At 63.2% G+C, this 227726-nt stretch carries 207 protein-coding genes, 1 tRNA gene and 3 pseudogenes (2 of these 211 cut by a window edge); 109 read left to right on the top strand and 102 right to left on the bottom strand.

Going from position 1 to position 227726, the window contains the following annotated elements; genetic code table 11:
• Window positions 1–757 carry the 5' portion of a TRAP transporter substrate-binding protein gene (locus tag AB7G19_RS04725; protein WP_063980785.1) on the bottom strand. It extends 272 nt beyond the left edge of the window, so 757 of the gene's 1029 nt are visible here — the first part of the coding sequence; the start codon lies at window positions 755–757; the stop codon falls past the left edge of the window.
• Window positions 758–915: 158 nt separating this feature from the next.
• On the opposite strand from AB7G19_RS04725, the gene AB7G19_RS04720 reads away from it, so the two are divergent.
• From AB7G19_RS04720 to AB7G19_RS04710, 3 genes are all read left to right on the top strand, one after another.
• Window positions 916–1650 (top strand): GntR family transcriptional regulator, encoded by a 735-nt coding sequence (locus AB7G19_RS04720; protein WP_063980784.1) that lies wholly within the window; start codon window positions 916–918, stop codon window positions 1648–1650.
• A gap of 198 nt (window positions 1651–1848) precedes the next feature.
• Window positions 1849–3078, top strand: a complete 1230-nt coding sequence (hemA, locus tag AB7G19_RS04715) for a 5-aminolevulinate synthase (protein ID WP_028148697.1) — start codon at window positions 1849–1851, stop codon at window positions 3076–3078.
• 320 nt (window positions 3079–3398) lie between these two features.
• Window positions 3399–6908, top strand: coding sequence for a PAS domain-containing hybrid sensor histidine kinase/response regulator (locus AB7G19_RS04710; RefSeq protein ID WP_231143825.1), 3510 nt, complete (start codon window positions 3399–3401; stop codon window positions 6906–6908).
• A gap of 7 nt (window positions 6909–6915) precedes the next feature.
• Here the strand turns inward: AB7G19_RS04710 and AB7G19_RS04705 are convergent, their stop codons facing one another.
• The 4 genes from AB7G19_RS04705 to AB7G19_RS04690 all read right to left on the bottom strand — a co-directional run bounded on the left by AB7G19_RS04705 (window position 6916) and on the right by AB7G19_RS04690 (window position 9877).
• Window positions 6916–7740 (bottom strand): SDR family NAD(P)-dependent oxidoreductase, encoded by an 825-nt coding sequence (locus AB7G19_RS04705; RefSeq protein ID WP_063986053.1) that lies wholly within the window; start codon window positions 7738–7740, stop codon window positions 6916–6918.
• Between the two features lie 17 nt (window positions 7741–7757).
• Entirely contained in the window at window positions 7758–8321 is a 564-nt protein-coding gene (locus tag AB7G19_RS04700; protein ID WP_063980783.1) for a cytochrome P460 family protein, read from the bottom strand.
• Window positions 8322–8393: 72 nt separating this feature from the next.
• Window positions 8394–9422 (bottom strand): alpha/beta fold hydrolase, encoded by a 1029-nt coding sequence (locus AB7G19_RS04695; protein ID WP_063980782.1) that lies wholly within the window; start codon window positions 9420–9422, stop codon window positions 8394–8396.
• Window positions 9423–9457: 35 nt separating this feature from the next.
• Entirely contained in the window at window positions 9458–9877 is a 420-nt protein-coding gene (locus AB7G19_RS04690; protein WP_063980781.1) for an organic hydroperoxide resistance protein, read from the bottom strand.
• A gap of 199 nt (window positions 9878–10076) precedes the next feature.
• Between AB7G19_RS04690 and AB7G19_RS04685 the strand changes: the two are divergent.
• From AB7G19_RS04685 to AB7G19_RS04675, 3 genes and pseudogenes are all read left to right on the top strand, one after another.
• Window positions 10077–12916: pseudogene (locus AB7G19_RS04685) on the top strand (ATP-binding protein).
• Between the two features lie 201 nt (window positions 12917–13117).
• A complete protein-coding gene (locus tag AB7G19_RS04680; protein ID WP_063980779.1) occupies window positions 13118–14545 on the top strand; it encodes a S8 family peptidase in 1428 nt (475 codons plus the stop codon).
• A gap of 94 nt (window positions 14546–14639) precedes the next feature.
• A complete protein-coding gene (locus AB7G19_RS04675) occupies window positions 14640–14999 on the top strand; it encodes a hypothetical protein (RefSeq protein WP_028148705.1) in 360 nt (119 codons plus the stop codon).
• Between the two features lie 12 nt (window positions 15000–15011).
• Here AB7G19_RS04675 and AB7G19_RS04670 read toward each other — a convergent pair whose 3' ends face one another.
• Window positions 15012–15686 (bottom strand): response regulator, encoded by a 675-nt coding sequence (locus AB7G19_RS04670; RefSeq protein WP_014498490.1) that lies wholly within the window; start codon window positions 15684–15686, stop codon window positions 15012–15014.
• 343 nt (window positions 15687–16029) lie between these two features.
• Between AB7G19_RS04670 and AB7G19_RS04665 the strand changes: the two genes are divergently transcribed.
• Window positions 16030–17655, top strand: coding sequence for an MFS transporter (locus AB7G19_RS04665; RefSeq protein WP_175627402.1), 1626 nt, complete (start codon window positions 16030–16032; stop codon window positions 17653–17655).
• A gap of 63 nt (window positions 17656–17718) precedes the next feature.
• Here the strand turns inward: AB7G19_RS04665 and AB7G19_RS04660 are convergent, their stop codons facing one another.
• The 3 genes from AB7G19_RS04660 to AB7G19_RS04650 all read right to left on the bottom strand — a co-directional run bounded on the left by AB7G19_RS04660 (window position 17719) and on the right by AB7G19_RS04650 (window position 19128).
• A complete protein-coding gene (locus AB7G19_RS04660; RefSeq protein ID WP_063980778.1) occupies window positions 17719–18192 on the bottom strand; it encodes a secondary thiamine-phosphate synthase enzyme YjbQ in 474 nt (157 codons plus the stop codon).
• A gap of 133 nt (window positions 18193–18325) precedes the next feature.
• Window positions 18326–18844 carry a hypothetical protein gene (locus AB7G19_RS04655; RefSeq protein WP_063986051.1) on the bottom strand — a complete coding sequence of 173 codons (519 nt, stop codon included), beginning with the start codon at window positions 18842–18844 and terminating at the stop codon, window positions 18326–18328.
• 41 nt (window positions 18845–18885) lie between these two features.
• Window positions 18886–19128: a hypothetical protein gene (locus AB7G19_RS04650; RefSeq protein WP_166076733.1), complete on the bottom strand. Its 243-nt coding sequence runs from the start codon at window positions 19126–19128 to the stop codon at window positions 18886–18888.
• Window positions 19129–19203: 75 nt separating this feature from the next.
• On the opposite strand from AB7G19_RS04650, the gene AB7G19_RS04645 reads away from it, so the two are divergent.
• The 5 genes from AB7G19_RS04645 (at window position 19204) to AB7G19_RS04625 (ending at window position 21839) form a co-directional block, all read left to right on the top strand.
• A complete protein-coding gene (locus tag AB7G19_RS04645; RefSeq protein WP_063980777.1) occupies window positions 19204–19578 on the top strand; it encodes an AtpZ/AtpI family protein in 375 nt (124 codons plus the stop codon).
• Window positions 19579–19690: 112 nt separating this feature from the next.
• Window positions 19691–20440, top strand: coding sequence for a F0F1 ATP synthase subunit A (locus AB7G19_RS04640; protein WP_063980776.1), 750 nt, complete (start codon window positions 19691–19693; stop codon window positions 20438–20440).
• 53 nt (window positions 20441–20493) lie between these two features.
• The gene (locus AB7G19_RS04635) at window positions 20494–20724 is read left to right on the top strand and encodes a F0F1 ATP synthase subunit C (protein ID WP_007599451.1); all 231 of its coding nucleotides are present in this window, start codon (window positions 20494–20496) and stop codon (window positions 20722–20724) included.
• Between the two features lie 60 nt (window positions 20725–20784).
• Window positions 20785–21348, top strand: a complete 564-nt coding sequence (locus tag AB7G19_RS04630; RefSeq protein ID WP_063980775.1) for a F0F1 ATP synthase subunit B family protein — start codon at window positions 20785–20787, stop codon at window positions 21346–21348.
• 5 nt (window positions 21349–21353) lie between these two features.
• On the top strand, window positions 21354–21839 hold the full coding sequence (locus tag AB7G19_RS04625; protein WP_085402617.1) for a F0F1 ATP synthase subunit B family protein: 486 nt from the start codon (window positions 21354–21356) through the stop codon (window positions 21837–21839).
• Between the two features lie 210 nt (window positions 21840–22049).
• Here AB7G19_RS04625 and AB7G19_RS04620 read toward each other — a convergent pair whose 3' ends face one another.
• From AB7G19_RS04620 to AB7G19_RS04600, 5 genes are all read right to left on the bottom strand, one after another.
• Entirely contained in the window at window positions 22050–22706 is a 657-nt protein-coding gene (locus tag AB7G19_RS04620; protein ID WP_063980773.1) for a hypothetical protein, read from the bottom strand.
• A gap of 119 nt (window positions 22707–22825) precedes the next feature.
• Window positions 22826–23413, bottom strand: a complete 588-nt coding sequence (locus tag AB7G19_RS04615) for a GNAT family N-acetyltransferase (protein ID WP_014498500.1) — start codon at window positions 23411–23413, stop codon at window positions 22826–22828.
• Between the two features lie 39 nt (window positions 23414–23452).
• Window positions 23453–24742, bottom strand: a complete 1290-nt coding sequence (locus tag AB7G19_RS04610; RefSeq protein ID WP_063980771.1) for a M16 family metallopeptidase — start codon at window positions 24740–24742, stop codon at window positions 23453–23455.
• A complete protein-coding gene (gene thrC, locus AB7G19_RS04605; RefSeq protein ID WP_014498502.1) occupies window positions 24739–26157 on the bottom strand; it encodes a threonine synthase in 1419 nt (472 codons plus the stop codon). Before thrC ends, AB7G19_RS04610 begins: the two co-directional genes overlap by 4 nt.
• 591 nt (window positions 26158–26748) lie before the next feature.
• The gene (locus AB7G19_RS04600) at window positions 26749–27393 is read right to left on the bottom strand and encodes a response regulator transcription factor (protein WP_014498503.1); all 645 of its coding nucleotides are present in this window, start codon (window positions 27391–27393) and stop codon (window positions 26749–26751) included.
• Window positions 27394–27479: 86 nt separating this feature from the next.
• Between AB7G19_RS04600 and AB7G19_RS04595 the strand changes: the two genes are divergently transcribed.
• On the top strand, window positions 27480–28811 hold the full coding sequence (locus AB7G19_RS04595) for a histidine kinase (protein ID WP_063980770.1): 1332 nt from the start codon (window positions 27480–27482) through the stop codon (window positions 28809–28811).
• On the opposite strand, the gene AB7G19_RS04590 is transcribed toward AB7G19_RS04595, so the two are convergent.
• From AB7G19_RS04590 to coxB, 9 genes are all read right to left on the bottom strand, one after another.
• Window positions 28808–29173, bottom strand: a complete 366-nt coding sequence (locus AB7G19_RS04590) for a nuclear transport factor 2 family protein (protein ID WP_063980769.1) — start codon at window positions 29171–29173, stop codon at window positions 28808–28810. The genes AB7G19_RS04595 and AB7G19_RS04590 overlap by 4 nt on opposite strands.
• Window positions 29174–29291: 118 nt before the next feature.
• Complete coding sequence (locus AB7G19_RS04585) at window positions 29292–30047, bottom strand: SURF1 family protein (RefSeq protein ID WP_063980768.1); 756 nt, start codon at window positions 30045–30047, stop codon at window positions 29292–29294.
• The gene (locus tag AB7G19_RS04580; RefSeq protein ID WP_063980767.1) at window positions 30044–30445 is read right to left on the bottom strand and encodes a DUF983 domain-containing protein; all 402 of its coding nucleotides are present in this window, start codon (window positions 30443–30445) and stop codon (window positions 30044–30046) included. The genes AB7G19_RS04585 and AB7G19_RS04580 overlap by 4 nt, the downstream gene beginning before the upstream one ends.
• A gap of 200 nt (window positions 30446–30645) precedes the next feature.
• The gene (locus tag AB7G19_RS04575) at window positions 30646–31542 is read right to left on the bottom strand and encodes a cytochrome c oxidase subunit 3 (RefSeq protein WP_231143822.1); all 897 of its coding nucleotides are present in this window, start codon (window positions 31540–31542) and stop codon (window positions 30646–30648) included.
• Between the two features lie 79 nt (window positions 31543–31621).
• The gene (locus AB7G19_RS04570) at window positions 31622–32272 is read right to left on the bottom strand and encodes a cytochrome c oxidase assembly protein (RefSeq protein ID WP_063980766.1); all 651 of its coding nucleotides are present in this window, start codon (window positions 32270–32272) and stop codon (window positions 31622–31624) included.
• Window positions 32273–32277: 5 nt separating this feature from the next.
• Complete coding sequence (locus AB7G19_RS04565; protein WP_014498510.1) at window positions 32278–32454, bottom strand: hypothetical protein; 177 nt, start codon at window positions 32452–32454, stop codon at window positions 32278–32280.
• Window positions 32451–33395, bottom strand: a complete 945-nt coding sequence (locus tag AB7G19_RS04560) for a heme o synthase (RefSeq protein WP_028151627.1) — start codon at window positions 33393–33395, stop codon at window positions 32451–32453. The genes AB7G19_RS04565 and AB7G19_RS04560 overlap by 4 nt, the downstream gene beginning before the upstream one ends.
• A 61-nt stretch (window positions 33396–33456) precedes the next feature.
• A complete protein-coding gene (gene ctaD, locus AB7G19_RS04555; protein WP_063980765.1) occupies window positions 33457–35082 on the bottom strand; it encodes a cytochrome c oxidase subunit I in 1626 nt (541 codons plus the stop codon).
• An 87-nt stretch (window positions 35083–35169) separates the two neighbouring features.
• Window positions 35170–36009, bottom strand: a complete 840-nt coding sequence (gene coxB, locus AB7G19_RS04550) for a cytochrome c oxidase subunit II (RefSeq protein ID WP_063980764.1) — start codon at window positions 36007–36009, stop codon at window positions 35170–35172.
• Between the two features lie 447 nt (window positions 36010–36456).
• Between coxB and AB7G19_RS04545 the strand changes: the two genes are divergently transcribed.
• The 5 genes from AB7G19_RS04545 to AB7G19_RS04525 all read left to right on the top strand — a co-directional run bounded on the left by AB7G19_RS04545 (window position 36457) and on the right by AB7G19_RS04525 (window position 40255).
• Complete coding sequence (locus tag AB7G19_RS04545) at window positions 36457–36990, top strand: invasion associated locus B family protein (RefSeq protein ID WP_063986050.1); 534 nt, start codon at window positions 36457–36459, stop codon at window positions 36988–36990.
• Window positions 36991–37110: 120 nt separating this feature from the next.
• Complete coding sequence (tldD, locus tag AB7G19_RS04540; RefSeq protein WP_063986049.1) at window positions 37111–38538, top strand: metalloprotease TldD; 1428 nt, start codon at window positions 37111–37113, stop codon at window positions 38536–38538.
• Window positions 38535–39311, top strand: a complete 777-nt coding sequence (gene lepB, locus AB7G19_RS04535) for a signal peptidase I (protein ID WP_063980763.1) — start codon at window positions 38535–38537, stop codon at window positions 39309–39311. Before tldD ends, lepB begins: the two co-directional genes overlap by 4 nt.
• A 23-nt stretch (window positions 39312–39334) precedes the next feature.
• Entirely contained in the window at window positions 39335–39676 is a 342-nt protein-coding gene (locus AB7G19_RS04530) for an MmcQ/YjbR family DNA-binding protein (RefSeq protein ID WP_231143820.1), read from the top strand.
• Between the two features lie 12 nt (window positions 39677–39688).
• Window positions 39689–40255: a nucleotidyltransferase family protein gene (locus AB7G19_RS04525; protein WP_063986048.1), complete on the top strand. Its 567-nt coding sequence runs from the start codon at window positions 39689–39691 to the stop codon at window positions 40253–40255.
• On the opposite strand, the gene AB7G19_RS04520 is transcribed toward AB7G19_RS04525, so the two are convergent.
• Entirely contained in the window at window positions 40256–41119 is an 864-nt protein-coding gene (locus AB7G19_RS04520; protein WP_063986047.1) for a LysR family transcriptional regulator, read from the bottom strand. It abuts the gene before it with no gap.
• A 98-nt stretch (window positions 41120–41217) separates the two neighbouring features.
• On the opposite strand from AB7G19_RS04520, the gene AB7G19_RS04515 reads away from it, so the two are divergent.
• Together AB7G19_RS04515 and AB7G19_RS04510 are read left to right on the top strand one after the other, a co-directional pair.
• Window positions 41218–42129 carry a DMT family transporter gene (locus AB7G19_RS04515; protein ID WP_063980761.1) on the top strand — a complete coding sequence of 304 codons (912 nt, stop codon included), beginning with the start codon at window positions 41218–41220 and terminating at the stop codon, window positions 42127–42129.
• 13 nt (window positions 42130–42142) lie between these two features.
• A complete protein-coding gene (locus AB7G19_RS04510; protein ID WP_063980760.1) occupies window positions 42143–42916 on the top strand; it encodes an MBL fold metallo-hydrolase in 774 nt (257 codons plus the stop codon).
• A gap of 159 nt (window positions 42917–43075) precedes the next feature.
• On the opposite strand, the gene AB7G19_RS04505 is transcribed toward AB7G19_RS04510, so the two are convergent.
• The 3 genes from AB7G19_RS04505 to AB7G19_RS04495 all read right to left on the bottom strand — a co-directional run bounded on the left by AB7G19_RS04505 (window position 43076) and on the right by AB7G19_RS04495 (window position 48572).
• Window positions 43076–43846: a TIGR02186 family protein gene (locus AB7G19_RS04505; RefSeq protein WP_063980759.1), complete on the bottom strand. Its 771-nt coding sequence runs from the start codon at window positions 43844–43846 to the stop codon at window positions 43076–43078.
• Entirely contained in the window at window positions 43843–44760 is a 918-nt protein-coding gene (locus tag AB7G19_RS04500; protein WP_063980758.1) for a sulfite exporter TauE/SafE family protein, read from the bottom strand. The genes AB7G19_RS04505 and AB7G19_RS04500 overlap by 4 nt, the downstream gene beginning before the upstream one ends.
• A gap of 299 nt (window positions 44761–45059) precedes the next feature.
• Window positions 45060–48572, bottom strand: coding sequence for a tetratricopeptide repeat protein (locus AB7G19_RS04495; protein ID WP_231143819.1), 3513 nt, complete (start codon window positions 48570–48572; stop codon window positions 45060–45062).
• Between the two features lie 319 nt (window positions 48573–48891).
• Between AB7G19_RS04495 and AB7G19_RS04490 the strand changes: the two genes are divergently transcribed.
• Window positions 48892–49641, top strand: coding sequence for an outer membrane protein (locus AB7G19_RS04490; protein WP_063980756.1), 750 nt, complete (start codon window positions 48892–48894; stop codon window positions 49639–49641).
• Window positions 49642–49654: 13 nt separating this feature from the next.
• Here the strand turns inward: AB7G19_RS04490 and AB7G19_RS04485 are convergent, their stop codons facing one another.
• A complete protein-coding gene (locus AB7G19_RS04485; RefSeq protein ID WP_063980755.1) occupies window positions 49655–50245 on the bottom strand; it encodes a PadR family transcriptional regulator in 591 nt (196 codons plus the stop codon).
• A gap of 195 nt (window positions 50246–50440) precedes the next feature.
• On the opposite strand from AB7G19_RS04485, the gene AB7G19_RS04480 reads away from it, so the two are divergent.
• The 4 genes from AB7G19_RS04480 (at window position 50441) to AB7G19_RS04465 (ending at window position 56305) form a co-directional block, all read left to right on the top strand.
• Complete coding sequence (locus AB7G19_RS04480) at window positions 50441–50827, top strand: nuclear transport factor 2 family protein (RefSeq protein ID WP_063980754.1); 387 nt, start codon at window positions 50441–50443, stop codon at window positions 50825–50827.
• 40 nt (window positions 50828–50867) lie between these two features.
• A complete protein-coding gene (locus AB7G19_RS04475; RefSeq protein ID WP_441267731.1) occupies window positions 50868–52658 on the top strand; it encodes an acyl-CoA dehydrogenase C-terminal domain-containing protein in 1791 nt (596 codons plus the stop codon).
• A gap of 69 nt (window positions 52659–52727) precedes the next feature.
• Window positions 52728–53936 carry an acetyl-CoA C-acetyltransferase gene (locus tag AB7G19_RS04470; protein WP_231143818.1) on the top strand — a complete coding sequence of 403 codons (1209 nt, stop codon included), beginning with the start codon at window positions 52728–52730 and terminating at the stop codon, window positions 53934–53936.
• Between the two features lie 155 nt (window positions 53937–54091).
• On the top strand, window positions 54092–56305 hold the full coding sequence (locus tag AB7G19_RS04465; RefSeq protein ID WP_063980752.1) for an FAD-dependent oxidoreductase: 2214 nt from the start codon (window positions 54092–54094) through the stop codon (window positions 56303–56305).
• A gap of 449 nt (window positions 56306–56754) precedes the next feature.
• Here the strand turns inward: AB7G19_RS04465 and AB7G19_RS04460 are convergent, their stop codons facing one another.
• The 3 genes from AB7G19_RS04460 to gstA form a co-directional block, all read right to left on the bottom strand.
• The gene (locus tag AB7G19_RS04460; protein ID WP_063980751.1) at window positions 56755–57063 is read right to left on the bottom strand and encodes a hypothetical protein; all 309 of its coding nucleotides are present in this window, start codon (window positions 57061–57063) and stop codon (window positions 56755–56757) included.
• A gap of 199 nt (window positions 57064–57262) precedes the next feature.
• Window positions 57263–57607, bottom strand: coding sequence for a hypothetical protein (locus tag AB7G19_RS04455; protein ID WP_207794619.1), 345 nt, complete (start codon window positions 57605–57607; stop codon window positions 57263–57265).
• A gap of 120 nt (window positions 57608–57727) precedes the next feature.
• Entirely contained in the window at window positions 57728–58342 is a 615-nt protein-coding gene (gstA, locus tag AB7G19_RS04450) for a glutathione transferase GstA (RefSeq protein WP_063980749.1), read from the bottom strand.
• Between the two features lie 127 nt (window positions 58343–58469).
• Between gstA and AB7G19_RS04445 the strand changes: the two genes are divergently transcribed.
• The 3 genes from AB7G19_RS04445 (at window position 58470) to AB7G19_RS04435 (ending at window position 61115) form a co-directional block, all read left to right on the top strand.
• Window positions 58470–58964 carry a MarR family winged helix-turn-helix transcriptional regulator gene (locus AB7G19_RS04445; protein WP_038960026.1) on the top strand — a complete coding sequence of 165 codons (495 nt, stop codon included), beginning with the start codon at window positions 58470–58472 and terminating at the stop codon, window positions 58962–58964.
• A 101-nt stretch (window positions 58965–59065) separates the two neighbouring features.
• The gene (locus AB7G19_RS04440; protein WP_441267730.1) at window positions 59066–60436 is read left to right on the top strand and encodes a glutamate--cysteine ligase; all 1371 of its coding nucleotides are present in this window, start codon (window positions 59066–59068) and stop codon (window positions 60434–60436) included.
• Window positions 60437–60548: 112 nt separating this feature from the next.
• Window positions 60549–61115, top strand: a complete 567-nt coding sequence (locus AB7G19_RS04435) for a PAN domain-containing protein (RefSeq protein WP_063980748.1) — start codon at window positions 60549–60551, stop codon at window positions 61113–61115.
• A gap of 42 nt (window positions 61116–61157) precedes the next feature.
• On the opposite strand, the gene AB7G19_RS04430 is transcribed toward AB7G19_RS04435, so the two are convergent.
• Window positions 61158–61391, bottom strand: coding sequence for a hypothetical protein (locus AB7G19_RS04430; protein ID WP_063980747.1), 234 nt, complete (start codon window positions 61389–61391; stop codon window positions 61158–61160).
• A 205-nt stretch (window positions 61392–61596) separates the two neighbouring features.
• Between AB7G19_RS04430 and AB7G19_RS04425 the strand changes: the two genes are divergently transcribed.
• From AB7G19_RS04425 to AB7G19_RS04415, 3 genes are all read left to right on the top strand, one after another.
• Window positions 61597–64113, top strand: coding sequence for a glycogen/starch/alpha-glucan phosphorylase (locus AB7G19_RS04425; protein WP_231143816.1), 2517 nt, complete (start codon window positions 61597–61599; stop codon window positions 64111–64113).
• Between the two features lie 97 nt (window positions 64114–64210).
• Window positions 64211–64552 carry a hypothetical protein gene (locus tag AB7G19_RS04420; RefSeq protein ID WP_063986045.1) on the top strand — a complete coding sequence of 114 codons (342 nt, stop codon included), beginning with the start codon at window positions 64211–64213 and terminating at the stop codon, window positions 64550–64552.
• Between the two features lie 4 nt (window positions 64553–64556).
• The gene (locus AB7G19_RS04415; RefSeq protein WP_063980746.1) at window positions 64557–65372 is read left to right on the top strand and encodes an acyl-CoA thioesterase; all 816 of its coding nucleotides are present in this window, start codon (window positions 64557–64559) and stop codon (window positions 65370–65372) included.
• 218 nt (window positions 65373–65590) lie between these two features.
• Here AB7G19_RS04415 and AB7G19_RS04410 read toward each other — a convergent pair whose 3' ends face one another.
• The 3 genes from AB7G19_RS04410 to AB7G19_RS04400 form a co-directional block, all read right to left on the bottom strand.
• Window positions 65591–67207, bottom strand: a complete 1617-nt coding sequence (locus AB7G19_RS04410) for a phosphoenolpyruvate carboxykinase (RefSeq protein ID WP_063980745.1) — start codon at window positions 67205–67207, stop codon at window positions 65591–65593.
• Window positions 67208–67490: 283 nt separating this feature from the next.
• Window positions 67491–70082 carry a CHAT domain-containing tetratricopeptide repeat protein gene (locus AB7G19_RS04405; RefSeq protein WP_063980744.1) on the bottom strand — a complete coding sequence of 864 codons (2592 nt, stop codon included), beginning with the start codon at window positions 70080–70082 and terminating at the stop codon, window positions 67491–67493.
• Between the two features lie 78 nt (window positions 70083–70160).
• Window positions 70161–70895 carry a HugZ family pyridoxamine 5'-phosphate oxidase gene (locus tag AB7G19_RS04400; RefSeq protein WP_063980743.1) on the bottom strand — a complete coding sequence of 245 codons (735 nt, stop codon included), beginning with the start codon at window positions 70893–70895 and terminating at the stop codon, window positions 70161–70163.
• Between the two features lie 241 nt (window positions 70896–71136).
• On the opposite strand from AB7G19_RS04400, the gene AB7G19_RS04395 reads away from it, so the two are divergent.
• The 5 genes from AB7G19_RS04395 (at window position 71137) to AB7G19_RS04375 (ending at window position 75137) form a co-directional block, all read left to right on the top strand.
• Window positions 71137–71838, top strand: coding sequence for a response regulator transcription factor (locus tag AB7G19_RS04395; protein WP_038952081.1), 702 nt, complete (start codon window positions 71137–71139; stop codon window positions 71836–71838).
• 117 nt (window positions 71839–71955) lie between these two features.
• A complete protein-coding gene (locus tag AB7G19_RS04390; protein ID WP_063980741.1) occupies window positions 71956–73758 on the top strand; it encodes a sensor histidine kinase in 1803 nt (600 codons plus the stop codon).
• Window positions 73755–74279: an HPr kinase/phosphorylase gene (locus AB7G19_RS04385; RefSeq protein WP_063980740.1), complete on the top strand. Its 525-nt coding sequence runs from the start codon at window positions 73755–73757 to the stop codon at window positions 74277–74279. Before AB7G19_RS04390 ends, AB7G19_RS04385 begins: the two co-directional genes overlap by 4 nt.
• A 133-nt stretch (window positions 74280–74412) precedes the next feature.
• Window positions 74413–74814, top strand: coding sequence for a PTS sugar transporter subunit IIA (locus tag AB7G19_RS04380; RefSeq protein WP_007597752.1), 402 nt, complete (start codon window positions 74413–74415; stop codon window positions 74812–74814).
• Window positions 74811–75137 carry an HPr family phosphocarrier protein gene (locus AB7G19_RS04375; protein WP_063980739.1) on the top strand — a complete coding sequence of 109 codons (327 nt, stop codon included), beginning with the start codon at window positions 74811–74813 and terminating at the stop codon, window positions 75135–75137. Before AB7G19_RS04380 ends, AB7G19_RS04375 begins: the two co-directional genes overlap by 4 nt.
• A 160-nt stretch (window positions 75138–75297) precedes the next feature.
• Here AB7G19_RS04375 and AB7G19_RS04370 read toward each other — a convergent pair whose 3' ends face one another.
• On the bottom strand, window positions 75298–76923 hold the full coding sequence (locus AB7G19_RS04370; protein WP_063986044.1) for a glycosyltransferase family 39 protein: 1626 nt from the start codon (window positions 76921–76923) through the stop codon (window positions 75298–75300).
• A gap of 126 nt (window positions 76924–77049) precedes the next feature.
• Between AB7G19_RS04370 and lepA the strand changes: the two genes are divergently transcribed.
• Window positions 77050–78861, top strand: a complete 1812-nt coding sequence (lepA, locus tag AB7G19_RS04365; RefSeq protein WP_028148267.1) for a translation elongation factor 4 — start codon at window positions 77050–77052, stop codon at window positions 78859–78861.
• A gap of 951 nt (window positions 78862–79812) precedes the next feature.
• Here lepA and AB7G19_RS04360 read toward each other — a convergent pair.
• Both AB7G19_RS04360 and AB7G19_RS04355 read right to left on the bottom strand, forming a co-directional pair.
• Window positions 79813–80679 (bottom strand): hypothetical protein, encoded by an 867-nt coding sequence (locus tag AB7G19_RS04360; RefSeq protein WP_441267729.1) that lies wholly within the window; start codon window positions 80677–80679, stop codon window positions 79813–79815.
• A 39-nt stretch (window positions 80680–80718) separates the two neighbouring features.
• Window positions 80719–81393 (bottom strand): winged helix-turn-helix domain-containing protein, encoded by a 675-nt coding sequence (locus AB7G19_RS04355; protein WP_441267728.1) that lies wholly within the window; start codon window positions 81391–81393, stop codon window positions 80719–80721.
• A 521-nt stretch (window positions 81394–81914) separates the two neighbouring features.
• On the opposite strand from AB7G19_RS04355, the gene AB7G19_RS04350 reads away from it, so the two are divergent.
• The gene (locus AB7G19_RS04350) at window positions 81915–82736 is read left to right on the top strand and encodes an ABC transporter substrate-binding protein (RefSeq protein ID WP_231143814.1); all 822 of its coding nucleotides are present in this window, start codon (window positions 81915–81917) and stop codon (window positions 82734–82736) included.
• Window positions 82737–82918: 182 nt separating this feature from the next.
• On the opposite strand, the gene AB7G19_RS04345 is transcribed toward AB7G19_RS04350, so the two are convergent.
• The 4 genes from AB7G19_RS04345 to AB7G19_RS04330 form a co-directional block, all read right to left on the bottom strand.
• Window positions 82919–83455, bottom strand: a complete 537-nt coding sequence (locus tag AB7G19_RS04345) for a hypothetical protein (RefSeq protein ID WP_063980736.1) — start codon at window positions 83453–83455, stop codon at window positions 82919–82921.
• Window positions 83456–83939: 484 nt separating this feature from the next.
• Window positions 83940–84785, bottom strand: a complete 846-nt coding sequence (locus AB7G19_RS04340) for a hypothetical protein (protein ID WP_187387910.1) — start codon at window positions 84783–84785, stop codon at window positions 83940–83942.
• Between the two features lie 290 nt (window positions 84786–85075).
• Window positions 85076–85966 carry a hypothetical protein gene (locus AB7G19_RS04335; RefSeq protein ID WP_063980734.1) on the bottom strand — a complete coding sequence of 297 codons (891 nt, stop codon included), beginning with the start codon at window positions 85964–85966 and terminating at the stop codon, window positions 85076–85078.
• A gap of 1040 nt (window positions 85967–87006) precedes the next feature.
• Window positions 87007–88566 (bottom strand): glycoside hydrolase family 17 protein, encoded by a 1560-nt coding sequence (locus tag AB7G19_RS04330; RefSeq protein ID WP_084795330.1) that lies wholly within the window; start codon window positions 88564–88566, stop codon window positions 87007–87009.
• Between the two features lie 529 nt (window positions 88567–89095).
• Between AB7G19_RS04330 and AB7G19_RS04325 the strand changes: the two genes are divergently transcribed.
• Window positions 89096–90469: a (Fe-S)-binding protein gene (locus AB7G19_RS04325; RefSeq protein WP_063980731.1), complete on the top strand. Its 1374-nt coding sequence runs from the start codon at window positions 89096–89098 to the stop codon at window positions 90467–90469.
• A gap of 188 nt (window positions 90470–90657) precedes the next feature.
• Here the strand turns inward: AB7G19_RS04325 and AB7G19_RS04320 are convergent, their stop codons facing one another.
• Window positions 90658–91074 (bottom strand): SRPBCC family protein, encoded by a 417-nt coding sequence (locus AB7G19_RS04320; protein WP_063986042.1) that lies wholly within the window; start codon window positions 91072–91074, stop codon window positions 90658–90660.
• 299 nt (window positions 91075–91373) lie between these two features.
• On the opposite strand from AB7G19_RS04320, the gene AB7G19_RS04315 reads away from it, so the two are divergent.
• A complete protein-coding gene (locus tag AB7G19_RS04315) occupies window positions 91374–91583 on the top strand; it encodes a hypothetical protein (protein ID WP_063980730.1) in 210 nt (69 codons plus the stop codon).
• A 129-nt stretch (window positions 91584–91712) separates the two neighbouring features.
• A complete protein-coding gene (locus AB7G19_RS04310; protein ID WP_063980729.1) occupies window positions 91713–91958 on the top strand; it encodes a hypothetical protein in 246 nt (81 codons plus the stop codon).
• 59 nt (window positions 91959–92017) lie between these two features.
• On the opposite strand, the gene AB7G19_RS04305 is transcribed toward AB7G19_RS04310, so the two are convergent.
• The 3 genes from AB7G19_RS04305 to AB7G19_RS04295 are packed head-to-tail and all read right to left on the bottom strand — an operon-like array spanning window position 92018 to window position 94997.
• Window positions 92018–93034 carry a methyltransferase gene (locus AB7G19_RS04305; protein ID WP_063980728.1) on the bottom strand — a complete coding sequence of 339 codons (1017 nt, stop codon included), beginning with the start codon at window positions 93032–93034 and terminating at the stop codon, window positions 92018–92020.
• Window positions 93035–93058: 24 nt separating this feature from the next.
• Window positions 93059–94033 (bottom strand): Bug family tripartite tricarboxylate transporter substrate binding protein, encoded by a 975-nt coding sequence (locus AB7G19_RS04300; protein ID WP_084794947.1) that lies wholly within the window; start codon window positions 94031–94033, stop codon window positions 93059–93061.
• Window positions 94034–94079: 46 nt separating this feature from the next.
• Window positions 94080–94997, bottom strand: coding sequence for a hypothetical protein (locus AB7G19_RS04295; RefSeq protein WP_063980726.1), 918 nt, complete (start codon window positions 94995–94997; stop codon window positions 94080–94082).
• Between the two features lie 153 nt (window positions 94998–95150).
• Here AB7G19_RS04295 and AB7G19_RS04290 point away from each other — a divergent pair, with 153 nt between their 5' ends.
• The 4 genes from AB7G19_RS04290 (at window position 95151) to AB7G19_RS04275 (ending at window position 100509) form a co-directional block, all read left to right on the top strand.
• Window positions 95151–96737 (top strand): winged helix-turn-helix domain-containing tetratricopeptide repeat protein, encoded by a 1587-nt coding sequence (locus AB7G19_RS04290; RefSeq protein ID WP_441267727.1) that lies wholly within the window; start codon window positions 95151–95153, stop codon window positions 96735–96737.
• Window positions 96738–96847: 110 nt separating this feature from the next.
• Complete coding sequence (locus tag AB7G19_RS04285; protein WP_063986041.1) at window positions 96848–97963, top strand: winged helix-turn-helix domain-containing protein; 1116 nt, start codon at window positions 96848–96850, stop codon at window positions 97961–97963.
• 159 nt (window positions 97964–98122) lie between these two features.
• The gene (locus tag AB7G19_RS04280) at window positions 98123–99343 is read left to right on the top strand and encodes an MFS transporter (protein ID WP_063980724.1); all 1221 of its coding nucleotides are present in this window, start codon (window positions 98123–98125) and stop codon (window positions 99341–99343) included.
• An 11-nt stretch (window positions 99344–99354) separates the two neighbouring features.
• Window positions 99355–100509, top strand: a complete 1155-nt coding sequence (locus AB7G19_RS04275; protein ID WP_063980723.1) for an acyl-CoA dehydrogenase family protein — start codon at window positions 99355–99357, stop codon at window positions 100507–100509.
• A 204-nt stretch (window positions 100510–100713) separates the two neighbouring features.
• Here the strand turns inward: AB7G19_RS04275 and AB7G19_RS04270 are convergent, their stop codons facing one another.
• Window positions 100714–102879 carry a putative bifunctional diguanylate cyclase/phosphodiesterase gene (locus tag AB7G19_RS04270; protein WP_063980722.1) on the bottom strand — a complete coding sequence of 722 codons (2166 nt, stop codon included), beginning with the start codon at window positions 102877–102879 and terminating at the stop codon, window positions 100714–100716.
• Window positions 102880–103347: 468 nt separating this feature from the next.
• Here AB7G19_RS04270 and mepA point away from each other — a divergent pair, with 468 nt between their 5' ends.
• The 5 genes from mepA to modC all read left to right on the top strand — a co-directional run bounded on the left by mepA (window position 103348) and on the right by modC (window position 107491).
• Window positions 103348–104292 (top strand): penicillin-insensitive murein endopeptidase, encoded by a 945-nt coding sequence (mepA, locus tag AB7G19_RS04265; protein ID WP_063980721.1) that lies wholly within the window; start codon window positions 103348–103350, stop codon window positions 104290–104292.
• Between the two features lie 342 nt (window positions 104293–104634).
• The gene (locus AB7G19_RS04260) at window positions 104635–105138 is read left to right on the top strand and encodes a hypothetical protein (protein WP_063980720.1); all 504 of its coding nucleotides are present in this window, start codon (window positions 104635–104637) and stop codon (window positions 105136–105138) included.
• Between the two features lie 193 nt (window positions 105139–105331).
• Entirely contained in the window at window positions 105332–106117 is a 786-nt protein-coding gene (gene modA / locus AB7G19_RS04255) for a molybdate ABC transporter substrate-binding protein (protein ID WP_063980719.1), read from the top strand.
• 13 nt (window positions 106118–106130) lie between these two features.
• A complete protein-coding gene (modB, locus tag AB7G19_RS04250) occupies window positions 106131–106826 on the top strand; it encodes a molybdate ABC transporter permease subunit (protein WP_028148288.1) in 696 nt (231 codons plus the stop codon).
• Window positions 106827–106828: 2 nt separating this feature from the next.
• A complete protein-coding gene (gene modC / locus AB7G19_RS04245; RefSeq protein ID WP_063986040.1) occupies window positions 106829–107491 on the top strand; it encodes a molybdenum ABC transporter ATP-binding protein in 663 nt (220 codons plus the stop codon).
• A 202-nt stretch (window positions 107492–107693) separates the two neighbouring features.
• On the opposite strand, the gene AB7G19_RS04240 is transcribed toward modC, so the two are convergent.
• Window positions 107694–109487 (bottom strand): potassium/proton antiporter, encoded by a 1794-nt coding sequence (locus AB7G19_RS04240; RefSeq protein WP_063980718.1) that lies wholly within the window; start codon window positions 109485–109487, stop codon window positions 107694–107696.
• Between the two features lie 210 nt (window positions 109488–109697).
• On the opposite strand from AB7G19_RS04240, the gene AB7G19_RS04235 reads away from it, so the two are divergent.
• A complete protein-coding gene (locus AB7G19_RS04235; protein ID WP_063980717.1) occupies window positions 109698–111014 on the top strand; it encodes a mechanosensitive ion channel family protein in 1317 nt (438 codons plus the stop codon).
• 107 nt (window positions 111015–111121) lie between these two features.
• Window positions 111122–111940, top strand: a complete 819-nt coding sequence (map, locus tag AB7G19_RS04230; RefSeq protein ID WP_063980716.1) for a type I methionyl aminopeptidase — start codon at window positions 111122–111124, stop codon at window positions 111938–111940.
• Window positions 111941–112013: 73 nt separating this feature from the next.
• Here map and AB7G19_RS04225 read toward each other — a convergent pair whose 3' ends face one another.
• From AB7G19_RS04225 to AB7G19_RS04215, 3 genes are all read right to left on the bottom strand, one after another.
• Window positions 112014–112736, bottom strand: coding sequence for a 3-oxoacyl-ACP reductase family protein (locus AB7G19_RS04225; protein WP_187387908.1), 723 nt, complete (start codon window positions 112734–112736; stop codon window positions 112014–112016).
• A gap of 49 nt (window positions 112737–112785) precedes the next feature.
• A complete protein-coding gene (locus AB7G19_RS04220) occupies window positions 112786–113352 on the bottom strand; it encodes a TetR/AcrR family transcriptional regulator (RefSeq protein WP_063980715.1) in 567 nt (188 codons plus the stop codon).
• Between the two features lie 103 nt (window positions 113353–113455).
• Window positions 113456–114052, bottom strand: coding sequence for a bifunctional transcriptional activator/DNA repair enzyme AdaA (locus AB7G19_RS04215; protein WP_063980714.1), 597 nt, complete (start codon window positions 114050–114052; stop codon window positions 113456–113458).
• 133 nt (window positions 114053–114185) lie between these two features.
• Here AB7G19_RS04215 and AB7G19_RS04210 point away from each other — a divergent pair, with 133 nt between their 5' ends.
• Window positions 114186–115124: a DMT family transporter gene (locus tag AB7G19_RS04210; RefSeq protein WP_063980713.1), complete on the top strand. Its 939-nt coding sequence runs from the start codon at window positions 114186–114188 to the stop codon at window positions 115122–115124.
• 50 nt (window positions 115125–115174) lie between these two features.
• On the opposite strand, the gene AB7G19_RS04205 is transcribed toward AB7G19_RS04210, so the two are convergent.
• Window positions 115175–115615 (bottom strand): antibiotic biosynthesis monooxygenase family protein, encoded by a 441-nt coding sequence (locus AB7G19_RS04205; protein WP_084794946.1) that lies wholly within the window; start codon window positions 115613–115615, stop codon window positions 115175–115177.
• Window positions 115616–116032: 417 nt separating this feature from the next.
• Between AB7G19_RS04205 and AB7G19_RS04200 the strand changes: the two genes are divergently transcribed.
• The 3 genes from AB7G19_RS04200 (at window position 116033) to AB7G19_RS04190 (ending at window position 120435) form a co-directional block, all read left to right on the top strand.
• The gene (locus AB7G19_RS04200; protein ID WP_231143810.1) at window positions 116033–116419 is read left to right on the top strand and encodes a VOC family protein; all 387 of its coding nucleotides are present in this window, start codon (window positions 116033–116035) and stop codon (window positions 116417–116419) included.
• Window positions 116420–116518: 99 nt separating this feature from the next.
• Window positions 116519–117232, top strand: coding sequence for a RadC family protein (gene radC, locus AB7G19_RS04195; protein WP_063980710.1), 714 nt, complete (start codon window positions 116519–116521; stop codon window positions 117230–117232).
• Window positions 117233–117510: 278 nt separating this feature from the next.
• Complete coding sequence (locus AB7G19_RS04190; RefSeq protein ID WP_245328525.1) at window positions 117511–120435, top strand: autotransporter family protein; 2925 nt, start codon at window positions 117511–117513, stop codon at window positions 120433–120435.
• Window positions 120436–120881: 446 nt separating this feature from the next.
• On the opposite strand, the gene AB7G19_RS04185 is transcribed toward AB7G19_RS04190, so the two are convergent.
• Window positions 120882–121127: a hypothetical protein gene (locus AB7G19_RS04185; RefSeq protein WP_135215889.1), complete on the bottom strand. Its 246-nt coding sequence runs from the start codon at window positions 121125–121127 to the stop codon at window positions 120882–120884.
• Between the two features lie 833 nt (window positions 121128–121960).
• Here AB7G19_RS04185 and AB7G19_RS04180 point away from each other — a divergent pair.
• Both AB7G19_RS04180 and AB7G19_RS04175 read left to right on the top strand, forming a co-directional pair.
• A pseudogene (locus AB7G19_RS04180) lies at window positions 121961–122122 on the top strand (JAB domain-containing protein); the annotation flags it as partial.
• A 27-nt stretch (window positions 122123–122149) separates the two neighbouring features.
• On the top strand, window positions 122150–122938 hold the full coding sequence (locus AB7G19_RS04175) for a bestrophin-like domain (RefSeq protein ID WP_063980707.1): 789 nt from the start codon (window positions 122150–122152) through the stop codon (window positions 122936–122938).
• 29 nt (window positions 122939–122967) lie between these two features.
• On the opposite strand, the gene AB7G19_RS04170 is transcribed toward AB7G19_RS04175, so the two are convergent.
• From AB7G19_RS04170 to AB7G19_RS04160, 3 genes are all read right to left on the bottom strand, one after another.
• Window positions 122968–123831 (bottom strand): hypothetical protein, encoded by an 864-nt coding sequence (locus tag AB7G19_RS04170; protein WP_231143808.1) that lies wholly within the window; start codon window positions 123829–123831, stop codon window positions 122968–122970.
• Between the two features lie 105 nt (window positions 123832–123936).
• The gene (locus AB7G19_RS04165; RefSeq protein WP_063980706.1) at window positions 123937–124257 is read right to left on the bottom strand and encodes a hypothetical protein; all 321 of its coding nucleotides are present in this window, start codon (window positions 124255–124257) and stop codon (window positions 123937–123939) included.
• A 164-nt stretch (window positions 124258–124421) separates the two neighbouring features.
• Window positions 124422–124796 (bottom strand): hypothetical protein, encoded by a 375-nt coding sequence (locus tag AB7G19_RS04160; protein ID WP_063980705.1) that lies wholly within the window; start codon window positions 124794–124796, stop codon window positions 124422–124424.
• A 267-nt stretch (window positions 124797–125063) separates the two neighbouring features.
• On the opposite strand from AB7G19_RS04160, the gene AB7G19_RS04155 reads away from it, so the two are divergent.
• Window positions 125064–126452 (top strand): peptidoglycan-binding protein, encoded by a 1389-nt coding sequence (locus tag AB7G19_RS04155; protein ID WP_063980704.1) that lies wholly within the window; start codon window positions 125064–125066, stop codon window positions 126450–126452.
• 14 nt (window positions 126453–126466) lie between these two features.
• Here AB7G19_RS04155 and AB7G19_RS04150 read toward each other — a convergent pair whose 3' ends face one another.
• The 7 genes from AB7G19_RS04150 to AB7G19_RS04120 form a co-directional block, all read right to left on the bottom strand.
• The gene (locus AB7G19_RS04150) at window positions 126467–127747 is read right to left on the bottom strand and encodes an RNA polymerase sigma factor (RefSeq protein ID WP_063980703.1); all 1281 of its coding nucleotides are present in this window, start codon (window positions 127745–127747) and stop codon (window positions 126467–126469) included.
• Window positions 127748–127880: 133 nt separating this feature from the next.
• Window positions 127881–128288, bottom strand: coding sequence for a YciI family protein (locus tag AB7G19_RS04145; RefSeq protein WP_063980702.1), 408 nt, complete (start codon window positions 128286–128288; stop codon window positions 127881–127883).
• A 99-nt stretch (window positions 128289–128387) separates the two neighbouring features.
• Complete coding sequence (locus tag AB7G19_RS04140; RefSeq protein WP_063980701.1) at window positions 128388–129080, bottom strand: AprI/Inh family metalloprotease inhibitor; 693 nt, start codon at window positions 129078–129080, stop codon at window positions 128388–128390.
• Window positions 129080–130069: a 2-hydroxyacid dehydrogenase gene (locus AB7G19_RS04135; protein WP_063980700.1), complete on the bottom strand. Its 990-nt coding sequence runs from the start codon at window positions 130067–130069 to the stop codon at window positions 129080–129082. The genes AB7G19_RS04140 and AB7G19_RS04135 overlap by 1 nt, the downstream gene beginning before the upstream one ends.
• Window positions 130069–130887 carry an ABC transporter permease gene (locus AB7G19_RS04130; RefSeq protein ID WP_063980699.1) on the bottom strand — a complete coding sequence of 273 codons (819 nt, stop codon included), beginning with the start codon at window positions 130885–130887 and terminating at the stop codon, window positions 130069–130071. Before AB7G19_RS04130 ends, AB7G19_RS04135 begins: the two co-directional genes overlap by 1 nt.
• Window positions 130884–131699, bottom strand: a complete 816-nt coding sequence (locus AB7G19_RS04125; protein ID WP_063980698.1) for an ABC transporter ATP-binding protein — start codon at window positions 131697–131699, stop codon at window positions 130884–130886. Before AB7G19_RS04125 ends, AB7G19_RS04130 begins: the two co-directional genes overlap by 4 nt.
• Window positions 131700–131709: 10 nt before the next feature.
• Window positions 131710–132732, bottom strand: a complete 1023-nt coding sequence (locus AB7G19_RS04120) for an ABC transporter substrate-binding protein (RefSeq protein WP_063986037.1) — start codon at window positions 132730–132732, stop codon at window positions 131710–131712.
• A gap of 139 nt (window positions 132733–132871) precedes the next feature.
• On the opposite strand from AB7G19_RS04120, the gene AB7G19_RS04115 reads away from it, so the two are divergent.
• From AB7G19_RS04115 to AB7G19_RS04090, 6 genes are all read left to right on the top strand, one after another.
• Window positions 132872–133678 (top strand): creatininase family protein, encoded by an 807-nt coding sequence (locus tag AB7G19_RS04115; protein ID WP_063980697.1) that lies wholly within the window; start codon window positions 132872–132874, stop codon window positions 133676–133678.
• A 139-nt stretch (window positions 133679–133817) separates the two neighbouring features.
• Window positions 133818–134081 (top strand): hypothetical protein, encoded by a 264-nt coding sequence (locus AB7G19_RS04110; RefSeq protein WP_063980696.1) that lies wholly within the window; start codon window positions 133818–133820, stop codon window positions 134079–134081.
• Between the two features lie 396 nt (window positions 134082–134477).
• The gene (locus AB7G19_RS04105) at window positions 134478–136445 is read left to right on the top strand and encodes a carbohydrate porin (RefSeq protein WP_063980695.1); all 1968 of its coding nucleotides are present in this window, start codon (window positions 134478–134480) and stop codon (window positions 136443–136445) included.
• Window positions 136446–136473: 28 nt separating this feature from the next.
• Window positions 136474–138207 (top strand): ABC transporter permease, encoded by a 1734-nt coding sequence (locus AB7G19_RS04100; protein WP_283017961.1) that lies wholly within the window; start codon window positions 136474–136476, stop codon window positions 138205–138207.
• A gap of 13 nt (window positions 138208–138220) precedes the next feature.
• Window positions 138221–139534: an ABC transporter ATP-binding protein gene (locus tag AB7G19_RS04095; RefSeq protein ID WP_063986036.1), complete on the top strand. Its 1314-nt coding sequence runs from the start codon at window positions 138221–138223 to the stop codon at window positions 139532–139534.
• Window positions 139535–139644: 110 nt separating this feature from the next.
• Complete coding sequence (locus AB7G19_RS04090) at window positions 139645–140940, top strand: hemolysin family protein (protein ID WP_063980693.1); 1296 nt, start codon at window positions 139645–139647, stop codon at window positions 140938–140940.
• A gap of 73 nt (window positions 140941–141013) precedes the next feature.
• Here AB7G19_RS04090 and AB7G19_RS04085 read toward each other — a convergent pair whose 3' ends face one another.
• The 4 genes from AB7G19_RS04085 to AB7G19_RS04070 form a co-directional block, all read right to left on the bottom strand.
• Window positions 141014–141253: a PilZ domain-containing protein gene (locus tag AB7G19_RS04085; protein ID WP_063980692.1), complete on the bottom strand. Its 240-nt coding sequence runs from the start codon at window positions 141251–141253 to the stop codon at window positions 141014–141016.
• 101 nt (window positions 141254–141354) lie between these two features.
• Window positions 141355–142980, bottom strand: coding sequence for an FMN-binding glutamate synthase family protein (locus tag AB7G19_RS04080; RefSeq protein ID WP_063986035.1), 1626 nt, complete (start codon window positions 142978–142980; stop codon window positions 141355–141357).
• Window positions 142981–143182: 202 nt separating this feature from the next.
• Window positions 143183–144094 (bottom strand): patatin-like phospholipase family protein, encoded by a 912-nt coding sequence (locus AB7G19_RS04075; protein ID WP_187387907.1) that lies wholly within the window; start codon window positions 144092–144094, stop codon window positions 143183–143185.
• A 340-nt stretch (window positions 144095–144434) separates the two neighbouring features.
• Window positions 144435–145208: a ferredoxin--NADP reductase gene (locus AB7G19_RS04070; protein WP_014490313.1), complete on the bottom strand. Its 774-nt coding sequence runs from the start codon at window positions 145206–145208 to the stop codon at window positions 144435–144437.
• A gap of 374 nt (window positions 145209–145582) precedes the next feature.
• On the opposite strand from AB7G19_RS04070, the gene AB7G19_RS04065 reads away from it, so the two are divergent.
• Window positions 145583–146380, top strand: a complete 798-nt coding sequence (locus AB7G19_RS04065; protein WP_231143805.1) for an ATP-grasp domain-containing protein — start codon at window positions 145583–145585, stop codon at window positions 146378–146380.
• Between the two features lie 188 nt (window positions 146381–146568).
• Here AB7G19_RS04065 and AB7G19_RS04060 read toward each other — a convergent pair whose 3' ends face one another.
• Together AB7G19_RS04060 and AB7G19_RS04055 are read right to left on the bottom strand one after the other, a co-directional pair.
• Complete coding sequence (locus tag AB7G19_RS04060; protein WP_063980690.1) at window positions 146569–147489, bottom strand: amino acid ABC transporter substrate-binding protein; 921 nt, start codon at window positions 147487–147489, stop codon at window positions 146569–146571.
• A 12-nt stretch (window positions 147490–147501) separates the two neighbouring features.
• Window positions 147502–148797 carry a dicarboxylate/amino acid:cation symporter gene (locus AB7G19_RS04055; RefSeq protein ID WP_063980689.1) on the bottom strand — a complete coding sequence of 432 codons (1296 nt, stop codon included), beginning with the start codon at window positions 148795–148797 and terminating at the stop codon, window positions 147502–147504.
• Window positions 148798–149007: 210 nt separating this feature from the next.
• Between AB7G19_RS04055 and AB7G19_RS04050 the strand changes: the two genes are divergently transcribed.
• From AB7G19_RS04050 to AB7G19_RS04030, 5 genes are all read left to right on the top strand, one after another.
• On the top strand, window positions 149008–150009 hold the full coding sequence (locus AB7G19_RS04050) for an NADP-dependent oxidoreductase (RefSeq protein ID WP_063980688.1): 1002 nt from the start codon (window positions 149008–149010) through the stop codon (window positions 150007–150009).
• Window positions 150010–150245: 236 nt separating this feature from the next.
• Window positions 150246–151055: a cysteine rich repeat-containing protein gene (locus tag AB7G19_RS04045; protein ID WP_063980687.1), complete on the top strand. Its 810-nt coding sequence runs from the start codon at window positions 150246–150248 to the stop codon at window positions 151053–151055.
• A gap of 127 nt (window positions 151056–151182) precedes the next feature.
• Window positions 151183–151398, top strand: coding sequence for a hypothetical protein (locus AB7G19_RS04040; protein WP_028148322.1), 216 nt, complete (start codon window positions 151183–151185; stop codon window positions 151396–151398).
• A gap of 188 nt (window positions 151399–151586) precedes the next feature.
• Window positions 151587–152726 (top strand): FAD-dependent monooxygenase, encoded by a 1140-nt coding sequence (locus tag AB7G19_RS04035; RefSeq protein WP_063980686.1) that lies wholly within the window; start codon window positions 151587–151589, stop codon window positions 152724–152726.
• Entirely contained in the window at window positions 152723–154336 is a 1614-nt protein-coding gene (locus AB7G19_RS04030) for a benzoate-CoA ligase family protein (RefSeq protein ID WP_063980685.1), read from the top strand. The genes AB7G19_RS04035 and AB7G19_RS04030 overlap by 4 nt, the downstream gene beginning before the upstream one ends.
• 163 nt (window positions 154337–154499) lie before the next feature.
• Here AB7G19_RS04030 and AB7G19_RS04025 read toward each other — a convergent pair whose 3' ends face one another.
• Both AB7G19_RS04025 and maiA read right to left on the bottom strand, forming a co-directional pair.
• Complete coding sequence (locus AB7G19_RS04025) at window positions 154500–155012, bottom strand: MarR family winged helix-turn-helix transcriptional regulator (RefSeq protein ID WP_063980684.1); 513 nt, start codon at window positions 155010–155012, stop codon at window positions 154500–154502.
• Window positions 155002–155634, bottom strand: a complete 633-nt coding sequence (gene maiA / locus AB7G19_RS04020; RefSeq protein ID WP_063980683.1) for a maleylacetoacetate isomerase — start codon at window positions 155632–155634, stop codon at window positions 155002–155004. Before maiA ends, AB7G19_RS04025 begins: the two co-directional genes overlap by 11 nt.
• 209 nt (window positions 155635–155843) lie before the next feature.
• Between maiA and gtdA the strand changes: the two genes are divergently transcribed.
• Entirely contained in the window at window positions 155844–156884 is a 1041-nt protein-coding gene (gtdA, locus tag AB7G19_RS04015) for a gentisate 1,2-dioxygenase (protein ID WP_063980682.1), read from the top strand.
• Between the two features lie 122 nt (window positions 156885–157006).
• Here gtdA and AB7G19_RS04010 read toward each other — a convergent pair whose 3' ends face one another.
• The 4 genes from AB7G19_RS04010 to AB7G19_RS03995 are packed head-to-tail and all read right to left on the bottom strand — an operon-like array spanning window position 157007 to window position 161025.
• Window positions 157007–157825: an ABC transporter permease gene (locus tag AB7G19_RS04010; RefSeq protein ID WP_063980681.1), complete on the bottom strand. Its 819-nt coding sequence runs from the start codon at window positions 157823–157825 to the stop codon at window positions 157007–157009.
• On the bottom strand, window positions 157818–158591 hold the full coding sequence (locus AB7G19_RS04005) for an ABC transporter ATP-binding protein (protein ID WP_063980680.1): 774 nt from the start codon (window positions 158589–158591) through the stop codon (window positions 157818–157820). The genes AB7G19_RS04010 and AB7G19_RS04005 overlap by 8 nt, the downstream gene beginning before the upstream one ends.
• A 16-nt stretch (window positions 158592–158607) precedes the next feature.
• Window positions 158608–159612 (bottom strand): ABC transporter substrate-binding protein, encoded by a 1005-nt coding sequence (locus tag AB7G19_RS04000; RefSeq protein WP_063980679.1) that lies wholly within the window; start codon window positions 159610–159612, stop codon window positions 158608–158610.
• Window positions 159613–159657: 45 nt separating this feature from the next.
• Complete coding sequence (locus AB7G19_RS03995) at window positions 159658–161025, bottom strand: FAD-dependent oxidoreductase (protein WP_063980678.1); 1368 nt, start codon at window positions 161023–161025, stop codon at window positions 159658–159660.
• Window positions 161026–161135: 110 nt separating this feature from the next.
• Between AB7G19_RS03995 and AB7G19_RS03990 the strand changes: the two genes are divergently transcribed.
• Entirely contained in the window at window positions 161136–162020 is an 885-nt protein-coding gene (locus tag AB7G19_RS03990; protein WP_063980677.1) for a LysR family transcriptional regulator, read from the top strand.
• Window positions 162021–162064: 44 nt separating this feature from the next.
• Here AB7G19_RS03990 and AB7G19_RS03985 read toward each other — a convergent pair whose 3' ends face one another.
• Window positions 162065–164101 (bottom strand): methyl-accepting chemotaxis protein, encoded by a 2037-nt coding sequence (locus AB7G19_RS03985; protein ID WP_231143802.1) that lies wholly within the window; start codon window positions 164099–164101, stop codon window positions 162065–162067.
• 17 nt (window positions 164102–164118) lie between these two features.
• Window positions 164119–165108: a TRAP transporter substrate-binding protein gene (locus AB7G19_RS03980; protein WP_231145451.1), complete on the bottom strand. Its 990-nt coding sequence runs from the start codon at window positions 165106–165108 to the stop codon at window positions 164119–164121.
• A gap of 199 nt (window positions 165109–165307) precedes the next feature.
• On the opposite strand from AB7G19_RS03980, the gene AB7G19_RS03975 reads away from it, so the two are divergent.
• Window positions 165308–165556 carry a hypothetical protein gene (locus tag AB7G19_RS03975; RefSeq protein ID WP_231143801.1) on the top strand — a complete coding sequence of 83 codons (249 nt, stop codon included), beginning with the start codon at window positions 165308–165310 and terminating at the stop codon, window positions 165554–165556.
• A 23-nt stretch (window positions 165557–165579) separates the two neighbouring features.
• Here the strand turns inward: AB7G19_RS03975 and AB7G19_RS03970 are convergent, their stop codons facing one another.
• Both AB7G19_RS03970 and AB7G19_RS03965 read right to left on the bottom strand, forming a co-directional pair.
• Window positions 165580–166434, bottom strand: coding sequence for a TonB family protein (locus tag AB7G19_RS03970; RefSeq protein ID WP_441267726.1), 855 nt, complete (start codon window positions 166432–166434; stop codon window positions 165580–165582).
• Window positions 166435–166525: 91 nt separating this feature from the next.
• Entirely contained in the window at window positions 166526–167326 is an 801-nt protein-coding gene (locus AB7G19_RS03965; protein WP_063980674.1) for an enoyl-CoA hydratase-related protein, read from the bottom strand.
• Between the two features lie 159 nt (window positions 167327–167485).
• On the opposite strand from AB7G19_RS03965, the gene AB7G19_RS03960 reads away from it, so the two are divergent.
• Complete coding sequence (locus AB7G19_RS03960) at window positions 167486–168460, top strand: 2-dehydropantoate 2-reductase (RefSeq protein WP_063986031.1); 975 nt, start codon at window positions 167486–167488, stop codon at window positions 168458–168460.
• Between the two features lie 3 nt (window positions 168461–168463).
• On the opposite strand, the gene AB7G19_RS03955 is transcribed toward AB7G19_RS03960, so the two are convergent.
• On the bottom strand, window positions 168464–169141 hold the full coding sequence (locus tag AB7G19_RS03955) for an alpha/beta hydrolase family protein (protein WP_063980673.1): 678 nt from the start codon (window positions 169139–169141) through the stop codon (window positions 168464–168466).
• Between the two features lie 128 nt (window positions 169142–169269).
• Between AB7G19_RS03955 and AB7G19_RS03950 the strand changes: the two genes are divergently transcribed.
• Entirely contained in the window at window positions 169270–170415 is a 1146-nt protein-coding gene (locus AB7G19_RS03950) for an acyl-CoA dehydrogenase family protein (protein ID WP_063980672.1), read from the top strand.
• A gap of 6 nt (window positions 170416–170421) precedes the next feature.
• On the opposite strand, the gene AB7G19_RS03945 is transcribed toward AB7G19_RS03950, so the two are convergent.
• Window positions 170422–171396, bottom strand: a complete 975-nt coding sequence (locus tag AB7G19_RS03945; protein WP_063980671.1) for a helix-turn-helix domain-containing protein — start codon at window positions 171394–171396, stop codon at window positions 170422–170424.
• 158 nt (window positions 171397–171554) lie between these two features.
• Between AB7G19_RS03945 and AB7G19_RS03940 the strand changes: the two genes are divergently transcribed.
• Both AB7G19_RS03940 and AB7G19_RS03935 read left to right on the top strand, forming a co-directional pair.
• Complete coding sequence (locus AB7G19_RS03940) at window positions 171555–172280, top strand: alpha/beta fold hydrolase (protein ID WP_063980670.1); 726 nt, start codon at window positions 171555–171557, stop codon at window positions 172278–172280.
• A gap of 198 nt (window positions 172281–172478) precedes the next feature.
• A complete protein-coding gene (locus AB7G19_RS03935; RefSeq protein ID WP_063980669.1) occupies window positions 172479–174089 on the top strand; it encodes an ABC transporter substrate-binding protein in 1611 nt (536 codons plus the stop codon).
• 36 nt (window positions 174090–174125) lie between these two features.
• On the opposite strand, the gene AB7G19_RS03930 is transcribed toward AB7G19_RS03935, so the two are convergent.
• Both AB7G19_RS03930 and AB7G19_RS03925 read right to left on the bottom strand, forming a co-directional pair.
• A complete protein-coding gene (locus AB7G19_RS03930; protein WP_063980668.1) occupies window positions 174126–175265 on the bottom strand; it encodes an amidohydrolase/deacetylase family metallohydrolase in 1140 nt (379 codons plus the stop codon).
• Window positions 175266–175486: 221 nt separating this feature from the next.
• Window positions 175487–175852 carry a hypothetical protein gene (locus AB7G19_RS03925; RefSeq protein WP_441268865.1) on the bottom strand — a complete coding sequence of 122 codons (366 nt, stop codon included), beginning with the start codon at window positions 175850–175852 and terminating at the stop codon, window positions 175487–175489.
• Here AB7G19_RS03925 and AB7G19_RS03920 point away from each other — a divergent pair.
• From AB7G19_RS03920 to AB7G19_RS03880, 9 genes are all read left to right on the top strand, one after another.
• Window positions 175771–176148: a BA14K family protein gene (locus AB7G19_RS03920; RefSeq protein WP_441268816.1), complete on the top strand. Its 378-nt coding sequence runs from the start codon at window positions 175771–175773 to the stop codon at window positions 176146–176148. The two genes, AB7G19_RS03925 and AB7G19_RS03920, sit on opposite strands and share 82 nt — an antisense overlap.
• A 438-nt stretch (window positions 176149–176586) precedes the next feature.
• Window positions 176587–177939: a tyrosine-type recombinase/integrase gene (locus tag AB7G19_RS03915; protein ID WP_354125728.1), complete on the top strand. Its 1353-nt coding sequence runs from the start codon at window positions 176587–176589 to the stop codon at window positions 177937–177939.
• Window positions 177936–178604 (top strand): hypothetical protein, encoded by a 669-nt coding sequence (locus tag AB7G19_RS03910; protein ID WP_354125729.1) that lies wholly within the window; start codon window positions 177936–177938, stop codon window positions 178602–178604. Before AB7G19_RS03915 ends, AB7G19_RS03910 begins: the two co-directional genes overlap by 4 nt.
• 100 nt (window positions 178605–178704) lie before the next feature.
• Window positions 178705–179037 (top strand): hypothetical protein, encoded by a 333-nt coding sequence (locus tag AB7G19_RS03905; protein ID WP_354125730.1) that lies wholly within the window; start codon window positions 178705–178707, stop codon window positions 179035–179037.
• 6 nt (window positions 179038–179043) lie between these two features.
• Window positions 179044–179376 carry a hypothetical protein gene (locus tag AB7G19_RS03900; protein ID WP_354125731.1) on the top strand — a complete coding sequence of 111 codons (333 nt, stop codon included), beginning with the start codon at window positions 179044–179046 and terminating at the stop codon, window positions 179374–179376.
• Window positions 179373–181706 carry a DNA primase family protein gene (locus AB7G19_RS03895; protein WP_354125732.1) on the top strand — a complete coding sequence of 778 codons (2334 nt, stop codon included), beginning with the start codon at window positions 179373–179375 and terminating at the stop codon, window positions 181704–181706. The genes AB7G19_RS03900 and AB7G19_RS03895 overlap by 4 nt, the downstream gene beginning before the upstream one ends.
• A gap of 1421 nt (window positions 181707–183127) precedes the next feature.
• Window positions 183128–183649: a Cache 3/Cache 2 fusion domain-containing protein gene (locus AB7G19_RS03890; protein WP_354125733.1), complete on the top strand. Its 522-nt coding sequence runs from the start codon at window positions 183128–183130 to the stop codon at window positions 183647–183649.
• Between the two features lie 611 nt (window positions 183650–184260).
• Window positions 184261–184794: a hypothetical protein gene (locus AB7G19_RS03885; RefSeq protein ID WP_354125734.1), complete on the top strand. Its 534-nt coding sequence runs from the start codon at window positions 184261–184263 to the stop codon at window positions 184792–184794.
• Between the two features lie 766 nt (window positions 184795–185560).
• Window positions 185561–185761 carry a hypothetical protein gene (locus AB7G19_RS03880; RefSeq protein WP_354125735.1) on the top strand — a complete coding sequence of 67 codons (201 nt, stop codon included), beginning with the start codon at window positions 185561–185563 and terminating at the stop codon, window positions 185759–185761.
• Window positions 185762–186034: 273 nt separating this feature from the next.
• Here the strand turns inward: AB7G19_RS03880 and opgC are convergent, their stop codons facing one another.
• Window positions 186035–187420 carry an OpgC domain-containing protein gene (gene opgC / locus AB7G19_RS03875; protein WP_354125737.1) on the bottom strand — a complete coding sequence of 462 codons (1386 nt, stop codon included), beginning with the start codon at window positions 187418–187420 and terminating at the stop codon, window positions 186035–186037.
• Between the two features lie 541 nt (window positions 187421–187961).
• On the opposite strand from opgC, the gene AB7G19_RS03870 reads away from it, so the two are divergent.
• Window positions 187962–188624 carry a response regulator transcription factor gene (locus tag AB7G19_RS03870; RefSeq protein WP_354125738.1) on the top strand — a complete coding sequence of 221 codons (663 nt, stop codon included), beginning with the start codon at window positions 187962–187964 and terminating at the stop codon, window positions 188622–188624.
• Here AB7G19_RS03870 and AB7G19_RS03865 read toward each other — a convergent pair.
• Window positions 188619–190736, bottom strand: a complete 2118-nt coding sequence (locus AB7G19_RS03865; protein WP_354125739.1) for an MASE1 domain-containing protein — start codon at window positions 190734–190736, stop codon at window positions 188619–188621. The two genes, AB7G19_RS03870 and AB7G19_RS03865, sit on opposite strands and share 6 nt — an antisense overlap.
• Before the next feature lie 69 nt (window positions 190737–190805).
• Between AB7G19_RS03865 and AB7G19_RS03860 the strand changes: the two genes are divergently transcribed.
• The 5 genes from AB7G19_RS03860 (at window position 190806) to AB7G19_RS03840 (ending at window position 200038) form a co-directional block, all read left to right on the top strand.
• Window positions 190806–190958, top strand: a complete 153-nt coding sequence (locus AB7G19_RS03860; RefSeq protein ID WP_354125740.1) for a hypothetical protein — start codon at window positions 190806–190808, stop codon at window positions 190956–190958.
• 921 nt (window positions 190959–191879) lie between these two features.
• The gene (locus AB7G19_RS03855) at window positions 191880–192680 is read left to right on the top strand and encodes a hypothetical protein (protein WP_354125741.1); all 801 of its coding nucleotides are present in this window, start codon (window positions 191880–191882) and stop codon (window positions 192678–192680) included.
• Window positions 192673–195957 (top strand): DEAD/DEAH box helicase, encoded by a 3285-nt coding sequence (locus tag AB7G19_RS03850; protein WP_354125742.1) that lies wholly within the window; start codon window positions 192673–192675, stop codon window positions 195955–195957. Before AB7G19_RS03855 ends, AB7G19_RS03850 begins: the two co-directional genes overlap by 8 nt.
• A 409-nt stretch (window positions 195958–196366) precedes the next feature.
• A protein-coding gene (locus AB7G19_RS03845) for an IS3 family transposase (RefSeq protein WP_441267725.1) occupies window positions 196367–197552 on the top strand; the annotation gives its coding sequence in 2 pieces (ribosomal slippage) (window positions 196367–196623 and window positions 196622–197552; 1188 coding nt in all).
• Window positions 197553–197833: 281 nt separating this feature from the next.
• Complete coding sequence (locus AB7G19_RS03840; protein ID WP_354125744.1) at window positions 197834–200038, top strand: hypothetical protein; 2205 nt, start codon at window positions 197834–197836, stop codon at window positions 200036–200038.
• Window positions 200039–200241: 203 nt separating this feature from the next.
• Here AB7G19_RS03840 and AB7G19_RS03835 read toward each other — a convergent pair whose 3' ends face one another.
• The 4 genes from AB7G19_RS03835 to AB7G19_RS03820 form a co-directional block, all read right to left on the bottom strand.
• Window positions 200242–200901 (bottom strand): hypothetical protein, encoded by a 660-nt coding sequence (locus AB7G19_RS03835; RefSeq protein ID WP_354125745.1) that lies wholly within the window; start codon window positions 200899–200901, stop codon window positions 200242–200244.
• A 12-nt stretch (window positions 200902–200913) separates the two neighbouring features.
• On the bottom strand, window positions 200914–201609 hold the full coding sequence (locus AB7G19_RS03830) for a hypothetical protein (RefSeq protein ID WP_354125746.1): 696 nt from the start codon (window positions 201607–201609) through the stop codon (window positions 200914–200916).
• Window positions 201610–201842: 233 nt separating this feature from the next.
• Complete coding sequence (locus AB7G19_RS03825; RefSeq protein WP_354125747.1) at window positions 201843–202217, bottom strand: DUF4760 domain-containing protein; 375 nt, start codon at window positions 202215–202217, stop codon at window positions 201843–201845.
• A 65-nt stretch (window positions 202218–202282) separates the two neighbouring features.
• A complete protein-coding gene (locus tag AB7G19_RS03820; RefSeq protein WP_354125748.1) occupies window positions 202283–203584 on the bottom strand; it encodes a DUF2235 domain-containing protein in 1302 nt (433 codons plus the stop codon).
• A gap of 589 nt (window positions 203585–204173) precedes the next feature.
• On the opposite strand from AB7G19_RS03820, the gene AB7G19_RS03815 reads away from it, so the two are divergent.
• The 4 genes from AB7G19_RS03815 (at window position 204174) to AB7G19_RS03800 (ending at window position 206777) form a co-directional block, all read left to right on the top strand.
• The gene (locus AB7G19_RS03815; protein WP_354125749.1) at window positions 204174–204872 is read left to right on the top strand and encodes a hypothetical protein; all 699 of its coding nucleotides are present in this window, start codon (window positions 204174–204176) and stop codon (window positions 204870–204872) included.
• 653 nt (window positions 204873–205525) lie between these two features.
• Window positions 205526–205660, top strand: coding sequence for a hypothetical protein (locus AB7G19_RS03810; RefSeq protein ID WP_354125750.1), 135 nt, complete (start codon window positions 205526–205528; stop codon window positions 205658–205660).
• 140 nt (window positions 205661–205800) lie between these two features.
• On the top strand, window positions 205801–206214 hold the full coding sequence (locus AB7G19_RS03805) for a hypothetical protein (protein WP_354125755.1): 414 nt from the start codon (window positions 205801–205803) through the stop codon (window positions 206212–206214).
• Window positions 206211–206777 (top strand): hypothetical protein, encoded by a 567-nt coding sequence (locus AB7G19_RS03800; protein ID WP_354125751.1) that lies wholly within the window; start codon window positions 206211–206213, stop codon window positions 206775–206777. Before AB7G19_RS03805 ends, AB7G19_RS03800 begins: the two co-directional genes overlap by 4 nt.
• Before the next feature lie 248 nt (window positions 206778–207025).
• On the opposite strand, the gene AB7G19_RS03795 is transcribed toward AB7G19_RS03800, so the two are convergent.
• Window positions 207026–208060 (bottom strand): IS110 family transposase, encoded by a 1035-nt coding sequence (locus tag AB7G19_RS03795; RefSeq protein ID WP_441267724.1) that lies wholly within the window; start codon window positions 208058–208060, stop codon window positions 207026–207028.
• 44 nt (window positions 208061–208104) lie between these two features.
• Here AB7G19_RS03795 and AB7G19_RS03790 point away from each other — a divergent pair.
• The 3 genes and pseudogenes from AB7G19_RS03790 to AB7G19_RS03780 all read left to right on the top strand — a co-directional run bounded on the left by AB7G19_RS03790 (window position 208105) and on the right by AB7G19_RS03780 (window position 210400).
• A pseudogene (locus tag AB7G19_RS03790) lies at window positions 208105–208792 on the top strand (SOS response-associated peptidase).
• A 74-nt stretch (window positions 208793–208866) separates the two neighbouring features.
• Window positions 208867–209973, top strand: a complete 1107-nt coding sequence (locus tag AB7G19_RS03785; protein ID WP_354125753.1) for a hypothetical protein — start codon at window positions 208867–208869, stop codon at window positions 209971–209973.
• 25 nt (window positions 209974–209998) lie between these two features.
• Window positions 209999–210400: a thermonuclease family protein gene (locus tag AB7G19_RS03780; RefSeq protein ID WP_354125754.1), complete on the top strand. Its 402-nt coding sequence runs from the start codon at window positions 209999–210001 to the stop codon at window positions 210398–210400.
• A 221-nt stretch (window positions 210401–210621) separates the two neighbouring features.
• Here the strand turns inward: AB7G19_RS03780 and AB7G19_RS03775 are convergent.
• Window positions 210622–210698: transfer RNA gene (locus AB7G19_RS03775), tRNA-Arg, on the bottom strand.
• A 142-nt stretch (window positions 210699–210840) separates the two neighbouring features.
• Here AB7G19_RS03775 and AB7G19_RS03770 point away from each other — a divergent pair.
• On the top strand, window positions 210841–211194 hold the full coding sequence (locus AB7G19_RS03770) for a VOC family protein (protein WP_063980666.1): 354 nt from the start codon (window positions 210841–210843) through the stop codon (window positions 211192–211194).
• Window positions 211195–211317: 123 nt separating this feature from the next.
• A complete protein-coding gene (locus AB7G19_RS03765) occupies window positions 211318–211611 on the top strand; it encodes a GYD domain-containing protein (protein WP_063980665.1) in 294 nt (97 codons plus the stop codon).
• Window positions 211612–211668: 57 nt separating this feature from the next.
• Here AB7G19_RS03765 and AB7G19_RS03760 read toward each other — a convergent pair whose 3' ends face one another.
• The 5 genes from AB7G19_RS03760 to AB7G19_RS03740 form a co-directional block, all read right to left on the bottom strand.
• A complete protein-coding gene (locus tag AB7G19_RS03760) occupies window positions 211669–212625 on the bottom strand; it encodes a tripartite tricarboxylate transporter substrate-binding protein (RefSeq protein WP_063980664.1) in 957 nt (318 codons plus the stop codon).
• 47 nt (window positions 212626–212672) lie between these two features.
• On the bottom strand, window positions 212673–213044 hold the full coding sequence (locus tag AB7G19_RS03755) for a dimethylsulfonioproprionate lyase family protein (RefSeq protein WP_028159929.1): 372 nt from the start codon (window positions 213042–213044) through the stop codon (window positions 212673–212675).
• A gap of 27 nt (window positions 213045–213071) precedes the next feature.
• On the bottom strand, window positions 213072–213710 hold the full coding sequence (locus tag AB7G19_RS03750; RefSeq protein WP_063980662.1) for an RraA family protein: 639 nt from the start codon (window positions 213708–213710) through the stop codon (window positions 213072–213074).
• 23 nt (window positions 213711–213733) lie between these two features.
• Window positions 213734–215251, bottom strand: a complete 1518-nt coding sequence (locus AB7G19_RS03745; protein ID WP_231143797.1) for an AMP-binding protein — start codon at window positions 215249–215251, stop codon at window positions 213734–213736.
• 155 nt (window positions 215252–215406) lie between these two features.
• The gene (locus AB7G19_RS03740) at window positions 215407–216435 is read right to left on the bottom strand and encodes an alpha/beta hydrolase (protein ID WP_063980661.1); all 1029 of its coding nucleotides are present in this window, start codon (window positions 216433–216435) and stop codon (window positions 215407–215409) included.
• A gap of 208 nt (window positions 216436–216643) precedes the next feature.
• Between AB7G19_RS03740 and AB7G19_RS03735 the strand changes: the two genes are divergently transcribed.
• Window positions 216644–217279 carry a hypothetical protein gene (locus tag AB7G19_RS03735; protein WP_063980660.1) on the top strand — a complete coding sequence of 212 codons (636 nt, stop codon included), beginning with the start codon at window positions 216644–216646 and terminating at the stop codon, window positions 217277–217279.
• 76 nt (window positions 217280–217355) lie between these two features.
• Here the strand turns inward: AB7G19_RS03735 and AB7G19_RS03730 are convergent, their stop codons facing one another.
• Entirely contained in the window at window positions 217356–217571 is a 216-nt protein-coding gene (locus AB7G19_RS03730) for a hypothetical protein (protein ID WP_063980659.1), read from the bottom strand.
• Window positions 217572–217600: 29 nt separating this feature from the next.
• A complete protein-coding gene (locus AB7G19_RS03725; protein ID WP_063980658.1) occupies window positions 217601–218608 on the bottom strand; it encodes a 2-dehydropantoate 2-reductase in 1008 nt (335 codons plus the stop codon).
• 167 nt (window positions 218609–218775) lie between these two features.
• Between AB7G19_RS03725 and AB7G19_RS03720 the strand changes: the two genes are divergently transcribed.
• Both AB7G19_RS03720 and AB7G19_RS03715 read left to right on the top strand, forming a co-directional pair.
• Window positions 218776–219378, top strand: a complete 603-nt coding sequence (locus tag AB7G19_RS03720) for a YidB family protein (RefSeq protein WP_063980657.1) — start codon at window positions 218776–218778, stop codon at window positions 219376–219378.
• Between the two features lie 42 nt (window positions 219379–219420).
• On the top strand, window positions 219421–219693 hold the full coding sequence (locus tag AB7G19_RS03715; protein WP_080586664.1) for a GlsB/YeaQ/YmgE family stress response membrane protein: 273 nt from the start codon (window positions 219421–219423) through the stop codon (window positions 219691–219693).
• Window positions 219694–219819: 126 nt separating this feature from the next.
• Here the strand turns inward: AB7G19_RS03715 and AB7G19_RS03710 are convergent, their stop codons facing one another.
• Window positions 219820–220605 (bottom strand): SDR family NAD(P)-dependent oxidoreductase, encoded by a 786-nt coding sequence (locus AB7G19_RS03710; RefSeq protein WP_063980656.1) that lies wholly within the window; start codon window positions 220603–220605, stop codon window positions 219820–219822.
• 260 nt (window positions 220606–220865) lie between these two features.
• Between AB7G19_RS03710 and AB7G19_RS03705 the strand changes: the two genes are divergently transcribed.
• From AB7G19_RS03705 to AB7G19_RS03695, 3 genes are read left to right on the top strand one after another with little or no spacing between them, the layout of a single operon-like run.
• Complete coding sequence (locus tag AB7G19_RS03705; RefSeq protein WP_063980655.1) at window positions 220866–221927, top strand: acyl-CoA dehydrogenase family protein; 1062 nt, start codon at window positions 220866–220868, stop codon at window positions 221925–221927.
• 18 nt (window positions 221928–221945) lie between these two features.
• Complete coding sequence (locus AB7G19_RS03700) at window positions 221946–223106, top strand: acyl-CoA dehydrogenase family protein (protein ID WP_008133127.1); 1161 nt, start codon at window positions 221946–221948, stop codon at window positions 223104–223106.
• Window positions 223107–223147: 41 nt separating this feature from the next.
• The gene (locus AB7G19_RS03695) at window positions 223148–223960 is read left to right on the top strand and encodes an enoyl-CoA hydratase/isomerase family protein (RefSeq protein ID WP_063980654.1); all 813 of its coding nucleotides are present in this window, start codon (window positions 223148–223150) and stop codon (window positions 223958–223960) included.
• A 201-nt stretch (window positions 223961–224161) separates the two neighbouring features.
• Here the strand turns inward: AB7G19_RS03695 and AB7G19_RS03690 are convergent, their stop codons facing one another.
• The 3 genes from AB7G19_RS03690 to AB7G19_RS03680 form a co-directional block, all read right to left on the bottom strand.
• The gene (locus AB7G19_RS03690; protein WP_063986030.1) at window positions 224162–224914 is read right to left on the bottom strand and encodes a hypothetical protein; all 753 of its coding nucleotides are present in this window, start codon (window positions 224912–224914) and stop codon (window positions 224162–224164) included.
• A 2-nt stretch (window positions 224915–224916) separates the two neighbouring features.
• Window positions 224917–225705, bottom strand: coding sequence for an enoyl-CoA hydratase (locus tag AB7G19_RS03685; protein WP_063980653.1), 789 nt, complete (start codon window positions 225703–225705; stop codon window positions 224917–224919).
• Window positions 225706–225841: 136 nt separating this feature from the next.
• Window positions 225842–227050: an ABC transporter substrate-binding protein gene (locus AB7G19_RS03680; protein WP_063980652.1), complete on the bottom strand. Its 1209-nt coding sequence runs from the start codon at window positions 227048–227050 to the stop codon at window positions 225842–225844.
• Window positions 227051–227464: 414 nt separating this feature from the next.
• On the opposite strand from AB7G19_RS03680, the gene AB7G19_RS03675 reads away from it, so the two are divergent.
• Window positions 227465–227726, top strand: the beginning of a protein-coding gene (locus AB7G19_RS03675; protein WP_084794943.1) for a thermonuclease family protein. The gene runs 509 nt beyond the window's last position; 262 of the gene's 771 nt are visible here — the first part of the coding sequence; it begins with the start codon at window positions 227465–227467; its stop codon lies beyond the right edge, outside the window.

Here is a 227726-nt window from a genome sequence, read left to right as displayed (position 1 = left end):
CCCAGAATTTCTTGCTGATCAGGATGATATTGGTCGAATAGGTATGATTGGTGACGCTGAGATATTTCTGCACCTCGAAGAACTTGTTCGACAGGATCACGGAGAACGGGTTCTCCTGGCCGTCGACGGTGCCCGTCTCCAGCGCGCTGTAGAGCTCCGAGAAACTCATCGGCACCGGGTTGGCGTTGAAGGCCTTGAAGGTCTCCAGATAGACCGGGTTCGGGATCACACGGATCTTGATGCCGCCGAGGTCCTCGCCCTTGGTGATGGCACGCTTGCTGTTGGTGACGTTGCGGAAGCCGAGATCCCAATAAGCGAGACCAACCAGCCCCTTCTCGGGCAGCTTTGCCAGCAGCGCCGCGCCGAGCGGACCATCGAGCAGGGCGTCGGCCTGCTGCGGCGTCGAGACGATGAAGGGGAAATCGATCAGGCCGTAATCCTTGACGATGCCGACCAGCGACGTCGTCGCCGGCGACTGCATCTCCTGGGTGCCGGCGCGCAGCGCCGATTGCTGCTGCATCTCGCTCCCCAGCTGGTTGGCCGGATATTCGCGCACCCTGAGCTTGCCGCCGCTCTTGGCCGCGACGATCTCGGCGAATTTCTGCACGCCTTTGCTGACGGGATGGTCGGTGTTGTTGAGGTGCCCCCAGCGGATGGTGCGCTCCTGAATGGCCTGCGCCGAGGCCGGCCCCATCGTGCCCAAGGCGACCGCGCCGATCGCCGCCACCAAAGCCAGACCTTTGAACCGAACGGGCATCGCCCCCTCCCCTGTTGATCTCGTTCTTAGGGGCGGGAACGTCTTATATGACGAATTATAAATCAACCTATATTTTTGATTTTATATGATGTTACAAGAAACGCTTGATAAAGTTACGAAATTTGGCAAAACGCAAGTCCAAAGCGCTAGGATGAGGCATGGACACCCTTCCCGACACGACCGCCGAGACGGTGGGCGACAGCGCCTATCGCCGCATCCGCACCGACCTGATCTTCGGCAAGCTGACGCCGGGGCAGAAGCTGAAGCTCGAGCGGATGAGCGGCGCCTATGGCACCAGCATCTCGACGCTGCGCGAGACGCTGAACCGGCTGTGCTCGGAAGGTTTTGTCGTCGCCGAAGGCCAGCGCGGCTTCGAGGTCGCGCCGATCTCGGCGACCGAATTCCAGGAGATCGCGGAGCTGCGCGAGCTGCTCGAGAGCCACATGATCGAGAAGTCGTTCGCGGCCGGCGATCTCGACTGGGAAGCGCACATCGTCTCGGCGCATCACAAGCTCGCGGCGATGGAGCGGTTGCTACTGTCAGGCGAGCGATCCGATGCGGAGAGCTGGAAACAGTGCGATTTCCAGTTTCATCGCGCGCTCGTCGCGGCCTGCGGCTCGAAGGTGCTGCTCGATGCGCATGCCGCGGTCTATGACCGCTATCTGCGCTACCAGATGATCGCCGTGGTGTTCCGCGGCGAGATGGCGGCTTCCGAGCATCGCGAGCTGAAAGAGCTGGCGCTGAAGCGCGACGCCAAGGGCGCGAACAAGGTGCTGCACACCCACATCCATGATTGTGTGGCGCATGCCTTGCGCAATTCGGATTGGTTAAAGCCGGTGGCCGCCGTCAAGGACGCGCGGAGCGAGCCGCGCAGGAAGGCCAAGGCCGGGTAGACCCGCACCGCCGCCAATGGTGCAAAGCAACATTGCCTCTCGCGCGAACTTGATCGGGATCAAGTTTCAAATCGCACGATAGGGCATTTTGCCCAAATGCTCCCCATGCCCAAATGTGGGATAGCGCATAGACTCTAGAGCTGGAAAAGCTCTAAGAAGATGCGCCCTTTTTGGTCAGTTCCGTCTTAGGTTTTGCCGATGGATTACGCCCAGTTCTTCAATACCGCCCTCGATCGTCTCCACACCGAGCGGCGCTACCGCGTGTTCGCCGATCTCGAACGCATCGCCGGCCGGTTCCCGCATGCGCTCTGGCACTCGCCGAAGGGCAAACGCGACGTCGTGATCTGGTGCTCCAACGATTATCTCGGCATGGGCCAGCACCCGAAGGTGGTCGGCGCCATGGTCGAAACCGCGACCCGCGTCGGCACCGGCGCAGGCGGCACCCGCAACATCGCCGGCACCCATCATCCGCTGGTGCAGCTCGAGGCCGAGCTCGCCGATCTCCACGGCAAGGAAGCGTCGCTGCTGTTCACCTCGGGCTATGTCTCGAACCAGACCGGCATCGCGACCATCGCGAAGCTCATTCCGAACTGCCTGATCCTGTCGGACGAGCTCAACCACAATTCGATGATCGAGGGCATCCGCCAGTCCGGCTGCGAGCGCGTCGTGTTCCGCCACAACGACCTCGCCGACCTCGAAGAGAAGTTGAAGGCCGCAGGTCCGAACCGGCCGAAGCTGATCGCCTGCGAAAGCCTCTATTCGATGGACGGCGACGTCGCCCCGCTCGCCAAGATCTGCGATCTCGCCGAGAAATATGGCGCGATGACCTATGTCGACGAGGTCCATGCCGTCGGCATGTACGGCCCGCGCGGCGGCGGCATCGCCGAGCGTGACGGCGTCATGCATCGCATCGACATTCTCGAAGGTACGCTGGCCAAGGCGTTCGGCTGCCTCGGCGGCTATATCGCCGCCAACGGCCAGATCATCGACGCCGTGCGCTCCTACGCGCCGGGCTTCATCTTCACCACCGCGCTGCCGCCGGCGATCTGCTCGGCCGCGACCGCCGCGATCAAGCATCTGAAGACCTCGAACTGGGAGCGCGAGCGCCACCAGGACCGCGCCGCCCGCGTCAAGGCGATCCTCAACGCCGCCGGCCTGCCTGTGATGTCGAGCGACACCCATATCGTGCCGCTGTTCATCGGCGATGCCGAGAAGTGCAAACAGGCATCCGACCTGCTGCTGGAACAGCACGGCATCTACATTCAGCCGATCAACTATCCGACGGTGGCCAAGGGCACCGAACGCCTGCGCATCACGCCCTCGCCCTATCACGACGACGGCTTGATCGATCAGCTCGCCGAAGCGCTCCTGCAGGTGTGGGACCGCCTCGGTCTGCCGCTCAAGCAAAAGTCGCTGGCGGCGGAGTAGGCGTTTCTCCACCCTCCCCTGGAGGGGGAGGGTCGGCTCACATTGAGCGCAGCGAAATGGGAGACGGGGTGGGGTGACAGTCTCTCCACCTCTGACGCTGCTCGTGTGGAAAGATCACCCCACCCCGCTCGCGCTGCGCGCGATCGACCCTCCCCCTCCAGGGGAGGGTAAGCGGGATCCGCGTTCGCCCGCACCTTAACGACAACCCCAATTCCCGCCCCGGTAGGGCATTTCGCTGTCGCTTGCGCCCGCCCAACGCGCTAGATTTGCAGGGAAAATGAGTACGGGCGCCCTCGCGCCCAGGGAGAAGCGCGCTCGCCATGCTGCACGACTGGGGCGTGATCGCTGCCGCCTTCGGCTATATCGGCTTCCTGTTCCTGGTGGCGAGCCACGGCGACCGCCGCTCGCCGGCCGGGCGCGGCCGCGCGTCCGGGCTGATCTATCCGCTGTCGCTCGCGATCTATTGCACCTCCTGGACCTTCTTCGGCTCGGTCGGCTTCGCCACCCGCGCCTCGACCGACTTCCTCGCCATCTATGTCGGCCCGATCCTGATGATCGGGCTCGGCGCGGGCGTCCTGCGCCGCGTGATCCAGCTCGCGAAGGCGCACAACATCACCTCGATCGCCGACTTCATCGGCGCGCGCTACGGCAAGAGCCAGGCGGTGGCGGCAACGGTGGCGCTGATCGCGATCATCGGCTCGGTGCCCTACATCGCGCTCCAGCTCAAGGCGGTCGCCTCCTCGCTCGAAACGATCCTGAGCGAGGACCAGGCGTTCTCCCACATCCCGATCCTCGGCGACATGGCGCTGATGGTGACGCTGGCGATGGCCGCCTTCGCCGTGCTGTTCGGCACGCGGCAGACCGACGCCACCGAGCATCAGCACGGCCTGATGCTGGCGGTCGCAACCGAATCCATCATCAAGCTGATCGCCTTCCTCGCCGCCGGCATCTTCGTCACCTTCTGGATGTTCTCGCCACACGAATTGATCGAGCGCGCGATGAGGACGCCGGAGGCGGTGCGCGCCATCAACTATTCGCCGTCGATCGGCAACTTCCTCACCATGACGCTGCTGTCGCTCTGCGCGATCATGCTGCTGCCCCGCCAGTTCCACGTCAGCGTGGTCGAAAACTCCTCGGATGCCGAGGTCAGCCGCGCGCGCTGGCTGTTCCCGTTCTATCTCGTCGCCATCAATTTGTTCGTGATCCCGATCGCGCTCGCCGGCCTCGTCACCTTTCCGTTCGGCGCGGTCGAACCGGACATGTATGTGCTGGCGCTGCCGATGGAGGGCGGCGCGGGACTTCTCAGCGTCGCCGTCTTCGTCGGGGGGCTGTCGGCGGCGACCGCGATGGTGATCGTCGAATGCGTCGCGCTCTCCATCATGGTCTCGAACGACCTCGTGGTGCCCCTGGTGCTGCAGCGGCGGCCGGAGGGGCGCACCGGCGGCGCCGATTTCAGCGACTTCCTGCTGCGCTCGCGCCGGCTTGCGATCTTCGCCATCATGGTGATGGCCTATTTCTACTACCGCGCGCTCGGCAACACCCAGCTTGCGGCGATCGGCCTGCTCTCCTTTGCCGCCATCGCCCAGCTCGCGCCGAGCTTCTTCGGCGGGCTGTTGTGGCGGCGCGCCACCGCGCGCGGCGCCATCGGCGGCATGCTGGTCGGCTTCGCGGTGTGGCTCTACACCCTGTTCATCCCGAGCTTCATGGATTCCTCGACGGCGGGCATCCTGCTGCTCCAGCACGGCCCGTTCGGCATCGAGGCACTGCGGCCGCAGGCGCTGTTCGGCGCCGACCTGCCGCCGCTGATGCACGGCGTAATCTGGTCGCTGTCGCTCAACATCCTGACCTATGTGCTGCTGTCGCTGGCGCGGCGGCCGTCCTCGATCGAGCTGGTGCAAGCCGATCTGTTCGTACCCAACACGCTCGCGCCGATCTCCCCGAACTTCCGCCGCTGGCGCACCACCGTCACGGTGCAGGACATCCAGACCACGGTCGCGCAATATCTCGGGCCCGACCGCGCCCGGCACTCCTTCGAGGCATTTTCGGTGCGGCGCAATGTGCGCCTGGAATCCGGTGCGCCCGCCGATTTCGAGCTGCTGCAGCACGCCGAGCACCTGATCGCCTCTTCGATCGGCGCGGCCTCCTCGCGGCTCGTGATGTCGCTGCTGCTGCGCAAGCGGACGGTCTCGGCGAAAGCGGCGCTGAAACTGCTCGACGATTCCCACGCGGCGCTGCATTTCAATCGCGAGATCCTCCAGACCGCGCTCAACCATGTCCGCCAGGGCATCGCCGTGTTCGACGCCGATCTGCAGCTGATCTGCTCCAACCGGCAGTTCGGCGATCTCCTGAACGTGCCGCCGCATTTCATCCAGTTCGGCACGCCATTGCGTGAAATCCTGGAATTCATGGGTGTGAGCGAGCCGGACAATCCGGTCGAGCGCGAAGCCATGCTGGAGCGGCGGCTCGCGGCTTACACCACCGACAGCGAGCCTTATCTCGAGCGCCTGCCCGACCGCCACATGGTGATCGAGATCTTGACCAACCGCATGCCCGGCGGCGGCTTCGTCATCACCTTCACCGATGTCACCCCCACGTTCGAGGCCGCCGAAGCGCTGGAGCGCGCCAACGCGACGCTCGAAAAGCGGGTGCGCGACCGCACCGAGGAGCTGACCCGGCTGAATTCCGAGCTGGCGCTGGCCAAGAGCGCGGCCGAGGACGCCAGCATCTCCAAGACGCGCTTCCTGGCGGCAGCCAGCCACGACATCCTCCAGCCGCTGAACGCGGCGCGGCTCTATGTCACCAGCCTGGTCGAGCGCCAGCACAACGGCGAGGAGACGCGGCTGGTCGAGAACATCGACGAATCGCTCCAGGCGATCGAGGAGATCCTCGGCGCACTGCTCGACATATCGCGGCTGGACGCCGGCGCGATGACGACCTCGATCTCGAGCTTCAAGATGGCCGATTTGATGCGCTCGCTGGAGATCGAGTTTGCGCCGATCGCACGCGCCAAGAACCTCGAGCTCGCCTTCGTGCCCTGCTCGCTGCCGGTCGAGTCCGATCGGCTGTTGCTGCGGCGCCTGCTCCAGAACCTGATCTCCAACGCGATCAAATACACCCCGCGCGGACGCGTGCTGGTCGGCTGCCGCCGCCAGGGCCCTTCGCTGAAAATCTGCGTCTACGACACCGGCGTCGGCATCCCGCCGGTCAAGCGCGGCGAGATCTTCAAGGAATTCCACCGCCTCGAACAGGGCGCGCGGATCGCCCGCGGCCTTGGACTCGGCCTCTCGATCGTCGAGCGTCTTGCACGCGTGCTCAAGCACGGCATCGCCATCGACGGCAACAAGAGCGGCGGCTCGGTCTTCTCCGTGACGGTGCCGACAGCCAAGGCGATCACCCACACCGCTGCCGTCACCAGCGCGACGCCGCTGGCGCGGAGGCCGATCTCGGGCGCCCTCATCGTCTGCATCGAGAACGACGCAGCGATCCTCGACGGCATGCGCACGCTGCTCAAGGCCTGGGACGCCGAGGTCATCGCGGTCGCCGACCCCGAGGGCGCGATCGCCGCGATCGAAGGCGCGGGACGCCGCGTCACCGGCCTGCTGGTCGATTATCACCTCGACCGCGGCAACGGCATTGCCGCCATCCGCGACATCCGCCGCCGCTTCGGCGACGGCATCCCTGCGATCCTGATCACCGCCGACCGCAGCCCCGCAGTGCAGGTCGCCGCGCGCGAGGAAAATGTCGCGGTGCTCAACAAGCCGGTGAAGCCGGCCTCGCTCCGCGCCCTGCTGGGACAGTGGCGCACGCAGCAGATGGTGGCGGCGGAGTAAGACGCGGTCAGTAGTCGGTCGAGACGCTGAGCGCGCGCCACCTCTCGAGCTCGTCGAGCCGTTGCCGGTCCGTCGCAGCGATGGCGTTCACGGCGTCGCTGCCGAGCGCGATCCGCAGCGGTGGGCTGTCCATGTCGACCAGCTCCAGCACGGCGGCGGCGGCTTTCGCCGGATCGCCCGGCTGGCGGCCATCATAATCGCGCTGCATCCTGACGGCCGCGCCAACGACGGCATCGTACTCCGCACGCCCTTCGCCGGTCGCATGCGCTGACTGCGCAAAGCCCGTACGGAAGCCGCCGGGTTCGACGATCGTCACGTGCACGCCGATCAACGCCATCTCGCGCGCCAGCGATTCCGAAAAGCCCTCGATGCCCCATTTCGCGGCCGAATAGGCCGCGCGTGCGGGAGCTCCGATCCGTCCGCCGACGGATGAGAATTGCACGATATGCCCGCGGCGCTGCCGGCGCAGCACGGGAATCGCCGCCTTGGTGACGATGATGGTGCCGAGCAGATTGACCTCGATCTGCTGACGGAACGAGGCCAGGCTCGTGTCCTCGACCGATCCGAGATCGCCATAGCCGGCATTGTTCACGACCACATCGACGCCGCCGAACGCCTCCACGGCGAGGCCGATGGCCCCTTGCGCGGCCGCCTCGTCAGTCACGTCGAGCGTTGCGAGCCGCAGTCTTTCCTCAAAGCGTTCCCGCAGCGGTTCGAGCGGACCGAGATTCCTGGCAGTGGCAACCACCCGGTCGCCCGCCGCAAGCGCGGCTTCCGTGATGGCGCGTCCGAGCCCGCGCGAGCTGCCGCTGATGAACCAGATCTTTGACACGGTGGGCTCCTGACCGCTCAAGGCGCAAGCCGGGTGAAAACGTAATCGTGGCTCTTGGCGCGGGCGTCGTGACAGCCGAAGCAGGTGCGGTGCTGTGCCTCGTCGACCGGCTTGCCATTGATGAAACGGCCAAAGCCCCAACCGCCGGTGGACGCATATTTCCTGGAATCCTTGACCATCACCTGCACCGTGGTGGCCGCGCCGGGGATCGTTGCGGATGCGAATTCCGGCGACTGTTTCCGTTTCCAGGCGCGCTTGACCAGAATGGTGCCATCCGGGAACGGAAGTTTTCCGGCCTGATAAGCATCGATCGCGGTCTGGTTGCCGACAACGGCGCGAAGCTCGTCGAGCGGTGCCGCCTCTTCGGCCGGCGCAATCAGCTCCCACTGCTTGTAACCCGCAGGAATCGTGACGCCGAAGATCGGGGAAGCGTCTGCCGTGTTGCCTTGTGTCGGCCCCTCGGCAAGGGCAATCGAGACCAGATAGGGCACGCAAGTCAGGAGAACGACGAGAAGGAGCGCGGCAAGCGTGATAGCCGTCGCATAAGAGCGCTTTTTCTTGTCGGGTTTGATGGACGTCATGACGTTCCTTCATGCTGGGATCGCGGCATAGCCTCGGTCCAGCCGCGCTGGACCGAGGCATCGAATGAACGCTCAGGCGCCGTCGGCGTCGATGACGGCCTTGGCGAAGGCTTGCGGCGCTTCCTGCGGCAGATTGTGGCCGATGCCGCCGGTGATCAGGCGGAAGTCGTACCGGCCTGAGAACCTCTTGGCATAGGCGCTGGGGTCGGGATGCGGCGCACCGTTGGCGTCGCCCTCCATCGTGATCGTCGGGACGCTGATCACCGGAGCTGCGGCGAGCTTCTTCTCGAGCTCCTCGTATTTGGCTTCGCCCTGGGCGAGCCCGAGCCGCCAGCGGTAATTGTGGATCGTGATGGCGACATGATCCTTGTTGTCCAGCGCCGCCGCGCTCCGGTTAAAGGTCGTGTCATCGAACTTCCATTGCGGCGAGGCGAGCTTCCAGATCAGTTTTGCGAAATCATGCGTGTACTTCTCGTATCCGGCGCGGCCGCGCTCGGTCGCGAAATAGAACTGGTACCACCATTGCAGCTCGGCCGACGGCGGCAGCGGCGCGTTGCCCGCGGCCTGGCTGGAGATCAGATAGCCGCTGACCGACACCAGCGCGCGGCAGCGATCCGGCCACAACGCAGCGATGATATCGGCGGTGCGCGCGCCCCAGTCGAAGCCGGCGATAACAGCCTTCTTGATGTCGAGCTTGTCCATCAGCGCGATGATGTCGACGGCCATGGCGGCGGGCTCGCCGTTGCGCAGCGTCTCGCTGGAGAGGAAGTGCGTGGTGCCATAACCGCGCAAGTAAGGGATGATCACGCGATAGCCGGCCTTTGCCAGGATCGGCGCGACATCGACGAACGCGTGAATGTCGTAAGGCCAGCCGTGCAGCAGGATCGCCACGGGGCCGTTCGAGGGACCTGCTTCCGCATAGCCGACATTGAGGACGCCGGCGTCGATCTGCTTGATCGGACCGAACGACGCATTCGATGCGGACGACTTCGGCGCGTCCGTTTCGGCACGGGCGAGGTCGATCACGCCGAAACCGACGGCGACGGTTCCCGCGGCGACGCCGAAAAATTTGCGGCGGTGCTGGTCGATGATCTGTTTCATGGTGGTGCTACCTTGTGGATGGTTGGTGATGTCCGTCAGATCAGCGCGACCGTGACGTCGATATTGCCGCGGACGGCCTTGGAATAGGGGCAGGTCTGGTGCGCCTCATCGACGATGCCGCGCGCGATCTCGCGATCGAGGCCCGGCAGGCTGACGTTGAGGCGTGCGCTGAGCGAATAGGCGCCCTCGTCGAGCACGAGATCGATCTCCGCATCGATCGCGCATTTCCGGGGAAGCTCGATCTTGCGCTTGCGCGCCGCGATCTCCATCGCGCCTTCGAAGCAGGCCGACCAGCCGGCCGCGAACAATTGCTCGGGATTGGTGCCGATGCCAGTGCCGCCCGGCGGCGACAGCTTGACGTCGAGGCGGCCGTCGGAACTGCGCGATATGCCGTCGTGTCGTCCGCCGCTGGTGTGGGTGCTGGCCGTGTAGAGCAGTTTTGCCGCCTGCGTCATGAAGGTCTCCTTGCCGTCGGGAAACTGACTAGCAGCGGCCGCGGCAGGACACCCGTTTGGACTTGTGAGAAGTTGTGAGGCCCCGGCGCGCAGCCCCGCCACGAGGCCTGCATCAGCGGTCTGATGCCGATGCAGGTGCGGCCTTGCCCGATTGCGATCATCTGGCTATCCGGTCCGTTTGAAAGGACAACATTTCGCCATGACCGAGCCGGCCGGCACCGCAACGGGAACCCAATCGTTCGGGCCATTCACCGTGACATCGCATGAAAGGCTCGTGATGCGCGACGGCGTCGCGCTGCCGCTCGGCGCGAAGGCCTTCGACACGCTGATCGCGCTGATGTCGCGGCCGAACGAGGTCGTCAGCAAATGGGACCTGATGGCGCTGGTGTGGCCCGGCCTGACCGTCGAGGAAGCCAATCTGCGCTTTCACGTCGCAGCCCTGCGCAAGGCGCTCGGCGACGGCAGGACGGCGCCCGCTACATCACCACGCTCTCTGGCCGCGGCTATTGCTTCGTGGCGCCGATCTCCAAGGCGGAAATCGCGGCAGAGCGGCGTCCCGCGCAGCGAACGGAATTACCGCCCGTCAAGCTGCCGAACCGGCTGCAACGGATGGTCGGGCGCGACGATGCGGTCGCCGCCGTCTCCGACAAGCTCATCGGCTCGCACTTCGTCACGATCGTCGGCCCGGGCGGCGTCGGCAAGACCGCCGTTGCGGTGGCGATCGCGCACGACCTGCTCGAGACTTTCTCCGATGCCGCGCATTTCGTCGACCTCGCCGCGCTCAGCGATCCCGATCTCGTGATCACCTCGATCCTGCTGATGCTGGGCTTGCCGGCGCAGACCGACGATCCGCTGCCGGCACTGCTCGCGCATCTCGGCGACAAGCGGATGCTGCTGATCCTGGATAATTGCGAGCATGTCATCGCCGCCGCGGCGCCGCTGGCAGCCGAAATCTTTCACGCCGCACCCCATGTCCATATCCTCGCCACGAGCCGCGAGGCCCTGCGTGTCGAGGGCGAGCAGGTCTACCGGTTGGCGCCGCTCGCCGTTCCGCCTGACAATCCCGGGCTGACCGCGGCTGCCGCGCAGACCTATCCCGCGCTTCAGCTCTTCCTCGAACGTGCCATGGCCGGCGGCGCGCAGATCGCGCTCGATGACGTCAATGCCGCGATCGTCGCAGGGATCTGCCGCAAGCTCGACGGCATGGCGCTGGCGATCGAGCTCGCCGCCGGCCGGATCGAGGCCTACGGACTGGAGCAGACGGCCGCACTGCTCGACGAACGCCTCAATCTGCTCTGGCAGGGCCAGCGCACCGCGCCGCCGCGGCAGAAGACGTTGCAAGCGACGCTGGACTGGAGCTACGGGCTCCTGTCCGACACCGAGCGCCTCGTGCTGCGCCGGCTTGCCGTCTTCGCCGGTCACTTCACCATCGACGCCGCGCTCGAAATCGTGCCGGACGAGCGCGTCGACCGCTCGCGCCTGTTCGATGCCATCGACAGCCTGGTCGCCAAGTCGATGGTCGCGCCGCGACCGGTCGGCGCCATGATGCGCTACCGTCTGCTCGACACGACGCGCGCCTATCTGCTCGAGATCGAGCCGAACGAGACCGCGCTTGCCGCCCGCCACGCAACCCACTACCGGCGATGGCTGGAGCAGGCCGGCACGACATGGGCGACGGTGCCGAGCGCCGACGAACGCGCGATCCATTTCTCCGCGCTTCACAACGTGCGCGCCGCGCTGGACTGGTGCTTCGGCACGGACGGCGATGTCGGCATCGGCATTGCGCTCGCCGCCGCGGCGGCTCCGATCTTTCTCGCGATGTCGCTGCTGATCGAATGCCGGCGCTGGTCGGAACGGGCGCTGCTTGCGATCGATCCGTCCTCGCGCGGCAGCGCTGAGGAAATGCACATCCAGGCCGCCCTCGGATTGACCTTGATGTTCACGCGTGGCGGCAGCGAAGCTGCGCGTGGCGCCCTGAGCAGGAGCCTGGCGATCGCCGAGGCTCGCGGCGACGCGGCGAACCAGCTCCAGCTGCTCGGCCGCATGCACATCTTCCACGAGCGGATGGGACAGTTCGACGCCGCGCTCGGTTATGCGCAGCAGAGCCTCACGGTCGCCGAGACGCTCGGCGACGCCGCCTCCATCGCCCTCGCCCATTCGCTGCTGGGTGTCTCCTTGCATCTGGCCGGCGAGCATCGCGACGCCCTGAGCATGCTGGAGGCCGCCTGGCACGGGCCGGGTACGGAGCGGATCAGCACTGTCCACGGCTTCGATCACCGCAACCGGGCCGGCATCTCGCTCGCGCGCGAGCTTTGGTTGCAGGGCCGGCCGGCGGATGCGCGGCAACTGGCGCAGCAGACGGTCACCGAGGCCGCGCAGATGGACCATCCGATCACGCTCTGCATCGCACTGATCTGGGCGGTCTCGATCGATCTCTGGAGCGGGGATCTCGACGGCGCGGAAGAGAACCTCGACCGCTTCATCGCACATGCCGAAACGCGCTCGATGGGCCCTTATCTCGCGGTCGGCCGCGGCGTCAAAGGCGAGCTGGCGATCCGGCGCGGCGACGCCGCTGGCGGCGTCGAGACGATACGGGCCTGTCTGCGCGAGCTCCACGACGCCGGCTACGAGCTGCTCACCACGACGTTCAACATCGCGCTCGTGCATGGCTTGTTGGCGCTCGGGCAGATCGAGCGGAGTGCGCGCCTGATCGACGACGCGATCGGCCTCGTCGAGCAAGGCGGCGATCATCTCTACATGCCCGAGCTGTTGCGCATGAAGGGTAATGTGTCGCTGACACTGCCGGAGCCGGCCACCGATGAGGCTGAGAACCACTTCAGGCAATCGCTTGACCTGAGCCGCCGCACCGATGCGAAAGCCTGGGAGTTGCGAGCGGCGATCGATCTCGCGAAATTGATCGCCGGGCGCGGCCAGCGCGCGGACGCGAAGAGGTTGCTTCGATCGGCGCTCGGAGGTTTCTCCGACGGGTCACGGACCTCGGATATCGGGATCGCCAGCAAGTTGTTGGAGACTCTCTAGGAAGCGCACCGGCGGCCAGGCGCCGGCCGAAACGGTATCTCAATGTTCGAGGGTCGCGCCGCGTGTCCCTGCGACATCCTCTCTCGTTGCAACTCCCGGGAAATGAACTAGCATCAACCACTGCGAGCATTTTATCGCATGTTGAACCTATTCAGTTGATTGCCTTTAGCACGTCCATTTCAATCATCCGGAGCCACGACAATGGCAGGGTCCAGCCTCGAGGATACACTGGCCGCGATTGGCTATGTCAAAGTGATTGTCACAATGAAGGACAGGGCGTCGGCCGCCGCCACGTCCGAGATCGCGATGCAGGATCATTTCATCGCGCCGGACACTGCCCAGACACAGAGTCTCGTGGCGGCGGCAACGCGCTCCGCCGGCCGCCAAATCAGAGGAGCGGAGAGCCTGGCCGAGCGCCGCGTGCGCATCTACCCCAACCTTGGACTCGCAGTCGGCAGCGTGGATGCCAGCGGCCTCGTTTCGCTCCAGGCTGATCCGCAAGTGGGCAAGGTCGACAAGGCTCCGGAGATCAGCCTGATCAAACCGGTCGAAGCCCGTCCAATCAAGACCGGGGTCGGTCCGACCTGGGGCATCAAGCGCTTGAACGTGGAACGCCTTTGGCAGGCGGGTTTCACCGGCCAAGGCGTGGTGGTTGGTCACCTCGATACCGGCGTCGACGGCAAGCATCCGGCATTGGCCGGAGCCATCAAGAAGTTTGCCGAGTTCGACCTGGCGGGAGATCAGGTTCCGAACGCACCGGCCCGCGACAGCGGCGTACACGGCACTCACACCGCGGGCACGATCGTCGGCCGGCCGGTCAGCAAGGGTCGCTTCGGCGTCGCACCGGATGCCCAGCTCGCGAGCGCGATGGTGATCGAGCGCGGGCAGGTGATCGAACGCATCCTGGCCGGCATGGACTGGGTGATCGGCGAAGGCGCCCGAGTCCTGAGCATGTCGCTCGGACTACGCGGCTTCACGCCGGCATTCCAGAGTGTGATCGATGCCTTGCGCGCCGCCAACGTTCTGCCGGTCATTGCGTCCGGCAATGAGGGCCCCCGGACCAGCCGCTCGCCGGGCAATTACGCGAACGTGTTGTCGATCGGCGCGATCGACGTGCACGACGTCGTGCCTGATTTCTCCAGCAGCCAGAGCTTCAATCGCGCGATCAGCCCATTGTGCCCGGCGATCGTCGCACCGGGGGTCGCGATCACGTCCTGCGTTCCCGGCAAAAAGTACGAGACCATGAATGGGACGTCGATGGCGACGCCCCACGTCGCGGGTCTTGCAGCCCTTCTGCTGCAAGCGAGGCCGACTGCAACGGCGGACCAGCTCGAAGCCGCCATCATCGGATCCTGCGCGCGCCCCGAGGCGATGGAAGAGGCCCGCGCGAACCATGGGGTGCCCGATGCCGTCAGGGCCTACGAGCTCCTGACCGGGTCGCAGCTCCCCGCCGCGCAGGTGAGCGTCGCGCCCCGGCGGCGCACGCCCGCGAAAAAGCGCTCTGCGAGGGGGCGCTCGTCGTCGCATCCACCGCGCAGCGTCGCCAAGAAGATGGCACGCCGGCCGAAGGTTGCCGCATCGCGGCGCCCCGCGCGCAAGAAGAGCCCTTCGAAGCGCCGTCCCGCCTGACTCCACGGCAATTCTTGTTGCGGCCAGCTAAAAGCCGGCCGCAATAAGCGCTATATTGGCCAGGCCGCCAGGGATTCCCGCACAGGAGCCGGCCATGACCGACAAGACAAAGCCTTCGCCCGAATGGGAAGGTAAGGCTGTCGTCAATCGATTGCGCCAAGCCACCAAGCCCGGCCAGCCTTCGTCAGTTCAGGTGTTCCTGAACGATGACGTTGCCGCGAGCGACCTGCCGGAGAAGGCAAGGGAAATCGTCACTGACATGAGCGCTAGCCTCGATCTGCCGGCCAATGCGATCAAGCTCGGCAAGGTGTTTCGCTTGGCCAAGTCGTTTTCGGTGTCGACCGACGTACCCGACGTCTTCGACGCCCTTGCAAGGCACGGCGACGTCAAGAGCATTTTGGAATCGGTACAGCCGGATATCCTGCCCAAGCCGACGCGCGAAAAAGGCGACTGACCCGATCGCGGTTTACGATCCCGTCGGGGTGCCCTGCTTCCACTGCCCGCCGGCGATCTTCGCCGCGGCAATTACCGCCTGGGTGCGGCTCTCGACGCCGAGCTTTTGCAGGATCGCCGAGACATGCGCCTTGATGGTGGCTTCGGAGACGCCGAGCTCGTAGGCGATCTGCTTGTTGAGCAGCCCTTCCGACAGCATCATCAAGACCCGGACCTGTTGCGGCGTCAGCGTCACCAGGCGGTCGCGCAGGCGCGTCATGTCGGGATCGGCGGCGGCCGATAGATCGGTGTCGGTGGGAACCCAGACGTCCCCCTCCATCACCTTGAGGATCGCGTCGCGCAAGGTCTCGACGCCGAATCGCTTCGGGATGAAGCCGGAGGCGCCGAAATCGAGCGAGCGGCGAATCGTGGCGCTGTCGTCGGAGGCCGAGACGATCACCACCGGGATGGCCGGGTACTGCGCGCGCAGATAGATCAGCCCGGAAAAGCCGGAGATCCCGGGCATCGAGAGGTCGAGCAGGACCAGATCGACGTCGGATGTCTGTTCCAGCAGCTTGGTGAGATCCTCGAACGATCCCGCCTCGTCGATCCTGGCCGAGGTCAGGACGCCCGCCACCGCTTGCCGCAACGCGTCGCGGAACAGGGGATGGTCATCGGCAATGACAAGATGGGTCGAAGGAGCGCTCATCGTTCTCTTGCTGGCATTCACACCGGGCCAGTAGGCCGGCCCGGGGCCTTGGTCAATTCTTTCCCGACCGGCCGTGGCATGCAAGTGGGCATTATCCCTTTGCGGGAACGGGGTTAACCCATGGTCGAGCACGATCGTGCCGGATTGAAAGGTCCGCGGCGTCAGGTGCGCGTCAGTGCGCAAGGCCGAAAGTCGTATTGGGGCGGGTTTCACGCCGATGTTACCTTGGAGCCAAGACCTGGGTTGATCCGGCATGACCGGGTATCCGGGGCGCGAGGAAACGCATTTCGGGGAGCGACTCAACATGTCGACAATGGCTGTGTCTCAAGCGGGCGCGGGAGGAATGACGAAGGACGAACGGTTCGTCATTCTCGCCTCCTCGCTCGGTACCGTCTTCGAGTGGTACGACTTCTACCTCTACGGTTCGCTGGCCGGCATCATCGGCGCGCAGTTCTTCTCGGCCTATCCGCCGGCAACCCGCGACATCTTCGCGCTGCTGGCCTTCGCCGCGGGCTTCCTTGTCCGTCCGTTCGGCGCCATCGTGTTCGGGCGCGTCGGCGACATCGTCGGCCGCAAATACACCTTCCTCGTCACCATCCTGATCATGGGTCTGTCGACCTTCATCGTCGGCCTGCTGCCCAATGCGGCGACCATCGGCATCGCGGCCCCGATCATCCTGATCGCGCTGCGCCTCGCCCAGGGCCTGGCGCTCGGCGGTGAATATGGCGGTGCGGCGACCTATGTCGCGGAGCACGCGCCGAACGGCAAGCGCGGCTATTACACCTCGTTCATTCAGACGACGGCCACGCTCGGCCTGTTCCTGTCCCTGCTGGTGATCCTGTTCACCCGCAGCGCGATCGGCGAAGCCGATTTCGCGGCCTGGGGCTGGCGCATCCCGTTCCTGGTCTCGGTGCTGCTGCTCGGCATCTCGGTCTGGATCCGGCTCCGCCTCAGCGAATCCCCGATCTTCCAGAAGATGAAGGACGAGGGGAAGAGCTCGAAGGCGCCGCTGACGGAAGCCTTCGGCAACTGGCAGAACGGCAAGCTCGTTCTGCTCGCGCTGCTCGGCGGCGTGATGGGCCAGGGCGTGGTCTGGTACACCGGCCAGTTCTACGCGCTGTTCTTCCTGCAATCGATCCTGAAGGTCGACGGCTATACCGCCAACCTGCTGATCGCCTGGTCGCTGCTGCTCGGCACCGGCTTCTTCATCGTGTTCGGCGTGCTCTCCGACAAGATCGGCCGCAAGCCGATTATCCTCGGCGGCTGTCTGATCGCGGCGCTGACCTTCTTCCCGATCTTCAAGATGATCACCACCAACGCCAACCCGGCGCTGGAAAAGGCGATCGAGTCGGTCAAGGTCGACGTGGTGGCGGATCCCGCGGGTTGCGGCGACCTGTTCAACCCGGTCGGCACCCGCGTCTTCAGCGCGCCCTGCGACACCGCACGCGCCTACCTGTCGGGCGCGTCGGTCAAGTACTCGACCTCTTCCGGCCCGGCCGGCTCCGGCGTGAAGGTGGTGGTCAACGGCAAGGACATCGCCTACGCCAACGCCAAGGACGGCAATCCCGCGCTGCTCGCCGCAGTGCAGGCAGCCGGCTATCCGAAGCCGGGCGATGCGGGCATCGTGAAGATGTCGCATCCGTTCGACATCTTCCGTCCGCAGGTGGCCGCGACCGTCGGGCTGCTGTTCATCCTGGTGATCTTCGTCACCATGGTGTACGGCCCGATCGCCGCGATGCTGGTCGAACTGTTCCCGACCCGCATTCGCTACACCTCGATGTCGCTGCCCTACCATATTGGTAACGGCTGGTTCGGCGGCCTGCTGCCAGCGACCGCGTTCGCGATCGTGGCCTCGACCGGCGATATCTATGCGGGTCTCTGGTATCCGGTCATCTTCGCATCGATTACCGTCGTGATCGGCTTCTTCTTCCTGCCCGAGACCAAGGACGTCGACATCAAGGCGACCTGATCGACAGCAGCGACCGACAATACGAACCGGCCGCGGTCTCCGCGGCCGGTTTTGTTTTGGGGCCTACTGATTGCTACCGATGAATTGCAGCACGACCTCGCGCCGGTGCGGGCGCTTGCGATGCTCGATCAGGTAGATCGCCTGCCAGGTGCCGAGCGCGACTTTGCCGTTCAGGACCGGGACCTGAAGCGAGGTCTGCGTCAGCATGGTCTTGACGTGCGCCGGCATGTCGTCCGGTCCCTCGGTGTAGTGGGTCCAGCCGGCGTTCTCAGGCGCGAGCCGCGACAGTGCCGTGGTGAGATCGACGAGCACGGACGGATCGGCGTTCTCCTGGATCGTCAGCGACGCCGAGGTGTGCCGGATGAACAGCGTCAGCGCGCCATCGCGCGCCTGAACCTCATTGATGAACTTCGCGGCTTCGCTGGTGAGATCGGTGAAGCCGCGGCCGGGCGTCTGCACGGTCAGCAGTGACGATGCGACGGTGGTGACTTGCACCGACGATGGCGCCGAGCGCGTGACGGATTTGCCTGATGTCATGAAAGATCTCTCAACTCGGAATGCCACCGTAGGGTGGGCAAAGCGAAGCGTGCCCACCAATCGACGCAACGAGGTCAAGGTGGTGGGCACGGCGCTTCGCACCTTTGCCCACCCTACGGCATCTCGTCATGCGCTAGATCTTCCCCGAGACGTCCTTCTGCACGCGGTTGGCCATGTCGATCAGCCGGCGCCAGGCCTTTTCCAGGAACGACATCACCCGATCGACATCCTGGTCGCTGGGCAGCGGAATCTCGATCTTGCGGTCCCCCTCGGCGACCTTCGGGTCCTTCTTGAGCGGATCGGATTTCGGCATCGCCTCGTCGATCTTGCCCGACACGGTCGGCCCCGCCGCGATCTGCCCCTTCAGCTTCTCGACTTCGGCCTGGAGCCGGCCGATCTCGGCGTCGAGCGCGGTGCGTTCGTCGGGCACCGCGTAACAGGCCCAGCCCGCGCCGTTCTTGGTGCAGGTCGATACCGTGCCGGTGCGGGTGTCGAGCCGCAGCACTCCTTCGGGGATGGGCGTCATGCTGTAGCGGCCGTTTTCGCTGTCGGGCGCGGACTGTGCGGCAACGAGGCCGCCGCCGATGGTCATCATCGCGGCGAATACCGCCGCTGCAAGCCATGATGCTGTGGATGAATTTGCTGGTCTCATCGCGCTCTCCGCCATGGCGCTTCTGTGGCTTCTCTTCAATTCTACACCCCGGCGAGGCGATCTGCCGCCCAAAACGCGCCACCGATATCAACGATCGCGGCAATCCCTTTGATCCCGCCGGCAGGACGAAATGGTGGTCGCATTCGCCGATCATGAAGAGAGCTGCTGCGGTGCGGCGTCACGCTGTGTGCAGCGTTGCCGTGCGTGCCAATATCATCAAGTAAATCAGATACATAATAGAACGCGACGCAATCGTGACTTGGCTTGACTTGATTATGGGCCATCAGTATGGTCCGCGCGGCTTTTGAGGGTGGTGGGCGTAATTTCCATTCAGCCGCGGCGTTTCGGGTCTTCGTTGCATGACACAGGGCACGGGACACGGCGAGAATGGGGATCGCGATAGATCGTCCGAGGAAGCTGCGCTTTCCGAACGGCTCGGAAATCTTGATCAGCGGTTGTCCGAATTCCGGGACCGACGAATCAAGACCGAGCAACCCGCAGGTGACGGTGAAGACAGAGCGGCCAGAGCTTCGGCGATGGCGCTTGGTTTCCGGTTATCCTCCGAGTTGGTCGCCGGGGTCGTTGTCGGAGCGGGGATTGGCTGGGGTTTCGACCGCTTGCTGTCGACGTCGCCTTTCGGATTTATCGTGTTCCTGCTGCTGGGCTTCGTGGCCGGCGTGGTGAATGTGGTGAGAACGGCAGGCGCGGGTCAAAACAGGCGCGGTGATTCTTAAGCGATCCGCACCAACAGAGGAATGATCGTGCCGGCCATGCCGGTACGGGCCGGCCCGGCCGGCAGACCGAGACCCGCCGGCATTGCCCGGCAGACCAAGAGATGCCGCGCTGATGAAAATCGATCCGATCCACCAGTTCAACATCGAGCCTCTCTTCACGATCGGCCATATCGGCAATCACACGATCGCCTTCACCAATTCGTCGCTCTACATGCTGGTGGCGGTGGCGATCATCTCGTTCCTGATGCTTGCCAGTGGCACGCAGCTGGTTCCCGGGCGCCTCCAGTCGGTCGCCGAGATCTCCTACGAATTCGTCGCCTCGACCATCCGTTCGACGGCCGGCGCGGAAGGCATGAAGTTCTTCCCGCTGATCTTCTCGCTGTTCATGTTCATCTGCGTCTCGAACCTGGTCGGCATCATCCCCTATACCTTCACGATCTCGAGCCATCTGATCGTGACCGCCGCGCTCGCGCTTTTGGTCTTCTTCACCGTGCTGATCTACGGCGTCGCCAAGAACGGCCTGAAATTCTTCTCGATCTTCGTGCCTCACGGCGTCCCCGGCTACATCCTGCCGCTGGTGATGTTCATCGAGATCCTGTCGTTCTTCCTGCGGCCGGTCTCCCACAGCGTCCGTCTGTTCGCCAACATGCTGGCCGGCCACATCGCGCTCAAGGTTTTCGCGGGCTTCGTCGCCATGCTCGGCTTCTCGCTCGGCGCGCTCGGCTGGGTCGGCGGCGTGCTGCCGCTGGCGCTCACGGTCGCGCTGTACGCTCTCGAGATTCTGGTCGCGTTCCTGCAGGCCTATGTGTTTGCGATCCTGACCTGCATCTACCTGAACGACGCCATTCATCCGGGACACTGAGCGGTCCGGGGAATTTCCACCCACAACCCAATCTTTCTTCCAAGGAGTCTAAAATGGATCCGGCAGCAGCAAAACTTATCGGCGCGGGCATCGCATGCATCGGCATGGGCGGCGCGGGCGTCGGCGTGGGCGTGATCTTCGGCAACTACCTTGCCGCAGCCGTTCGCAATCCGTCGGCCGCTCAGGGCCAGTTCGGCAACCTGATCTTCGGCTTCGCCGTGACCGAAGCGCTTGGCATTTTCTCGCTGCTGATCGCGCTGCTGCTGCTGTTCGTTCCGCTCTGAGGACGATGTTTCGCGCCGCTTCGACCGAAGCGGCGCGCATGACGGCAACAGGAGTAATCCATGGCTGAGAGTCATGGCGGGGCGAAAAGTCCGGCGGCGGGCGCCCACACCGAGTCCGAAGGCGGTCACGGTGGCGGTTTTCCGCCGTTCGAGAGCAGCAACTACGCTTCACAGCTGGTGTCGCTCGCGATCTTCTTCGTCGCGCTTTACGTGATCGTGTCCAAGCTCGCTCTGCCGCGCGTCGGCGGTGCGATCGAGGCACGTCAAAACAAGATCGAGGGTGACCTCGCCGAAGCGCAGAAGCTGAAGGACCAGTCCGACGCGGCGCTGAAGGCCTATGAGGGTGAGCTTGCTTCGGCACGTTCGCGCGCGCAGGCGATCGGCAACGAATCCCGCGACAAGGCGAATGCGCAGGCGGAAGCCGAGCGCAAGGCGCTTGAAGAGCAACTGGCGGTCAAGCTCGCCGAGGCGGAAAAGACCATCGCCTCGACCCGCAAGACGGCCATGAGCAACGTCCGCGGCATCGCGGCCGATGCGGCAGGCCAGATCGTGCAGCAGCTCACCGGTATCGTTCCGGACGCAGCCTCGGTCAGCACTGCCGTTGACGCGTCCTTGAAGGGTTAGTCGATATGTTCTTCGATCCTGAAACCTGGGTCGCCATCGCCTTCGTGATCCTGATGGTCCTGTTCGGCTATCTCGGGGTCTTCAAGAAGGTGACGACTGCGCTCGACCACCGCGCCGACCGCATCAAGGCCGAGCTCGACGACGCGACGCGCCTCAAGCAGGAAGCGGCCAAGGTGCTCGCCGACTACAAGGCGCGCAGTGCCACGGCCGAGCGCGAGGCTGCGGACATCATCGCCAACGCCAAGTCCGAAGCCGAGCGCATCGCGACCGAGGCCAAGGCGAAGATGGAAGACTTCGTCGCCCGCCGCACCAAGACCGCGGAGAGCAAGATCGCGCTCGCCGAGGCCCAGGCGGTGGCCGATGTCCGCGCCGCAGCCGCGGAAGCCGCCGTCCAGGCCGCCTCCACGATCCTGTCGCAGTCGGTCAAGGGCCAGGTCGCCGACGACCTGCTCGCCAAGGGCATCAACGAGGTTCGGCAGAAGCTGAACTGAGGGGCTTTGCCTTTCACCAATCAAAAAGCCGGCGCGCGAGCGCCGGCTTTTTTGTTTGACGATGTCTGTAGCAACACATCGGATGTCATCACCCGCGAAGGCGGGTGATCCAGTACGCCGCGGCATCTCGATTCTAGCCTCGCTGTCTCGGAATACTGGATTGCCCGCCTTCGCGGGCAATGACAGTTGAGATTGCCGCGAGATCTTGCCCTATTTCTTCTTCGGCCTTGCCTTCGGCTCGGGCGAGAGCGCCTGCGGGTCAAAGCCGACATAGAAGATGTAGGAATCGGCGATCTTGGCCGAGGGCACGGGATAGGCCAGATCCTCGGCGATGAAGGTGAAGGGCACGCTGCCGCCCTCCGACATCTCGACCGTGGTCCGGTACGCCTTCGAGGCGATCACCTTCTCGCCGACGCCGCCCTGCACCACGGCAATGCGCAAGGGCACCTCGACGGTCGCAGGCGCACCGGCGGGACCGGCGATGACACGGCCCTGGATGCCGATCCGGGCCGTGATATCGCCGCCATTCCGGGTACATTCACGCGCCATCTTGGTGATCGTGGCCTGGAAGCGGATCTCATTGCCGACGGCCGGCTTGCCGGCGGCGCCGACCGCGTAGGTCGAGGCCCCGGCGCGCACCGTGACCTGCGGACAATCGACGTCGTCATCGGCCGCCGGCTGGCCGGGCGCGGGCGCCGGCTTGGGCTGGGCCGGCTCGTCGGACTTGCCGCCGAACAGGCTCTTGAAGCGGTCGGTGAGCGACTGGGCCGCCACCGGCGAGACGGCGGCGAGCGCAACCGACAACGCCAGCGCGATCCCCGTACCCCGCCGCAACGCATTCCGCGATGACCGAAGCTTCTTCACCATCAACGCCCATACTCCATGACCATCCTCCAGCCGATCGCCGGCCGGCCAGCGGTTTATATCGCCAAAATCGGCGAACCCAAGGCAGCAAACAAGGAGACTTTGGCAGCACGAGCGGCAGCTCAGCCGCGGAAATCCTCGTGCAGCAGGCCGAACAGCAGGTGGTCCTGCCAGACCCCGTTGATGCAGAGATAGCGGCGCGCCAGGCCCTCGCGGGAGAAGCCGCACTTCTCCAGCACCCGGATCGACGGCGCATTGGTTGGGATGCAGGCGGCCTCGACCCGGTGCAGATTGAGCTCGCCGAACAGCGTCGGCAGCAGCACCCGCAGCGCCGCCGTCATGTAGCCGCGATGGGCATGAGGCTTGCCGACCCAGTAGCCGATGGTGCCGGCTTGGACGATACCGCGGCGGACATTGGCGAGCGTGATGCCGCCGACCATGGCGCCATCGAGCTCACGGAAGATCAGGAAGGGATAGGAGCGGTCCGCGGCGATGTCCTCGGAATAGCGCCGCAGGCGGCGGCGGAAGCCGGACCGGGTCAGGTCATCCGACGGCCAGATCGGCTCCCAGGGCGTGAGATAGTCGCGGCTGGACTCGCGCAAATGCGCCCACTGTATGAAGTCCGACATCTGCGGCGCGCGCAGCAACAGGCCGTTGCCGCGCGGCGCGAGGGCGGCGGGTCCACTGGATGGCAGGCGAAACAGGGCCATGGTGATGCTTCCCGGGGCAGATCAGCCCGTGCGCGGCTCCTAGTGCAGCCGCGCCTTGGCACGTGCCCGGGTCAATCCTTCCGCAAAAGATACCGCCGTGTCCAGACCCCTGCCACTGCCCAATGCGACAACTGCAGGGCGGCTCCGCGAAAGCAGCGCACGCGCCGCATCCCGGGTCGATTCGACGCTGACGGCGTCGATCCGGGCCACCAGCTCCTCGACCGTCTGCGGCCGGCCATAGGCCAGCACATGCCGGGCCAGCTGCTCGGCGCGGGACGAGCAGCTCTCCAGCGCCATCAGGAGGCCCGCCTTCATCTGCGCCTTGGCCCGCGCGATCTCGGCCTCGGTCAGCGTCTCCACCGAATCATTCATGATGTCGACCACGACCTCCATCATCTCCGGTGCGTCGGCCGGATCGGTGCCGGTGTACAGGCCGAAGAAGCCCGTGTCGGTATAGGGCGCGTGGAACGAGTAGATGGAGTAGCAGAGGCCGCGCTTCTCGCGCACTTCCTGGAACAGCCGCGACGACATCCCGCCGCCGAGGATGTTGGTGAAGACCTGGAGCGAGAACAACGACAGATCGCTCTGCGGCACGCCTTCCAGCGCCAGCGTCAGATGCGCCTGCTCGAGCTCGCGATGCACCACCTTGGCGCCGCCTTTGCCGAACTGAGCGGCTTGCGGCTTCGGACCCGGCGTCCCCTCGAAACTCGCAAAGCGCCTCTCGACCTCGGCGACGACCTGCTTGTGATTGACCGCGCCGGCTGCCGCCACCACCATGTCGGGGCCGCGATAATGCGTCGACAGATAACCGCGCAGCATGTCGCGGTTGAAGGCGCGCAGGGTCTTGGCGGTGCCGAGCAGCGAGCGGCCCATCGGCTGGTCGGGATAGCAGAGCTCGTTGAGATGCTCGAACACGACGTCGTCGGGCGTGTCCTGCGCGGCACCGATTTCCTGCACGATGACGTTCTTCTCGCGCTCGAGCTCGTCGGGCTCGAATGCGGGATTGGCAAGGATGTCGGCGAGCACGTCGAGCGCGAGCGGCACGTCGGCCTTCAGCACCCGCGCATAATAGGACGTGGTCTCGGTCGAGGTGCCGGCATTGAGGTCGCCGCCGACCGCCTCGATCTCCTCGACGATCTCGCGCGAGGAGCGCTTGGTCGTGCCCTTGAACGCCATGTGCTCGAGCAGATGCGAGATGCCGTGCTCGTTCGGCTTCTCGTCGCGCCCGCCAACGCCGGCCCAGACGCCGAGCGCCGCGGTCTCGAGATGGGGCATCTCGTCGGTGACGACGGTCAGGCCGGAGGCAAGCTTGGACATCTCGACACTCATCCGGCAACTCCCTGTTTTGCGGCCCGGCTTACGGACAGCACGAACCGCTCGACCTCGGCCTGATCGTTCTTCATCACCTTCATGTGTTCGGATTTGGTCATGAGACCGTCGAGCCAGGCGGGCAATTGCGGCCGCTGGCCGCAGGCTGCCTCGACCGCATCGGGGAATTTGGCCGGATGGGCGGTGGAGAGCACGATGCTGGGCACCGTCGTGTCGGTGGTGTCGCGGTCGGCGACCGCGAGTGCGACCGCGGTATGGGGATCGACCAGCTCACCCGCCTCGCGCCAGGCGGCGCGGATCGCGGCTGCGGTTTCGGTCTCGTCGGCCCGGCCGGCGTCGAATTCTTCACGGATTGCGGCCAGCATCGCGTCAGGCAACACGAAGCGCCCCGACTGCTTCAGCGAGTCCATCAGACGGCGCACGCCGGCCGCATCGCGCCGGCCGGCCTCGAACAGCAGCCGCTCGAAATTCGAGGAGATCTGGATGTCCATCGATGGCGACGCGGTGGCGTGCACCTCGCGCACCTCGTAGATCCCGGTCTTGAGCGTGCGCGCCAGGATGTCGTTGACGTTGGCGGCGATGCGCAGCGTGCGCACCGGCAGCCCCATCCGCTTGGCGACATAACCGGCAAAGATGTCGCCGAAATTTCCGGTCGGCACGACGAAATCCACCGTGCGTGCCGGCGCGCCGGCGGCGACGGCGGAGGTGAAGTAGTAGACCACCTGGGCGACGATACGCGCCCAGTTGATGGAGTTGACGCCGGAGAGCGAGGTCGCATCGCGGAAGCGATGGTTGTTGAACATCCCCTTCACGAGCGCCTGGCAGTCGTCGAAATTGCCCTCGATGGCGAGCGCATGGACGTTGGCCGCGCCCGTGGTCGTCATCATCCGCTGCTGCACTTCGGAGATGCGGCCGTGCGGGAACAGCACGATGAGATCGACATTCTCCAGGCCCGCGAACGCGTCGACCGCGGCGCCACCGGTGTCGCCGGAGGTCGCGACCACGATGGTGGTGCGCTGGCCGCGCTTGGCGAGCACGTGGTCCATCAGCCGCGAGATCAGCTGCATCGCCACGTCCTTGAAGGCGAGCGTCGGGCCGTGGAACAGCTCCAGCACGAATTGATGCGGCGTCATCTGGCGCAGCGGCACCACCGCCGGATGGCGGAAGGTGGCATAGGCCTCGTTCGCCATGCGGCCGAGCTCGGCATCCGAAATCTCGCCGCCGGCGAACGGACGGATCACGTCGACCGCGACCTCCCAATAGGGGCGGCCGAAGAAGCCAGCGATGGCCTCGGTCGAGAGCTGCGGCCACGTCACCGGCACATACAGGCCGCCGTCACGGGCAAGCCCAGTCAGCATCACGTCGCAGAAGCCGAGTTCTGGGGCCTCGCCCCGGGTCGAGATATAGCGAGTCAAACTGCCCTCCAAAGGCCGGCCGGCCTTGAGCCAGATCCATAAGCCTTTGATTTCATGAAACTACTTGTTAACGGCCAGAGGCGTTAGGCCACCATAAAGTGTTTTGCGGCATCGGGAAACCGCTTCCCGCCTGTGCCCCGCTCAACGAAAAAGGGCTGCGGCGATGCCGCAGCCCTCTCTTGGAAGGTCTGTCGTTGATATGTGCAGACCCGGTTTGCCTCGTGCGGGTTGCCGGCCCGCCAAAACTGTCGGCCAAGTTCTCGGCGCCCGTCACGAAATCGTCAAGAGCCAAAACGGCGGGGGCAAGAAAATGTTCCTATTTTTCCCGGCGCGGTTCGCGTTTCGCAAAGGCATTCCTGCGAGCGCCCGCACGCCATTGCTTCTTTTTCCCGCAATTTCGGGTGGTTCAGGAACGAATATCACGCCGGCCCATTGTGTCGGCGGATGGTGTCGGCGCTGTCCATGCATTGCCCGGTACGCGCCGAGACCCGATCCGCCCGGCCGGACCGGCTGCATCCTGGAGCAGCCGGTTCGGTGCCGGGCGCCAGTGCGCGGGCCGCCGGTGCCCCCGGGCCGCCAATGCCCCGGGCGTCAGCTCATCCCGATTTCCACCGCGATCCTGATCAGGTCGGAATGGTTCTTGGCGCCGAGCTTCTGCTTGAGCAGGGACGTGGTGTTGGCGACCGTCTTGTAGGAGATGCCGAGCGCCTCGGCGACCTCGACGATCTTGTCGCCACGGCCGAGCAGGCGGAGAATTTCGAGCTCCCGCGGCGTCATCTGCGAGGCCGGATTGGCCTTGATCGCTGCACCGGAGAACGTGACCGCCTCCGCGAGTTGCGGCGAGATGAAATTGTCGCCGGCGACCACCTTGCGCACCGCCTTGAGCAGAATCCGGGGATCGTCGCCCTTGGAGACATATCCCTGCGCGCCAAGCTCGACCGCCCGCACCACGAAGGCCGGATCGTCGTTCATGCTGAACATGATGATCTTGGCATCAGGGTCGTCCTTGCGGATCCGCCGCATCAGCTCGAAGCCGGAGACGTCGGGCAGGCTGATGTCGATGACGGTGACGTCGGGCCGCTTGCTGATATAGGCGCGATGCCCGGATTTGGCGTCGGTCGCCTCGTCGATACGGATCGAGTGGTCGGACGCGAAAAGGGTGCGGCATCCTGACAGCACCACGGGATGGTCGTCGACGATCAGAACTCGGGTCGCCGGCTTGGCGGTATCTTGCATCGCGCGCTCTCTTGTTTTTCGACTCATAGACCGACGGGAACAAATGGAAAGAGCAAATCCCGCCAATGCGCGTTAGAATTGACCTAATGTGGCAGCGGCTCTCATTCAGAACACAATTGTTTCTTCCGCTCGGCTTGAGCTTCCTTGCCGCGCTGGTCATGGGCGGCGTGCTGCTCCAGAGCTTCGCGGCGGGGCAGCTTGCCGACGAGAATGAGCCGGGCCGACGCTCGACCCGGACGGTCGCCGAGGCACTCAACAACAGCCTGAAGGCCTCGGACGACCCGCGGAAGATACTCGACGCATTTGTCCATTCTTTGGACAACTCCTCGGATATTCAATTCCGTTCAGTGGAAGCAGGTCCCGCCCCCTCTCCAAAGGACAGCCTGCGTGATCTGCATGGCGTGCCGCATTGGTTCGTGGACCTGATCGCCATCCCGGAGATGGACGCCGCATCTCCCGTCATCATCGACGGCAGGCGTGTCGGCGACATCGTGTTCATGCCGGACCTGTCAGCCGATCTGTTCGAGAAATGGATCGGCTTCCTGGCGCTGACGAGCCTCATCGCCGTGCTGATGATGCTGACTGGGACCATTGCCTATCTCTTTGCGGGATCGGTGCTGCGTCCCCTGCAAGATCTCGGCGCAGGCCTCACGCGAATCCGGCGCGGCGATTATGCAACGCCTATCCCGGTCGCAGGACCGCAGGAGATCCGGCAGAGCTGCGAGGAAGCCAATGCGCTGGCGATGACGCTCGCGCAATTGAGTCAGGATAATCGCGACCTGCTGCACCGCCTGGTGTCGCTCCAGGACGACGAGCGGCGCGATCTCGCGCGCGAGCTGCACGACGAGCTCGGACCGCTATTGTTCGGCATCCGCGCCAGCACGATCGCGCTGAGCGAGACCTCGGGAAATCTCGGCAACCCGGCGCAGGAGGTGATGCGCTCTGTCGAGGCGCTCCAGCAGACCAACCGCCGCATCCTCGACCGGCTGCGGCCGCTCTACATCGAGGAATTGGGGCTCGAGACCAGCGTGCAGACGCTGCTCCAGAACTTTCGCAGGCAGGCGCCGCATATCAGCCTGACGGCCACGATCGATCCGGGTCTGAACGAGATCGACCGACCGCTGGCGCAGACCGTCTATCGCCTGATCCAGGAGGCGCTGACCAACGTGCTGCGCCACGCCGGGGCGAACAATGCCCATGTGCTGGCGACCATGGCCGGCGAGGTGCTCACGATTGAGATCTCCGACGACGGCGGCGGCTTTCCCGCCGACAACGTCTTCGGCCGCGGCCTGACGGGCATGCACGAGCGCGTGCGCGCGCTCAGCGGATCGCTGTCGCTGCTGCGCGCGGACCAGCGAACCTATGTGCGCTGTCGCCTGCCGGTCGAGACGGCGCGAGACGTGCCGGCGGCCGGCTAGCACACACCATCGGCATGCGGGGACTGCCGCGCCGGCTCGCACAGGGTACTGTAGATCTTGCCTTCGGGACTGAAGCGAAACGAGGCGTGGATACGCAGCGAGCCCGCGACGGAATATTCGAGATCGATGCCATGCGGCACTGGATTGATCTCCTCAAGACCGAAGCCTGCCGACGAGAAGGTGCTGAGCCGCGGTCCCCAATAGGTTTCGAGCTCGCGCCGCCCGCGATAATGTCGCTTGCCGTTGCACATGCATTCGACCCGGGCGTCGTCCGCATAGAGATCGAGGAGCGTCGCGAGGTCGCCCTTCCGGCAGGCGTCCACCCAGTCGACGACAATTCCCATCTGGTCGAAATCGCTCACACCAAAATCCTGTCTGCCGCGAAAAATTTGCGTGCGGCTTAGGACCACCCTCGTGAATATGTCCTGAATAATAAACCCCGGGCGATACCGGGTTCCCTCCAGGAACCTACGAAAAATTTCAGGTCGGGTGCCGCCGTCCCCTCGCCCAGACGCCGAATGCGATCAGCACCGCGCCGGCGAGCGCGAACCAGGTGATGGCGTATTGCAGATGATCGTCCTTCAGATGCACGTCGAGCGGGCCGGGACGCGGAATGCCGTTCTCCGGCACCGGCCGCTCCAGGTCGATGTAGAACGGCGCGACCGTGCCCCAGCCGAGCGCCCGGGACATGGCGAGATGATCGCGGGTGAACCACAGCCGTTTGTCACGCTCAGCGTCAGGCATCAGCACGCTGGCTGTTTCGGGGAAACGGACGTAGCCGGTCAACATCGCCGGCTTGTTGGTAATGAGTCGCGCGACCGCCCGATCCTGCAGGGCGCGGTCCTGTTGGGTGTTCGGCACGAAGCCCGCGTTGACCGCGACCATATCGCCGCCAGGCAGCCGTGCGGGAAGGAAAGCCCAGGTGCCGGGGCCGGAAATGTCGGAGCGGATGGCGGAGCCGGAACTGTAGACCATCGCATCCAGACGGGACTCGTAGGTCGCCGAAAATGTGACCCGACGGAATTCGTCCCGCTCCGGCGTCAGCGTGCTCCATTGCGACGGCGGCGGCAACGCAACAGGTGCCGCCGCGAGACGCTCGGTCAATGCGGCGATCAACTGATGTTTCGCGACGCGGCGCTGCAATTGCCAGACGCCGAGCGCGACCAAGACGGCGGCCAGGAAAAGCGTGAACAGCGCGAAGCCGGCCACGCGGGGCTTGCGCGCGGTCTCGTTCATTTCGCGCGGTCGACCAGCCGGCCCGGCGCCGCCTTGTGGTGGAATTGCAGCGCGATCAACAGCGACTTCATCGCGCGCAGCGGCAAGAGCGTGGTCGCGAGGATCAGCGGCAGCCACAGCGCGGCATGCAGCCAGTACGGCGGCTGGTATTTGACCTCGACGATCAGCGCGCACGCAACGACGATCCCGCCGGCCAGCATGATGATGAAGATCGCAGGACCGTCGCCGGTGTCGATGAAGGCATAGTCGAGGCCGCAGCGGTCGCAGCTGGGCGCGAGCGTCAGGAAGCCCGCATAGAGCTTGCCCTTGCCGCAGCGCGGGCACTTGCAGGCAAGCCCGCGCAGCGCGCTTTGCAGGACGGTCGTCTCGGGCTCGGATGGGCCGGTGGTATCGTTCATGATCACGGACTCTAGAACATTATCGGTTCTGATTGAATCAGAACCGAAGCTCTAGATTCTTGTTTTGACGCGTTTTCTTCACGCGAACCGGTATCCGCTTCGCTCGAAAACGCTCAATCACAGTTTCCGCCGAAGCTTCCGGCGGCCCAAAAGCGAAAGGGCGGCCCTGCGGCCGCCCCTTCTGATCGGTCCAATGCGGCTCAGTGCGCGCCGTGGGCCATGGTCTCGGCGCCGTGTCCCCACACATAGATGCAGAGGAACAGGAACAGCCAGACCACGTCGACGAAGTGCCAGTACCAGGCGGCGAACTCGAAGCCGAGGTGCTGTGTCGGGGTGAAGTGGCCGGCATAGGCGCGGAACAGGCAGACCAGCAGGAAGATGGTGCCGACCAGCACATGAAAACCGTGGAAGCCGGTCGCCATGAAGAAGGTCGCGCCATAGACATTGCCGCCGAACGAGAACGCCGCGTGGCTGTACTCATAGGCCTGCACGCAGGTGAAGAGCGCGCCGAGCACGACGGTGAGGATCAGGCCGTATTTCAGGCCCTGGCGATCATTCTCGAGCAACGCGTGGTGCGCCCAGGTCACGGTGGTGCCCGACGTCAGCAGGATCAGCGTGTTCAGGAGCGGCAGATGCCAGGGATCGAAGGTCTCGATGCCATGCGGCGGCCAGGTGCCGGGCACGGCGCAGGCGCCAGCCGCGGTGCCGAGACCGCAGCCGAACACGGCGTCGCGTGTGGCGTGGACGGCGTCGGCCGGGAACAGCGCCGCGTTGAAATAGGCCCAGAACCAGGCGACGAAGAACATCACCTCGGAGGCGATGAACAGGATCATGCCGTAGCGGTGATGCAGCTGCACGACGCGGGTGTGATCGCCCTTGTACTGGGCTTCCCTGATCACATCGCCCCACCAGCTCACCATGGTGTAGATCACGCCGACGGTGCCGGCACCGAAGATGATCGGCGCGGCCGAGAACATGTGGTGCATCCAGGTGATCGCGCCGACCGCCATGATGAAGGCCGAGATGGAGCCGACGACCGGCCACGGGGAGGGATCCACCAGGTGGTAGTCGTGATGCTTGGTGTGCGCCGTTGCCATTTGCGGTCTCTCTCCTCAATCCCGTGCCTGTCCGGCACTTATCCCCTTGTGTCCAACCCCCGCGACGTGAGCCCGGCGGTCAGAGATTTCCCTTGCGTTTGTCGTCTTCACCCGACGCCAGCGGCTTCACCACGGGATCGCGCACCGGATAGAACGTGTAGGACAACGTGATCGTGTTCAGCCCGTCGTTCTCATGATCGTCGGCGATCGACGGATCGACGTAGAATACGACCGGCATCTCGCGCTTCTCGCCGGGCGCCATGGTCTGTTCGGTGAAGCAGAAGCAGTTGATCTTCTGGAAGTAGGAGCCGACCGTCAGGGGCGCGACGTTGTAGGCCGCCTGGCCCGCGGTGGTGCGCGCGGCCTGGTTGGTCACGGTGTAAAAGACCGTCACGACCTGGCCGATATTGACCTCGATCTCGCTCTGCTCCGGCTCGAACTTCCAGGGCAGGCCGGGCGCGACGTTGGAATCGAAGCGCACCGCGATCTTCCGTGCGATCGGCCCGGTGGCCGGCGCCGAGGTCGCAACCTGCGTCGTGCCGTTGAAGCCGGTGGCGCGGCAGAACCAGTTGTAGAACGGCACCGCCGCGTAGGAGGCACCGACCATCAGCGCCACCACGCCTCCGCAGATCGAGGCGACCAGCACGTCGCGGCCAAGACCCTTGGAAGGCCCACGCCCCTGCTTGGCCGTCCGGCTCTGATCCCGCGATATGGTGGGCTCTCGATCCATGTTTCCTACATCGGCCGGACGAGTACTGCCGGTCCCTTGACGATGGTGACGGCGAAGAACAGCACCACGAGCACGCCGAGCGCGAGCGCGATCGCGATCGAGCGCTGGCGGCGGCTCTTCTTCTGCGCCTCCGTGAGGACGATTCCATTCATCTCAGGTTTGTCGGCCATTCCAGCGATCATGCGCCCCCTACCATCGGAGCAAGCGCCCGGAACACGACTTCGGCCAGCAGGGTCGCAAACAGTGCGAACAGATAAAGGATGGAGAAGGCGAACAGCTTGCGGGTCGCGCGCAGCGATTGGCTGCGCTCGCGGCGCATATAGACGTTGATCGCGAGCACAAGCATGCCGGCGCCGAGGATCAGCGAGACGATGCCGTAGATGGCGTCGAAATAGCCGAGCGCCCACGGGGCGGCGGCGACCGCGATCAGCACGATGGTGTAGAGCAGGATCTGAAGCCGCGTCGCGTCGGGACCGGCGACGTTGGGCAGCATCGGAATGCCGGCACGCGCATAGTCGTCGGAGCGGAACAGCGCCAGCGCCCAGAAGTGCGGCGGCGTCCAGAAGAAGATGATGGCGAACAGCAGCAGCGGCTCGACGTCGACGGTGCCCGTGACCGCGGCCCACGCCACCACCGGCGGTAGCGCACCAGCGGCGCCTCCGATTACGATGTTCTGTGCGGTCCGGCGCTTCAGGATCATCGTGTAGATCACGACGTAGAAGAAGATGGTGAAGGCGAGCAGCGCGCCGGCGATCCAGTTGACGAGGATGCCGAGCGTCATCACCGAGAAGAAGGCGAGCGTCATGCCGAACGCCATCGCCTCGGGACGGGTGATGCGGCCGCGCGGAATCGGCCGGTTTGCCGTGCGCGACATCTTGGCGTCGATATCGCCCTCGAGCGCCATGTTGAGCGCTCCGGAAGCGCCGGCACCGACTGCGATGCAGAGCAGCGAGGTGATGGCCAGCACCGGGTGGAAATGCCCGGGCGCCATCGCCAGTCCGACCAGCGCGGTGAAGATCACCAGCGACATCACCCGCGGCTTGAGCAGCGCAATGTAGTCGCCCACCTCCGCTTCCGAGATGCGGGGATCGATGTCGATGGCGTTATGGTCGAGGACGGACACTAGTTTTGACTCGCTTCGCTAAAGAGCCGCGGCGCCCGTCACGGGCGCCGCGAGCGTTGGTTTACTGCACGCGGGGCAGCACTTCAAACTGATGGAAGGGCGGCGGCGAAGGCAGCGTCCATTCCAGCGTGGTCGCGCCCGCACCCCACGGATTGTCGCCGGCCGGCACCTTTTTCGCGAAGGCGTCGAACACGCAGTAGAGGAAGATCAGCACGCCGAAGCCGGAGATGTAGGAGCCGACCGAGGAGACCAGGTTCCAGCCGGCGAACGCGTCGGGATAGTCGACGTAGCGGCGCGGCATGCCCGACAGGCCGAGGAAGTGCTGCGGGAAGAACACAAGGTTCACACCGATGAAGGTGACCCAGAAGTGCGCCTTCGCCAGCGTCTCATTGTACATGTAGCCCGACATCTTCGGGAACCAGTAGTACCAGCCGGCAAAGATCCCGAACACCGCACCGAGCGACAGCACGTAATGGAAGTGCGCAACGACGTAGTAGGTCTCCTGGAGCACGCGGTCGACGCCGGCATTCGCCAGCACGACGCCGGTGACACCGCCGACAGTGAACAGGAAGATGAAGCCCACCGCCCAGATCATCGGCGCACGGAACTCGATCGAGCCGCCCCACATCGTGGCGATCCACGAGAAGATCTTCACGCCGGTCGGAACCGCGATGACCATCGTCGCGGCGACGAAATAGGCCTGCGTCGCCGAGGACATGCCGACCGTGTACATGTGGTGCGCCCAGACCACGAAGCCGATGCCGCCGATCGCGACCATGGCGTAGGCCATGCCGAGATAGCCGAACACGGGCTTGCGCGAGAAGGTCGAGACGATCTGGCTGACCATGCCGAAGGCGGGCAGGATCAGGATGTACACCTCGGGGTGACCGAAGAACCAGAACAGATGCTGGAACAGCACGGGGTCGCCGCCGCCGTCGGGCGCGAAGAACGTCGTGCCGAAATTGCGGTCGGTGAGCAGCATGGTGATCGCACCGGCGAGCACCGGCAGCGACAACAGCAGCAGGAACACCGTCACCAGGATCGACCACACGAACAGCGGCATCTTGTGCAGGGTCATGCCCGGCGCGCGCATGTTGAAGATCGTGGTGATGAAGTTGATGGCGCCGAGGATCGACGAGGCGCCCGCCAGATGCAGCGACAGGATCGCGAAGTCGACGGCCGGGCCCGGATGGCCGGAGCTCGACAGCGGCACATACATGGTCCAGCCGGCGCCGACGCCGTTGGCACCCGGCTCGCCCTCGACGAAGGTCGACATCAGCAGCAGCGCGAAGGAGGCCGGCAGCAGCCAGAACGAGATGTTGTTCATGCGCGGGAACGCCATGTCGGGCGCGCCGATCATCAGCGGCACGAACCAGTTGCCGAAGCCGCCGATCATTGCGGGCATGACCATGAAGAAGATCATGATCAGGCCGTGAGAGGTCACGAACACATTATAGGTGTGCGTCTCGTGGAAGATCTGCACGCCCGGATACATCAGCTCGGCACGGATCGCGATCGACATGGCGGCACCGATGACGCCGGCGATGACCGCGAAGATCAGGTACATCGTACCGATGTCCTTGTGGTTGGTCGAATAGACATAGCGCCGCCATCCGGTCGGATGGGCGTGCTCGTCATGTCCGTGGTCTTGCGCGTGATCGCCGTGTGCCGCTGCGCTCGTTGCCATTTTCAAATCCTGCCTTGCGTCCCGTTCGGACCTTCTGCGGTCCCGCCCTTTATGTCGCTTTCTGTCCCTCGAGCCTTCGCCCGGCGCTTACTGCGTCGGGCCGGCCGCCGAGGCGAAAGTGCTGGTGCCGCCGCTCGCATATTTCTTCTTCGCCGTTTCGACCCAGGAGGCGAAGTCCTTGTCCTCCACGACGCGAATCGCGATCGGCATGAAGGCGTGGTCCTTGCCGCAGAGCTCCGAGCACTGGCCGTAGAACATGCCGGTCTTGGTGGCCTTGAACCAGGTCTCGTTCAGCCGCCCCGGAATGGCGTCGATCTTGACGCCGAAAGCCGGCAGCGCAAAGGCGTGGATGACGTCCGCGCCGGTGACCTGGACACGAATCACCTTGTTGACCGGCACCACCATCTCGTTGTCGACGCCGAGCAGGCGGGGCTGCTTGTCCTGGGCCATCAGCGAGTCGAACTCGAACTTGCCGTTATCAGGATAGGCATAGGACCAGTACCACTGCTTGCCGGTGGCCTTGATGGTCAAATCCGCCTTCGGCACGTCGAGCTCGAGGAACAGCAGGCGGAACGACGGCACCGAGATACCGACCAGGATCAGCACCGGAACGAGCGTCCACGCCACCTCGATCAGCGTGTTGTGCGTGGTCCGCGACGGCACCGGATTGGCCTTCGCATTGAACTTCATGACCACGATCACCAGCAACGCCAGAACGAACAGCGTGATCAGCGTGATCAGCACGAACAGAAAGTTGTGGAACCAGACGATGTTGTCCATCACCGGCGAGGCGGATTGCTGGAGCGTCCATTCCCACGGCGCCGGCTGCCCGAGCTCGGCATATGCCGCACCGCCCGTCGCCAGCGTCAGACCCGCCACGGCCAATCCCAGCAAGTGCCGGCCCACATGGCCCATCGACATCCTCATGCCGTTCGCGCTCCCCTAACGAAATCACCCCAAGTGCATCCCCCTATTTCCGGGAAACGCTTATTCGATCCGCCCGTCTGACAAACCGCCGCGCAAGAATACCTCTAAGAGGAATTGGGGCCAGATCGCTAGAACGCCGAAATCAAGCCTCTCAAACCATAATTCTTGATCTATCGCAATGCAGTCTTGAGCCCCGCCTGTCAGCCATCACCCGCAAGATATTTCCTAGTAACATCAGAGAAAAATACCGTTTCCCGGGATGCCGCGGCTTGACAGCGGCATTGCCCGCGGTAGGCACTGGCAGACAGCCGCGCAGGAACCTGATTCGTGCGGGCGATGGCGGTGTGGGCGGCGCGGAATTTGCTTGCGAATCGCCTTCAAGACGCCGTCATTCCCGTATCAGTCCGCCAGGCGCGAGCGACCCAGGCGAGCAGAGGGACCGACCCGATGGGGTTTTCGAGAAGCATGGCAAGGCAGGCGAGCGGCCTCACGATGCTGGCGGCCCTGCTGGTGGTGATTGTCGTCATGGCGCTGCCGGGCCTCGCCCATGCGCAGGGCGCGGTGCGCTCCGTCCATGGCGACTGGCAGATCCGCTGCGACACCCCGCCCGGCGCCCAGACCGAGCAATGCGCCCTGATCCAGAGCGTGGTGGCCGAAGACCGCTCCAATGCCGGCCTCACCGTGATCGTGCTCAAGACCGCCGACCAGAAGAGCCGGCTGATGCGGGTGGTCGCCCCACTCGGCGTGCTGCTGCCATCCGGCCTCGGGTTGAAGCTCGACAACCAGGACGTCGGCCGCGCCGGCTTCGTCCGCTGTCTGCCCAATGGCTGCGTCGCCGAGGTCGTCATGGACGACAAGCTGCTCGGCCAGCTCCGCACCGCCAAGACCGCGACCTTCATCATCTTCGAGACCCCGGAAGAAGGCATCGGCTTCCCGCTCAGCCTGAACGGGCTCGGCGAGGGCTATGACAAGCTGCCATAAGGCGGCAGGCGCGTCCGCGCGCGGCGAATCCTATCGTTTCGTAATGTGGCACCTGGCACCCTCGCGGAACCGCCGGGAAACCATTATCTTGCCCTACATCTTCCGATAATGGACGGACGCATGACCAATCCAGCCACCACCTCCCTGCTCGACCGCGCCAATCTCGACCGCGATCAGGTCCGCAACGAGGTCGCACGCGGGCTTGCCGGTGCCGACGACGGCGAATTGTTCCTGGAATACAGCCAGACCGAAGCGCTGATGTTCGACAATGGGCGGCTGAAGCAGGCGACCTATGACACCTCGCAGGGCTTTGGCCTGCGCGCCGTCAAGGACGATGCGGTCGGCTATGCCCATTCCTCCGACGTGTCGCTGCCGGCGCTGATTCGCGCCGCCGACGCGGTCGCTGCCGTGCGCGGCGGCTATTCGGGCAGCTTCGCGGCCCCGCCGGCGCATACCAATGTGCGGCTCTACGCCGACGACAATCCGCTGGATGCGCCGGGCTTCGAGACCAAGGTGAAGCTGCTCGCCGAGATCGACGCTTACTTACGCGACAAGGATCCGCGGGTGCGGCAGGTCAGCGTCAGCCTCGGCGCAACCTGGCAGGTCGTCGAGATCCTGCGGCCCGATGGCGAGAGCTATCGCGACATCCGCCCGCTGGTGCGCGTCAACGTCTCCGTCGTCGCCGGTCAGGGCGACCGCCAGGAGAGCGGCAGCAAGGGTTATGGCGGCCGCGCCGGCTATGCCGAATTCATCGAGAGCAAGAACTGGCGCGACGCCGCCGACGGCGCGCTGCGCGAAGCCCTGGTCAATCTGGAATCGATTCCCGCCCCCGCCGGCGAGATGGACGTCGTGCTTGGGGCCGGCTGGCCCGGCGTGATGCTGCATGAGGCGGTCGGCCATGGCCTCGAAGGCGATTTCAACCGCAAGAAGACGTCGGCCTTTGCCGGCCTGATGGGCCAGCAGGTTGCGGCCAAGGGCGTCACCGTGATCGACGACGGCACCATTGCCTCGCGCCGCGGCTCGCTGTCGATCGACGACGAGGGCACGCCGACCAACCGCACCGTGCTGATCGAGGACGGCATTCTGGTCGGCTACATGCAGGACCGCCAGAACGCGCGCCTGATGAACATGAAGCCGACCGGCAACGGCCGCCGCCAGGGCTACGCCCATGTGCCGATGCCGCGCATGACCAACACCTACATGCTCGCGGGCGACCGCGATCCGGCCGAGATCCTCGCCTCCGTGAAGAACGGCGTCTTCGCCGCGAATTTCGGCGGCGGCCAGGTCGACATCACCTCGGGCAAATACGTGTTCCAGTGCACCGAGGCCTACAAGATCGAGAACGGCAAGATTGGCGCGCCGCTGAAGGGCGCCATGCTGATCGGCAACGGGCCGACCGACCTGCATCGCATCCGCATGATCGGCAACGATCTCGCGCTGGATACCGGCATCGGCACCTGCGGCAAGAACGGTCAGGGCGTGCCCGTCGGCGTCGGCCAGCCGTCGCTTCTGATGGAACGTATTACAGTTGGTGGAACGGGCGCATGAGCGTTGAGAAGGTAACTGTCACCGCCAAGCGGAAGAGCAGCGGCTGGGCTGGTCAGCTGATGCAGCTCGCCGGCATCGTCGCCGCCGTGTTCATCGCCAAGGGCGCACTCGCCGAGCCGTTCTATGTACCGTCGGGTTCGATGGAGCCGACGCTCCTGATCGGCGATGCGCTGCTCGCCTCGAAATTCCCCTATGGCTACGGCACCTCGTCGCTGCCGATCCAGATCAACCTGCCCGAAAGCGGCCGCGTCTTCGCGGAGACGCCGAAGCAGGGCGACGTCGTCGTGTTCCGCTGGCCCGGCGATCGCTCGCAGGCCTGGGTCAAGCGCGTCGTGGGTCTGCCCGGAGACCGCATCCAGATGCGGCAGGGCCAGCTCTTCATCAACGACCGTCCCGCCGAGCTGAAGCCGGATGGCGTCGGCGCCGCCGAAGACGACAATGGCGGCAGCGAGCCGGCCTACCGCTACATCGAGACCCTGCCGAACGGCGTGTCGCATCTGATCTTCAAGATGCGCGACAACGGTCCGCTCGACAACACGCCTGAAGTGACGGTGCCGCCCGGCCACCTCTTCGTGCTCGGCGATAACCGCGACAATTCCGCCGACAGCCGCGTGCCCCTGCGCTCCGGCGGCGTCGGTCTGCTGCCGATCGACAATCTGGTCGGACGCGCGGATGCCGTGCTCGGCTCCTGGGATCTCGGCATGCGCGGCCAGCCGGTGTGGACCTGGCTCTCCGGCTTCCGGCTCGCGCGGTTCTTCACCGCCGTGCACTGAGCTGATCCCAAGGTCTTGATCAAATGACCTTCGACGACGTCAGAAAATTTGCACTGACGTGGCCGGAGGTCGAGGACGGCACCTCCTACGGCACGCCCGCGCTGAAAGTGCGCAAGAAGATGCTGGCGCGGCTGAAGGAGGACGGCGACAGCCTCGTCGTGCCCGACGTTCCAATCGACGAGCGCGCCATGCTGGTCGAGAGCCAGCCAAGAATCTTTTATTTCACCGATCACTACGCCGACTATCCGATCGTGCTGATCCGCCTGTCCAAGGCGAAGCGCGCGATCGTCGAGCCGTTCCTGCGGCGGCGCTGGCGCGGCCTCGCCTCGAAGACCGCACGAGCGGCGTACGATGCCGGCGCGTGAATGATGGCCGCGATGGATCGCGACCGCTTCCTCACGCTGGCGCTGAAGAACCCAGTCAATGTTGCAATCATCGGCGAGCTCGCCTCGCTCGCGCTTCCCGATGCGTGGCTGGTGTCGGGGTGCCTGGTGCAGACGGCGTGGAACGTACTCACGGACCGCGCGGTCGATCATGGCATCGCCGATTACGACGTGTTCTATTTCGATCCAGACACCTCATGGGAGGCGGAGGACACCGTGATCCGCACGCTGCATGCGCGGCTCGCGCATCTCGGCGTCAAGATCGAGACCCGCAACCAGGCGCGCGTGCACCTTTGGTATCCCGGCAAGCACGGCCTGCCCTATCCGCCTCTCACCTGCTCGACCGACGGCATCGACCGTTTCCTCACCCAGAACACGCAAGTCGGTGTGAGGCACGGAGGCGACGGCTACGAGGTCTACGCGCCGCGCGGCTTCGACGACATAGCCGGATTGATCGCGCGGCCCAATCCGGGCCCGAACTTCTCTGCGGCGAGTTACGCGGTGAAGGCCGCGCGATGGAAGGCGTTGTGGCCGGAGCTCACGGTGATTGCCGCGGCGTGATCACGCCGCCTTGGCCTGTACATTGTCGCAGAACTCCGCGAGCCGATCCGCCAGCCGCAGCGTTGCGGGGCTGGCACCGGGCGAGGCCATCAGCGCCACTTCGGTCCGGTTGATCGGCTCAAAGCCGTCCTTGGCGGTCAGCACGCGGTGGTCGGACTGGATCGACATCTCCGACAGGATGCTTAAGCCCATGCCGGCTGCGACCGCAGCCTGGATGCCCGCGAGACTCGATGACGAATAGGACATGTGCCAGGCGCGGCCCGCGCTTTCCAGCGCGTGGATGGCGCCGGCGCGATAGAGACAGCCGAGCGGAAATCCGATCAGCGGCACGGACGAGGCGTTGACGTCGACCGGATGGCTCTTGCTCGTGACCCAGTGCACCCGCTCCGGCCACACCGCGATAGCGCCTTTCGCGCCGGCCTCACGCTTGAACAAGGCGAGGTCGAGCTCGCCGCGTTCGAGGTCGCGGGACAGGTTCTTGCTCTGGTCGGCGCGCACGTCCATTCGCAGACCCGGATGTGAGCGCGAGAAGGCGCCGAGCAGTTTTGCCAGCCGGTACGCCGCAAAATCCTCGGGGATGCCGAGCCGGATCGCGCCCTCGCTGTCGGGCTCGCGCAGCACGTCGCGCGCCTCCTCGGCGAGCGTGAGCAGCCGTCGCGCGTAGGACAGCAGCCGTTCGCCGGCCTCAGTGGGGCGCACGTCCTTGCCGTCACGGTGCAAGAGCACCTGGCCGACGTCCTCCTCCAGCCGCTTGATCTGCTGGCTGACGGTCGATTGCGTGCGGTGGACGCGCTCGCCGGCGCGGGTGAAGCCGCCGGCCTCGACCACCGAGACGAAGCTGCGCAGGAGCTCCAGGTCGAGCATGGCCGCCTCCATTCGAAAATCCACTGATTGGAAGTTAATCATTTAATTTCCAAATGACAAGCCGTCTCCCTAGATCGAGGGCTCAGGAGAATGCCCTCATGTCGCTCGCCACCTCGCTTCCCGCAGCCCCCAGCCGGTTCAACACGCTGCCGCTCGCCATCGGACTGTTTTGCCTGCTCTGGAGCTATGCCTTCGTCGCCGGCAAGATCGGCGTCACCCATTGCCCGCCGCTGATCCTGCTCGCCGCGCGCTTCTCGCTTGCCGGCATTTTGATCCTCGGTGCGACGCTGATCCGCGGTGATGGCTGGTCATTGTCCTGGCGCGATGCCGCGATCTTTGCCGTGCTCGGCATCGCCAACAACGCACTCTATCTCGGGCTCGGCTACACCGGCCTGCAATCGGTCTCCGCCGGCCTCGGCGGCCTGATCGTCTCGGCCAATCCAGTATTCACGGCGGCGCTCGCTGCGTTGCTGCTTGGCGAAGGCATGACTTGGCGCAAGGCGGGCGGTCTCCTGCTCGGCATCACCGGCGTCACCCTGATCGTCTGGCATCGCCTGTCGGTCGGCACAGACTCCCTGCACGGCATCGTCTTCACCCTGGCCTCGCTCGCCTCCATCGTCGCCGGCACGATTCTGTTCAAGCTGCTCGCGCCGAAGGGAAGCCTGTGGATCGGCAACGGCGTGCAGAACCTCGCCGCCGGCATCGTGCTGACGCCGGTCGCGTTCACCTTCGCCGACGTCCACGCAATTGATTTCACCCCGGGCCTGGTCGGCGCCTTCGCGTTCCTCGTGCTCGGCGGCTCGATCCTCGCCTACTGGCTCTGGTTTCATCTCCTGAAAGTGTGTGGCGCAACGGCTGCGAGCGCCTATCATTTCCTGATGCCGCCGCTCGGCATGCTGTTCGCCTACATCGTGCTCGGTGAGCATGTCGAGGCCCGCGACCTGCTCGGCATCATCCCGGTCGCGCTCGGAATTTACCTGGTGACGCGCCCCGCAAAGCCCGTTGCGTAAGAGGAGCTTTCTGATGCCCATTTCCATCACCCTGATCGGCGGCCCTACCGCGCTGATCGAGATCGACGGCTTCCGCCTGCTCACTGACCCGACCTTCGATGCGCCCGGCGCCTACCAGCTGCCGCATGTGACGCTGGAAAAGACGATCGGCCCCGCACTGAAGGCCGACGCGATCGGCCCGATCGATGCCGTCCTGCTCAGCCACGACCAGCACTCGGACAATCTCGACAATTCCGGCCGCGCGTTTCTCAAACACGCAAAGCGCGTGCTGACCACCGAGGCCGGCGCAAAACGCCTGGGCGGCCATGTCGAGGGCCTCGCGCCCTGGGCGACCTCGCATCTGAAGGACCGTGACGGCAACACCCTGACGATCACCGCGACGCCGGCGCGCCACGGCCCGGCCGGCATCGAGCCGCTGTCGGGCGACGTCATCGGCTTCGTGGTGTCCTCGAGCCGGACGGACACGAGCGACGTCTACATCAGCGGCGACACCACCTGGTTCGACGGCGTCGCCGAGGTCGCGCGCCGCTTCAAATGCGGCGTGGTGCTGCCGTTCGCGGGCGCGGCGCAAACGCGTGGGCCGTTCCATCTCACCATGGACACCAACGACACCATCGAGACGGCGCGCGCCTTTCCGGATGCGATGATCGTGCCATTGCATACCGAGGGCTGGGCGCATTTCCGCCAGGACGGCGAGGATCTGCGCAAGACCTTTGATGTGCTCGGCTTCGGGACCCGGTTGCGATTGCTGGAGCCGGGCCTGCCGACGGTGGTTGAGGCGCCGTGAGGCTCAGCTGTCATGCCCCGGCTTGACCGGGGCATCCAGTACGCCGCGGCGGTCGTTGCGAGAGCGAGCTATTCGACGAAGGCCTCTGGAATACTGGATCGCCCGGTCGAGCCGGGCGATGACGGGAGGAGAGAGTGGTGCTCCTCGCAATGACGGACGCTAATCCTTCCGAAACACGATCGACGCCATCCACCCCGTCATCAGCGCCATCGCGGCCGTCGCGAGGCCGTAGATCAGGCCGTGCTGCCGCGCGCTGGTCGCGACGAACTGCTCGAAGCCGACCTTGACGATCTCGAACGCGGTCTCGGTCTTGGTGACCAACGCGCCGTTCGCGAACAGCTTGATTTCCACCTCATAGGTGCCGATCGGCACCTCCTCCGGCAGTGGAATGCCGGTACGAAACAGCGTCGGTGTCAGGAACGTCACCGCGCTCGGGTCCTCGCGATAGAGACCTTTCTGGGTTCGCAGGCGGATGAAGGCCGAGCGGAACGCATCGTTCGGCACCACGTCGGCATAGTCGCCGCTGACCCGTTGGGTCAGCAGCACGTTGTTGAGCCCGATCTGCTGCCGCCGCGCGATCTCGGGCGAGGTGATGACATCGAAGGGGCGGTTGGCGAACAGCGCGAGATAGCTCGGCACCGCCAGGAACTGCCGGTAGTCGGTGTTGATCCAGATGCCGAAGGTACGCTCCTTGCGCCGCGTGACCATGTCGGCGCGCGGGCCCATCACGGTGACGACGAGATCGTAGCTCTTTCGATCCGCGGGCGTGGAGGCGTCCTTCTCGACCGAGCCGAACAGCACCAGTTCCTCGCCGGAATAGTTCGGCGTCACCGTGACGCGATGGTTGGAGACCGACACGATCAGTCGCTCGGCACGCGCGGCTGAGCCCAGCAGCAGGACGAGAAGGACTGCGAGAGCTGCGCGCATCATCCGCTCACTCCCAATTCACGGATGGTGAAGAGATCCTCGGGCCGGATCACCAGCTCGATGGCGAAGCGGACGCCGACCGAAAGGATCAGCAGGCCCAGCAACAGCCGCAGCTGCTCGCCGCGGATCTTCTGGCCGGCGCGGGCGCCGAACTGCGCGCCGGTGACGCCGCCGACCATCAGGATCAGCGCCAGCACCGCGTCGACGAGGTGATTGGTCACCGCGTGCAGCAAGGTCGCGAACAGCATCGTGACCAGCGTCAGGACCATCGAGGTCCCGATCACGGTCGAAGTCGGCACCCGCAGCAGATAGATCATGATCGGCACCAGGATGAAGCCGCCGCCGATGCCCATGATGGCGCCGATGAAGCCGATCACGATGCCGACGATCACGACAGGAATAACCGAGAGGTAGATCTTCGAGCGCTTGAACCGCATTTTCAGCGGCAGGCCGTGGATCCAGCTGTGCGTGCGCCGTGGCGGCACCGCGCCGCGACGGGTCCGCATCAGGGCGCGCAGGCCCTCGGAGAACATCAGGCTGCCGACCGTGGTGAGCAGCACCACGTAGGACAACGCGATCATCAGATCGAGCTGGCCGAGCGCACGAAGCTGCGTGAAGGACCACACCCCGAGCGCCGTGCCGGTGACACCGCCGCATAACAACACGCTCGCGAGCGCCGGGTCGATCGCGCGCCGCCGCCAGTAGGACAACGCACCGGAAAAGGAGGACGCCGCGATGTGGCTCGCAACGGAGGCGACCGCGACCGCCGGAGTGATCCCGATGAAGATCAGAAGCGGCGTCATCAGGAAGCCGCCGCCGATCCCGAACATGCCGGAGACGAAGCCAACCGCCGCACCCATCGCCAGCACCAGGAAGATGTTGACCGGCAGATCGGCGATCGGGAGATAGAGCTGCATCGAAGGACCACACTCCGGCGAAATGGATCGATTGCGCGGGAATGCTCGCCGGACGGTCGGAACGATTGCCGCGCCCTTCAATAGCGGAATTCGTTGTCGGGCGGGACCATGAATTTAGGGCGTGGTGAACGTGGCGCGCGAGCTGTCTCCCCTCACCCTGAGGAGCCTGCGCAGCAGGCGTCTCGAAGGGCGAGGCCCGGATCGGTGGTGGGGGCCTGCATGGTTCTCGCGGCGATGCGAAGCATCGTCCGCTACGCGCGCCAGGGCGCGCTCCTCACCATGAGGAGTGAGAGTGCGCTTTAGTGCGCCGCCGAGGCCGAGCGCTTGGTCGCGACCGGCTTCGGCGCGGGCTTTGCGTTTGCCTGCGGCGCGCTGTCCCAGCCGCCGTTCGGGGCAGGAACATTGACGGCATCGTCAGGCTGCGGCTCGGCGCTGAAAGTCTGGATCGCGAGCTTGGCGGCGGCGAGCGACTGCGGATCGAGCCGCTTGGCGACGTCGTCGCGCTTGCCGGACGCATCCGCGTCACCCTGGGCGGCTGCGAGAGTGAACCATTTGTAGGATTCGGCGAGGTTCTGCTCCACGCCGATACCGCGGGCATAGAGGATGCCGAGGTTGAACTGGCTGTCGGCGACGCCGCGATCGGCGGCCTTGCGGAACCACTGCGCCGCGCTCTTGTAATTGGCGCCGCGTCCGCCGCCATCGGCGTCGAGCACCGCGAGATTGTGCATCGCCTTGGCGTTCCCGCGCTCGGCGGCCTGCGTGTAGTAGCGGCGGGCGATGTCGGCGTCCTTCTTCACCCCGAGGCCCTTCTCATAGAGCGTGCCGAGGCGGAAGGTCGCGGGCACCACGCCGGCCTGCGCCGCGCGGTCGTACCATTTGGCGGCTTCATCGTAATTCGCAGCGACGCCCTTGCCCTCGGCAAAGCGCACGCCGATCTCGTAGGCCGCGGTCGCATCGCCCTTCATCGCGGCGGTGCGCAGCACCGGACCGCCGATGCCGTCAGGGAGCTTCTCGCTCGGCGGCACCTGGATCATACCGAGCCTCGCGCGGCTCGCGCCCGACAGCGCGCCGGTGACGTCGTTGCTCGCCGCAGGCGGTGGTGGCGTCGCGGGGACCGGCGGGATTTCGACCGAAGCCGAGCTGCCCGACCCTGCCACGGGAGCGGGCGCGGGATTATTCAGCGACTGCTTCCCGATCGGCGTCGGCGAGGTCATCGACGGCGTGACCTGCTCGGGCGTGGCAGGCCTGGTCTCGACCGGCGGCGGCGGAGCCTGCGGCGCGGGCGCGCTCGACGAATTCTCCATCGCCTGCGGTGACGGCGGCGGGCTGCCGCCATCGAGCAGATTCATCGCCATCTTGAAGGTGCCGAGCACGATCACGACCACGCTGGCGCCGACCAGCAGCGAGCGGATCTTCGAGGTGATGGTCGAGCCGCCTTCCTGGCCCGTGTCCTTGGCGCGGCCTGCGATGGCCGCCTTGGCAGCTGCCTTTGCACTTGCCTTGGCACCGCGGGCCGGCTTTTCCGGCTGCGCGGCGGCGGCCTGCGCGGCGCGGCGTGCGGCCGCGATAAAGCTCGACGACGACACCGGCTCTTTCGGCGCGGCGGGGATTTCGCTGATCGCGCTTTCGGACGCGGCAATGCGCTCCGAGGGCGTGGCGACGCGGCCGCCCGGCCGTGTGCCCGGCTCGAGCGGATGGTCCGGCGGCAATTCCGGTGCGAGCGCGGCGCGCGCGGGCGCCGTGTGCGGCTCGAGGATCTCGCTGATCGCACGCGGCGGAACGGGCGGTGCGGTTGGCACCGGCGGCGGCGCGGCCGGTGCGGCGGCATGGAATTCGCGCGGCGCGGCGACGAAGGCGCCCTGTGGCGGCTGTTGCGCGGCGGCCGGGTTCTGCAGCTCTGGCTTCGGATCGTATTTCGGCTGCTGCTGTGGCTGCTGCCACGGCTCGCGCGCGACAGGCGGGGGCTCCATGGGCGCGGCCATTGGCATCGACATGGACGTCGAACTGGGCATCGGCTGCGGTGCGGGTGCCGGCGGCGCCGTGCGCACCGCGCGCAGATCACCCTCGATCATCGAGAGGCGATCGACGACATGGCCGAGCGCGCTGTGCACGGCCTCGAGCGAATCCTGGGTGCTGCGGTTGGTCTCGGCCTGGCTGAAGCGGATGTCGGAGAGCTCGCGCTTGACCAGATCGACCATGCCGGGATCGGCAGACGGCGCCGAATTGCGGCTTTCGGCGAGGGCGGAATAGGTCGCCTGCTGCCGCTCCAGATGCCGCAGGATGTCGTGCAGCCCGTCCTCGACGCGGCTTAGATTGCCGTTGCGCGGATCGGAGGCGGCCTCGATCCGCTCCAGCAGATACGAGACCCGCTGTTCGAGATGCGCAAAGGTCGACGCGGAATCGTTGCCGACCTGCATGCGGTCGAAACGGTCCGACAGCGCGCGGATCGCGGCTTCGAGATGCTCGCTGCTCTCGGTGGGCTGCGGCCGCTCGCGCGTTTCCAGCGCGGCGGTGAGGGCCGCGATGCGCTGCTCCAGTACCGCAAAGCTGTCGCTGGGGCCGGACGAGCGGGTGACCTGGTCGACCTTGGAGGACAGCAGCTGCACGTCATCAGAAAGACGCGCCAGGGCTTCGTTGGAGGCGACGTTGGAGACGATGCCGCGCAGCGCCGAGATCGCGCCTTCGAGCTGGCGCACCGTCGACGGGTCGTCATTGGCGCGCAGGATCAGATCGAGCTTGGCGCCGAGGTTGCGGATCGCCTCGTCATAGCCGGTGAGCTGCTCGGCCGGCGTCAGCGTGCGCAGCACCTGCTTGATCTCGGACAACGCGTGCTCGATGCCCGACAGGACCTGGCCGTCCGTCCCGGACGAGCGGGTCTCGTCGATGCGACGGTGCAGCGAGCGGATCTCATTCTCGATAGATTCGATCGCGCGGCGCGGCATCGCCTCGGTGATGGCGTGGCGGATCTCGGCAAGCTCGCTGCGGAAAGCGTTGATCGCCTGCTCGGTGTTGTCAGGGCGCTGAAGCGACTCGATCTGGCTCGTGATCTTGAGCAGATGGCGCTCGAGCGACGAAAAATCCGGCCCCGGCTGCGGGGGCGGCGGCGCATAGGCAGGCGCGGGCGGCGCCATCGGGGGCGCGAAAGGAGCTGCCGTCGGTGCAATCGAGGGCGCGGCGCGTGGCGGCATCTGCCGCGGCGTAAAGCCGTCGAGCTCGCTCTGCCGTGCCGTGATCTCGGCGACGGCAACGTCGAACGACGCGGGGCTCAAGGGAGGTGAATTGCGATAGACCTGTGCGGCCGCGCGCTCGACCATATCGGCCTGGCGCTGGCGCGTCTCGACGGGTGCCGGAGCCGGTGCCGGCCGCTGAGGCTGCTGCGGCTTTGAGATTTGCGACAGCCGCGCATCGAGCCGCGAGATCGCGTCGTTGAGCTGGCGCGCGACGCCCTGCTCGCGCGAGACGTCTGGTCGCGACGCGTCCTGTCGTGAAGCATCTTGGCGCGGCGCGGGCTTTGAAATCCGTTCGATCTGCTGGGTGATCGCGTCGAGCCGCTGGTGGATATCGGCGACGTCGCGGCTCTCCTGGCTCGGCATCTGTTGCGGGCGCTGATCCTGGCGCTGCTCTTGACGCTGGTCTTGACGTTGTTCTTGGCGTTGATCGTAAGGTCCGCGAAAATTCGGCGGGGCCGTCTCGCCGAGCGTGGAGTTCAGCCAATCGTTGAGTGACATGCCGGCACGACGCGCAGCAGCTTCGGCCCGCTCCCTGACGGATGGATCGATGCCGTCAACACTCCACGATACGCGCGAATTCATGACTCTGTCCGGTTCCGACTCCGGCGCCCCACCCGGCGCCTCCAGCCTCCCCACGCGTGCCGGTTGTGAAGACAATCGGATTTGGCGCGGGTCGTCTGCCTCGAAAACCGACTTTTTCCTGTTACGGTAAATAACGGGTTAAGGAACGCGTTGCCGGTGTCTTAAAGTTGGGCGCCGGGAACCCGATTGCCGCCGCTGGCCCCGCCCCAAAGCTGCGTCCCGACAAAGATTTCGCCACGCGCCCGGTCCGCACGTCTCAATGGATAGAGAGCGGCCCGATCCACGGGCGGGTTCTTGCCTGACTGGATTGTTGGCTGACATGAAAAGGTTGCTCGTGGCCGCGATGGCGGCCGGACTGGCATCGCATGCTGTTGCCGCCGATGCCCCGGCGGCAGCGCCTGCGGTGAAGGCACCGGCGCCCGCGGGATACAATTGGACCAGCTGCTATGTCGGCATCCAGGGCGGCGGCAACTGGGGCAAGAGCGAGCATGTCCGGCGCGCCGGCGACGACTCCGGGCCAACGATCACAGGGACTTTCAATCTCAGCGGTGCTGCCGTCGCGGGCGGCGTCTTCGGCTGCGATTTCCAGATCGAAAAGACCGTGCTCGGCTTCGAGAACGACGCGTCATGGACCAACCAGCACGGCAAGGTGCAGGATCTGCCGCCCTTCAACGTCGGGGTGACGAGCGGCACGCGGGAAAAATGGATCGATATGTTCCGCGGCCGTGTCGGTTACGCGCTCGATCAGTTTCTGATCTATGGCACGGCCGGTATCGCCTTCGCCGGTACCGAGGTCACCGTGTCCAACCAAGTGGTGCAGGTCACCAGCTCCCATACCCGCACCGGCCTGGCGGCCGGGCTCGGTGGTGAATGGGCGGCCTATGTCGATACCTGGGGCGCCGTGACCCTCAAGCTCGAATATGTGCACGTCGATTTTGGCAGCAAACGATATGTCGATCCGCCGATCAGCGGCGCCGTCACGCGCGACGTCAGGCTGACGGACGACATCGTCCGCGCCGGCGTCAATGTCCGGTTCAACTGGGATAGGCCTGTTGTCACGAAGTACTAAGGGCGCTGAAGAGCTAGCCTTTCCCCTCGCGCTTGCCGTCCTCCAGCGGCACGACCGCGCCCTTGCCGCTCATCGCCGATAGCGCCTGGAGCGCCTCTTCGCAGAAATCGGCCACCATCTGCTCGTGGCGGGCACCGAGCTGAAGCAGCAGCAGATTGCCGAGGTCGAGCACGCCCGACGCCGAGCCCTCGGGAAATCGCTTCTTGAGGATCCGCTCGTAATTCTCGTGCCGGTCGCGGTGGTGCTCCAGCCGGGCCATCAGATCGGTGCGCATGGGCTCGATGTCGATGCTGTCGAGCGCGTGCAGCCGCACCAGCAGGTCGTCCTTGATCGAGGGCGGTGTGCTCGGCCGCGCGGCCCAGTGCCGCAGCGCTGTTCGGCCCTCGGGAGTCAGCGTATAAATCAGTTTGTTGGGCTTGCCCGATTGCACGACCTCGCGGCCCTGGATGTAGCCGCGGTCGCGCAGCTTCGAGAGCTCGCGGTAGATTTGCTGGTGGTCGGCTTTCCAGAAGAAGCCGATCGAGGAATCGAATGTCTTGGCGAGCTCGTAGCCCGTCATCGGACGTTCCGTCAGGCATGCGAGGATTGCGTCGCCGAGCGCCATGGCACCAGCTCCATTTCGAGGTCCCGACCAATTGACTTGACTTTATGCGCATCGGTGCATATGCGTCAATGTGCATATGAGGCGGGCTTCAGACCCGCCCTTATCGGCCATCGCGCTACTGTGCATGGGGTTGTTTTCGCGTTTTTGCCAAGGCCTTTGATCAAGAAGGCCTTTGACTAAGGGAGGCACCTGAGAATGACCGGCCTCGATTCCTGGTACGCCTTTATGAAGTCCCACGACCGCGCCGCGCTCTGGGACCTGCTCCATCCTGACGCCGTGTTCGAAAGCCCCGTGGTGCATTCGCCGCAGCGTGGACGCGACATCACCTTCAAATATCTCGCCAGTGCCGAGAAGGTGCTCGGCGGTCCCGGCTTCACCTATGTCGGCGAGTGGAAAAGCGCCAATGGCGCGGTGCTCGAATTCAAGAATGTCATCGACGGCATCGAGATCAACGGTGTCGACATCATCACCTTCGATGCCGAGGGACGCATCACCAATTTCAAGGTGATGGTGCGTCCGCTCAAGGCGATCAACATGCTGCACCGCCTGATGGCGGAGCAGTTGGCCGCCGCTCAATCATAAGTCAACATCATCACTTCAGACCGCCTGCCGGGAGACCATCATGCCGATCTACAAAGCCCCCGTCGAAGACGTGAACTTCCTGCTCAACGACGTCTTCCAGATCGATCGCTACGACAATCTCGCCGGCTTCTCCGACGCGTCGAGCGACGTGCGCGAAGCCATTCTCGGCGAAGCCGCCAAGCTCGCCGAAGAGGTGCTGCAGCCGCTGAATCGTGTGGGCGATCTCGAAGGCTGCAAGCGCGCCGATGACGGCAGCGTCACCACGCCGAAGGGCTTCAAGGACGCCTTCAAGCAAGTGGCAGAGGGCGGTTGGCTTGGCCTGTCGGCGCCGACCGAGTTCGGCGGCCAGGGTCTGCCGGTGACGCTGAGCCAGGCGGTCAACGAATTCCAGATCTCCGCCAACATGGCGTTCTCGATGTATGGCGGCCTCACCATGGGCGCGACCGCGGCGCTGATCGTGCACGGCTCGCCTGAGCAGAAGCAGACCTACGTGCCGAAGATGGTGGCGGGCGAGTGGACCGGCACCATGAACCTGACCGAGCCGCATTGCGGCACCGATCTCGGCATGCTCCGCACCAAGGCGGTCCGCCAGCCCGACGGCAGCTTCAAGATCACGGGCACGAAGATCTTCATCTCGGCCGGTGAGCATGACCTCGCCCCCAACATCATCCACCTCGTGCTCGCCCGCATCGAGGGCGCACCGGCCGGCATCAAGGGCGTGTCGCTGTTCGTGGTGCCGAAATTCATGGTCAATGCCGATGGTTCGGTCGGCGCACGCAACGGCGTGGTGTGCGGCTCGATCGAGCACAAGATGGGCATTCACGGCAATTCCACCTGCGTGATGAACTACGACAGCGCCACCGGCTGGCTGATCGGCGAAGAGAACAAGGGCATGCAGGGCATGTTCGTGATGATGAACGAGGCCCGCCTCGGCGTCGCCGTTCAGGGTCTCGCGCAGTCCGAGGTCGCCTATCAGAACGCGGTCGCCTATGCCCGCGAGCGCATCCAGGGCCGCTCGCTGACCGGCGTGAAGGCGCCGGACAAGCAGGCCGACCCGATCATCGTGCATCCCGACGTGCGCCGCACGCTGCTCTCGATCCGCGCCTTCAACGAGGCGGCGCGCGCCTTCGTGATGTGGACCGCGCTGAAGAGCGACGTCGCCCATCGCTCCGAAGATCCCAAGGACCGCCAGGCCGCCGACGACCACATGGGCCTGATGACGCCCGTGCTGAAGGGCTTCCTCACCGATTACGGCTTTGCCAACGCGGTGCAGGCGCAGCAGATGTATGGCGGCCACGGCTACATTGCCGAGCAGGGCATGGAGCAGTTCGTGCGCGATGCCCGCATCGCCATGATCTATGAAGGCGCCAACGGCATCCAGGCGCTCGACCTCGTCGGCCGCAAGCTGCCGCGCGACGGCGGCCGTGCCATCATGGCCTTCTTCGGCGAGGTCATGGCCTTCGCCAAGGAGAACGGCGGCGACGAGGCGCTCAAGCCATTCATCACCCCGCTCTCGGCCTCGCTCGGCCATCTCCAGCAGGCCACGACCTGGCTGATGCAGAACGCGATGGCGAAGCCGGACAATGCGGGCGCTGCCGCAACCGATTACCTGCATCTCTTCGGCTTCGTCGCGCTCGGCTACATGTGGGCGAAGATGGCCAAGGTGACGCAGGCGAAGATTGCCGCGAGCGGAGCGAAGCCCTATCTCTCGACCAAGCTCGTCACCGGCCGCTTCTTCATGGAGCGCATGCTGCCGGAGACCGCCGCCAATCTCGCGCGCATCCAGGCCGGCTGCGCCACCATCATGGAACTGCCGGCGGAAGCTTTCTGAGGCTTCCCGCTTCGCCAATGATCCGACCGCGCCGCGGTCGTAACCAATAACTGCAATCAGGAGGCTCCCATGGCAGATGCCTATATTTACGACCACGTCCGAACCCCGCGCGGCCGCGGCAAGGCAGACGGCGCGCTGCACGAGGTGACGGCGCTCGCGCTCGCCACCGTGCCGCTGAAGGCGCTGAAGGACCGCAACAACTTGCCGGAAGATTCCGTCGACGACGTCGTGCTCGGCGTGGTCGACCCCGTCGGCGAAGCCGGCAGCGATATCGCGCGCTTCGCCGCGCTCAAGGCCGGCCTAGGCGAAGCCGTGCCCGGCGTGCAGATCAGCCGCTTCTGTGCTTCCGGCCTCGACGCCGTGAATTTTGCCGCAGCCCAGGTGATGAGCGGCCAGCATGAGCTGGTGATCGGTGGCGGCGCCGAATCCATGAGCCGCGTCGGCATCGGCGCCTCCGGTGGCGCCTGGCCGATGGACCCGTCGATGGCGGTGCCGGCCTACTTCATGCCGCAGGGCGTCTCGGCCGATCTGATCGCCACGAAGTACGGCTTCTCGCGCGACGACGTCGACGCCTATGCCGTGCAGAGCCAGCAGCGCGCCGGCAAGGCCTGGGACGAGGGCCGGTTCAACAGGTCCATCGTGCCCGTGAAGGACATCAACGGCCTCACCATCCTCGCCAAGGACGAGCACATGCGGCCCTCGACGACGATGCAGTCGCTGGCACAGCTTCAGCCGTCGTTCACGATGATGGCGCAGATGGGCGGCTTTGACGGCGTCGCGGTGCAGTCGCACCCGGAAATCGAGCGCGTGAACTACGTGCACCACGCCGGCAACTCGTCGGGTATCGTCGACGGCGCCGGCGCCGTGCTGCTCGGCAGCAAGGAAGCGGGTAGCAAGTACGGCCTGAAGCCGCGCGCAAAGATCCGCGCCTTCGCCAATGTCGGCTCCGAGCCGGCGATGATGCTGACCGGTCCGGTCGACGTCACCGAGAAGCTGTTCGCGCGTTCGGGCATGAAGAAGTCGGACATCGACCTGTTCGAGCTCAACGAAGCCTTCGCCTCCGTCGTGCTGCGCTACATCCAGGCCTTCGACATCGACAACGCCAAGATCAACGTCAATGGCGGCGCGATCGCACTCGGCCATCCGCTTGGCGCCACCGGCGCGATGATTTTGGGCACCGTGCTCGACGAGCTCGAGCGCACCAACAAGGCGACCGCCTTGGTGACGCTGTGCATCGGCGGCGGCATGGGCACCGCGACCATCATCGAGCGCGTCTAACGAGCTGCCGTAGGGTGGGCAAAGCGAAGCGTGCCCACCATTGCTGTCTCCGCGAAGGATGGTGGGCACGGCGCAAGAGCGCCTTTGCCCATCCTACGAGATCTCAAGTCAACCGCCGCGCCTGAGATCGGCTGCGGCACCGAGGAGCAACCAACATGGCTTACAAGAACTTTAGGGTTGAGACCGATTCCGACGGCATCGCGCTCGTCACCTGGGACATCCCGGGCCGTTCGATGAACGTGCTCGACGAGACCTCGACCAGCGAGCTCGATGCGATCGTCAAGGAAACCACGGCCGACGCCGCCGTGAAGGGCGTCGTCATCACCTCCGCCAAGGAGGCGTTCTGCGCCGGCGCCGACCTGTCGATGCTCGAGGGCATGAACCAGGCCTACGCCAAGGTCTTGAAGGAGCAGGACGAGACCGCCGCAAACCAGATGCTGTTCGACCAGAGCCGGCGCTTCTCGCAGGTGCTGCGTTCGATCGAGACCTCCGGCAAGCCGTGGGCGGCCGCGATCAACGGCCTCGCGCTCGGCGGCGGTTTCGAGATCACGCTGTGCTGCCACTACCGCGTCGCGGCGGAAAATCCCAAGACGCGCCTCGGCCTGCCCGAGGTCAAGGTCGGCCTGTTCCCCGGCGCCGGCGGCACGCAGCGCGTGCCGCGCCTGGTGCCGCCGCAGGACGCGATGACGATCCTGCTCAAGGGCGATCCGGTCACGGTCGAGAAGGCCAAGGCGCTTAATCTGATTCACGCCATCGTTCCCGCAGGCGACCTCGTCAAGGCGGCGAAGGACTGGATCAAGGGTGGCGGCAAGGCGGTCGCGCCCTGGGACGAGAAGGGCTTCAAGCTGCCGGGCGGTCCGGTGTTCTCCAAGGCCGGCATGATGATGTTCCCGGCTGGCAACGCGATCTATCGCCGGGAGACCTACGACAATTATCCGGCCGCGCGCGCGATCATGAGCTGCGTCTATGAAGGCCTGCAGTTGCCGATCGACGCCGCGCTGCGCGTCGAGTCGCGCTACTTCACCTCGGTGCTGCGTTCGAAGGAAGCAGCCGCGATGATCCGCAGCCTGTTCCTGTCGATGCAGGAGCTGAACAAGGGCGCGCGCCGCCCGAAGGACGTAGCCCCGACCAAGGTGAAGAAGATCGCGGTGATCGGCGCCGGCTTCATGGGTGCGAGCGTCGGCTACGTCTCGGCCCGCGCCGGTCTCGACGTCGTCCTGATCGACCGCGACCAGGAGAGTGCCGACAAGGGCAAGGCGCATGCTCAGAAGGTGATCGAGGAGCAGATCAAGAAGGGCCGCGCCAAGCCCGGTGACGCCGACGCGCTGCTCGCGCGCATTACGCCGACTGCCGATTATGCTGCACTCAAGGACGTCGACCTCGTCATCGAGGCCGTGTTCGAGGATCGCAAGGTCAAGGCTGATACCTTCGCGAAGGCGCAGGAGCATATGAAGCCGGACGTGATCTTCGCGTCGAACACCTCGACGCTGCCGATCACCTCGCTGGCCGAGGGCTTCAAGGACCAGGGCAAATTCGTCGGCATCCACTTCTTCTCGCCGGTCGAGAAGATGATGCTGGTCGAGATCATCAAGGGCAAGAACACCGGCGACCTCGCGCTCGCGACCGCGCTCGATTACGTCCGGCAGATCGGCAAGACGCCGATCGTCGTCAACGACAGCCGCGGCTTCTTCGCCAATCGCTGCGTCGGCCGCTACGTCGCCGAAGGCAACGAGATGTTCCTCGAAGGCGTGCCGCCGGCGATGATCGAGAACTGCGCCAAGATGGCCGGCATGCCGGTCGGTCCGCTCTCGCTCTCGGACGAAGTCGCACTCGACCTCGGGCTCAAGATCATGAAGGCGACGGAAGCCGATCTCGGCCCGAACGCCATCAACCCCGATCAGAAGAAGCTGATGGTGGAGATGGTCGAGAAGCAGGGCCGTCTCGGCCGCAAGAACAGCAAGGGCTTCTACGACTACCCCGAGAAGGGCAAGGGCCAGAAGAGCCTGTGGCCGGGCCTCTCGGCGCTGCAGCCGAAGCAGCTCGATCCCGACACGCTCGACATCGAGGAGCTGAAGCAGCGCTTCCTGGTGGTGCAGGCGGTGGAAGCCGCGCGCACGGTCGAGGACCACGTCATCACCGACCCGCGCGAGGCGGATGTCGGCTCGATCCTCGGCTTCGGCTTCGCGCCGTTCACCGGCGGCACGCTGTCCTACATCGACTTCATGGGCACGAAGAAATTTGTCGAGCTCTGCCACACGCTGGAGGCGAAGTACGGCTCGCGCTTCACCCCGCCGAAGCTTCTCGAGGAGATGGCCGCGAAGGGAGAAACCTTCTACGGCCGATTCGCGCCGAAGAAGGCTGCAGCCTGACCACCCAAGATCATTTGAGAAGAAAGGCCGGATCGTCGATCCGGCCTTTTTGTTTGGGGAGACGTCATCACGGTTGCGTCAGATTTGTTCCCGGCTTGTGGAACCAATCACAGAATTCGCGTAGGACCCGTGTCAGATCCCCCGCTGCCGTGGTGTCGCGCAATTGTCATAGGCGTGTCGAAGCGGCGCCGTTCTTTTGCTCGGCCCTGGCACTAGTCTTGCTCCGGGTCAGGGTTCCGAATCCGGTTGGGACACTTGCCGAGCCATCGGCAGGTTGAAGACAAAATAAGAAAGTATCCTTGATGAACTCTTTGGTGCTGCGGAAGACCGCGCTCGGTCGCGATCTCACCGCGAAATATGCTGTTGGACCCACAACTGGCCGCCTCTCGCCGCAACAGAAGCCGGCGCGCCTGCGCCGCAAGGGGCCGATGCTTTGGGCCGCTTTGGCGTTACTTGTGCTGGCGGCGGATTTTATGCTGGCTTCCCTCGCCTGGCTCGCCGTCGACTTCGTCATGGGCTGAGACCGCCCGCGCGTGCAGCAGGTAGGCCGCCGCGAAGTAGGCGAGCTGGCAGACGGCAAGACAGATGGCGATGACGGTCACACCCGCCATCATGCCGAATCCGTAAGCGCGAAGAATGATTGCCGAGAAAACTGCGATCGCCGGCGCAATCAATATCAGCGCCCAGATCCTGAAAACATAACCTGTCGCTATTCCCACCAATGCACTTGCGACGATCAGGACCAAGGCAATCGTCAAGTTCGGCTCCGATGAAATAATCCTCTAACAATTCCGCCAAGCTCGCGCGCTTTACGGGTACTGACAAGACAGCACTACTTACATTCGGCGAACAGTAGTTCATAAGTCTAATGATAGGTACGATGATCCGGCGAGATGGGTTCGCGCCCAGCCCGCCCCAGGGCAAATAAAACGGGCCGGATCGACGATCCGGCCCGTTTTATTTGCGGTCTCCGAGCGGCGAGAACGCCCGGCCCGAGACCGCATCGTCGGCAAGACTCGCTCTCCAGCTGCCTTCATCGCCGCGGCCAATGCGAACCTCGAAGCGCCAGCCATTCTGGTTGGTGAAGGCGATGTCCGTTCCGCCCTTCTTCCTGGCATAGCTGCACGGATATTCGGTCGGCCGATCGGGAAAGACGATTTTTCCTTCCTTGCTCTCGAACACGGCCGAGGTGACCTGCGGATGGATCATGAAGATGCAATTGCGCTGCGGCAGGTCCGGCGTCGACAAGCCAAGCATCGCGAGCGGCGCGCCCGCGGCGGTCATAAGGACGATCATGTTCATGGCGGCGGCTGTCCCATGGAGGTGCTCCGCGATTTCGACGTGGCCGCCGATCGAATGGTTCACAAAGAAAAAGGCCGGATCGTCGATCCGGCCTTTCGATTGTTGCATCTTGCGATGCGCTTACTTCGCCTGCGCAAGGCCTTCCTTCTTCAGCGCCTCTTGGACCTGCGGCCGCGCCGCAACGCGAGCCTTGTAGGCGGTCAGGTTCGGCATGGCCGAGAGGTCGAACTCCATCCGATCGCCCCAGGTCAGCATCGTGAAGAGATAGCCGTCGGCCACCGTGAACTGCTTTCCCATGAGGTAGTCGCGGCCGGCGAGCTGGCTGTCGATGTATGTCAGCTTGCCCATGACGCGATCCCTGAAGAAGGCCTTGGCCTCGTCGTTCAGCGCCGGCGCGAACAGCGGTCCGAAGCTCTTGTGCACCTCCGAGGTGAGGAAGTTCAGCCATTCGAGCAGCTTGTAGCGCTCGGAGCTGCCGTGAGCTGGCGCCAGCGCCTTGGCCGAAGCCTGGTCGGCGATCATCTGGACAATGACCGGGCCTTCGGTCACGATCTCGCCGCTGTCGAGGCCCAGCGCAGGGACCTGGCCCTTCGGGTTCAGCTTCAGATAATCCTCACCATTTTCGAGCTTCTTGGCCCGGATATCGACCTTGACCAGCTCATAGGGCAGGCCGGCTTCCAGGAGCGCGATGTGGGGGGACAGGGAGCAGGCGCCGGGCGAGTAATAGAGTTTCATGGAATTTCTTTCTCTTGACGCTTGGTTGGGGCGAAGGAACGCCTACATGCATTTGCATCCAATAGTCAAGATTGATGCAGGTGCATTGAGTGAGGTAAGAGACGGGACGACGAGCTTGAGCGGGACCATGAAACGCAAACCATCGACCGAGGCAACTTCGGCCTGGATCCGCCTGATGCGGGTGCAGAGCCGCGTGCTCGATTGCGTCGAGCAGGACTTGAAGAAGGCGGGGTTCCCGCCGCTGGCCTGGTACGACGCGCTGCTCGAATTGTCGCGAGCGCCCTCGGGAGAGCTGCGGCCGGTGGAACTCGAGCGGCAAATGCTGATCCCGCAATACTCCACTTCGCGCCTGATCGATCGCCTGGTCGACGAGGGGCTCGCCTCCCGGCGCGAATGCAAGATCGACAAGCGCGGCCAGTTCGTGGAGATCACGGAAGCCGGCCGCGAGTTGCAGAAGCGGATGTGGGGCGCCTATTCGGCCGCGATCGAAAAGTATGTCGGCTCGAAACTGTCCGATGCGGATGCCGTCAAGCTCAGCGGTCTGCTCGACCGTCTCGGCTGCTCGTGCGGCGAGATGAAACTGCCGCCCATCCACGTCAACGAAACCACGCCGTCGCGATGATCGTGCGGCACACCAGCTCGTCCGTGCACCCCCTGGGTTCGCGGACCACCCCGTCACCCGCGCGCCTTCGATCGAAGCGCCCTTTTTGATTAGAGTTTGATATGGCGCGAGACCAGATCGATATGACGCCGCTGCAGTCGCGCGACGAGCTCGTCGCGTGGTTCGAGGCCGGCTGCAAGGACCCGTCCGAATTCCGCATGGGCACCGAGCACGAGAAGACGCCGTTCACGCTCGAAGGCCACCGTCCGGTGCCTTACGAGGGTGCGCGGGGCATCGGCGCGCTGCTCGAAGGCATGAAGCTCCTGCTCGGCTGGGAGCCGATCATGGAGAAGGGCAACATCATCGGCCTCTACGACGTCACCGGCGGCGGCGCCATCTCGCTCGAGCCCGGCGGACAGTTCGAGCTCTCCGGCGCGCCGGTCGAGAACGTGCATCAGACCCAGAGCGAGCTGATGGCGCATCTGGCGCAGGTGCGCGAGATCGCGACCCCGCTCGGCATCGGCTTCCTCGGGCTCGGCATGACGCCGTCCTGGTCGCGCGCCGACATCCCGGTGATGCCCAAGGGCCGCTACAAGATCATGACCAATTACATGCCGAAGGTCGGCCAATACGGCCTCGACATGATGTACCGGACCTGCACGGTGCAGACCAATCTCGACTTCTCCTCCGAAGCCGACATGGTCAAGAAGCTGCGCGTCTCGCTCGCGCTGCAGCCGGTCGCGACCGCGCTGTTTGCCAATTCGCCGTTCACCGAGGGCAAGCCGAACGGCTTCCTGTCGTTCCGCTCCGAGATCTGGCGCGACACCGACAATGCGCGTTCGGGCATGATGCCGTGGGCATTCGAGGACGGCATGGGTTTCGAGCGCTATGTCGACTACGCGCTCGACGTGCCCATGTATTTCGTCAAGCGCGACGAGGATTACATCGACGTCTCGGGCTCCTCGTTCCGCGCCTTCTTCGACGGCCGCAACAACAATCTGCCCGGTGAACGCCCGACGCTGTCGGACTGGGCCAATCATCTTTCGACGATCTTCCCGGAGGTGCGCCTCAAGCGCTATCTCGAGATGCGCGGCTCCGATGGTGGCCCGTGGGGCCGCCTGCCGGCGCTGTCGGCTTTCTGGGCCGGGCTGCTCTACGACGATGTGTCGCTCGATGCCGCCTGGGACCTCGTGAAGCACTGGACCGCGCATGAGCGCCAGGCCCTGCGCGACGACGTGCCGCGGTTCGGCTTCAAGGCGCGGATCAAGGACCGCTATCTGTTCGAGATCGCCAAGGAATGCCTCGTTCTGGCCCATGCCGGCCTGCGCCGCCGCGGCCGGATCGACCAGCTCGGCCGCGACGAAACCCGGCATCTGGAGCCGCTCGATCGCATCCTCGATTCCGGCCGGACCCCGGCCGAGGAGATGCTGGAGAAGTTCAACGGCGCCTGGAACGGCTCCGTGGAACCGGCCTACGCGGAATACGCGTTCTAGGCCAGAGGCCGACGACCAGGACCTGAGCCGTTCATCGCCCATACAGGTTTGCGGCGATCAAATGACCGGCTGAAAAAACCTGAGCGCCGTCAATAACTCGAAAGCTGTTCCAATGGGGAAGGGCCGCCTGCGTGGGGCCGTCATGGCAAGCGTCGTGGCCTGCGCCACGTTGCTTGCGCTCGTGTTTGCGAGCGCGCCTGCGCGCGCCCAGACGGCGTTCGACCGGCCCGGCGGCGACTATTTCAGCTCGCCGGTGACGTCAGGTGACCCCGAGGATTGCGCGCTGCAGTGTGAGCGTGACCGCCGCTGCCGCTCCTGGAGCTTCAACTATCCCGACGTCGAAGGCGGCTCGGCAGTGTGCTGGCTCAAGAACACGGTGCCGCCGCGTGTCCCGGGCAGCTGCTGCATCTCCGGTGTGCGTGGCGCCGGCGTGATCGAGCCGCGGATCGAAGGCGTTGAAACGTCGATCGACCGCCCCGGCGGCGACTTGCGCAATTTCGAGATCAAGGACGGCGAAGGCGAAGAGGCCTGCAAGGCCGCCTGCATCGCCGACAACAAGTGCCGCGCCTTCACCTATGCCCGTCCCGGCTACACCGGGCGTGAAGCGCGCTGCTTCCTGAAAAAGGAAATCAAGCCGCCGCGCCGCAAGGCGGGCTTCACGTCGGGCGTAGTCAGATAGCGCGCAGCACCTTCACGCGCGGCGAATCCAGCGACCCGCTCCTCAATTCGCTGCCGACACCAGCCTGTCCCCGCACGCATTCGCGTAGAACTTGCCACCGCATTGGCGCTTGATGGCGGCGCAGCGCACCGCGGGAGACGCATTTTCCGGAACGCTGAAGCCGCAGCTCATGCCGTCGGCACTGCGACTCGTCTTGCCGGCGGCAAAGGCGGCGCTGGAGGCGGTGATGCAGACGACGAGGAAGGCCGCGGCGGCGATTTCGATCAGCAGTCTCATGGACGTTTCCTCCACACTGATGGCTGAATCTGCCCTCAATCTAGCACCGAATCCGCATCTCTCCGTACGCTTCCGGGTTCCCAAATCGGCCCGTTCCTTGCATAAATTTACGCCAGCGCAGTGCACGGCCGCGCCAGGGATGGTTCCGGTGCAGGGGCAAGACGCGTAGAGTTAGTGGTGTTCTCGCGACCAGGAAGTGACGGCCTTGCAAGATCAATCGTTCCAGCCAAGTTTTCCGGCCTCCGGCCAGCCCATCGACGAGCTCGCGCTGGCTGACGTCAAGGGCGCGATCCTGGCGAAGCTGCGCCTTGCCATCGGCAAGGATGCGGGCATGGCCACCAAGCACGACTGGTACCAGGCCGCAGCGCTCGCGCTGCGCGACCGCATCGTGCATCGCTGGCTCACGGCCGAGAAGCACAGCTACGATGCGGGACGCAAGCGCGTCTATTATCTCTCGCTCGAATTCCTGATCGGCCGTCTCTTCACCGACGCGCTGAACAACATGGGGCTGCTCAAGATCTTCGAGGTCGCGCTCGGCGATCTCGGCGTGTCGCTGCCTGAGCTCCGCAAATGCGAGCCGGATGCCGCGCTCGGCAATGGCGGCCTGGGGCGGCTCGCCGCCTGCTTCATGGAGAGCATGGCCACGCTCTCGATCCCCGCGATCGGCTACGGCATCCGCTACGATTACGGCCTGTTCCGCCAGATCATCAATCAGGGCTGGCAGCAGGAATATCCGGACGAATGGCTGAGCTTCGGCAATCCCTGGGAATTGCAGCGGCCCGAGGTGATCTATCACGTCCATTTCGGCGGTGGCGTCGAGCATGTCGACGACAAGGGCCGCGACCGCGCGATCTGGCATCCGGCCGAGACCGTGCAGGCGATCGCCTATGACACGCCGATCGTCGGCTGGCGCGGCCAGCACGTCAACGCGCTCCGCCTGTGGTCGGCACGCTCGCCCGATCCGTTGAAGCTCGACGCCTTCAACAAGGGCGACTATGTCAGCGCCAGCGCCGAGCAGTCGCGCGCGGAAGCCATCTGCAAATTCCTCTATCCGAACGACGAGAGCCCGGCGGGACGCGAGCTGCGGCTGCGCCAGGAGTATTTCTTCGTCTCCGCTTCGCTTCAGGACCTGGTCAATCGCCACCTGACCTCCGACGGCCAGCTTCGCAGCCTCGCAATGAAGGTCGCGGTCCAGCTCAACGACACGCATCCGAGCCTCGCCGTCACCGAGCTGATGCGCATCCTGGTCGACCTGCACAATTTCCGCTGGGACGAGGCCTGGAAGATCACGGTCGCGACGCTGTCCTACACCAACCACACGCTGTTGCCCGAGGCGCTGGAGACCTGGCCGGTCGAACTGTTCGAGCAGCTGTTGCCGCGCCATCTCGAGATCATCTACCGCATCAACGTGCAGCATCTCGCGCTGGCCGAAGCGCGCGCGCCCGGCGACATCGATTTCCGGGCCTCGGTTTCGCTGATCGACGAGAGGAGCGGACGCCGCGTGCGCATGGGCCAGCTCGCCTTCGTCGGCTCGCACCGCATCAACGGCGTTTCGGCGATGCATTCGGACCTGATGCGCGAGACCGTGTTCCACGATCTCAACCATCTCTATCCCGGCCGCATCACCAACAAGACGAACGGCATCACCTTCCGCCGCTGGCTGATGTTGGCGAATCCGAAGCTGACCGACCTGCTGCGCGAGACCTGTGGCGAAGTCGTGCTCGACGATCCAACCCAGCTCAGCCTGATCGAAGCCCGCGCCAGCGACGTCGAATTCCAGAAGAAATTCCGCAGCGTCAAGCTTCACAACAAGACCGCGCTGGCGCGCCTGATCGGCGAGCGGCTCGGCATCAAGGTCGATCCGACCGCGCTGTTCGACGTGCAGATCAAGCGCATTCACGAATACAAGCGCCAGCTCCTCAACATCATCGAGACGGTGGCGCTGTACCAGGCGATGAAGGACGATCCCAACGGCAACTGGGTGCCGCGGGTGAAGATCTTCGCCGGCAAGGCGGCGGCGAGCTATCGCTACGCAAAATTGATCATCAAGCTGGTCAACGACGTCGCGGACGTCGTCAACAACGATCCCGCGATCGGCGGCAAGCTCAAGGTCGTCTTCCTGCCCGACTACAATGTCAGCCTTGCGGAGGTGATCATTCCCGCGGCCGATTTGTCCGAGCAGATCTCGACCGCCGGCATGGAGGCCTCCGGCACCGGCAACATGAAGCTGTCGCTGAACGGCGCGCTCACCATCGGCACGCTCGACGGCGCCAACATCGAGATCCGCGACCATGTCGGCGCGGAGAATATCGCGATCTTCGGCATGGAGGCCGGCGACGTGATGATCCGCCGCAAGCAGGGGCTGGATGCCTCCGACGTGATCCGCAATTCGCCAAAGCTCCAGCGCGCCATCAATGCGATCGGCACCGGCGAGTTCTCGCCCGGCGATCCCGGCCGCTTCGAATCGATCGCGCACGCGCTGCGCTATCTCGACCACTACATGGTCAGCGCCGATTTCGATTCCTATTACGAAGCGCAGCGCAGCGTCGACGCACGCTGGCAGGTGGCGCCGGCCTGGACGCGCGCCTCCATTCTCAATGTCGCGCGCATGGCCTGGTTCTCCTCGGACCGCACCATCCGCGAATATGCCGAGGAAATCTGGAACGTGCCGGTCAATCCGACCACGCCGCTGCTGCCAGATCTGCGCGACGTGGCAGGCTGATTTTCCGCAACGTGAAATCGGCGTTACCTGCGAGGTTATTGATTTGGCAGGATAGGCATCATATTACGGCTTGAGCTTTTTCTGGCCGGAGTCGATCGTGCCTGTCGGCGAGTATACGAGCCCGGATGGGCAGCTTCGATTGCTGGTCATATGTCCCGACGGGGACTGGACGCTGGGGTTCGACGGATTCTCCTGGCACACGCACGGCAGCATCCTTGCCAGTCTTTCAGGCAAGGACGAGGAAGCTGCCATCGGCGACTTCGTCGCCGATCTGATCAGCGGCAAGAGTATCATTGCGCTGAAGCGCATAGGAGGCTCCGTCGCGGATGCCTGGGTCACAGATGATCCGGCAGACGATGTTTTGAGTTCGCAGCAATATGGCCCTGGTGATGAGACGATGGAGTTTCGTCGTTGGGACGGAAGCTCAGTAGAGGTCTAATCCCATGCACGCCAAGCTCCCGCACCCGTTCGACGACGCCACCCGCATCAGCGCCGGCGACTCCAGCTGGCAGGGGCATACCAGCGACGACTACTGGGCGTTTGTCGGCCCGTTCGGCGGCGCCACGGCCGCGACCATCCTGCGTGCGCTGATCGACCATCCGCAGCGCGCCGGCGATCCGCTGGCCCTGACCGTCAATTACTGCGCGCCGATCGCCAAGGGGCCGTTCGATCTGGACGTGCGGCTGGTGAAGGCCAATCGCTCCAGCCAGCACTGGAGCGTCGAACTGTCGCAGGGCGGCGGCGAGGTCGCTACGCTCGCCACCGCCGTGTTCGCCGAGCGCCGGCCGTCCTGGGAGCACAGGGTGGCGCAATATCCCGATGCCACGGCGTTCGAGGCGACGCTGCCATTCCCGAAGATATCGGCATCCTGGGCCAACCAGTATGAATTCCGCTTCGTCGAGGGCGAGATGCGGATCGGCCCGCCGCGGACCGAGCTCGCTGGCACCTATTCCAAGCTCTGGATCGGCGACCGCACGCCGCGCAAGCTCGACATGCTGTCGCTGATGTCGATGTCGGACGCCTTCTTCGGCCGCATCTTCCACGCCAGGCGCGAGCTGGTGCCGTTCGGCACGGTGTCGCTGACGACGTATTTCCACACCGGCAGCGAGGAGCTCGCCGCCGAGGACATCACGCGCGTGCTCGCGACGGCCGATTCGAAGATCATGCACAAGAGCTATGCCGATCAGAACGCCGAGCTGTGGTCGCCGAACGGCAGGCTGCTCGCGACCACGACGCAGATCGCGTATTTCAAGGCGTGAGGTGCTCTTCCCCTCTCCCCTTGTGGGAGAGGGTGGCTCGTCGCGAAGCGACGAGACGGGTGAGGGGTCTCTCTCCGCGAGCGCTTCTCTTGCAGTTGAACGCGCGGATACAACCCCTCATCCGGCGCTTCGCGCCACCTTCTCCCACAAGGGGAGAAGGAAGAAACAAAAAGGGCGGCCTCGCGGCCGCCCTTTTGCATTGAAGACAGAGCGAGCGATTACTCCGCCGCGAGCTTCACGTCCGGCGCGGCCGCGCGCACTTCGGCGTCGACCTGGGCTTCGAACTTGGCAAAGTTCTTCTGGAACATGCCGACCAGCGCGCGGGCGGTCTTGTCGAACTCGTCCTTGTCCTTCCAGGTGTTCACCGGGTTCAGGATCTCGGCCGGCACGCCCGGCAGCGCGGTCGGGACCGCGAAGCCGAAATATTTGTCGGTGCGGAATTCGACGTTGCGAAGCGAGCCGTCGAGCGCGGCGGTGAGCAGCGCGCGCGTCACCTTGATCGGCATGCGCGAGCCGGTGCCATACTTGCCGCCGGTCCAGCCGGTGTTGACCAGCCAGCAATCGACATTGTGCTGGGCGATGAGGTCGCGCAGCATGTTGCCATAGACGCTGGGGTCGAGCGGCAGGAAGGGCGAGCCGAAGCAGGTCGAGAATTCCGGCTGCGGCTCGTTGCCGAGACCGCGCTCGGTACCGGCGACCTTGGCGGTGTAGCCGGACAGGAAGTGATACATCGCCTGCGCCGGCGAGAGCTTTGCGATCGGTGGCAGCACGCCGAAGGCGTCGGCGGCGAGCATCACCACGTTCTTCGGCTGCGGCGCGCGGCCGGTGCGCGAAGCGTTCGGGATGAAGTCGAGCGGGTACGCGGAGCGCGTGTTCTCGGTCTTGGAACCGTCGTCGAAATCGACGATTCGGGTGTCCTCGTCGAGTACGCAGTTCTCGAGCACCGCGCCGAAGCGCGTCGAGGCGGCGTAGATCTGAGGCTCGGCCTCCTGCGACAGCTTGATGCACTTGGCATAGCAGCCGCCTTCGAAGTTGAACACGCCGTTCGGGCCCCAGCCGTGCTCGTCGTCGCCGATCAGCGTGCGGTTCGGATCGGCCGACAGCGTGGTCTTGCCGGTGCCTGATAGCCCGAAGAAGATCGCGGTGTCGCCATTAGCGCCGACATTGGCCGAGCAGTGCATCGGCATCACGCCGCGCTCGGGCAGATAGTAGTTCAGCGTGGTGAAGACCGACTTCTTCATCTCGCCGGCATAATAAGACCCGCCGATCAGGACGATCTTGCGGGCGAAATCGATCGCGACGACATTCTCCGACTTGCAGCCGTGGCGTTTCGGATCGGCGCGGAAGCTCGGCATGTCGATGATGGTGAGCTCCGGCGTGAAGCTCGGCAGCTCGACCGCCTCGGGGCGGATCAGCAGCGTACGGATGAACAGCGAGTGCCAGGCGAGCTCGGTGAAGACGCGGGTCTTGATCCGGTAGGCCGGATCGGCGCCGCCATAGAGGTCCTGCGCGAACAGGCTCTTGCCTTCGGCGTGCTTGAGGAAATCCTGGTAGAGCGTCTCGAACTGCTCTGCGGTGATCGACTGGTTGCCGGCCCACCACATCTTCTTGTCGGTGGTGGCGTCACGCACCGTGAACTTGTCCTTCGGGCTGCGACCGGTGAACTCACCGGTGTCGGCGCAAAGCGAACCGTCTGCCGACAGCACCGCCTCGCCCGCAGAAAGTGAGTATTGATAGAGTTGCGGCGCGCCGAGGTTCCAGTGAACCCGTTTGAGATTCTTTAAGCCGAATTTGTCGGCACCGAAGGCACCGTTGCGCACGCCCGTCTCTTGCACGAAAAATCCTCCTAGAACCCGCGACACTCAGCGCGACCAAGCTTTGGCGCCATCGCAGTCACCGTGAATTATAGGCCGTCCGGCCTCGGTTGAACGACGTAATAATGGTGAACGCTGGCGTTGCCAAGCCGATCTCGCAGGATTTGGTTTATTCAAGGACCGCGCCAAATGCCGCGCATGTCAGCTCTGAGCGAGCGTATCAAAAAAATACGAATGATCGCGCAACCAAATGCGCAATTCCGCGTTTCCTGTGGTTATTGCGACGCACAATCGCAGGACCGTCCTATCGTACCTCGCCTTCGCCGATGAGCGCGAACGGCCCCCACATCGCGGGATAGGCGTTGCGCGGTGACGAGGTGTCATCAACGTACGTCAACATCGCGCGGCGCAAAGCTTCGGCACGGCCGATTTTTGGTTCGTTCTTGAGCAGTTCGAAAGTCGACGTGGTCAAGCGGGTGGCAGCTTCCGAATCCACTGCCCAATGCGAGACCAGCAGCGCACGTGCACCCGCGTAGAAGAACGAGCGCGCCAGCCCCGACAGGGCCTCGGCGCCGGGCTTGTCGCCGGCGATGGTGTTGCAGGCCGACAGCACAACCCAATCCGCGTTAAGCTTGAGCTGAGCGACTTCACTTGCCGTGAGCAAGCCGTCATCCAGCTCCGTCGGCCGATCGGGAATGGAGAGTGCAAGCGAGGGCTCGCCCAATCCCTTGATATCGCCGGCCACGAGACCGTGGGTGGCAAAGTAGATGATGCTGTATTGAGCAAGCGCTGCACGCTTCAGCGTCGTTTCGCTGGCATCGCGGCCGAGATGGATGTCGGCCTCGGCCGCGCCGACATCCTTTGCTACCGCGTTCAACTCGTCCGCGGTATCCGGCAGTTGCGGCAGCGCCTGCGCAAGCCGCGCGCGATCGACGCCGGCCCCGCGCCAAAAATCGCTATAGGCAATTGTTGCAATGTTGCGTGCGGCGACCTTGCCGCTTGCAGCGCGACGATCGGCCGGCCCTTCCAGCGCAGGATTGAACACGGGATCGCCAAAGCCGGTCATCGGCTTCACGCCCTGCTCCCGACGCGCGACGGCACGCAACGATTTCAGACTGACCACCGAGGGCAGCACCGACACCGCCTGACGCCGCAACAGCCAGGCGGCGCTGCGATAGCCTTCGAGCGTGTCCGGGATCGCAGCTTGCGGCGTCTCCGTGACGAGCAGATGAAACGGCAACGCCGTCAGCGCGGCCGACGGCACCACCAGCAGGTTGCGCTTGTCCTTCGTCAGCCCTTCGACCGGGCCGAGCAGCGCGACATAAAGCTCGTTGGCGAGCCCGAGGTCGAACAACCCTGATTTGCCGGAGGCATCACGCGCCTTGCCGACATCGAGCCCCTTGCGGAAGGCAGTCACCTTCTGCGTCAGCGCGTCCGCGCCGAGCGGAATCTCCTTCCAGTCGACGCCTTCGCGCGTGATCGCGACGACATAGCTCTGCTTGTCGACGACGGAGTAGAGCACCATCGCCTCGTCGGGCGACAGCAAGGGCTGGATATCCTTGACCGCCAGCGGCAGGGGGTTGGAGAGCGACGCATAATCGGGAAACTCGACCGCGAGCGTCTTCTGCAAGCCTGTGCGCTCGTTCGCTATCGCCGCGATCCGCACCTGGCTGCGCTGCTCGGCCGCGACGTCGCGCTGGGCCGACTGCTTCGACACCGCGGCGATGATCGCCTTGTCGAGCGCCTCGGACTCGGCCGCAAGATCCTGGTCCCGGCGCACGAGCTCAGCGAGCCTGTCGCTGCCCGCAGCAAGGCGCACGGCCAGCTTGTTCACGGCGGAGGCAGCGGAGGATTGCGTGCCGCGCTGAATCGCGGCAAGCGCCTCGTCCAGCGCCCTGTCGTCAGGCAGCAGATATTGCTGTCGCGCGGCGAACAGGACCGGCAGCACGACGCGCAACTGCGCGCGATTGGTCGCAAGCGTCTTTTCCGCGAGCGGCAGCGCGTCGGCGTTCCGGCCGGAGACGTAGAGGAAATAAGCGAGATTGCTGGTCGAGGTCGTGACGTCCGGATGATCGGGACCGAGCGCACGTTCGCGGATCGACAGCGCACGGCGATAGAGCGGCTCCGCATCGGCATAGCGCTGCTGGTGCTCGTAGAGACCGGCGAGATTGTTCAGCGAGCGCGCGACGTCGGGATGGTCCGGTCCCAGCACTTTTTCGCGGATCGCGAGCGAGCGCCTGATCGGCGCCTCGGCATCCGCATCGCGGTTGAGGTCGCGATCGAGCTGGCCGAGATTGTTCAGGAGCGTCGCGACCGCCGGATGCTCGGGGCCACCGGCCTTCTGGTAGATCGCGAGCGCGCGCTGAAACAACGGCTCGGCTTCGGCCTGACGCTGCTGCTTGACGTAGTATGTGGCGAGATTGTTGAGGGACTGACCGACGTCGGGATGCTCGCGCGACAGCGCCTTCTCGCGCACGGCGAGCGCACGCTTGAACAGCGGCTCGGCCTCCGCAAAGCGGCTCTGCCTCTGATAGAGCGCGGCGAGGTTGTTCAGCACCGGCGCGACCTCGACGCTGTCGAGACCGGTCCCCTTCTCCATCAGTGCGATGGCGCGCTTGTAGAGCGGCTCGGCCTGGTCGTCGTGACCCTGGTCGGCGTAGATCTGCGCGAGGTTGTTGAGCGCGCCCGCGAGATCACGATTGTTGGTGGTCTTCTCGAGAGACGCCACCATGGCCTGCGCCAGCGGCAGCGCCTCCGAATATTTGCCGGCGCTTCGGAGTGCGTTGATCCGCGCGCTCTCCGCGGCGAGACCTTTCTGGGCAAAGCTGGGCGTGGCAAGCGATGCGATGATCGCGAGCGCCAAACCCGCAACCAGCGTCAAACGACGGCGTGTCATGAACCCTCTCGCTGCCGACTTCGAACCATTACGGTCTTGGGTCGCAGCGATGGGGGGCAGCGTTCAAATTGTTGCGCGCTAGTCCACCTTCGCGCGCGCTTTGCCAGCAAGGCGGACCAGCATCTTGCGCAGCGCCGTGCCGTCAGTCACCCGCTCCGGGAAGTCCAGCCGCAGCGCAGTCTGGCCATCCTGCATGTCGAGGCCTTCGGGGTCGCAGCCGGTGCAGCGCCAGTCGCCCTCCGCCGCGCCGAGGAGTTTTGTTGCATAGAGACCCATGGCGTCGCGGTGGTCGGCATTCATGTGCGCGACCGCCCCCTCCTCCGCCGCCAGCAGATCCTCGGCACCGGTAAGGTCCGTCAGGAACTGCTCGGGCTTGAGATCGACGATGCGGCCGAAGCCGGCGACCAGATGGGTTCCCGTGGGCCGAATTCTGAAGAAAGAGAAATCCTTAAACGAAACAAACGCTTCGGCCGAGGGATGGGCATTGAGATACCGCCGCTGGAGCAGATCCTTGTCGGCATCGGCCTGTTCCGCCCGGCCGGACAGCATGATTCGGGCACCCTCCAGCGGATCGCCGGCCGCGCGTTCGTCCAGCATCAGGGAGACCCGGTGATCCGCCAGGATGTTCCTGGTGTGCACGGCCAGGCCCGAGATCAGCAGGATCGGCGAGCCGTCGGGGTGGCTCGCCAGATTGACCAGGGAGCAATAGGGATCGCCGCTGCCGGCCATCAGCGTTGCCAGCGCCCCCTGGCGCGAGCGCCTGAGCAGCGATTTGGCGAGCTTTCCAGGGTCGAAGTCGGGGGTCGGGTGCATCGGCTTTCTCGGGTCAGGTGGTTGCAAGGGAGGTCTTTTTTCGGGTAAACGGGGGTCAGGTTATGGGTCGAAACGCGGCGAATCTGCTGCGCTTCGTGGAACTTGGTCACACTTCAGCCCAGCTTGCATTGCTCGGTGACAAGGTTCGACCGCCGACTTCGGCACCCGTGTATGCGGCGCATCAGTGAATTGCTCGCCGTTTCAAGCCACGACCCAAACGGAAAGCAGAAAGCAGAGGCTCATGCCCACAATCGCTTTGGTCGACGACGACCGCAACATTCTCACATCCGTCTCGATCGCGCTGGAGGCCGAAGGCTATCGCATCATGACTTACACCGACGGCGCCTCCGCGCTCGACGGCTTCCGCACCACCCAGCCCGATCTTGCCATCCTCGACATCAAGATGCCGCGCATGGACGGCATGGAAACGCTGCGCCGGCTGCGGCAGAAATCCGACCTGCCGGTGATCTTCCTGACCTCCAAGGACGAAGAGATCGACGAGCTGTTCGGCCTCAAGATGGGCGCCGACGACTTCATCCGCAAACCGTTCTCGCAGCGCCTGTTGGTCGAGCGCGTCAAGGCCGTGCTGCGCCGCTCTGCACCGAAGGACCCGACCGTCGCGCCGAAGGAGAACGATGCCAAGGCGCTCGACCGCGGCCTGCTGCGCATGGACCCCGAACGGCACACCTGCACCTGGAAGAACGAGCCGGTGACGCTGACCGTCACCGAATTCCTGATCCTCCAGGCGCTGGCAACCCGGCCCGGCGTGGTGAAGAGCCGCAACGCGCTGATGGACGCCGCCTATGACGACCAGGTCTATGTCGACGACCGCACCATCGACAGCCACATCAAGCGGCTGCGCAAGAAGTTCAAGGTGACCGACAACGAGTTCGAGATGATCGAGACGCTCTACGGCGTCGGCTACCGCTTCAAGGAAGCCTGAGGCTCACGCGCCTTCACGAAAGACTGAGAGCATCGCCGGTTCTCGTTCCATCGGGACCGGGATGGCTCTAGGATGCGGGGACCCTTCGCACGAGATGTCCTAACGCGGGCGTAAGCATTGCTTGACCGAACGCAGCCTGACGAGAACCAGAATGCCGGGGATATCGCATCCGACGGCGTACCGGAGCACGTCGCCGACGACAAGCCGGCCGCGCAAGGTTGGCGACCGTTCTCCTGGCTGACGCGTGCCGGTCAGTATTTCTTCGCGCTCTCCTTCTCGAGCCTGACCCGCCGCATCGTCTCGCTCAACCTCGCCGGCCTCGTCGCGCTGGTCGCGAGCATTCTCTATCTCTCGCAGTTCCGCGCCGGCCTGATCGACGCGCGTGCGCAGAGCCTGCTGGTGCAGGCCGAGATCATCGCCGGTGCCATCGGAGCGTCGGCGACCGTGCAGACCAACGCGATCACGGTCGATCCTGACCGCCTGCTCGATCTGAAGCTCGGCGACAGCTACGGCGAATCCGACGATTATTCGGCGCTGAACTTCCCGATCAGCCCGGAGCGCGTGGCCCCCGTGCTGCGCACACTGATCTCGCCGACCAAGACCCGCGCGCGGATATTCGATCCCAACGGGACGGTGCTGCTCGACAGCCGCGACCTCGAGAACGTGCTGATCTTCCCGTTGCCGCCGCCATCGCAGAAGCCCGGCGTGATCGAGCGCGGCCTGACTTCGGTGCGCCTCTGGATCAACCGCGGTGACCTGCCGCTGTATCGCGAGCTCGGGCGAGAGAACGGCAATGGCTATTCGGAAGTGAGCGACGCGCTCCAGGGCCAGAAGCGTTCGATGGTGCGGGTCAATTCGCGCGGCGAGGTGATCGTCTCGGTCGCAGTCCCCGTGCTGCGCTCGCGCGCCATCCACGGCGCCCTGATGCTGTCGACGCAGGGCGACGACATCGACCAGATGGTCACCGCCGAGCGCCTGGCGATCCTGAAGGTCGGCGGCGTCGCTGCCGCGGTCATGATCATGCTGTCGCTGCTGCTCGCCAGCACGATCGCAGGTCCGGTGCGCCGGCTCGCCGACAGCGCCGAGCGCGTCCGCCGCCGCATCAAGGCCCGCATCGAGATTCCCGACTTCACCCGGCGCCGCGACGAGATCGGTCACCTGTCCGGCGCGCTGCGCGACATGACCAGCGCGCTCTACAGCCGCATCGAGGCGATCGAGATGTTCGCCGCCGATGTCGCGCATGAACTGAAGAACCCGCTGACCTCGCTGCGCTCCGCGGTCGAGACGCTGCCGCTGGCGCGCAACGAGACCAGCCGCGCGCGCCTGCTCGAGGTGATCGAGCATGACGTCAAGCGGCTCGACCGCCTCATCTCCGACATCTCCGACGCCAGCCGCCTCGACGCCGAATTGCAGCGCCAGGATGCGGTCCGGGTCGACCTGCGCCGCCTGCTGACGACGCTCGTGTCCGTCGCCAATGAAACCAAGCTCGGCCATGACGTCGCGGTCGAAACGCGCTTCGAGGGCCGCGGCGCGACCGACGCGTTCTCCGTGACGGGCCACGATTCACGGCTCGGGCAGGTGGTCTCCAACCTGCTCTCCAACGCGCAATCGTTCTCCGAGCCCGGCAGCAAGGTGCGCCTCACCTGCCGCCGCGTCCGCTCCGAGATCGAGATCGTGGTCGACGACGACGGTCCCGGCATCCGCGACGACGCGCTGGAGCGCATCTTCGAGCGCTTCTACACCGACCGTCCGCACCAGGGCTTTGGCCAGAACTCCGGCCTCGGCCTGTCGATCTCCAAGCAGATCGTCGATGCCCATGGCGGACGCATCTGGGCCGAGAACCGCCCGGGCCCTGTGGACGAGGACGGAGCGCCTACGGTTGTCGGCGCGCGGTTCGTGGTGAGGCTGCCGGCGCTATGAGCGACGGTGGCCCCAGCGTTCACGCCTCCGCAGTCAAGGTCGGGACTCTGGCGGTGCTGATCCGCGGGCCCTCAGGCTCCGGCAAGTCGCGCCTTGCCTTCGATTTGATCATGGCGGGACGCGCTGGCGTGGTCGAAAGGGCCGTTCTGGTCGGCGATGACCGTGTCCATCTGGCGACAGTCGGCGACGAAATTGAAGTCCGCCCCGCGCCGCTGCTGGCCGGCCTGATCGAGATTCGGGGACTGGGAATCCGCCGCTGCGACTTCGTGGAGCATGCGACCGTCGGCCTCGTGGTCGATCTGGACGCCGCCGACGCAGAACGGCTGCCTGCGGCGGAATCGCTGAAAACAAGCATTTTCGGTGTCGAAATACCGCGAATCCCCGTCGGGCGCGACTATTCGCCCCTCCCTTTGGTTGTTGCGGCCTTGACCACTACCAAGAGTTCATCTTCCGTTAACCCTTCAGGCGATTGTTTGAAGGGAAATGGTAACCATATGAACCCCACTATCGCGACCGAATAGACCGGCGCAGCTCCCCTCATCCATCCGTCTAGTTTCAGGGAGATACGCAACATCCCCTCTTGCGCGGGGGCTCTGGATGGTCAAAGTGGCGCGTTCGTGCGGTGCACCAAAAGCGCCCGCGAGGAGTTTTCCGATGATTGGTCTAGTACTTGTGACCCACGGGCGCCTTGCCGACGAATTCAAGGCAGCGCTTGAGCATGTCATGGGCCCACAAAAGCAAATCGAAGCGATCACGATCGGTGCCGAAGATGATTCCGATCTCTGCCGAAGCGACATCATCGAGGCGGTCAACCGCGTCGATTCCGGCGACGGCGTCGCGATCCTCACCGACATGTTCGGCGGCACGCCGTCGAACCTTGCAATATCCTGCATGAGCCGGCCGAAGGTCGAAGTGCTCGCGGGCATCAACCTTCCCATGCTGGTGAAGCTTGCCAAGGTGCGCGAGGAGCGTCCGTTGCCCGACGCGATCGCGATGGCCCAGGAAGCGGGTCGCAAATACGTCACCATTGCCAGCCGCGTGCTCGCCGGCAAATGAGCGACGACGCGCCGCTCGGAAACCAGGCCGGGACAGGCGTGCCGGCGGGAGCCATTTCCAAAGACCTCCTGATCATCAACAAGCGCGGCCTGCACGCCCGCGCCTCGGCGAAGTTCGTCCAGGCGGTGGAGCGCTTCAACGCGCAGGTGTGGGTGACGCGCGGCGGCGAGACCGTCGGCGGCACCTCGATCATGGGCCTGATGATGCTGGCCGCAGGACCGGGCACGACGATCACGGTCGCCGCCGCCGGTGATGATGCCCAGGCTGCGCTTGCGGCGATTACCGAGCTCGTTGAAAGCAAGTTCAACGAGGAAGGGATCTGAGCCACGCGCTCGGCGCCGTAGGGTGGGCAAAGGCGCGAAGCGCCGTGCCCACCATCTCGCGACAATCGCCACAGAAGTGGTGGGCACGCTTCCGCCGTCGCTCTTCGAGCTATGGCGGACAAGTCGCTTTGCCCACCCTACGGGACCGACAACGCCGCAATCACTTCGCCGGCGGGGCGATGTAGATATTCCAGCTCATCGCCGGGCCGGCCTTGCCGTGGGTGAAGCGGCGCGTCGTCATCACGATGCGCTCGGCGTTCGGCGCGATCTCCGAGACCCATTTCTCGAACGCCGGGAGGCGGCCATCGGTCGGATCGAACACGCCGATGAAACCATACTTCTTGGCATCCTCGCGCGATGTCAGCCCGGAATCCCAGGCTTCGAGCGGCATCAACGCGGCCGGATGGTCGGGGCTGTAGAACACCATCGGCTGGATCGACTCCATGGTGCCGGCAACGACCGCCCAGCGCGAGCCGAAACGCGTGTGCCAGGCCTGCGTCAATTCATGCGCTAGCTCCGAGCGCGCGCCGTAGGTCGCCGTGTTGCCGGCATTAGCGGCCATCTCGCGCGCGGCGATCCAGGGCGAGGCGGCGAGCGTGGCGACGCTGAGCAGGAGCCAGATCACGGCGATGTTGAACAGGGCCGCGCTCTGCACCCGCAGCGCCGGGATCGCGACCAGCGCCAAGGGTACCAGGAAGAACAGCGAGATGCCCCAATCGGTCTTCATGTAGATGCTGAAGGCCAGCGCGCCGAGCGGCGGGCCGACCGCGACGATGATCTGGATGATCCAGACGTTCAACGCCTGCGCAACATTGACGCCGGGATTGGCGCCGCGCCCCCAGGCACGCGTGACGATGCGTAACGGTGCGCGCAACAGCAACGTGAACCAATGCGGCACCAGCGCCATTGCGAGCGCGGCCAGCGCCACCGGCAACGCCAGCAGCGCCAGATTATGCAGGGCGTAGCCCGCCACGAGCTGATGGACCTGGCGGCTGTCATCGAGGCTGTAGGTATCGCCGGCATAGGTCAGCGGCACGAAATGCACGCCGGCAAGCCAGACGATGTGCGGGATCATCGCCACGACCATTGTCGCGATCGCCACCCACGGCGCCGGCGACAGCAGGAATCGCAGCCGGTCGGGATGGATCAGCGCGGCAAGGCCAATGGCGCCGATCATGGTCAGCACCCAGTATTTGGTCATCAGCGCCAGCGCGCCGGCGAGCCCGAACCAGATACCGGACTGCCAGGTCCGCTTCTCGAAGGCGTTGAGATAGGCGAGCACGAGCAGCGGCAGCGTGACGAGTTGGAGCAGGTCGGGGTTGTACTTGAAACCCTTGAAATTGAAGATCGGGTAGAGCGCGACCATCACCACGACCAGGAACGCACGCCGCGCGTCCACGACGCGCAAGCTCAGCAGCCAGCAGATCACCATGCCGACGCCGACGGTCGCCATCGCCAGCGCATAGGTCGCCCAGTCCGCCGCCGGGAACACCTTGAACCAGAGGCCGGCGACCCAGCCCGACAGCGGCGGGTGCTTGCCGTAGCCCCACAGGAACTCCTGGCCCCAGCCATAGGCTTCTGCGACGTCCATGTGAACGTCCTGCGCTGCCTTGAGATTGATCAGGATGAAGGTCCAGATCACGGCATGCAGGATGGCGAGCTGGATCACCAGCCAGAGCCGCGCTTCGGGCCGGATCGCGCAGGCAACCAGCCAGGCCCGGAAGCGGTTAAAGCTCACCCGGGCTTTTACGCGTGTTCGGGCGGAGGGGATCGAGGTCGTGGACATGAGCCTGGACATGGGCCGTTGCGTAGCGCGTTTTGGGCCCTCGTGGAATCAGCTTGGCGTGAAGAAAGGCCCTGAAAATACAGCAATATGGTTGCCGCACGGGGATGTGAGTGGTATCCCGCGCCCATGACGACCGTCCCCATTTCCAACATCCGCAACTTCTCCATCGTCGCCCATATCGACCATGGCAAGTCGACGCTGGCCGACCGCCTGATCCAGATGACCGGCGGCCTCACCGACCGCGAAATGGCGGGCAAGGAGCAGGTGCTCGATTCCATGGACATCGAGCGCGAGCGCGGCATCACCATCAAGGCGCAGACGGTCCGCCTCGCCTACCACGCCAAGGACGGCAAGGACTACATCTTCAACCTGATGGACACGCCCGGCCATGTCGACTTCGCCTACGAAGTCTCGCGGTCGCTGGCGGCCTGCGAGGGTTCCCTGCTGGTGGTCGACGCCAGCCAGGGCGTCGAAGCGCAGACGCTCGCCAACGTCTACCAGGCGCTCGACAACAATCACGAGATCGTCCCGGTCCTGAACAAGGTCGACCTTCCCGCGGCCGAACCCGAGAAGATCAAGCAGCAGATCGAGGACGTCATCGGCATCGATGCCTCCGACGCCGTGATGATCTCGGCCAAGACCGGCCTCGGCGTCCCCGACGTGCTGGAAGCCATCGTCACCCGCCTGCCGCCGCCGAAGGGCGACCGCGAGGCGACCTTGAAGGCGCTCTTGGTCGACAGCTGGTACGACGTCTATCTCGGCGTAGTCGTGCTGATCCGCGTGGTCGACGGCGTCATGAAGAAGAACCAGCGCATCCGCATGATGGGCACAGGCGCGGCGTATGACGTCGAGCGCGTCGGCTTCTTCACCCCGAAGATGGAGCAGGTCGACGAGCTCGGCCCCGGCGAGATCGGCTTCATCACCGCGGCGATCAAGGAAGTCGCCGACACCCGCGTCGGCGACACCATCACCGACGACAGGAAGCCGGTCACCGAAATGCTGCCGGGCTTCAAGCCGGCGATCCCGGTGGTGTTCTGCGGCCTGTTCCCGGCCGACGCCAATGACTTCGAAACGCTGCGCGGGGCGATGGGCAAGTTGCGCCTCAACGACGCGAGCTTCTCCTACGAGATGGAAACCTCGGCTGCGCTGGGCTTCGGCTTCCGCTGCGGCTTCCTCGGGCTATTGCACCTCGAGATCATCCAGGAGCGGCTGTCGCGCGAGTTCGACCTCAACCTGATCGCGACCGCGCCAAGCGTGATCTACAAGATGCACCTGACCGACGGCCAGGAGATCTCGATCCACAATCCCGTCGACATGCCCGACGTGGTCAAGATCGCCGATATCGAGGAGCCCTGGATCGAGGCCACCATCCTCACTCCCGACGAATATCTCGGCAGCGTGTTGAAGCTGTGCCAGGATCGCCGCGGCGCGCAGAAGGAGCTGACCTATGTCGGCTCCCGCGCCATGGTGAAGTACGATCTGCCGCTCAACGAAGTCGTGTTCGACTTCTACGACCGCCTGAAATCGGTCTCGAAAGGCTACGCCTCGTTCGACTATCACCTGACCGACTACAAGGTGGCCGATCTCGTCAAGATGCAGATCCTGGTCAACAACGAGCCGGTCGACGCGCTGTCGATGCTGGTGCATCGCACCCGCGCGGAGGGGCGCGGCCGCGCGATGGTCGAGAAGATGAAGGAGCTGATCCCGCCGCACATGTTCCAGATCCCGATCCAGGCGGCGATCGGCGGCAAGGTGATCGCGCGCGAGACGGTGCGCGCGCTGCGCAAGGACGTCACCGCAAAGTGCTACGGCGGCGACATCACGCGTAAGCGGAAACTTCTGGAGAAGCAGAAGGAAGGCAAGAAGAAGATGCGGCAGTTCGGCAAGGTCGACATCCCGCAGGAAGCCTTCATTGCCGCGCTGAAGGTCGATAGCTGAGGCCAGTGCTCGGGCCACACCGGACCTGACGAGATTGGGGTCCGGCCCGGATATCGGGACCGACAAACAAAATTCGCGAAAACAACCCCATGCACAGTAGCCGGCCCTTGTCGGCATTGGGCTTTTTCGATTTTACGAAATCGATTTGACCCGTCGGGCAAAACAGGGGCATGATGTCATCATGGCAGCGGGTGTGCAGCAGGCGTCCATCAGGACACGCCATCTCGGCCGCCGACCGATTGGCAACCTCTGAATTCGATATCCTGGCGCCACGTCGATGACGGCTTGCGTCGGCTTCTGGCCCATAAACCGACCTGCCAAGCACTGCTCCTCGAAGACCGCTTTTGACCCGTGGCGACATTGGAGCAACTCCGTCCATTGCCCTTCGGGAATAAGGTTGTTATGTTTAATCGACGCCACCACTGCTTGTAGCTCTCTTGAATAGTCGCCCACTTCGAGGTGGAGTTGTGGAGGACATTACTATGAGATTTTCCTCGCTGTTCCTTGTGGGCTTAGCTGTCGCCATTTTGTCGAATGCACCCGCCAACGCCGTGAAGAAAACTACGAGGCCGAACACTCCATCGACAGAGATATTTTACTCGGGTGCGCATGCCAAAGTGCTTGACCCGGATATAAGGGCGTTTGCGCCAGCCAAGGCCAGGACGTACGTGGAATGCAAACAAGGGTTATGGGCGCAAGGTGCAAACCCCAACTATCAATACGCGGTCTGTAGCAGTATGGGGTACAAGAACTGACCAATTCACGCACGCAGCAGAGGCCGCCCTCAGATGGTGGCCTCTCTGTCATATCGGGTCTTATGAGGCCAGCAGGGAACGTCGCCTCCTGGCCCGTGTGAGACATGGCGGTGCAGTCCGACGATTTCCGTTCACAGGGGTAAACCGGAAGAGAGCGGCACGCGGCCATAGTAACGCGATAGACCGATCGCCGGCATCACCCCTCCGGTACTCCGGCGATGTACAATCCCCTAACCAAGCGCCTGGCTCCTGCAACGAAATTCGCGTCGCCGCGCACTGGAACGTTTCTGACGCGACGGATCGTAAATGTTGGATCAAGTGCAAGTCCGGTTTTGGCGGCCACTTGCGCCTCGTCCAGCCTCCCAAGAAGCGCGAGCGCTGCAGCGTACCCGAAATGCAGCAGCGGATAGTTTCGGTTGGCCTCGATTCCTCGGGCACACCAAGCGGCCGCTTCAGCGTCTGCTGCGATCTGGAGCTTGGCAAAGCCCGCCGTATTCATCCATCGGAAGGCGGAGATATCGCGAGGGGAAAGGCGCAGTGCTTCGTTGACGTGGAACTCGGTATCCGCACCGCAACCCATATAAAATTTGGCCTGACCCATCATCTCGTGAGCGTCAGCCAGATTGCGATCCAGGGCCAAGGCTCGCTCGCACTCAGCCACGCCTTGGGCCGTCCGGTTCGTATAGATGAGCACCATTGCCAAGGTGAAATGAGCCCAGGCATGGTCCGGAGCAAGGCGGAGCGCCTTTAGCACCATGGTCTCTGCCGCTGCCAGATGCGGAGGCTCGTTGTCTTTCAAGAACGCCGCGACAAGCACTGTCTCGACCAACGCGCTCCAGCTCATGGCGTCGACATTTTGCGGATCAGTCGCCAGAGCCCGTTCAAAGGAATTGCGAGCTTCTGTCAAATTCTCGAGTGTCACCCCCCTATTGCAAGAATGGCGGCCCTGGAAATAGAGATCCATGGCATCGGGATTCAACGTTCTTGCCGCGCGACGCGCCTCGGCCACGATGAGCTGGTTGTCTAAGGTCCGCGCAATCCTTGCTACGATTTCGTCCTGCATATCGAGCAGATCGGCGAAGGGCTTGTCGAAGCGGTCGGCTCACAAATGATTGCCCGTCGTCGCGTCGATCAATTGAACATTCACCCGGAGACGATTATCGCAACGCTGCACCGAGCCTTCAAGCGCGTAGCGAACATTCAACTCACGACCAATCTGCCTGACATCGACCGATTTGCCTTTGTAGGTGAACGCGGTGTGTTGGCCGATAACAAATGAGCCACTGATGCGTGATAAATCCGTGGTGAGGCTCCCGGTCACACCATCGACAAAGTAGTCCTGCTCGGGGGCGCTGCTGAGATTGACGAAGGGCAACACAACGATGGAAAGGCGAGGTGGTGAAAGCGACCTCTGCGCCGTATCATCGTTCTGCGCCACTTGGCCAAGGGGGACGGTTGTGGGCCTTTGCGCCTCCTGCACCGCGCCAACGAAGCGGAAACCCTTGCGGGGCATCGTCTTGATCAGGCGCTGTTTCTCGCCCGTGTCGCCAATTGCGCTGCGAGCTGCATTCATGCGCGTCGTGAGCGCGGCATCTGAGACGATGCGACCACTCCAGACCGCACCGAGGAGATCGTCCTTGCTGACAACCCGCTCCCTGTTGCGAATGAGGTAAAGGAGCAAGTCAAACGTTTGCGGCGCAGTAGCAATCAGCTCGGCTCCGCAGCGCAGCTCGCGCTGGTCCGTGTCCAATACATAGTCTTCGAAGAGATAGCGCAACGCCGTCTTCTCCGCCCGATAGACCACATTTCTTCCCAAACGCGCTCATCGCAGAAGGACACCAAGAATAGGCCGGAGACGAGAGAAAAGTAAGCTGTTCGTTCAGGGATGACCGACGGCGGCCGATATGGAGCGGCTAGGCACTTCCGCTCGTGCCCCATCGCTTCCGTTGACGCGGTGCAGCTATGTCGGGTGATGGCGGCAGAGCGGAAGTTTGCCCCTGAGCGCCAAACCGACGCTTTTGACCCAACCCGGACATCGCAGAGCCACCTTTGATTTTCAGTATGGCCTTTTAGACGCTAAGATGCGTTGACCTAGACTCTGGCTAGGGGGCGAACATGAGGCGGCGTGCTTTTCTCTGTGCCGTTTGTGGTGCGGTAGCATCGCCGCAGCTGGCTGCGGCCGCGGGGAGCACCAAGAAGAAACGTCTTGCTATTTTCGTCCCATCAGAGCCGAGCGCGGACTGGCACGATCAGAGCGGGAAAAGATATCCTCGAGCCCTCTTCGCGGAACTGCGACGGTTGGGACAGATCGAGGGACAAAACCTCACAGTCGAAAGTTATGGTCGAGAGCAAAATACGTCCGGCCTCGAAGCCTTGGCGACGGAAATCGTTAGCAGCAACCCGGATGTCATTCTCCTCGGTGGTCCTGGCGCACTCATATTCAAGAAACTGACATCGCGTATTCCAATCGTAACGATAACTGCCGACCCCGTTAGATTGGGGATTGCCGAAAGTCTGGCTCACCCGGGCAGCAATTTCACGGGAGCCAGCATCGATGCCGGTCCATCGATTCATGGAAAACGGATTGCACTGCTGCGCGAAATCTTTCCTTCAATATCAAAACTTGGCTTGCTCGCTCTTCACATCCAATACAGCGGGCTCGTCAAGGGTTCGCCTATCCCCGCAGCGGCCCAGGAGGCTGGCCTACCTATCGCGGTGTCGCTACTGGATGTTGGTGCTCAAGAAAATGACTGGCGGGCAGCGGTAGAGAGCCTTTCCGGCGAAGGCGCAAATGCAGTCATGGTGGTCGACTCCCCTGAAACTTTTCAAAACAGCGCTTTGATCGCCAAGTTGCTGACCGACGCGAGACTTCCGGCGATTTTCGCGTTCACCGAATCCGTCGAAGCCGGGGGCCTAATGGCCTACTCCTTTGATCTAGTCGAATTGTATCAGCGCGCTGCCAACAACATCGACGCAATTCTCCGCGGAGCAAAAGCTGGCGATATTCCATTCTACCAAGTGACCAAATTCGATCTGTCCATCAACTTGAAGACGGCCAGGCAGCTGGGCCTTTCCGTCTCTCCTGCACTCGCGGCCAGTGCCGACAAGGTCATCGAGTGAACAGGTCCGGTTATGGCCCGCGGGTGACATGCCCGCGCAGTCTGACGATTTCCGTTCACAGCGGCAGACCGGAAGGGAGCGGCACGCGGCCATATTGACGCGATTGACCCGAAGGCGACATACAGCAAGCTTCAACTTCGGGACGTCAACCTTATTGGCCAATCGTAGTTCGACCGCGGAGATTACTGAGCCTGCTTCAAGTAGGCTTCAACCTCGCGCAGGTCGTTCTGCGGAGGAAATGACAGGAGAGCCTGAGACGGACTGCACCACGGATAGGGAAGCGAAGATAGCCAGCGCATCACGCCATCGAGTTCGGCGCCAGATAAGACTTTCATGACTTCAATGGTGATCACCAGCCTCACCACTTTTCCGTGCTCATTGAAATGCCAGTCGTAACGTCCACATCCAACTCGCAGCGGTTGCCCGCTGGCCTTGGCGGACATCCCCACCAACCAATGGCACTGAAAGCGCGCTCGGTCCGTTTCGGAAGGCCGGGATAGGCAGAACGTGTAGATGTTCTCGTATTCGACACCAAAACGACGCACCAAGATTTCTTCCACGGCGTTCAAGCCGGAAGCCGTGTTGGGGAATGAAATGGCGTCGGTCTTGACCACCATTTCGAGTGCAATGTCTTCAGAGAACGCCTGCCTCATCAAGAACGGTCGGTTGCCGTCCTTGGCCAAGATGTAGGTTCTTACTGCTTCGGCAGGTGTGGGCATGGTGCCTCAGGCTAGCACACTCAGGCTCCAAACGGGAATGTCCGCTTCTCGCCATCAGCGAAGTGGCGACACCTTTCATTGGGGCCCGCTTGGTGGGGTGGAGCGGACTGACTTTGCTCACTCTGCGTTCTTCGCATTTTGACCCGATTGAGACATCGGTCGCGTTCCAGCGTACCCAATATGAAGGGCTACAACCCGCCTATTCAGGCGCCGACCAAATTCGATTGGTGATCAACTTCAAGACCGCCAAAAAAAGCGCTCGACCTCGACGTGTCGTTGCATCTCCAGCGGCCCACCGACGAGGTGATCAAACTAAATGTGAGATGCTGTTTGCCGCCGGTTCCAGCCAGCCGATGATCTCTTTGTTGAAGTGGTGAATTGCGAGTGCGAGGTACGTGTCGGTGGACTTAACGCCGCCGAAGCAGATGACTCCGCAATCGTTGAAGCGGTGGGGATTGGTGCAGTCATCCGCCCAGGGAACTGGCTACGCGCCAGTTGTCACGATGCAGTTGATCACAGACGGGTAATCACTTTGCTCCTGTAAGCGAATAAATTCTTTGATTGCGCGATAACACGTCGGCATCGACGCACTTCCACCCATGCTTTGGTTCGCCCAACGATCCAACATGACATGCGTCTTGACAATTTCTGCGTTCGCCGCGCGCAGTATGCCGACGGAAGGCGAAGCCGTTTCAAACAGATACTTGTGGAAGCTGATCACGAAAGTATCGCTTCTCGGTAATCCGTTGCCATACGGAAGAAGGTCCACATCCCGCACAGTCTTTATATTTTTATAGAGCCACTGCGAATCGATCAACGCTTTCCCAATCCCTCTTCCCTCAACGCCAAGCGGAGCAACCCACTCGGGGCCCGGGGCTATGGTGGACCAAAAGATCACGCGATCATCACGGCGGTTCTCCATCGCCTTGAGCATGCAGAGGAACCGTTCCTTTTGTGGATCGTTCGAATGCTCCACCTCGTACTGGAGCTTCTTGAGTTTGTCGGGCCAGGGTATGGGTGCAGGTGGGGGCGGAGGCGGCATAGCGGGAAGATAGATTTTGCGCAGCTTCGGGTCAGCCCCGATAAACGCGTAATTGCGCCCCCCGTCACGGCTGTGGCGGCAACCCACGAGCTCTCGCAAATACCAATTCACCTCCTCAGGAACGTGCGTTTGGAAATTGAACTCGATTAACGCCCACGCATCTATGTGCTCGCGCGCCGCAATTTTCCACCAGTCGTCCGTATCCAAGACCGGATATTCGCGCCCGCCTTTGGGCGGCCACAAGCCGCGTTTCTGCACTGGATTAAGAGGAACTTTGATATTGACCATTCAACGCCTCCCGCACAGTCCGAACCGTAGCGCGATACGCACCGGCCACGGTGGCGAAAGAAATGAAGTTTCGCCGGAAACATCGGAATGGCAACACGTCGGCGACGCGCCCGATATGAACTATCTCACATTTGTTCTGGCGCCAGCCGCTCGCGGACAATGTCGCCCCTTGGCCCATCGCGCCACTTTCCGCGCGGCGAGAGAACTTCCGAAGCTGGTGCCAGACCGGAAGTCGTCGGCTAAAGGTCCAGGCTGGTGCTTCTGACCCAAAGCGGAAAATCAATGCGCTATCACCTTACCTCGTCAGCGCGGGGCGGGAACAATACGGGACTTTTCTCTGGCATGTCTCCTCTTCGATTTGTGGCGCAATCGAACAGCCACCGCGGTGGCAAATCCGTGAGTAGCGCCACCAAGTGACATGCAGCCTGTTCCTTTGAGACGCCCGGCGGGTAGTAGATTGAGGAGTCGCGATCGATTCCGGCATAGAACTGAGCCCGTTTGGCGATGATTTCGCGCGTCTTCTCGTCCGCGAGCTTGAAGCACAAATCTATCAGCCCCCCGTCCGCCGTGCCTCGCGACAAATCGGTTGAGAACGCCTTTTGAACGGCCTCGATGGCCAAGGATCTCTTTTCCTCATCGACCTCTTTCTTCTTACGCTTGATCCACGTCCTCGCCCACCAGGTCGCAATGACTGCGAGCCCAAAAGCAGCCAGCGTAGCCAATACCGAGGCCTCCGGAGCCAGCCAAGCCGACAACGACGCCAAGACCAGGAAAAGCCAAACAGCGATGGACGCAAGGTAAATCGTGCCGATACCTACTCGGTGGTCGACTTTCCATGGGATGCCGAAAAGACGAAACTTGAGCGACGCGCGCGGGCGGTTGGCAAATGCTCCATCCGCGAGACCAAGGCTTCGTTCAATGTATGCGGCACGTCTCACGAGTTCATCATACAGCTCGTCATTTCTCGTATTGTAGGTCACGAGCCCGATCGTTGCGATCAGGCCAAACAACGAGAACACAAAGCTCCGGCCATCAATGTGGTCGACTTTGAGCGCAATGGCTACGGCGGTCGCGATCGGCAGTAGACCCAGCAACTTGAACCGGATGTCGGTCAGCGTCCGAAAGTTGCTGCAGACCTCGCCGTATTCCGTGGAAAGTGCGTTTCGACGATTTTCGTCCATGGCCTACTCCGCGAAACGTCCAGTTCTTGTCGAACCGAAGTTAGTTGGCGCGCACAGTGCAGTTTAGCACGCGCACGGGTCTCCCAATGTGGGCTAGTTCACGCTTGCGCTCCGGCATACTGAAGTCAGTCCGCCCCCCAACGACGTTGGTGAAGTTGGGTTTTCGTCTCTGATCAATGTCTGCTGCTGGCCCATCAGCGAAGTGGCGACACCTTTCATTGAGGTCCGCTTGGCGGAGTAGAGCGGGCTGACTTTGCTCACTCTGAGTTCTTCGCATTTTGACCCAAAGCAGACCTAATCTGTTCAACTTCTCAAAACTGGATTATAGTGCCACTACAACCATTCGGTGCGCAGTGCTGTAGATGAAATCGGTCAAGCGAAGCCTAGCTCTTGTCGCTGCGATGATGAGCGCAATCATTGTCGGTCCGCCGCGTTCCTCGGCGATGGAGAACAAGACGCCCATTGCGTATTTTTCAGAAGGCGCGCCAGACAATCTCGTAGAGGCACTGAACAATTTGTCTCCCGACGCTAGGGATGTCGTCGTTGCGAGAGTTCGCTTGCAGCAACCCGTAATATGGATGGGTGGCCGTCACTGCGAGCTTTGTACCAACGATGTATGGTTCGCCCGTCTGAGAATCACGGAGACTCTCAAAGGCAAAGCTGAAGTCGGCCAAGTGCTCGATGTTTTCCTAGGCCAGCGTAGCGAACACCGAAGGTACATCGCCATTCCCCGCACACCGGATCAACGGGGCCGAGAGTACACGGTGGCGATCTATTCTATGGGAGATGGCATTCAGCGGCTCGCTTCATTTCCAATAAGTAAACCTCAATACGACAGATTATCCTCTGATTGGCTTGCATATGAAGGCGAGCGATCGAGGGCAGGATTTCGGGATTAGGTCGTGGGTCCGCTTCTGGCCCGTGTGAGACGTGCCGGTGCAGTCTGACGATTTCCGTTCACAGAGGTAGACCGGAAGAGATCGGCACGCGGCCATAGTGACGCGATTGACCCACAACGGAAGTCGGCTGGCCAGGTTTACTCAAGCGCGCGCCCGCCACAGCGTAACCGCAAGCAGCATATAGGCAGCACAAGTCCATAGCGACTGCCAATTGTCCGGTCCTTCGCTAAGCGCCGCATAGATGGCTGCCACCAGGAATACGACGGCAAACATCGCTTCCGCCATGGGGCGGATTCCCTTCTTCGGGCGATTGAGCTGCGTCATCGCCGCGAAAGGGACCGCCGCCATAGTGAGGGCCGCAAAGGGAAAATCCTTTTCGCGCGGGTCAAACACCAGGCCCAGCGCCGTCTCAGTGCCGATCACGATGGTTACGATCAAGATCAATCCGTGCATGATCGCCAGTCCCGATGGGGTCCGGTAGTGCTCCGGACCCAGCAATTCCAAAAATGTGGGCGGTGCGCGCCCGGACATCAGGGCGTTGGCGCCGAACAGCGGCGAGGCAGTTGCCGCCACCAGAAGTGCGCCCCACAGATGCCAGCTGCCCGCGCCGTAGCTTTCATAGAACATCTTTTGAGCGGCCACCCCAAACAAGACTCCGGCGGTGGTTGCCGATATTCCGACCGCAAACCATGAGATGAGCCGGGGCTGCGAGGGCTTCTGGCGCAAGGTCAGCCATGCAGCGCCGAACACCAGGATCGCCAGCGCCATTCCGCTGCTCATTTGCAGTTTCCAGAGCGGATAATTGCTGACGGGGATGCCGGGCGGATATTTCAGCGTGCGCTGCGTGGAATCGAATAAGCCCCACGATCCGCCGACGGTGCCCTCGAACTCATGCTTCCACAATTCATCATACGCCTCGAACAGGTTGACGCGGAAATTCTCGCGCCGGGCAAGATCGAGGACCTCCGAGATCACCCGCGCCTGATTGGTGCGCGATGGTAGCGCCGACTCGCGCATCCGCCCTTCGCTCGGCCAACCTGTTTCTCCAATCAGGATTTCCTTACCCGGAAACGCCGACGCCACCTGCTTTCGGACGGCGTCGACGTGAGCAGCGGCAGATTTCGCCGCGACCGGGACATTTTCCCAATATGGCAGGATATGAAGGGTGACGAAATCGACGGCGTCACCGAGTTCCCGATAGCGCAGCCAGTACTCCCAGACGTCGGAATAGGTGACGGGGACCGGCACCTGTGCCTTGACCGAGCGGATCAAGGCAGCAAGATCGGAAGGTGTCATCTTCCGATGCAACAGAACCTCATTGCCGACCACGAGTGCGGTGATGGTTTCCGGATATTGCCGGGCGAGGCGTATGCCCGTGGATATCTGCGTCGCGCTCTTCCGTCGGTCCCTATCGAGCCAAATTCCCTGAATGACTTTCAGCCCCACCTTGGACGCAAGTTCGGGGATCTGATCGAGACCAAGATCAGTCGCATAGGTACGAATACAGTCGGTTATTTTGGCAAGCTGGGCGAGATCTTCCGCGATCTGGTCCCGCGGCACTGGTGTCGGCGACTCCGACGTTTGGTTGTTGCGGAAGGGCGCGTAGGATATGCATTGCAGCTTGGCATTCGGATCGATCGGCGCGCGCGCCAAGTTGATCGGTATGGCCAGCCACCACCACACCGCGGCGATCGCACCCAGGGATATGATGAGAAGCGCCAGAGGCGTGCGGGGCGAAATAGTTGACCCTCCAACGTAGAGATCGTCGGTCAACCGGCATGTTGTCGTGACCCGACAACAACGGAGATCATCGTCCGCCGGTCCCTACTTGACCGGTGAAAGCTGGTGCCGGATCGTCCGTGCCGCAAGAGGCGAGTCAACATCCAACAAAGGCCTTAAGGGCTACCGCAGGGCGGGTAGAAATAATCCTCCCCATCTCCCGAGATGGCCTTCGGGGACCGGAGCAGAGCGGCCTTGCTCTGACGGTCGCCGTGCCGGCTAACGAACGTCGCCTGTTGACCCGAATGCGAAGTCCAGATCGGTCACGGGTGGTCCGGTAGTAAGAGCACGCCGGCAGCGGGCTCACCCAGCGCGCAGCAGACGCGATTGACCCGAAGGCGACAAATCCCCATTGCGGCCTGCTCGTGTACAGCTCGCCAATTGTGAGTTAGGTTCCGGCGCTGTCGTATGCCGCACGTAGCCGATCCTCCAGCAGGCCTGGGAGTTGGTCATGCAGCCGATGAACGAGGTCCCCTTCGAGACGTCCCTGGCTGAATATGCCGAAGACATGCTCGACGCCTGTACGCGATGTGGGAAATGCGTCGAGGCCTGTCCGAGTGTCGAGCCGGCCGGCATCTCGCGGACGACAAAGTCCGAAGACATCATCGGCGGCATTCTCGAGCTGGTGCGTACCGGCAACGGCCCGGAAGCGTCGCGCAAATGGGCGCTGTCCTGCATGCGAAGCGGGGCATGCATCAAGGCGTGCAGCTATGGCGTCAATCCGCGTTTCCTGCTGAGCATGGCGCGGCTTGGCATCGCGAAGTCGGACAATGAGCTTGCGGAACGGCGCCGGCGGGGTGTCGAGAGGTACCGCGACGGCAGTCGTGGCGTGAACGTGCTTTCGCGCCTGCAACTCGATGCGGACGTGCTCGAACGACTGGGTCAGAGATCGGCGTCGGTCGCCACGCCCGTTGAAACGCCGGATTTCGTGTTTTACACTGGCTGCAATGTGCTCAAGACGCCGCACATCGCCTTGCTTGCCCTCGATATCATGGACGCGCTCGGCGTCAGTTACCAGGTGATGGGCGGACCGAGCCATTGTTGCGGCATTCTCCAGCTCAAGTCTGGCGACGCAGAGATGGCCGGTCGTATGGGATCGAGTACGATGGAAAAGCTGTCGCACTCGAACTCGGGGCAGGTGATCTCCTGGTGCCCGTCGTGCTACGTCCAGTACACGGAGACCATCCTGCCAACGGTGGAGCGACAACACGGGTCCCGCCCGTTCGAGATGAACCCGTTCATGCGCTTTCTCGGCGACCGGCTGGCGCAGCTAAAGCCGCACCTTCAACGCAGGGTCGAAATGCGGGTCGCGCTGCACAGGCATCCCGGCGTGGCCGGCGTCGTGGAATCCGCCGCTGAAATCTTGACGGCGGTACCCGGTATCGAACTCGTCGATCTGAACCAGCCGGCGGTGGGTTTGCAGAGCGTGGATGTCGGCGCGCTTCCAAAGTACAAGCGCGAATTGCAACTCATGGAGCTTGAGGCGGCGCGCGATGCAGGTGTCGATGCACTGGTCGCGGTCTATCATTCCGATCATCGCGAACTGTGCGCGCACGAGCGCGACTGGCCATTTCGTATCATGAATATCCTTGAAGTGGTCGGCGAAAGCATGGGCCTGCATCGGCACGATCGCTACAAGGAGCTCAAGATCATGCAGGACGCCGACCAGATCGTCGCCGACTGTAGCGACCTGATCGCCAAGCACTCGCTTGATCCCGGCAATGCGCGTGACGTGGTGGTGAAGGTGTTGCTTGGCGACCAGCCGCTTCCCCTGAGGCGTGGCGCGCCCCCGGAGACGCGCGCGGGGGGCGTGGAGCCGTCGTAGCAGCTTGACGTCACCTGTTGGCCCACCGCGCCGGTGAGCCCGGCGCAAACCGGAGGTCGCCGGCTGAGGGGGCAACCGACGCGACTGCCCCCGAAGCCGGCTATTCCTCGACTGATCAATTTCCGTCAGGTACTCTGCGCGGAAAGCCGACGGCGCCCGTCAGGGACATCTCCTGCCCCCGCACGGCTTCACGACTTCTTCTGCTTCGCTTGCACGTGTCGCGCGAAGTTGTCGAGGATCGCCTGCCAGCCGCCCTGCTGCTGCTCAACCGAGTGTGTCGGCTCGCTATCGAAGACAACGCGGACGACGACGCCCTTCGCCCCGGGCACGAACTCGACTTCGGCCTTGCGATCGCCGAATGAATATTCGATCAGCTTGTGTTCGACGATCGTCGTGTAAGTCCCGGCGAAGTCAAAGCCCATGCTGCCGTCCTTGGCTTCCATGCGCGACGAGAAGACCCCGCCTTCCCGCAGGTCGACCGTAGCCTTGGTCGTATGCCAGTCGTCGGACGCGGCGTTCCACGCCATGATGTCAGCAGGTGTCGTATAGGCACGCCAGACCTGATCGATGGGGGCTGCTACGGTGGTTTCTACGGTGATCCTCATGAACATAAGCTCCTGGTTCGATTTTCTAGGTGACGGCATCACTGACGTGTGCGGAGTCCATCCAAGGACGATCGAGACTGGTCCATGCCGACAGGGTCGAGCCGTCAAAGCGTTGAAAACACAAAAAAGTCAAAACATCTGTTGGCCACCCACCAGCGGCCGCGAACAAATTGGGGATGAGGGTCACATTTGTTCGATGCGGCTCGTGGCCATTGAACCCGACCCGGGCTCGACGACACTATCTCCCTGCGTCCTAAACGGCCCCGCCCATCTGTGGGCGATACGGGGGAGTGTCTGTCATGCGAAAGCGAAACTGGCGATTGATTGCCGTTGGCTCGGTCCTGCTGGTGCTCGCCGTCCTGTTCTTCCTCTCGATGCGGGACATGACGCCGTGGTCCAATGATCCTGCCGCCCTGATGCGCACGGTCGGAGAGGTCTCGGGTGCTGTCCGCGGCATCAGCCTCGTCATGATCGTCTTCGGTCTGATCGGCAGGAAAGCGCCGGCCTGACAAACGTCGTTCCGGAAGGCCGGACCACGGCGGTATCACGCCTCCGCGATGACAGGGAATAGCGGGTCTTCGATGCAAATCTGAATGTCTGAACCGCACATGCAGGGCGGGATGCATTTGGAGACACCTATGATCACCTCAAAGATGCTGATTGTGGTCACGATCGTATCGACGATGGGCACAGCTTCGGCGCAACCTTTCCACCCGTCGCTGCCCGGAAAGGAAACGACCACCAGGCCGTGGACGGCCCCGGTCGGTCACCGCCAGCCCCACGCCTCCGACGTGCCCTCGGCAAGTTCGGGATCGCTGGATTTCCTCGACCAAGAGGATGCCAACGTCGATCGCAAGATCTCCGGCGTCTGCCGGGGCTGCTGATCGATCCTGCGCCAAGGCCTGATGGGATGAGACTCGACTGGCGTCCCAACGGACGGCAGTCAGTGCCCGACCTTTCGGAATTGGACCAGGCTGAACGAGCCGACACCGCTGGTGCCGACGAAGGCGAAGCCGGCGAGGACGCCAAGCCTGCGGTACTCGGCTTCCGTCCGCTCGCGGCCACCAGGTCCCCGCAGCATATTGAGGTCGCTCATGGCACAGGAGCGGTCCTGGGTCTCAGTCGTCGCAGGCTCCGGCATGATCCGTTCGATCACGATCAACGTTCCGCTGGCCGGCAGCGCGTCCCGGCAGTTGCGCAGAATGACCTCGCAACGATCGTCTCTCCAATTGTGCAGGATGCTCTTCATCAGGATCGTGTCGGCGCCGCCCAGGACCTTCTCGAAGAAACTGCCGGCGACGAACCGGCAGCGATTGGCGATGCCAAGCCGGGCAAAATGCGCCCGCGCTCCCGCCTCGCAGCGCGCGAGATCGAAGGCGATGCCCTCAAGATGCGGGTTGCGCTGGAGCACGCCGCCGATCAATTCGCCGGTGCCGCCACCGAGGTCCATGACAACGCGCGCGGTCGCGAAGTCGTGGGCCGCAACGATCCTTGGAACGATGCTCCGCGTCAGGCTGACCATCGCGGCGTTGAAGCGGCGGGTGAATTCCGGCGCATTGCTCGTCGCGGCATAGCGATCGTCGCCATCGCCGCGCAGCTCGCCCGCGCTCTTGCCCGAGCGAACCGATTCGACCAGTCCGAGCCAGGATTGCGCGAGCATCTCGCCCTCGAAGAGAACCCAGTCCTTGAAGGAGGGGTCGGCGGTCTCGTCGAGCTGCCGGCCGAGCTCGGTCATGGCAAACCGGTCGCGGTCGGCCTGCCTGCACAGGCCAAGTGTCGTCAGGCCAACGAGCAATCGGCGCAGCGCACTTTCATCGGCGGACACCAGCCGGGCGAGCTCGGTCACCGATTTCGCCTCATCGCCGATGGCCTCGGCGAGATTGAGCTTCGCCGCCGCATAGATCACCGCGGTGATGCGATGCGACTGCACGAGATCATGCACGGATGCCGGCCCGCTCATGTGTTGCCTCCTGTCAATGCCGCTTCAATCGGTCGGGACGAACCCCGTTGCCTGAACGATCGCCTTCCACCGGTCGGATTCGGATGCGATCAGCCGGGCGAAGTCTTCCATGGCGATCGCGTCGGGCTCGACGGCCAGCTTTGCCATGCCGGCCTTGACCTCGTCGGTGCGCAAGGCCGCCTGGATCGCGGTGTTGAGCTTATCGACGATCGGCGCCGGCGTCTTGGCCGGAACGAAGAACGCAAACCATGTGAGGTCCTCGAGCGACGGATATCCGGCCTCCCGCATCGTCGGTACCGCCGGAACAAACAGGCTGCGGCGCGGTCCGGTGGTCGCCAGCGCGCGAAGATCTCCGGACTGGACGAGTCCGAGCGAGCTGCCGATCGGCATGACGGTCGCGGCAATCACGCCCTTGACCAGATCCTGAATCGCACCGCCGCCCTGATAGGGCACGTGAAGAAAATCGAAGCCGGCGCTGCGGCCCAGCATCGCACCGAGAAAATGCAGCGAGGTTCCGGCGCCCGGCGAACCAAAGGTGGCGTGCTTCGGATTGGCGCGGCACCAGGCCACGAAGTCCGCCAGCGTCTTGACGTCGGCCGGCACGCTGGGACCGACCGTCAGCAATGTCGGGGTCGAGGCGACGGTCGACACAGGCGTGAAATCCCGCGGATGGTATCTCAGTGTCTTGTAGACGTGCGGAAAGAACATCATGAAGCCGAGCGGCGCGAACAGCATGACCGATCCGTCGGCGTCGGCGCTCTTCACCGCCTCCACCGCGATGCGACCGGCCGCGCCCGGACGGGTCTCGACCACAATGGTTTCCGCATAGCCGCTCATCTGGCCCGCCACGAGCCGCGCCAACCCATCCTGCAGCCCCGGCGTGAAGCCCGTCAGGATATGCGCGGTTCTCGCGATCGGCTGTGCAAGAGCCCGCGGTGAAATATGCGTAGCGGCGAACGCCGCAGCGGCCGCCGACAACACATCACGACGCGTGATCATCACCCGTTTCCCTGATCGAGCCCAGACCAAATGAGATCGCAGCATGCTACCTGGCCATCGCTGCGGTCTCTGGAGCCATGGATGAGCCGGGTCGCACGAACACAAAACGGGATATCGCAGATATCTGCGCGTCCTCACGGCCATCCTGGCCGATCAGGATGAGGCCTGCTCCGCCATTCGCCACCGTCAGGACGACCGCTTCGCCCGCCCACGTTCCGATAGGCTCCATCCCGATGGTGAGAAACTCACCGATCGGCTGGTCCAAATACTGAAGTCTCAGCTGCGGCGCGATTTCGGCGGGCGCCAGAGCAAGACCGAGCTGTTGTGCACGCGCATAGATTTCCCGCAGCGAAGCCTCGCCTTGAAAGCCGAGCTCCGCAACCGACACGGCAACAAGCTCAACCTCCGCCTTCTTGCGACTTAGGGTAAAGGCCGGTCGAGCGAGTATCTCATCAGCCGCGTTTCCGACGCCGCAGCCCATTGCGCTCATCGCGCTGCGAAGAGCGAACGTATCCGTGAATGTTCCTATCCGGATCGTCTTCCACGCCAGGACATCTGCAGCCGAGCTGACCGGAATCTCCGATCTGGGAGCCGGCGGGTCGACCTTGACCGCCAGCTGCCTCCGCAAACCATCCTGCGCAGTGCATTGAGCCTCGGCGCGATCTACGGAAATCAAGCTGAACAGGTTGACGACCAACAGGATCGCAAGCGCACTGCCAATGCGCCAGGGTGCCGGACGATCGGGCCTTGCGCGGCCTTGCTGCAAGGCAATGTAGTCCATATCGGCGCGCGTCGCGCCGATATCCATCAACTCCCGATCGCTGAGGGCACAGAGAGCGGTTTGTACCTTCAGCCGTCTTCGGCGCTTCTGCCATGCGCTCCAGACCCGCAGGAAAAGGCTGGTCACTTGCTGCACGGGTGTGGCAGTCCGTCGCACCTGTGCAACGCCGTTGATGGTACTCATCGGCGATATCCCTTGGCGATACCTTTACCGAGGGCAGGATGTCAGGACTTCGCCGGGCACGCTTGACGTGCAGCTTACATTTTCCTGACCGGCGCCTTACTTTACGCCCCAGCAGGTGCAGAGGCGGCTTCATCCAACGACGGGAGTGGCAACTTGCGCTATCTCTTCGATGAATACGTGCTCGACACGGATCGGCGCGAGCTGCATCGCGGGGCCGATGCTGTTTCCGTTGCGCCACAGGTCTTCGACATTCTCGACTACTTGATCGGCAACAGGGAGCGTGTCGTCAGCAAAGACGACCTCATGAACGCGATCTGGAAGGGGCGCATCGTATCGGAGGCCGCGCTTGCGACCCGCATCAATGGCGTCCGCACGGCAGTCGGCGATTGCGGGGAAGCGCAGCGCCTGATCAAGACGATCCCGCGCAAGGGCTTCCGTTTCGTCGGAGCCGTTCGGGAAGTACGGGAGCCGGATCCTTCAACCGTCCCTCACCGGTCAGAAGCGAGAACAGCGGCCCTCCCGCTACCGGATAAGCCCTCGATTGCCGTACTCCCTTTCGTCAGCCTCAGCTCCGATCCCGAACAGGAGTATTTCGCAGATGGCATCGTGGAGGAAATCACGATGGCTCTGGCTCATTTTCGCTGGCTGTTCGTGATCGCACGCAATTCGAGCTTTGCGTATAAGGGCCGGGTCGTTGATGTAAAGCAGGTCGGCCGCGAGCTTGGTGTCCGCTATGTACTCGAAGGCAGCGTGCGCAAAGCCGGAAATCGCATTCGAATCGCGGGGCAGCTGATCGATGCCGAAACTGGAACGCATCTCTGGGCAGACCGCTTTGAGGGCCCGATCGAGGACATGTTCGATCTGCAGGACAATCTGACGTCCAGTGTCATAGGCGCAATCGCCCCGAGGCTGCAGCGTGAGGAAATCAAGCGGGCAAGGCGGAAGCCGCCCGAAAATCTGGATGCGTATGATCATTATCTGCGCGGGCTGGCGAAATCCCGTTGGTCCAACAACGCAAACACCGAGGCGCTGCAGCTCTTTTGCAAGGCGACCGAACTCGACCCTCGACTGGCTTGTGGCTATGCGATGGCCGCCTGGTGCTATACCCGGCGCAAGGCGAACGGCTGGATCAGCGATCCCGCGAAGGAAATTGCGGAAGCCACCCGGCTGGCCCGGAAGGCGGTAGAACTGGGGGCAAATGATCCGGTTGCACTGTCCGTGGGTGGATATGCACTCGCCTTCATAGCCCATGAGTTCGACGACGCGGCTGCTTTCGTGGATCGAGCTTTGGCTGACAACCCTAACTTCGCGCAAGCCTGGGCCACCAGTGCCTGGCTGAGAGTTTGGAGGGGAGAGCCGGATCTCGCCCTCGAGCACGCCGCACATGCCGTGAGACTTAGCCCGCTCGATCCGCCCATGTACTACGACGCGCAGGGAGCCATGGCGTATGCGCATTTTCTGGCGGGCCGCTATGACGCGGCGGTATCATGCGCCGAGACCGCATTGCGTGGTCAGACGAGTTTCGTGCTCGTGACCTGCATTGCCGCAGCCAGCAACGCATTCGCTGGGCGGCGTGAACGAGCGCAACGATCCCTCCTGCAAGCCCTTGAATGCAATCCAGATCTTCGTGCCAATCTCGAGAATCTGGCACCGTTTCGCCGGGCAGATGACTTCGCGATCTTCGAGAAGGGTCTCTGCGAAGCGGGCCTTCCGGAAAAGCACGACCTTGGCACCCCCTGACGGGGTGGACCAATGTTCGCGGCTTAGTTTTCGGGAGCGAAGGCCTATTCTCCACGGATTATTGCTCCCGCGCCCTCGGAGAATAGAGGGCAGGCTTGGAGAATGGTGCCATGCGCTATTTCTTCGAGGACTGTGCGTTGGACACCGAGCGGCGCGAATTGCGGCGCGGGCTCGATGTGGTGCCCACGACACCCCAGGTTCTCGATCTGCTCGAACATCTGATCCGCAGCAGGGATCGCGTCGTCAGCAAGGACGATCTCGTCAACGCGATTTGGAATGGCCGGATCGTATCCGATGCGGCGCTGACGACCCGGCTGAACGCCGTCCGGCGCGCGATCGGTGACTCCGGTCAGCAACAACGTCTTATCAAGACATTTCCACGCAAGGGCTTTCGTTTCGTGGGCGCCGTGCACGATGAGGATCGGCAACCAGGAACCACGGCAGCGGTTACGATCCCGGTTGCCTCTGCACACGCTGTTGGCGAACGGCGATCCGCAGGCTGGCTGGAGGACCTCAGAGGCCGTTTGAAGCTCGTCGGCAGCGTGCTGGCGTCGGTCGCCGCCATCGGCGCAATTGCCGGTGGCGTTGCCGGATACTGGAATGCCTGGAAGACAGTCCGTACCGACGCACAACGGGAAGCTCAAAATATCCAGCCACAGCCGACAGTCAGGCCCGAGATCGCGCCTCGCCTCTCTCTCGTCGTGTTGCCCTTCGCCAGCCTCAACGACGGTCCGGCGCAGGACTCCTTTGCCGACTTGATCTCGACAGGCTTGACGACCGATCTCGCGCGAACGCCCGCCACTCTCGTTGTTGGACGCGACACCGCCTTGACCTACAAGAAGAAGGTGGTCGATCTGCAGCAGCTCGGGACGGATCTCCGCGTCCGCTGGGCCGTGCGGGGCGCGGTGAGACGCAACGGAGACCAGGTGCGGGTCAACGTATCTCTGACCGACCTTCAGACCGCCCGCGACATCTGGTCGGATAGGTTCGACGGCGACCTCGCAAACCTGGCCGTCTTGCAGGATACCATCGCAGCGCGGCTTCTCTGCGTCGCACACTTGCACCTCCGTCAATATGAAGAAGCCCTCCAACAGTGCAGCCGCTCCCTCAATATGACCGGCACGGATTCTGAGGCCTACATGAGCCTGATCTCGGCGTACGGGTGGCCGGGGCAAATGGAACGGGCACGCGGGGGCAGCGAAACCGCGGCACAAGACACATCCTAAGTCGGTGTTGCGGTGGCCCATGGCGCATGCCGACGCTCAAGGCGCTGCAAGGTAACGAGCTCTGTACCCGCGCATTGCGCGTAATCTTGCCCTCGGCCGACAGATGGGCCACCATCCCCGCGCGCACCATCAACAAGAGCAAAAGCGCAGAGGAAACGGATGAGCAAGCCGTCAGGGTTCGACTATGGCTGGGTCGTGGTCGCTGCGGGAGCGCTGATGACCTGTGTCGGCTTCGGCACGATGCTGTCGCTTGCGGTCTTCCTGCAGCCGATCTCCGAAGCGATGGGCTGGTCGCGCGCGGGCGTGTCGGCGGCGGCGACGCTGGATTTCCTCTGCATGGGCGTTGCCGCGTTCTTCTGGGGCACGCTGTCGGACCGGTTTGGCACCCGCATCGTGGTGCTTGCCGGAAGCCTGCTGCTGGGCCTCGGTCTCGTGACTGCGAGCCAGGCAACCAGCCTATGGCAATTCCAGCTTTTCTTCGGCGTGCTGATCGGCGTCGCCGCCGGCAGCTTTTACGCGCCGATGATGGCGCTCGCGAGCGCCTGGATCGAAAAGAACCGCAGCCTCGCGGTGGCGCTGGTCTCTGCCGGCATGGGCGTGTCGCCGGTGACGATCGCGCCGACCGCAAGCTGGCTGATCACGGCCTATGACTGGCGCACCGCGATGCTGGTGATCGGCTGTGCGGCGTGGGCGCTGCTGATCCCGGCCTGCTTCCTGGTGCGGCCGGCGCCGCAGGCGGCTGGCCCGGCGAGCACCGACGCGGCACCGGAGATCGAGCTGACCGCGGCGCAGGCGCTGCGCACGCCGCAATTCATCGCGCTCGCAGCCGCGCATTTCGCCTGCTGCGCGGCGCATTCCGGTCCGATCTTTCACATGGTGTCCTATGCGATGGTGTGCGGCATCGCCCCGCTCACCGCGGTGACGGTCTACAGCGTCGCCGGCGTCTCCGGGCTCGGCGGACGCCTGCTGCTCGGCGCGGCAGCCGATCGCATCGGCGCCAAGCCCGTGCTGGTCGGCGGCCTGTTCGTGCAGGCGATGTGCATCGTGACCTATCTCGCGGTGGCGCAGCTCGGCGAATTCTACGCGCTCTCGGTCGTGTTCGGCCTCGCCTATGGCGGGGTGATGCCGCTCTATGCCGTGCTGGTCCGCGAGTACTTCGGCGCGCGCATCATGGGCACCGTGTTCGGCGCGGTGTCGGCCTTTGCCAGCCTCGGCATGGCGCTGGGTCCGTGGGCCGGCGGGCTCGTGTTCGACAATTTCCAACGCTACACATGGCTGCACGCCGGCTCCTTCGCGATCGGGCTCGCCGCCGTCGCGGTGGCGCTGAGTTTTCCGACAAGACGCAGGCAATCGCTCGACCTCGGCCGCGCTGCGGCCTGACGAGGTGACGCATGAACAGGCCGCAAGGCTTCGATCTCGTTGAACGTGCCCGGGCAATCGCGCCACTGATTGCGCGCGAAGCGGACGAGATCGAGCGCTCCCGTCGGCTGACGCCGACCGTCGTCTCGGCTTTGATCGAGAGCGGGCTCTATCGCGCGCTTTTGCCGCAGAGTCTCGGCGGTGCGGAAGCCCCCATCGAAACCTTCATGCAGATGCAGGAGGAGATCGCGAAGGCGGATGCCTCGACCGCATGGTGTCTCGGCCAATGCAGCGTCTGCGCGATGATCGCGGCTTCGCTCGACCACGACATTGCGCGCGAGATCTTCGACAGGCCGCCCGGCATCCTCGCCTGGGGCGCGATCGCGCATGAGGCGCGTGCGGTCGAGGGCGGCTATCGCGTCACAGCGCGCTGGGATTTTGCCTCGGGCTCGCGGCAGGCGAGCTGGCTGGGGGCGCATGTCCGCATCGTCGGAGCCGACGGGACGCCGCGGAAAAATGCCGACGGCTCGCCAGAGGTTCGCACCATCCTGTTTCCGGTTGCGAGCGCGGTGCTGCACGACGTCTGGCAGGCGATCGGGCTCGCCGGCACCGGCACGGATTCCTATGAAGTGAGCGACCTCTTCATCCCCGAGCGTTTCACGGCGTTCCGTGACGTGCCGTCCGCGCTGCGTGAGACGGGTCCGCTCTACAGGATCGGCACCGGCTCGACCTTCAGCCTCGGCTTTGCCGCGGTCTCGCTGGGCGTCGCGCGCGCGACGCTGGATGCCGCCATTGCTTTGTCGCGGGCAAAGCACCAGTCGCTGGCAGCGAGCGCCATGCGCGACAACCAGGCTGTCCAGGGCCTGATCGGCCGCACCGAGGGCGACTTACGCGCTGCGCGCACCTATCTCTATGCGACGGCGAATGCGATGTGGCACGACCTCTGCGCGACCGGCCAATTCAGCCCGGCGCATCGCAGCGCCGTTCGCCTCGCCGCGACCTGGACCATCCATCAATCGGCCAAGGTAGTCGACGCCGCCTATCACATGGCCGGCGCGACTGCGGTGTTCCGCAGCAATCCGTTCGAGCGGCGCTTTCGCGACATGCACGCGATCGCGCAGCAGATCCAGGCGCGGGATACGCATTATGAGGATGTGGGGAAGGCGATTTTGGCGGAGGGACGCTGAACTACAGCCGCAATGACGCTGCGCTCCCTCGCCCCGTTCTTACGGGGCCGCGACGAGCTTCGCTCGCGCTGAGAGGGTTGGGGTGAGGGGCATCTCTCCACACGGGCGGTCGTTGAAGGACCTGTACCCCCTCACCGGAATCCGCGCTACGCGCGCATTCCGACCTCTCCCCGCAAGCGGGGCGAGGTAAGGGGCAGCCCCGCCTTACGCCACCATCGCAGCCTTCTCGTCACCATCGATGCCGCGCTGGGCGGCGAGCAGGCTGATGATCTCGGCGTTGGGCCGGGCCTTGCTGAACAGAAAGCCCTGGCCCTCGTCGCAGCCCTCGGCCCGCAGGCAGCTCAGCTCGGCTTCGGTCTCGACGCCCTCGGCGGTGATGGTAACGCCAAGGCCTTTGCCGAGGCTGACGATGGAGCGGATGATCGCCTGGGCCTCGCGGTTGGCGCCGAGATCGCGCACAAAGGACTGGTCGATCTTGATCTTGTCGAAGGGGAAGCTGCGCAGATAGCTGAGGCTGGAATAGCCGGTGCCGAAATCGTCCATCGAGATGCGGACGCCGAGCGCGCGCAGCGCATGCAGCGTCGCCAGCACCTGCGCGCTCTTTTCGAGCAGCAACGTCTCGGTGATCTCGAGCTCCAGCCGCCGCGCCGGCAGGCCGGAATGTTTCAGCGCGTCCGTGACGACCGAAAGCAGATTGCCGCTGCGGAACTGGAGCGGCGACAGGTTGACGGCGACGCGGACATCGTCAGGCCAGGTCGCGGCGTCCAGGCACGCCCGGCGCAGCATCAAGCCGCCGAGCGGATTGATCAGGCCGGTTTCCTCGGCGACCGGAATGAACTCGGCCGGCGAGACCATGCCGCGCTCGGCATGCGGCCAGCGCACCAGCGCCTCGAAGCCGGTGATGCGGCCGCTCTGGAGGTCGATCAGCGGCTGATAGTAGGGCCGCAGCACGTCGTTCTGGATCGCGTCGCGCAGCTCGACCTCGATCTTGCGCCGGCTCTGCGCCTTGGCATCGAGCGCGGCCTCGAAGAACGCAAAGGTGCCGCGGGCATCGGCCTTGGCGCGCGACAGTGCCATGTCGGCGCTCTTGAGCAGCTTTTCGGAATCATCGCCGTCGCCGGGCGCCATCGCGATGCCGATGGAGGCGCCGATCACTACGGAATGGCCGTCGAGCAGATAGGGATCGGCGATGGCTTCCAACAGGCGTTTTGCCAGCATCACCGCGTCCTCGGGACGCGTCAGCCCGCTCTGCACGATCGCGAACTCGTCGGAGTTCAGCCGCGCCAGCGCGTCCTCCTCGCGCAAGGTCGAACGCAGCCGCTTGGCGACGCCGCGCAGCAGCTTGTCGCCGACCGCGTGTCCCAGCGTGTCGTTGACCGCCTTAAAATTGTCCAGCCCCAGCATCAGCAGCGCGACCTTGTCGGAGCTGCGCCGCATATGCAGCAGCATCTCGTCCACCTGCTGGCGCAGCAGATTGCGGTTCGGCAGGCCGGTCAGCCCGTCATGCTGGGCCATGAAGGCGAGCCGCGCCTCGGCGCGCTTGCGTTCGGTGATGTCCATCAGTGCGAGCAGCACCGCGGGCCGGTCGGCATAGGTCAATTCGCGGGAATAGATCGCAAGGTCGATCAGCGCGCCGTTGGCCTTGACGTGCTTCCAGGTGCGTGCGGCCTGCTCCTCGCTGGAGCGATCGGTGGTCCAGGGCGGCTCGCTGTCGAAAGCCTGCAACGAGCGGATCTTCAGCTTCTCGAATTCGGCACGGCTATAGCCGTAATGGGAAATCGCGGCATCGTTGACGCCGAGGATGCGCTCGTCGTCGAGCGCACAGACGATCATGGGGACGGGATTGCCGTCGAACAGCAGGCGGAACGAGGCCTCGCGCTGCTTCAGCTCGGTGATGTCGACGCGCAGGCCGACCACGCCGCCGTCGTCGGTCAGCCGCTCGTCGATCAGGATGACGCGGCCGTCCGCGAGCATCTGCTCGTGGCGCGCGCCGGGCTGATAGAGCTTTTGCAGCCGCTCGGCGATCCACTCGTCCTCGTGGCCGGCCGCCTCGGGATAGTCGCCACGCGCGACGCCGATGCGCAGCGTGTCCTCGAGGCGCGCGCCTTCCTCGAACAGATCGGCGGTCTTGCTGTAGATCTCGGCGTATTTCCTGTTCCAGAGCACGTAACGGCCTTCGGCATCGAGAAACACGATGCCTTGCGGCAGGAGGTCGATGGCCTGGCGCAGGCGCTCATGGGATTTGCGGGCCTCGGCAATCGCCGCCTCCGCCTCGGCGCGGCGGCGCAGGAGTTCGTCGCGTTCGGAAACGGATTGAGGCGCGCGCGCGAAGCGCGGCTTGCGCGGCTGTCGGCGAGCCCGGGCGAGCACGCCTCCCTTTCGCTTTGTTGTTTTTCGAAACCCCAAACTCAACTTGATGCGTCCCAGTCGCGCCCAGTGGCCGCAAGTTTTGGGGCAAGTGTCTGAAAAAAAAGTAATCTTGGGTGGCTTGTCGGTCGGTCGCACAGTCTGGTGGCCGCAGAAAAGCAGCCCTCATTGCCGCTTTGCGCGGCGCGGCAGCGCCGCCGGGCGCGCCAAGCCCATCACATCGTCGTCATCGGAGAACGCGATGGCGCAAAATTGCGCGCTGCCTTGAATCATTTCCGAGATCGCGCGCGAATGCATACAGAGGGCTGGGAGCACGCCTCCCACGCACGAATTTTGGTCAATGCACGAGAGGGTTATCGCGTCGTTAAAAATCGGCCGGCCGCGCGTAGGGAACTGCGACTTTCGGACAATATTTCGGCCGAAGGACTGTTTCTTAACCCTGACGCCGCGTTGCGTTATAAGGATGACAGCATGAGTCCCCGCCGCCTCACCCCTCTCCTGCTTGTCATGACGTTCCTGACCGCCGGCGCCGCGCCGGCCCAGGACAAGGGCAGCGTCAACCCAAAACCGCTACCGCCGCTCGCCAACCCAAACGATCCCAGCATCGGCGCCAAGGAGCTGTTCGCGCGAAAGCTGCTGCCGTCGAAGGGAACGGCTCATGTCATCGGCTCCTACACCAAGGGCTGTATCGGCGGCGCCATGCAGATGCCGCTCAACGGCGACAATTGGCAGGTGATGCGGCTGTCGCGTAACCGCAATTACGGTCATCCCGACATGATCGCGCTGATCAAGCGGCTCGCGGCCAGGGCGAATAAGGACGCGGGATGGCCGGGCATTCTGGTCGGCGACATCGCCCAGCCGCGCGGCGGGCCGGCACTGTCAGGCCATGCCAGCCATCAAATTGGCCTGGATGCCGACATCTGGCTGACGCCGATGCCGGACCGTCGTTTGTCACGCGAGGAGCGCGAGGACTTGTCGGCGGTGATGATGGTGCGCCAGGACCGGCTCGACATCGACCCCAAGGTGTTCACGCCTGCTCATGTGCTGGTGCTGCGCGACGCAGCGCAGGAGCCGGCAGTGCAGCGCATCTTCGTCAATCCCGCGATCAAGAAGGCGCTGTGCCGCGAGGCCAAGGGGGACCGCTCATGGCTGTCGAAAATCCGGCCGTGGTGGGGCCACGACTATCACTTCCACATCCGCATGCGCTGCCCGGCGGGCTCGAGCGAATGCGAAGGCCAGTCGTCGCAATCCGAGGACGAAGGCTGCAAGCCGTCCGACCTCGCCTACTGGTTCAGCGACGCCGTGCTGCATCCGAAGCCTCCGCCGGAGCCGCCGAAGCCAAAGCCGCCGATGACGCTGGCGCAGATGCCGGCGGCCTGCAAGGCGGTGCTGCACGCGGTGGATGCGAAGCAATAGGCGGCTGGCTGGGCAAGCTGCCGCCTCACCCACCGCTGTCGTCCCGGGGCGCGCGAAGCGCGAGCCCGGGATCCATAACCACAGGGAGCGGTGGTTGAGCGAAGCGGTAACTCCGAGTCTTCGTCAAATTCCTCCCTGGGGCTATGGATCCCGGATCTGCGCTCCGCTTCGCTGCGCTTATCCGGGATGACAGAGTCATTACTGGCTCCCATCCTCTGAAATGCGCTAGGATCGCCTTGCCGCTCTGCCGTAAGCTGAGCGGCCCTGTCGGGACGCGCATCCCGCCTTTCAGCAATGACCGCAAGCCCCGCATTGTTCGCGTGGCCAACGATGAGATTTGACATGCGCGTCCTCACCTTCCTCGCTGCGCTTTCGCTCAGTGCGACCTCCGCTCTGGCTGCCGAAGAGCCCAGCGGCTGCGACAAGTTCAAATGGCCGATCGAGCGTGAGCGCGCCGCGCTCACCGCGCCGGTCCGCGCGAAGCTCGCCTCGGGGAGCGAGCAGGCGGCCTTGCCGTCGTCGGCCATCACGCTGGGGCTGGTGGCCCCAGCGGACGCGAAGCTGCCGACGCCGCCGGAAAGGGCGCCGAAGGACGGCACCTTCGCGGGCTTCACCAGCATCAAGGCGCCGAAGGCCGGGCTCTACACCGTCAGCCTGTCCTCCGGGGCCTGGGTCGACGTGGTCCAGGACGGGCATTTCCTCAAGCCCGTGGCCTTCAGCGGCGCGACCGATTGCGACGGCATCCGCAAGACCATGAAATACGAGCTGTCGGCACAGCCTTTCGTGCTCCAGGTCAGCGGCGCCAAGGACAATTCCCTGTCGATCGCGATCCTGCCGGCACAATAAGTCGCTTGGTTGGACAAACGGCCGCCTTTGACCTGAAGGCTTAGCCTGCTATCTTCGCAGCTGCGATATCCCCGCCGGCCGTAAGTCGTTGCGGGGACACGTGGAACAGCGCTTCCGCCCGTCGCACGCCAACCCACCCAACGCCAGATTTGCGCGTACGTTCGCGCGCGCGAACTCGCACGGAGCGCATTCCATGATTCGTATTGCCGGACTTTTCACCGCTTTCGTCCTCCTCGCGAGCGCGAGCCTTTCGCCTGCCGCCGCTGAGGACAAGACCATCACCGTGTTCGCCGCCGCCTCGATGAAGAACGCGCTCGACGAGATCGACGCCGCCTACACCGCCAAGACCGGCGTCAAGTTCAGCGTCAGCTATGCCGCAAGCTCGGTTCTCGCCAAGCAGATCGAGCAGGGCGCGCCGGCCGACGTGTTCGTTTCCGCCGACACCGACTGGATGGACTACGCGATCTCCAAGAAGACCATCAACGAGCCGACCCGCGTCAATTTGCTCGGCAACAGCATCGTCCTGATCGCGCCGAAGGACTCCAAGATCGACAACGTCACGATCGCGCAGGGTTTCGACCTCGCAAAGCTCGCGGGCGACGGCAAGATCGCGACCGGCGACGTCAAGTCCGTGCCGGTCGGCAAATACGCCAAGGCGGCGCTGGAGAAGCTGGGCGCATGGCAGGCTGCGGAGCCGAAATTCGCCATGGCCGAGAGCGTGCGCGCCGCGCTGACGCTGGTGGCGCGTGGTGAGGCCAATCTCGGCATCGTCTATTCGACCGACGCCAAGGTCGAGCCCGGCGTGAAGGTCGTCGGCACCTTCCCGGCGGATTCGCATCCCGCGATCATCTATCCGGTTGCCGCGACCACCACCGCGAAGCCCGAGACCAACGACTATCTCGCCTTTCTGCGCTCGACCGCTGCCAAGACCATTCTGGAAAAATACGGCTTCAAGTTCCTGATCAGCCCGACGACTTGATATCTACGACTTGATGCTCGAGATCTCTCCCGCCGAATGGACGGCGATCCTGCTCTCGCTCAGGGTCGCCGTCATCGCCACGCTGGTCGCAACGCCGTTCGGCATTGCGCTGGCATGGCTGCTTGCCCGCCATGATTTCTGGGGCAAATCGGTGCTCGATGCGCTCGTGCATCTGCCGCTGGTGCTGCCGCCTGTCGTTACGGGCTATCTCCTGCTCCTCACCTTTGGTCGCAAGGGACTCGTCGGCGGATTTCTGGCCGACTATCTCGGTATCGTCTTCGCGTTTCGCTGGACCGGGGCGGCGCTCGCCTGCGGCCTGATGTCGTTTCCGCTGCTGGTGCGCCCGATGCGGCTGTCGATCGAGGCGATCGATCGCCGGCTCGAGCAGGCGGCCGAGACGCTGGGAGCGGCGCCCTGGAAAGTGTTCTTCACGGTGACGCTACCCCTGGCGCTGCCCGGCGTGCTCGCCGGCATGGTGCTGGGCTTTGCCAAGGCGATCGGCGAGTTCGGCGCGACCATCACCTTCGTCTCCAACATTCCCGGCGAAACCCAGACGATTTCGTCGGCGATCTACTCGCTGATCCAGACGCCCGATGGCGACGCGGCCGCGGGACGACTCGTGATCATCTCGATCGTGCTCGCGCTCGGCGCGCTGATCGCCGCCGAATGGTTCGCCCGCCGCGCCACGCAACGCCTGCACGGGAACTGACCATGCTGCGCGTCGACATCGAAAAACAGCTCGGCGAATTCTCGCTCTCCGCAACCTTCACCAGCGAAGGCCGCGTCATCGGCCTGTTCGGCGCGTCCGGTGCCGGCAAGAGCTCGCTGGTCAACATGATCGCGGGCCTGCTGCGGCCCGACCGCGGCACCATCGTGATCGACGGCGAGACCGTCGACGACACTGCCGCCGGCATCCATGTCCCGACCTGGCGCCGCCGCATCGGCTACGTATTCCAGGACGCGCGGCTGTTTCCGCATCTCAACGTCGCGCAAAATCTCGACTACGGCCGGCGGATGAACAGCCTCGCGCCCGATCCTGCCCAGCACAGGCGCATCATCGAGCTGCTCGACATCGGCGCGCTCCTTGATCGCCGTCCAGGAAAGCTCTCCGGCGGCGAACGCCAGCGCGTCGCGCTCGGGCGCGCGCTGCTGTCGAGGCCGCGCCTGCTGCTGCTCGACGAACCGCTCGGCGCGCTCGACGAGGGCCGCAAGCTGGAGATCCTGCCGTATCTGGTGCGGCTGCGCGATGAAGCCAATGTTCCCATGGTCTATGTCAGCCACGACGTCGCAGAATTGCGCCAGCTCGCGACGCAGATCGTGATGCTGAAGCAGGGGCGGGTGACATCGTTCGGCGGGGTGAAGGTGCTGACGTGAGGGGCGCTGACGACTTGCCGAGACACCTCGCCCCACCATCGCTGTCATGCCCCGCCTAGTGCGCAATTGCGCACGGGGGCGGGGCATCCAGTACGCCGCGGCTTCTCGGTTCAATCACAATCGTCTCGGATTACTGGATCGCCCGGTCAAGCCGGGCGATGACAGCGAGGTTGTGGCGGCGGCGCGCAAGCAATGGTGAGCGCTAAACCCCCGCCACCGACGTCCACAAATCCGCGAGCTTGCGCCGCAGCGCTTGCCGGCGCGTCAGCGGCGCGGGCGTCTCCTCGTCCTCCGGCAGACGCAGGCCGACGACGTTGACGCGGCCGCCGGAGATGCTGCGCGCAACCAGCACGATCTCGTCCAGCGGCAGCTCGGCGCCTTCCTTCGGCGCGCGATCGAGATGGACGTCGAAATAGTCGGCGAGGGTCAGCTTGCCGTCATCCTCGCCGACCTTGACGCCGTAGATCTCGGCAAGCTCGGCCAGCGTGTGCTCGCCGGAGACCATGAAGTCGCCGAGCAGATGCGGATCCGGCGCCGAGCTCGGCTGCATGTCGACGAAGAAGCGGTCGAGCGACTCGGCCTTTTCCGGCGGGGCCAGCAGATAGATGTAGTCGCCGGGCGCGATCGGATCGGCTTCTGTCGGGGTCAAAATGTTCTCGTTGCGGATGACCAGCGTCGGCTTGGACCAGGACGGGATCAGACCGCGGCGGAAATACAGGCTCTTGGGCCGCACCGGATAGCCGACGAGTTGCTGCTCGAGCTGGCCGGGCAGATCCAGCTCGACGCGGCGTGGACCACGCTCGGCGCGCGGCAGCGCCACGTGCAGCTTGCGCGCTGCCGGCGCCAGCGTCCAGCCCTGCAGCAGGAGCGAGATGATGACGACGACGAAGGCGACGTCGAAATAGAGATAGGCCTTCGACAGGCCGACCAGCATCGGGATCGACGCCAGGAAGATCGCGACCGCACCGCGCAGGCCGGTCCAGGCGATGAAGATCTTTTCGCGCCAGTTGAAGCGGAACGGCGCCAGGCACACGAACACCGCGATCGGCCGCGCGACCAGCATCAGGACGAACGCAACCCCGACCGCCGGCAGCACGCTCGTGCCGAGCCGGCTCGGCGAAACCAGCAGGCCCAGCAGCACGAACATCACGATCTGCGCCAGCCACGTCGCGGCATCCAGGAATGCCACCACGGAATTATGCGCGCGGGTCGGGCGGTTGCCGATGATGATGCCGGCGAGATAGACCGCGAGGAATCCGGAGGCGTGCATGATCTGCGAGCCGCCGAAGATCACGAGCGCCGCGGTCGTGACAAACGGCGCATGCAGGCCCTGCGGCAGCGCAACCCGGTTGAGCGCAACGACGACGAGACGTCCCCCGAGGAAGCCGACGACGGCGCCCAGCACCGCCTCCTGGATGAACTCCATCGCCACATGGCCCGCCGAGCTCGATCCCAGCGAGATGTATTCGACCAGCATCAGGGTGAGGAAGATCGCGAAGGGATCGTTGGTGCCGGATTCGGCCTCCAGCGTCGCGCCGACGCGCGGACGCAGGCGCAGGCCCTGGGTGTGCACCAGCAGGAACACCGCAGCCGCGTCGGTCGAGGCCACGACGGCACCGACCAGCAGCGATTCCGTCCAGTTGAGGTCGAGCGCGTATTTGGCGAACGGCGCCGTGATCAGCGCGGTCAGAAGCACCCCGACGGTCGCGAGCACAACGGACGGCGCGAGCACGGTGCGGATGCTGGCAAAGCGCGTCTTCAGGCCGCCGTCGAACAGGATCAGGGCCAGCGCCACCGAGCCGACCAGATAGGTGGTGCGGACGTCGTCGAACTGAAGCTGCCCGGGGCCAGAATCGCCCGCGAGCATGCCGATGGCAAGGAAGACGAGCAGCAGGGGCGCGCCGAAGCGCAGAGCAAGCAGGCTCGACAGGATACCGGCCATGACGAGGACGGCGCCGAGCAATATGGCGAGGCTGACAGAGTCGAGGGAAGCCATCCACCTTCCGGGTACAAATCGCTGGAATTGCATCCTTATCGTCGGCAGACTCCCACGCCAACCCATTTTCTCCCACTCGCGGCAATCTGCCCGTATTTTGCGGCCTTAACGCACCTCACTTAGCGGTGTATCGATGGCCGGGCCGCTCCCTTTGTGGGAATCTGCGGCGCCCTCGAATCAATCCCTGCCGCCCGCTTCCCGACGAGACTGATGGACATGGACCTCAAAGACTTCATGGAGTTCGTGCAGACCACCGCGCGCAGCGTCGGGGCGGAAATCTCCTCGCCCTGGTTCTACCTGCAATTCGGCCTGATCCTGGCCGCGGCCGGCATCGCCTATGCCGCGGAAGCCGGGGTTCGCAACCGCATCGACTTGACATCGCTGGCGATACACTGGCCGCTGCCGCTCCGGCACTTCGCCCGGGTGATGGTCTCGAGCGCCTCGACGGCGGTGTTCACCCTGATGGTGATCCTCTCCCGCGTGGTGATGTATCACGCGACCTGGCCGAGCCGCAGCTATCTCCTGATGGTCGCCGCCAAGCTGGGACTGGCCTGGCTTGCGATCCGGCTCGTGACCTCGGTGCTGCGCAACGCCTTCATCGTCAAGCTGGTATCGATCTCGGCGTGGTTCGTCGCGGCGCTGTCCATCATCGGACAGCTCGACACGACGGTCGACCTGCTCGATTCCTTTGCGATCGTGCTCGGCGGCCTGCGGCTGACGCCGCTGCTGGTGATCAAGGCCGGCGCGCTCCTGCTCATCGCGCTCTGGGCCACCAACATCGCCAGCAATTTCGCCGAGAGCCGGATCAACTCGACCACCGATCTGACCCCGTCGGTGCAGGTGCTGCTGGTCAAGATCATCCGGATCGGGCTGCTGGCCATCGCAATCGTCATCGCGCTCGGCGCGGTCGGTATCGATCTCTCGGCGCTTGCGGTGTTCTCCGGCGCGGTCGGCGTCGGCATCGGTATCGGCCTACAGAAGATCGTCGCCAACTTCATCTCGGGCATCATCCTGCTTGCGGACAAGTCGGTGAAGCCGGGCGACCTCGTCACCATCGGCGACAATACCGGGCGCATCAGCGCGATGAAGACGCGCTATATTTCCGTCGCCGCCGGCGATGGCCGCGAATTCCTGGTGCCGAACGAGGACCTGGTGACGCAGAAGGTCGTCAACTGGACCTACACCGACAAGAACACGCTGGTGAAGATCGCCTTCGGCACCAATTACGACGCCGACCCGCGGCTGGTTTGCAAGCTCGCCGCGGAGACCGCGGCCGCCCATCCCCGCGCGCAGAAGGGCAAGCCGCCGAACAGCATCCTGACCGAGTTCGCAGAAGCCGGGATGAAGTTCTCGCTGACCTTCTGGATCGCGGACCCCGACGGCATGGATGGCGTCAAGAGTGACGTGATGCTGGCGCTATGGGAGGCCTTCAAGCGCGAGGGCATCCGGGTTCCCTATCCCGTCCGCGAGATTCGCGTCCGGGGCGGCGCCCTGCCGGTGGAAACCACCGTAGAAGTCCCGAATTAGGCCCTGTTTCGGGCGCAAGAGCCACGCCTGACTTGCATGAAGGCCCCTGATCATTAGATTATGGCCTTGAAATCAAGCCCTTCCGCCGACATCGAGACCAGCCCCGCATGAGCTACGTCGAAGCCTCCGATACCTCCCTGCGCAAGACCGGACAGATCAAGCTGCACGGGCCGAGCGCCTTTGCCGGCATGCACAAGGCGGGCGCGCTGGTGGCGAAGTGCCTCGACGAGCTCACCGATATCGTCGGGCCCGGCGTGCCGACCGAGCGCATCGACCAGTTCGTCCGCGACTTCGCTTTCAGCCACGGCGCCTATCCGGCGACGCTGATGTATCGCGGCTACCGCTACTCGACCTGCACCTCGCTCAACCACGTGGTCTGCCACGGCATGCCTGGTGACCGTCCGTTGAAGGAAGGCGACATCGTCAACATCGACGTCACCTTCATCGTCGACGGCTGGTACGGCGATTCCAGCCGGATGTATGCGGTCGGCCCGATCGCCCGCAAGGCCGAGCGGCTGATCGAGGTGACGTATGAGGCGATGATGCGCGGCATCGCAGCGGTCAAGCCGGGCGCTACCACCGGCGACATCGGCCACGCCATCCAGAGCTTCGTCGAGCCGCAGGGCATGAGCGTGGTGCGCGATTTCTGCGGCCATGGCCTGGGGCGCATGTTCCACGACGAGCCGAACATCATCCATATCGGCCGGCCCGGCGAAGGCGTTCAGCTCAAGCCCGGCATGTTCTTCACCATCGAGCCGATGATCAATCTCGGCAAGCCGCATGTGAAGATCCTCTCCGACGGCTGGACCGCGGTGACCCGCGACCGCTCGCTGTCGGCGCAGTTCGAGCACTCAGTCGGGGTGACCGCGACGGGCGTCGAGATCTTCACGCTGTCGAAGCGGCACGGCGAGACGCAGATCGGGTGATGGCCCGGCAGGACCGCGATGCGATCCTGCCATCCTGTTCGCCGGCGACGATCTGTCGTCAGAGGCGGACCTCTTACAGCACGTAGCCACCATCGATGGTGAGGCTGGCGCCGGTCATATAGCCGGATTCCGGGCCCGCCACATATGACACCAGCGCGGCGATCTCGCCGGGCTCACCGACGCGCTTCAACGGAACGATCTCTTTCAGCCGCGACACCATCGTGGCCGTCATGTCGGTCTCGGTCGGGCCCGGCTGGACGTTGTTGACCGTGATCCGGCGAGGCGCCAGGTCGAGCGCAACGCCGCGGACCAAGGAGGCAACGGCGGCCTTGGTCATGGCATAGACGCTGCCTCCCGGCGTCCCTGTCCGGATCGCCGTGTTGCTCCCGATCGTGATGATGCGGCCGCCGTCACGCATCTGCCCGGCTGCCGCCTGGATGGCCAGAAAGACGCCGCGGATATTCACATCGAGAATGAGGTCGAGGTCTTCCAGGCTGAACTGCTCGACGGGACCGAGGCGGAGAATGCCCGCGTTGACGACGACCGCATCAAGCACCCCAAGCCGGCTCACGGTCTCGGCGACGGCCGCGCGGATCGCGGCGGGATCGGCGCTATCGGCCTTGATCGCGACGGCCTTGCGGCCAGCGTTCTCGATCGCGGACACGATTTCGGCGGCACTGTCCGGTCGCGACACGTAGGTTAGCGCGATATCGAACCCGTCCCGTGCGAGACGGACCGCGATCGCGGCGCCAATGCCGCGCGCTCCACCAAACACCAACGCGACTTTGCTGCTCATTTTCTCTCTCCTTATTTTGAACGATCGTTCCAAATTTGACCAAAAAAAATTACCCGAGGGCGCGCAATGCGATGGCGCCGAGCGCCCGTAATTGGCGCGGCCTGGCGCCACCGCGCGCGGCGATTCGAATACCGGCAACATTCGCCAGCAGAAACTCGGCTGCGTCGTCGGCGTCGAGATCCCGCGTCACGTCGCCGTCGGCCTGCGCTTCGCGCAAGCGTTTCGAAACGGCGCCCTGGAGCGCGCGGCCTGACGCCGCATGGATGCTGGTGAGGTCATCCCGCGAGCGGCCGAACTCGCTGATCGAGCCGATGCCCAGGCAAGCCTCGTTCGCGTCGCGAACGACGCGGTCGATCATCGCCCTGAGGCCGTCAATCGCGCGCGGCGGCGCCCGCAGCGCGGCAAGATGGGCTTCGACCTCGCTGGCCGCGTAGCGGCGCACCGCGGCGCAATAGAGTTGCCATTTGTCGCCAAACGTATCGTAGATGCTCTGGCGGCCGATCCCCATGGCGTCAACAAGCATCGGCGTCGAGGTTCCCTCGAAACCGTGCTCGCGAAACGCACCGATCGCGGCATCGAGCGCCTCGTCCTGATCGAATTCCTTGGTCCTTGCCATGACACGACAATAGTTATTCTGGAACGAATAGTCAATTATCAAATGCGGCGGCATTGCCCGCGACATGGCGGGAAGCAGATCGGGTGATGCCTGGCTCGGCGGCCTAGTGGCGGCGCCGGAATGACGACGGCGGCCGCTTGTAGGTCGCGACAAATGCATCGTTGAATCTGCGAACGCTGCCGAAACCGGCGGCGAAGGCGATCTCCGCCAATGTCATGCTGGTCTGGTCGATCAGACGCTTGGCTTCCTGCACACGGCGGGTCGTGGCGATCTCGCTCGGGCTCGCACCGGCGTGGCGCATGAACAGGCGGAGCAGATGGCGCGGCCCGACTCCCAGGACTTCCGCAAGGTCCATCATCGACGCGCGATCCAGGAATCCGTCATTGATCAGGCGCATCCCGCACGCGACGGTGGTGGCCGTTCCCATCCAGGCCGGCGATCCGGGCGCGGTTTCCGGCCGGCAGCGCAGGCACGGGCGAAAGCCGGCGCGCTCGGCGGCAGCGGCGGTCGCATAAAAGGTGACGTTCTCGGAGCGAGCGGGGCGAACCGGGCAGACCGGCCGGCAGTAGATCCTCGTCGAGCGAACGCCGGAGAAGAACAGCCCGTCGAACGCGCGTGCCCGCGCCAGCCGCGCCCGATCGCAGGTGTCCCAGTCGAGATGCGGCGGCAGCGTTTGCCGATGTGCCGAGCCTGTTGCCATGGCGGAAGAATAGTTTCATCGCAGCCCGCCGAGTAGCTGGAATCGGACTCGATCGGGCGATGAGGTCCGAATCCAGCCAGCCTGCGCCACCACGCCGGATCATGGTCCCGGTCCATCCCGGAGCAGATTCGCAATGCACACGCAGGCGCAACAAACGACGTCAGGACAAACCACGCTCACGTTCGAGATCGGGCTCCTGCTCCTCCTCTCACTAATCTGGGGCAGCTCGTTCACGCTGATCAAGGTCGCAATCCCGACGATCCCGCCGTTCACGATGGTCGCCGCGCGCGTGACGATCGCGGCCATTCTCCTGATCGCGATCGCTCGCGCTCAGGGGCACGCTCTTCCCGCCCGGGGACCGGTGTGGGCGGCTTTCTTCGTGCAGGGACTGCTACAGAGCGCGCTGCCGTTTACCCTGATCAGCTGGGGCGAGCTGCATATCGCAAGCGGTCTCGCCGGCGTGCTCAATGCGACCCCGCCGATGTTCGTGCTCGCGATCGCGATGATGACCGGACGAGGGCGGCGGGCGATCAGCAGCTGGAAGATCATCGGCGTCGCGCTCGGTCTTGCGGGCGTCGCGGTGACGATCGGCATCGATGCGCTGTCCGCCTTGGGCACGACGGCCCCGCTGGCGCAGGCCGCCGTGCTCGGCGCAAGCCTCTGCTACGCGCTCGCACCGATATGGGGGCAGCGGTTCTCCGGCTTTCCCGCCACCGTCACGGCGGCCAGCGCCATGAGCTGTGCCGCGATCCTCATGGTCCCTGCCGCACTCGTCCTCGAGCGACCCTGGACGCTGGCACCGACTTCGCACGCGGTCGCGGCCGTCGTCAGCCTCGCGGTGATCTGCACGGCGCTCGCGATGGTGATCTATTTCCGCCTGATCCGCACGCTCGGCCCACTCGGCACGACCAGCGGCAGCTATCTGCGCGCCGGCTTCGCGGTGGCGCTCGGCACGGCATGGCTCGGCGAACGCTTCACCTGGTCGGCCCTTGCAGGCATGACGCTCATTCTCGCCGGGGTCATCGCCATCACGATGCCCCTGCCGGCGCGGCACCGTGGTCTCGAACCGTAAGAGCGTCCGCGGGGCGATCTTTTGGACCGCCCCCGAGCCGCCGTTACAGATCAGGCATGATTGACCTCGACGACCTCGCACAGGATCGTCTCGGCCTTCGACAGCGCCGCAAGGCTCTGGATGTACGGCGCAAATCGCGGATCCTTGCGAAAATTCTCGATGTCCCCCGCGCTTGCCCATTGCGAGTAGTTGATCGCGCGCCGGCCCTCCTTGCTGGCGTGGACGCTGGACGAGATGAACCCGGGCTGCTTGCTGAAGAAGGTCTCGGTGCCCCCCTTCAGCAACTGAACCAGCTTTTGCTGGTTGTCCGGCTCGACCGTGAAGACGTTGACGAGGGTCGTGACGTCGCTACCGGTGCGAATGGTCGCTTCCATTTTCGAACTCCTGTTCTGGCTGTGGGACGGCGCCGCTTGCGCGACGAGCAAGACGCCCGCTCCGAGGCCGGTGGCAACGAAGGCACGACGCGACGGCTCAGGTCTGGTCCGGGACATTGATATTCTCCTGTTGCGGAAGATCGGCTGGCCACTCGACCGGCCAACAGCGCTGAGACGAACGAGGCAGGAGAACGAAGACAGCTGGTGTGAAATTTTTTCTCGACGGCTCAATCGCCCCGAGCGTAGGCGGCGCCGGGAATCCGGGCCGGCAACATCCTGACCGGCTCCCGGCGTTGCCGATGCGCGCGAACTCTGCTACCCGGAGCGCGCCGAAAAAGGCATGGCCGGATTGGTAAGCCCGGCCTGTTCCTGACTTGCCAGGAATTCTGCCACCGTCTCCACCGTAGGACCCACGGCCGGACAGAGTGACGCGATCGTCACGATGATCGGCGGGTCATGTCATCGTGTCAACTCGGCCGCCGCTCAGTGTGGAAGCTCGTTCCGTCCGTTCCTTCACCTGAACGGAGAGCACCTATGCGACTGCAACATCTCAACCTCGCGACCTCGGACGTCACCGCGCTTGCCGCCTTCTTCGAGCGCTTCTTCGGCTTTGCACCCTATGCCTCGCGTGGCGAAGCCCTCGTCGTCCTGCGCAACAAGGAGGATTTCATCCTGACCGTGATGCGCGGCAGGACGGGCGAGCCGGCCGACTATCCCGCCAATTTCCATATCGGCTTCTACTACGACGAGGCAGCCGACGTGGAAGCCAAGCACGCCGAGCTAAAGGCCGCGGGCCTCGACCCGAGCAGGATCGCCTCCATGGATCGTGGCGGCGGCGTCCGCGTCCCGCACTTCTATGTCACCGCGCCGGGCAATGTCCTGGTCGAGGTCTGCACCCCGCCGGGAGGGCTTTCGTCGTAGGTAGACGACGAGGCCCCGGCGGCCGCGCCAATGAGCGAGCCGCCGGGGCCGGACACTTCCCGGTTGCAAAACGCGCGCCGTACGGCATGGTTAGGCCTGATGCCCGCCAAGACCGACCACGACAAGGCCAAGCCCGAGGACGCGCCGCACTATCACGGCCATCGCGAACGGCTGCGCGAGCGCTTCTACAGCGCGGGCGCAGATGCGCTCAGCGATTACGAGCTGCTGGAGATGGCGCTGTTTCCGGCGCTGCCGCGGCGCGACACCAAACCGCTGGCAAAGACGCTGATCAAGACCTTTGGCTCGTTCGCCGAGGTCGTCCATGCCCCGGTGGCGCGTCTGCGCGAGGTCGGCGGCATCGGCGAAGCCGCGATCCACCAGCTCAAGCTGATCGCCGCGGCAACGCATCGCGTCGCCAAGGGCGAGGTCAACAGCCGCAACGCGCTGTCGTCCTGGAACGAAGTGATCGACTATTGCCGCTCCAGCATGGCGTTTTCAGACAAGGAGCAATTCCGCCTGCTCTTCCTCGACAAGCGGAACCAGCTGATCGCCGACGAGGTGCAGCAGACCGGCACCGTCGACCACACCCCGGTCTATCCACGCGAGGTGATCAAGCGCGCGCTGGAGCTGTCGGCGACCGCGCTGATCCTGGTGCACAACCACCCCTCAGGCGATCCCTCGCCGTCACAGGCCGACATCCAGATGACCAAGGCCATCATCGACATCGCAAAACCGCTCGGTATCGCCGTGCACGACCACATCATCGTCGGCAAACGAGGTCACGCCAGTCTGAAGGGACTGAAGCTGATCTAAACGACGTCGCCTCTTGGGGGCTAAAGCGGACCTTACCGCGAACCTCGCAAAACGACGCGATTGCCCCAGAGCAGTCATCAGTCCCGCTGGCAACTCGAGGTTGTCCAGAGAGCACGGCGTGGATCCGTTGGATCAGCATTGTTGTCCCATGCGTGACTCGTAAGCGACAGTGGTCGGGATAATGGATTGCTGCCGCGATCGCCACAGATGCGGCGTCTTCGCACAACAATTCTGGTGCTCGTTGCCTTTCGCGATCGCGTGTGATCGGGCGCAACAAAATGGAACTGCGCAAGCCTTTGCGATTACGTGCCGGTCAGGCGCCGCGTCGGCACCCTCTGCGAGCACGGGTGCTTTCCGTTGTTCTGCCTTGCGTGATTATCATCGCCGCACCGCAAGCGGCCCGCGCTCAATGTACAACTGATCCTGTCAACGGCGGCATCCTTCAGAACGGCGGAACCTGCGTAGCCAATAATCCGGTGAGCACCGGTTTCAACATCGCGGTCAGCGCGTTGAACGGCGCAAACGTGACGACCAATGGCACGGTGACGGCCAATGGTGGTGGAACAGGAATCCAGGCCACCACCAACGCCACGGTCACCGCAAACGCAAATGTAACCGCCGCCAGCACTGGCCTGATTGCGAACACCGGCGGCACGATCATCATTAATGCGATCACCCTGGCGAATTCTGGCGGCGGCGGCGCGGCCATGATCGCCACCACCGGCACGATCATCGCGAATAGCACGACCGTGAATTGGAACGGCGGCGCCGCGGTCGGGGTGGGCGGGGTAGTGCAGGCCACGGCGGGAGGTCTGATTCAATTCACACCTGGCTCGTCGATCAATCTCAGCGGTGGCTTCGGCAAGTTGATGACCGCCGACGGTGCGACAAGCCAAATCATCGCCAATGGTCTTTCCGTGAACATGGGTGCTTCGGGCGGCATGACCGCGGCTACGGCGCAGAACGGGGGGAGTATCCAGCTTGCGAGCGGCAGCAGCATCACGTTCGCCGGAGGCGGCGGGAATACCGGCTTATCGGCAACAGGGACCAACAGTTCGATCACGGCGACCGATCTGAGCTTGTCGGTAGGTAATGGCGGTGGTGATGTCGGTGTGAACGCCGCGTCCGGGGGCCAGGTGACGTTGACGCGCGGCTCCGTTACCGTTCCGGGCATTGGCGGCGGGGAGATAGGACTTCGGGCGACGGGGGCGAACAGCCTGGTTACCGCAAACGATGTGGTCGTCAGCGTGACGGGAGGCGGTGGAAACGCTGGAGTGAATGCGACGACTGGCGGCACCGTTACGACGAGTGGTGGCTCGGTGTCCGTCGTCAACGGCGCGGGCGGGCTGCTGCAGAACGGCGGCAACGCAACCATGACCGGAACCGACGCGACCGCGTCAGGAAATGGCGGCTTCGGCTTTCTGTTCAACGGTAGCGGAAACACGTTGCAGTACAGCAACGCCACCATCGTGGCCAGCGCCGCCTCCTTCTCGGTGCAGGGCGCCGCGGCCAACATCAGTCTTAGTAATGCCGTCGCAGTAACAAATAACAACACCCTGCTCGAAACGGTGTCTGGAGCCAGCACGACGTTCAACGCACAGGCATCGACCTTGCGAGGGGTGATCACGACGGCGGCCGGCGGCATCAGCACAGTCACCCTTGCGCAGAATACCGTCTGGACGATGACGGGCAATTCGAACGCAACCAACCTGACCAACAACGGCAGTGAGATCATCTTCACCCCGCCGACCGCGGACCCCACACAACTGTCGAGCTACAAGACGCTGATTGCGAATAACTATGGGGGCGCAGGCGGCTTGATCACGCTCAATACTTTTCTCGGCAACGACACTTCGCCATCCGACAGGCTGGTCATTAACGGCGGCGCAGCGACGGGCTCGACAACGCTAAGAGTATTGAACACGACCGGTCCCGGCGATCAGACCGTTGCGAACGGCATCCTTTTGGTGCAGACCGTCAACAACGCCACCACGGCGCCCGGCGCTTTCTCGCTCGCCGGCGAGGTGCGCGGCGGCGCCTATGATTACTTCCTGTTTCGCGGCGGCATTAACGGCAATGCGCCCCAGGATTGGTTCCTGCGCTCGACTTTCGATTCGGGGCCGACACCCCCGGACCCGCCGATTATCCCGCCGCCGATCCTGCCGCCCGATCCGCCTCCGGACGGGCTGCCGCCCGGCTCCTACCCAATCATCGGGCCTGGACTTGCAACCTACGGGTCCGTTCAACCTATGGCCCGGCAAATCGGCCTCGCCACGCTTGGTACGCTCAACCAGCGAGTCGGCGACACGATGACATTGTTGAATGCGGGTACCGACCCTGATGGCTGGGGCCGGTCGGACTGGGCGCGCGTTTTCGGTCAGCAGATCAACGGCCACTACCAGGCCTTCGCCGACCCGCGCACCGATGGCTGGCTGGCGGGCTTCCAAGGCGGAATCGATCTCTGGCGCGGCAGCACCATCCCCGGTCACCGCGACTCTGCTGGACTTTACTTCGCCTATACCCAGGCGCGGGCCGACGTGACCGGGCTGGTCACAAACCCGGCCGCCACTGGCTACATGCTCACCCACACCGGGACCAACGACATCCAGGCTTACTCGGCCGGCGGCTACTGGACGCACTACGGTCCGACCGGCTGGTACCTCGACGCGATCCTGCAGGGGACGCTCTATCGCGGCAACGCGACGACGCAATTCACGCAATTGCCGCTCACGGGCGCCGGCTTCGTTGCCTCGCTGGAGACGGGCTATCCAATCCCGCTGCCGCTTGGCCCAGGCTTCGTGCTCGAGCCGCAGGCCCAGATCATCTGGCAACGGGTCTCGTTCGACGAAGCCAATGACGGTCTGGGCCCGGTCGGGCTGGGCACGACGTCGGGTCCGATCGGACGGCTCGGCCTGCGCGGGCAGTGGAATACCACGAGCAGCAACGGGATGCTCTGGCAGCCTTATGCAGGCGTCAATTACTGGCGCAGCTGGGGCGCGGGAGCGGACACCACTTTTGGCATCGATCAAGTGCTGCTGCTGCAGAAGATGCAGACGGTCGAAACCTTCGTCGGCTTCACCGGCAAGCTCGACAAGAGCTATAGCGTCTATGCTCAATTCGGTTATCAATTCGACGTCGGCAGCACGGTCAACGCGGGCCCGCAAGGCGCCAAAGGCACCGCGGGCATACGCTACAGCTGGTGAATAGGGTTCCATCAAGCTGCTTGCGATCTCTACGCGCAGCGAGGCCCGCATTCCGCGGCCTGCCGTATACACTATGTGCATGTCCGGATGCGGCCCTGTTTGAGACATGCCGACCGACCTTGAGAATGTCCGCGAACCGAGGAAGACCGGAAGTGGCCAGCGCACAAGGCAGGCCGCTTCCATGCGGCCGTCTTCGCTTGGTCACGAATGACCCGGATTGGCAGCCTACAACGCGCCGATCGCCTCGGCTAAAGCATGATCCGGAAAAGTGCGCAGCGGTTTTCCCTCGCGACAAACGCGGAGCGCGTTTGAGCGGAGATCATGCTCAAACAACAACCTAAAGCGCGATGACGATTCATCCCAATCTCATCGCGCTTTAGGCAAGATGACTGGCCAGCCGAAAGGTCTCTCGGCGAGCTCGGCAGGGCGGGCCGATGATCACTTCCTTACGGCAGCGACCCTCTAAGGTCCGCGACACCAAAATCTACCGTGGCCCCGCCACCGTTCTCAGAAGTCGTCTGGGTGCGGGCCTCGCTGTGCGCTGACACAGCGATGACCCGGTCGCCTTTCTTCTCCGCCAGTCCGACATTTCGAGCGAGGATCGCGCCAAGCAAAAGCATCGTGACCATCAGCCCGCTCACGGACGCAGTCACATAAACATTGGACCAATTGCGCATCACTACACCACCCATGCGCATCGCCCCGGCCCGATGCAACATGCGTCGTTGAGTCGTTAGGCGATTTGGTGGCGCGGCAGTGGCGTTCTGGAGTTCACCTCACTTGTTACGCGGTGGCGGCACTCGTTGCAGGTTCGTGGCGAGCGGATTGCTTTGAGCAGCCTTTCCTGTGGACCGCCGCACTTCCATCACAGGAGGCAGCATGGACTCAGGCATACTCCGAAATTGCGCGGCTTGCTCTCCCGGCCGCGCGGATCTCGCCTGGAGCCCCGGCTGGTACGGTCGGGGCTCTCTTTGGAGCGGCTCTCCGAGACCGTTCAGCTTGGCCTCGGGCGGCGGTCTTCGTGCTGCCAGTCGCCTAAGCACTAACCCGATCACTAGCTCCGTCAGAACTGCTGACGTTGCTATCCGCTTCCGGGATTTCAGCGCTGTTCGTCTGGATCAGAATAGCTGTTTCTGCATCTCGACGAGGCGCGCGGCTATATTGCCACCGGATAAAGCCGCAGCCGCGCCGTGCTAATTGTTGCGCGCAGCTCAAATGACGACCATTCCGGGCTGCATCGTGCGCGTCGGACTGAAGCATCACTTGCGCTGATCTGTTTACGGCGACTTCCGCTTCTGGCCCGTCTCGGACCTCACGACGCCGAAGCAGAATGTCCGCCACTGAGGTCAGAGCTGAAGTCCGCTGATGGTCCCTGGTGAGTGAAATGGCTTATAAAGGCGCTTCCACGTGTTAACGTGATCATCACGAACGATCACTGCTTACAGTCCCCTGTCTACGTCCCCTGCTACTACCCCACCTAAAAAATCTATTGTGTGTTCAACGCATTACGTGAAGCGATAGATTCATCCACAACCACCCCTCGGGCGATCCCTCGCCCTCGCAGGCGGACATCCAGATGACGAAAGCCATCATCGACATCGCAAAGCCGCTCGGCATCGCCGTGCACGACCACATCATCGTCGGCAAGAGCAGGCATGCCAGGCTGCGCGGGATGCGGTTGATCTAGAGCCTCAAATCAGATGACAAGGACACGATGAGCGACTGGCTGCACAATCTGCCGGTGCCTGCAATGGCGCTGGTGATCTTTGGATTCACGTACCTGCTCGCCGCGGCCATCTTCGCAGGCATCGCGAGGGCCGCGACGGAGGAGCGCGCGAAGTCGCTGAAGGCGATCTCGCCGGGCATGCTGCCGGTGCTCGGAATCATCTTCGGCCTGTTCGTCGCCTTCATCGCCGCGCAGGTCTGGGGCGACAGCGACCGCGCCAGCGCCGCGGTGAGCCGCGAGGCCAGTGCGCTACGCAGCGCCGTGCTGCTGGCCGCCGGCCTGCCGGCGGAGCAGGAGACGAAGCTCCGCGGCCTGGTGCGCGACTATGTCGGCCAGGCCGTCGCGGTGGAATGGCCGATGATGGCGCATCAGGAAGTGTCGCTGAAGGTCACGCCGCCGGCCCTCGCCGAAGCCCTGCAGTTCGTCGTCGCGATGACGCCGCAAGGCCCGGGGCAGGCGAATGTGCAGCGCGAGCTCATCGCCGCGCTGGAGCAGGCGCTGGACGCGCGGCGGCAGCGGATCATCGTCAGCCTCGCCGCGGTGAACCCGGTCAAATGGTGGTGCCTGTATCTCCAGGCGGCCTGCGCGCTGCTGGTGATCGGCCTCGTTCATTGCGACAACCGGCTGGGATCGGCGATCGCGATGGGCCTGTTCGCCACCGGCGTCGCCACCTCCGTCCTGCTCATCGCCGCGCATGACCGGCCGTTCGCCGGCCAGATCTCGATCCAACCGGAGCCGCTGCTCCAGATCATGCCGGCAGACCCCGGCAAGAGTTGAGCAGAGCGGCCGCCCCGCGTGAGAGCATCTCACCGGACGAGCTGCCACCCCTTCGGCGTCCAGCGCAGCAGCGTGCCGGACAGCGGCTTCGGCGCGCGCGCCATCATGTTCCTGGCCAGCGTCCGCAGCGCGTCGATCGCGGCACTGCTGTCTTCGCTTGCATAGAGCACGAGATCGGCCGACGGCGCCGCGACGATCAGGACACCGCCCTGGGCCTGCGCGAGCGGCGCCCAGCTGTCGATCAGCGCGAGCCGGCTGGTCTGATAATAGTCTCCCGTCAACGTGCCGAACTGTCCTGATGGGACCGCTTTTGCGACGGTCGTGAACGGCTTCACGCTGCTGCGCAGATTGGCGATGGCGATGTCGAAGACCTGGTCCTGCGTCAAGCCGAGCGCGGCACGATCCTTGTCGTTGAACACCCTGACCGCCCGCGGCGAATCCAGCACCGGGACGATCACCAGCCCCTCCGCCAGCGGCCGCGTCAGCGCCGGGCCGCGCGCGTCGACCTCCCGAAGCGCCTGCCGCATGTAGTCAGCCGAGCGCACGACCACGCGAAGGGCTGCTCGGGTCGGCGGATCATTCCGGCTGCTCGCCGTTGCCTTGACGCCGCTGACATAGGCGCCGATCTCCCTGGCGCAGCCGCCGGTGTTGGCCTTGCAGAAGGCGTAGATGCGGTCGAGGTTGGTTTGCAGAGGGCCGACCGACAGCGTCAGCGGTCCCTTGATCACGACCGGGGTGTCACGAATCTCGGCGCGGATGCGCTCGGCCACGAAAGCCGTAAACGCGGGTTCGTCGGTTGGAATCTGTTGCGCCCGGGCAGCCCCGGCTCCGACGAGATCGCCGGCCACGATCGCGGCGATCAGCCACCGGCATATGCGAGATCGGATGCTCATGCGAACCACCAGCTCGGGAGAGCGGCTCGCCGGCCGATACTCACCCCTCCGCGTCCAATCTACTGCCGGGCGCCGTCAATCCTGTGGGCGCCGGCGGTTGATCGATCAATAGCAATAGCGTTGGCTGACCCGGACGTAATAGCCGTCGGGACGCTGCACATAACAGCCGCGCTGATAGGCGTAGTAACCGGAGCGGCGGCGCTCGCCCTCGGAAGCGATCGCAGCGCCCGTGCCGGCACCGACGACGGCGCCGATTGCGGCGCCGCGGCCTCCGCCGAGCGCACCACCGAGGATCGCCCCGCCGACACCGCCGATGATCGCACCGCCGATGGCATCCTGGGCTGCAGCCTCATGCGCCGGCATCGCCATCGCGACCGTCAGACATGCCGCGATTCCAAAACTTCCAATGCGAAGACCTCGAAGCATGCTCGCCCTCCCTGTGATGAGCCAGTCATAGCGCCGGAAGCGGATTCGGACCAGACAAATAGCCGGCAGCGCGGCTCGCGACGCCTACGCGATGGCGCCGGAGGCGCAGCGCGAAGACGGCTCAAACCATGCCGCGAGCGACGCACAGGCCGGCCAATCGGACGTCAGGGATAGATCCAGCGCTGCACGGCCTCGGCGGTGTCGGCCGGCGTGGAGTTGAAGCAGATCGCGGCGTCAGGCGCCAGTTGATGGACGAGGTTGAGCACCTTCTCGAACAGCAGCGGGCGCTCTTTCGGCTCGCGCAGCCCCGCGCCGATCACGATGCAGTCGAAGCGCTCGTCGCGCAGTGCGGCCGTGACGCCGGCTTCGGCGGTCGCGTCGAGATCGATCAGGCAGCTCGTGACCTCGTAGCCGAGATCACGCAGGCGCAGCAATTGCGCTTCGATATAATGGCGCATGAGCTCCGGCGTGAGCTGCGGAAATGCGCTGTAATCCGCATTGCCGGGTTCGATGCCGATCGCGAGGACGCGCTTGGCCATGCAGGGCTCCCTACCGCATCGTCTAAAATGCTAACGGACGAACGACCATGCCGGTTCCCCCACTGGCGGGTCGCGCTGCCGGCGAAGGCGCGGGTCCGGCCCTGCGGCGCATTTTCGCGCCCAGGCTGTAAGCCATTTCACATGCGCCGGGCCGGCAACCTGCCACATTTGCCGGAGATCACGTTGGAGTCACACCCGATCACGGCACCTGGTCCATATCTGACTTGCACGAAATTTCGATAATTCATCAATTTTCGGGAGCGGAAGATGGTCTCATTCGAGAGTCTGAAAAGCGAGTACGAGCGGAATTGGGCCGATCTCGAGATCCGGCCTTCCCGCCTCGGCGACGCGAATGGCGTCGCGCGCAAGGCGATCAACGGCAAGGCGACCTATCAGCAGATCGAGCGGTTGACCGGAGTCCCCTGGTATTTTGCCGCGCTCTGCCACTACCGCGAATCCAACTTCGATTTCGACACCTATCTCGGCAACGGCGAAACGCTTCATCGCGTGACGACCATCGTTCCGAAGGGGCGCGGCCCCTTTACCACGTTCGTGGACGGCGCCGTGGACGCGTTCAGAATCGAGAATTTCATCGGCGCCCACGACTGGGGCATCGCGCGGATGCTGTTCCGGCTCGAGGCGTTCAACGGCTTCGGCTATCACTCGAAGGGCTGCAATTCGCCCTACCTCTATGGCGGTTCGACACTGTACGGCCCGCCCGAGGCGAGGGCCGGCAAATTCGTCCGCGACCACGTGTTCGACTCGAACCACGTCGATTCCCAGCTCGGCACGGCGGTGATCCTGCATGCGATGATGTCGCTCGATTCCTCGATCACCCTCGACGGCAGCCCGCAATTCGCCGGCCGCACCGAGCCCGAGGACGATGCGGCGTCGACGATTGTTCTTATGCAGCAGGCGCTCAACAAGCTCGGCGCCAATCCGCCGCTCGCCGAGGACGGCATCAGCGGACCGAAGACCGGGGCCGCGGTCTCGCAGTTTCAGCAGCAGAACGGCCTGAGGGATACCGGGCTTCTCGACGGGGCCACGGTCGCGGCGCTCACGCGTGCAACGCAGGCGGGAGGTTCCGTGCAGAGCGGCGATCTGTCCAAGATCCTGAAGCGGCTGGAGGACCTCGCACACTTGCTGCGACCGTCAGCCGGCGGCGTAACACCGGGAACGACGACACCGGGCAACACGCTGCCCGCCACCAACGATCCGATCAACCTGTTCGAACGGCTCTTCTCCCTCATCAACAAGACGGCGCCCGTGCCAGGACCGGTCAGCCCGACCAATCCAGCCCCCGTCGATCAGTTGAAGCAGGTCGTCGACCTGCTCAGCACGCTGCTCAACAAGGACGGCAAGCCGGTGCTCGGCCAGGTCAACGGCGCGCTCGGCGAGACCATCGGCAAGCTGCTCGACGGCAAGAAGACGGCACTCGGCATCGGCGGCTCGGTGCTCACTGCGCTGCTCTCTTCGGTGACCGCGAGCCCGAATGCAGGCGGTATTGCCGGACTGCTCGGAACGATCGTATCGGCGGTGCCGGGCCTCGGCCAGTTCGCGATGCCGATCTCGCTGGCGCTCACGGCCTGGGGCGTGCTCGGCAAGTTCGAGAAGTGGGCGCAAGGCACCGCGCCGCCGCCGAAGCCGACGACGTAAAGCCGTTTGCGTCTTCAGCCGTCGGCATCGGCAATGGCTGCCGCTCGCCGCTCCATCAACACGCGCTCGCGCGCATTGTTCGTGAGACGCGCTGCGGTCTCGAACGATCGTCGCGCCTCGGCGAAGCGACCGAGCTTCTCCAGGAGGTCGCCGCGGACAGAATGGAGATGGTGGTAAGTCCCGAGCGCCGGTTCGTCCGCGATCATGTCCACGAGATCGAGACCGGCCTGCGGCCCTTCGGCCATGCCAAGCGCGACCGCCCGGTTGAGCTCGATCACCGGCGAGCGCACCAGCGCCGCGAGCTGGCCATAGAGCTCCGCGATGCGGCGCCAGTCGGTGGCAACGGCCGTCTCCGCCGTCGCGTGGCACGCGACGATCGCGGCCTGCAGCGTGTAGAACCGTCCGGCACCGCCGAGCTCGCGCGCGCGATCGAGCGCGCGAAGGCCGCTGCCAATCTGGCGCCGGTCCCAGAGCCTGCGGTCCTGGTCCATGAGCAGGATGGGCTCGCCATCGATGCCCGTGCGCGCCTGCTTCCGCGCAGCATTCAGCTCCATCAGTGCCATGAGACCGTGGACCTCGGGCTCGAGAGGCGCGAGCCCGACCAGCACCCGCCCCATGCGCAGGGCCTCGTCGCAGAGCTGCGGCCGCAGCCACTCCTCGCCGCCTGAGGCCGAATAGCCCTCGTTAAAGATGAGATAAACGACCTCGAGCACCGAGGCGAGACGCTCCGAAAGCGCCTCGCCGCTCGGGATCTCGTAGCTCAGGCCCGACCGCGACAGCGTGCGCTTGGCGCGGACGATGCGCTGGGCGATGGTTGCCTCCGTGACCAGGAAGGCGCGCGCGATCTCGTCGGTGGTCAGGCCGCAGATCATACGCAAGGCCAGCGCCGCGCGGGCCTGCCGCGGCAGCAGCGGGTGACAGGCCGTAAAGATCAGCCGCAACCATTCGTCACCGATATCGTCGTCGAGGGCGGCGTCGAAATCCGGCATCGCGTCCTGCTCCTGCATCAGCTCGTACGTCAGCAGGTCCTGCTTGCGGGTGAGCATCTTTGCCCGGCGCAGATGATCGAGCCCACGGCGCTTGGCCGTCGCAACCAGCCAGGCGCCGGGATTGTCCGGCACCCCGCTGTGCGGCCAGGCTTCCAGCGCTGCGACCAGTGCGTCCTGGGTCAATTCCTCCGCCAGCGGCACGTCCCGCAGCATACGCGACAGCGTGGCGATCAGCCGTGGCTGCGCGACGCGCCAGGTTGCGTGAATCGCGGCGCGGATCTCGCGATCGATGTCGGCGGTCGTCATCGCCGCCGACCAGAGCCCTTTCCGTTCCGATGGAATCGGAACGGGGCTCTAGATTCTTGTTTTGACGCGTTTTCTTTGCGCGAACCGGTATCCACTTCGCTCGAAAACGCTCCAGGACGAGCGGTGGTGTCCATCAGGCGTGGGCAGCCACCCTGGACTGCGCGTCGACCTGGCAGGCGATCTCCACGCCCGGCGTGGCGAATGCCCGTAATTCGCAGGTACCCTCCCAGCCCGGCATGTGATCGAGGTGCAGCTGCATGAATTCCTTCGCCATGGCCACGGCTTCCGCCTTGTCGCGCAGCTCGAAAATGGCATAGCCGCCGATCACTTCCTTGGCCTCGACGAAGGGGCCGTCGATGACGCTGAGCTCGCCGTCCACGATTCGCACCCGTGCGCCGGTCGCAAGCGGCATCAGGCCGCCATTGTCGATCATTCGACCGGCCTTGATCTCCCGCTCGGATATGTTCTGCATGGCCTCCATCAGCGCCGGGCTCGGGGCAGCCATCGGCTGGCTGGAGGTGACGATGTACATGAAACGCATGAAAAACTCCCTTGGCGAGCAGCAACCGCTCCGGCTGCAAACCGGCTCGCTATGGATGTGACGATTGAGCCTTGGCTAAATCGACATCGACCGGAAGATTTATTGCCGCAGCATGATCAGGGGATCGGCGGTATCGGGGACGCGCCGCCATTGCGCGTTGTCATCGGCCTCGAACTGCCAGGCCTCGCCTGATTTCGACATCAGGACGATCTGGCCGCGCTCGAGCCGCCATTGCGCCAGATTGAACTGAGCAATCGCCGGATCGCATTTCGGCTTGACGAAGACCTGGAAATTGTCCGGGCCGGCTTCCGTGTTGGTCAGCGTCAGCCCGCACACCGGCTGGCCGTTGCCGCGCACCATCGACCAATCGCCGATCATCTGGTCCATCGACTTGGCCATCGAGCGGGCTGCGGCGAGGTCCTGGAGGATGTAGACGCCCTCGCCCTGCCGCAGGCCTTCGAAGATGCCGGCCTCGACCTCGGTGAAGTCGATCACGGCTTCACCGGTCGCGTCCTGCAAACGAACGATGTCGAGGCCCCTGACGCTCCAGGCGACGATGTCCTTCGTAAAGGGCAGCGTGGTCTTGCAGGCCGGCTCCAGCTCCAGCTTGAACCCCTGCGCCGCGGCATCGCCCTTCATCGTGACGACGCAGGTCTTGCTGCGCTCGGTGGTCGAGAGCTCCCACTGCCCGGGCATCGTCTTCTTCAGGGTCGTCGCATCCTGCGCATGCGCGATGCCGATCGCGGCCACAAAGGCCGCGACGGCGAATGCAACGAACCGAAGACCTCTCATCAGCGCCCCTTGAACGGCGTTTCCGCAACCGGCGTCAACGGCGCCTTGCCGGCGAACCAGGACTTGAGGTTGTCGACCACGAGCTGATCCATCGCGTTGCGCGTCACCACCGACGCCGAGCCGATATGCGGCAGCAGCACGACGTTCTGCATGGTCTTGAGCTCGTCCGGCACGCTCGGCTCGGCCGCGAACACGTCGAGACCGGCGGCGAGGATGGTGCCTGATTTCAGCGCCTGGACCAGCGCCGCCTCGTCGACCACCGAGCCGCGGGCCACGTTGACCAGCACGCCGCGCGGACCGAGCGCCTTCAGCACCTCGGCATTGATCATCTTGTTGGTCGAGGCGCCGCCGGGCACGATCACCATCAGCGTGTCCACCGCCTTCGCCATCTCGATCAGATCGGGATAGTGCTTGTAGGAGACGTCCTTCGACGGATTGCGGGAGTGGTAGACCACCGGCACCAGCGAGGCATCGAGCCGGCGCGCGATGGCCTGGCCGATCCGGCCCATGCCGACGATGCCGACCTTGCGGTCGCGCAGCGAGCCGACGCTGAGCGGATAGTTCTGCGTCTGCCAGAGGCCGGAGCGGACGTAGCGGTCGGCCTTGATGAACTCACGCACGGTGGAGATCAGAAGGCCCATCGCGACGTCGGCGACCTCCTCGGTCAGCACGTCGGGCGTGTTGGTGACGATGATGTTGTGCTCGGCCGCGTATTTGGCGTCGATATGGTCGTAGCCGACGCCGAAGCTCGCCACCATCTCGATCTTGGGCAATTGCGACAGCGAGTCCCTGTCGGCACGCACCGTGTGATAGGTCACCGCCACGCCGCGGATCTTTTCGCGGATCGCCGGTGTCAGCCGCTCGAGATCGCCCCGGGTCTCCGCCTTGTGCACGACGAAATGATCGGAAAAACCGTTGTCGAGAATTGGCCGCACCGGCCCATAGATCAGAAGGTCGATCTTTTCGGACGAAATCGAACCGGTAGTCATCAGTTTTCCTTTCCAAGCGCGCTCTCGTGCCAGCGCCGTAAAACGAGGTGGGAAACTAGCGCCAGCACCCCATAGATGACAATCCCGGCCAGCGACAACAGCAGCAGCGCTGCGAACATGCGGGGTATGTTCAATCGATAGCCGGATTCGGCGATCCTGTAGGCGAGCCCGGAGCCCGCGCCGGCGGTGCCGGCCGCGATTTCGGCCACAACCGCGCCGATCAGCGACAGGCCGCCGGCAATGCGCAGGCCGCCGAGGATATAGGGCAGCGCCGCCGGCAGCTTCAGGAAGCGCAGGGTTTGCGGCGGCGAGGCGCCATAGAGCTGGAACAGGCCGGCAAGGTTGCGATCGACCGAATTCAGCCCGAGCGTGGTGTTGGACAGCACCGGGAAAAAGGCAACGATGAAGGCGCAGACCACGACCGCGGTTTGCTGCTCCAGATAGATCAGAAGCAGCGGTGCAATCGCGATGACAGGAGTCACCTGGAGCACGATTGCATAGGGGAATAGCGAATATTCCACCCATTTCGACTGGTTGAACAGCAGTGCCAGCGCGATGCCGCCGATGCTGGCGGCGACAAAACCTTCGAGCGTGGTCAGCAGCGTGGTCGCGAGCGATTGTGACAGCACCGCCCAGTCCTTGATCAGCGTCAGGAAGATGACGGAGGGCGCTGGCAGAACGTAAGGCGGGATGTCCTTGATGCGGACGACCAGTTCCCAGGCCGCGAGTCCGGCTGCGAACACGATGACGGGAAGCACCAAGCGCATCGCGCGTTGCGCGCCGGATGGCTTTGCGGTGACGGTAGCTTGCGCGTTCATAGCATCGATTGCCCCGAATAGGACGGCGCCAGCGCGGCCGACACTTTCCGGCAATAATTGGAATAGGCGGCCGAGGTCCGAAACTCCTCACCGCGCGGCTCGACCGTCTCGATGCGGATATCGGCCTGGATGCGGCCGGGCCGCGCGGTCATGACCACGACCCGCTGCGACAGGTAGACGGATTCGAACACCGAATGGGTGACGAAGATGACGGTCTTGCCCAGGGCTCGCCACAGCGCGAGCAGGTCGTTGTTGAGGCGAAAGCGCGTGATCTCGTCGAGCGCGGCGAACGGCTCATCCATCAGGAGGATATCAGGGTCGGTGACGAGCGCACGCGCCAGCGACACCCGCATCTTCATGCCGCCGGAGAGCTCGCGTGGGAAAGCATCGGCGAAATCGGCAAGACCCACGCTGGCCAATGCCTCATCGGCCCGCGCGCGCGCCTCCGCCTTCGGAACGCCTGCGAGCCTCAAGGGCAGCCGCACATTCTCGCGCACGCTGGTCCAGGGCATCAGCGTCGGCTCCTGGAACACGAAGCCGATGCCATGACCCGGCAGCACATCGCCCTCGTGGCGCGCCACCCGCACGATGCCGGACGATGGCGCGCTGAGCTCTGCGATCAGGCGCAGCGCAGTGGACTTGCCGCAACCGGACGGGCCCAGCAGCGAGATGAACTCGCCCTTGCGAACGGCAAGGTCGAGCGGACCGAGCGCCATGACGCCATTGTCATACGCCTTCGTCACGCCGCGCAGGCTGACGGCGAGAGCCGTCAGTCCGGCCTCGACCCCGGACGAGCTTTTGACGGATGACATGGACCTTGCGCTACGGCTTGCTCGGGCGCAGCTCGACGCCGACGCCCTTGTTGACGAAGCGCAGCGTATAGGACTTGCGGAAGTCGAGATCCGCCTTCACGACGCCGGCCTTCACCATCTTGTTGAAGAAGGAGGTGTAGCGATCGTCGCTCATCGCGCCGATACCGTTCTTCAAGGACTCGCCGGAATCGACGATGCCGTATTCCTTCATCTTGGCGACGGAATAGGCGAGCAGCTCGTCAGTCATCTCCGGGTTGAGCTTCCTGATCATGGCATTGCCCGCGGAATTGTCGCGGTAGATGTAATTGTACCAGCCGACCATGGAGGCATCGACGAAGCGCTGCACCAGGTCCGGCTTTTTCTCGACCATGTCGCGGCGCGTCTCGATCAGGGTCGAATAGGTGTTGAAGCCGTAATCGGCAAGCAGCAGCACATTCGGCTTGAAGCCGGCGGCCTTCTCGACCGCGAAGGGCTCGGAGGTGACGTAGCCCTGCATCGCGCTCTTGGGGTTGGCGATGAAGGGCTGCGGATTGAAATTGTAGGGACGAACGTTCTTCTCGTTGAAGCCGTATTCGGACTTCAGCCACTGGAAGTAGCTGGTCATGCCCTCCTTGGAGACGAACAAGGTCAGCGGCTTGAGATCCTCGATCTTGGCGACCTTGGCGTCCGGCTGCGTCAGCATCACCTGCGGATCCTTCTGGAAGACCGCTGCGATGGTGACGACGGGGACGTTATTCGCCACCGCGTCGAACGACATCAGCGTGTTCGCGGCCATGAAGAAATCGATCTTGCCGGCGATCAGCAGCATCCGGTTGTTCTCGTTCGGACCGCCGGGAACGATGGTGACGTCGAGGCCGTATTTCTTGTAGGTGCCGTCGGCGACCGCCTGGAAGAAACCGCCATGCTCGGCCTCGGCGACCCAGTTGGTGCCGAAGGTGACCTTGTCCAGCGTCTCTGCACGCACCGGCGCGAGAGAGACGCAAGCGGCCATCAAGCCCGCCGTTAACGCTCGCCGCAGATGAGAGGGGGTCATGATGGCACTCCGTCGATCGTGGCTGGCCGATGTGAAGGCAACGCGATAGAACCGCATGAAGTTCGGGGACGCGAGCCGGCCAGGCCCGCGTCCCCTGATAACCCCAAAATACGCGACAAATTCGGGCAAAGAAACCACGATGACGCCGTCCCGCGACTGGATCGACATCAACTGGGCCGATGGGAGCCTTGCAGACGTGTCGCGCCGGATCGCGGTGCTGCCGCTGGCGGCGACCGAGCAGCACGGCCCGCATCTGCCGCTCGAGACCGACGTGCTGATCGCGGACGCGTATCTCGCGCGCGTGCGCGAGCTGTTGCCCGCAAATGTTCCGGCGACGTTCCTGCCCGTTGAACCGGTCGGGATTTCCACCGAGCATATCGACTTTCCGGGCACGCAGACGCTGCCGACCGAGGTGGCGCTGAAGCGATGGACCGCAATCGGCGAGGACGTCGCGCGGCGCGGCTTGAAGAAGCTCGTCATCATCACCAGCCATGGCGGCAACAGCGCGGCAATGATGCTGGTCGCGCAGGATCTTCGCGCGCATCGCAAGCTCTTTGTGGTGACGACGTCGTGGTCGCGGCTGTCGGGCGCGGAGAAACTGTTCCCGGCGGATGAAGTGCGCCACGGCATCCATGGCGGCGCGGTCGAGACCTCGATCATGCTGGCGCGCTATCCCGATCAGGTGCGCAAGGATGCGATCGCGGATTTTCCCGCGAGCAGCATCGCCATGGAAAAGCAGTATCGCTGGCTGTCGACGCAGCGGCCCGCACCGTTCGCCTGGCAGGCGCAGGATCTCCACACGAGCGGCGCGATCGGCAATGCGACGCTGGCTGTCCCCGAGAAGGGTGTGCAGCTCGTCGATCAGGGTGCGCGCGCCTTTTGCGAGCTGCTGGCCGAGGTCGATAACTTCGACGTGAAGAGGCTCGCCAAAGGGCCTCTCGGCTAGCTCGCATCCGACTGGAATCATTCGGGAAACAGCCGATCTGCACGCTCACTTTTGCTGGATTCGAACCGGACGCGGCAAGCCTCCGTCCAACTGGGCACGCGGGCCACAACGGACCGCCTCAACCCGGATGGAGTTTCACATGTCGATCAAGACCAGGATTGCCGCCGTCGCACTCGCTGCCCTCGCCGTCACCGGCAGCATCGTGTCCACCACCTCTTCGGCCGAAGCCAAGCAGCCCGGCTGGGTCTGGGGTGTGGGTGCCGGCATCGCCACCGCCGCCGTCGTCGGCTCCGCGATCGCCGCCAGCAACGACCCCTATTACTACGGCTATCACCGCTGCGGCTGGGTCGCCCAGTACAACGCCTTCGGCCAGTACGTCGGCCGCGTTCGTACTTGCTACTGATTTGAGTACCTGAGGCCGATCTCACGTGGATCCCGCGTTCGACACGGGCGCCTCATCCACCCCGTGTCGTGCCCCCGACCCGCCCGGCTGTCCCCCCGGGCGGGTCATTCATTTTGGACCTGAGAATTTGTTGCAGCTCCGTCACACAAGAGTGCGAACCATCCCCTGCGGCAATCCGTGCCAGTTGCTATTGCGAATTAATCGCAATAAGGTTTGTAACAAGCACAGGGGCTTGGGAAGAAATCGCGTCGAATCGGGATCGTCTGGTCCGATCGCGTGAACAACCAAGACTTCGTGACAGGGTCGCCGCGAATCTGCAGGGATATCGCGGCGAATAGGACACATTCGCGTTTGGGGGCGTGCGTTTTGAAGTTGAGAGGTCACCGGCACCGGTATTTGCGAACGGCCGCGGCGATTGCCTCGGGCGTGCTGGCTTTTCCCGCCGCCGTACACGCGGCCGATCTGCCGCTGAAGGCGCCGGCGCTGAAAGCGGTCTATGACTGGACCGGCCTCTATATCGGCGCGCATGCCGGCTACAGCCGTGGCTCGTCCAGCTTCGCGCTGAACGACGGCACCGCGATCAACGGCAGCGGCGTCTTCAGCGGCATGATCGGCGGCGTGCAGGCCGGCTACAACTACCGGCTCAACTCCGGCTGGCTCGTCGGCGTCGAAGGCGATTTTTCGTTTCCCAATTACATCACCTCCAACTCGATCGTTTCCTTCCTCGCGACACCTGCCAACACGGTCATCCAGCAGTGGGACTACACCGCCAGCCTGCGCGGCCGCGTCGGCTACACCAGCGGTCCATGGCTCGTCTATGCCACCGGCGGCTTTGCGTGGATGGGCGAGCGCTATTTCGACACGCCGGCCGCGGGCGACGTCCCGAAAATCCTGAACACGCGGCCCGGCTGGATCGCGGGTGCCGGCATCGAATACGGCTTCGCGCCGCATTGGAGCGCACGGCTCGAATATCTCTATAGCCGCTTCGACGGCGCCAACGTCGCCTTCTCCACGGGGGCCCAATACACCTCCTCGTCGCTCGACTTCCAGTCGATCAGGCTCGGGCTCAACCGCAAGGTCGATTGGCCGGGCATGCCGAGCTACAATCCGAAGAGCTCCCTGATCGACACGGAATCGGATCGCTGGGAGATTCACGGTCAGAGCACTTATCTGCCGCAAGGCTATCCGTCGTTCCCCGCTCTCTACAGCGGAACAAACTCGCTCTCGCCTTCAACCCAGGCCAAGGCGACCTGGAGCAACAGCCTGTTCCTGAACGCGCGGCTGTGGGACGGCGGCGAGGTCTATTACAATCCCGAACTGCTCCAGGGATTTGGACTGAACGACACGGTGGGCGCGGCAGGCTTTCCCAACGGCGAAGCGCAGAAATCGAACTTCCCCTATCCGCATTACAACACCTCGCGGCTGTTCGTGCGCCAGACGTTCGGCTTTGGCGGCGAGCAGGAAGAGCTCGCGAGCGGCCAGTTGCAGCTTGGGCAAAAGGTCGACGTGTCCAGGCTCACGGTGCAGGCCGGCAAGTTCGCGGTGATCGACGTGTTCGACGGCAATGCCTTTGCCAAGGACACCCGCAAGGATTTCATGAACTGGTCGCTGTGGGCGCCGGGCGCCTTCGACTATTCCGCCGACAAGGTCGGTCTCACCTATGGCGTCACCGCCGAGCTCAACCAGAAGCAATGGGCGCTGCGCGGCGGCTATTTCCTGATGGTCGCGGAGTCCAATTCGAATCATTTCGACACCAGGGTCGGGGAACGCGGTCAGTACGCGATCGAGCTGGAGACGCGGTTCTCGCTGCTCGGCCAACCTGGCAAGCTCAGGACCATGGGCTGGGTCGACAGCGCCAACATGGGCAGCTTCCGCGAGACGCTGGACAATCCTGCGCTCAATCTCGACATCGCGCAGACCCGCCGCGGCCGCCTCAAGGTCGGCTACGTCGTCAACCTCGAGCAGGCGATCACAGAAGATATCGGGCTGTTCGGCCGCTGGAGCTGGAACGACGGCAAGACCGAAACACTCGCCTTCACCGACATCAACAGCAGCCTGGCCGGCGGACTGTCGATCAAGGGCACGAAATGGGGCCGGCCTGACGACGTCGTCGGCATCGGCGGCGCGGTCAATGCCATCTCGCAGGATTATCGCGACTTCCTGGCCGCCGGCGGCCTCGGTGTTCTCATCGGCGACGGCGCTCTCAACTACCGCAAGGAGCGCATCCTTGAGGCCTACTATGCCTATTCGGTGAACAAGAACGTCACGCTGACCGCGGACTATCAATTGATCACAAACCCGGCCTATAACGCCGACCGCGGGCCGGTCTCGATCTTCTCGGGCCGCCTGCACGCAGAGTTCTAGCCCAAAATTCCAGCCCAAGGGCGGGCCTATGAAGCCGAGAGATATCCGCACGGCCGCGATCGGCCGGGCGCTACTCCCCAATGTCTGGGATGTCGCGGCGCTGATCCTCGTGATCGGCGCCATGGTCCTGATCGTCTATGGCGGCGAGCAGACCACGGCGCCGCTGTCCGAGCTCGAGCGCGCACCGGTCACGCTCGATCCGGCAAACCTTCCGCTTTATGCCTTGCGCACCGTCTTGCGGATGCTGCTCGCCATCGTCTGTTCGACGGTCTTCACCTTCATCTACGCGGCGATCGCAGCCAAGAGCCGGCGAACCGAATTGGTGATGATCCCGCTGCTGGATATTTTGCAATCCGTCCCGATCCTGGGCTTCCTCACCTTCACCGTCGTGTTCTTCATGAATTTGTTTCCGGGGCAGGTGCTCGGCGCCGAGCTCGCCTCGGTGTTCGCGATCTTCACCAGCCAGGCCTGGAACATGACGTTCAGCCTGTACCAGTCGATCCGCAACGTTCCGAAGGATCTGGAAGAGGCCACGCAAAGCTTCCATTTGTCCGGCTGGCAGCGCTTCTGGCGCCTCGACGTCCCCTTCGCGATGCCCGGCCTGATCTGGAACGCGATGATGTCGATGTCGGGCGGCTGGTTCTTCGTGGTGGCCTCGGAGGCGATCACGGTCGGCAACACCACGGTGACGCTGCCGGGCATCGGCTCCTATGTCGCGATGGCAATTCAGCAGCAGGATTTGCCGGCGATCCTCTACGCCATGCTGGCGATGCTGCTCGTGATCATCGCCTATGATCAGCTGCTGTTCCGCCCCATCGTCGCCTGGGCCGACAAATTCCGCTTCGAGCAGACCGCCTCAGGCGAGGCGCCGGCCTCCTGGATGCTCGACCTGTTCCGCCGGACTCGGGCGCTGCGTGCGCTGACCCTTCCTTTCGCGGCGCTGAACCGCGCGATCTCGAACTTGCGCATTCCGCTGCCAAAGCTGCCGCCCGCGGCACCAGGTAAAGACCAGACGTCACGCCTCGTCGATACGGTCTGGATCGCATTGATCCTCGCCGGCACGGCATATGCCGCCTGGCTGACCTATCGCTATCTCTCGGCCAGTCTCGGAATGTCCGACGTTCTCGTCGTCATCAGGGACGGGCTCATCACGTTGTTGCGCGTCGCCATCCTGATCACCCTCGCCACACTGATCTGGGTGCCGGTTGGCGTGTGGATCGGGCTTCGCCCGAAGCTCGCCGAACGAATCCAGCCGCTGGCCCAGTTTCTGGCGGCCTTCCCGGCCAATCTCGCCTTCCCCGTCTTTGTCGTCGCCATTGTCAGCTTCAAGCTCAATCCAGACATCTGGCTGAGCCCGCTGATGATCCTGGGCACGCAGTGGTACATCCTGTTCAACGTGATCGCGGGCGCGAGCGCCTTTCCGACCGATCTGCGCGAAGCCGCCGGCAGCTTCCATCTCGGGGGATGGCGATGGTGGTTCAAGGTGATACTGCCCGGCGTCTTTCCTTATTACATCACCGGCGCGATCACCGCGTCCGGCGGCTCCTGGAATGCGTCGATCGTCGCGGAGGTCGCAAGCTGGGGCGACACGCATCTGAAGGCCACCGGGCTCGGTGCCTATATTGCTTCCGCCACGGAAGCCGGTGACTTCCCGCGCGTCGTGCTCGGAATTGCCACGATGTGCATTCTGGTGACGTTGTTCAATCGTCTGGTCTGGCGGCCGCTCTATGCCTTCGGCGAGCGTCGCCTGCGGCTCGGCTGACGAGGAGACCATCATGCTCGATCAACCCTCTGCGCTCATCGACATCCGCGGTGTCTGCCGATCCTTCCCGAAAGGCAGCGGCGAACAGCTCCTGGTGCTGGACAAGGTCGACCTGACGATCCGCTCGGGCGAGATCGTCGGCCTGCTCGGCCGCTCCGGCTCCGGCAAGTCCACCTTGCTGCGGATCATCGCCGGTCTGGTCAGCCCGTCTGCGGGACAGGCGACCTGTCGCGGCGAGATCATCGTCGGGCCGCCGAACGGCGTCGCCATGGTGTTCCAGTCATTCGCGTTGTTTCCCTGGTTGACCGTGCTCCAGAACGTCGAGCTCGGGCTCGAAGCGCTGGGCGTCGATGCCACCGAGCGCCACAAGCGCGCTCTTGCTGCGATCGACCTGATCGGCCTTGACGGGTTTGAGTCCGCCTTCCCGAAGGAACTGTCGGGAGGCATGCGCCAGCGCGTCGGCTTCGCCCGCGCGCTGGTGGTGCATCCCGACCTCCTGCTGATGGACGAGCCGTTCTCGGCACTCGACGTCCTCACGGCCGAGACGCTGCGCACGGACCTGATCGACCTCTGGATCGAGGGCCGGTTGCCGATCAAATCGATCCTGATGGTGACGCACAATATCGAGGAGGCGGTCCTGATGTGCGATCGCATCCTGGTGTTCTCATCCAATCCAGGGCGTGTCGCCGCCGAGATCAAGGTCGACATGCCGCATCCGCGCAACCGGCTCGACCCCCATTTCCGGCAGCTCGTCGACAACATCTACGCGCGCATGACCCAACGCGCCGAACCGAAGGCGCCCCCCGTCGAAGGCATCCTGGGCTCCGGTGTCGGCATGACCCTGCACCACGTATCGTCCAACGTGCTGTCGGGCCTGATCGAGACGCTGGCGGGGCCGCCCTATCACGGACACGCCGACCTGCCCGTGCTCGCAAGCCAGCTCCAGCTCGAGGCCGACGAGATCCTCCACCTCGGTGAGTCCCTGCAACTGCTGCGCTTCGCCCAGCTGAGCGAAGGCGACCTGATGCTCACCGACACGGGCAAGCGTTTTGCCCATCTCGAAACCGACGCACGCAAGAAGCTGTTCGCCGAACATCTCGTCACTTACGTGCCGGTGATGGGATTGATTCGCCGCGTGCTCGACGAACGTCCCTCCCATACCGCCCCCGCGGCACGGTTCCGCAACGAGCTCGAGGACTACATGTCCGAGGACTATGCGGACGAGACGCTCAGGACCGTGGTGTCCTGGGGACGTTATGGCGAGCTGTTCGCATATGACGAGCAGTCGGAGACGTTCAGCCTCGAAAACCCGGGCGAGAGCGCTTGATCCCGCCTGCGGCAATTTGGTCGGGAACCGGACAAATTGTGCATCGAGTTCATATATAAGGGGCTTGGTCCGGCGTTCGCCGGGTCAAGTATCCCTTCTCTTTGCGCACAATGTTGTCCGTCGAAATCATCATCGTCGTCGTCCTGATCGTCATTAACGGCCTGTTATCCATGTCCGAGCTGGCGGTGGTCTCGTCCCGCCCGGCCCGGCTGTCGCTGCTCGCGGCCAAGGGGGTGCGCGGCGCCGAGCGGGCGCTGACGCTGGCGGCCGATCCCGGAAAGTTCCTCTCGACGGTGCAGATCGGCATCACGCTGGTCGGCGTGCTCTCGGGCGCGTTCTCCGGCGCGACGCTCGGACAGCGGCTGACGCAATGGCTGGTCGAGCTCGGCCTGTCCTCAGGGATTGCCGACATCGTCGGCGTCGGCATCGTCGTCACGCTCATCACCTACACCACCCTGATCGTCGGCGAGCTGGTGCCGAAGCAGGTGGCGCTGCGCGACCCCGAGAGCATCGCGGTCAAGGTCGCGCCCGCGATGCACGTTCTGGCGCGGATCTCGCTGCCGCTCGTCTTCCTGCTCGATCTCTCCGGCAAGCTGATCCTCACGCTGCTCGGCCGCGGCGGCAAGGCCGAGGAGAAGGTCTCGGAGGACGAGATCCATCACCTCGTCAGCGAAGCCGAGAACGCGGGCGTGCTGGAGTCGGGCGAAAAAGAGATGATCGCGGGCGTCATGCGGCTCGGCGACCGGCCGGTCGGCGCGATCATGACGCCGCGCACGGAGGTCAACGAGATCGATCTGAACGATGCGCCGGAGGCCATTCAAGCGATCATCGCGAAGAGCCCGCATTCGCGCTTTCCCGTCTCGGACGGCGATCGCGACAAGCCGATCGGCGTGCTCCAGGCCAAAGACCTGCTGGTCGCCTACATGAACGAGCGCACGCCGGATCTGCGAGCGCTGGTGCGCGAGGCGCCCGGCATTCCGGCATCAGCCGACGCCCGCGACGTGCTGGCGATCCTGAAAGCCGCTCCGGTTCATGTCGGCCTGGTCTACGACGAATACGGCGCCTTCGAGGGCATCGTGACGACGGCTGACATTCTGGAATCGATCGTCGGCGCCTTCCATTCCGAGGAGGGACCGCCGGAGCCGGCCTATGTCAGGCGCGATGACGGCTCGCTGCTGGTCTCCGGCTGGATGCCGGTCGACGAGTTCGGCGAGTTGCTCGGCGTCGAGCTGCCGCCGCACCGCTACAACACGGTGGCGGGCCTGGTGCTGCAACAGTTCAACGTGCTGCCCAATGTCGGCGATGCCTTCGACTTCGCCGGCTGGCATATCGAGGTGGTCGATCTCGACGGACGCAGGATCGACAAGATTCTGGCGGGCCGGTTGAGTGAGGTCGAGACGGGGTGATTGCGCACCCAACCCTCCACCCGTCGTCCCGGACAAGCGCGCCCTAAGCGCGCGCCGATCAAACGCAGACCGCTCACCCGAACCGCACGCCGATCCGCTTCTCCTTGCGCCAGACGACCGTGCAGGCGAGATGCGTTCCGTCGGCCTGGATGACCAGGGTGAAGCGCTCCGGGATACCGACCGGACTGGTGACATCGAGCGCGGCACCCGTATCGGAGAAATTGCGGATGGTGCAGTCGATCGCGCCGCCGCCGAACTCGATGGTTCCGGCTTTCAGCACGCGGTGCCTGGTTTTGTCGCGTCGCTCGTCCATGGGGCCAATTTACACCCCAAGCTGACACAGACGTTAAAACACAACCACAATCCCCGATGAATTTTCACCGCCGCAGGATCCGGCGGATCATGCGGTGGCCCCTACGGCGCCGGCTGGAACGTCTCCGCCCGCGCCATCTGCCAGGCTTCACGGAAGCGCGGATCTTCGGTGCCTTCGAGCAGCTCGCCCGGACGCAGCGACGGATAGAGCTGCGCAAAGGATCGCACCTGGGTGGTCGATGTCCGCTGGCTGAAGTGGATCGGGCGCAGCTGCTGCGGATGTTCGAGACCGGCCGCGGCGATCAGCTCGGTGAGCGAGTGCAGCGTGGCGTGGTGATAATTATGCACGCGGTCGATCTTGAGCGGCACGTAGAGCGCACGCGCACGCGTCGGGTCCTGGGTCGCAACCCCGGTCGGGCAGCGGTCGGTGTGGCAGCTCAGCGACTGGATGCAGCCGAGCGAGAACATGAAGCCGCGCGCCGAGTTGCAATAGTCGGCGCCAATCGCCATCGCCCGCGCCATGTCGAAGGCGGTCGCGATCTTGCCGGACGCGCCGATCCTGATGCGGTCGCGCGCATTGATGCCGACCAGCGCGTTGTGGACGAAATTGACGCCCTCGCGCATCGGCATGCCCAGATGGTCCATGAACTCCAGCGGCGCGGCGCCGGTGCCACCTTCATTGCCGTCGACGACGATGAAATCAGGATAGATGCCGGTCTCCAGCATCGCCTTGCAGATCGCGAGGAATTCCCAGGGGTGGCCGATGCACAGCTTGAAGCCGGCCGGCTTGCCGCCGGACAAGCGTCGCATCTCGGCGATGAACTGCATCATGCCAACCGGCGTGGAGAAGGCGCGGTGCGAGGCCGGCGAGATGCAGTCCTCGCCCATCGTGACGCCGCGGATTTTTGAGATCTCCTCCGACACCTTCGCAGCCGGCAGCACGCCGCCATGGCCGGGCTTGGCGCCCTGGCTGATCTTGAGCTCGACCATCTTGATCTGGTCCTGGCTCGCGACGCGCGCGAACGCCTCGGGATCGAACGTGCCGTCGAGATGACGGCAACCGAAATAGCCGGAGCCGATCTCCCAGATGATGTCGCCGCCCATCTCGCGATGGTAGGGGCTGAAGCCGCCCTCGCCGGTGTCATGCGCGAAGCCGCCCTTCCTGGCGCCGGCATTGAGCGCGCGCACGGCGTTCGGGCTGAGCGCGCCGAAGCTCATCGCGGAGATGTTGAACACCGATGCCGAATATGGCTTTGCGCAATCGGGGCCGCCAATGGTGACGCGAAACTTCTCCTCGGCGTGCGTCTTCGGCGAGACCGAGTGATGCATCCACTCGTAGCCCTCGCGGTAGACGTCCTCCTGGGTGCCGAACGGGCGCTTGTCGAGCTCCATCTTGGCGCGCTGATAGACCAGCGAGCGGGTATCGCGCGAGAACGGCATGCCGTCCTTCTCGCTCTCGAAGAAATACTGCCGCATCTCGGGGCGTATCTCTTCGAGCAGAAAACGGATATGCGCCGAGATCGGATAGTTGCGCAGCACCGCGTGACTCTTCTGCATGAGATCGCGGACGCCGAGCAGCGTGAGAGCGCCGAAGATCGCGATCGGGATCAGCAGGATGTCGAAGATCTTGCCATCGGCGAGGCCGATGCCAATCAACAGCGCGGTGACGACCGCGCAGATGGTCAGCACGATGAAACGCGGCGAGAACGGCAGCAGCAGGGTTTCCATCAGCCCTTCGGGCGAAGCTTGCGTCTTGTTATCGTTGGCCACGACCACATCCCTCTCGTCAGTCTGACAGGGCATGATACGCCCGCGCCACGTCCATGGTTATGACGCGGACCCCGCCTTGAGGCTACCGAATCCGGATGCCGCAAATCAATCCATCCCGCGGCGGGCTTCGCAGTGCAATAGATTCAAATGAAATGACAAATCAGTGACCATGAGGCTGCGCCTCGTGCGGAATGACGCCGTGCTGCTCGAGGCCGCCTCGCGCCAGCCAGGCATCGGTGCTCGCGACCGCACGCTCGATATGGTCGTCGGTCCGCGAAAAATCGTAGGGCGATCCCACCAGCGGACAGAGCGGCGGCACCACGACATATTCGATGTCGGACGCCACCCCCTCGAGCTCCGCCACCAATTGCCGGGCGATCAGCAGCGTCAGCGCATGCAGGGCATTGGCAACCGCGCCCACCGGCGGATCCTTCACCGCGCAGGCGTGCCCGGTCGGCAGCACGACCAGCCGTTTTGCGCCTTTCTTGATCGCGACCCGGACCGGGGTGTTTGAGGAGATCGCACCGTCGGCGAGGAACCGATTGCGGTAGTAGACCGGCGAGAACGCGCCGGGGATCGCAGTGGACGCCAGGATCGCGTCCACCGTCGCCCCCTCCGACAACACCACGCTCTCTCCGGAGACGAAATCGGTGGTGACGATGTGCACCGGAAGCGCGGCATCCTCGAGGTTGCGATAGGGGATGTGGTCCTCGACCAGCTTGCGGATGCCGTCATGGGGAATCAGGAAATCGCGCCGCCACATGAATCCGGCGAGGCTCTTCCAGGTGACCGGGAAGACATCATGACGCTTCAGGCCGCGCCAGACCGCTTCCAGCCCCAGCACGCCCTTGAGCGAGGGATCGCCGGCATAATAGGCGCCGTTGATCGCGCCGACACTGGAGCCGACCACGAGATCGGCGACGACCCCGTGGCTCGCCAGCGAATGCATCATCCCGACCTGGATCGCCCCGAAGCTGCCGCCGCCCGCCAGCACGAAGGCGGTCGGTTTCGGCGAACCATGGTCGATCACAGACAAGATTTGCGCAGCTCCCCAGCTCTCGCATTGCAACATCGCGGCGAGATTTTGGCGCGAGCTTATAACAAGGGGCGCGCGAGACGCGCCAATAACAAAGTCGGGGGAGGAGGGTGAGGGACGTGGATGGCCTAGCGAGTGTGAGGCGAGATGCCAGCCAAACTCTCAACTGTCGTCCCCGCGCACGCGGGGACCCATAACCACAGGGAGAGGTTATGGAGCGAGCTGATAGCCACTAGCCGTCGCCAAACCACGTCCTGTGGTTATGGGTCCCGGGCTCGCGCTTACGCCTTCGCTCTTCGAGCTACGGCGGACAAGTCGCGCGCCCCGGGACGACACCGATGTTGTGGCTAAAGGCGTCGCTCAGAAAACGAGCGGCTTACCGCTCGACGAACGCCTTCTCGATCACGAAATGGCCGGGCTTGTTGCCGCTTCCCTCGATGAAATCGCGGCCTTCGAACATCACCTTCAGCTCTTCCAGCATCGCCGGGCTGCCGCACATCATGATGCGGTCGGTTTCGATGTCGAGCGGGCCCTGTCCGATATCGTTGAAGATCTGCTCGGAGTTGATGAGGTCGGTGATGCGGCCGCGGTTCTTGAACGGCTCGCGGGTCACGGTCGGATAGTAGATCAGCTTGTCCGCCAGCAGCTCCCCGAACAGCTCGTCCTCGCGCAAGGAAGCAACCAGCTTCTCGCCATAGGCAAGCTCGGAGACCTGGCGGCAGCCATGCACCAGCACGATGCTGTCGAACTGGTCGTAGACCTCGGGGTCCTTGATCAGGCTGGCGAAGGGCGCGAGACCGGTGCCGGTCGAGAGCAGCATCAGCCGCTTGCCGGGAATGAGGTTGTCGGTGATCAGCGTGCCGGTCGCCTTGCGGCCGACCAGGATGGTGTCGCCTTCCTTGATCTTCTGCAGGCGCGAGGTCAGCGGACCGTCCTGAACCTTGATCGAGAAGAACTCGAGCTCTTCCTCGTGGTTGGCGCTCGCCATGCTGTAGGCGCGCAGCAGCGGACGGCCATCGACCTCGAGGCCGATCATGGCGAACTGGCCGTTCTGGAAGCGAAAGCCGGTGTCGCGCGTGGCGCGGAAGCTGAACAGCGTGTCGGTCCAGTGCTGGACGGAAAGAACCTTCTCTCGGTAAAACGCGCTCATGATTTTCGATATTCCGAATAATTGCGGTTTTAGGGCAAAAGCATTGCCCGGCCCCTGAAAGCGGGGCGGACACCATTGCCATGGCGGAGGATTTCGCGTGTGTGATCTACGCCATTGAGGCCAATAATCAACCTCGTTCCGGATGCAATTGATGCCGCTCAAACCGGCATTTGCGGCGGAAATGGCCACATCATTAATGAATCTGCTGCCGGGCATGCGCGGCGGGCAATTTCTTTTCCCTTCAGGGCCTGATTGCAGCACTTAATTTCCGTCGCGCTCGCGAGAATTTCATTAAGAATAGCTCTGACTTTCACCCCGGTTTGGCGCCGTTTCCCGCATTTTTGCGGCTTTTGGCGACAGGAACGACTGAACACATGGCAAGCGGCGAGCGGATCTTCGTCCAGGCGATCAGGCGCTATTGCGCGACCCATGGCATCGCGCTCGATGTCCGCGCCGGCGGCTGGCTGCTCGCGATGCGCAGCCGCGCGAAGCGCCACTTCGCGTTCGGCTACGACATCGGTCTCAACAGCGCCATCGCGCACCGTCTCGCCAACGACAAATCGGCCACTGCCGAGGTGCTGGCGCTTGAGGGCGTACGATGCGTTCCCCATCGCCTCTTCCTCAACCCAAAGCTGGGCAAGAACGTTGTTGGTCCCAATTGGCGAGACGCAATGCTCGAGCTGCTTCACGACCATCCGCAAGGCGTGGTGGTGAAGCCGAACGAGGGAACATCGGGGCGCGCGGTGTTCAAGGTGACGACAGAGGCGGAACTCGACCACGCGGCCGCCGAGGTCTTTTCGATGAGCGCCGGACTCGTGATCTCGCCCTATGTCGCGATCGAGCAAGAGGTGCGCGTGATCCTGCTCGATGATGTGCCACTCGTCGTCTACAGCAAGCAGCGTGGGTCGGATTGGCGACACAACCTCGATGCCGGCGCAAAGCCGGTGCTGCTGGAGGACGACAAGGTTCGAACGGCCTGCGTGAAGCTCGCGACCGATGCCGCGAGCGCCATCGACATCGCCTTCGCATCGATTGACGTGGTCCGTGTCGATGGCGAGTGGCGGGTGCTGGAAATCAATTCCGGCGTGATGATGGAAGCGCTGGCGAAGCTGCATCCGGAGCTGGTGCAGGCGACGTACGATGCGGCGCTGGATCGGGTGTTTGGGGCATAACGTTGATCGAACTCTTGCGACAAAGTGCGCTGCGTCCCCTCTCCCCTTGTGGGAGAGGGTGGCTCGCCGCGTAGCGGCGAGACGGGTGAGGGGTCTCTCTCCTCAACGTAGATTTAACGTGCGGATAGAGCCCCCTCATCCGGCGCTTCGCGCCACCTTCTCCCACAAGGGGAGAAGGAAGTAAGCGCTCAATTATTCGCGCTCGCGGAATCGTCCATCGCCTTGAAGGCTTCCTCCAGCTGCAGGGAGATCGGCACGTTCAGGCGTTCGCCGGTGGGCAGCCGCGCGGTGAACCATTTGTTGTAGAGAGGAACGAGATCGCGATTGGAGCCGAGCTTGCGGAAGGTGCGGTCGACCACCGCCGTCAGCTGAGGCTCACCCTTCCTGAACATGATGCCGTAGGGGTCATAGGACAGGTAATCGCCGGTGACGCGGAACTTGTCCTGCGCCTTATGGCGAGCGATCAGGCCGGAGAGCAGGATGTCGTCGGTTGCAAACGCGTCGGCCTTGCCGTCGACGAGCATCTGGTAGGACTGCTCGTGATCCGGCGAGGTGACGATGTTGAGGCCGAGCGAGGACTTCTTGTCGGCCGCCTGGATCGCCTGCTCGTTGGTGGTGCCCTTCGTCACCACCACGGTCTTGCCCTTCAGGTCGGTCAACGACTGGACCTTTGATGCCTTCGGCACCATCAGCTTGGTGCCGGCGACGAACATCAAAGGCGAGAACGCGACGCGCTTGCCCCGCTCGGCATTGGCCGTGGTCGAACCGCATTCCAGGTCGATCTTGTTCTGGAGCACGGCGTCGATGCGGTCGTCCGAGGTGACCTTGACGTAGTCGATCTTCAGATCGGGATCGTCGACCTCGACGCCGATCTCCTCGACGATGGCCTCGCAGAGTTCGAGGCTGTAGCCGATCGGGCGGCCTGACTGGTCGAGGAAGGAGAACGGCGGCGAGCTCTCGCGATAGCCGAGCCGCACGGTGTGCCTGTTCTTGATGGCCGACAGCGTCGGGCTAAGCCCTTCGCTGCCGCCGGTCTGGGCGGAGGCGCCGGTTGCCAGCAGGCACGCCGCCAGCAACAGGCCACCCGATATCGCCGTTGAAAGGCGCATGATGCACTCCCGTCAATGGCCGGCCATCGCGGGCAGTTCGCCCGGAACCATGTCCGGCGTCGTCGCTTCGCCGGGTCCGAGCTCGTGCTCGGGCCCGAGCTCACCTTCCCACTTCGCGACCACGGCGGTCGCGAGCGAATTGCCGATGACATTGGTGGCGCTGCGTCCCATGTCGAGGAACGTGTCAATGCCCATGATCATCAGCAGGCCTGCCTCGGGGATGCCGAACTGCGACAGCGTCGAGGCGATCACCACGAGGGATGCGCGCGGTACGCCGGCAACGCCCTTGGAGGTGATCATCAACGTCGCGAGCATCGCCAGCTGCGTCGCGAGCGACATCTCGATGTGGTAGGTCTGCGCGATGAAGATGCTCGCGAAGGTGCAGTACATCATCGTGCCGTCGAGATTGAAGGAGTAACCGAGCGGCAGCACGAAGCTCGAGATCCGCGACGACGCGCCGAACTTGGTCAGCCCCTCCAGCGTCTTCGGATAGGCCGCTTCCGAGCTCGCGGTGGAGAACGCGATCATCAGGGGTTCGCGGATCAGCTTCAGCAGATGGCTGTATCGCGGCCCGATCACCACAAAGCCGACGATCATCAGGATGACCCACAGGATCCCAAGCGCGAGATAGAAGCCACCCATGAAGACGATGAGCTTCCACAGCACGCCGAGGCCGTTCTTGGCGACAGTGGCCGTGATGGCGGCCCATACCGCGAGCGGGGCGAACAGCATCACATAGCTCGTCACCTTGAGCATGATGTGAGCGACGTCGTCGATCATTGCCAGGATCGGCTTCGACCGTTCGGGCATCGAGCCCATCGCCACCGAGAAGAACACGGCGAAGATCACGATCTGCAGGATCTCGTTCTGCGCCATGGCGTCGGCGATCGAGGTCGGGATCAGATGGGTCAGGAATTTTTCGATCGAGAAGGCCGAGACCGGCAAGCCGGTCGATTGCCCCGCCTGCGGCAGCGTGCCGGGGAAGTTCGCGCCGGGCTGGAGCAGATTGACCATGACGAGGCCGAGCAGCAGCGACACGAAGGACGCGCTGACGAACCAGCCCATGGTCTTGGCGAAGATGCGCCCGAGCCGCGAGCCGCTGCCCATATGCGCGATGCCACCGACCAGCGTCGCAAACACCAGCGGCGCGATGATCATCTTGATCAGGCGCAGGAACATCATGGCGATCAGGTTGATGGAGGAAGCCCATTCGGCTCTGGTGTCAGGCAGGAAGTTGAAGATCGCCGCCCCCATGACGATGCCCAGCACCATCGCGGCCAGAATGTATTGCGTAAACTTGTTCGACATCGCTTACCCCCACCTACACCGGCGCTTCATGATGTCGCAGATATGACGACGACGCAACACGCTTGGCGTGCTCGCGCGATGGCCTGATGTTCCCGTTGCGAAACGGGTCGGCGCGATCTAGCCTTCATGCAGCGCACAACGAATGCGGCTTGCACGTTTTCTTTGCGGCGGCTGCATCCATAATCGTCAAGCAAACGAAGAGGAAACGCCATGAGCAGCAGCATCAATCGCCAGATTCTTCTGGTCGAAAAGCCCAGCGGCAAGCTCGGTGCCGAGCACTTCAAGATGGTCGAGGGTGCGATGCCGGAGCCGAAGGACGGCGAGGCCTTGCTGCAGGTGCGTTACATCTCGCTCGACGCCGCCAACCGCGCCTGGATGCATGGCGCGACCTATCGTTCCGCGGTCGAGGCCAACAGCGTGATGGCCGGCGGCGGCATCGCTGAGGTCGTCAGCTCGAAGGCGCCGGGGCTGGCTGCCGGCGACATCGTGTTCGGCGACACCGGCTGGCAGGAGTTTGCCGCGGTGCCGGCAAAGCATCTCACGAAAATGCCGAAGCTCGAACCGATGACGCATCTGCTCAGCGTGTTCGGCATCGCCGGCCTCACCGCCTATTTCGGCCTGCTGGAGATCGGCAAGCCCAAAGAGGGCGAGACCGTCGTGGTGTCCGCGGCGGCCGGCTCCGTCGGCTCGATCGTCGGGCAGATCGCCAAGATCAGGGGATGTCGCGTGGTCGGCATCGCCGGCGGCGCAGACAAGTGCAACTGGCTGACCTCCGAGCTCGGCTTCGATGCCGCCGTCGACTACAAGGACGGCGCGGTGTTCAAGGCCCTGCGCGCGGCGGCGCCAAAAGGCATCGACGTCTATTTCGACAATGTCGGCGGCGACATTCTGGAAGCCTGCCTGCCGCAGATGAACAATTACGGCCGCATCGCCTGCTGCGGCGCGATCTCGCAATATGACGGCGCACCTGCCGCGCACGGCCCGCGCGGCGTGCCCGGCCTGATCGTGGTGAAGCGGCTCGTCATGCAGGGCTTCATCGTGATGGACTACATGAAGGAGAGCCAGCGCGCGCTCGCCGACCTCCAGGGCTGGGTCGCATCCGGCAAGCTGAAGGTGCAGGAGGACATCATCGACGGATTGGAGAATACGCCGAAGGCGCTGATCGGATTGCTGGCGGGAGAGAACCGCGGCAAGCGCATGGTCAAGCTCTGACGCCGTATTGTTTGAGCATGATCTCCGCGCCAACGCGTTCCGCGTTTGTCGCGAGGGAAAGCCGCGGCACACTTTTCCGGATCATGCTCTGGTTACGTCGCAATTGCGCCCGTATAATCTACTTGCGGTAGAGGCCGAGGCAGCCAATGATGCTGCACGCGGCATCACCCGCAATGATTGCTTGCATTACATTTAAAAATCGTCGGCGTGACCGACAGGGCAGGGAATTTACCCAAATGTTCAACACGTTGAAACACGCGTCAACGCGTCGCGCGCTGCTGGCGGCAACGCTCTTCGCAACTGCAACAGGCGCATTCGCGCAAGCGCCGACCGAGGCTCAGAAGAGCGCCATCCGTTCCGCATGCCGCTCGGACTTCATGGCACACTGCGCGAGCGTCACGCCCGGTGGCGCGGAGGCGTATCAATGTCTCCAGAAGAACATGTCCAGCCTGTCATCGGGATGCCAGACCGCGGTTCGCGCGGTCGAGCCCGCTGCGGCGCCGAAGACTGAAGCTGCGCCCGCCAAATCTGAACCGGCAAAGACCGAAGCGGCCCCCGCCGCCGGGGCGAAGCCCGCCGCCGCAGCCGCTCCGAAAGCGGCAGCGTCAAAGCAGCCGAGCAGCACGCAGATTGCCGCGGTCAAGAGCGCGTGCCGCGCCGATTATCCCAAGGTGTGCGCCAGCGTGCCGCCGGGCGGCGCCCCCGCCCTCGAATGCCTCGAGAAGAACAAGGCCAAGGTTTCGCCGGCCTGTGAGAAGGCGGTGAGCGCCGCAACCGGTGGCGGCAGCGCTGCTGCGACAGCAGCACCTGCGGGCGCAGCTCCTGCGGCAGCAGCACCGGCGGCGGCGCCGGCCGTGATCGTTCTGCGCCCGCTACGGCCGCGCGAAGAACTGTTCATCGTGCGCTCGGCCTGCGGTGCCGACATCCGCACGCTCTGCGCCGGCGTCGCGCCGGGCGGGGGCCGCATCGTGCAATGCATCTCCAGCAATGCCGCATCACTGTCGCCCGCCTGCAAGGAAGTGCTGGCGCCATTCGCGGCGCGATAAGCGGCGCGGGATTGCGCGCCAAGCGCGCGACCACGATCGGGCGCGCGCGAATGAATTTTCGCGCGCCGGCCGCGACAAACCCTTTGCAAGTAACCGATTTCGATCACGACAAGACCGGGAGAAAGACATGCGTTCATTTCTGCTTATTGCTGCCGCGCTCCTCGCCTTCGGCGCGAGCATGACCTTTGAGTCTACCGATGCCAACGCGGTGGTGTGCGCCCGGGGCGTCTACCGCGCCGGCTGTGCCGGGCCGAATGCGGCCGTCGTGGTGCGCAAGCCGGTTCCCGCGGTCCGCTGTACCAGGGTGCTGGTGAACGGCGTCTACGTGAAGCGCTGCGTCTGACCCCGGATGGCCAAGCCCGCGCGGTTTGGTTATGGTTCGCAACGTCACTGCTTCGGACACGCGCCAGACGCGTGTCCGGGAGTAAGCTTCGGCGCGCCTCGCCTTCGATAATTCCGCTGGCGTGGAAAGCCGGAGCACATTAGTCTACCCCTAGATAGTAAGTATACTGTCAATTAGGGAGGCAGACGTTGCGGATCGCCGTGATTGGCGGGGGGCCCGGTGGGCTCTATTTCGCCTATCTCTGGAAGAAGCGTCATCCCGAGGATCAAGTCGACCTGTTCGAACAGAACCCGGCCGACGCGACCTGGGGCTTTGGCGTCGTGTTCTCCGATCAGGCCCTGGAATTCCTGCGCGCCGACGACCCCGAAACGGTCGATGCGATCGCGCCGCATATGGAGAGCTGGGAGAACATCACGCTGAACCTTCACGGCGACAGCGTCGCCATCGACGGCGTCGGCTTCTCCTCGATCGGCAGGCTGGAGCTCCTGCAGTTCCTCCAGCAGCGCGCGCTCGACGCCGGCGTCACGCCGCGCTTCGACACGCAGATCCACGCCATCGACCAGCTCAACGGCCACGACCTGATCGTCGCGGCCGACGGGCTGAATTCGCTGGTGCGGCGCGCCTATGAGGGCGATTTCGGCACGTCGCTGTCCTACTCCTCCAACAAGTTCGTCTGGTACGGGACCTCGAAACGCTTCGACACGCTGTCGCAGACCTTCGTGAAGACGGACCGCGGCGCCTTCAATGCCCATCACTATCGCTACTCCCCGACCATGAGCACCTTCCTGGTCGAATGCGACCACGCGACATGGCAGGCCTATGGCTTCGCCTACAAGGATGCCGAGCAGTGCAAGGGCGTCTGCGAGGAGGTCTTTGCCGACACGCTGGGCGGCCACTGCCTGGTCTCCAACAAGTCGGTCTGGCGCAACTTTCCCTGGGTCTGGAACGAGCACTGGTCGTTCAAGAACATGGTGCTGCTCGGCGACGCCCTGCACTCGGCGCATTTCTCCATCGGCTCGGGGACGCGGCTCGCGATCGAGGACGCCATTGCGCTGGTCAAGGCGCTGGAGTCGGATGCGCATCTGTCGACCGCGCTGCACCGTTATCAGGCCGCGCGAAAACCGGTGGTGCAGAAGCTCGTCAATGCCGCGCGCACCTCGGCCTTCTGGTACGAGCACTTCGCCCAGCACATGCAGCTCGGCCTGATGGACTTCGCCTACAGCTACATCACCCGCTCCGGCCGTATCGACGACCCCCGGCTGCGCGCGATGTCGCCCGCCTTCATGACGCGCTACGAGGCCGAGAAGAACGGCGGAGATGCCGCATGAGCAGCGAGATCCGCGACCAGGTGCCCGCTGACGGCCCGGGCGCCCGTGAAATCGGCTTTGCCATTCCGCAAACCTACAATGCCAGCCGCGTGCTGTTCGACCAGCTCGCCAAGGGCCGCGGCGACAAGCCTGCGCTGATCGGACCCGCGGGGACCCGCAGCTATTCCGAGCTTTGCGCGGAAACTTGCCGCTGGGGCAACGGTTTCGCGTCGCTTGGCCTGAAGCGCGGCGACCGCGTGCTGCTGTTCCTCGACGATACCCCGGCCTATCCGGCCGCATTCTTCGGCGCGGTGCGCGCCGGCTTCGTGCCGCTCCTGATCAACACGCTGACGCCGCCGGACCTGCTGCAATTCTATCTCGCCGATTCCGGCGCCGCGGTCGCGGTGGCGGATGCCGAATTCGCGACGCGCTTCGATGCGGAGGCCTGCGCGGCGACCTGCCTGCGCACGCTGATCGTCGTCAACGGCGAAGCGCGCGCCCACGCCGCGCCTGCTGCGATCGCGGCGCCAGGCTGGCTCGCGCAGTTCCCGGCCGAGCTCGCGGAAGCGGACACCCATCGCGACGAGATGGCGTTCTGGATGTACTCCTCCGGCTCGACCGGCCGGCCCAAGGGCATCGTGCATCTCCAGCACGACATGGCCTACAGCGATGCCGCCTTTGCGCAGAACGTGCTGAAGCTGACGCCCGGCGACATCTGCTTCTCGGTGCCGAAGATCTTCTTCGCCTACGGTTTCGGCAACTCCGTCACCTTCCCGTTCTCCGCGGGTGCCGCGACGCTGCTGCTGCCGGGCCAGCCGAAGCCTGCATCGATCTTTGCCGCGATCGAGCAATACAAGCCGACGGTCTTCTTCGGCCTGCCGACGCTGTACACCTCACTGACCAAGGCGGAGGGGGCAGACAAGACCAACTTCTCGTCGCTGCGCATGTCGCTTTCGGCGGCCGAGGTCCTGTCTGCGGACGTCTTCAACGGCTGGAAGACGCTCACCGGCCTCGAAATCGTCGAAGGCCTCGGCTCGACCGAGGTGCTGCACATCTACCTCTCCAACCGCCCCGAACAGAAGAAGCTCGGCGCCGCCGGCCTGCGCGTGCCAGGCTACGAGGTCGCACTGCGCGACAAGGACGGCCGCGACGTCGCCGACGACGAGGAAGGCATCTTGTGGGTGCGCGGCGGTTCCAACACGCCGCTGTACTGGAACCGGCCGGACAAATCCGCCGAGACCATCCGCGAGGGCGGCTGGATCTACACCGGCGACCGTTTCGTGCGCGATGCCGACGGCTTCCACTTCTTCCGCGGCCGTGCCGACGACCTCATCAAGATCTCAGGCCAGTGGGTCTACCCGCTCGAAGTCGAGCTGTGCCTCGCCGACCACCCCGACATCCGCGAATGCGCCGTGTTCGCCGCCGAGCTGCCGGACCGGCGCATGACGCTGAAGGCGGTCGTGGTGATGAACAACCGCGCGACCGATCAGAATGAGGCGACGCGGCGGCTGCAGGATTACGTCAAGGGCAAGCTGCTTCCCTACAAGTATCCGCGCGAGGTGATCTTCATCGACGAGCTGCCGAAGACGGGGACTGGGAAGATTGACCGGCAGGCGTTGTTGCGGATGTAGCAATCCCAAACTCGCTGTCATCGCCCGCGAAAGCGGGCGATCCAGTATTCCGAGGCGGTTGTGATTGAACCGAGAAGCCGCGGCGTACTGGATTCCCCGCTTTCGCGGGGAATGACAGCGGAGATAAAGGCGACAGCGTCACCGCATCCGCCGACCATCCCGCTCACCCCGCCTTCCCCATATGCTCCAGCGCGTCCTCCGCGCGCAGCGGCACGCGCGAGGCCTCGTTGTTGAGGTCGACGAGCTGCACCAAAAGCCCCATCAGCGCCTTGCGGTCGGCGGGTTTCAGCGGCTCCAGCATCCGCGCCTGGGCGCGCTCGACGGCGGGGATGATCTCGCGCAGGATCGCGGCGCCCGATTTCGTCAGATAGAGCAGCTTGATCCGCTTGTCTTCGGGTGCCGGCTTGCGTTCGATAAAATCCTTGGCCTGCAGCCGCTCGATCACGCTGCCGAGGGTGGAGCGGTCGAAGGCGATCACCGCCGACAGCCGTGTCGCGTCGATGCCGGGGTGGGTGTGAATCGCGATCAGCGCCGCATATTGCACCGGCGTGAGATCGAACGCCTTGCACTCCTCCATGAAGATCGAGACTGCGATCTGCTGCATGCGCCGGAACAGATAGCCCGGCGCGGCATAGACCGCGTCGATCGTGATCGGAGGGGCGGGCTTACTCGGCATCGGGCTGCTTCTCCGGCGCGGCGTTTGCGAAGGCCGGCAGCGCCTTTGCCGCAGCCTCCGCCTTCAGCAGCCGCGGATAGGTCGACACATCGACGCCGAAGCGGCGGGCATTGGCGAGCTGCGGCACCAGGCAGAGATCGGCGAGCGTCGGCGCATCGCCGAAGCAGAACGGCCCCGGCTCGTCCCTGATCAGCGTCTCGCAGGCCGACAGCCCCTCGCGGTTGACCCACGCCGCCCAGTCCTGGACCTTCTCCTCGGCGAGCCCAAGCTCGCGCAGCCGCGCCAGCACCTTCAAATTCTGCACCGGGTGGGTGTCGCAGGCGATCGCCAGCGCGAACGCCCTCACCTTCGCGCGCCGCAGCGGATCCTTCGGCAGCAGCGGCGGATTGGGATGCGTCTCGTCGAGCCATTCGATGATGGCGACCGATTGGGTCAGCACCGCTCCCGCATCGTTCTCCAGCGTCGGCACCAGCCCTTGCGGATTGATGGCGAGATAGGCGGGCGCACATTGCTCGCCCTTGCGAAGATGATGCGGCAGGTGCTGGGCGCCGAGGCCCTTGAGGTTCAGCGCGATCCGCACCCGATAGGCGGCGCTGGAGCGGAAATAGCCGTGCAGCTTCATCGGAACCCTCCCTGTATTTTGTTCGTCATTCCGGGGCGACGCGTTAGCGTCGAGCCCGGAATCCATAACCACGATCGGGAGTATGGATTCAGGCCTCGCGCCTTTCGGCGCGCCCCGGAATGACAGCGGCTTTGTAGGCCGTTCGTCACGTTGACGCTACCTAGATCGTCAGTATACTGTCAATCAACAAAACGAACGGGAGCCGCACCATGGAAGCCGTGACCAAGACGCCGGAACGCGAGGCCTTCTACAAGAAGATTGACGGCGAAAACCTCACCGCGCTGTGGACGGTGATGAGCGATTTGATCACGCCGGAGCCGAGGAGCGCCTGCCGGCCGCATCTGTGGAAATTCGACGTCATCCGCGACTACATGACGGAAGCAGGCCGACTGATCACGGCCAAGGAAGCCGAGCGGCGCGTGCTGGTGCTGGAGAACCCCGGCCTGCGCGGCCAGTCGAAAATCACGACCTCGCTCTATGCCGGCGTGCAGATGGTGGTGCCCGGCGACGTCGCGCCCGCACACCGCCACAGCCAGTCGGCGCTGCGCTTCGTGCTCGAAGGCAAGGGCGCTCACACCGCGGTCGACGGCGAGCGCACCGCGATGGAGCCCGGCGATTTCATCATCACGCCGTCGATGACCTGGCACGATCATTCCAACGAGACCGACCAGCCGATGTTCTGGCTCGACGGCCTCGACATCCCGCTGGTGCAGTTCTTCGACTGCTCCTTTGCGGAAGGTTCCAAGGACGACCAGCAGAGGATCACAAAGCCCGCCGGCGACAGCTTTGCGCGCTACGGCCACAATCTGCTACCGGTCGACGTGAAGCGATCGTCCAAGACCTCTCCGATCTTCAGCTATCCCTATGCCTACACCCGCGAGGCGCTGGAGAAGGCACGCGCGAGCCAGGAGTGGGACGCCTGCCACGGATTGAAGCTGAAATTCAGCAATCCCGAGACCGGCGATTTCGCAATGCCGACCATCGGCACCTTCATCCAGTTGCTGCCGAAGGGTTTCAAGACCGCACGCTACCGCGCGACCGATGCGACGGTGTTCTGTCCGATCGAGGGCAAAGGACGCAGCCGGATTGGCGATGCCGTTTTCGAATGGGGCCCGCGCGATCTGTTCGTGGTGCCGAGCTGGCAGTGGGTGACGCACGAAGCCGAAGACGACGCCGTGCTGTTCAGCTTCTCGGATCGCCCGGTGCAGCAGAAGCTGGATCTGTTTCGGGAAGATCGCGGGAATGCGTGAGCCGCCGGTTTCGTAGGGTGGGCAAAGGCGCCCTTGCGCCGTGCCCACCACACTTCAGCGACTGATGAAGAGATGGTGGGTACGCTTACGCTTTGCCCACCCTGCAGTCGCGCGGGTTGCGGCTACCGCCAGTGCAGCAACCGCGTCTCCAGCCAGCCGATCACCTTCCCCACCACAAGCCCGAACACCGACAGGATCACCACGCCCGCGAGCAGCTGGTCCGTCTGCATCAGATTGCCGGCCTGAAGCACGAAGGCGCCGATGCCATACTGGGCGCCGATCATCTCGGCACTGACGACGAGCAGCAGTGCGACAGACGCGGTGATGCGGAAGCCGGCGAGGATGGCGGGCAGCGCGCCGGGCCAGATCACCTTGCGCACGATGGTGGCGAAGGGAACGTTGAAACTCTGCGCCATGCGGATGAGGTTGCGCGGCACCGCATCGACGCCGCTATAGACCGAGATTGCGGTCGAGAAGAACACGCCGAGCGCAATGGTCGCGATCTTCGGCTCTTCGCCGATGCCGAGCCAGAGAATGAGCAATGGCAGAAGTGCGATCTTCGGGATCGGGAACAGCGCCGAGATGAAGGTGATGCCGACGCTGCGCGCAAGCCGCGACAGGCCGATGGCGAAGCCGACCGCGACGCCGGCCGCCGTTCCCAGCACCCAGCCGACGCCGATGCGCAGGATCGAGGCCGACAGATGCTGCCACAGCGCGCCTGACATCGCGAGCTCGTAGATCGCGCGCGCGATCGCAGCCGGCGCCGGCAGGAACAGCGGATTGACGAGCCCGGCGCTGCCGGCCGCCTGCCAGATCGCGATGACGAGGGCGAGCGCGATCCAGCCGCCGAAGCGGCTGCTGGCGGGCACGAAGCCGGCGCCGCGAAAACGGACGCGCCGCGTCGTGTCGTCCTTCGCAGACGTCCCCGCGCGATCAAGCATGCTGGACCTCGCGCTCGGCGTCGATCGCCTCGTTGCGGATCAGCGACCAGATCTGGTTCTGAAGCGCCAGCAGCTTTTCACGCGCAGCGATCTCGCCGCGCTCGGTGCGCGTCATCGGTACGGCCACGACTTCGCGAATACGGCCCGGCCGCCGCGACAGCACCACGATGCGGTCGGCGAGCCGTGCGGCTTCCTCGAGATTGTGGGTGACATAGACTGCGCCCATGCCGCCATCGGCGAGCAGGCGGACGAAGTCTTCCATCAAAAGTTCGCGGGTCTGCGAATCCAGCGCCGACAGCGGCTCGTCCATCAGCAGGATGGCGGGCTTGACCGCAAGCGCGCGCGAAATGCCGACGCGCTGGCGCATGCCGCCGGAAAGCTGCTTCGGATAGGTTGTGCGAAAATCGGTCAAGCCGGTGCGGCGCAGGGCATCGTCGACCAGCGCGCGGCGCTGCACGGCCGAGAGCTGGGTATGCAGCAGCGGGAATTCGACATTCTCCTCCACCGTCGCCCAGGGCAGCAGCGCGAAATCCTGGAACACGAAGGTCAGCGGATTGAGACTGTCCGCCGGCGGCGATCCGCGCAGCTCGGGCGCGCCCGACGATGGCTGCAACAGTCCGCCGAGAATCGACAGCAGCGTGCTTTTGCCACATCCCGAAGGCCCGACGATCGCCACCACCTCGCCGGCACCGACGGTGAAGGAAACGTCGTCGAGCACGGCGAGGTCACCGAAGCGATGGCTGATGTGGTTGGCGATCAGGTCCATAAGCTGCGTTCTACTCTCAATCCGCCTTCACAAAATCCTTGGCAATGATCGTGTTCACATCAAAGCCCTTGTCCGCGAATCCCTGCTCTTGGAGCCATTTGATCTGGTTGTCGACGTTCTTGACGTCCAGCTTGCCGTCGGGATCGATATAGGCGCAATTGCCGACCACCTGCTCGACCGGCAAATTGGTGTATTTGGCGATGATCTCCAGCAGCGGCCTGGTCTTGTCGTTGATGGGGGCGACGCCGTCCTTCATGGCTGCGAGGATGACGTCGTGATATTCGCGGTCGGCTTTCGCGAGCACGCCGAGAAATTTCGTCACCAGCACCTTGTTGGTCAGCGTCTTCGGCGAAGCGAACACTGCGCCGAGCTGCCACGGCGTCTCGTCGCCGACCCATCCCAAAAACTTCGCGCCGCCTTCGTCCATCAGCTTTCGCGCGGTGGAGATCGGCAGCAGCGCCGCATCGACCGTCTCGCCCTTCAAGGCGGCGGCCGCGTTCGACAGCGATTGCAGCGGCACGATCTTCACGTCGGCGAGCTTGAAACCGTATTTGTCGGCGAGCAGCCCCAGCGAATAGTGGAAGGACGAGCCAACCTGCGTCACGGCTACGCGCTTGCCCGCGAGGTCCTTCGGCGTCTTCAGCCCGGCGGCATAGGCGTTGTTGCTGGCGAAATAGCCGATCAGGGGATAACCGGCCTTCTCTCGGCTCATGCCGCCGATCACTTTCAGCGTGCCCTTGCCGGCGAGATTGTAGAGACCGGCGGTGAATGCGGTGACGCCGAAATCGACGTCGCCCGATGTGGTCGCCACCGCGATCGGCTGCGCCGCATCGAAGAACTTCAGCTCGACGTCGAGACCGGCCTCGCGGAAATAGCCCTTGTCCTGCGCAATGAAGACGGGCGCGGACGACGACAGGCGGAGCACGCCGACCCTGGCCTTCAGCGCGTCTTCGGCCCGGGCCGTGCCCATCGCTGTGATCGCCATCAGGCCAGCCAGTGCGAGCCGCGCAATCCCGATCATTCCGTCTCCTCCGTCGTCGTTCTCTCGGTCGTAATGTTACAACCGTCACAAACCTTCAGGCACGGGCTGGTCCCGCCCGATGAAGGCGCCCTGTTGTTTCAACGTTTCCTGTAATTTTTCAATGGGGATATCGCGCGGGATGCGGTTTCCTGAGAGCGCGAGCGCCGCGGCGGAACCGGCGGCCTCCCCCATCACGAAACAGGCACCGGACACCCGCGCCGCCGACTGGCCCTCATGGGTCATCGAGGCGCAGCGGCCGGCGACGAGGAGATTGTCGACGCCCTCGGGCACCAGCATCCGGTAAGGCAGCTCGTTATAGCCGCGCGATTCCGGGATTGGCGGGAACGTGAAGACGACGTCGCCGGGAACATGGGCCTCGATCGGCCAGCCATTGACGCCGATGGAATCCGCGAACGAGGCGCAGCCGAGCACATCCTCGCCGCTGAGCTGGTAGCCGCCCTTGATGCGGCGGGTCTCGCGGATACCGAGCTGCGGCGGCAAATCGACGATGTAGGACTTTTCGAAGCCCGGCACGGTGCTGCGCAGGAACTCGAATGCGGCCAGCGCCTGCTTGCGGCCCTCGATCTCGCCGCGGGTGAGGTCGTCGGGCTCGATGCCGTTGATGGCATGGCCGTCCTCACGCGCCACTTGGGTGAAATTCACCCGCCATTCGATGCCTGATTTCTGCGGCCGCACGATTGCGCTCTTGCGCGGGAATGTGTGGGTGCCGGCGGCGATCGCCTTCTCCATCAATTGCGGGATGGTGCGCCAGGCATCGCCAGCCTTCTCGGGATCGATGCCGTTGAGGCGGAGCATCATCGAGGGGTACATCGGATGGCCGTGCTCGTCACCGAGCTCGAAGGGCGCCCCGGCCCAGACCGCGAGGTCGCCGTCGCCGGAGCAGTCGATAAAGATCTCGGCGCGGACGGCCTGCCGTCCGGCCTTGGTCTCGACCATCAGCGCATCGATGCGGCAGTTGTCGCCCATCACGACGCCGGCACCGAGCGCATGGAAGAGGATGTGCACCTTGTGGCTGGCGAGCAGCTCGTCGGCCGCGATCTTGTAGGCCGCGGTGTCATAGGCCTGGGCGAAGACCTTGCCGAGGATCAGGTGCGGTGCGTTGAGGCCGTTCAAATGATCGATCCGCGCCAGCAGATCGGACGCCATGCCCTGTACCAGCCGGTGGGCCTGGCCGTAGACATTGCCATGCAGGCCGCAGAAATTGGTGACGCCGGCAGCCGTGCCCATGCCGCCGAGGAAGCCGTAGCGCTCGATCAGCAGCGTCTTTCGTCCCGCGCGCGCCGCTGACGCCGCCGCCACGATGCCGGCGGGTCCGCCGCCGAGAACGACGACTTCATATTCGCCGTAGAGCGGCACCTGGCGTGCCGGTTCTTCGATCATCATGGCCCGCATGCGCGTCCGCTCCCAAAATCTCTTGCTTGAAGCCGACTATGAATTAACGCAGGGCGAGCTACAATCCACCAAAATACGCGATCAGCTTTCTCGAATCGAGAAAGGTCGACATGGACATCCTGGTGAACCTTCAGGCCTTCCTCGCCACCGCGGATACGGCCGGATTCTCCGCCGCCGCGCGCAAGCTCAATGTCTCGACCTCGGTCGTGGCCAAGCGCGTCACGCAACTGGAGGCGCGGATCGGCGCGCCGCTGTTCCATCGCTCGACCCGGCAATTACGCCTGACGGAAGCCGGCCAGCGCTATGTGCATCGCGCCCGCAGTGTCGTCGCCGATGCCACCGACCTGCTCTCGCGGATGGGCGAGAAGGGACACGATCTCGTCGATCACCTCCGCATCAAGGCGCCGACCTCGCTCACCGTGGCGCGCCTTGCCGACGCCTTCAGCGCCTTCCAGACGCAGAACCCGCGATTGAAACTCGAGATCGTGCTGATCGACCGCCCGGTCGATCCCGTCACCGAAGGCTTTGACATCGCCATCGGCGCCTTCCCTCATTCCTTCGGCGGTGTGGTCGACGAGCCGCTGTGTCCGCTGAAGCGGCTGCTCTGCGCCTCACCGGCCTATTTGAAGAAGCACGGCGCGCCAAAGCACCCGCGCGACCTTGTCGACCATCGCTGCCTCAGCTTCCTGCCGACGGGACCGGAGTGGATCTTCGACGGCCCGCGCGGGCGCATCAGCATCCAGGTCAGCCCGCTGCTCTCCTCCAACGAGGGCCATGTGCTGGCGCGCAGCGCGATCGCCGGCAACGGCATCGCGCTGATCTCCCATTATCTCGTGGCGGATGCCCTGCGCGACGGTACGCTCAAGCCGGTGCTGCGCGACTTTCCAATTCCCGAGCTGTGGGTCAAGGCCGCGATCCCCGAGCGGCGGCGCAACGCCGCCGCGGTGCAGGCGCTCTTGCGCGAATTGAAGAGCGCGCTGCTACCGGTGCTGTAAGGCCGCCTCGTTCGCCCCCGTGGCGTCCCCGGTTTTCCCGGGGTTCAGGCCGCCGAGCGGATGGTGTGGAGGAAATCGTCGACGTTCGACCTCATCGAATCCGCCTGCTGCTTCAGGGCGGCTGCGACCGTCAGGGCGGCTTCGGCGCCGGCGTCGGTCTCGCCTGCCACGGCGCGCACCTGCCCGATTTCCTGCGTCACCGCCGAGGTGCCGTTGGCCGCCTCTTCGACGTTGCGCGCGATTTCGCCCGTGGCCGCGCCCTGCTCTTCGACGGCCGCGGCAATCGCCGTGGCGATGTCGGCCATTTCCTTGACGGTGGAGCCGAACTGCCTGATCGCCTGAACCGATTGGCCGGTCGCACTCTGGATCGTCGCGATCTGGCTGGCGATCTGCTCGGTCGCCTGCGCCGTTTGGGTGGCGAGACTCTTGACCTCGCTGGCGACGATCGCGAAGCCCCGGCCGGCGTCGCCGGCGCGCGCCGCTTCGATGGTCGCGTTCAGCGCCAGCAAATTGGTCTGGCTGGCGATGGCCTGAATCAGCTGAATGATGGTGCCGATCTTCTCAGCCGCATCCGACAGCCCATGCATCAATTCTGAGGTGCGGTTGGTCTCGTCGGTCGCCCTGTTCGAGACCGCGACGGAGCGGTGCACCTGGCTCGAGATTTCACGGATCGAGGCCGCGAGTTGCTGGGTGGCGGAGGCGACGGTCTGCACATTCATCGATGCCTGCTCGGCGCGGGTCGCGACCGCTTCGGCGAGCCCGCGTCCGCGTTCGGCGACCTTTGCCAACTCCTCGGCGCTGCGCCCCATGTCGTCGGCACGGCCGCCGACACCGGAAATGACTCCCTGCATGCCCTGCTCGAAGCGGCCGGCAAGATCCGACATCATGCGGGCGCGGTCAGCCTCGCTGGCTTCGCGCTGTGCCGTCGCCTCGCCTTCCATGCGGCGAACCGCCAGCGCGTTTTCGCGGAACACCTCGACGGCGCGCGCCATGCGGCCGATTTCGTCGCGCGAGTCGCCGCCGGGGATCGGCTCATCGAGCTCGCCCGCCGCCAGCGATTGCATCCGGTCGGTCATGCTGCGAATCGGACCGGACACGCTGGCGCCGATCAACCACGCCAGCACCGCTCCCAGCAGCAGCGCGCCGGTCGCGGTCGCGATGACGGTCTGCTTGGTCTGATCGACCGCTGCCGCGGTCTTGTCGCCCTGCTCGGCGCGCACAGTGCCGAGCTTCGCGTTGATCTTGTTGACGTGGTCGTCGATGGCCGCACTGGCCTTCTTCAATTCGGCCTGCCTGGCGCGCAGATCGGCGGCCACCTTGATGACCTCGTCCAGCGCGGCCGCGTCGGCAGTGATCGCGGTCTTGAGCGCGGCGACCAGCGCCTTCAGTTTGGCGTCGTTCGCCCCCGCCAGCTCAGCCTCGGTGTCCGCGATCGCCAGCTGGGCGTAGGACAAGGCCTGCTTGGCGTCGTCGGCATCGCCCGTCGACAAAGTGGAGCCATAGCGCATCACGGTGATCCGCAGTGCGTCAACGACGCCGGCCAGACGCATCGGGTTGACCAGCCGTTCCGCGTCTTCGGACCGGTTGGCGAGCGCAACCTGAATGCCGCTGACATTGAGGCCGGCGGCTGCACCCTGGGCGTCGGTTTTCGTGGTCGCGGCGCGCAGCCGATCCGCCGCCTCCGCTGCCGCGGTGAACGACGAGCGATAGGTTTCCAGCGCGGTCTTGACCGGGCCGATGCCTTCCGCGATCGCTTGCAGCTTGCCGAACTGCCGGTCGACCTGATCGGCCAGTTTGCCGACGCCGTCGATCGCCTTGGCCGCGGCATCCTTGTCGCCGACATTCCAGGTTCGGATGAATTTCTCGACCGCCGAGTTCGCCTCCAGAAGCGCGGCCCGCGCCTGTGACATGCCGGCGTCGCCGGCAGCGCTGGTCACGAGCTCATTGACCGTTCCGCCGATCCGCTCGACCTGGACCATGGCGAAGCCCCCGAGCAGGACCAGAAAGCTGAGAACCAGCGCGAAGCCGCCGAACACGCGCGGACGAACGCCGACGCGGGACATCATGTGCGATAATTTCATGGCAAATCCGAAATTCTTCAACGGGTGGAGCGGATGGCGGCGAGCAGATCCTTGCCGAACCGCTTCTCGAATTCCTGATCGAGCGGTTTGACCGCGTCGACGAACGGCTGGCGATCGAATGTCTCGATGACGTCCATGCCGCCGCTACGCACCTGCTCGAGCGACGCGGCATCGAGCTTCGCCTGCCAGGTCGCCTCCGCTCCCTCCTTCGCCAGCGCGATCAGCATGGCCTGGTCGGCCGGCGGAAGCTGTTCGAACATGGCACGGTTGGCGACGAATGCGATCGGCGCGAAGAAGTGACCGGTCAGCGTGAGGTATTTCTGGACTTCGTAGAGCCGGGAGCCGGCGATGGTCGGCACCGGATTTTCCTGCCCATCGAGCCGGCCGTCCTTCAGCGCGGTATAGACCAGCGGAAATTCCATCGGGACCACTTCGGCGCCGAGCGCCTTGAACGTCATCTGGTAGATCTCGTTCGGAATGACGCGAATCTTGAGCCCTTTGATATCCTCGGGCGAGCGAACCGGCCGTTTGGAATTCGTGACGTTGCGAAATCCCTGTCGGCCGATCGCCAGCAGCGTCAGCCCCTTGTCGGCGAATTTAGTGGCGATCGCCGCGCCGGCCGGACCTTGCGCCACGGCCTTCGCGTGGGCTGTGTCGCGGAACAGGAAGGGAATGTCGAACACGCCAAGTTCGGGGACGACCGAACTGACCACAGACCCCGACAGCACCGCCATATCGACCGAGCCGGCCCGGGTCGCCGCCAGGATGGCGTTCTCGCTGCCGAGCGCGTTGGTGGCCCGCTCGTCGATCACGATGCGCTTGCCGGCCGACGCCACCAGCTTCTGGCGAAACTCATCGGCTCCGATTTGCTGCGGGCTCCCCAGCTGGGAATTGAACGCCAGAGAGATCAATCGCGGTGAAGCGGCAGCCGATTGCAGAACCAGCAGCCCCGCCGCCGCGGCGACGATCGATCCGGCTTTCCAAAGTCCCAAAACTTGTCTGTGCATTCGACACCATGGCGTGACAATTGTCGTAACCCTAATGGCGGGGAATGATTGAACCCTTAAGGAAGGCCCCGCGGAATTACGGAGATTCGCCTCGATCCGCCGCCGACGAGATTTGGGACAGAGGTCCGATGCAGATGGTATCGGATTGCTATGTGATAATGAGTGGTTCGGGGGAATGACGATGGGATCAAGGATAAACGTGGCCGCCGCCATCGCGATCGGCATCATGGGCGGTACGGCCCCGGCCCGCGCCGAGGTCGCGCAATGCCGGCTCATACAGGCCAAGCCGGAGCGCGAAGCGTGTTACCAACGTCAGGAAGCCGCGCTGGCCGCCAAGCGCAAGCCGGAGCCGAGCGCGGAAAGCAAGACGCTCGAATCGATGCGCCAGATGCGGCAGGACGACGATGCCGTCTATCGCAGCATCAACAACATCTGCCGCGGCTGCTGAGATCGCAACCGAGCTCAAGGCGCCTAACGTTCCGACTGATTTCGATAGATCAGTGAGATCACGAAGGCCTCGATCGACCTGCTGCCGGGATTGAGCGCCGCCTCATCCAGCATGGCCGAGCCTGAGCTGGTTTTCACGCTGCTCGCCGCGAGCAATCCCCAGCGGGTGATGCTGAATGCAAGCTCCGCCACCCCTTCGACCCTGTCGCTGACGGCCTGCCGCGGATAGGACTTTTCGATTTGCAGCCGCGCAACCAACATGCGGCCGTATTCATCGATGGATTTCACACCGGCGCCCTTCGCCGCGCGCACATTGTCACGCGCCAGCGTGCTGCGGCCGTCGCTCGGGTCACGCTTGAGCAACCGGTCATAGTCCGCGATCGCGAGATCGAATGCCTTTTTCCGGCTGTAAGCCCATGCGCGATCCGCATAGGCGTCCCCGGAACGAGGATCGAGCTTGATCGCCCGTGTCATGTCGGCGATCCCAGCATCGAACTGTCGCAGCAAAACGTATCTCCGCCCCCGGGACAACAGGCGCGATGGCGCCGGATCAAGCCGGAGCGCCGCATCGAAATCCTTGAACGCGGCGTCATCTTCGAGACGGTACCAGTGCAGGAAACCGCGATGCATGAAGGCGTCAGCATTCCCCGGATGATTTGCAATCGCTTCGTCGAAATCGGTCAAGGCATGTGCGAAGTCGTCCTTGTCAAAATAGGCATCGGCGCGGCGGGCCAGCAGTCGGGATCGGCTCTCCTTGTTCTTCTCCTGATCGAGCAGTCTTGTGCAGATCTCGATGCGTATGTTGGAGGCAACCTTCTCGTCATTGCAGACGACGCTGTCATCGGAGCTTGCATGACCGGGCCAGATTGCGACGAGCAACGGCAGTGCAAGAATGAACTTCCGACGCATGACCTCTCAGCCCCCACACTCTCGATAGTGGTGGCCATCCAGCACATCGCCGGAGCAAAATCTACCCTTGGTTGCTCCAACGCCCCGCGCGCTTTTCGGCGAACGACGCTAGGCCCTCCGCCGCCTCCGCGCTCTGACGCTTGACCGAATGCAGGTGCACGAGCCGCTTGTACGCGGCATCGTCCACCGCCATCCCGCCAAACGAGCTCTCCAGCGCGAGCCGCTTGGTCTCGGCCATCGCCTCCGGTCCGTTGGCAAGGAGCTGCTCGACCACCTTGGCGCCGGCAGCCTCCAGCTCGGCGAGCGGGACGACCTCGTGGACGAGGCCGATGCGGCGGGCGTCTTCGGCGCCGAAGCGTTCGCCTGTCAGCGCGTAACGGCGGACTTGCCGTACACTAATGGCATCGCAAAGCTGCGGGATGATGATCGCGGCGGTCAGCCCCCAGCGCACCTCCGTGATCGAAAACAGCGCATTGTCCGCCGCGATCACGACGTCGCAAGCGGCAATCACGCCGGTGCCGCCGCCAAAACAGCCGCCCTGTACCAGCGCGATGGTCGGGATTGGCAAGGTATTGAGCCGCTGCACGGCCTCGAAGGTCGCCCGCGACGCCGCCTCGTTCGCCTCAGCCGATTGCGGCCGCACGCCGTTGATCCATTTGAGGTCGGCGCCGGCCTGGAAATGCTTGCCATTGCCCCGGAGCACGACGACGCGAAGGTTGGACTTCCTGCCGAGATCGTCCATGGCCGCGAGCACGCCTGCGATCAATGCGCCGTCATAGGCATTGTTCACTTCAGGCCGGTTCAACGTGACGGTCGCAACCCCACGCTCATCGAGGGTCCACAGGACGGGGTTGGCAGTCATCGGCGATCCTCCGGTCATCTTGTTTGCCGCCCACTATGGCTGAGGCAACTCATCCCGATCCATATCTTTCCGGCGTAGGGCGGCCGCGTCCATCGCATGGCGGCTTGTGTCATGCTGCTGCCGGGCGACATCACGGGATCAGGGACGGGACATCACACCATGCGCATCTGCATTTTCGGCGCGGGCGCCGTCGGCAGCCATATCGCGGTCAGGCTGGCCCGCGCCGGCCATGAGGTCTCGTGCGTGATGCGCGGCGCCCATCTGGAGGCGGTCCGCGCCAATGGCCTGAAGCTGCGCGTCGGCGATTCCGAGGTCACCGCCAAGGTGAACGCCTCCGGCGATGCGGCCCAGCTCGGCCCGCAGGACGTCGTGATCAGCACGCTCAAGGCGACCGCGCTGACGGGCCTGGTCGCCAGCATAAAACCGCTGCTCCATGACGACACCGCGATCGTCTTTGCGCAGAACGGTATTCCCTGGTGGTACGGCATCGGCCTGCCGCCGCGGCATCCGACGCCGCCCGACATTTCCTTCCTCGACCCCGGCGGGCGCTTGCGCGCTTGCATCCCGAAAGAGCGGATCGTCGGCGGCGTCGTCTTCTCCTCCAACGAGGTGACCGCGCCCGGTGTGGTGCAGAACCTGACGCCGGACCGCAACCGCCTGCTGATCGGCGAATGCGACGACCGCAATTGCGAGCGCATCACCAGGCTTCGCGGCGTTCTCAACGATGCTCGGCTGGAATCGCCGCCGGTGGCGGAGATCCGCGAGGCGATCTGGTCAAAGCTCCTGACCAACATGTCACTGTCGGTGCTGTGCCTGCTCACCGGCCAGACCGCGCGCGGAGTGCGCGACGACCCGGCCTTTGCCGAGGTCATTCCGCGCATGCTGAACGAGGCTAACGACATCGCGCAGCACTTCATCCCCGAGGTCAAGCGCGTGACGCGCAGCGGCCCCGCCCCCAACCACAAGCCGTCGCTGCTCCAGGATTACGAGCTCGGCCGCGCCATGGAGATCGACGTGCTGGTGAAGGCGCCCGCCGCCTTCGCCCGCACCGCCGGCCTGTCGACGCCGACGCTCGACCTGATCGCCGCGCTCGCGATCCAGAAGGCGCGGGACAAGGGGCTTTATTCCGCTTGAGCCTTAAGCGAGCTCATCGATCCAGGCCGCCAGCGTATCGAGCACCTCTGTGAGGGCCTCTTCATTCGTCCGGCCGGACTTCTTCAGCACCGCGAAGGAATGATCGCCGCCGGCGACCTCGTGCAGCGTCGCCTTCGGGCCGAGCTGCGCGATCACGGGCTTGAGGAGGCCGAGATCGGCAAGCCCGTCACGCGTGCCTTGCAGGAACAGCATCGGGATCTCGACATGGACCAGGTGCTCGGCGCGCTCCGTCGACGGCTTTTTGTCGGCGTGCAGGGGAAAGCCGAGGAAGGCGAGCCCTTTGACGTCAGGTAGCGGCGCCTTGGACTGCGCCTGCGAGGTCATGCGCCCGCCGAACGACTTTCCGCCGGCAACGAGCTTCAAGCCGGGGCAGAGCCGCGCTGCCTCCTCGACGGCCGCACGGATGGCGGCATGCGCGACCGCAGGCTGATCGGGACGCCCCAGCCTCTTCTCCATGTAGGGGAAATTGAAGCGAAGCGTCGCAATGCCTCGACCGGCGAGCCCCTCCGCAATCTTGTCCATCGATGCATGGCGCATGTCGGTACCGGCGCCGTGCGCAAGGACGTAGCAGGCGCGCGCATTGTCCGGCTGCGTCAGGATCGCCGAGACCGTGCCGATGCGCTCGATGTCGAGCTTGAGCTCCTGCATTTTGACAGCCAAGATCAGACACCCCGACAGACGCGTTTTCCGGCCGCCTTGGTAGCGTCACCGGCGCAGCCTGAAAACACAATAATTGCCGCCGCCGACCAGCCTACCAAGGCCGGAAAGCCGCATTGACCGAGGTGACCATGTCCTACCGCTCCTCCTGGATGACCGAAGAGCTCGAAATCTTCCGCGACCAGTTCCGGAAATATCTGGCCAAGGATCTGGCGCCGCATGCCGAGAAATGGCGCGAGCAGAAGATGGTCGACCGCTTCGCCTGGCGCGGGCTCGGCGAGATGGGCGCCCTGCTGGCGAGCGTGCCGGAGGAATATGGCGGCCTCGGCGCCACCTTCGCCTATGACGCCGCCGTGCTCGACGATCTCGAAAGCACGGTGCCGGAGCTCACCACCGGCGTCTCCGTGCACAGCGCCATCGTCGCGCACTACATCCTCAACTACGGCTCGGAGGAGCAAAGGAAGCGCTGGCTGCCGAAGATGGCTTCCGGCGAGATGGTCGGTGCCATCGCCATGACCGAGCCCGGCACCGGCTCGGACCTGCAGGCCGTCAAGACCACCGCGAAGAAGCAGGGCAATTCCTACGTCATCAACGGCCAGAAGACTTTTATTACCAACGGCCAGGCCGCCGATCTCGTCGTCGTGGTCGCGCGCACCGGCGATGTGGGTGCCAAGGGCATTTCGCTGATCGTGGTCGAGACCGCGGGCGCGGACGGCTACAAGCGCGGGCGCAACCTCGACAAGATCGGCCTGCATGCCTCCGACACGTCAGAACTGTTCTTCGACAACGTCACGGTGCCGCCGGAAAACCTGCTCGGCAAGGAGGAAGGCCAGGGTTTTGTCCAGCTGATGCAGCAATTGCCGCAGGAGCGCCTCGCGCTTGCGGTTGGCGCGGTCGCCTCGATGGAGCGCGCGGTCAAGCTCACCACCGAATACACCAAGGAACGGAAGGCGTTCGGCAAGCCGCTGATGGATTTCCAGAACACCGCCTTCACGCTCGCCGAGCGCAAGACCGAAGCGATGATTGCGCGCGTCTTCGTCGACTGGTGCATTGAGCGCCTCGTCGCCGGGGATCTCGACACCGTCACGGCGTCGATGGCGAAATACTGGTGCTCGGACAAGCAGGTCCAGACCGCCGACGAATGCCTCCAGCTGTTCGGCGGCTACGGTTACATGCAGGAATACCCGATCTCCCGCATCTTCATCGATTCCCGCATCCAGAAGATCTATGGCGGCACCAACGAGATCATGAAGCTGCTGATCGCGAGGTCGCTGTAGCTCTGTTCATCGCGCACGCCAATCGCGTGGGCGGCAGCCGAAGCGCTGCTTGAAGCGCCGCGCGAAGTGGGAGAGATCGGAGAACCCCCAGTCGAAGGCGATAGCGCCGATCGCGCGGCCGCCCGATGCCGGATCCTTCAGGTCGGCCGCCGCGCCCACGAGGCGGCGATCGATCACGTAGTCCGAAAATGTCGTGCCGGAGCGTTCGAACAGCTTGTGGACATAGCGCTCGCTGATGCCGACGGAGCCGGCGACCGCCGCGACCGTCAGTCCCGGCTCGCGCAGCCGCTCGTGAATGGCGCGGCGCAGCGCCAGCACGGTCGCGTCTGCAAAGCTTGCGGCTTCCGCCGTCTGCGCCCGCGAGCGGCGCGACAGGCTGAGCGCAACGAGATCGAGCAGCACGTCGAACAGCCGAATGCTGTCCTCTTCCGCCATCCGCAATGCGCCGGCGTTGAGGGAGCGCGCGGTCTCGACGATGAGGTGACCGACATGGGGATCGTCGGAGACGCGCTCGGCCCTGAAATCGAACGACGGCGGCAGCCGGTCGCGCAGGGCGCGCGACGGCACCCAGAACGAAGCGACCCCCAGCATCGGACCGCGATCGTGCAGCAGCGTCACCTCGCGGTCGCTGTCGACGATGCCGACCTGGCCGCGCGACAGGCTGACCTCGCTGTCGCCCTGGAGCATGCGGCAGCGCCCGGCCAGCTTGAAGTTGAGATAGAAGCAGCTCTCGGTCGATGCTGCGATATCGGCGCGCGAGCGATTGACGGTATGCTCGGGAAACATCACCCGGTTGATTGCGCCGGCGCCGAGCCCGATCGTCTCCACCTTCGCAGGGAAGCGCGACGTCGTCGCCGATTCCGGCGTCAGGTTCATGAATGCCTGGCAGATCGCCTCGCGGTAATAGGAAAACTGCTCGTCCGGCCGCGTCACTGCGGTGTTCCAGACGACGTGCCGCGGCCGGCTTGTGACCTGCTCCATCAGTTCGCTCCGAGACCAATCCGGTTCAGCGCCAGCCAAGCGGAAAATGGCCGGCCGGTTCACACTTCGCACAACAAGAATTGTCCGCTGCGCCTCGCGAGCGCCGCAAAGGACCCACGTCATGCCGATCTAACCACACCCTCGGGAGCAGCTACAACATGTCGACCTACGTTCTCGTCCATGGCGCCTGGCACACCGGTGCCGAGTTCGAACCCGTCGCGGCCCCGATCCGCGCCGCCGGCCACAAGGTCTATACGCCGACAATCAAGGGCAATCGCCCCGGCGATGCCAAGACGACCGGGCTGAAGGACGCGATCCAGTCGATCGCCGACTATCTCGCCGAAAACAATCTGAAGGACATCGTCCTGCTCGGCCATTCCTATGGCGGCATGATCATCACCGGCGTCGCCGACCTCGCGCCCGAGCGCATTCGCCGCCTGGTGTATTGGAATGCCTTCGTGCCCAACAACGGCGAATGCCTCAACGACATGGTGCCGCCGCACTTTATCGGGCTGTTCGAAGCGATCGCGGCCGAACGCGGCGACAGCTCTGTGGTGTTGCCCTTCCCGATCTGGCGCGAAGCCTTCATCAACGATGCCGATCTCGAGACCGCGCAGCGCGCCTATGACGTGCTCAACCCGCATCCGTTCGCGACTTTCACCGACAAGATCGCGCTCAAGACCAATCCGGCGGAGATGCCGCTGGCAAAGTCCTACATCAACTGCACCGAGGACGTCGCGATGCCGCACAGCCATCCCTGGCATCCGCGGCTCTCGGAGAAGCTCGGCCTGTTCCGTCTGGTGCAGGTGCCGGGAAGCCACGAGCTGTGCTTCTCCGATCCGGCGCGGCTGGCCAAGGCGATCATGGAGGCGGGGCGCGACTGACGCGCGTCCGTCAAGAGCGCGACGACTTTCGACGATTGCTCCTACCGCCGGCTTCGGCGGCACAGCCCTTGCTTGTCCGCTAACGAATCCAGATCGGTAGAAGCAACCCCTGCTTGTCACGTGTGGCTCCCCGCCATACGCTGCCCGTGTTCGGCAACCGCCATCTGGTTTCGTTTTGCGTCAAGTCAGGAGAAGCGAATGGTTCACGTCTCGCGACGGAAACTGCTTCAGCTTGCGGCTGTTGCGCCATCGGCACTTCCTCTGGCCTGGACGTCGGTTGTATCTGCCGCGACCGGAAAGAAGACCCTGAGCGCGGTGATGCAATCGGACCTTCGCGTCACCGACCCTGGCTTCACGACAGCCATCATCACCCGCGACCATGGCTACATGGTCTACGATACGCTGCTCGGCATCGATTCCAGCTTCAAGGTGCAGCCGCAGATGGCCGACTGGACAGTGTCCGCGGACAAGCTGACCTACACCTTCACCTTGCGCGACGGCCTGAAGTGGCATGACGGTGCACCGGTGACGGCCGAGGATTGCGTGGCCTCCCTGAAGCGCTGGGGTACGAGCGTCGACGGCATGGCGCGCAAGCTGATGGACTTCACGGCCGGTATCGAAGCCGCGGACGCCAAAACAATCGTCTTCAAGCTGAAGGAGCCCTATGGCCTGGTGCTGGAGACGATCGCCAAGCCATCGTCGGTCTGCGCCTTCATGATGCCCAAGCGGCTTGCTGAAACCCCGATCACCAAGCAGATTCCCGAGCAGATCGGCTCCGGCCCGTTCAGATTCGTCGCGGCCGAATTCCAGCCCGGCGTGAAGGCCGTCTACGAAAAGAACACCGACTATGTGCCGCGCAAGGAGCCGGCCGAATGGACCTCGGGCGGCAAGGTGGCCAAGGTTGACCGGGTCGAGTGGATCACGATGCCGGACGCGCAGACCGCGCTCAACGCGCTGCAGTCAGGCGATGTCGATTTCGTCGAGACGCCGCCATTCGACATGCTGCCCGCGCTCGAGTCCAATCCGGACATCAACGTATCCATCCTGAACAAGTTCGGCTTCCAGTCGTTCGGCCGGATGAATTTTCTGCATCCGCCATTCGACAATGTGAAGATCCGCCGCGCCGCGATGCTGGCGATCAACCAGAAGGACGTGCTCGACGCGCAGATCGGCAATCCCAAATACTACAAGCTGTGCGGCGCGTTCTTCATCTGCGACACGCCGCTCGCCAGCGACGCCGGCGGCGAGACCCTGATAAAGGGCAACGGCATGGCGGACGCCAGGAAGGCGTTGGCCGAGGCCGGTTATGACGGCACGCCCGTGGTGATCCTGGCGCCGACCGATCAGATCCTGCTGAAGGCGCAGCCGGTCGTGGTCGCACAGCTGTTGCGCGACGCCGGCTTCAAGGTCGATCTGCAGGCGATGGACTGGCAGACCGTGGTCACCCGCCGGGCAATCCAGAAGCCGCCGAAGGAAGGTGGCTGGAACATGTTCTTTACCTACCAGGGCGCCGCCGACTCCTTGAACCCGCTGGTCAACGTCCCGATGGTCGGCAAGGGCACGAGTGGCGGCTGGTACGGCTGGTCCGAGGACCCCAAGCTCGAGGAGTTGCGCGATTCCTTTGCCCGCGCGACCTCGCCCGAGGAGCGCAAGAAGATCGCGCTTGAGGTGCAGAAGGAAGCCTACGACCAGGTGATCTACGTCCCGCTCGGCCAGTTCCAGGCGCCGAGCGCCTGGCGCAAATCGCTCACCGGCGTGATCGACGGCCCGGCGACGCCGATGTTCTGGAATGTAGACAAGAACGAGTAGCTTCCTCTCCCCGTTCTCACGGGAAGAGGCAAAGCCCTAATTCGGATGCCACCAGCGGCCGCCGATCACGACGCCCTCGGAGACGATCTTGCGATCCCCGATCAGGTGCTCGCCGACGACGTCCTCATAGTCGAACTGGCCCTGCCTGACCGTAACAAGCGTGGCGTCGCCGACGCTACCGGGCTTGAGGCTGCCGAGCTCGGGACGCCGCAGCGCCATGGCCGCGTTCACCGTCGAGGCGGCGACGACGTCCGACAGCTCCATGCCCATGCACAGGAATTTCGACATGGTCGTGACCTGGTCGAACGCCGGGCCGTCGATGCAGAGCTGATGGATGTCGGAAGAGATCGTGTCGGGATAGAAGCCGTTGGCGAGCATCGCGCGCGCGGTCTTGAAGGCGAACGAGCCCTTGCCGTGGCCGATATCGAACAGCACGCCGCGCTCGCGCGCGTCCAGCACCGCCCTCTTCACTGTGCCTTGCGCGGTCGCCGGCGTGTTGGGGAAGGGGCGGAACGCATGGGTCAGCACGTCGCCCGGACGCAGGCGGCCCAGCACCTCCTCGTAGCTCGGCGGCGGATGGTCGATATGCGCCATCAGCGGCATGCCGACCTCGTTCGCGACCTCGAGCGCGATGTCGAGCGGCACGATCCCCGACGTGCCCGAGGAGTGCAGCCCCACGCGCACCTTGATGCCGACGATGAGGTCGCGGTTGGCATCGGCCACCTTGGCCGCCTCGATCGGGTTCATCAGCCGCAACTCCTCGCTCTCGCCGACCATGATCCGGTGCGAGAAGCCGAAGATGCCGGCATGCGAGACGTGCAGATAGGCGAGGATGCGGACCTGGCTCGGCTCGATCACATGCTTGCGGAAGCCCGCGAAATTGCCGGGACCGGCACTGCCGGTATCGACCGCAGTGGTGACGCCGGAGAGGCGGCAGAATTCCTCGGCATCGATGCCGAGCGAGGTGCCGCCCCAATAGACATGGGTGTGCAGATCGATCAACCCCGGCGTCACGATGTAACGCGAGACGTCGCGCACATCGGTGCCCGGATCGGCCTTGAGCCCGGTCCCGACGGCGGCGACCTTGCCGCCGGCAAAGGCGATGTCCGTCACGGCATCGAGCTTCTGGGACGGGTCGACCACACGGCCGCCGCGCAGGATCAAGTCGAAAGGCATTGTTGTCTCCGGATGGGGTAGCGAGGCGTGGCCGGCACGTCGGCAAGGCCAGGAAGGACGTCTTTCGCTTCTAGCAAATTTTGCGCCGACGAGCGTGGCAAACTGCGACGATTGCCCATGACAAAATGGCGATCCCGGGACGACTCGAACTTTCAACCCATGTTTTACGAAACCGCTCTCAGGTCAACAATATCAGCGGCCTGTTCGCTCGGATTCCGGCTTCACGTGCGAAGCTGAAACATCCGCGGCCTATTGAAAAGACGGCGAGCGCGCATCCGGCAAACATGGAGTCGTCGGCAGGTCTCGGGCCAATGAGTGTCCGGCAAAGGTCGAGACGTGGCCGACATCATGTAGCTGGAGAAAAAACGATGGAACGACTGAAATTGCTTGGCGTGATCGCTCTTTGCGCAACCTTGGCGCCGGGAGCGGCCGCCTCTGCGCGCGGCGGCGGACATGGGGGCGGTGGACATGGGGGCGGTGGCGGACATTTCGGAGGCGGCGGCGGATTTCACGGTGGTGGGCACTTCGGAGGCGGCGGAGGCTTCCACGGCGGAGTTGGTCACTTCCGGGCCGCCGGCGGCTTCCATGCGCCACGTCCGTCGCGGCCGGCGCCGGCTTCCATGGCGGTCAATTCCATCATGCCGGATTCCGGCATCGCTACCGCCACGCATTTGCTTACGGCGGGGGTCTTGGCCTTGGCGGCGCCTTAGCGCTGGGCGCCTATTCGGGCTGGCCTTACTATGGCGGCTACGACGACGGCTACTACGGCGATTACGACGACTCCGCTGATGGCTCGTCCTATTGCGAACAAAAATATCGGTCGTACGACCCGGCTTCGGGAACGTATCTCGGCTACGATGGCAAGCGACACCCCTGCCCATAGCTCGATGTGGTGATGTCTTCGAGCCGTGCTCGCCGGCACCTTGGGAATCCCTGAGATCGCTGACGACGCACGGCTCGAATTGCCGGCGCGTTGCTGTTGCCAGTCTCCCCAAAGCAATATGGTTGTGACGAATGTCGTTGGGAGGCTGCTGATCAATCAGCTCATGATGCGTAGCGTTGCGAAACCACCACGCTCCGCCCCTGGCGGCATCAAGCTAAGTCATCGAAAAGCTGGCGATCCCGGCATGACTCGAACATGCGACCTACGGTTTAGGAAATAGCTGGTTTTGGCTTACGCATGCTAACCAACACTATCAATTGCCATCAAAAATGAGCTGCATTTCCCTTGTTTTGAGGCGTTTGTCAGCTTACGTTATGTACGCCGGGTAACACCACATAACAGGCTACTGTTGTTACCCATTTGTTACCCGAGAGGTTAATGGCTAAGTCCCTAACGGCTGCCGCAGTGAAGCGATATCGCGCCGATAAAAAGCGTCGAGAAATTCCCGACGGAGGTTGTCCAGGACTGCACCTAATAGTTCAGCCCACCGGCGCAAAATCCTGGGCGTTGCGTTACCGAAGACCTGATAACCGTACGGCGAAGCTGCTGCTGGGCTCTGTGTTCGAGCGAGAGGGCAAAGAGCCCGATACGCCACCGGTAATTGGCGGTCATTTGACGCTCGCTGCCGCGCACCGGTTGGTCGCAGAGTTGCGCCATCAAATAGCTCAAGGGCGTGACCCGGGTGCGACGCATATGGCCGAACGGGAGCGCAACCGCTCTCGGACCGTCGACCATGCGCAGAATACATTTGCTACTGCAGCTAGGGAATTCGTCGAACAATATGCCAGCAAGAAGACGCGTCGTTGGCAAGAGCAGGCACGGCTGCTCGGAATCCGACCCGTCGAGCTAGCTCTTATCCCAAAAGGTCTTGCGGACCGATGGTGTAAAAGGCCGATCGTTGAGATCGACGGCCATGATATCCACTCGATAGTAGAAGAGACGCGGCGCAGCGGCGCACCCGGTCTAGCGCGGCGCAGCGACGGTCTGACCGAAGCACGCGCTCGCGCAATGCTAAGCTGCCTGTCCCGAATGTTCGCGTGGCTCGTGCAGCATCGCCGACTAACTCAGAACCCCTGCGCCGGCGTCCACCGTCCGGACGCGCCGAAAGCGCGCGATCGGGTTTTAACCGATGGAGAAATTCTTAAGTTCTGGAAGGCGGCTGATGCCGAGCGTGCGGAGTTCGGTGCACTCCTCAAGCTATTGCTTCTGACAGGTTGCAGGCTCAACGAAGTTGCACGAATGAGTCCCACGGAGTTGAGTGACGACGGCAAAGTTTGGAATATTCCCAGCGCGCGCACCAAAAATGGTCGGCCTCATTCGGTGCCGCTGCCTCAGCTTGCACAGGAAATTCTTGCCAAGATTAAAGATCATGTGGAGCAGAGCACATTTGTTTTTACGACGACGGCGGGTGCATCGCCTGTTAGCGGCTGGTCTAAGATCAAAGGCCGTCTAGATTCCAGAATGAAAATTCCACATTGGCGATTGCATGATCTCCGCCGTACCGCGGCAACCGGCATGGCCGAGATCGGCGTCGCGCCGCATGTCGTTGAGGCAGTGTTAAACCACATTAGCGGAGCAAAGGGAGGCGTGGCCGGAACATACAATCGCGCAGCCTATGCACCTGAGAAACGCATCGCGTTGGAGCACTGGGCGGCGCACATCGCAGGCCTGGTCGCCGAGCGGGAGAGCAACATCGTAAACTTAGGAAGAGAGAAGAAAGAGCGGCCATGACGGAGCGCTTTGTAAAAACGGACGGTTTGTCTTTGGCGGATGTGGTTCGGTTGATGGACAATCAAGTTGAGTGTGACCGCCTAGACGCAATGTTTGAAGCTGAGAACTACGACATCTTCCCCGACGGGTACTGCAAGTCCCGCACTGCGGTGCAAAAGCTACCGTTAATGGAGCAGCGGGGTTCGGCACGTTCCTTTTGGAGCGAGGTGGTAAGTGCCCGGGGGACAGTGGAAGAGATTGCAGTGCAGCTCGCCGCTCTCAAGTTGCCGTCGCATGTTCTGAACAAGCTATTGCTCGACATGGTTGTCGATCTGCTTCCGATCGATGAGGAGTTGCCGAAAACGTTTGTCGATCTCCTCCGGGGTCAGCTGGGGTTGCCGCAGGACCACGCCTGGGGCAGTTGGCCGATAACAGCGGGGATGCGTGACGACCGAGGCAAGCCCGCGCACGAGCTGCGCAACATGGCGTCTCTTATTGACTGCAAATACCTTTTAGCCCGGCTCACGCACCCCGATCCGACCACAAGGGCCAGGGCTGAACCCATGCCGCTCAACATGTTGCAGCGGGAGGTGGCGACGCAGTCCGGAGGACGTGCGCCGGCCACGAAGAGTTTGCGCGAATGGCGTCAGAACTACGATTATTGGAATTTGTCTTCGCCGCGCTGAGCAAACTGACCGCAGCCGGGGCAAAACAATCATTTGCCCTCAGCTTTTGTGGTACCATTGGTGTGGGCATTGTGTTGGCGCGTTAACTACGGAGCCAAACATGCGCAGTCCGAACCCCATCACAGCCGCAGCATTTTCTAAGCATCTTGAGAAGAACACGCCCGCTCACGGAAGTGCCCATATCACCGCAGCAATGAACTCATCCGCGAGCTACGTGGGCGAGCGCCAGCCTGACCAATGGGTGCCCGACCCCATCGTTGCCAAGGAATTCCACACTACTCTAATGGGCCTTTATCGCTGGACCCATGACGAGAAGCTCGGCTTTCCTCAACCGATCAAGATCCGCAACCGAAATTTTCGTAGCCGCAGGGCCATCGAAGAGTTTAAGGCCAACCTTGTGCGGGCCGCCATAACGAAGCGCGGGGTCGCGTAGACAGCCATGATACGCCGCAAACGCAACGACCCCGCTGCGAACGGGGTCGAGGGCAATGCTGCAGTCAACAAGAATGCTGCAACTATAGCCCAAAACCCGCGCGCTGCCAACAGCCCCAGAATAACTAACATTCGACGAGCTTCGTACGGCAACGTCGAATGGTTGGTGTCAATCGCGGGCGTCTGCACCGATACGCCCATTCGGGATCGGAAACTGCGCCGCTACCGGAGGTTCTGCGCCTCCATCAAGCACAGGTTTGGTGTCGTCTTCGATCCGATGCCGCAAGCTGAGTGGTTGGTGATCATTGAGGCCATTACAAGCAACGGTGCATCGTCGTGAACGCCTATGTCGGCTCTCAGAGCTTTCCTGTCACGATCTTCGCCGACCAGTACGCGAAGAAAAAGGAAGTACGCCAGTGGTCGCTCGCCGAGATGCGCAGCGAAGTTCTCAAGACAACAGCCGCGACAAAGAAGGAATTGCCGTGGATAAAAATGGCGGAATTCGGCGCCAATGTCATGCCAAGGAGCGGCTCGCTTCGGCACGACGCCAATGTATTGAGCGTTGCGGGTTGCGAGCTCGACTACGATGATGGGCTCATCTCGATCGAGGAGGCTGCCGAAAAGCTACAGGAACTTAAGGTTGGCGCGCTCGTCTACACCTCACCATCAAACACGAAGACCAAATTTAAGTGGCGAATAATGGCGCCATTCTCGAGTGCACTGCCGCCGGCTCAGCGGAAGCGGCTCGCTATCCGTCTCAACAGTGCATTTGGCAACATCTTTGATCGCGCATCGTTTGCTCTGTCACAATCGTTTTATTACGGCATGGCGGAGGATAATGGCGCGGCAGATCACAAGGCAATCGTCGTCGATGGTCACTTCGTCGATCTGTGCGACCATCTTGCCAGCTTCGATCAGTTACAACTCGCTCCTCCGCCAGCACCATCTGTCAGCGAACCAGTATCTGAAGCTGATCCCGCGAAACAGATCGGTTATGAATTTCACCTCTCTCGAATTGGTGACGGGGAGAAATCCAAATACGACGGCTTTAACAATCCTCTCACTCGAGCGACTGGTGCGTATGCTAGGCAAAATGGCGCCGAACTAGACCGAGAGTTATTCAAGGAAACGCTAAGAAGAACAATCAGGGAAGCACCAAAGAAGGACGAGCGACAAAACCATGAGATCGAGAGGTATCTGAGCGATTCTTATCTCGACAACCTGATATCTACTGCGATTGCCAAGTATGCCTTGAAGGGCATACTCGTCAGTGACAAGGACCACTGGGCACGCGCCAGCAAGATGCGCCAAATGCAGCGGCCAAACCTGCTTCATTATCGGGACGATTATTTCGACTGGGAGGGCGGTGCCTATCGCCACGTCGAGGATCTCGTAATCAATGCTGAAACCTGGAGGTTTTTGAACGGGGCCGTGACCGTGCGCAAGCTAGGTAAGCAGCGGTCTCAGGTCCCGTTCAAGCCCAACCGTGCCAGTGTCGGCGAAACGCAAGCGGCCCTCAAAGCCATCGCGATCCTAGATCCCGCTATTGTCGCGCCGGCATGGATCGATGATCGAAAGGATCTGCCCGCGGAGGACATCATAGCATTCCCTAATGGCCTCCTTGATGTCCGGGACAACAAGTTTCACCCGCTTGATCCGGCGTTCTTCACGATGGCATCGCTGGGATTCGACTACGTCGCCAACGCAGCCGAGCCTAAGAATTGGATCTCGTTTCTCAACCAAATCTACCAGGGTGAAGATGCCGCAGAGGAGATCGCGCTGGTTCAGGAGATCTTTGGATATCTACTTACCGGCGACATATCGCAGGAAAAAGCGTTCTTCTTCCTTGGGCCGAAGCGCTCCGGCAAAGGTACAATGATCAGGATGATGCAGCATTTGCTCGCACGAAGCTCGGTGGCAGGACCTACCCTTAAGTCTCTCGACACTACATTCGGACTTGCCCCCCTCATCGACAAGCAGCTCGCTATTATAGACGATCTGCGCATTGTCTCCGGAAAGGAGCAGGGATCCATGGTTGAGAATATCCTGAAGATAACAGGCAGGGGATTATTCACCATCGATCGCAAGTTCAAAACATCTTGGACCGGCATACTTCCGGTAAAGTTGATATTCGTCTCAAACCTGATGCCAAAATTCGGCGATGAATCCGGCGCGCTTGCTAGCCGCATAATCACCAGCACGACGCAGCAATCATTTTTTGGCAGAGAAGACCCGCGCTTATTCAGAGATAAGCTTCTTCCAGAGTTGCTCGGCATATTCCACTGGGCGCTTGTCGGTCTGCGACGGTTGCGCGAGCGCGGTCACTTCAAAGAGACCGATGGCAGCAAGGAAGCTCGCGAGCAGCTGGCACACCTGGGTTCGCCCGTGATGGGCTTCATCGCAGACGAATGCCAATTGCACCCGGACAAGAGCGTGCACAAGAAAGACCTATTTTCGGCATGGCGCGAATACGAGAGGGCCACCAACACTCCGTCCATTACATACGACAACTTCTTCAATGCTCTATATGCGGCGGCAGGTGGCAAAGTTCACGCCGGCAAGCGCCGGAACGACGGGAAGCAAATCCCGTGCGTGTGGGGCATCGGTCTTAAGATGGCCGAACCAGCCGCTCGATCCCAGCCCGACCTACTGGCAGAAAAGCACCTATGATTGTTACCCCAGGGGGCGTGCTGGGGGATGCAGGGCGTGCTGGCCGTGCCGCCCGTGCCGCCCGGGGGCTTAATTCAGGCACATAGTGCGGCGCGTGGTCCCCCTTGCACTCGCCACGTGCAACAAAGGCTTTTTGGGCGGCACGGGTGGCACGGGCGGCACACTACCCCCCTGCTCTGGGTCATGGCGCCCAATTTGCGCCAAAAGCCCGCATGGGCGAAACACCGGAGCCCACCCAGCGCGCCGGCCCACACTGGCCTGAAGCACCACCACCAAGCCCCGTACCGCGCGCAACGCGTCCTGAGGGCCACCCTTGGACCGCGCGCCTGCCCACGGTTAGTGAAACCGCTGCCCTATTGCCCATACAGCCGAAAAATGGCGTGCCAGTTTCAGGTAAAAGCCCCTTCGGCGGGCGGTGGGTACACCAGGGGTACACAGGGCGATCACCAGGCGGGTAAATGCCCCTTCCGGCCTTATTGCTAAAATAGCGGCCATTTAGCGGCCCTCCTTGCTCAGCCGCATGCGTGTGCAGTACTGTACTTTTTAACGTTGAAACCTTTTGAATAGAGAATGTCGATGTCTAGCTCCTCGCCATTCGCGAGAACAACGTCATTCAAGAAGGGCACGCCCAAGCCCAAGAACAGCGGCCGGACGAGGGGCGCCCGCAACAAGACGACTCTCGCCTTGAGAGAGGCGGCACTATTCGCGGCCGAGGCATGCGGTCAAGACGGCAGGGGCACGAACGGCCTGGTTGGGTTCTTAACCTCACTAGCGCAGCACCAGCCAGCCGTGTTTGGCAGGCTGCTTGAGAAGATTCTGCCGATGCAAACAAGCTGCGAGCAGACGACAACGGGCCGGCTCACCGCGGCGGAAGCCGCCACGCGCCTCCGAGAGCGGGGCCTGCCAGTGCCCTCGTCGCTAGTCGAGACCGGCACATCGCGCTGAGCCAACCAGAGATGCAGGCCGTTGCTTCGGGCGACCCATCGGCGCTTTCGACTTAAATCCCTACCGTTGTTGTGGGGACCTTCTAGCTAGTAGCGGCAGGCCGCTCATGGTTCAGGAGCGGAATAGTTCGGCTCGCCGCCGCATGTCCGAGAAGGCACATTCGCGTTGATTTGCCCGAGTGTTCTCGATGTCCGCTCTTGCCCCGACGGCCGACGTGCCGGACACGATGGCGATCTTCGCCTTCGGGCCAAAGGCGGTCATTCACTCCCCACGAACGCGCGCCACGCAGCAACAGCAGCATGAACCAGACAGCGTGACGTATCAGGGTGAAAAATCCTCCGCGCGGCCCCTTTCGCTTCGATCGGCCACATTGACAAGTACGCGAGGAGAGAGTGCACCCTTATCCCGCATCACTGCATAGGCTCCTCGTCCGGATTGTGCCTTCACATCGGGCTGCTGGGGCAATGGAGATTATGATGAAACCAAATATGCTCCCGCTGTTATTTGCTGCCTTCACTGCCGCCTTCTTGATTCAATTCCCCGGAAGACTGGTCGCGGGACCTACTGAGGATGTGCAGACTGCGATGCAACTTCTCAAGTCGAAGGCCGCGACGCTGGGTGTAGCCAGTATCAACGGGAAGGAGGAAGTTGCTGGCAACAGTTTGCCCAGCTTAACTTTTGGATCGACCAAGATGAATAACAATTTCACACTGGTTGACCAGGTCCAGAAGGAAGCCGGTGGGACGGCGACAATCTTTGTCAAGAACGGTGACGAGTTCGTCCGCGTAACAACGAACGTTAAGAAGGATGACGGGTCGCGCGCGATCGGCACGGTTCTTGACCCAAAAGGTAAAGCCATCGCGGCTATTGCGAAGGGTGAAGGCTATCTCGGAGAGGCCGACATCTTGGGTAAGCCTTACGTGACTGATTATGAACCAATCCGCGATGCGAACAGCAACATCATCGGCCTCTATTACGTCGGCTATTTGAAAAACTAACGAGTGAAAAGGGATTTGAGCTGCTTGTGCCCTTGGGTACGTCCGTTGCGCACCATAACGAAACGCGGTTCGAAATCGTAAGTCACGAGATGAGTGAGGGCTCTTAGAGTCCCTCACTCACGAGATGAGTGAGGGCTCTTAGAGTCCCTCACTCTCAAGCCACAACCTCTGCACAGACATGAGGATCACTTGGCGCAAAAGTGCCAATTACCGCTGAGACTTTCCTCCCGGCGCGGCCCGTTAGGCGACGAAGCCTGTAGCCCATAATCGAGCTGCAATGCTTTCTACTGTGATGTGGGCGACCCACATTCGCCGATAAGGTGGCGTAACACCGGCAGAATTTTCACACCACCTCGACCGGCAGTCACTAATCATTAGGTCTTGGACCGGAAACAGAGTAGCGTCCTCGTAGCGGTCAAGCGGATTGCTTGCCTGACAGACTGCCAAAACGGCGACGCGCCGAAGTCCCCGCCTCCATCTCAATGGCAGCCCAGTGCCGTCGGTAGGCAAACTTTTTCCAAAATTACTGTTCCAAGCACGTAAATGCAGGCACGCGCGCAGTCTGCTGACCGCGTCGCGCGCCGTAGGCTACCTGTTAAAGGAGGAACAATATGAAAATGAGCAATGTAGTTCCCCGCTCATTATCTTTGGCAAAGAACACTTATGTCGCGGCGACCATATGGGTAGCTCCTTCTGCTCTCATTAAATCGGCGCATCTCTTTGAAAGGATCGGACTCGCTACGGTTGGAGGCTCGTGCGGCCTGTACGTGGCCGCAGCATTGATGCGCCTGGAAAACGAACTGTTTGGAAGCGGCTGGTTCATCTTGTTGATGATGCTCTACGGAGCCTTCAGCTTCTATATCGGCATCGATCTGCCTGGCCGTCCTGTTCAGGGAGCGACTTCAAGACTCCCGGAAGAGCGGAACCGCGGCACCGATGCGGCTCAGATCTTCAGTGCGGCAGGCACATTCGTTGCCGCGATTGCGGCGTTTCTGTCTGTCAGCATGATTGTCGTTGATCAGGTCGTTTCTCAAGGTTCGATCATTGTGATCGCATGCTGTTGGGCGATTGGTTCTTCGCTTCAAATTGCGGCCGGCTCGATCGCTCGCAACGGCGTGCTCGACGATGACGATGGCGGCGCGTAACTGCGGTCATCTGGTCAAAATTGCTCACCTTCAAATTAGTCGACTGCGAAATTCAACTTAGGCCACTAAACGTCCGTTGGGGGGCAATCGCGTCGGTTTGCCGCTGAGCAGGTGACTTCCGGTCTGACCGGATAAGCGGGCATCGTCAGATCGGACCGGCATGTCTCGAACCGGGCCAACAGGGGAAACAGCGCGGCTTGACCGTTCACTGAACAAGCACGTCCTGATGCGTCCGGCGCGGCCAGGCCTGGAATGCCTCAGCGACAAGATTAGCGGAAAAGCCGCCGCCGGGTTGAGAGCGGCGACGGCTTCTTCTTTACGCGCTCAGACGGCCGCGACTAGCCGCCGCGTCGCATGAAGGAAACGGTTAGCGGGCGCTGCGACGCCATCAATTGGATGACGCTCCTGTTTGCGCAATTCATCGACTAGACGTTCGAGGTAGGGCGGCAGAGGCGAGGCTTCGAGAGATAAGTTCTGTTGCAATCTGTCACCCACCTCGTCACAGATCGACCGGGCAGTCTTATGGTCGATGTGGTCCGATATTCGATTGGTCGGTTCCATATCGCGACCTTTCGATTAGGCCCCACGTTTAGCTTAAGTGACGGGGAAGCGAAAATGTTTCGTGCATCTTCAAAGAATGCCGATGGGTCCATTTAATGGAACAAAGACACTGTGCGTCAGACCGATTGCCATCGTCACCGCTGATACCAGCAACCTGCCGGCTGATCACCGCGTTGGATCAAGGTGAAGCCCGAGGTGGCCGGCCATGCACCGCGCCAAAGATGCGTTCGCAAATCGGTGCGGCCACGTATGGAATCGTTGGTTTCAGGAATTCCTGACCAGGATGGCATATCATCCGCCGAAGTTTCCAACCGAGCGCAAGACCGAGCTGCTGTTGGAGTCGGCCGAGCGTATCGCCAGCCCGACTCAAATTAGCTCGCAGAGGGTGTCCGCTGATTTCAGCTGACATTCGCAGCATGATGTTCGTTGTTGTCGTGTACTAGGTCCGCTTGCGCACGCCATTGGAAGCGGTCTCGTGTGCAGCCACCGGGGTGCAGGTCGTGAGTACGAGCGCAAACTGGCTGCACTGCCAGCCAGCGCCGAGCGCGGCGCCGGTGGGTGACGTCAAGTTGACCGACAGTAATGCCGCAACGCAGGCAAACATCACGGCACCGCTCTCTTGTGGGTCCTTGGGTGGGAAATCATGGCCTTGGCTCCTGTAAAAAGGCCCCCTTGTGATCTAATTCACATCCTGACCCACATTTTTCGCTGGTAGCCCCAAGGCGTGCGCGATTGCTGGCACTGGATCAGCGCCGCAGCCGGACTCGCGCACTGGAGCAAACAGCATCTTTATTCGATCACCTCGTCGGCACGAGGCGAGCAGCGTGGGCGGAATGTCAACGCCGAGCGCTTTGGCTGTCTTGAGATTGATGGCCAGCTCAAACTTGGTTGGCTGCTCGACGGGCAAGTCGGCGGACTTCGCGTGCGGCTGCTGCCTGGGTTTGGTGTTGATCAAGTTCAGCAGCGTCGCCGCCGCGACCATCGCCAGGACGCCACCGACACTGAGCGCGATCTGCATCATCAGCCCGTCCGAGATGTCGAGTAGCGCCAGGTGGCTGGCCAGCGTCAGCAGAACGCCGAGGCAGTAGATTGGCAGCGAATTCTGGCCACAGAGAATGGCGCCACGCATCACCGCCGTGGTCAGCCCTCGCCAATTGCGAGGCACGAACCATGCCGCCAAAACCGCAAGGGCCAAAAAATGCAGCAGTCGCAATGGAGCGAGATTCGATTTGTCCATCGGGTGAAACAGCGTCAGCAGCGCCTGCGGAACCAGCGTTTCCAGCGGCTTGATGCTCCAGCTCAATGCGATGATGAGGCTGAACATCAGATAGAGAACGGCAGGCACAAGCGCGGTGCGTGAGGTCACCCACGGCCGGAATCTCTTGCCCTCGATGATCCACCACGCGCCAAGCACAAGCGGCAGTTGCCAGGCTAGCGGATTGAAGAACCAGTGGCTGTTCGGCCACGCCGGGATGGTCCAGCCGAAGACGTGCACCAGTGTGTAAAGCAACAGCGACGCGCCGAGGGTTGCGTTCGGCGCTCGCAGCAGTAGCCACAGCAGCGGCGCGAACAGAAGGTGATAAAGCACGAAGAGCGGCAAGATGTCGGTGTTGACCGGGCGGTATTGCAGGATCGCCGCGTGCGCGAGCGTCACGCCCGGCTGATCCAACAGAATGCGCGTATTGCTCCTGTCGGCAAGAGGGCCGCCGCCTGCGAGGTGAACCACGACGGCGCAGGCGAGCGTAAGCAGCAGAAATGCGACATAAATATCCCAGCTTCGCCGCAGCGTCCGGCCGATCACGCCGGTCCAGCCCCCGCTCTGCCGTGCCTTGCCGTAGGACAGCGCGCAGGTCAAACCCGAAAGAAACATGAATACTTCCGCGGCATCGCTGAAGCCGTAGTTGCGCAGCGTCAACCAGCTCCCGACGTTGTTGGGGACATGGTTGAGAAAGATGCACCAGAGCGCGATGCCGCGGCAGGCATCAATGCGCAGATCGCGGCCGTAGCCTTTCAGCTCCGGCAGCGGGCCTGCCAATGGCTTCGGGGGGGCAGTTCGATCAAGCATCTGGTTCCCCGTCCGGCGTCCAAGTACGTTTCAAGAGGACCGAATCTGACGAAAAACATCAGCCACGCCGAACCCGGCGCGAATTATAGCGATGCCTGGTAGAACCTCCTGGCGCGGAAGATGTTGGTTGATGATTATCGTTCAACGGTACAGCGCGTAAATCCGCCGGAGGTCCTCACAGAGGGGTTCCTAGGTCCTATGATCAAGGTACCGTACAGTGCCGCATCTATTTGACGTCCGTCAGACACATCACGGACCTTCACCATTGCCGATAGGTGAGGGAGATTCTGAGTCCCGCGACTCTCGGGGTCGCACTCGCCTTTTTGGTGTCTTACTGCGAGCTGATTACAATTACAGCACACAACGGCATTCGACTTCTATCTTGAGTGCCTAACCGTGAACCGCTGGTTGGGCCTAGGATGAAGAATGGACGCTTTTGGGGCCAGTCTTCCCGCCAGCCACTTCCTCGCCAAACACCCGCCGGTGGGTGTATGATTTCTTCATTCGGATCTCCGTGCAATGGGATGACGGAGAGCTTTTCATGAAAGTTCTTATTGTCGACGATCATGCATTAATACGCGAGGCGTTGCACGCTGTCCTGAAGCAACTGAAGCGAGAAGCTGTCGTACTTGAAGCTTCGAACAGCCACCAGGCAATGCACGTGGTCGAGGAAAATCCCGACATCGGCCTCATTCTGCTTGATATCAATTTGCCCGATAGAGATGGCTTCTCTGTCCTCCGCGAACTGCGAGACCGCTATCCGACCATTGCTATCATCATTCTCACGTCCTCGAGTGATCAAGATTCGGTCAAGCGCGCTTTCAAACTTGGTGCTTTGGGGTTCATCCCGAAAACGACCGAACGAGAGGTCATGCTCAATGCCATTGAGTTGGTGTTCTCCGGCGGTATCTACATTCCCTCGGAAATCCTGGAGGAGACGGCGCCTCCGCGGCCTACAAATAAACCAACGACGCGCGATTCTCTTAAGGGGCTCGGATTGACCGATCGGCAGATTGAAGTGCTTGCACTTCTGATGAAGGGAAAAAGCAACAAGGTCATAGCCCATATCCTCAACATGGCAGTGCCGACAGTGAAAAACCACATCACGGTCGTTCTCAAGGCGCTCAGCGCAACAAGCCGCACCGAGGCAGTCATAAAAGTAGGAAAAATGGGCTGGGAATCTTCTTCGAAATCGGAGTCATAAGGCCGGCCGGGTATCTCTCCTGTCGTCGTGATCCATAAAGAGTTCGTGCATGACAGCGCGGAGCCGCATTGGGTCGACAGGCTTGTGCAGCAAAATGTATCCTCTATCCTTGGCCTCACGTGCTGGTTCAGGTGCCGTATCGCCGCTGATGAGAATAGCTGGAATGGATGAACCAAACGCCGCATTGATCTGTTCAATGGCTCGGATCCCGGTCTTTCCGCTCGCAAGGTGATAATCCGAGATGATGAGATCGGGGCGTTGTTGGCGCTCAGCAAACCGGATAAGTGCCGCTTCGTCGGATCCGGTGGTAAGGACGGTGTATCCCCACCTGCCAAGCAATCCGCCGGTTCCTTCCTGCACAATTGGAGCATCGGAAATAATAAGAACGACCTTGCCTTCGACCGCAAAGGCCGCGGGGTGAGGCGGATCGACAGGCTCGGTGGACGTGACGCATTCATCGGCCATCGGAACCGTGATCGCGAATCGCGAACCTCGGCCCACAGTCGAAGCCAAGTCGATCTGATGGTTGAGAAGCAGGCGAAGCCTGTCGACGATAGCCAAGCCGAGCCCCATGCTGCCGTAACGGCTCCGGTCTCGGGCAGCAAGTTGAAAAAACTCGCCAAAGATATTTTGCTTCTGATCCTCAGGAATGCCGGGACCACTATCCCATACTTCGATGCGCAACATTTCACCGCGCCGACGGCAGCCGACAATGATCCCGCCCCGCAGTGTATAGCGCACGGCATTGGATACCAAATTGAGCAGTATGCGTTCGAGCAGCATGGCGTCGCTCCGCACCCAGGCGTCACTTCGCCTGACGCGTAGACTCAAGCCCGTTTCTCGCGTTGCCTGACCAAACGTCGTCTCAATTTTTTGCAACAGGCGCGCGATCGGGAATTCAGTAATTGTGGGTGTAAGGATCCCGGCGTCGAGCTTGGACATATCCAGGAGCGAATTGAGCATTTCGTCCATTTCTTTGCGCGTTGCATCGACCAGCTCGATCGTCCTTGTCCGTTCCCCCGATCTGAGCGGCGTGCGCAACTGGGCAACGAACAAGCCCAGTGCATGTAATGGCTGCCGCAAATCGTGGCTGGCCATGGCAAGGAAACGCGATTTTGCGGCATTGGCGAGCTCAAGTTCATGCGTACGCTCTGCGACCTTCCGTTCGAGTTCGACCTGCGCGTGGCGCAGACTTTCCTCCCCCTTCTTGCGGACCTCGACGTCGGCGCTCAGTAACAAGCTCGGAACCGTAATACTGATCAGGAACATCAACACCAGCAGGAATGAAACGTTGAGATCCGCGGTCGTGAAGGGGCCGCCGCCCGTGAGCGTCCCCCAAATCGTGATGCCGGCAAGCACCAGCGCAACCGTTGCGGTGTCACGCGGACCGCGGCGCAGCGCCGCCCACAACATTGGCAGGATCGCGAGAAAACCCAGTGGATTTCGGCTCGGCGTTTGCTCGATCAGGGGACTGTAAGCAATGAGTCCAACAACCGCCGCTGTTGCGAGGACGCCGACCGTCTCCAAAGATTCATTGCGGTTGAAAGCGTGGTCGCGGCTTGCCCAAAGCACGATAGCAGGGGCAATGACCAGGGCGCCGGTCACATCTCCCAGCCACCATGTGACCCAGGCGTTCGCGAAATTGGTCCGATCGATGTACCCGGCGGCCGCCAGGCTGGTCAGCCCCATGCTCGCGCTGATCGGTGTCGCGATCACAATGCAGATCAGAGCAAACTTCGCGACAGAATTTGGTCTCGAAAACGTATTGCACCCGCTCGACCATCGATTGACCAGATAAGCGCCAACAACGGCTTCAAGAGTATTGCCGGTCGCAATCGCAATTGCGGTGGCAACCGTGCCGGCGGTCGTCGCATTGGCGATCATTGCTGCAATGAAAATTGCGGGCCAAGTCCGATATCCCCACAACAGCACCGCCGCCAGCGCGACGCCCGTCGGTGGCCAAATTGGCGTTGCACTGGGATGAATAGAAGCGAGAGTAAGGCCGCCTTTCGCGAGGACGAAATAGATCACGCCAATTGCGACCAGACCGCCGGCATAGCTAATGCCTCGGCGGAAATTTATCTCCGGCGTTAGTGATCGTATATCGGACATCGTCGACGCCTAGACTAGGCAGTTGCATCGTCCACTGTGACTGACTTTTTGATCTCCTTGAAAAGATCAATGATCGCTACTTTCCCGTTTACCAAGCGGTTGATCGACACCACTACGTCCGACCGCTGCAACAATGCAAAACTCGGCAACCTGCGTACACGCCACGACGTCAAAAAGATGCGTCCGGGTGACGGAGTTGGTCGCATCACCGACTTCGTATGACAGCCATGTAGGATGCTCGCATCGAGCGCAAAAGTTCAACCAGGTCAGGCGAGATATCGATGCCGACCACAATGAGCTAACCCGTATACCCGCTAACACGCCGACCGGGTTGCGGTGTTATAATACCTTGACCCCGGAGGCCTTTCAAGCCGGGCATGGTCGTTGGGTGCCCCTTAGGCGCCCTTTGGCGACTCCATGGGGGCGCCAACCGCCCCCCTGCTTTTGCGCCTGGCCCTGCTCCGAATGCTTGCAACAGCAGCCCGCTGGGTCCGGGGGCAGCGGTTAGCTAAACCGCGGCCTCTAACATGCAAACCCTTGTTATAAATAACCTTTTGAGACGCAATCAAGCCAGGGGGTAACGCCGGGGTAAGGGAAAATACCTCCTTTATCAACGTTAAGTTGATTTATACAATGGGCTCATGAGGTACGAAGCTGCACGGCGGTTTGCGAGCTACCTGCGCGGAATGGGTTTTCGAGTTCGCCTCCGAAAGCACTCGGTAGGTCCGGATAGATCCTTCTACACGGTCGATCGAATTTGACGGCTTACTTCCCACCCTCCCCTATCGAAACGGCGAGTGAAAAGCCCCTACGTTCGGGCGTGGCCCCCGGGCCCGCGTTCGGGTAGATGCGCCGCACGGCCGCCATCCTCAGACCAGCCAGCTTTATGTGTGCCTGGACAAGGTCACACGTTGCGAGCCTGATCGAATCACATTGCGAGCCTGCTCGAGTTCTTTGCGCGCCTGAAACCGCTTCCTCCTCCAGTCCGTGCTTGCGACGGATCGTAAACCATCACAGTTGCAGCAGGAACTTGCAGTTAACCTTTGATCGAGCGTCCAATTGCAACCAACCTTCGAAATCAATGACATTCACAACCGCGGGCGATAAGGTCCCGAAAAGATTCGGTGGAGGTTTCTAAGAAGAATGACGCTCACGCTTTCTCAGGTCGACCATGGCGATTTATGCCACGGTTGGTCTTGGGCGGTTCAAGACGAAGAAAAGCTCGCTCAGCAGGTGGCAAGCGTCGCGCTTGGTCAATTCCGGCACGTTAGTAAGATTTTGGCTGGAGTTGACCCAGACGATCCGCCGGCGACTCGTGATCATGCGGCGGATGCGATAGAGCTTCTCACCGTACCCGACGGCGAAGATCCCTGGCATCGGGACGGTTGGATTTTTCAAACGATTTCTTGGATTGCCGCACACCAGCAAAGCCACGGAGCGGTGACCCGCCCCCCACATATTATCAAAGCCCATAAGGGGTTTGATGGGCTGCAATTACGTTTGACGGAAGACGGCAAGTCCGTCGCCGCCGTAATCATTTTCGAAGATAAAGCCACCGAGAATCCGCGAAAAACCATTCGCGAGGATGTATGGCCAGGAATAATGGCACTGGAATCGGGAAAACGCGTAAATCAGCTTACGCACGATGTCAGCGCCGCTCTTGAAACGCAGAAACGTTTTGACCCCGAGCTCGATATCGACGCTGCGATCAGCAACATTCTTTGGAAGGATGCAAGGCGGTATCGCGTAAGCATCACAGTCGGCGAAACGCACAAGGTCGAACAGGCGCGTAAGCGGCTTTTCAAAGGATTTGACGAGTCCGCACCTGGCGGAGTTGAGCGGCGCCGCGCCGAAACCATACATATCCCGGACCTCCGCCAGTGGATGCAGCAGTTCGCCATTCGCGTGATCGCGCACGTAAACACGACGGTAACCGATGTTTGATCCAATTACGACGGCGCTAATACGAAATGCGCCAGCGTTTGATGGCCTCGACACAGAGGGTTTGCCCAAGAGGCTTACTCATGCATTCGCCGATATTGTCTCAGCCCGCATCCGACTTCGCGCGGCGTCAGAGACCGGCGAACGCGAAGAGCTTGTTGAGACGCTGGATGAGCTACGCAGAGTTGCGGCCGCCCACGAAGCTTACGTCACGCTGCTACCGGAACGCGAAAATCGCGTTGCAGCAGCCTTTGTTGCCGCATCTGCACACCAGGCGTGCATGTTAGGGCGGGCGGTAGATAGAATCGGCAGCCGCGTCGATGTGGCTGCACTCTCCCCGGAGATTTGTTCGAGCCTCTTGTTTTTGGTCGCGGAAGCGCACGCGGATGCGGCTGAAGCTGCAAAACGCATTATGCCAGATGCAGATGGTGCAAACCCTGTGGAAGCCGCTCTACTGCAGGCAATCAAAAATCTTGCGCAAGGCAATTTGATTGCTGTTGTTAGGCCGGAAATGCCGCCTTTATCGGAGCCCGACATCACTGCACGCGCACTTCAGGCTCTACAGCTCTTGCTGCTTCGCGGAGTTCGAAGGCTGGCAGCACAGCTTCGCGCTCGCGTTGATCAGGGCGGCGCGGAAACCTCAGCGTCGATTTTTCTGCGATGTAAATCTCTTTGTTCCGAACGTATCGATGGCATTCTTGATACTGGAGACACGGTTGTCAGCCTCTATCCTGGCCCGTTGCACTTAGCAAATCTGCTCCTAGCGGTGGAACGCGACCTGCTCGAAACCGCGTTAACCCGTACCCCTACGCCGCCTGGAGTGCCCGAGAACGGGTGGTGGCATATTGTCAGACGGATGGCTCGCCACCGTCCGTTTCTATGGCGAAATCATCGCCAGGCGATCGAAAACGGATACCTCGGCGAAGGCATATCGTCCGCCATCAGTTTTCCGACCGGCGGCGGTAAATCGACGTTGGCAGAACTCAAGATCGCGAGCGCTCTTCTTCGCCAAGGAAAAGTTGTTTTCCTAGCTCCCACGCACGCTTTAGTCGGGCAAACCACCCGTTCACTCAAGCGGACATTTCAAAACTTTGATGTTTTGGGCGACATCGATGAGGATTTGACATTTTCCGCAGCGGTCGAGCTTCCAGAAGTCACTGTTACAACGCCAGAACGTTGTCTAATGCTGCTCTCCATCCAGCCTGACGCATTTGCGGATCTCAAGCTTATTGTTTTTGACGAATGTCATCTCCTGCATCCGCGCGAGGAAGATCGCAGTCGACGCGGGCTTGACGCCATGCTGACTCTTTTGAACCTCACGAAGATGGCGCCCGATGCTGACTTGCTCTTGCTCTCAGCCATGATGAAAAACACCGCCGAGATCGCTAGTTGGATCGCGTCTCTTACCGGAAGAGATTGCCTTCCGCTCGATTTAGCATGGAAACCTACGAGGCAGGTTAGAGGATGCGTAGTGTACGCAGCCGACCAAATTGCCACCCTGAATGCCAAATTGACTCAGGCTCGGCGGGCGCATCCAGAACAGGGTTCGACGCCCGCTGCAGTCAAGCGCGAACTGATGGCGCATCCTTTCGGGCTTTTTGGGTTGCTGCAAACATGGAGCACGACAGCCCGTGAAGACTACTCGCTTCTCCCTCTGCTGCCGGATCCTCAGTTGCTATCGACCAGCACGGGAAGACGCTGGTATCTCACGCCAAACGGAAATCATGTAAGCAGCGCTATTGCGGCTGCATCTGCATCGGCAGGCATGAAAACGCTGGTCTTTCTGCAGACAACTGTGTTCTGCGAAAGCTGCGTCAAAGGCTTTCCCGATAGGATCTCGGCGCGCCCTGTTACTTTGACTGAAGAAGAATCTGCTTGGCGAACTTTAGTAGTCGAGGAGATGGGGGGCGCTGAGTACTGTTACCTACAGCTGGATAGCGATGGCTTCTTGAAAACCGGTGCTGCGAGCCATCACTCGCTGTTGTTGAGAGAAGAGCGGGATTTGCACGAATCGCTTTTCAAACGGCGCGATGGCATTGATGTCCTTTTCGCAACCTCAACTCTGGCGCAGGGAATGAATCTGCCTAGTGAAGTTGTAATCATTTCTGGGGACAGTCGGTTTGACCCCGGCGCAGATAAGATGAAAAAGCTTGAGGCACACGAGCTGCTCAACGCGGCTGGCCGCGCGGGTCGAGCCGGCGAAGGTGCCCAAGGGTTTGTGCTCCTTGTTCCCAGCAAGGTTATCGATCTCGACGACGAGGGAAACAAGATCAACGGTCATTGGATGCAGTTACAAGCAATCTTCGAACAGGCAGATCAATGCTTAGTCATCGACGACCCGCTGACCAGCGTTCTCGATCAAATTCAGAACGGCACTACGAAAACTGGTACAGCCGCATATCTCTTGGGCAAGTTACCGGTATCTATTGGCGCGAGTGGCGAAAACGACCCGGCGGCAGTTATGCTTAACCGCTCATTTGCGGTTTTCCGCGCCAAAGCTGCTGGAGACCTGGCCTGGGTCAAAAGCAGGCTGACGACCGCACTCGCAGCCCGAACGAAGACTGATCTACCTGAGGAAGGGAAATGGATCGAGCAAGTGGGGGGCGCCACGGGCTTGTCCGTCGGGATACTGCAAGAAATCCTCGAACTTGCGGATAAAGGCCATTTAGACGGTACATCCCTGGATGTCATCACCGCGCTGCTCGCATGGTTGGCGACGAAACCCATCATTCTGATGGATATGGTCCGACCTGAAAGTCTCGAAGGCCTCTTCGGCGAGAAGTATAAGAAGCTTCCTGACGACAAACAACGATCGGTCCAAGCGTTGGCCGCTATTACGAAGCTACTTCCGCTGTGGATGACGGGTGCTCCACTTTGCACGATTGAAGCAACGCATCTTGAGCGGCCAGACCGCTTAGGCAAATGCGAATACGCACGTCATTTCGCCTCGCGCGTAATCCCTGACCTCGCCTTTCTTGCGGGCCTCCCGGCGCAATTGCTGATGGCGCGTGCAAAAAGCAGCGGGGATACTTCACAACCACTGCCTACAGTCTTGGCGACTTTAGGCGGAGCAGTCAGAGAGGGCTGCGATAGTCCGGAAGCTCTGGCGACAAAGATCAACACCGGAAGAACCGTCTCGCGTGTTGCCGCACGTAAGATCTACGACAACCTCAAAGTCTACGCGCCGCCCGGAACCCCCTACGAAGACTTTGAAATCACGCGCCAAAGAATGCGCGGTGCGGAAGCTATATTAAGTTTCGTGTCTATTACTCCCGAATAGCAGGTACGCCGAATACACGCGCCCCCCCCCCCCCGTCTTGGTGGGTAGCGGCACCCGCGCGCCACTCGCTCTGGGAATAAACTCGGCGTAAGCCGCGACGCGAACTCGGGGGAAACGCTAGGCGCCACGAGGTATGGATCTAGCTTGCGCCAACGAGCCGGCGACATAAGCGCCGCAATCGCATTGGGATATGAAAGACCTGACGATTGCTGCGGCGCTCAACAAACGAGGCATCACAGCATCTCTCGCGGACACTCTCAGGCGCGATCCTCGCCCTCCCGGAAGGACTTGTTCTGTTTGAAAGTCCGTGGGCAAACCATGCGCTGCCGATCAAGCCCGACGCTATTGACCTGCCCCTGCCGATTTCCTCCAGTTGAAGTTAGAGTCCGGCCTTCTGAAGGACGGACAGATGAAGCGAGCCAGGTTTACGGAAGAGCAGATTATTGGCGTGCTGCGTGAGCATGAGGCGGGTGCGAAGGCTGCCGATTTGGCGCGGAAGCATGGCGTCTCTGAAGCGACGCTGTACAATTGGAAGGCGAAGTTCGGCGGTCTGGACGTCTCCGATGCCAAGCGGTTGCGGCAACTCGAGGACGAGAACGCCAAGCTGAAGAAGCTGCTGGCCGAGCAGATGCTGGATGCTGCAGCGCTACGCGAGCTTTTGTCAAAAAATGGTAGGGCCCGTCGCCAAGCGCGAAGCCGTCGCGCACCTGCAGGCCGTCATGGGTCTGGCGGAGCGGCGGGCCTGCGGCATCGTCGGCGCTGACCGCAAGATGGTTCGGTACCGATCGTGCCGACCGCCGGACACCGAACTACGCGGCCACTTGCGCGAGCTTGCTAATGCCCGTCGGCGGTTCGGCTACCGCCGGCTGTTCGTGCTGCTTCGCCAGCAGGGCGAGCCGTCCGGGCGGAACCGGATCTACCGTCTGTATCGAGAGGAAGGCCTCAGCGTGCGCAAGCGCCGGGCCCGCCGCCGCGCCGTGGGCACCCGAGCGCCGATACTGGTCGAGGCTCGGCCGAACGCCCGGTGGTCGCTGGATTTTGTCCACGACCAGTTCGCCAGCGGCCGTCGCTTCCGGGTCCTGAATATCGTCGATGACGTGACCCGGGAATGTCTGGCGGCCATCCCCGACACCTCGATCCAGGGGCGGCGGGTGGCACGCGAACTGACGGCGCTGATCAATCAGCGCGGCAAGCCGGGCATGATCGTCTCCGACAACGGCACCGAGTTCACCTGCAATGCCATGCTGGCCTGGTCGGAGGAGAACAAGATCGACTGGCACTTCATTGCGCCGGGCAAGCCGATGCAGAACGGCTTCTGTGAAAGCTTCAACGGCCGGATGCGGGACGAGCTTCTCAACGAAACCTTGTTCTTCGGCCTCGATCACGCCCGCGCCAAGATTGCGGATTGGGTCGGCGACTACAACGGCCAACGCCCGCATTCCTCGCTCGGCTATCTGACCCCTGCGGCCTATGCCGCCTACCTCACCGCAACGTGCGATCGGCTGCGCAACCCCGACCAGCTCCGCCGATCGCACGTTGCTCACACCGCGCCAAACGGCGTAACATCCGCCGAGACTCTAACCGCTACTGGGTGAAACTTCAGGGGCAGGTCACTATGCCGAAATTCTGACTGTCGTCAAATCGAGGCGACGAAGGGGTGGCGCGATAAGCTCAGTCCGCAGTGATCACGCACCGGGAATGACCAATCCACGACCAGGACTGCGAACCACGGCGTAAGCTGGAAGGGACGCGCGGTCATGAAGCGGGTGCCGCTGCTTCGGGCTCAGCGTCGTTCTGTCGCTAGCGCTAAGCGGTTCGTCCCAGCGCGAGCCGTGCTATAAAAAACGAACGAGCGCGGCAACGGAGGAGGGCGACTATGGGTTGCTCGCTTGCACTTGCGCTTATCATTTTGCTCGTCCCTGCAGCCGACACTTCCAGCTTCGGTAAGAAGCTGGAAGAGATCATGTGCGGCGTTTTCTGGTGTCCAGAACCGCCTGCCCCAAAGCTCAGAACAGCGCCATCTGAAATCGATCTCGCGTCGGTTCATGTAGGCATCGGGCAAAAACCCATGGGCTACAAGTTCGTCCTGTTCGCGAGCGGCGCCGGTACAGCGAATGCGTCAGAGGAATTAAGGATCAGGCGCTCCGCCATTCCTCTGCTGAAGACGATTGCCGGCGACCTTCAAAACACATTGGATGGTTTGCCCGAACTGGACATAAAGACCAACGAGGATTTTCAAAGTCAGTTGCCTCGCTACTCGGACGAATACCAGAAACGCGTGCAAAACGCTTTCGATGCGGCCGCACAAGAGTTTAGCGAAAAGTTCGGACCGGTGTCGCGCAACCGGCAACAAGATGCCGTGCTGGCCGTAGCGTTAAGGCCGTGCGTTGCCGCGGGTTGTGCAATCGCCCGACTCAATCCTTCGCCAGCGGCTAGATTCCGGTTCGCACGTTTCTATGAATGGGCGAATGCCATGGGCTTGAAAGACACAAACCAGGCGTACGCAATGGGCCCGACCGGCGCGCTTGGCGCCATCAACGCCCCTCTCGGCAAGCCGGGATGGCATGACGAATTTCAAAATGACGAGTTGCGCGCAGCACTTTTGCGGGGAGTTCAGGAATCGCGCCGGACAAAAACGACGCTGTCCTACGCGGTGGCGGAACTTGTCGGCCTCTCAAAACAGGATGTTGTCCGCCTCGCGGACGTTTTCGATCTGCCCTCCGCAGCGGCGTACCGCGTTAGGGCAAACACGGCCCCGCTTTTAGAAGGCATTTCGGATGAGCTTGGGCGGGCGCGCCTTCGCGAGTGCGCGCTGCTTCGCGGCGAGTTCGAACCGGAAAAGGCAGGAGAGTGCGCCGGCTACACGATCACGCGTAAAGAATTGGCAATCTGCCTTGCCAATGGGGTTTGCGCGCCTTCCTTTGGCGGCAAAGTCGATCTGGGCGCGCTGCTGGCGCGTCCTGACTCAAGCATCGGCGTAGCGGCCGCTTCGGCGGCCTTGCCGCGACTTCCCGTCGGTACGTCCGAAGAGCTGGTACAGCTGGCCAACACGTGCAAACCGAACTCATCGGATGAGGCGGCCGATTGCCTGCTTGAGACGGCCATGCGCAAAAAGCCCGAGACCGCGGAAACCCTGAATTGCGTAAATGACGCCGGGACGAACGCCGTTGCCCTGGCCGGTTGCGCGAAGATCGGAATTCCGGAGGACCAAAGGCGGCGTCTTGCATGTTTTCAGGACAATTCCAAAACCACGACGGATATTGCGCTATGCGCCACAGGCGATCATCTGCCGCCGAACGCGCGGAAGATGATTGAGTGTGCGGAGCACTTCCAGCGCTCTTCAGGCACGCAGGCCGCAATCGCTTGCGCGCAAGCTGTCGGCACGGGGAATCACGAAGCGGATTGCATCCTCCGGAATCAGGGCAATTGGGCGCAAGCGGCTCTTTGCGCCAGCGGCAAAGAGACTCCAAAAGAGGTTAGCGAGGCGCTCGAATGCGCCCAAAAGGAAAATAACCTGACCGGCTTCGGCGTGTGCATGCTCGGCAAGGAACTTGACGGCGAGGCGCAAAGAATAGCCGCCTGCTATGCCGAGGGCCAGGGCGTTCCGACGGCGATAGCGGTCTGTCTCGCCTCCAGCCACCTGACTCAGGACCAGCGGATCGTTCTTGAATGCGCGGCGACTACGAACGGTTCGCCCCACGCGACTGCGGGGTGTGCGGCTGGGAAGATGGCCGCGAAGGAAATGATGAATTGCAAGGGCAAGAAGTACGGCGACGATAACTGCTTCAACGACCACAATGAGATACGAAAATTGTTTGCAAAGATAGGCATGCCGATCGGTCCCAAAAGCGTTCCGGCGCAAGTCATTAACATCCAACTGCAGATGTCGCAGCTGACGGTCGGTCCCCTGCTCGACGCTGCGAACAAGGAGCTTCCGCACTTGATGGAATTTGCGCGGCGGGTGGGCATGACTTACGACCCCAAAAACCCGGAGATCATGATCGCAGGACCGCTCGTCGGGGGCGTCTACAAAAGCTTCAAGGAGCGCCTGAAGCCTTCGCATTGGAAAATCAAGCTCTGAGAAGGGTCGCGCACGGGTAAAAGCGCTTGCCGGTTGCAGCCTGACGGCACTCGTGCGGGCAACGAAAAGGTTGCTTGGATTTTGGCATAGCCGTCGGCGGCGCGGTCTGCGGCGAATGCCGCAGGCTGCGCTAACGCCAACTAAGATCAATCGCCTCCCGACGGATTAAGTTCTGTACCGGCCGACGGATGGGCGTTGCGTGATCAATGAGGTTGCTGCGGCAGCGGGAACTTCAAGGCAGCGCTGTCGGCCGGAAATAGCGAGCCACTTGGCCGATTCATTAGGGCGTTCCAAAACGGAGTTACAATCTCTTTGCGAAAGCAATCTCGATCGTCAAGCGCCGTTAACGGGACAGCAAACAACCACGCGCGTTTGGCCCAAGACTGGTCCTGCTCCTTTTCGTTCTCGTCTAGATACTGAAGGAGCCTTCCTTCCTCATGCGGCACGTAACTCTCGGCCCATAGGGGCCAACCGTCCGTATCGAACTGAAGACTAAGTGGATCATAGGTTTGGTCAGTCACATTGTTTCCCGCGATGAAGACGATCGTTAGAAAGCTTTCTTTTGCATGGGGTAGCACGGTGCGAATGGTGGCGGGGGCGGTCTCTCGGAAGAGGTCCATACAAATTATGAGTCTACCGATCGGTCTATTGTTTCGCGGGCCTTGGGCTAAGACAGTGGCGCTAATAGCCGACCAAACACAAAGCCATTCGTGTTCCGCATCCCTTTCATGCGGCGCCCACCGAAAGGAAGAGAGGTCAAAGCCAGCCGGAGCACTGAACAGATCGCGAGCCGTCTGTTGCAAAGTCGACAACTCGCTTGTCACCCGAACGACGTTCAAGAAGGAATTGTAAATATTGGACATCTGACTCTTTCGTCAAGCGAGGGAAAACAGAGAGGGCGTCACGTCAATCAATTCGGGTAGTGACCATTGCCGTCGCGAGAAGCGATAGGACTCTCCAACTTGGACCTTCTCCAGGTTGAGGTGAGAAAATCCGTTGAAGGTTCCGATGCCAAGCTTCTCGAGGAATGCTATCGCATCGATGCACCAAGCCGCAGATGCTCCGGCCGTCGTTTCCTGACCGTAAGCGCGGCGAAGAGAGGACAGTAGTTGGTACCATTGAATGATAGTACTGCTTGGGCTTTGGAACGCTGCAAGAGCGGCTGTTTTAACCAATGATACATGGAAGGTTCGAGCGCCGGGCCTAGCGCACAGGCGGGCTTGCTCCTCAATTTGCGAGCGCAGTAAATCTGCATCCCATTTTACTTCGACAATCCAGCGCGCAGGCTCTTGGTCAAGCTGCCCCTCGAAGATTAGATCAGGCTCAATCGTGTAAGCATTCAAAGCACCCTCATCAACTCGGAAGCGAGGCCAAAAGTCGATTCGGGTTATTTCAATGGCGCGCGTGGATGTGGGGTGGATTAGCCAAGACAGTATCCTCCCGGCATCTTGCGGAGACATAAACTTGAGCGGAGTGAAGAGCGTGGAGGTAATTGAATCCTCGATCGCTCTGCGCGCGCCATCGACGTAGGTCGGAAGCTTTACCTTGTTCTTCAGATAGGCATCGAGCATTGGCGCCTCTTTAAGAAAAGCCTCTTAGGCTGGTTAGATTAGTTGCTCCAATGGAGGGGCGGCTACTCTTCACGCTACAAAGCCGTCGACCGGCGGTGTTACCAGTTCTTTATTTGATCGCTTGTCGCCTTCTTTCGGCCCATTTGGTATAAAGCTGATGCAGGTCTGAGTAAGTGTATTTGTTTTTTTCCCGTCTTGCCAAGAAATCGAACACCGGTTTGGCATCAGTGTAATTATTGGTGAGCGTATCCCCAGTATGAATAGCACACCTCCGGATCAAGCACTTCTTCCCGAATGCCAACGGCGACCAATTCATGCACATTGAGGTATTTCCGTATCGAGAGGTAGTGCTTACGCATCTGCTCATTGGGGTCAGCGCAGAAAATCTCTACGCTGGAGGCCAGTTTCATCGCTTCAATCCCGTTGTGGAAGTGGTCGTACGCCGTAAGCATTTTTTCATCGGTTTCAGTTTTGAGAAACAGGTCGAAAGCTGCGCGTCGTCGCGCGATGCTGCGTTGAGAACGAATTGATTGAAACGCGAAGTATCCGGCGGTCGCCGCAATCGGCGCGGTGACCCACTGCGGTACGCTCCCAAAGTCTAAAGCCATATCTTCCTCTTCTCGGACGCAACTGGAATTCGCTTGTAACAGTTTGGGATGGATGATCGTGGGGCTTATTGGTCGGGCACGTCTACGCCCGGATCGTCGGCTCGCACGGAAGATTGCAACTGAGCGGGATCGATCTTTTTCCGCTTGGCCCAATCGACAAGATTAGCCGGGCGATACGTTGGATCGGCACGCCACCGCTTGAATACACTCGCGTCTATCGTCTCATTGACGTTGATGTGGCTTCCGTCGTCGCGAACATCCGGCTCACGGCCAATAGTTCTGTAAAGGGGCGACGAAATCCAAGCATAGAATCCGTAGCCGAACGACTTGTAAGAATTGGTAACCGAAGCTTTGAGGGCGTCTCCGTCCAATTCAACTTCGGACCGAAACGTCAACCCTTGCGATTTTGCCTTCTTCATCATCCAGTGAAGGGGCGCTTGTGCAAGAAGGTCCGTCTCGTAGCCGCCGCCGACGTTGGCGTGAGCGCCAACGAACCAGCGTTGCTCTACCCCGGAAACCGGGCGCGGAGGCGCGTGAGGAGCGTTTGGGTCCTTTGGAAGGCGCACATCCCAAAGTGTGGGGGCGAATTTTCCGCGATGCTCATCGATGGCAAGAGCGTGATAACCGTTGAGGATATGGATGCGAAGTCCGGTTTGGAGATAATCAAAGGCGGAGCTACTGATACCGGGGATATTGCCGGCCTCCACGCCAACGGAGCCCACCGTGTCCCACACGCCCACCACTTTAACCTTGGCGGGCTGCGAGTATTTTAGAAGCCACTTCTCTTGCGTGGTTAGCAAGCCAATGTCGTTCGCAGCTTCCTTCTCCTTCAACGTCCAAATGCTCTCCTCATCACCCTTCTTGTAGCGCTCAAAAAGTTCGGTGATACTGATAGGCGAGCCCGCTTTGAGGATGCCGTCAATGGCAATCAGTCCCGCAAGACTGCGCGCGGTATACGCGCCACGGCTGAACCCAAAGATAAAGATTTCATCGCCGTCATTGTAGTTTTCGATAAGCCACTCGTACGCGAGACGAATGTTCTCATCGAGACCTTGGCCGAAAATGCCGCCCCAAAAGCCGTTGACGCCAATTGAATAGTAGATGAGTTGGGGCTGTCCGTCTGCGCCTTTCGACGCGCAGAGTGCCCGCATGCGCCAGACGTTCGTATTGGTATCGACGCTATTCAATGTACCATCGAGAAAGATCGCAAGCCTCTTTTTCTGTTGCTCTGCGCCTGCAAAACTCGGCTGATTTCCGCTTTTTTCCGAAGGACGACCGATGATCACTGCGACGCCAGCAATAGCCACGACAGCAAGCAGAGAGCCGGTGGTGTGTGCGACTCGCTCGACCAACCGAAGTATCTTCATGGTGTAGCCCCTAGTACTGTAGCGCCGTCAGGACGGACGAATCGGTAAGTTTATTGGGGAATATGCCGCTAAGTGCTGTACACGTCTCGCGGGAAGGGCGGTCTGACGGTGACTTAAGCGAGTTATCCCCGGCGGACATAGCCGGCCACTCTAGCGCGGCTGATGCCCGCACAGGCCGCGCCGCCGCTCGTAATGGTCCGTACGACGGAGCTACTTGGCGTCCGAGCGTAGTTCGTTTCGCGCTCGTAGGGGGATGTGAATCCTTACGGCGTTAAGGGTTCGACCGGCATATGGCAAAACTTACGCATCCACAAAATGGAGGATCCAAAGCTGTCACTGCTCGAAAGCTACCGATCGGGTGGGCTGTTGTACGGCGTCGTCGGCCCGCGCCAGGACGACGACTTGGGCGGGCTCGCCGAGCTCCTTAGCCGGCTTCAAATTTATGCCAAGCTCAAAGACGACGGGCGGTCGAGCGGCCTGCGGTCACGCAACGCCCATCGGTCCTACTAGGAGACTACTTGCTATCCTAGTTGTATCACCGCAGAGTTGTGCCTGTAACGCGAACGGCATTTTGATGAGCGGGGGCTGCATGAAGACAGAAATCGTTGTTGCAATCGTTGCTGCAGCAGCATCCATCGGAGCAGTGATAGTCACTGCTATCACCAGCAACCAAGTCGAAGAATTGAAGATCGAGGCTCAAAGAGAGAAGGAGCTTTCCGGGTTTCGGGAGCCGCTGGCGCGGGCCGCTTATGACCTTCACAGTAGGATTCATAACATCCTCGAGCAAAACCTGATTGGTGCGTTTGTCGCGAGAGGCGATGAGCGAGAGAAGACATATGTCATCGACAATACTGCATTTCTGGTTGGCCAGTATCTCTGTTGGACCGAACTGACGCGCCGCGAGATTCAATTCATCGATTTGGGCAGCACGGAAAAAACGCGGAGACTTACAAAGCTACAAGATCAAATTTCCCACCTCTTTGGCACCGATCAATACGAAAGGCCGTTTCGTCTGTTTGCTGGCGAGCAGCGGGCAGTCGGCGAAGCGCTGATTGAAAACGGTACTAAAGGACCGCAATGTATAGGTTATGGCGCGTTCCTGAGGCATTTTGACAGCGGCGCGTATCCCTTCATTGATGGGCTTCGCAAGGATGTGTCGTCTCTTGAACAGAACCTTGAGGCGGGAAAGGCGCGATTAACTGAATTGAATAACGCGCTAATCGATCTTCTAGACTTGCTTGATCCAGATTATGTTCGGTTTGATAGAGACAAGCGAACTAAAATCTAGATCGCAATGCTGCGTAGTCGGCGGTGTCGGATTCCCCGGGGCAAAACCAGCTCCCGGACCGGTGGGTTTGTTCGGCGAAATCCGACTACAGCGGCAAGAAAAGTTAACATTCGGCAAGGAACCCAAATCCCGGCCGTGCTGTTGTCTATTCATCACAGAACGGATCGTGGCTTGTATCGGTGATGAGAACGCAATTAGCGCTCCCCCCTTCCTCTAACGGAAAGGAGTCTCAGCGGCGGCGTTTCAAACAACACCTTCCGCTTCAAGATCGACTGGCCGAATGGGCGGAAAAGATCCTAGCAACGGCCAGTGCGCTACCACTTGGCCCCGAGCGAGATGTCCTCATCAGGAAGACTCGCCAAGCTGATGTTGCAGTCAATCTAAACGATTGGGCCAACTCACCCGGCTTGTAGCCGCCGAGATGAGACGCAATGATCGAACAACCCCATACCAATGCGTATTCAGTCCACGCACGCATCTGCCTTGGGATTGCAGCCTTTGGCGCCGCACTGTTTGTCGCGGCGCTGTTCATGGGCATGCGGTAAGGCCGGGTACTGACCCCGAGTCTCCTAAGTTGACTCCAAGGGTGTGCTAATCCGCAAAACCGTTGATATGGCTCAACGGCCGCTCTCGGTCCGCCGGAACCATCATTTATGACCAAGCCCAAGGAACAGATCGCGGCGCAAGAGCATAAGCCCTCCCCCTTGGAAGAAGCGCACCGGGTAATCGTGGAATACGCGGCCAACCTGCGCGAGATTATTCGGAAGCTACGCCAGAAGATGAATTAAGGCCGCCTCGGTTGGCGGCCTTTTCGATTCTGATCCGCAGATTGCCCACACCCACGACAGCCGGTAGGTTGACGACCTTCCAGCGCCCAACAGATTGATAATTTGCGTAGGCCGTGGCGTTGCGCTTTCTCTATCGCCTCATGTCCACCAAATCCCGCCAGTACCTGTTCGGCACCCAGATAAAAATGTCGGCCGAGCGCGCCAAGGAAGCGCGTAAGGAAGCCGACAAGCTGGCTTGCGAGGCATGGAATTATCGCATGCTTGGCTACAAAGGACCGACGCAGCCCTCCCCGACCATCGGTGACGCGATCAATGCCGGGTACCTATATCTCGAAGTGCGTTGCCTTGGGTGCGATACGAACCAGACTGTAGCGTTGGACATCGTTCGGCGCGCGAAGACGACACCGGTACATGAGTTGGAACGCTACCTGCGTTGCAAGGACTGCTCGGCGGTGCGAGGCTATGCGTACAAGCGGAGTGCATTGGTGGCGCTTAGGCCAACGAAGATTTCGGCAAGTCACCCGCCGTCAACGTGGTGGCCAGGAGAGAGATGAAGTTCACTTTATTATTTGAGGGCGACATTCCCCCACGACGAAAAGGGTCACATGATGAGATTCACAAGATTCGTTGTGACCTTTCTCCCCAACTTAAGGCGCTCTGGGATTTTCCGCCTCTCGCAGACGAGGCCAAGAAGTGGCTCAAGCACGCAGACGAGAATGGTGGTGATTACGCTATCCTAGAGAAACGCGGCGGAGCCGTCTTTGCGCCGCTGATCTCAAAAAGAAACGATCTTCACTGCGAGCTACGCATAAAGTTTCTACGCCAACAAGCCCCAGGCCAATTTATCGCCGATGGCGGTGACATCGACAATCGTATGAAGACCTTTTTGGATGCTCTATCCGTACCTCCTCTTGCTCAAGCGAGCCTGTTCGCGCAGTTTGCATCGGAGGAGCCGATATACTGCCTAATGCAGGACGACGGATTGGTGACAAAGCTAGACGTAGAAACAGATCGGCTTTTGAGGCCAACAGAAACTAGATTTGGTCTGGTTGCGATAGTCGAGGTGAATGTCCGGGCGACGAGACTCACTTTTGCAAATATTGGAGTCTCTGGCTAAGTGTGCAACCTCTTGTCTGATTGCGGTTGCTGGCACAAGGGTTCAGCTCGTTACCGACAGCCTGCGAGGCTCGCTCTTGTCTACGAGGTCGACGTTCATAGCCGCCTCACGATGGTAGTCCGAAGATCGGGAGCTGCTATCTATTAGGCGCGTGCTGCAGGCACAGAGGTTGCAGCGCAGTCACCCCGACCTCGTCCTCGCAGGACGTCGTCCCGCCTTTTCGGCGGATCCGCTGAATTGCTAATTGATCATGCGGTCGCCTCCTCGCGGGTCCATCGGAACTCGCTTCCATCTGCCCAGATCCGATGCATCACGATCGCTAATTTTCGTGCGACTGCTACGACCGCTCGGCGAAGGCCGCGTCGCTTGGCCACCCTTACACCCCAAGCTTTCAATGCGGACCAACGCTTGGTGCGGGTTAGAAGTGCAAGCGCGGCCTGATAAAGTATGATCCTGAGCATCACATCGCCACACCTCGAAATAGCGCCATTCCGATCGGTTTCCCCAGATGCGTATTTGCGTGGCGTAAGGCCAAGATGCGCGCCAACATCGCGGGAGCGTTGAAAGCGATCCGGGTCATCAATGGTTGTTAGAAACGTGATTGCCGTCAGTGCACCTACGCCCGGTATCGTCATGAGCCGCTGACATGTCGGTTCGCGGCGTACTATTTCAAGTACCATCTTGTGCAGGACGCCGTACTGTTCACGCAGCGCGGCTCGAGCCACAAGCATTGGGCGCAGCATCGCCGCGAGTCGTGGATGGCCATCTGTGAGTTCATTAGTCTGCTGCTCAAACGTCGCTTGAGGTATACGACCAGATAGCTTTAAGCCGAAGACGCGTAAGATGCCGCGAATTTCGTTCTCGATATCGATCTGCTTGATCAAAAGCGTCTTGCGATTGTTGAGAAGCATTCGTAGCTCCTGGCTCACGTCACCCTTGATATGAACAACGGTGTACCAGCCGACCCGCATTACCTGTGCAATGGCGCGAGCGTCGTTTCGATCGGTCTTAATCGGCATCGTCTTAGTCACGCCACGCAGTCTTCGGGGATCGATGCAGACTGTGTGTAAGCCGGCAGCACGCAGTTCGCTGTACAGCCAACGAGCGAGACCACCAATCTCAATCCCGATCTTGACAATGGGCAATCCGCTTTCGTTGAGCCAGGCAACAATAGCCTCCGGTTCCGAAAGTGCCTTGCCCTCGCGAATGACGACGCCATTCTCGTCCACAACACAGATAGCCGTCTCCTTTAGCGAAACATCCAGACCGACATAGTGCTTCATGTTCCCGCTCCTGCTGCCACCGGCTCGCCGGCTTCCCTTCCAGGCTGAGCCTTTCGAGCAGCAACCGCAATCACCCCATCTACAGCATCACCACCAATCAAGCCGCCATCGCTGCGCTCTTCCGCGTCGTCAATCGCTACGTGGGCAATCTTGCGCCGATCCCCGGGGCCTTTCCCGACTATCCCGCCCCTGTAGTCCGCAACACCGAGAACGGTACCGAACTCGCTCTGATGCGTTGGGGTATGCCACCACCGCCGCGTACTGGCGGCCCACCAGTCACGAACATTCGCAACACTTCATCACCTCATTGGCGTGGCTGGCTCAAGCCAGAGAACCGTTGTCTTGTCCCGTTCAACAGCTTTGCCGAATATGCGCCCGAAGCAAACCCGGAAACAAAAGAAGAAAGACGTGGTGTGGTTCGCGTTGAACCAAGACAGGCCGCTTACTTCGTTTGCTGGAATTTGGACCGTTTACACCGGTGACCGTGGCACGAAGTCTAAGCCCGTGCCTGGACCACACAACGTTTATGGATTTCTGACCACCACGCCCAACGCTGTCGTCGAACCAATTCACCCAAAGGCAATGCCGGTGATCCTCACGACGGATGAAGAACGCGAAGTTTGGTTGCGCGCACCTTGGGACGAGGCGAAGGCGTTGCAGCGGCCATTAGCGGATGACGGGTTGATCATTGTCGCGCGGGGCGAGGCGAAAGAAGAGGTTGCGGTGACGTGAATGCGGCTAATACTTGACGCCGCTTAAGTTTTTGGAAAGATGTCGCGCCAACCTTAAGGGGAAGGGGGAGTTCCATGCGTGCTATAATTGCCGCACTAGTTCTGTTCGTTACTATTGTGAATCCGGTCCAGGCACGCGGTCCCTACGGCAAAATATCCGTAGCCGGATGGTCGGGTGGAGCTTTCACGGACGATAAGACCGGCCAGTTCTCGAACTGCATTGCGAGCGCGAACTACAAGAGCGGCATCAATTTTGGGGTTCTTGTCACCAAGAATTACAGTTGGGTGCTCGCGTTCACACACCAAAGCTGGAATCTATCCCAAGGACAAAAGTTTCCGATCGTTCTGAGTTTTGATGGTCGGAATACATTCAACGTGGATGCAGCGGCCATATCGGGAACGATGGTTTTCGTTCCGATGCCAGACAATTCTGCTCTGATTAAGAGTTTCCGCGCCGCACGGACTATGTCTGCGTTTGCCCAAGGTAATCTTTTTCAGTTTGATTTGAGCGGGACTTCGGTTCTCATTCCTGCGCTCGTAAGCTGCGTGAAGACGATTAATGCCGGAGGTATCGCAGCAGCCAGCGACTTTACGGCGGCGGTCGCTGCGAATATCCCGCCCAAGCCAATGGGACCAACCGCGTCGCCAACCACAGCATCCAGCTTGGAGCCAACACGTCCCCAAGAAGGCTCGGCAGAATTGCAGTTGGAGGCAATGCAGCTCGCCTCAAACTTTATTCTCAAAGCAACGTCATTGTCTCATCCGAGCCTAGTTAGCCGGTCTCAGACGCCTGTTGCGCTTGCATCGACCGGGGCGGCTTGGAAAGCCGACAACGCAACCGGCTTCGTTCGTATTATTCCTCCACAGCCGAATGTCGCTGGTCTTGACGTAGCTGCCGCTATCGTCGGAAACGATGCAAAAGACTGCAAAGGAAAGTTTGCTTCCGCGCGTAATAGCGAGCTTATCGATAGTGAAGTCGTTTTCCGGGGCATGTCCTCTTGCGAAGACTCTGAAAAGTCAGCGATAGCGGAGTACTTCATCCTTCCGCGCAAGGCGGGAGGGTTCATCATGTTTTCGGTGATATCACCGGCGAAGACGATCGGCCAACAGATCCAAGGTCAACAGCGTGACGAGTTGAATGCTGGTTTCCGCAAAGCGGCCTACACCTCGATAACTCAATGATTCAGTTTTCAAGCCGCGCCGTTCTATGAAGCCGGCGCAGACGTGCGCGATCTTTTTGTGGTTGGCTATTGGTTGTCCGACGATAGCAAGTGCTGGTGAACTCACCGTCGGGGCCAGCATCATCGACGGCGACACGCTCGAAATCCACGGCGCGCGCATTCGGCTTTGGGGCATCGACGCGCCCGAAAGCGATCAACCTTGCCGTGGTGACGATAGCTTGCAGTATCGCTGCGGTGCGAAGGCAGCGAACGAGTTAGATCGATTCATTCAGTCACGCCCCGTGGTTTGCGTACCGGTCGATACCGACCGATACGGCCGGACGGTTGCGGCATGTTCGGTCGGGGGCGTCGATCTTGCAGGGTGGCTTGTCTCACAGGGCCGCGCGTTGTGGCCGCGTTATTCAAAAGGCAAGTATGCTCAAGCGTAACATAAAGCTGAACGCGACGAGCTTGGTGTTTGGACTGGTAGCTTTGCTAAGCCGTGGATTTATCGGGCTTGCGTCCGGGCGGGTGGCGTTGGCTATCTTCCTAAAACAAATAAGGCAAAATTGCAGGGCTGCCGGCCTTTTGCCGTTACCCCATCCGTTACCCGGTGAGCGAAGTTCGCATTTTCGCGCACCGAATTACCGGGCTAAGCAATTGTAAAACCTGGCGATCCCGGCATGACTCGAACATGCGACCTACGGTTTAGGAAACCGCCGCTCTATCCGGCTGAGCTACGGGACCGCGGAACCCGCTGGTATGGGTTCGATCCCGTCATAGCAGAGCAAAATGCGGTTCGCCAGCCGCAAGGCGGGCCGGATCATCGTCAACCTGAACGGGGCGGCTATACAATCGCTTCCAGGCCCCTCTCGGCGGAGCAGCTCACATGATCGAAAGCATCAGTGCCATCACGCTCGGCACGCATGACATGGGGCGCGCCGTGCACTTCTACCGTTCGCTGGGGTTCGAGCTCCTGTATGGCGGCGAAGCCGCCGCATTCACCAGCTTTCGCGCCGGCACCGGCTATCTCAACCTGACGGCGCAGCCGGACGACAAGCGCTGGTCCTGGTGGGGCCGCATCATCTTCTACGTCGCCGATGTCGACGGGACCTACGAGCGCGCACGCGCCGCCGGATGGCAGCCGTCGACCACGCCGCGCGATGCAGAATGGGGTGAGCGCTACTTCCATCTCACCGACCCCGACGGCCATGAGCTCAGTTTCGCGCGGCCGTTGTCCTGACCGAATAAGTCACATCCGCTGACGTTCCCAACGCGCAGTAGCGCTGTCTCAGCCGCCGTGGCAAGCTCGGCGCGGTTGCCTCAAGCGAGAATTGGATCTGGGTTCTAACCAGGGAGGACGACCATGGTAACCTATGTCGTGCTGGGAAGCTTCACTGATCAGGGAGTCCGCAACGTCAAGGACTCGCCGAAGCGGGCCGACGCCTTCAAGGAGATGGCCAAAACGTTCGGCGTGACCGTGAAAGAGATCGTCTGGACGCAGGGACGATATGACGTTGTAACCGTTCTCGAGGCTCCAGATGAGGCTGCCGCGATGTCGCTCAGCCTTAGTCTCAGCGCACTCGGCAATGTCCGCACCGAAACGCTGCGCGCGTTTTCGGCGGCAGATATGACAAAGATCGTCGGCAAGATGCTCTGACGCTCAAGCCCGCGCGAGCGCACTGGACCCGGGATGGCAATCCCGGGAATAGGCCTCTCATGCCCTGATATTGTTCTCGCGCACCACCTTGCCCCAATAGGCGACCTGCTTGTCGAAGAAGCTCTTGAAGGCGGCGCCGTCCTGGAGCAGCAGCGTCATCTGCTGGGTCTCCTTGAGCTGGGCGGCGGTCGCGGGCTCGCTCAGGATCTCCCTGGACGCCGTCGCCATGGCCGCGACGATATCCGGCGGCGTGCCCGCGGGCGCGAAAACGCCCCACCACGCCAGCGTCTCAAAGTCCGGAAAGCCGGCCTCGATCGCGGTCGGCGTATCCGGTAAGCCCGGCAGCCGCTCGCGGCCGAGTTGCAGGATCGGCCGCAGCATGTTGGTGCCGAGTTGGGCCGAGACCAGCGCCGCCGATCCCGCGATCAGATCGACATGGCCGCCGAGCACGTCGTTCATCGCCGGGCCGCCGCCGCGATAGGGCACGTGCATGATCTCGACGCCGGCCTTGGTGCCGAGCACCGTCATGGCGAGATGGCCGAGCGTGCCGATGCCGACGGAGGCATATTTCACCGCGCCGGGCGTCGCCTTGCAGGCGGCGACCACGTCGGCAAAGCTCTTGTAGGGACGGCCGGCGCCGGCGGCGATCACGTAGGGCGCGGTGCCCACCAGCAGCACCGGCATCAGCTCGCGCTCGACATCGACCGGCGGCTTGTCGAGGATGGACGGGATCACCGCGTGGGAATCGAAGGTGACCAGGAACGTCGAGCCGTCCGGCGGGCTCTTGGCAACCTGCGCCGCGCCGAGCGCGCCGGCGGCGCCCGACTTGTTCTCGACCACGACGATGCGGTTGAGTTTTGTCTGTAGATTGGCCTGCAACAGCCGCGCCATCGCATCGGTCGATCCGCCCGGCGGAAACGGCACCACCAGAGTAATCTTGCCGGCCTGCGCCACCGCTGGCGCGATTGCGAGAATAGCGGGCGCTGCCAGCAGCGTGCGTCGTGTGATCGTCATAGTCCCCTCCCCTTTGGTTTTGCGCCTGGCTTTTTGCTCTTTGGCGCTTAAGTCGTGCCGAAGCCCGACCCCGCTTTTTTGTATTCTGGCCGTGGTGGACTGAAAATGTCCAGCACGCGGGCCCCATCGGGGCCGGCGCGCATCGTGTGCGGCACATTGCCGGGCGTGCGCCAGAAATCGCCCTTCTTTACCGGAATTTCCTCATCGCCCTGGACGCGGATGGCGGAGCCGTCGAGCAGCACGCCCCATTGCTCCTCGGGATGATGATGCAGCGTGCCCTGCGCATGCGGGGCCAGCGTCACCACCGACAGCATCGCCTGCTCGCCGGAAAAGATGCGCGTGGTCACCCCCGCCGCGAGCTCGCGGAAGAGGCCATCGCTGGGATCGTCGATGTTGTGAAATTCGTCCTTCTGGCTCAAGCCGCCCTCCCCTTCATTCTGATCCGATCAGGATTTGCCATAGGAGCCCTGGTAGCGGCCCTCGCGGATCGCCTTCATGGTCTCCTCCTCACGCGCGACCTGGGCGCGGACGGCTTCCAGCAGCGCCGCGGCGCCGGCGGCGGGGAACGACACCACGCCGTCCTCATCGCCGACGACGATGTCGCCGGGCGAGATGACGCTGCCGCCGATCGTAACAGGCACGTTGATCTCGCCGGGGCCGTTCTTGTAGGGGCCGCGATGGATCACCGCGCGGGCGTAGCAGGGAAAGTCGTCAGCGGCGAAGGCCGCGACATCTCGGATCGCGCCGTCGATGACATAGCCTTCGGCTTTGCGCCACTGCGCGATGTTCTTCATGATCTCGCCGACCAGCGCGCGCGTCTCGTCGCCACCGCCATCGACCACGATGACGTCGCCGGGACCGACCAGTTCAAGTGCGCGGTGGATGGCGAGATTGTCGCCGGGGCGGGTGCGCACGGTGAAGGCCGTCCCCACCAGCTTGCCGCCGCGATGATAGGGTTTCAGCCCGACCGCGCCCGGCAACCGGGCGAGATTGTCTGAAATGACCGAGGTCGGCGCGCCGCGAAAACCCTCGATGATCTCGGCCGGCGGCCTCGGCACGCTGTTCGCTGCGATGGTGATCGTCATGTCTCAATCCTTCTGTATTCTTCTTATTCGGCGTGCGCCCGCGCCTTCGCCGGCCGAATCCGGAAGGCGCGCCCTTCCTTCATCCACGCCGCGCGCTCGTCGCGCAACAGGGTGCGGCGAACTTTTCCGGAATCATCGCGCGGCGGGGCGCTGACGATCTCGAAACTCTCGGGGTGCTTGTAGCGGCTCAGCCTGTCTTTCAAGAAGTCCGCCATGCCGTCGGCGATGGCCTGGCCGTCCGCGCCAGGTTCGGGCTCGACGATGGCATGCACGCGCTGGCCCAATTCCGGATCGGGCAATCCCACCACCACGCAGGACCGCACACCGGGGCATTCGGAGACCGCGGCCTCGACCTCGGCCGGATAGATGTTGGCGCCGCCGCGCAGCACCATGTCGGCGAGACGGTCGCCGAGATAGAGATAGCCTTCGGCGTCCAGCCGGCCGATGTCGCCGAGCGACTCCCAGCCGTCCGCGCGGCGCTTCGGCTCGGCGCCGAGATAATGATAGGTGGCATCCCTGCCGTCATTGTTGAGGAAATAGATCTCGCCGGTCTCGCCGGGCGCGACGTCGTTGCCGTCCTTGCCGACGATGCGCAAGCGCGCCATCTCCCCGATCTTGCCGACCGAGCCCTTGTGGGTCAGCCATTCCGTGCCTGATATGATGCAGGAGCCCTGGCGCTCGGTGCCGCCATAGAGCTCCCAGACGCGCTCAGGGCCGAGCCAGGCGATCCAGTTCTCCTTCAGCCAGGGCGGCATCGGAGCCGCCATGTGGAAGACGGTCTGAAGGCTCGACATGTCGTAAGAGTTCCGCACGTTCTCCGGCAGCGCCCAGATTCGGTGCATCATGGTCGGCACGAAATTGACCCATTGCACGCGCTCGCGTGCGATCTGCCGCAACGTCTCCTCGGCGTCGAACTTGACGAGGCCGGTAAGCTGGCCGCCGGTGAACAGCGCGTAGTGCGACACGATGAACGGCGCATTGTGGTAGAGCGGACCGGGATTGAGCAGCGAAACCCCGAATGGAATGTTGAGCGGCGGCGCGGCGACGGTGTCGGTCACGGCCGGCTGATGATCGAGGATCACTTTCGGCCGGCCGGTCGAGCCGCCGCTGGTCATGGCTTTCCAGTAGCGAGCCACCGGCGGATCGAGCGGCTCGTCCGAAAAACCTTCCGGCACGAAATCCGCCGGCAGGCGGTTCGGCGCGTTCCAGTCGGCCTCGCCGCCGACCACCAGCGCGGGCTTCAGGATGTCGAGCACCGCGGCGGCTTCGCCGCGCGGCAGCCGCCACGACAGTGACGTCGGCGTCGCTCCGCACTTCCAGACCGCAAACGAGGTCTCGAAGAACGCGTTGCCGTTAGGCAAACCGATTGCGACAAAGTCGCCGGGCTTGACGCCCTTGGCCATGAACGCCCGTGCGCGCCGATTGGCGCCGCGTTCGAGCTCGTCCCATGTCAGCGTATCCTGCCCGTGACGGACGGCGATCGTGCCTTGCGGTTTGCGTTGAGCGTACCAGCGAGGCACGTCGGACAGGGGCAGCAGCATCAGGTGTTTCCACTTCGTCTTCTTGGCGTCGTCTCAGGATGAGGCGTCGCGAGACGAAGTGTAACAGCCGGAGCCAACGCTTCAAGGGATCTGCCTTCAAGGGATCTGGCTTCAAGGCATCTGCCTTCAAGAGATCTGCCTTCAAGACGTCCGCATCAGCGCTCCGCCCCGCAGCCCGGAATATCGAACAGCGCTGCGAGGCCGCATTTCGAGGTCAGCATCTTGTCGCCGTCGTGGCCGACCCCGGCGACGTCCCAGACCCGGTGATTGGGCGTGCCGCGGTCGCGCTTGGCCATCGCATCCGCATAAGCGTGGCCGCGGGCGTAGCGCGTGGGACCTTGCGCCTCGGCCATGCAGCTCTTGTCCAGCGCAGAATGCTTCGGATTGGTGTCGAGCGTGCCGAGCAGATAGATCACCTCGCGCTCGACATAGCGCTGCTCCAGCGCTACCGGCGTTGCGTTCGCAAGATAGGGCGGACGCCCGTCCATGCCGTATTTCCAATTGTTGTAGCCCGGGCAGGATGCGGCGATCGCCGGCACGGGCCGCGTGTTGCTGAAATAAGCGTAGGAGGAGGGATTGGCGACAACGTAGCGGACATCGATATGCTGGCGCGACAGCGCCGCCTCGCCTTTGCCGGCGATGGCATAGCGTTGCGCGACCTGGCCACCGCCGGAATGGCCGGCGACGACGACCTGCTTCAGATTCGGGAAGATGCGCCGGTCCGAGAGTTTTACGAGGATCGCATCGAGCGCATCGAAGGACGACACCGGATTCGGCGCCAGCGCGGCGTCGCCGCCCTCCCATCCCTCCAGCGACCAGCGCAACGTATCCGCGGGCAGCCTGTGCGCGTCGATATCGATCTCCGCCAGAAACTGCGGGACGATCATGAGCGCGCTCTTGCCGTCGTCGCCCGCGGCAACCTGCGCAGTATGGGCCGACATGTAATATTCGTCGGCATTGCGCAGGCGTCCGTGCAGCACGATGATGGCGCGCGAGATCGCCGGCAGCGGCAGCGACCAGTCGCTGGAGAGATAGAGCGGCAGCATTCCCTGGCCGCCGACCGAAAGCCGCGCGTCGGCGATCGCCCTCACCGGCTTGCGGTTGGGCGCTTCTTCGTCCGCCGCGAACGCATAGCTGGAAATGAACGCCAATGTGATTGCGGCGAGGCGGGCCAACGCTCTCATGACGGATATTCCCCTTCGAATTCAAACCAATAAAGTCTAAGCCGATCATGTGCCGCGCGGCTGTGACTCCCGCGCCACGTCAAGCAAAAAATGTCAGCATTGCAGCCATGAAATTCCCGAGTTCCACGGGTGACAAGCCGGCGATAAAGGGGCAAAAATCGGACCCGACTCAGTTCGGGTTGAGTTTTGCAAGGAATGCTCTCGTAGAATGTCGGACGTAGTTGCATCGCGTCGTGCGGCGCTAGTCGTTGCCGCAGCAGGATTTCTTCTGCTGACGCCGTTGCATGCCCACGCCCAATGGTGGAAGCGCGCGCCGGTCGATTTCGAGGAATGCGCCGACGCCGCCGAGAAGGCCGCGAACAAGACCGAGAAGACGGCTGCGCTTGCCGATTGCAACGCCAAGTTCGCGGGCCGCCGCAAGCCAGGCGGCGGCTATTCCTATTACGATTTCCTCCAGGACCGCACCTTCGACATCGCAGGTCCCAATCCGACGCCGGAGGAGCAGAAGAGGATCGACGAATCCTACACCTCCTACCTCGCCAATCAGCGCCGCAGCAATGAAGCCGCCCAAGCCGCCGCGCGTCAGCAGCGCGAGCAGCAGGAACAAGCGCGGCAACAGCAGGTCGCACTGCGAACCGAGGTCGAGCGCGTGTCCGTCCCGGTCGCGCGCGTGCCTGTCCCGGTCGAGCGGCCGAAGGTGCAGCAGTCCGTCAGCCCGCGACCGAAGGGCGCGCCCTGCACCAAGGGCTCGTTCTCCTGCGAATGGCCGCGGCTATCGGAAAGCTTGAGCGATCTGAAGAAGCTGTTCACCCCCGCGCCAAGCAAGCCGGCGAAGAAGGGGTAAGCTCATCGCGCGGCAAACTCCGCTGTCGTCCCGGACAAGCGGAGCGCTGATCCGGGACGACAGCGAGCGTGTGGCGTCAGTTCGGCTGCTTCTTCTTGCCGCGCTTCGGTTTGACCACCGGCGCACGCGTGGGCTCTGTTGTCGTTGGCGAATTGCCCAACTGCGACCTGCTCTCTTGCAACCGCCTGTCATAGCCGGGCGAGCTCACGACCGTTGGCGGCCTTGCGTAGGCCAGCGTCGACGTGCCGCAGAGCGCGGCCAGCGCGAGCCCAATCATCAAACAACGCCTCATCGTTGCTCCTCCCGCCGCCCGGCTCGCACTCAGGCCGCTCCGCGGATCTGCTGCGGCGTCAGCCGCGGCGGACCATTGCCTGCCGTCTCGGCCTGCTTGATCAGCGCAACAATACGGCGCATCAGCGGCACGTCGACGTTGTTCTGCTCGGCGAGCGCGATGACTGCGCCCTGGAGATAGTCGATCTCGGTCTTGCGGCCCTGCTTCAGGTCCTGCCACATCGAGGAGCGCGCCTCGGGATCGATCTTCATCGTGCGCCCCAGGATCGCATTGAAGATCACATCAGGCAGCCTCAGCAGGGTCGGCGTCCACCTCAGCGGGATCGGCGTCGCCGAGACCGGCGTGATGCCGGCGGCCTTCATCGCAGTCACGCCTTCGGCCATCTGGTCGGCGAACAGTCTTCGCCAGTCGCGGTTCGCCAGTTGCGCGGCGAGCGGCATGTCGGACAGCGCACTGAGCGCATTGTTCAAATTGATGATCAGCTTGCCCCATTGCACGCCGGTGATGTCGCGGCTTGCGCGCATGGCGAGGCCGGGCACCGACAGCGCTACGGCCGTATTCGCCTCATCCGCGCCGACATGGATGTCGCCGGACGTCGAGCGGTGGAAGCGTCCCTCGCCCATCGCGATCACGTTGAACGGCACCATGCCGGCGAGCACGTGCCGGCCGCCGAGCCGCTCGCGCAGAACCGCGACATTGCCGACGCCGTTCTGCAGGGAGACGATGACGGCGTCCTGCGGCGCGTGCCGGGCAATCTGGTCCGCGACATCGGCGGTGTCGGCGCTCTTCACCGTGACCAGCACGATGCCGGCGTTGTGAAAGATCGCGGGATCCTCCGACAGCGCCAGCTGGCCCGCGCCGAGCTTCTGCTCGGAGCCGTCGAAATCGGTCAGCCGCAGGCCGAACCGCTCGATCTCGGTTTTGACCCGCGGCCGCACCAGCAGCGCGACGCGGCGCCCTCCGGCCGCCAGCTGGCCTCCGACGAAACAGCCGATGGCGCCCGCGCCGGCCACCACGATCGGTCGATCCGCAACCACCTGACCTTGCTCCCTTGAATGACCTGCCCTCGATAGCAGAGGCAACGCCGGCTGCCCATTGGTTGCGGTGCATTCGCCTTGTAACCGTCATGAGAGCCTCATATGTTTTTGCCCCGGGGGCTGTCACCGGCGAGAACTCGCCGACGAGAACGCCAAAGGAGAGCACCATGGGTCTACTCGACGTCCTCAACGGCATGCAGAACGGCCCCCGCGGCCCGAGCACGCCCAGCTCTGAGCAATCCTCCGGCGGCATGTCGCCAATGACCATGGCGCTGCTCGGCCTGATCGCCTGGAAGGCCTTCAAGCATCTGACGGCTGGCCAGCCCGACGCGGCGCCGGCGCCGCAGCAGCGCTCGCCGCTGCCGCCTCCGACGCCTGTCAATACGGGCAGCAGCGCTGTTCCCGGCGGCCCCGGTGGTAGCGGCGGCCTCAGCGATCTGCTCAAGGGTGGCCTCGGCGGCCTGCTCGCGGGCGGCGCGGCCGGCAGCGTGCTCAGCGGCGGCCTCGGCGATCTCCTCAACCAGCTCCAGCAGGGTGGCCACGGCGAGACCGCGAGCACCTGGGTCGGCAAGGGCGAGAACAAGGCGATCGCGCCCGGCGATCTCGCCAGCGCCCTCGGCGCCGACCAGATCCAAAGCCTGTCCGCCCAGAGCGGCCTGTCGCGCGACGAGCTGCTCTCCGGCCTCAGCCAGTATCTGCCACAGGTGATCGACCACCTGACGCCGGACGGACGGCTGCCGACCGAGAACGAGCTCTCGGGCAGACTTTAATCGAACTTTGATCTACGCATTCTCGGGAAGGGGAGCACTGACATGAGCATGGGCGGCCTGTTGTGGATCATCGTCGTCGGCTTCATCGCCGGCCTCATCGCGCGCTGGCTGGCGCCGGGACCGAACAACCCGAGCGGCTTTATCCTCACCACCATCCTCGGCATCGCCGGTGCGTTTCTTGCGACCTTCATCGGACAGGCGATCGGGCACTACAGCCCAGACCAGGGCGCCGGCTTCATCATGGCCACGATCGGCGCGGTGGTGGTGCTGTTCATCTGGCACCGGCTGGTCGCGAGCGGCGTGATAAAAGGGTAGTGGTGCCGGACGTCGGGCACGACGCCGCCCTCGCACTCCATCATCGCGAGGAGCCCTTGCGACGAAGCAATCCAGACTGTCCGCGCGGACGCTCTCTGGATTGCTCGCTTCGCTCGCAATGACGAATTAAGTTATCAGATGCATCCCCGCATCCATCCGCACGACCTCGCCGGTCATGTTGCTCGACGCCGGCGTTGCCAGGAAGCAGACGAGCTGCGCGATGTCATTGGCGGATGAAGCGACCTTCAGCGGCACCTTCGCCACCACGCTGTCGCGCACCTGCTTGGCGCCGGCCTCGCCGCGGCCCTTGGTGAACCAGGGCGTGTCGATATAGCCGGGGCACACCGTGTTGACGCGGATCAGCGGCGCCAGTGCACGGGACAGCGACAACGTCATCGTGTTGAGCGCGCCCTTGCTCGCAGCATAGGCGATCGACGAGCCGACGCCGCTGATGCCGGCAACCGAGGACACGTTGACCACGGCGGACGGCCGTTCCGAAGCCTTCGCGCCGGCCTCGAGCAGGCTGCGTGCTGCGCGCACCATCTGGAACGGGCCGATCGTGTTGACGCCGTACAAGCGCTGGAAATCTTCAGCCGACAATCCATCGAGATCGGCATGCGCAACATGCTTGGTGATGCCGGCATTGTTGACGAGCACGTCGAGCCGGCCCCAGCCGCTGGCTGCCGCAACGATCTTGCGGCAATCGTCATCTTTTGAAACGTCGCCCTGCGCGACCAGCACTTCCGCCGCCCCCGCCTTGCGGCAGAGTTCGGCCGTGGCCTCGGCTTCCTTCTGGCTCGAGGAATAGTTGATGACGAGCCGCGCCCCGCTCCGCGCGAGAATTTCCGCAGTCGCTGCACCAAGTCCGGATGCGGACCCCGTCACGATTGCGCACAAGCCATCTTTTGCCATTCGGATTTCCTTCCCCTTGATTGAATACAAGCCTTAAGCAGCTGGCCCTGTTTAGCGAGTTTGCCGCGCCCTGCAAATCGACCAAACTCCGCTAAGCGGAATTAGTCCATAGCAGCTCTTGCGCCCATGCCGGAGCCGCAGATGGGCCTGCGGTCAACGCTTGTCAGGGCCATGGCTTTTTCGGATCATCGGGCGCAAGAAGAGACCGCGCGCCGCGCCGACCGGACGGAACGCGCCAATGGCAAAACACGGGGAACGCTGTGGCGGAGAGTGACAATATCGTCGTCGAGACCGCGGAGAAAATCTTCGCCGATCTCGCCGATCCGCAGACCATCAACAACGACAAGAAGGGTTCGTGGCAGGCGCCGCTGTGGCAGGCGCTGAGCGAAGCCGGCTTGCCATTGTCCTGGGTGCCTGACGATCTCGGCGGCTCCGGCGCCAGCCTTGCCGACGGTTTTGCGCTGCTGAACGCCGCCGGCCGCTTCGCAGTCGCGGTTCCTCTGGCCGAGACCATGCTGGCGGGCTGGCTGCTTGCGCAGGCGAAAATCGCCTCACCGGAAGGTGAGATGACGGTGCTGCCGGCCTCGCCGAAGGATCGCATTACCCTCGATGCCGACGGCGCGCTCTCCGGCCGCGCCCGCGGCGTGCCCTTTGCCAAGGCGGCGAAGCACTTTGCGGTGCTGGCGCACGGCAAGGATGGTATCTCGATTGCCTTGGTCGAAGCGAGCAAGGGCCGGATCGAATCCGGACTCAACGTCGGCTACGACCACAGCGATACCGTGACGCTCGACAAGGTCCAGCCCGTCACCGTCAAGCCCGCGAAGGGCTTTGACCAGACCACGCTCATGCTGATGGGCGGCGTCGCGCGCAGCCTTCAGATCGCGGGCGCGCTGGAAGCGATGCTCGACATCTCCGTGCGCTATTCCAACGAGCGCGTCGCGTTCGAGAAGAAGATCTCGAAGTTTCAGGCCGTGCAGCACAACCTCGCCCGTCTCGCCGGCGAATCCGCCGCGGCGCTTGCGGCCGCGACGTCGGCGGCCGACGCCATCGCGAACGCAAAGTCATTCGACGACGAGGTCTATCTCGAGGCTGCCTCGGCAAAGATCCGCTGCGCGGAAGCCGCGGAAAAAGGCGGCGCCATCGCGCATCAGGTGCACGGCGCCATCGGCTTCACCAGCGAGCACATCCTGCACCGCTTTTCGCTGCGGGCTCTGGCCTGGCGCGATGATTTCGGTTCGGAGAGCCATTGGGCCGTCGAGCTCGGCAAGCTGGTGGCAAACCGCGGCGCCGACGAATTGTGGCCGCTCGTGGCTTCGCGCTGATCAGAGGACGAGACAACAATGACCGCTGCCCTCCGTTTCGATCCGATCCGCCTGCCCGAGAAGTGCGAGCAATTGCGCAAGGAAGTGCGCGCCTTCCTCGCCGAGGAAATCGCGGCCGGCACCTTCGATCCGCACAAGCCCAACCGCGAAGACACCGACGCGCCGGAATTCTCCCGCCGGGTCGGCGCCAAGGGCTGGCTCGGCATGACCTGGCCGAAAAAATATGGCGGCCAGGAGCGCTCCTTCCTCGAGCGCTACGTGGTGACCGAGGAAATGCGCGTCGCCAACGCGCCGACGCGGCGTTTCTTCGTCGCCGACCGCCAGAGCGGGCCGGTGCTGATCAAATACGCGCCCGAGCATATCAAGATGGATATCCTGCCGCGCATCTGCCGCGGCGAGATCTGCTTTGCCATCGGCATGAGCGAGCCGAACTCCGGCTCCGACCTGTTCGCGGCCAAGACGCGCGCGACCAAGACCGACGGCGGCTACCTCATCAACGGCACAAAGATCTGGACCTCGTCGGCGCACATCGCCGACTACATGATCGCGATCTTCCGGACCTCGCAGCCGACCAAGGAAAACCGCCGTCACGGCCTGACGCAGTTTCTGGTCAAGATGAAGCAGCCGGGCATCCAGGTGAACCCGATCGGCCAGATCACCGGCCAGTACGAGTTCAACGAGGTCGTCTTCACCGATTTCTTCGTGCCCGATGATCACGTGCTCGGCGAAGTCGACGGCGCCTGGAAGCAGGCGACGAGCGAGCTCGCCTATGAGCGTTCGGGCCCTGAGCGTTTCCTCGAGACCTATTATGTGTTGACCGAGCTGGTGCGCGCGGTCGGCCCCAACCCGGATACCCGCAGCGCCGAAGGCATCGGCCGTCTCGTGGCGCAGCTCCACACCATGCGGCGCATGTCGGTCTCGGTTGCGGGCATGCTGCAGGCCGGCAAGGAGCCGGTGGTGGAAGCCTCCATCGTCAAGGACATCGGCACGGTCTGGGAGCAGCAGCTTCCGCACCGCGTGCGCGATCTCGCCGCCTTCGTCGAGGAGACCGCGACCAACCGCGAGACGCTGGAGCGGCAACTCGACTTCGCCATCAAGACCGCACCGAAACTCACCATCCAGGGCGGCACCACCGAGGTGCTGCGCGGCATCATCGCGCGCGGACTTGGCCTGCGCTAGTCGCGCGGACTTGGTTTGCGCTAATTCAATCGAGGATCGTCATGAGCACCTATAAAGATATCGGCGTCGAAAAAGTTGGCCACGTCGGCACCATCGAGATCCGCCGCCCGCCGCTGAACTTCTTCGATATCTCGCTGATCAACCAGATCGCGGATGCACTCGACGAGTTCGATCGCGACATCGAGATCCGCGCATCCGTGCTGTCGGCACAAGGCAAGGCATTCTGTGCCGGCGCCAATTTCGGCGATCCGGCGCGCCAGGCGCAGGAAGCGCGCGAGGCCGAGAAGAAGGGCGACCCGGCCGACAACCTCGGCCCGATCAACCATCTCTACATCCAGGCCGTGCGTATCTTCCGCGCCAAGAAGCCGATCGTCGCGGCCGTGCAGGGCGCAGCCATCGGCGGCGGGCTCGGTCTCGCAGTGTCGGCCGACTTCCGCGTCACCTGCCCGGAAGCGCGCTTCTCCGCCAATTTCACGAAGCTCGGTTTCCATCCCGGCTTCGGCCTGACCGTGACGCTGCCCGAGCTGATCGGCAAGAACAACGCTGAGCTGATGTTCTACACCAGCCGCCGCGTCACCGGCGAGGAGGCAGTGAAGTGGGGCCTCGCCAACGAGCTGGTGCCGCAGGACCAGGTGAAGGCCGGCGCGATGAAGCTCGCCGCCGAGATCGCCGAATGCTCGCCGCTCGGCCTCCTCTCCACCCGCGCCACGATGCGCGCCAACCTCGCCGACCGCGTGATGGCCGCGACCAACCACGAGCTCGCCGAGCAGACGCGGCTGCGTGCGACGGAAGACTTCAAGGAGGGCGTCAAGGCGACGGAAGAGCGCCGCGCGGCGAATTTTAAGGGAAGGTGATTGCGGCGACGTCTCGCCGTATCACACCAGCGTCACCATAATCTCCCTGTCGTCCCTGCGAAAGCAGGGACCCATAACCACAGGAAGGGGTTTGGCGGAGACGCGGAGTTATCATCCCGCATCATAACCACTCCCTGTGGTTATGGGTCCCGGATCTGCGCTTCGCTTGTCCGGGACGACAGCGGTGTGTGAGGCAACCGCTCAAGCCGCAAGCCGGAACGTCACCCCGCCGAGCAAAAACTCGTTCCCCGCAATCGCGAGCCCCTTCGCCTTCGCGGCATGCAGCACGCTTGCGGCATCCGCCACCTGAAACTCCAGCGCGCTCATGATCTCGCTGGCGCCCTTCACGAAATGGAAGGTGGCATTGGGCAGTTTCAATTCGGCGCCGCCACTCGGTACGACCCCGATGATCTTCCCCCAATGTTCCGCGAGCCCCTGAGGATCCGGGCTCTGCATCTCCACGCCCGTCAGCGCCTGCGTCACATCCTTGCGGATGAACTTTTGCCAGTCCGGCCCTGCGGGCGGGTACGGCCCCAGAATATCGTCGCTGCCTTTGGTATGGTTGAATTCGATGAAGGCGGCGCGGCAGTCGCGGGGGTGGAGCTGCACGCCGTGATAGGGCGCGTGGTCGATCACGTTGGCGGTGCGCACGCCCATCGCATTGGCGTTGCGGCCGCGTTCGTCCGGATCGTTGCAGCAGAAGATCGCCATATAGCCGCCGCGGCCGCCGGTCTTCTCGATGAAGCGGCCGGCGGTGGTGCCGCCCTTGAACGGCGCGACCACCTCCAGCAGGATCGTGTCGACCGGGAGCAGCGCGTTCTCCAGGCCGTATTTGGCGACATTGCCATCGCGGTAGCAGACGTCGAGGCCCATGATCCCGGCGATGTCGGAGACCACAGGCACGAGCTGCGGCGCGACGAGGCAGATCTGCCGGAGCCGCATATAGGGCGCCATCGTCATGCGCCCTTGAAGGTCGGCTTGCGCTTCTCGACAAAGGCCTTCGCGGCTTCCTTGTGATCCTCGGTGTCGCTGCAACGGGTGTGATGGATCGCCTCGCCGTCGAAGCAATCTTCCAGCGCCAGATGCTCGGCGTTGTTGATGTTGCGCTTGATGAAGCCGAGCGCGATCGATGGCCCCTGCGCCAGCGACAGCGCGAGCTCGTGTGCGGCGGCATCGATCTCGGCGTCGGGAACGACTTTCGTCACCATGCCGATCGCATACGCCTCCTTCGCCGAGAGCACCGGCGACATCAGATAAAGCTCGCGCGCCCGCGCGCTGCCGAGCAGCTGCGTCAGGAAATAGGTGCCGCCATAATCGCCTGAGAAGCCGACCTTGGCGAAGGCGGTCGTGATCTTGCAGGATTCGCTCGCGATGCGCAGGTCGCAGGACAGTGCCATCGAAAGGCCGGCGCCGGCTGCCGCGCCGTCGAGCTGCGCCACCACGGGCTTTGGCATCTGGTGCAGGATGCGCGACACTTCCATGCCGCGGCGCAGGTTCGCCATTTTCACTTCGAACGGCAGCGGCGCACGGCCTGCCGCCATCGACTTGACGTCCCCGCCGACGCAGAACGAGCCGCCTGCGCCTTTGAACAGCACCGCGCGCACCTCGGGATCGTCGGCCGCGCGCCGCGCGGCCTCGACCAGCCCCGCGACCATGTCGGGGTTGAGCGCGTTCTTCCGCTCCGGGCGATTCATCGTGATGGTGAGCAGCCCGCCTTCGAGCTTTTGCAGGACCATGTCGTTCATGGGACGTCTCCCTTGTTGTTGTTTTGCTCGGGCCTCAGCCACACCCGTCATTGCGAGGAGCGAAGCGACGAAGCAATCCAGACCGTCTCTGCGGAAACATCTCTGGATTGCTTCGCTTCGCTCGCAATGACGATCTCTATTTCTTCACCAGGGGGCAGCGCGACTGCTCCAGCGACTGGAACGCCTCGTTGCCGGACACGGTGGCGAGCAGCTTGTAGTCGTCCCAGCGGCCCTTGGACTCCGACGGCTTCTTGACCTCGAACAGGTACATGTCGTGGATCATGCGGCCGTCCTCGCGGATCTTGCCGTTCTTGGCGAAGAAGTCGTTGATCGGTGTCTCTTTCATCACCTTGATGACCGCGGCCGAGTCGGTCGTGCCCGCCGCCTTCACAGCCTTCAGGTAATGCGTGACCGACGAATAGACGCCGGCCTGCGCCGAGGTCGGTACGCGCTTGGTGCGCTCCATGAATCGCTTCGAGAACGCGCGCGTGTCGTCGTTGAGGTCCCAGTAGAAGGCTTCGGCGAGCAGCAGGCCCTGCGCGGTCTCCAGCCCGATCGAATCGATGTCGGAGACGAAGGCGAGCAGCGGCGAGACCTTCTGGCCGCCCTTGGTGATGCCGAACTCGGCCGCCTGCTTGATGGCGTTGACGGTATCGCCGCCGGCGTTGGCAAGGCCAATCACCTTGGCCTTGGACGCTTGCGCCTGGAGCAGGAACGACGAAAAATCCGAGGTGTTGAGCGGATGGCGCACGGCTCCGAGCACCTTGCCGCCGGTCTTGGTGACGACGGCGCTGGTGTCCTTCTCCAGGTCCTGGCCGAAGGCGTAGTCGGCGGTGAGGAAGAACCAGCTGTCGAGGCCGGACTTCACGGCGGCAAGACCGGTCACGTTGGCCTGGCCGTAAGTGTCGAACACGTAGTGGATGGTGTAGGGACCGCAGGCCTCGTTGGTGAGACGGATCGAGCCCGGGCCGTTGAACATGATGATCTTGTTGCGCGCTTTCGCGATCTCGCCGGCGGCGAGTGCAGTGGCCGAGGCCGCGACGTCGTAGATCATCTCGACGCCCTGGTTGTCGAGCATGTCGCGGGCGATGTTGGCGGACAGGTCAGCCTTGTTGAGATGGTCGGCCGCCAGCACCTGGATCTTGCGTCCCAGCACCTCGCCGCCAAAATCTTCGACGGCCATCTTGGCCGCGGTCTCGCTGCCGGGGCCGGTGATGTCGGCATAGAGGCTCGACATGTCGAGGATGCCGCCGATCTTCAGCGGCGGCTTGTCCTGGGCCTGCGCGGCGGCGCTCGCACTCAGCGCAAACGCTGCGGCAAAAATGCCCGACAAAATATGCTTCATAGAAAAAGACCTCCCTTATCGCGCCGTACTCTGATGGCGGCTTGGTTATTGCTCTTGGTTGAAGCTGTTGCCGCAATCATGCCGCATGCGCAAGTGCGCAGCAAGCGCGAGGGCGTTGCGGGCGCATGATTGCCGCACATGTTTTCCGCAAAGCGGAATGGCATGTTGCGGCGAAATGTTTCCACCGTCATTGCTGTGCAAGTTCATTAATTCGCTGATCGAGTGTGAGGCAATGGCGACGCGTCACGCGAACTGCCGTAGGGTGGGCAAAGGCGCGCTCTTCGCGCCGTGCCCACGAGCCCGCGCGACAAATCAAAGACGTGGGCACGCTTCGCTTTGCCCACCCTACGATAGCCTTCGCGGTTCGCCACGTTTGCGTTAGAACTAGAGCACAACGCAACCTTTCCGGGCACCGTGACGCGACTGCTTCATCTCATCCTCGCACTTCCTCTCGTCGCCGGTCACACCGCGTTCGCCGCACCGTGCCAGTTCGAGTCCCAAGGCGACGGCCGCGTCGCCGCAATCGTCGATGCGCGTGGCGTGCGTCTCGACGACGGCCGCGAGGTGCGCCTCGCCGGGATCGAGCCAACCGCAACGACGAAGCAGGCGCTGACGTCGCTGCTCACCGGACGCGACGTCACGCTGCGCGGCACCGACGACACGCCCGACCGCTACG

It is taken from the genome of Bradyrhizobium sp. 215_C5_N1_1, assembly GCF_052075935.1.
Classification (GTDB): Bacteria; Pseudomonadota; Alphaproteobacteria; order Rhizobiales; family Xanthobacteraceae; genus Bradyrhizobium; species Bradyrhizobium barranii.
Note: the sequence above shows the minus strand (reverse complement) of the source record. Positions and strands in the feature narration are given on the sequence as shown.

Coding starts and splice junctions, on each gene's coding strand:
- AB7G19_RS04720 (WP_063980784.1), top strand. CDS start 916: ATGGACACCCTTCCCGACACGACCGCCGAGACGGTGGGCGACAGCGCC.
- hemA (WP_028148697.1), top strand. CDS start 1,849: ATGGATTACGCCCAGTTCTTCAATACCGCCCTCGATCGTCTCCACACC.
- AB7G19_RS04710 (WP_231143825.1), top strand. CDS start 3,399: ATGCTGCACGACTGGGGCGTGATCGCTGCCGCCTTCGGCTATATCGGC.
- AB7G19_RS04700 (WP_063980783.1), bottom strand. CDS start 8,321: ATGACGTCCATCAAACCCGACAAGAAAAAGCGCTCTTATGCGACGGCT.
- AB7G19_RS04695 (WP_063980782.1), bottom strand. CDS start 9,422: ATGAAACAGATCATCGACCAGCACCGCCGCAAATTTTTCGGCGTCGCC.
- AB7G19_RS04690 (WP_063980781.1), bottom strand. CDS start 9,877: ATGACGCAGGCGGCAAAACTGCTCTACACGGCCAGCACCCACACCAGC.
- AB7G19_RS04680 (WP_063980779.1), top strand. CDS start 13,118: ATGGCAGGGTCCAGCCTCGAGGATACACTGGCCGCGATTGGCTATGTC.
- AB7G19_RS04675 (WP_028148705.1), top strand. CDS start 14,640: ATGACCGACAAGACAAAGCCTTCGCCCGAATGGGAAGGTAAGGCTGTC.
- AB7G19_RS04670 (WP_014498490.1), bottom strand. CDS start 15,686: ATGAGCGCTCCTTCGACCCATCTTGTCATTGCCGATGACCATCCCCTG.
- AB7G19_RS04665 (WP_175627402.1), top strand. CDS start 16,030: ATGACGAAGGACGAACGGTTCGTCATTCTCGCCTCCTCGCTCGGTACC.
- AB7G19_RS04660 (WP_063980778.1), bottom strand. CDS start 18,192: ATGACATCAGGCAAATCCGTCACGCGCTCGGCGCCATCGTCGGTGCAA.
- AB7G19_RS04655 (WP_063986051.1), bottom strand. CDS start 18,844: ATGAGACCAGCAAATTCATCCACAGCATCATGGCTTGCAGCGGCGGTA.
- AB7G19_RS04650 (WP_166076733.1), bottom strand. CDS start 19,128: ATGGCCCATAATCAAGTCAAGCCAAGTCACGATTGCGTCGCGTTCTAT.
- AB7G19_RS04645 (WP_063980777.1), top strand. CDS start 19,204: ATGACACAGGGCACGGGACACGGCGAGAATGGGGATCGCGATAGATCG.
- AB7G19_RS04640 (WP_063980776.1), top strand. CDS start 19,691: ATGAAAATCGATCCGATCCACCAGTTCAACATCGAGCCTCTCTTCACG.
- AB7G19_RS04635 (WP_007599451.1), top strand. CDS start 20,494: ATGGATCCGGCAGCAGCAAAACTTATCGGCGCGGGCATCGCATGCATC.
- AB7G19_RS04630 (WP_063980775.1), top strand. CDS start 20,785: ATGGCTGAGAGTCATGGCGGGGCGAAAAGTCCGGCGGCGGGCGCCCAC.
- AB7G19_RS04625 (WP_085402617.1), top strand. CDS start 21,354: ATGTTCTTCGATCCTGAAACCTGGGTCGCCATCGCCTTCGTGATCCTG.
- AB7G19_RS04620 (WP_063980773.1), bottom strand. CDS start 22,706: ATGGTGAAGAAGCTTCGGTCATCGCGGAATGCGTTGCGGCGGGGTACG.
- AB7G19_RS04615 (WP_014498500.1), bottom strand. CDS start 23,413: ATGGCCCTGTTTCGCCTGCCATCCAGTGGACCCGCCGCCCTCGCGCCG.
- AB7G19_RS04610 (WP_063980771.1), bottom strand. CDS start 24,742: ATGAGTGTCGAGATGTCCAAGCTTGCCTCCGGCCTGACCGTCGTCACC.
- AB7G19_RS04600 (WP_014498503.1), bottom strand. CDS start 27,393: ATGCAAGATACCGCCAAGCCGGCGACCCGAGTTCTGATCGTCGACGAC.
- AB7G19_RS04595 (WP_063980770.1), top strand. CDS start 27,480: ATGTGGCAGCGGCTCTCATTCAGAACACAATTGTTTCTTCCGCTCGGC.
- AB7G19_RS04585 (WP_063980768.1), bottom strand. CDS start 30,047: ATGAACGAGACCGCGCGCAAGCCCCGCGTGGCCGGCTTCGCGCTGTTC.
- AB7G19_RS04580 (WP_063980767.1), bottom strand. CDS start 30,445: ATGAACGATACCACCGGCCCATCCGAGCCCGAGACGACCGTCCTGCAA.
- AB7G19_RS04575 (WP_231143822.1), bottom strand. CDS start 31,542: ATGGCAACGGCGCACACCAAGCATCACGACTACCACCTGGTGGATCCC.
- AB7G19_RS04570 (WP_063980766.1), bottom strand. CDS start 32,272: ATGGATCGAGAGCCCACCATATCGCGGGATCAGAGCCGGACGGCCAAG.
- AB7G19_RS04565 (WP_014498510.1), bottom strand. CDS start 32,454: ATGATCGCTGGAATGGCCGACAAACCTGAGATGAATGGAATCGTCCTC.
- ctaD (WP_063980765.1), bottom strand. CDS start 35,082: ATGGCAACGAGCGCAGCGGCACACGGCGATCACGCGCAAGACCACGGA.
- coxB (WP_063980764.1), bottom strand. CDS start 36,009: ATGAGGATGTCGATGGGCCATGTGGGCCGGCACTTGCTGGGATTGGCC.
- AB7G19_RS04545 (WP_063986050.1), top strand. CDS start 36,457: ATGGGGTTTTCGAGAAGCATGGCAAGGCAGGCGAGCGGCCTCACGATG.
- tldD (WP_063986049.1), top strand. CDS start 37,111: ATGACCAATCCAGCCACCACCTCCCTGCTCGACCGCGCCAATCTCGAC.
- lepB (WP_063980763.1), top strand. CDS start 38,535: ATGAGCGTTGAGAAGGTAACTGTCACCGCCAAGCGGAAGAGCAGCGGC.
- AB7G19_RS04530 (WP_231143820.1), top strand. CDS start 39,335: ATGACCTTCGACGACGTCAGAAAATTTGCACTGACGTGGCCGGAGGTC.
- AB7G19_RS04525 (WP_063986048.1), top strand. CDS start 39,689: ATGGATCGCGACCGCTTCCTCACGCTGGCGCTGAAGAACCCAGTCAAT.
- AB7G19_RS04520 (WP_063986047.1), bottom strand. CDS start 41,119: ATGCTCGACCTGGAGCTCCTGCGCAGCTTCGTCTCGGTGGTCGAGGCC.
- AB7G19_RS04515 (WP_063980761.1), top strand. CDS start 41,218: ATGTCGCTCGCCACCTCGCTTCCCGCAGCCCCCAGCCGGTTCAACACG.
- AB7G19_RS04510 (WP_063980760.1), top strand. CDS start 42,143: ATGCCCATTTCCATCACCCTGATCGGCGGCCCTACCGCGCTGATCGAG.
- AB7G19_RS04505 (WP_063980759.1), bottom strand. CDS start 43,846: ATGATGCGCGCAGCTCTCGCAGTCCTTCTCGTCCTGCTGCTGGGCTCA.
- AB7G19_RS04500 (WP_063980758.1), bottom strand. CDS start 44,760: ATGCAGCTCTATCTCCCGATCGCCGATCTGCCGGTCAACATCTTCCTG.
- AB7G19_RS04495 (WP_231143819.1), bottom strand. CDS start 48,572: ATGAATTCGCGCGTATCGTGGAGTGTTGACGGCATCGATCCATCCGTC.
- AB7G19_RS04490 (WP_063980756.1), top strand. CDS start 48,892: ATGAAAAGGTTGCTCGTGGCCGCGATGGCGGCCGGACTGGCATCGCAT.
- AB7G19_RS04485 (WP_063980755.1), bottom strand. CDS start 50,245: ATGGCGCTCGGCGACGCAATCCTCGCATGCCTGACGGAACGTCCGATG.
- AB7G19_RS04480 (WP_063980754.1), top strand. CDS start 50,441: ATGACCGGCCTCGATTCCTGGTACGCCTTTATGAAGTCCCACGACCGC.
- AB7G19_RS04475 (WP_441267731.1), top strand. CDS start 50,868: ATGCCGATCTACAAAGCCCCCGTCGAAGACGTGAACTTCCTGCTCAAC.
- AB7G19_RS04470 (WP_231143818.1), top strand. CDS start 52,728: ATGGCAGATGCCTATATTTACGACCACGTCCGAACCCCGCGCGGCCGC.
- AB7G19_RS04465 (WP_063980752.1), top strand. CDS start 54,092: ATGGCTTACAAGAACTTTAGGGTTGAGACCGATTCCGACGGCATCGCG.
- AB7G19_RS04455 (WP_207794619.1), bottom strand. CDS start 57,607: ATGAACATGATCGTCCTTATGACCGCCGCGGGCGCGCCGCTCGCGATG.
- gstA (WP_063980749.1), bottom strand. CDS start 58,342: ATGAAACTCTATTACTCGCCCGGCGCCTGCTCCCTGTCCCCCCACATC.
- AB7G19_RS04445 (WP_038960026.1), top strand. CDS start 58,470: ATGAAACGCAAACCATCGACCGAGGCAACTTCGGCCTGGATCCGCCTG.
- AB7G19_RS04440 (WP_441267730.1), top strand. CDS start 59,066: ATGGCGCGAGACCAGATCGATATGACGCCGCTGCAGTCGCGCGACGAG.
- AB7G19_RS04435 (WP_063980748.1), top strand. CDS start 60,549: ATGGGGAAGGGCCGCCTGCGTGGGGCCGTCATGGCAAGCGTCGTGGCC.
- AB7G19_RS04430 (WP_063980747.1), bottom strand. CDS start 61,391: ATGAGACTGCTGATCGAAATCGCCGCCGCGGCCTTCCTCGTCGTCTGC.
- AB7G19_RS04415 (WP_063980746.1), top strand. CDS start 64,557: ATGCACGCCAAGCTCCCGCACCCGTTCGACGACGCCACCCGCATCAGC.
- AB7G19_RS04405 (WP_063980744.1), bottom strand. CDS start 70,082: ATGACACGCCGTCGTTTGACGCTGGTTGCGGGTTTGGCGCTCGCGATC.
- AB7G19_RS04400 (WP_063980743.1), bottom strand. CDS start 70,895: ATGCACCCGACCCCCGACTTCGACCCTGGAAAGCTCGCCAAATCGCTG.
- AB7G19_RS04395 (WP_038952081.1), top strand. CDS start 71,137: ATGCCCACAATCGCTTTGGTCGACGACGACCGCAACATTCTCACATCC.
- AB7G19_RS04385 (WP_063980740.1), top strand. CDS start 73,755: ATGAGCGACGGTGGCCCCAGCGTTCACGCCTCCGCAGTCAAGGTCGGG.
- AB7G19_RS04380 (WP_007597752.1), top strand. CDS start 74,413: ATGATTGGTCTAGTACTTGTGACCCACGGGCGCCTTGCCGACGAATTC.
- AB7G19_RS04375 (WP_063980739.1), top strand. CDS start 74,811: ATGAGCGACGACGCGCCGCTCGGAAACCAGGCCGGGACAGGCGTGCCG.
- AB7G19_RS04370 (WP_063986044.1), bottom strand. CDS start 76,923: ATGTCCACGACCTCGATCCCCTCCGCCCGAACACGCGTAAAAGCCCGG.
- lepA (WP_028148267.1), top strand. CDS start 77,050: ATGACGACCGTCCCCATTTCCAACATCCGCAACTTCTCCATCGTCGCC.
- AB7G19_RS04360 (WP_441267729.1), bottom strand. CDS start 80,679: ATGCAGGACGAAATCGTAGCAAGGATTGCGCGGACCTTAGACAACCAG.
- AB7G19_RS04345 (WP_063980736.1), bottom strand. CDS start 83,455: ATGCCCACACCTGCCGAAGCAGTAAGAACCTACATCTTGGCCAAGGAC.
- AB7G19_RS04340 (WP_187387910.1), bottom strand. CDS start 84,785: ATGGTCAATATCAAAGTTCCTCTTAATCCAGTGCAGAAACGCGGCTTG.
- AB7G19_RS04335 (WP_063980734.1), bottom strand. CDS start 85,966: ATGGACGAAAATCGTCGAAACGCACTTTCCACGGAATACGGCGAGGTC.
- AB7G19_RS04325 (WP_063980731.1), top strand. CDS start 89,096: ATGCAGCCGATGAACGAGGTCCCCTTCGAGACGTCCCTGGCTGAATAT.
- AB7G19_RS04320 (WP_063986042.1), bottom strand. CDS start 91,074: ATGAGGATCACCGTAGAAACCACCGTAGCAGCCCCCATCGATCAGGTC.
- AB7G19_RS04315 (WP_063980730.1), top strand. CDS start 91,374: ATGCGAAAGCGAAACTGGCGATTGATTGCCGTTGGCTCGGTCCTGCTG.
- AB7G19_RS04310 (WP_063980729.1), top strand. CDS start 91,713: ATGATCACCTCAAAGATGCTGATTGTGGTCACGATCGTATCGACGATG.
- AB7G19_RS04305 (WP_063980728.1), bottom strand. CDS start 93,034: ATGAGCGGGCCGGCATCCGTGCATGATCTCGTGCAGTCGCATCGCATC.
- AB7G19_RS04300 (WP_084794947.1), bottom strand. CDS start 94,033: ATGATCACGCGTCGTGATGTGTTGTCGGCGGCCGCTGCGGCGTTCGCC.
- AB7G19_RS04295 (WP_063980726.1), bottom strand. CDS start 94,997: ATGAGTACCATCAACGGCGTTGCACAGGTGCGACGGACTGCCACACCC.
- AB7G19_RS04285 (WP_063986041.1), top strand. CDS start 96,848: ATGCGCTATTTCTTCGAGGACTGTGCGTTGGACACCGAGCGGCGCGAA.
- AB7G19_RS04280 (WP_063980724.1), top strand. CDS start 98,123: ATGAGCAAGCCGTCAGGGTTCGACTATGGCTGGGTCGTGGTCGCTGCG.
- AB7G19_RS04275 (WP_063980723.1), top strand. CDS start 99,355: ATGAACAGGCCGCAAGGCTTCGATCTCGTTGAACGTGCCCGGGCAATC.
- mepA (WP_063980721.1), top strand. CDS start 103,348: ATGAGTCCCCGCCGCCTCACCCCTCTCCTGCTTGTCATGACGTTCCTG.
- AB7G19_RS04260 (WP_063980720.1), top strand. CDS start 104,635: ATGCGCGTCCTCACCTTCCTCGCTGCGCTTTCGCTCAGTGCGACCTCC.
- modA (WP_063980719.1), top strand. CDS start 105,332: ATGATTCGTATTGCCGGACTTTTCACCGCTTTCGTCCTCCTCGCGAGC.
- modB (WP_028148288.1), top strand. CDS start 106,131: ATGCTCGAGATCTCTCCCGCCGAATGGACGGCGATCCTGCTCTCGCTC.
- modC (WP_063986040.1), top strand. CDS start 106,829: ATGCTGCGCGTCGACATCGAAAAACAGCTCGGCGAATTCTCGCTCTCC.
- AB7G19_RS04240 (WP_063980718.1), bottom strand. CDS start 109,487: ATGGCTTCCCTCGACTCTGTCAGCCTCGCCATATTGCTCGGCGCCGTC.
- AB7G19_RS04235 (WP_063980717.1), top strand. CDS start 109,698: ATGGACATGGACCTCAAAGACTTCATGGAGTTCGTGCAGACCACCGCG.
- map (WP_063980716.1), top strand. CDS start 111,122: ATGAGCTACGTCGAAGCCTCCGATACCTCCCTGCGCAAGACCGGACAG.
- AB7G19_RS04225 (WP_187387908.1), bottom strand. CDS start 112,736: ATGAGCAGCAAAGTCGCGTTGGTGTTTGGTGGAGCGCGCGGCATTGGC.
- AB7G19_RS04220 (WP_063980715.1), bottom strand. CDS start 113,352: ATGGCAAGGACCAAGGAATTCGATCAGGACGAGGCGCTCGATGCCGCG.
- AB7G19_RS04215 (WP_063980714.1), bottom strand. CDS start 114,052: ATGGCAACAGGCTCGGCACATCGGCAAACGCTGCCGCCGCATCTCGAC.
- AB7G19_RS04210 (WP_063980713.1), top strand. CDS start 114,186: ATGCACACGCAGGCGCAACAAACGACGTCAGGACAAACCACGCTCACG.
- AB7G19_RS04205 (WP_084794946.1), bottom strand. CDS start 115,615: ATGTCCCGGACCAGACCTGAGCCGTCGCGTCGTGCCTTCGTTGCCACC.
- AB7G19_RS04200 (WP_231143810.1), top strand. CDS start 116,033: ATGCGACTGCAACATCTCAACCTCGCGACCTCGGACGTCACCGCGCTT.
- radC (WP_063980710.1), top strand. CDS start 116,519: ATGCCCGCCAAGACCGACCACGACAAGGCCAAGCCCGAGGACGCGCCG.
- AB7G19_RS04190 (WP_245328525.1), top strand. CDS start 117,511: ATGGAACTGCGCAAGCCTTTGCGATTACGTGCCGGTCAGGCGCCGCGT.
- AB7G19_RS04185 (WP_135215889.1), bottom strand. CDS start 121,127: ATGGGTGGTGTAGTGATGCGCAATTGGTCCAATGTTTATGTGACTGCG.
- AB7G19_RS04175 (WP_063980707.1), top strand. CDS start 122,150: ATGAGCGACTGGCTGCACAATCTGCCGGTGCCTGCAATGGCGCTGGTG.
- AB7G19_RS04170 (WP_231143808.1), bottom strand. CDS start 123,831: ATGAGCATCCGATCTCGCATATGCCGGTGGCTGATCGCCGCGATCGTG.
- AB7G19_RS04165 (WP_063980706.1), bottom strand. CDS start 124,257: ATGCTTCGAGGTCTTCGCATTGGAAGTTTTGGAATCGCGGCATGTCTG.
- AB7G19_RS04160 (WP_063980705.1), bottom strand. CDS start 124,796: ATGGCCAAGCGCGTCCTCGCGATCGGCATCGAACCCGGCAATGCGGAT.
- AB7G19_RS04155 (WP_063980704.1), top strand. CDS start 125,064: ATGGTCTCATTCGAGAGTCTGAAAAGCGAGTACGAGCGGAATTGGGCC.
- AB7G19_RS04150 (WP_063980703.1), bottom strand. CDS start 127,747: ATGACGACCGCCGACATCGATCGCGAGATCCGCGCCGCGATTCACGCA.
- AB7G19_RS04145 (WP_063980702.1), bottom strand. CDS start 128,288: ATGCGTTTCATGTACATCGTCACCTCCAGCCAGCCGATGGCTGCCCCG.
- AB7G19_RS04140 (WP_063980701.1), bottom strand. CDS start 129,080: ATGAGAGGTCTTCGGTTCGTTGCATTCGCCGTCGCGGCCTTTGTGGCC.
- AB7G19_RS04135 (WP_063980700.1), bottom strand. CDS start 130,069: ATGACTACCGGTTCGATTTCGTCCGAAAAGATCGACCTTCTGATCTAT.
- AB7G19_RS04130 (WP_063980699.1), bottom strand. CDS start 130,887: ATGAACGCGCAAGCTACCGTCACCGCAAAGCCATCCGGCGCGCAACGC.
- AB7G19_RS04125 (WP_063980698.1), bottom strand. CDS start 131,699: ATGTCATCCGTCAAAAGCTCGTCCGGGGTCGAGGCCGGACTGACGGCT.
- AB7G19_RS04120 (WP_063986037.1), bottom strand. CDS start 132,732: ATGACCCCCTCTCATCTGCGGCGAGCGTTAACGGCGGGCTTGATGGCC.
- AB7G19_RS04115 (WP_063980697.1), top strand. CDS start 132,872: ATGACGCCGTCCCGCGACTGGATCGACATCAACTGGGCCGATGGGAGC.
- AB7G19_RS04110 (WP_063980696.1), top strand. CDS start 133,818: ATGTCGATCAAGACCAGGATTGCCGCCGTCGCACTCGCTGCCCTCGCC.
- AB7G19_RS04100 (WP_283017961.1), top strand. CDS start 136,474: ATGAAGCCGAGAGATATCCGCACGGCCGCGATCGGCCGGGCGCTACTC.
- AB7G19_RS04095 (WP_063986036.1), top strand. CDS start 138,221: ATGCTCGATCAACCCTCTGCGCTCATCGACATCCGCGGTGTCTGCCGA.
- AB7G19_RS04090 (WP_063980693.1), top strand. CDS start 139,645: ATGTTGTCCGTCGAAATCATCATCGTCGTCGTCCTGATCGTCATTAAC.
- AB7G19_RS04085 (WP_063980692.1), bottom strand. CDS start 141,253: ATGGACGAGCGACGCGACAAAACCAGGCACCGCGTGCTGAAAGCCGGA.
- AB7G19_RS04080 (WP_063986035.1), bottom strand. CDS start 142,980: ATGGAAACCCTGCTGCTGCCGTTCTCGCCGCGTTTCATCGTGCTGACC.
- AB7G19_RS04075 (WP_187387907.1), bottom strand. CDS start 144,094: ATGTTGCAATGCGAGAGCTGGGGAGCTGCGCAAATCTTGTCTGTGATC.
- AB7G19_RS04070 (WP_014490313.1), bottom strand. CDS start 145,208: ATGAGCGCGTTTTACCGAGAGAAGGTTCTTTCCGTCCAGCACTGGACC.
- AB7G19_RS04065 (WP_231143805.1), top strand. CDS start 145,583: ATGGCAAGCGGCGAGCGGATCTTCGTCCAGGCGATCAGGCGCTATTGC.
- AB7G19_RS04060 (WP_063980690.1), bottom strand. CDS start 147,489: ATGCGCCTTTCAACGGCGATATCGGGTGGCCTGTTGCTGGCGGCGTGC.
- AB7G19_RS04055 (WP_063980689.1), bottom strand. CDS start 148,797: ATGTCGAACAAGTTTACGCAATACATTCTGGCCGCGATGGTGCTGGGC.
- AB7G19_RS04050 (WP_063980688.1), top strand. CDS start 149,008: ATGAGCAGCAGCATCAATCGCCAGATTCTTCTGGTCGAAAAGCCCAGC.
- AB7G19_RS04045 (WP_063980687.1), top strand. CDS start 150,246: ATGTTCAACACGTTGAAACACGCGTCAACGCGTCGCGCGCTGCTGGCG.
- AB7G19_RS04040 (WP_028148322.1), top strand. CDS start 151,183: ATGCGTTCATTTCTGCTTATTGCTGCCGCGCTCCTCGCCTTCGGCGCG.
- AB7G19_RS04030 (WP_063980685.1), top strand. CDS start 152,723: ATGAGCAGCGAGATCCGCGACCAGGTGCCCGCTGACGGCCCGGGCGCC.
- AB7G19_RS04025 (WP_063980684.1), bottom strand. CDS start 155,012: ATGCCGAGTAAGCCCGCCCCTCCGATCACGATCGACGCGGTCTATGCC.
- maiA (WP_063980683.1), bottom strand. CDS start 155,634: ATGAAGCTGCACGGCTATTTCCGCTCCAGCGCCGCCTATCGGGTGCGG.
- gtdA (WP_063980682.1), top strand. CDS start 155,844: ATGGAAGCCGTGACCAAGACGCCGGAACGCGAGGCCTTCTACAAGAAG.
- AB7G19_RS04010 (WP_063980681.1), bottom strand. CDS start 157,825: ATGCTTGATCGCGCGGGGACGTCTGCGAAGGACGACACGACGCGGCGC.
- AB7G19_RS04005 (WP_063980680.1), bottom strand. CDS start 158,591: ATGGACCTGATCGCCAACCACATCAGCCATCGCTTCGGTGACCTCGCC.
- AB7G19_RS04000 (WP_063980679.1), bottom strand. CDS start 159,612: ATGATCGGGATTGCGCGGCTCGCACTGGCTGGCCTGATGGCGATCACA.
- AB7G19_RS03995 (WP_063980678.1), bottom strand. CDS start 161,025: ATGCGGGCCATGATGATCGAAGAACCGGCACGCCAGGTGCCGCTCTAC.
- AB7G19_RS03990 (WP_063980677.1), top strand. CDS start 161,136: ATGGACATCCTGGTGAACCTTCAGGCCTTCCTCGCCACCGCGGATACG.
- AB7G19_RS03985 (WP_231143802.1), bottom strand. CDS start 164,101: ATGAAATTATCGCACATGATGTCCCGCGTCGGCGTTCGTCCGCGCGTG.
- AB7G19_RS03980 (WP_231145451.1), bottom strand. CDS start 165,108: ATGCACAGACAAGTTTTGGGACTTTGGAAAGCCGGATCGATCGTCGCC.
- AB7G19_RS03965 (WP_063980674.1), bottom strand. CDS start 167,326: ATGACTGCCAACCCCGTCCTGTGGACCCTCGATGAGCGTGGGGTTGCG.
- AB7G19_RS03960 (WP_063986031.1), top strand. CDS start 167,486: ATGCGCATCTGCATTTTCGGCGCGGGCGCCGTCGGCAGCCATATCGCG.
- AB7G19_RS03950 (WP_063980672.1), top strand. CDS start 169,270: ATGTCCTACCGCTCCTCCTGGATGACCGAAGAGCTCGAAATCTTCCGC.
- AB7G19_RS03945 (WP_063980671.1), bottom strand. CDS start 171,396: ATGGAGCAGGTCACAAGCCGGCCGCGGCACGTCGTCTGGAACACCGCA.
- AB7G19_RS03940 (WP_063980670.1), top strand. CDS start 171,555: ATGTCGACCTACGTTCTCGTCCATGGCGCCTGGCACACCGGTGCCGAG.
- AB7G19_RS03935 (WP_063980669.1), top strand. CDS start 172,479: ATGGTTCACGTCTCGCGACGGAAACTGCTTCAGCTTGCGGCTGTTGCG.
- AB7G19_RS03930 (WP_063980668.1), bottom strand. CDS start 175,265: ATGCCTTTCGACTTGATCCTGCGCGGCGGCCGTGTGGTCGACCCGTCC.
- AB7G19_RS03925 (WP_441268865.1), bottom strand. CDS start 175,852: ATGGAAGCCGCCGGCGGCCCGGAAGTGACCAACTCCGCCGTGGAAGCC.
- AB7G19_RS03915 (WP_354125728.1), top strand. CDS start 176,587: ATGGCTAAGTCCCTAACGGCTGCCGCAGTGAAGCGATATCGCGCCGAT.
- AB7G19_RS03910 (WP_354125729.1), top strand. CDS start 177,936: ATGACGGAGCGCTTTGTAAAAACGGACGGTTTGTCTTTGGCGGATGTG.
- AB7G19_RS03905 (WP_354125730.1), top strand. CDS start 178,705: ATGCGCAGTCCGAACCCCATCACAGCCGCAGCATTTTCTAAGCATCTT.
- AB7G19_RS03900 (WP_354125731.1), top strand. CDS start 179,044: ATGATACGCCGCAAACGCAACGACCCCGCTGCGAACGGGGTCGAGGGC.
- AB7G19_RS03890 (WP_354125733.1), top strand. CDS start 183,128: ATGAAACCAAATATGCTCCCGCTGTTATTTGCTGCCTTCACTGCCGCC.
- AB7G19_RS03885 (WP_354125734.1), top strand. CDS start 184,261: ATGAAAATGAGCAATGTAGTTCCCCGCTCATTATCTTTGGCAAAGAAC.
- AB7G19_RS03880 (WP_354125735.1), top strand. CDS start 185,561: ATGCACCGCGCCAAAGATGCGTTCGCAAATCGGTGCGGCCACGTATGG.
- opgC (WP_354125737.1), bottom strand. CDS start 187,420: ATGCTTGATCGAACTGCCCCCCCGAAGCCATTGGCAGGCCCGCTGCCG.
- AB7G19_RS03870 (WP_354125738.1), top strand. CDS start 187,962: ATGAAAGTTCTTATTGTCGACGATCATGCATTAATACGCGAGGCGTTG.
- AB7G19_RS03865 (WP_354125739.1), bottom strand. CDS start 190,736: ATGTCCGATATACGATCACTAACGCCGGAGATAAATTTCCGCCGAGGC.
- AB7G19_RS03860 (WP_354125740.1), top strand. CDS start 190,806: ATGATCGCTACTTTCCCGTTTACCAAGCGGTTGATCGACACCACTACG.
- AB7G19_RS03855 (WP_354125741.1), top strand. CDS start 191,880: ATGACGCTCACGCTTTCTCAGGTCGACCATGGCGATTTATGCCACGGT.
- AB7G19_RS03850 (WP_354125742.1), top strand. CDS start 192,673: ATGTTTGATCCAATTACGACGGCGCTAATACGAAATGCGCCAGCGTTT.
- AB7G19_RS03840 (WP_354125744.1), top strand. CDS start 197,834: ATGGGTTGCTCGCTTGCACTTGCGCTTATCATTTTGCTCGTCCCTGCA.
- AB7G19_RS03835 (WP_354125745.1), bottom strand. CDS start 200,901: ATGTCCAATATTTACAATTCCTTCTTGAACGTCGTTCGGGTGACAAGC.
- AB7G19_RS03830 (WP_354125746.1), bottom strand. CDS start 201,609: ATGCTCGATGCCTATCTGAAGAACAAGGTAAAGCTTCCGACCTACGTC.
- AB7G19_RS03825 (WP_354125747.1), bottom strand. CDS start 202,217: ATGGCTTTAGACTTTGGGAGCGTACCGCAGTGGGTCACCGCGCCGATT.
- AB7G19_RS03820 (WP_354125748.1), bottom strand. CDS start 203,584: ATGAAGATACTTCGGTTGGTCGAGCGAGTCGCACACACCACCGGCTCT.
- AB7G19_RS03815 (WP_354125749.1), top strand. CDS start 204,174: ATGAAGACAGAAATCGTTGTTGCAATCGTTGCTGCAGCAGCATCCATC.
- AB7G19_RS03810 (WP_354125750.1), top strand. CDS start 205,526: ATGACCAAGCCCAAGGAACAGATCGCGGCGCAAGAGCATAAGCCCTCC.
- AB7G19_RS03805 (WP_354125755.1), top strand. CDS start 205,801: ATGTCCACCAAATCCCGCCAGTACCTGTTCGGCACCCAGATAAAAATG.
- AB7G19_RS03800 (WP_354125751.1), top strand. CDS start 206,211: ATGAAGTTCACTTTATTATTTGAGGGCGACATTCCCCCACGACGAAAA.
- AB7G19_RS03795 (WP_441267724.1), bottom strand. CDS start 208,060: ATGAAGCACTATGTCGGTCTGGATGTTTCGCTAAAGGAGACGGCTATC.
- AB7G19_RS03785 (WP_354125753.1), top strand. CDS start 208,867: ATGCGTGCTATAATTGCCGCACTAGTTCTGTTCGTTACTATTGTGAAT.
- AB7G19_RS03780 (WP_354125754.1), top strand. CDS start 209,999: ATGAAGCCGGCGCAGACGTGCGCGATCTTTTTGTGGTTGGCTATTGGT.
- AB7G19_RS03770 (WP_063980666.1), top strand. CDS start 210,841: ATGATCGAAAGCATCAGTGCCATCACGCTCGGCACGCATGACATGGGG.
- AB7G19_RS03765 (WP_063980665.1), top strand. CDS start 211,318: ATGGTAACCTATGTCGTGCTGGGAAGCTTCACTGATCAGGGAGTCCGC.
- AB7G19_RS03760 (WP_063980664.1), bottom strand. CDS start 212,625: ATGACGATCACACGACGCACGCTGCTGGCAGCGCCCGCTATTCTCGCA.
- AB7G19_RS03750 (WP_063980662.1), bottom strand. CDS start 213,710: ATGACGATCACCATCGCAGCGAACAGCGTGCCGAGGCCGCCGGCCGAG.
- AB7G19_RS03745 (WP_231143797.1), bottom strand. CDS start 215,251: ATGCTGCTGCCCCTGTCCGACGTGCCTCGCTGGTACGCTCAACGCAAA.
- AB7G19_RS03740 (WP_063980661.1), bottom strand. CDS start 216,435: ATGAGAGCGTTGGCCCGCCTCGCCGCAATCACATTGGCGTTCATTTCC.
- AB7G19_RS03735 (WP_063980660.1), top strand. CDS start 216,644: ATGTCGGACGTAGTTGCATCGCGTCGTGCGGCGCTAGTCGTTGCCGCA.
- AB7G19_RS03730 (WP_063980659.1), bottom strand. CDS start 217,571: ATGAGGCGTTGTTTGATGATTGGGCTCGCGCTGGCCGCGCTCTGCGGC.
- AB7G19_RS03720 (WP_063980657.1), top strand. CDS start 218,776: ATGGGTCTACTCGACGTCCTCAACGGCATGCAGAACGGCCCCCGCGGC.
- AB7G19_RS03715 (WP_080586664.1), top strand. CDS start 219,421: ATGAGCATGGGCGGCCTGTTGTGGATCATCGTCGTCGGCTTCATCGCC.
- AB7G19_RS03710 (WP_063980656.1), bottom strand. CDS start 220,605: ATGGCAAAAGATGGCTTGTGCGCAATCGTGACGGGGTCCGCATCCGGA.
- AB7G19_RS03700 (WP_008133127.1), top strand. CDS start 221,946: ATGACCGCTGCCCTCCGTTTCGATCCGATCCGCCTGCCCGAGAAGTGC.
- AB7G19_RS03695 (WP_063980654.1), top strand. CDS start 223,148: ATGAGCACCTATAAAGATATCGGCGTCGAAAAAGTTGGCCACGTCGGC.
- AB7G19_RS03690 (WP_063986030.1), bottom strand. CDS start 224,914: ATGGCGCCCTATATGCGGCTCCGGCAGATCTGCCTCGTCGCGCCGCAG.
- AB7G19_RS03685 (WP_063980653.1), bottom strand. CDS start 225,705: ATGAACGACATGGTCCTGCAAAAGCTCGAAGGCGGGCTGCTCACCATC.
- AB7G19_RS03680 (WP_063980652.1), bottom strand. CDS start 227,050: ATGAAGCATATTTTGTCGGGCATTTTTGCCGCAGCGTTTGCGCTGAGT.